General features: G+C 73.3%; 197 protein-coding genes, 1 tRNA gene and 2 pseudogenes (2 of these 200 only partly in view). 125 read left to right on the top strand and 75 right to left on the bottom strand.

The window, feature by feature from the left end; all coding sequences use genetic code 11:
* Positions 1–428 carry the beginning of an ABC transporter substrate-binding protein gene (locus tag BMW67_RS05550; RefSeq protein ID WP_072746493.1) on the bottom strand. It extends 1,168 nt beyond the left edge of the window, so only the first 428 of its 1,596 coding nucleotides appear in the window; the start codon lies at positions 426–428; the stop codon falls past the left edge of the window.
* A gap of 541 nt (positions 429–969) precedes the next feature.
* Positions 970–4,302: an acetyl-CoA carboxylase family protein gene (locus BMW67_RS05555; RefSeq protein WP_072746492.1), complete on the bottom strand. Its 3,333-nt coding sequence runs from the start codon at positions 4,300–4,302 to the stop codon at positions 970–972.
* Between the two features lie 850 nt (positions 4,303–5,152).
* On the opposite strand from BMW67_RS05555, the gene BMW67_RS05560 reads away from it, so the two are divergent.
* Genes BMW67_RS05560 through BMW67_RS05585 form a run of 6 tightly spaced genes read left to right on the top strand, consistent with a single transcriptional unit; the run spans position 5,153 to position 11,144 of the window.
* Entirely contained in the window at positions 5,153–8,020 is a 2,868-nt protein-coding gene (locus tag BMW67_RS05560) for a monovalent cation/H+ antiporter subunit A (RefSeq protein ID WP_072746491.1), read from the top strand.
* Between the two features lies 1 nt (position 8,021).
* Positions 8,022–8,399 carry a Na+/H+ antiporter subunit C gene (locus BMW67_RS05565; RefSeq protein WP_072746490.1) on the top strand — a complete coding sequence of 126 codons (378 nt, stop codon included), beginning with the start codon at positions 8,022–8,024 and terminating at the stop codon, positions 8,397–8,399.
* Entirely contained in the window at positions 8,396–9,949 is a 1,554-nt protein-coding gene (locus BMW67_RS05570) for a monovalent cation/H+ antiporter subunit D (protein WP_072746489.1), read from the top strand. Before BMW67_RS05565 ends, BMW67_RS05570 begins: the two co-directional genes overlap by 4 nt.
* 2 nt (positions 9,950–9,951) lie before the next feature.
* Complete coding sequence (locus BMW67_RS05575) at positions 9,952–10,449, top strand: Na+/H+ antiporter subunit E (RefSeq protein ID WP_072746488.1); 498 nt, start codon at positions 9,952–9,954, stop codon at positions 10,447–10,449.
* Positions 10,446–10,715, top strand: coding sequence for a K+/H+ antiporter subunit F (locus BMW67_RS05580; RefSeq protein WP_072746487.1), 270 nt, complete (start codon positions 10,446–10,448; stop codon positions 10,713–10,715). Before BMW67_RS05575 ends, BMW67_RS05580 begins: the two co-directional genes overlap by 4 nt.
* A gap of 9 nt (positions 10,716–10,724) precedes the next feature.
* Entirely contained in the window at positions 10,725–11,144 is a 420-nt protein-coding gene (locus BMW67_RS05585; RefSeq protein ID WP_072746486.1) for a Na+/H+ antiporter subunit G, read from the top strand.
* An 80-nt stretch (positions 11,145–11,224) separates the two neighbouring features.
* Here BMW67_RS05585 and BMW67_RS05590 read toward each other — a convergent pair whose 3' ends face one another.
* Entirely contained in the window at positions 11,225–11,821 is a 597-nt protein-coding gene (locus BMW67_RS05590) for a TIGR04282 family arsenosugar biosynthesis glycosyltransferase (RefSeq protein WP_072746606.1), read from the bottom strand.
* 100 nt (positions 11,822–11,921) lie between these two features.
* Positions 11,922–12,047, bottom strand: coding sequence for a type B 50S ribosomal protein L36 (gene ykgO, locus BMW67_RS05595; RefSeq protein WP_072746485.1), 126 nt, complete (start codon positions 12,045–12,047; stop codon positions 11,922–11,924).
* A gap of 381 nt (positions 12,048–12,428) precedes the next feature.
* Here ykgO and BMW67_RS05600 point away from each other — a divergent pair, with 381 nt between their 5' ends.
* The 4 genes from BMW67_RS05600 (at position 12,429) to BMW67_RS15270 (ending at position 16,402) form a co-directional block, all read left to right on the top strand.
* Positions 12,429–13,616, top strand: coding sequence for a cytochrome P450 (locus BMW67_RS05600; RefSeq protein WP_072746484.1), 1,188 nt, complete (start codon positions 12,429–12,431; stop codon positions 13,614–13,616).
* Positions 13,617–13,693: 77 nt separating this feature from the next.
* Positions 13,694–14,650, top strand: a complete 957-nt coding sequence (locus BMW67_RS05605; RefSeq protein WP_072746483.1) for an SPFH domain-containing protein — start codon at positions 13,694–13,696, stop codon at positions 14,648–14,650.
* 9 nt (positions 14,651–14,659) lie between these two features.
* Entirely contained in the window at positions 14,660–15,130 is a 471-nt protein-coding gene (locus BMW67_RS05610; protein WP_072746482.1) for an NfeD family protein, read from the top strand.
* Between the two features lie 108 nt (positions 15,131–15,238).
* Positions 15,239–16,402, top strand: coding sequence for a LysM peptidoglycan-binding domain-containing protein (locus tag BMW67_RS15270; protein WP_072746481.1), 1,164 nt, complete (start codon positions 15,239–15,241; stop codon positions 16,400–16,402).
* Between the two features lie 81 nt (positions 16,403–16,483).
* Here the strand turns inward: BMW67_RS15270 and BMW67_RS05620 are convergent, their stop codons facing one another.
* Positions 16,484–17,086, bottom strand: coding sequence for a gamma-glutamylcyclotransferase (locus BMW67_RS05620; RefSeq protein WP_083581163.1), 603 nt, complete (start codon positions 17,084–17,086; stop codon positions 16,484–16,486).
* A gap of 130 nt (positions 17,087–17,216) precedes the next feature.
* Between BMW67_RS05620 and BMW67_RS05625 the strand changes: the two genes are divergently transcribed.
* Complete coding sequence (locus BMW67_RS05625) at positions 17,217–18,245, top strand: DUF2125 domain-containing protein (protein WP_072746480.1); 1,029 nt, start codon at positions 17,217–17,219, stop codon at positions 18,243–18,245.
* 15 nt (positions 18,246–18,260) lie between these two features.
* Here the strand turns inward: BMW67_RS05625 and BMW67_RS05630 are convergent, their stop codons facing one another.
* The 4 genes and pseudogenes from BMW67_RS05630 to BMW67_RS05645 all read right to left on the bottom strand — a co-directional run bounded on the left by BMW67_RS05630 (position 18,261) and on the right by BMW67_RS05645 (position 22,353).
* Positions 18,261–18,974, bottom strand: a complete 714-nt coding sequence (locus BMW67_RS05630; RefSeq protein ID WP_072746479.1) for an extensin family protein — start codon at positions 18,972–18,974, stop codon at positions 18,261–18,263.
* 250 nt (positions 18,975–19,224) lie between these two features.
* Positions 19,225–20,163: pseudogene (locus BMW67_RS05635) on the bottom strand (prephenate/arogenate dehydrogenase family protein); the annotation flags it as partial.
* A 176-nt stretch (positions 20,164–20,339) separates the two neighbouring features.
* Positions 20,340–21,452, bottom strand: coding sequence for a histidinol-phosphate transaminase (gene hisC, locus BMW67_RS05640; protein ID WP_072746478.1), 1,113 nt, complete (start codon positions 21,450–21,452; stop codon positions 20,340–20,342).
* A 103-nt stretch (positions 21,453–21,555) separates the two neighbouring features.
* Complete coding sequence (locus tag BMW67_RS05645; protein WP_072746604.1) at positions 21,556–22,353, bottom strand: ABC transporter permease; 798 nt, start codon at positions 22,351–22,353, stop codon at positions 21,556–21,558.
* Between the two features lie 234 nt (positions 22,354–22,587).
* Here BMW67_RS05645 and BMW67_RS05650 point away from each other — a divergent pair, with 234 nt between their 5' ends.
* On the top strand, positions 22,588–23,253 hold the full coding sequence (locus tag BMW67_RS05650) for a GcrA family cell cycle regulator (RefSeq protein ID WP_072746477.1): 666 nt from the start codon (positions 22,588–22,590) through the stop codon (positions 23,251–23,253).
* An 8-nt stretch (positions 23,254–23,261) separates the two neighbouring features.
* On the opposite strand, the gene BMW67_RS05655 is transcribed toward BMW67_RS05650, so the two are convergent.
* Positions 23,262–24,500: a sensor histidine kinase gene (locus BMW67_RS05655; RefSeq protein WP_072746476.1), complete on the bottom strand. Its 1,239-nt coding sequence runs from the start codon at positions 24,498–24,500 to the stop codon at positions 23,262–23,264.
* Between the two features lie 174 nt (positions 24,501–24,674).
* Between BMW67_RS05655 and BMW67_RS05660 the strand changes: the two genes are divergently transcribed.
* The 17 genes from BMW67_RS05660 (at position 24,675) to trpA (ending at position 40,863) form a co-directional block, all read left to right on the top strand.
* Entirely contained in the window at positions 24,675–25,094 is a 420-nt protein-coding gene (locus BMW67_RS05660) for a DUF1178 family protein (RefSeq protein ID WP_072746475.1), read from the top strand.
* A gap of 157 nt (positions 25,095–25,251) precedes the next feature.
* A complete protein-coding gene (locus BMW67_RS05665; protein ID WP_072746474.1) occupies positions 25,252–26,262 on the top strand; it encodes a PhoH family protein in 1,011 nt (336 codons plus the stop codon).
* Entirely contained in the window at positions 26,259–26,810 is a 552-nt protein-coding gene (ybeY, locus tag BMW67_RS05670) for an rRNA maturation RNase YbeY (protein ID WP_245728467.1), read from the top strand. Before BMW67_RS05665 ends, ybeY begins: the two co-directional genes overlap by 4 nt.
* Positions 26,807–27,859 (top strand): hemolysin family protein, encoded by a 1,053-nt coding sequence (locus tag BMW67_RS05675; protein ID WP_083581161.1) that lies wholly within the window; start codon positions 26,807–26,809, stop codon positions 27,857–27,859. The genes ybeY and BMW67_RS05675 overlap by 4 nt, the downstream gene beginning before the upstream one ends.
* Complete coding sequence (gene lnt / locus BMW67_RS05680; RefSeq protein WP_072746473.1) at positions 27,856–29,370, top strand: apolipoprotein N-acyltransferase; 1,515 nt, start codon at positions 27,856–27,858, stop codon at positions 29,368–29,370. The genes BMW67_RS05675 and lnt overlap by 4 nt, the downstream gene beginning before the upstream one ends.
* Positions 29,371–29,859: 489 nt before the next feature.
* Entirely contained in the window at positions 29,860–31,047 is a 1,188-nt protein-coding gene (gene metK, locus BMW67_RS05685) for a methionine adenosyltransferase (protein ID WP_072746472.1), read from the top strand.
* A gap of 55 nt (positions 31,048–31,102) precedes the next feature.
* On the top strand, positions 31,103–31,837 hold the full coding sequence (gene trmB / locus BMW67_RS05690; RefSeq protein ID WP_072746471.1) for a tRNA (guanosine(46)-N7)-methyltransferase TrmB: 735 nt from the start codon (positions 31,103–31,105) through the stop codon (positions 31,835–31,837).
* A 273-nt stretch (positions 31,838–32,110) separates the two neighbouring features.
* On the top strand, positions 32,111–33,460 hold the full coding sequence (gene aroA / locus BMW67_RS05695; RefSeq protein ID WP_072746470.1) for a 3-phosphoshikimate 1-carboxyvinyltransferase: 1,350 nt from the start codon (positions 32,111–32,113) through the stop codon (positions 33,458–33,460).
* A complete protein-coding gene (locus tag BMW67_RS05700) occupies positions 33,457–34,122 on the top strand; it encodes a (d)CMP kinase (protein WP_072746469.1) in 666 nt (221 codons plus the stop codon). Before aroA ends, BMW67_RS05700 begins: the two co-directional genes overlap by 4 nt.
* A 165-nt stretch (positions 34,123–34,287) precedes the next feature.
* Positions 34,288–35,967 (top strand): 30S ribosomal protein S1, encoded by a 1,680-nt coding sequence (gene rpsA / locus BMW67_RS05705; RefSeq protein ID WP_072746468.1) that lies wholly within the window; start codon positions 34,288–34,290, stop codon positions 35,965–35,967.
* A 19-nt stretch (positions 35,968–35,986) separates the two neighbouring features.
* Positions 35,987–36,880, top strand: a complete 894-nt coding sequence (gene sppA, locus BMW67_RS05710; protein WP_072746467.1) for a signal peptide peptidase SppA — start codon at positions 35,987–35,989, stop codon at positions 36,878–36,880.
* A gap of 105 nt (positions 36,881–36,985) precedes the next feature.
* Positions 36,986–37,300, top strand: a complete 315-nt coding sequence (gene ihfB, locus BMW67_RS05715) for an integration host factor subunit beta (protein WP_072746466.1) — start codon at positions 36,986–36,988, stop codon at positions 37,298–37,300.
* Positions 37,301–37,307: 7 nt separating this feature from the next.
* Complete coding sequence (locus tag BMW67_RS05720) at positions 37,308–37,652, top strand: lipopolysaccharide assembly protein LapA domain-containing protein (RefSeq protein WP_072746465.1); 345 nt, start codon at positions 37,308–37,310, stop codon at positions 37,650–37,652.
* Between the two features lie 6 nt (positions 37,653–37,658).
* Positions 37,659–38,297, top strand: coding sequence for a phosphoribosylanthranilate isomerase (locus BMW67_RS05725; RefSeq protein WP_072746464.1), 639 nt, complete (start codon positions 37,659–37,661; stop codon positions 38,295–38,297).
* A gap of 77 nt (positions 38,298–38,374) precedes the next feature.
* The gene (gene trpB / locus BMW67_RS05730) at positions 38,375–39,595 is read left to right on the top strand and encodes a tryptophan synthase subunit beta (RefSeq protein WP_072746463.1); all 1,221 of its coding nucleotides are present in this window, start codon (positions 38,375–38,377) and stop codon (positions 39,593–39,595) included.
* A 61-nt stretch (positions 39,596–39,656) separates the two neighbouring features.
* The gene (locus BMW67_RS05735) at positions 39,657–39,995 is read left to right on the top strand and encodes a hypothetical protein (RefSeq protein ID WP_125458986.1); all 339 of its coding nucleotides are present in this window, start codon (positions 39,657–39,659) and stop codon (positions 39,993–39,995) included.
* A 76-nt stretch (positions 39,996–40,071) separates the two neighbouring features.
* Positions 40,072–40,863, top strand: coding sequence for a tryptophan synthase subunit alpha (gene trpA, locus BMW67_RS05740; protein ID WP_072746461.1), 792 nt, complete (start codon positions 40,072–40,074; stop codon positions 40,861–40,863).
* A 367-nt stretch (positions 40,864–41,230) separates the two neighbouring features.
* On the opposite strand, the gene BMW67_RS05750 is transcribed toward trpA, so the two are convergent.
* Complete coding sequence (locus tag BMW67_RS05750; RefSeq protein ID WP_072746459.1) at positions 41,231–43,648, bottom strand: ATP-dependent helicase; 2,418 nt, start codon at positions 43,646–43,648, stop codon at positions 41,231–41,233.
* A 182-nt stretch (positions 43,649–43,830) separates the two neighbouring features.
* On the opposite strand from BMW67_RS05750, the gene BMW67_RS05755 reads away from it, so the two are divergent.
* The 4 genes from BMW67_RS05755 to BMW67_RS05770 are packed head-to-tail and all read left to right on the top strand — an operon-like array spanning position 43,831 to position 48,122.
* Entirely contained in the window at positions 43,831–44,964 is a 1,134-nt protein-coding gene (locus BMW67_RS05755) for an ABC transporter permease (protein WP_072746458.1), read from the top strand.
* Positions 44,961–45,740 (top strand): ABC transporter ATP-binding protein, encoded by a 780-nt coding sequence (locus BMW67_RS05760; protein WP_072746457.1) that lies wholly within the window; start codon positions 44,961–44,963, stop codon positions 45,738–45,740. Before BMW67_RS05755 ends, BMW67_RS05760 begins: the two co-directional genes overlap by 4 nt.
* A gap of 19 nt (positions 45,741–45,759) precedes the next feature.
* Positions 45,760–47,481 (top strand): MlaD family protein, encoded by a 1,722-nt coding sequence (locus BMW67_RS05765; protein ID WP_072746456.1) that lies wholly within the window; start codon positions 45,760–45,762, stop codon positions 47,479–47,481.
* Complete coding sequence (locus tag BMW67_RS05770; RefSeq protein ID WP_072746455.1) at positions 47,478–48,122, top strand: ABC-type transport auxiliary lipoprotein family protein; 645 nt, start codon at positions 47,478–47,480, stop codon at positions 48,120–48,122. The genes BMW67_RS05765 and BMW67_RS05770 overlap by 4 nt, the downstream gene beginning before the upstream one ends.
* Positions 48,123–48,456: 334 nt before the next feature.
* Here the strand turns inward: BMW67_RS05770 and BMW67_RS05775 are convergent, their stop codons facing one another.
* Complete coding sequence (locus tag BMW67_RS05775) at positions 48,457–49,716, bottom strand: phosphotransferase enzyme family protein (protein ID WP_245728468.1); 1,260 nt, start codon at positions 49,714–49,716, stop codon at positions 48,457–48,459.
* Positions 49,717–49,777: 61 nt separating this feature from the next.
* Entirely contained in the window at positions 49,778–50,101 is a 324-nt protein-coding gene (locus BMW67_RS05780) for a TraR/DksA family transcriptional regulator (RefSeq protein ID WP_072746454.1), read from the bottom strand.
* 191 nt (positions 50,102–50,292) lie between these two features.
* On the opposite strand from BMW67_RS05780, the gene BMW67_RS05785 reads away from it, so the two are divergent.
* From BMW67_RS05785 to BMW67_RS05795, 3 genes are read left to right on the top strand one after another with little or no spacing between them, the layout of a single operon-like run.
* Entirely contained in the window at positions 50,293–51,006 is a 714-nt protein-coding gene (locus BMW67_RS05785; RefSeq protein WP_072746453.1) for an ABC transporter ATP-binding protein, read from the top strand.
* Complete coding sequence (locus BMW67_RS05790) at positions 51,003–53,597, top strand: ABC transporter permease (RefSeq protein ID WP_072746452.1); 2,595 nt, start codon at positions 51,003–51,005, stop codon at positions 53,595–53,597. The genes BMW67_RS05785 and BMW67_RS05790 overlap by 4 nt, the downstream gene beginning before the upstream one ends.
* The gene (locus BMW67_RS05795; RefSeq protein ID WP_245728469.1) at positions 53,587–55,089 is read left to right on the top strand and encodes a lipocalin-like domain-containing protein; all 1,503 of its coding nucleotides are present in this window, start codon (positions 53,587–53,589) and stop codon (positions 55,087–55,089) included. Before BMW67_RS05790 ends, BMW67_RS05795 begins: the two co-directional genes overlap by 11 nt.
* Positions 55,090–55,125: 36 nt before the next feature.
* Here the strand turns inward: BMW67_RS05795 and BMW67_RS05800 are convergent, their stop codons facing one another.
* Positions 55,126–55,896 carry an RluA family pseudouridine synthase gene (locus BMW67_RS05800; protein WP_083581160.1) on the bottom strand — a complete coding sequence of 257 codons (771 nt, stop codon included), beginning with the start codon at positions 55,894–55,896 and terminating at the stop codon, positions 55,126–55,128.
* A gap of 341 nt (positions 55,897–56,237) precedes the next feature.
* Between BMW67_RS05800 and BMW67_RS05805 the strand changes: the two genes are divergently transcribed.
* Positions 56,238–57,317, top strand: a complete 1,080-nt coding sequence (locus BMW67_RS05805; RefSeq protein ID WP_177174483.1) for an NADP-dependent oxidoreductase — start codon at positions 56,238–56,240, stop codon at positions 57,315–57,317.
* Positions 57,314–57,976: a histidine phosphatase family protein gene (locus tag BMW67_RS05810; protein WP_072746451.1), complete on the top strand. Its 663-nt coding sequence runs from the start codon at positions 57,314–57,316 to the stop codon at positions 57,974–57,976. The genes BMW67_RS05805 and BMW67_RS05810 overlap by 4 nt, the downstream gene beginning before the upstream one ends.
* A gap of 186 nt (positions 57,977–58,162) precedes the next feature.
* On the opposite strand, the gene BMW67_RS05815 is transcribed toward BMW67_RS05810, so the two are convergent.
* Entirely contained in the window at positions 58,163–58,705 is a 543-nt protein-coding gene (locus BMW67_RS05815; protein WP_083581179.1) for a PaaI family thioesterase, read from the bottom strand.
* A gap of 356 nt (positions 58,706–59,061) precedes the next feature.
* The gene (locus BMW67_RS05820; RefSeq protein WP_072746450.1) at positions 59,062–59,871 is read right to left on the bottom strand and encodes an IclR family transcriptional regulator; all 810 of its coding nucleotides are present in this window, start codon (positions 59,869–59,871) and stop codon (positions 59,062–59,064) included.
* Between the two features lie 308 nt (positions 59,872–60,179).
* Between BMW67_RS05820 and BMW67_RS05825 the strand changes: the two genes are divergently transcribed.
* The 3 genes from BMW67_RS05825 to BMW67_RS05835 all read left to right on the top strand — a co-directional run bounded on the left by BMW67_RS05825 (position 60,180) and on the right by BMW67_RS05835 (position 63,377).
* Positions 60,180–61,874: an AMP-binding protein gene (locus tag BMW67_RS05825; protein ID WP_083581159.1), complete on the top strand. Its 1,695-nt coding sequence runs from the start codon at positions 60,180–60,182 to the stop codon at positions 61,872–61,874.
* A 104-nt stretch (positions 61,875–61,978) separates the two neighbouring features.
* Positions 61,979–62,449, top strand: a complete 471-nt coding sequence (locus BMW67_RS05830) for a c-type cytochrome (RefSeq protein WP_072746596.1) — start codon at positions 61,979–61,981, stop codon at positions 62,447–62,449.
* Positions 62,450–62,456: 7 nt separating this feature from the next.
* The gene (locus tag BMW67_RS05835) at positions 62,457–63,377 is read left to right on the top strand and encodes a c-type cytochrome (RefSeq protein WP_072746449.1); all 921 of its coding nucleotides are present in this window, start codon (positions 62,457–62,459) and stop codon (positions 63,375–63,377) included.
* 281 nt (positions 63,378–63,658) lie between these two features.
* Here BMW67_RS05835 and BMW67_RS05840 read toward each other — a convergent pair whose 3' ends face one another.
* Entirely contained in the window at positions 63,659–64,840 is a 1,182-nt protein-coding gene (locus BMW67_RS05840) for a M20 aminoacylase family protein (protein WP_072746448.1), read from the bottom strand.
* 127 nt (positions 64,841–64,967) lie between these two features.
* Here BMW67_RS05840 and BMW67_RS05845 point away from each other — a divergent pair, with 127 nt between their 5' ends.
* The 3 genes from BMW67_RS05845 to BMW67_RS05855 all read left to right on the top strand — a co-directional run bounded on the left by BMW67_RS05845 (position 64,968) and on the right by BMW67_RS05855 (position 67,777).
* Positions 64,968–65,675 (top strand): VPLPA-CTERM sorting domain-containing protein, encoded by a 708-nt coding sequence (locus tag BMW67_RS05845; protein WP_072746447.1) that lies wholly within the window; start codon positions 64,968–64,970, stop codon positions 65,673–65,675.
* 156 nt (positions 65,676–65,831) lie between these two features.
* The gene (locus BMW67_RS05850) at positions 65,832–66,962 is read left to right on the top strand and encodes a Ppx/GppA phosphatase family protein (RefSeq protein ID WP_370426837.1); all 1,131 of its coding nucleotides are present in this window, start codon (positions 65,832–65,834) and stop codon (positions 66,960–66,962) included.
* Positions 66,959–67,777 carry an RlmE family RNA methyltransferase gene (locus tag BMW67_RS05855; protein ID WP_083581158.1) on the top strand — a complete coding sequence of 273 codons (819 nt, stop codon included), beginning with the start codon at positions 66,959–66,961 and terminating at the stop codon, positions 67,775–67,777. Before BMW67_RS05850 ends, BMW67_RS05855 begins: the two co-directional genes overlap by 4 nt.
* Here BMW67_RS05855 and BMW67_RS05860 read toward each other — a convergent pair.
* The gene (locus BMW67_RS05860; protein WP_091764161.1) at positions 67,774–69,810 is read right to left on the bottom strand and encodes an AfsR/SARP family transcriptional regulator; all 2,037 of its coding nucleotides are present in this window, start codon (positions 69,808–69,810) and stop codon (positions 67,774–67,776) included. The genes BMW67_RS05855 and BMW67_RS05860 overlap by 4 nt on opposite strands.
* Positions 69,811–69,955: 145 nt before the next feature.
* Between BMW67_RS05860 and BMW67_RS05865 the strand changes: the two genes are divergently transcribed.
* Positions 69,956–72,070, top strand: a complete 2,115-nt coding sequence (locus tag BMW67_RS05865; RefSeq protein ID WP_083581157.1) for a M3 family metallopeptidase — start codon at positions 69,956–69,958, stop codon at positions 72,068–72,070.
* Between the two features lie 187 nt (positions 72,071–72,257).
* On the opposite strand, the gene bmt is transcribed toward BMW67_RS05865, so the two are convergent.
* Both bmt and BMW67_RS05875 read right to left on the bottom strand, forming a co-directional pair.
* Complete coding sequence (gene bmt, locus BMW67_RS05870) at positions 72,258–73,340, bottom strand: betaine--homocysteine S-methyltransferase (protein ID WP_072746444.1); 1,083 nt, start codon at positions 73,338–73,340, stop codon at positions 72,258–72,260.
* Between the two features lie 156 nt (positions 73,341–73,496).
* Positions 73,497–74,420: a LysR family transcriptional regulator gene (locus tag BMW67_RS05875; RefSeq protein WP_072746443.1), complete on the bottom strand. Its 924-nt coding sequence runs from the start codon at positions 74,418–74,420 to the stop codon at positions 73,497–73,499.
* Positions 74,421–74,553: 133 nt separating this feature from the next.
* On the opposite strand from BMW67_RS05875, the gene BMW67_RS05880 reads away from it, so the two are divergent.
* The 16 genes from BMW67_RS05880 (at position 74,554) to upp (ending at position 91,683) form a co-directional block, all read left to right on the top strand.
* Positions 74,554–75,768 (top strand): acyl-CoA dehydrogenase, encoded by a 1,215-nt coding sequence (locus BMW67_RS05880; RefSeq protein ID WP_072746442.1) that lies wholly within the window; start codon positions 74,554–74,556, stop codon positions 75,766–75,768.
* 26 nt (positions 75,769–75,794) lie between these two features.
* Positions 75,795–77,462, top strand: coding sequence for a thiamine pyrophosphate-dependent enzyme (locus tag BMW67_RS05885; RefSeq protein ID WP_072746441.1), 1,668 nt, complete (start codon positions 75,795–75,797; stop codon positions 77,460–77,462).
* A gap of 147 nt (positions 77,463–77,609) precedes the next feature.
* Entirely contained in the window at positions 77,610–78,404 is a 795-nt protein-coding gene (locus BMW67_RS05890) for an Hpt domain-containing protein (protein WP_072746440.1), read from the top strand.
* 4 nt (positions 78,405–78,408) lie between these two features.
* Entirely contained in the window at positions 78,409–79,896 is a 1,488-nt protein-coding gene (locus BMW67_RS05895; protein ID WP_072746439.1) for a sigma-54-dependent transcriptional regulator, read from the top strand.
* Positions 79,897–80,168: 272 nt separating this feature from the next.
* Positions 80,169–81,161 (top strand): BMP family lipoprotein, encoded by a 993-nt coding sequence (locus BMW67_RS05900; RefSeq protein WP_072746438.1) that lies wholly within the window; start codon positions 80,169–80,171, stop codon positions 81,159–81,161.
* Between the two features lie 223 nt (positions 81,162–81,384).
* Complete coding sequence (locus BMW67_RS05905; RefSeq protein WP_072746437.1) at positions 81,385–82,905, top strand: ABC transporter ATP-binding protein; 1,521 nt, start codon at positions 81,385–81,387, stop codon at positions 82,903–82,905.
* A 92-nt stretch (positions 82,906–82,997) separates the two neighbouring features.
* Positions 82,998–83,303, top strand: coding sequence for a DUF4357 domain-containing protein (locus BMW67_RS05910; RefSeq protein WP_218139757.1), 306 nt, complete (start codon positions 82,998–83,000; stop codon positions 83,301–83,303).
* Complete coding sequence (locus BMW67_RS05915; protein WP_072746435.1) at positions 83,300–84,403, top strand: ABC transporter permease; 1,104 nt, start codon at positions 83,300–83,302, stop codon at positions 84,401–84,403. Before BMW67_RS05910 ends, BMW67_RS05915 begins: the two co-directional genes overlap by 4 nt.
* Positions 84,403–85,368 carry an ABC transporter permease gene (locus BMW67_RS05920; protein WP_072746434.1) on the top strand — a complete coding sequence of 322 codons (966 nt, stop codon included), beginning with the start codon at positions 84,403–84,405 and terminating at the stop codon, positions 85,366–85,368. The genes BMW67_RS05915 and BMW67_RS05920 overlap by 1 nt, the downstream gene beginning before the upstream one ends.
* Before the next feature lie 51 nt (positions 85,369–85,419).
* A complete protein-coding gene (locus tag BMW67_RS05925; RefSeq protein WP_072746433.1) occupies positions 85,420–85,815 on the top strand; it encodes a cytidine deaminase in 396 nt (131 codons plus the stop codon).
* A complete protein-coding gene (locus BMW67_RS05930; RefSeq protein ID WP_072746432.1) occupies positions 85,812–86,597 on the top strand; it encodes a purine-nucleoside phosphorylase in 786 nt (261 codons plus the stop codon). Before BMW67_RS05925 ends, BMW67_RS05930 begins: the two co-directional genes overlap by 4 nt.
* Positions 86,594–87,352 (top strand): deoxyribose-phosphate aldolase, encoded by a 759-nt coding sequence (gene deoC / locus BMW67_RS05935; protein WP_072746431.1) that lies wholly within the window; start codon positions 86,594–86,596, stop codon positions 87,350–87,352. The genes BMW67_RS05930 and deoC overlap by 4 nt, the downstream gene beginning before the upstream one ends.
* Positions 87,353–87,376: 24 nt before the next feature.
* Entirely contained in the window at positions 87,377–88,717 is a 1,341-nt protein-coding gene (gene deoA, locus BMW67_RS05940) for a thymidine phosphorylase (protein ID WP_072746430.1), read from the top strand.
* Positions 88,714–90,033 carry a phosphopentomutase gene (locus BMW67_RS05945; protein WP_072746429.1) on the top strand — a complete coding sequence of 440 codons (1,320 nt, stop codon included), beginning with the start codon at positions 88,714–88,716 and terminating at the stop codon, positions 90,031–90,033. Before deoA ends, BMW67_RS05945 begins: the two co-directional genes overlap by 4 nt.
* Positions 90,030–91,019 (top strand): adenosine deaminase, encoded by a 990-nt coding sequence (gene add, locus BMW67_RS05950; RefSeq protein WP_072746428.1) that lies wholly within the window; start codon positions 90,030–90,032, stop codon positions 91,017–91,019. Before BMW67_RS05945 ends, add begins: the two co-directional genes overlap by 4 nt.
* A 31-nt stretch (positions 91,020–91,050) precedes the next feature.
* Complete coding sequence (gene upp / locus BMW67_RS05955) at positions 91,051–91,683, top strand: uracil phosphoribosyltransferase (protein WP_072746427.1); 633 nt, start codon at positions 91,051–91,053, stop codon at positions 91,681–91,683.
* An 82-nt stretch (positions 91,684–91,765) separates the two neighbouring features.
* On the opposite strand, the gene BMW67_RS05960 is transcribed toward upp, so the two are convergent.
* Positions 91,766–92,548: a hypothetical protein gene (locus tag BMW67_RS05960; RefSeq protein WP_125458984.1), complete on the bottom strand. Its 783-nt coding sequence runs from the start codon at positions 92,546–92,548 to the stop codon at positions 91,766–91,768.
* Between the two features lie 459 nt (positions 92,549–93,007).
* Between BMW67_RS05960 and recA the strand changes: the two genes are divergently transcribed.
* On the top strand, positions 93,008–94,066 hold the full coding sequence (gene recA / locus BMW67_RS05965; protein WP_072746425.1) for a recombinase RecA: 1,059 nt from the start codon (positions 93,008–93,010) through the stop codon (positions 94,064–94,066).
* 33 nt (positions 94,067–94,099) lie between these two features.
* Here recA and moaA read toward each other — a convergent pair whose 3' ends face one another.
* Together moaA and BMW67_RS05975 are read right to left on the bottom strand one after the other, a co-directional pair.
* Complete coding sequence (moaA, locus tag BMW67_RS05970; RefSeq protein ID WP_072746424.1) at positions 94,100–95,113, bottom strand: GTP 3',8-cyclase MoaA; 1,014 nt, start codon at positions 95,111–95,113, stop codon at positions 94,100–94,102.
* Between the two features lie 69 nt (positions 95,114–95,182).
* Positions 95,183–96,028, bottom strand: a complete 846-nt coding sequence (locus BMW67_RS05975) for an LOG family protein (RefSeq protein ID WP_072746423.1) — start codon at positions 96,026–96,028, stop codon at positions 95,183–95,185.
* A gap of 101 nt (positions 96,029–96,129) precedes the next feature.
* On the opposite strand from BMW67_RS05975, the gene dapD reads away from it, so the two are divergent.
* The 3 genes from dapD to dapE are packed head-to-tail and all read left to right on the top strand — an operon-like array spanning position 96,130 to position 98,496.
* A complete protein-coding gene (gene dapD, locus BMW67_RS05980; RefSeq protein ID WP_072746422.1) occupies positions 96,130–96,957 on the top strand; it encodes a 2,3,4,5-tetrahydropyridine-2,6-dicarboxylate N-succinyltransferase in 828 nt (275 codons plus the stop codon).
* Complete coding sequence (locus BMW67_RS05985) at positions 96,957–97,298, top strand: hypothetical protein (protein ID WP_072746421.1); 342 nt, start codon at positions 96,957–96,959, stop codon at positions 97,296–97,298. Before dapD ends, BMW67_RS05985 begins: the two co-directional genes overlap by 1 nt.
* A gap of 19 nt (positions 97,299–97,317) precedes the next feature.
* A complete protein-coding gene (gene dapE / locus BMW67_RS05990; RefSeq protein ID WP_072746420.1) occupies positions 97,318–98,496 on the top strand; it encodes a succinyl-diaminopimelate desuccinylase in 1,179 nt (392 codons plus the stop codon).
* A 327-nt stretch (positions 98,497–98,823) separates the two neighbouring features.
* On the opposite strand, the gene BMW67_RS05995 is transcribed toward dapE, so the two are convergent.
* Together BMW67_RS05995 and gatB are read right to left on the bottom strand one after the other, a co-directional pair.
* On the bottom strand, positions 98,824–99,225 hold the full coding sequence (locus tag BMW67_RS05995; RefSeq protein WP_072746419.1) for a hypothetical protein: 402 nt from the start codon (positions 99,223–99,225) through the stop codon (positions 98,824–98,826).
* 73 nt (positions 99,226–99,298) lie between these two features.
* Entirely contained in the window at positions 99,299–100,813 is a 1,515-nt protein-coding gene (gene gatB, locus BMW67_RS06000) for an Asp-tRNA(Asn)/Glu-tRNA(Gln) amidotransferase subunit GatB (RefSeq protein ID WP_072746418.1), read from the bottom strand.
* Positions 100,814–101,011: 198 nt separating this feature from the next.
* On the opposite strand from gatB, the gene BMW67_RS06005 reads away from it, so the two are divergent.
* A complete protein-coding gene (locus tag BMW67_RS06005) occupies positions 101,012–101,902 on the top strand; it encodes an amino acid ABC transporter substrate-binding protein (protein ID WP_177174484.1) in 891 nt (296 codons plus the stop codon).
* A 5-nt stretch (positions 101,903–101,907) separates the two neighbouring features.
* Here BMW67_RS06005 and BMW67_RS06010 read toward each other — a convergent pair whose 3' ends face one another.
* Complete coding sequence (locus tag BMW67_RS06010; RefSeq protein WP_072746416.1) at positions 101,908–102,708, bottom strand: TerC family protein; 801 nt, start codon at positions 102,706–102,708, stop codon at positions 101,908–101,910.
* 387 nt (positions 102,709–103,095) lie between these two features.
* Here BMW67_RS06010 and BMW67_RS06015 point away from each other — a divergent pair, with 387 nt between their 5' ends.
* Positions 103,096–103,302, top strand: a complete 207-nt coding sequence (locus tag BMW67_RS06015) for a cold-shock protein (RefSeq protein WP_072746415.1) — start codon at positions 103,096–103,098, stop codon at positions 103,300–103,302.
* Between the two features lie 87 nt (positions 103,303–103,389).
* Here BMW67_RS06015 and BMW67_RS06020 read toward each other — a convergent pair whose 3' ends face one another.
* The 5 genes from BMW67_RS06020 to BMW67_RS06040 form a co-directional block, all read right to left on the bottom strand.
* Positions 103,390–103,851, bottom strand: a complete 462-nt coding sequence (locus BMW67_RS06020; protein WP_083581154.1) for a hypothetical protein — start codon at positions 103,849–103,851, stop codon at positions 103,390–103,392.
* Between the two features lie 48 nt (positions 103,852–103,899).
* Positions 103,900–104,778, bottom strand: coding sequence for a polyamine aminopropyltransferase (gene speE, locus BMW67_RS06025; RefSeq protein WP_072746414.1), 879 nt, complete (start codon positions 104,776–104,778; stop codon positions 103,900–103,902).
* A 114-nt stretch (positions 104,779–104,892) separates the two neighbouring features.
* Positions 104,893–105,150 (bottom strand): hypothetical protein, encoded by a 258-nt coding sequence (locus BMW67_RS15405; RefSeq protein WP_125458983.1) that lies wholly within the window; start codon positions 105,148–105,150, stop codon positions 104,893–104,895.
* Positions 105,151–105,370: 220 nt separating this feature from the next.
* Entirely contained in the window at positions 105,371–105,880 is a 510-nt protein-coding gene (speD, locus tag BMW67_RS06035; RefSeq protein ID WP_072746412.1) for an adenosylmethionine decarboxylase, read from the bottom strand.
* A 180-nt stretch (positions 105,881–106,060) separates the two neighbouring features.
* Positions 106,061–107,017, bottom strand: a complete 957-nt coding sequence (locus tag BMW67_RS06040) for a DMT family transporter (protein ID WP_072746411.1) — start codon at positions 107,015–107,017, stop codon at positions 106,061–106,063.
* A 448-nt stretch (positions 107,018–107,465) separates the two neighbouring features.
* On the opposite strand from BMW67_RS06040, the gene BMW67_RS06045 reads away from it, so the two are divergent.
* A complete protein-coding gene (locus tag BMW67_RS06045; RefSeq protein WP_072746410.1) occupies positions 107,466–108,296 on the top strand; it encodes a tetratricopeptide repeat protein in 831 nt (276 codons plus the stop codon).
* 15 nt (positions 108,297–108,311) lie between these two features.
* Here BMW67_RS06045 and BMW67_RS06050 read toward each other — a convergent pair whose 3' ends face one another.
* Positions 108,312–109,565 carry an adenylate/guanylate cyclase domain-containing protein gene (locus tag BMW67_RS06050; RefSeq protein ID WP_072746592.1) on the bottom strand — a complete coding sequence of 418 codons (1,254 nt, stop codon included), beginning with the start codon at positions 109,563–109,565 and terminating at the stop codon, positions 108,312–108,314.
* 110 nt (positions 109,566–109,675) lie between these two features.
* On the opposite strand from BMW67_RS06050, the gene BMW67_RS06055 reads away from it, so the two are divergent.
* Both BMW67_RS06055 and BMW67_RS06060 read left to right on the top strand, forming a co-directional pair.
* Positions 109,676–110,512: a sulfotransferase gene (locus BMW67_RS06055; protein ID WP_091764184.1), complete on the top strand. Its 837-nt coding sequence runs from the start codon at positions 109,676–109,678 to the stop codon at positions 110,510–110,512.
* A gap of 324 nt (positions 110,513–110,836) precedes the next feature.
* Positions 110,837–111,778 carry a hypothetical protein gene (locus tag BMW67_RS06060; protein WP_072746408.1) on the top strand — a complete coding sequence of 314 codons (942 nt, stop codon included), beginning with the start codon at positions 110,837–110,839 and terminating at the stop codon, positions 111,776–111,778.
* A 252-nt stretch (positions 111,779–112,030) separates the two neighbouring features.
* Here the strand turns inward: BMW67_RS06060 and metG are convergent, their stop codons facing one another.
* Both metG and BMW67_RS06070 read right to left on the bottom strand, forming a co-directional pair.
* A complete protein-coding gene (gene metG, locus BMW67_RS06065; RefSeq protein ID WP_072746407.1) occupies positions 112,031–113,767 on the bottom strand; it encodes a methionine--tRNA ligase in 1,737 nt (578 codons plus the stop codon).
* Positions 113,768–113,842: 75 nt separating this feature from the next.
* The gene (locus tag BMW67_RS06070; protein ID WP_072746406.1) at positions 113,843–115,063 is read right to left on the bottom strand and encodes an MFS transporter; all 1,221 of its coding nucleotides are present in this window, start codon (positions 115,061–115,063) and stop codon (positions 113,843–113,845) included.
* A gap of 219 nt (positions 115,064–115,282) precedes the next feature.
* Here BMW67_RS06070 and BMW67_RS06075 point away from each other — a divergent pair, with 219 nt between their 5' ends.
* The 6 genes from BMW67_RS06075 (at position 115,283) to BMW67_RS06100 (ending at position 121,034) form a co-directional block, all read left to right on the top strand.
* Positions 115,283–116,458: a substrate-binding domain-containing protein gene (locus BMW67_RS06075; RefSeq protein WP_072746405.1), complete on the top strand. Its 1,176-nt coding sequence runs from the start codon at positions 115,283–115,285 to the stop codon at positions 116,456–116,458.
* Between the two features lie 66 nt (positions 116,459–116,524).
* A complete protein-coding gene (locus tag BMW67_RS06080) occupies positions 116,525–117,289 on the top strand; it encodes an ABC transporter ATP-binding protein (protein ID WP_072746591.1) in 765 nt (254 codons plus the stop codon).
* On the top strand, positions 117,282–118,013 hold the full coding sequence (locus tag BMW67_RS06085; RefSeq protein WP_072746404.1) for an ABC transporter ATP-binding protein: 732 nt from the start codon (positions 117,282–117,284) through the stop codon (positions 118,011–118,013). The genes BMW67_RS06080 and BMW67_RS06085 overlap by 8 nt, the downstream gene beginning before the upstream one ends.
* A gap of 159 nt (positions 118,014–118,172) precedes the next feature.
* A complete protein-coding gene (locus tag BMW67_RS06090; protein ID WP_072746403.1) occupies positions 118,173–119,204 on the top strand; it encodes a branched-chain amino acid ABC transporter permease in 1,032 nt (343 codons plus the stop codon).
* Between the two features lie 4 nt (positions 119,205–119,208).
* A complete protein-coding gene (locus tag BMW67_RS06095; protein WP_072746402.1) occupies positions 119,209–120,264 on the top strand; it encodes a branched-chain amino acid ABC transporter permease in 1,056 nt (351 codons plus the stop codon).
* Complete coding sequence (locus BMW67_RS06100) at positions 120,261–121,034, top strand: alpha/beta fold hydrolase (RefSeq protein WP_072746401.1); 774 nt, start codon at positions 120,261–120,263, stop codon at positions 121,032–121,034. Before BMW67_RS06095 ends, BMW67_RS06100 begins: the two co-directional genes overlap by 4 nt.
* Here BMW67_RS06100 and BMW67_RS15820 read toward each other — a convergent pair.
* The 16 genes and pseudogenes from BMW67_RS15820 to BMW67_RS15950 all read right to left on the bottom strand — a co-directional run bounded on the left by BMW67_RS15820 (position 121,031) and on the right by BMW67_RS15950 (position 134,759).
* On the bottom strand, positions 121,031–121,420 hold the full coding sequence (locus BMW67_RS15820; protein WP_072746400.1) for a hotdog family protein: 390 nt from the start codon (positions 121,418–121,420) through the stop codon (positions 121,031–121,033). The genes BMW67_RS06100 and BMW67_RS15820 overlap by 4 nt on opposite strands.
* Positions 121,414–121,773: a MaoC family dehydratase gene (locus BMW67_RS15825; protein WP_072746399.1), complete on the bottom strand. Its 360-nt coding sequence runs from the start codon at positions 121,771–121,773 to the stop codon at positions 121,414–121,416. The genes BMW67_RS15820 and BMW67_RS15825 overlap by 7 nt, the downstream gene beginning before the upstream one ends.
* Positions 121,770–123,272, bottom strand: coding sequence for an AMP-binding protein (locus BMW67_RS06110; protein WP_072746398.1), 1,503 nt, complete (start codon positions 123,270–123,272; stop codon positions 121,770–121,772). Before BMW67_RS06110 ends, BMW67_RS15825 begins: the two co-directional genes overlap by 4 nt.
* A gap of 26 nt (positions 123,273–123,298) precedes the next feature.
* The gene (locus BMW67_RS06115) at positions 123,299–124,084 is read right to left on the bottom strand and encodes an enoyl-CoA hydratase/isomerase family protein (RefSeq protein ID WP_072746397.1); all 786 of its coding nucleotides are present in this window, start codon (positions 124,082–124,084) and stop codon (positions 123,299–123,301) included.
* Entirely contained in the window at positions 124,081–124,662 is a 582-nt protein-coding gene (locus BMW67_RS06120; RefSeq protein ID WP_083581176.1) for a TetR/AcrR family transcriptional regulator, read from the bottom strand. Before BMW67_RS06120 ends, BMW67_RS06115 begins: the two co-directional genes overlap by 4 nt.
* A gap of 95 nt (positions 124,663–124,757) precedes the next feature.
* The gene (locus tag BMW67_RS06125; protein WP_072746395.1) at positions 124,758–125,738 is read right to left on the bottom strand and encodes an energy transducer TonB; all 981 of its coding nucleotides are present in this window, start codon (positions 125,736–125,738) and stop codon (positions 124,758–124,760) included.
* Complete coding sequence (locus BMW67_RS06130; RefSeq protein WP_072746394.1) at positions 125,735–126,118, bottom strand: biopolymer transporter ExbD; 384 nt, start codon at positions 126,116–126,118, stop codon at positions 125,735–125,737. The genes BMW67_RS06125 and BMW67_RS06130 overlap by 4 nt, the downstream gene beginning before the upstream one ends.
* A gap of 3 nt (positions 126,119–126,121) precedes the next feature.
* Positions 126,122–126,496: an ExbD/TolR family protein gene (locus BMW67_RS06135; RefSeq protein WP_072746393.1), complete on the bottom strand. Its 375-nt coding sequence runs from the start codon at positions 126,494–126,496 to the stop codon at positions 126,122–126,124.
* A gap of 1 nt (position 126,497) precedes the next feature.
* Positions 126,498–127,619, bottom strand: coding sequence for a MotA/TolQ/ExbB proton channel family protein (locus BMW67_RS06140; RefSeq protein WP_072746392.1), 1,122 nt, complete (start codon positions 127,617–127,619; stop codon positions 126,498–126,500).
* On the bottom strand, positions 127,616–128,695 hold the full coding sequence (locus BMW67_RS06145) for a siderophore-interacting protein (protein ID WP_177174485.1): 1,080 nt from the start codon (positions 128,693–128,695) through the stop codon (positions 127,616–127,618). The genes BMW67_RS06140 and BMW67_RS06145 overlap by 4 nt, the downstream gene beginning before the upstream one ends.
* An 11-nt stretch (positions 128,696–128,706) precedes the next feature.
* Positions 128,707–129,495, bottom strand: coding sequence for an ABC transporter ATP-binding protein (locus BMW67_RS06150; RefSeq protein WP_281246143.1), 789 nt, complete (start codon positions 129,493–129,495; stop codon positions 128,707–128,709).
* A gap of 35 nt (positions 129,496–129,530) precedes the next feature.
* Complete coding sequence (locus tag BMW67_RS06155) at positions 129,531–130,547, bottom strand: FecCD family ABC transporter permease (RefSeq protein ID WP_072746389.1); 1,017 nt, start codon at positions 130,545–130,547, stop codon at positions 129,531–129,533.
* Positions 130,544–131,623 (bottom strand): FecCD family ABC transporter permease, encoded by a 1,080-nt coding sequence (locus tag BMW67_RS06160; protein ID WP_083581151.1) that lies wholly within the window; start codon positions 131,621–131,623, stop codon positions 130,544–130,546. The genes BMW67_RS06155 and BMW67_RS06160 overlap by 4 nt, the downstream gene beginning before the upstream one ends.
* Positions 131,613–132,608 (bottom strand): iron-siderophore ABC transporter substrate-binding protein, encoded by a 996-nt coding sequence (locus tag BMW67_RS06165; protein WP_072746388.1) that lies wholly within the window; start codon positions 132,606–132,608, stop codon positions 131,613–131,615. The genes BMW67_RS06160 and BMW67_RS06165 overlap by 11 nt, the downstream gene beginning before the upstream one ends.
* A 57-nt stretch (positions 132,609–132,665) precedes the next feature.
* Positions 132,666–133,742 (bottom strand): annotated as a pseudogene (locus BMW67_RS15945) (TonB-dependent siderophore receptor); the annotation flags it as partial.
* A 33-nt stretch (positions 133,743–133,775) separates the two neighbouring features.
* Positions 133,776–134,759, bottom strand: a complete 984-nt coding sequence (locus tag BMW67_RS15950) for a TonB-dependent siderophore receptor (protein ID WP_245728470.1) — start codon at positions 134,757–134,759, stop codon at positions 133,776–133,778.
* A gap of 26 nt (positions 134,760–134,785) precedes the next feature.
* On the opposite strand from BMW67_RS15950, the gene BMW67_RS06175 reads away from it, so the two are divergent.
* The 3 genes from BMW67_RS06175 (at position 134,786) to BMW67_RS06185 (ending at position 141,014) form a co-directional block, all read left to right on the top strand.
* Complete coding sequence (locus BMW67_RS06175) at positions 134,786–136,780, top strand: ABC transporter transmembrane domain-containing protein (protein WP_370426835.1); 1,995 nt, start codon at positions 134,786–134,788, stop codon at positions 136,778–136,780.
* Between the two features lie 473 nt (positions 136,781–137,253).
* Positions 137,254–139,173: an acyl-CoA synthetase gene (locus BMW67_RS06180; protein ID WP_072746387.1), complete on the top strand. Its 1,920-nt coding sequence runs from the start codon at positions 137,254–137,256 to the stop codon at positions 139,171–139,173.
* A 335-nt stretch (positions 139,174–139,508) separates the two neighbouring features.
* Complete coding sequence (locus BMW67_RS06185; protein WP_072746386.1) at positions 139,509–141,014, top strand: protein adenylyltransferase SelO; 1,506 nt, start codon at positions 139,509–139,511, stop codon at positions 141,012–141,014.
* 40 nt (positions 141,015–141,054) lie between these two features.
* On the opposite strand, the gene BMW67_RS06190 is transcribed toward BMW67_RS06185, so the two are convergent.
* Positions 141,055–141,660 (bottom strand): TadE/TadG family type IV pilus assembly protein, encoded by a 606-nt coding sequence (locus BMW67_RS06190; RefSeq protein ID WP_125458982.1) that lies wholly within the window; start codon positions 141,658–141,660, stop codon positions 141,055–141,057.
* Positions 141,657–142,226 (bottom strand): TadE/TadG family type IV pilus assembly protein, encoded by a 570-nt coding sequence (locus BMW67_RS06195; protein WP_083581150.1) that lies wholly within the window; start codon positions 142,224–142,226, stop codon positions 141,657–141,659. The genes BMW67_RS06190 and BMW67_RS06195 overlap by 4 nt, the downstream gene beginning before the upstream one ends.
* Before the next feature lie 290 nt (positions 142,227–142,516).
* On the opposite strand from BMW67_RS06195, the gene glpD reads away from it, so the two are divergent.
* The 11 genes from glpD to BMW67_RS06250 all read left to right on the top strand — a co-directional run bounded on the left by glpD (position 142,517) and on the right by BMW67_RS06250 (position 155,481).
* Positions 142,517–144,046, top strand: coding sequence for a glycerol-3-phosphate dehydrogenase (gene glpD, locus BMW67_RS06200; protein WP_072746587.1), 1,530 nt, complete (start codon positions 142,517–142,519; stop codon positions 144,044–144,046).
* Positions 144,043–145,134 carry an ABC transporter ATP-binding protein gene (locus tag BMW67_RS06205; protein WP_072746384.1) on the top strand — a complete coding sequence of 364 codons (1,092 nt, stop codon included), beginning with the start codon at positions 144,043–144,045 and terminating at the stop codon, positions 145,132–145,134. The genes glpD and BMW67_RS06205 overlap by 4 nt, the downstream gene beginning before the upstream one ends.
* 18 nt (positions 145,135–145,152) lie before the next feature.
* Positions 145,153–146,244: an ABC transporter ATP-binding protein gene (locus tag BMW67_RS06210; protein ID WP_072746383.1), complete on the top strand. Its 1,092-nt coding sequence runs from the start codon at positions 145,153–145,155 to the stop codon at positions 146,242–146,244.
* Positions 146,241–147,116, top strand: coding sequence for a carbohydrate ABC transporter permease (locus BMW67_RS06215; protein WP_072746382.1), 876 nt, complete (start codon positions 146,241–146,243; stop codon positions 147,114–147,116). Before BMW67_RS06210 ends, BMW67_RS06215 begins: the two co-directional genes overlap by 4 nt.
* Positions 147,113–147,952, top strand: a complete 840-nt coding sequence (locus BMW67_RS06220) for a carbohydrate ABC transporter permease (RefSeq protein WP_091764166.1) — start codon at positions 147,113–147,115, stop codon at positions 147,950–147,952. Before BMW67_RS06215 ends, BMW67_RS06220 begins: the two co-directional genes overlap by 4 nt.
* Positions 147,952–148,359, top strand: a complete 408-nt coding sequence (locus BMW67_RS06225; protein ID WP_072746381.1) for a DUF2160 domain-containing protein — start codon at positions 147,952–147,954, stop codon at positions 148,357–148,359. The genes BMW67_RS06220 and BMW67_RS06225 overlap by 1 nt, the downstream gene beginning before the upstream one ends.
* A 64-nt stretch (positions 148,360–148,423) precedes the next feature.
* A complete protein-coding gene (locus BMW67_RS06230; RefSeq protein WP_091764168.1) occupies positions 148,424–150,133 on the top strand; it encodes an ABC transporter substrate-binding protein in 1,710 nt (569 codons plus the stop codon).
* A gap of 312 nt (positions 150,134–150,445) precedes the next feature.
* Positions 150,446–151,942, top strand: coding sequence for a glycerol kinase GlpK (gene glpK, locus BMW67_RS06235; protein ID WP_072746379.1), 1,497 nt, complete (start codon positions 150,446–150,448; stop codon positions 151,940–151,942).
* A gap of 460 nt (positions 151,943–152,402) precedes the next feature.
* The gene (locus BMW67_RS06240; protein ID WP_072746378.1) at positions 152,403–153,707 is read left to right on the top strand and encodes a cobyrinic acid a,c-diamide synthase CobB; all 1,305 of its coding nucleotides are present in this window, start codon (positions 152,403–152,405) and stop codon (positions 153,705–153,707) included.
* Between the two features lie 38 nt (positions 153,708–153,745).
* Positions 153,746–154,501 (top strand): metallophosphoesterase, encoded by a 756-nt coding sequence (locus tag BMW67_RS06245; protein WP_072746377.1) that lies wholly within the window; start codon positions 153,746–153,748, stop codon positions 154,499–154,501.
* A gap of 5 nt (positions 154,502–154,506) precedes the next feature.
* The gene (locus tag BMW67_RS06250) at positions 154,507–155,481 is read left to right on the top strand and encodes a hypothetical protein (protein WP_072746376.1); all 975 of its coding nucleotides are present in this window, start codon (positions 154,507–154,509) and stop codon (positions 155,479–155,481) included.
* Positions 155,482–155,586: 105 nt separating this feature from the next.
* Here the strand turns inward: BMW67_RS06250 and BMW67_RS06255 are convergent, their stop codons facing one another.
* The 3 genes from BMW67_RS06255 to BMW67_RS06265 all read right to left on the bottom strand — a co-directional run bounded on the left by BMW67_RS06255 (position 155,587) and on the right by BMW67_RS06265 (position 158,372).
* Positions 155,587–156,348: an FCD domain-containing protein gene (locus BMW67_RS06255; RefSeq protein WP_072746375.1), complete on the bottom strand. Its 762-nt coding sequence runs from the start codon at positions 156,346–156,348 to the stop codon at positions 155,587–155,589.
* Between the two features lie 81 nt (positions 156,349–156,429).
* A complete protein-coding gene (locus BMW67_RS06260) occupies positions 156,430–156,933 on the bottom strand; it encodes a DUF302 domain-containing protein (protein WP_072746374.1) in 504 nt (167 codons plus the stop codon).
* Positions 156,934–156,998: 65 nt separating this feature from the next.
* Positions 156,999–158,372, bottom strand: a complete 1,374-nt coding sequence (locus BMW67_RS06265; RefSeq protein ID WP_083581149.1) for a YeeE/YedE family protein — start codon at positions 158,370–158,372, stop codon at positions 156,999–157,001.
* A gap of 190 nt (positions 158,373–158,562) precedes the next feature.
* On the opposite strand from BMW67_RS06265, the gene BMW67_RS06270 reads away from it, so the two are divergent.
* The 4 genes from BMW67_RS06270 to BMW67_RS06285 are packed head-to-tail and all read left to right on the top strand — an operon-like array spanning position 158,563 to position 162,905.
* Positions 158,563–159,942: a tetratricopeptide repeat protein gene (locus BMW67_RS06270; RefSeq protein ID WP_072746373.1), complete on the top strand. Its 1,380-nt coding sequence runs from the start codon at positions 158,563–158,565 to the stop codon at positions 159,940–159,942.
* Positions 159,939–161,579: an OpgC family protein gene (locus BMW67_RS06275; RefSeq protein ID WP_125458981.1), complete on the top strand. Its 1,641-nt coding sequence runs from the start codon at positions 159,939–159,941 to the stop codon at positions 161,577–161,579. Before BMW67_RS06270 ends, BMW67_RS06275 begins: the two co-directional genes overlap by 4 nt.
* Before the next feature lie 58 nt (positions 161,580–161,637).
* Entirely contained in the window at positions 161,638–162,339 is a 702-nt protein-coding gene (locus BMW67_RS06280) for a RibD family protein (protein ID WP_072746371.1), read from the top strand.
* Positions 162,336–162,905, top strand: a complete 570-nt coding sequence (locus BMW67_RS06285; protein WP_072746370.1) for a cytochrome b — start codon at positions 162,336–162,338, stop codon at positions 162,903–162,905. Before BMW67_RS06280 ends, BMW67_RS06285 begins: the two co-directional genes overlap by 4 nt.
* Before the next feature lie 293 nt (positions 162,906–163,198).
* Here the strand turns inward: BMW67_RS06285 and BMW67_RS06290 are convergent, their stop codons facing one another.
* From BMW67_RS06290 to BMW67_RS06305, 4 genes are read right to left on the bottom strand one after another with little or no spacing between them, the layout of a single operon-like run.
* Positions 163,199–163,966 carry a hypothetical protein gene (locus BMW67_RS06290; protein WP_072746369.1) on the bottom strand — a complete coding sequence of 256 codons (768 nt, stop codon included), beginning with the start codon at positions 163,964–163,966 and terminating at the stop codon, positions 163,199–163,201.
* On the bottom strand, positions 163,963–165,030 hold the full coding sequence (locus BMW67_RS06295) for a glycosyltransferase family 4 protein (RefSeq protein ID WP_072746368.1): 1,068 nt from the start codon (positions 165,028–165,030) through the stop codon (positions 163,963–163,965). The genes BMW67_RS06290 and BMW67_RS06295 overlap by 4 nt, the downstream gene beginning before the upstream one ends.
* Entirely contained in the window at positions 165,027–165,440 is a 414-nt protein-coding gene (locus BMW67_RS06300; RefSeq protein WP_072746367.1) for a 6-pyruvoyl trahydropterin synthase family protein, read from the bottom strand. The genes BMW67_RS06295 and BMW67_RS06300 overlap by 4 nt, the downstream gene beginning before the upstream one ends.
* On the bottom strand, positions 165,437–166,459 hold the full coding sequence (locus BMW67_RS06305) for a zinc-dependent alcohol dehydrogenase (RefSeq protein WP_072746366.1): 1,023 nt from the start codon (positions 166,457–166,459) through the stop codon (positions 165,437–165,439). The genes BMW67_RS06300 and BMW67_RS06305 overlap by 4 nt, the downstream gene beginning before the upstream one ends.
* Positions 166,460–167,099: 640 nt before the next feature.
* Here BMW67_RS06305 and mdoH point away from each other — a divergent pair.
* The 8 genes from mdoH (at position 167,100) to BMW67_RS06345 (ending at position 179,981) form a co-directional block, all read left to right on the top strand.
* Entirely contained in the window at positions 167,100–169,061 is a 1,962-nt protein-coding gene (gene mdoH / locus BMW67_RS06310) for a glucans biosynthesis glucosyltransferase MdoH (RefSeq protein WP_218139758.1), read from the top strand.
* 404 nt (positions 169,062–169,465) lie between these two features.
* Positions 169,466–170,461 (top strand): N-acetyltransferase DgcN, encoded by a 996-nt coding sequence (dgcN, locus tag BMW67_RS06315; protein ID WP_072746364.1) that lies wholly within the window; start codon positions 169,466–169,468, stop codon positions 170,459–170,461.
* Positions 170,458–171,438: an N-acetyl-D-Glu racemase DgcA gene (gene dgcA, locus BMW67_RS06320; RefSeq protein ID WP_091764169.1), complete on the top strand. Its 981-nt coding sequence runs from the start codon at positions 170,458–170,460 to the stop codon at positions 171,436–171,438. Before dgcN ends, dgcA begins: the two co-directional genes overlap by 4 nt.
* Before the next feature lie 16 nt (positions 171,439–171,454).
* Complete coding sequence (locus BMW67_RS06325) at positions 171,455–172,309, top strand: D-amino-acid transaminase (protein ID WP_072746363.1); 855 nt, start codon at positions 171,455–171,457, stop codon at positions 172,307–172,309.
* Between the two features lie 176 nt (positions 172,310–172,485).
* Positions 172,486–174,189, top strand: a complete 1,704-nt coding sequence (locus BMW67_RS06330; RefSeq protein ID WP_072746362.1) for a bifunctional sulfate adenylyltransferase/adenylylsulfate kinase — start codon at positions 172,486–172,488, stop codon at positions 174,187–174,189.
* Positions 174,190–174,813: 624 nt separating this feature from the next.
* Entirely contained in the window at positions 174,814–175,962 is a 1,149-nt protein-coding gene (locus BMW67_RS06335) for a TAXI family TRAP transporter solute-binding subunit (RefSeq protein WP_072746361.1), read from the top strand.
* A gap of 103 nt (positions 175,963–176,065) precedes the next feature.
* On the top strand, positions 176,066–178,027 hold the full coding sequence (locus BMW67_RS06340) for a TRAP transporter permease (RefSeq protein WP_072746360.1): 1,962 nt from the start codon (positions 176,066–176,068) through the stop codon (positions 178,025–178,027).
* A 52-nt stretch (positions 178,028–178,079) separates the two neighbouring features.
* Positions 178,080–179,981 carry an acyl-CoA synthetase gene (locus BMW67_RS06345; RefSeq protein ID WP_072746359.1) on the top strand — a complete coding sequence of 634 codons (1,902 nt, stop codon included), beginning with the start codon at positions 178,080–178,082 and terminating at the stop codon, positions 179,979–179,981.
* Positions 179,982–180,659: 678 nt separating this feature from the next.
* Here the strand turns inward: BMW67_RS06345 and BMW67_RS15665 are convergent.
* Positions 180,660–181,808: a zinc-ribbon domain-containing protein gene (locus tag BMW67_RS15665; protein ID WP_072746358.1), complete on the bottom strand. Its 1,149-nt coding sequence runs from the start codon at positions 181,806–181,808 to the stop codon at positions 180,660–180,662.
* A gap of 191 nt (positions 181,809–181,999) precedes the next feature.
* Here BMW67_RS15665 and BMW67_RS06355 point away from each other — a divergent pair, with 191 nt between their 5' ends.
* The 3 genes from BMW67_RS06355 to BMW67_RS06365 are packed head-to-tail and all read left to right on the top strand — an operon-like array spanning position 182,000 to position 184,337.
* Positions 182,000–182,680 (top strand): cell division ATP-binding protein FtsE, encoded by a 681-nt coding sequence (locus tag BMW67_RS06355; protein ID WP_072746357.1) that lies wholly within the window; start codon positions 182,000–182,002, stop codon positions 182,678–182,680.
* Positions 182,677–183,612: a cell division protein FtsX gene (locus tag BMW67_RS06360; protein ID WP_083581148.1), complete on the top strand. Its 936-nt coding sequence runs from the start codon at positions 182,677–182,679 to the stop codon at positions 183,610–183,612. The genes BMW67_RS06355 and BMW67_RS06360 overlap by 4 nt, the downstream gene beginning before the upstream one ends.
* Positions 183,609–184,337, top strand: coding sequence for a lysophospholipid acyltransferase family protein (locus tag BMW67_RS06365; protein WP_072746356.1), 729 nt, complete (start codon positions 183,609–183,611; stop codon positions 184,335–184,337). Before BMW67_RS06360 ends, BMW67_RS06365 begins: the two co-directional genes overlap by 4 nt.
* A gap of 713 nt (positions 184,338–185,050) precedes the next feature.
* Here BMW67_RS06365 and BMW67_RS06370 read toward each other — a convergent pair.
* A complete protein-coding gene (locus BMW67_RS06370; protein WP_072746355.1) occupies positions 185,051–186,031 on the bottom strand; it encodes an HpcH/HpaI aldolase/citrate lyase family protein in 981 nt (326 codons plus the stop codon).
* A 265-nt stretch (positions 186,032–186,296) separates the two neighbouring features.
* Between BMW67_RS06370 and BMW67_RS06375 the strand changes: the two genes are divergently transcribed.
* A complete protein-coding gene (locus tag BMW67_RS06375) occupies positions 186,297–187,022 on the top strand; it encodes a GNAT family N-acetyltransferase (RefSeq protein ID WP_072746354.1) in 726 nt (241 codons plus the stop codon).
* Positions 187,023–187,130: 108 nt separating this feature from the next.
* On the opposite strand, the gene BMW67_RS06380 is transcribed toward BMW67_RS06375, so the two are convergent.
* Entirely contained in the window at positions 187,131–188,306 is a 1,176-nt protein-coding gene (locus tag BMW67_RS06380) for a MalY/PatB family protein (RefSeq protein ID WP_072746353.1), read from the bottom strand.
* A 107-nt stretch (positions 188,307–188,413) separates the two neighbouring features.
* On the opposite strand from BMW67_RS06380, the gene def (BMW67_RS06385) reads away from it, so the two are divergent.
* Genes def (BMW67_RS06385) through fmt form a run of 3 tightly spaced genes read left to right on the top strand, consistent with a single transcriptional unit; the run spans position 188,414 to position 190,388 of the window.
* Positions 188,414–188,932 carry a peptide deformylase gene (gene def, locus BMW67_RS06385; protein ID WP_072746352.1) on the top strand — a complete coding sequence of 173 codons (519 nt, stop codon included), beginning with the start codon at positions 188,414–188,416 and terminating at the stop codon, positions 188,930–188,932.
* Positions 188,933–188,936: 4 nt separating this feature from the next.
* Positions 188,937–189,458 (top strand): peptide deformylase, encoded by a 522-nt coding sequence (def, locus tag BMW67_RS06390; RefSeq protein WP_072746351.1) that lies wholly within the window; start codon positions 188,937–188,939, stop codon positions 189,456–189,458.
* Positions 189,459–189,464: 6 nt separating this feature from the next.
* Positions 189,465–190,388, top strand: a complete 924-nt coding sequence (gene fmt / locus BMW67_RS06395) for a methionyl-tRNA formyltransferase (RefSeq protein WP_072746350.1) — start codon at positions 189,465–189,467, stop codon at positions 190,386–190,388.
* Between the two features lie 351 nt (positions 190,389–190,739).
* On the opposite strand, the gene BMW67_RS06400 is transcribed toward fmt, so the two are convergent.
* From BMW67_RS06400 to glmU, 3 genes are all read right to left on the bottom strand, one after another.
* Positions 190,740–191,267: a hypothetical protein gene (locus BMW67_RS06400; protein ID WP_125458980.1), complete on the bottom strand. Its 528-nt coding sequence runs from the start codon at positions 191,265–191,267 to the stop codon at positions 190,740–190,742.
* A gap of 73 nt (positions 191,268–191,340) precedes the next feature.
* Positions 191,341–193,164: a glutamine--fructose-6-phosphate transaminase (isomerizing) gene (glmS, locus tag BMW67_RS06405; RefSeq protein ID WP_072746348.1), complete on the bottom strand. Its 1,824-nt coding sequence runs from the start codon at positions 193,162–193,164 to the stop codon at positions 191,341–191,343.
* A gap of 21 nt (positions 193,165–193,185) precedes the next feature.
* Positions 193,186–194,586 carry a bifunctional UDP-N-acetylglucosamine diphosphorylase/glucosamine-1-phosphate N-acetyltransferase GlmU gene (gene glmU / locus BMW67_RS06410; protein ID WP_072746347.1) on the bottom strand — a complete coding sequence of 467 codons (1,401 nt, stop codon included), beginning with the start codon at positions 194,584–194,586 and terminating at the stop codon, positions 193,186–193,188.
* A 52-nt stretch (positions 194,587–194,638) separates the two neighbouring features.
* On the opposite strand from glmU, the gene BMW67_RS06415 reads away from it, so the two are divergent.
* A complete protein-coding gene (locus tag BMW67_RS06415) occupies positions 194,639–195,382 on the top strand; it encodes an HAD-IA family hydrolase (RefSeq protein WP_072746346.1) in 744 nt (247 codons plus the stop codon).
* 35 nt (positions 195,383–195,417) lie between these two features.
* Positions 195,418–195,493, top strand: a tRNA-Val gene (locus BMW67_RS06420).
* A 164-nt stretch (positions 195,494–195,657) separates the two neighbouring features.
* Here BMW67_RS06420 and BMW67_RS06425 read toward each other — a convergent pair.
* Entirely contained in the window at positions 195,658–196,245 is a 588-nt protein-coding gene (locus BMW67_RS06425) for a carboxymuconolactone decarboxylase family protein (protein WP_072746345.1), read from the bottom strand.
* A gap of 151 nt (positions 196,246–196,396) precedes the next feature.
* Here BMW67_RS06425 and BMW67_RS06430 point away from each other — a divergent pair, with 151 nt between their 5' ends.
* From BMW67_RS06430 to merA, 6 genes are all read left to right on the top strand, one after another.
* On the top strand, positions 196,397–197,050 hold the full coding sequence (locus BMW67_RS06430) for a TetR/AcrR family transcriptional regulator (protein ID WP_072746344.1): 654 nt from the start codon (positions 196,397–196,399) through the stop codon (positions 197,048–197,050).
* A 530-nt stretch (positions 197,051–197,580) separates the two neighbouring features.
* The gene (locus BMW67_RS06435; RefSeq protein ID WP_072746343.1) at positions 197,581–199,071 is read left to right on the top strand and encodes a SulP family inorganic anion transporter; all 1,491 of its coding nucleotides are present in this window, start codon (positions 197,581–197,583) and stop codon (positions 199,069–199,071) included.
* A 17-nt stretch (positions 199,072–199,088) separates the two neighbouring features.
* Positions 199,089–199,979, top strand: a complete 891-nt coding sequence (locus tag BMW67_RS06440; protein WP_072746342.1) for a universal stress protein — start codon at positions 199,089–199,091, stop codon at positions 199,977–199,979.
* Positions 199,980–199,983: 4 nt separating this feature from the next.
* The gene (locus tag BMW67_RS06445) at positions 199,984–200,337 is read left to right on the top strand and encodes a TraR/DksA family transcriptional regulator (protein WP_072746341.1); all 354 of its coding nucleotides are present in this window, start codon (positions 199,984–199,986) and stop codon (positions 200,335–200,337) included.
* 277 nt (positions 200,338–200,614) lie between these two features.
* Complete coding sequence (merF, locus tag BMW67_RS06450) at positions 200,615–200,857, top strand: mercury resistance system transport protein MerF (RefSeq protein ID WP_072746340.1); 243 nt, start codon at positions 200,615–200,617, stop codon at positions 200,855–200,857.
* The gene (merA, locus tag BMW67_RS06455) at positions 200,854–202,281 is read left to right on the top strand and encodes a mercury(II) reductase (protein WP_072746339.1); all 1,428 of its coding nucleotides are present in this window, start codon (positions 200,854–200,856) and stop codon (positions 202,279–202,281) included. Before merF ends, merA begins: the two co-directional genes overlap by 4 nt.
* Positions 202,282–202,349: 68 nt before the next feature.
* Here merA and BMW67_RS06460 read toward each other — a convergent pair whose 3' ends face one another.
* The 4 genes from BMW67_RS06460 to BMW67_RS06475 form a co-directional block, all read right to left on the bottom strand.
* Positions 202,350–203,225 carry an isocitrate lyase/PEP mutase family protein gene (locus BMW67_RS06460; protein WP_072746338.1) on the bottom strand — a complete coding sequence of 292 codons (876 nt, stop codon included), beginning with the start codon at positions 203,223–203,225 and terminating at the stop codon, positions 202,350–202,352.
* A gap of 4 nt (positions 203,226–203,229) precedes the next feature.
* Positions 203,230–204,501, bottom strand: coding sequence for a TRAP transporter large permease (locus BMW67_RS06465; RefSeq protein WP_072746337.1), 1,272 nt, complete (start codon positions 204,499–204,501; stop codon positions 203,230–203,232).
* Positions 204,498–204,995 (bottom strand): TRAP transporter small permease, encoded by a 498-nt coding sequence (locus tag BMW67_RS06470; protein ID WP_072746336.1) that lies wholly within the window; start codon positions 204,993–204,995, stop codon positions 204,498–204,500. Before BMW67_RS06470 ends, BMW67_RS06465 begins: the two co-directional genes overlap by 4 nt.
* 64 nt (positions 204,996–205,059) lie before the next feature.
* Positions 205,060–206,052 (bottom strand): TRAP transporter substrate-binding protein, encoded by a 993-nt coding sequence (locus BMW67_RS06475; RefSeq protein WP_072746335.1) that lies wholly within the window; start codon positions 206,050–206,052, stop codon positions 205,060–205,062.
* Between the two features lie 108 nt (positions 206,053–206,160).
* Here BMW67_RS06475 and BMW67_RS06480 point away from each other — a divergent pair, with 108 nt between their 5' ends.
* On the top strand, positions 206,161–206,406 hold the full coding sequence (locus tag BMW67_RS06480; protein ID WP_072746334.1) for a CDGSH iron-sulfur domain-containing protein: 246 nt from the start codon (positions 206,161–206,163) through the stop codon (positions 206,404–206,406).
* A 7-nt stretch (positions 206,407–206,413) separates the two neighbouring features.
* Here BMW67_RS06480 and BMW67_RS06485 read toward each other — a convergent pair whose 3' ends face one another.
* Positions 206,414–207,112, bottom strand: a complete 699-nt coding sequence (locus BMW67_RS06485) for a cyclic nucleotide-binding domain-containing protein (RefSeq protein WP_072746333.1) — start codon at positions 207,110–207,112, stop codon at positions 206,414–206,416.
* A 256-nt stretch (positions 207,113–207,368) separates the two neighbouring features.
* Between BMW67_RS06485 and BMW67_RS06490 the strand changes: the two genes are divergently transcribed.
* The 7 genes from BMW67_RS06490 (at position 207,369) to BMW67_RS06520 (ending at position 217,983) form a co-directional block, all read left to right on the top strand.
* The gene (locus tag BMW67_RS06490; RefSeq protein WP_072746332.1) at positions 207,369–208,706 is read left to right on the top strand and encodes an MFS transporter; all 1,338 of its coding nucleotides are present in this window, start codon (positions 207,369–207,371) and stop codon (positions 208,704–208,706) included.
* 66 nt (positions 208,707–208,772) lie between these two features.
* Positions 208,773–210,392, top strand: coding sequence for an MFS transporter (locus BMW67_RS06495; protein WP_072746331.1), 1,620 nt, complete (start codon positions 208,773–208,775; stop codon positions 210,390–210,392).
* A 73-nt stretch (positions 210,393–210,465) separates the two neighbouring features.
* Positions 210,466–214,185 carry a nitrate reductase subunit alpha gene (locus BMW67_RS06500; protein WP_072746330.1) on the top strand — a complete coding sequence of 1,240 codons (3,720 nt, stop codon included), beginning with the start codon at positions 210,466–210,468 and terminating at the stop codon, positions 214,183–214,185.
* On the top strand, positions 214,182–215,705 hold the full coding sequence (narH, locus tag BMW67_RS06505; protein ID WP_072746329.1) for a nitrate reductase subunit beta: 1,524 nt from the start codon (positions 214,182–214,184) through the stop codon (positions 215,703–215,705). The genes BMW67_RS06500 and narH overlap by 4 nt, the downstream gene beginning before the upstream one ends.
* Complete coding sequence (gene narJ, locus BMW67_RS06510; RefSeq protein WP_072746328.1) at positions 215,705–216,421, top strand: nitrate reductase molybdenum cofactor assembly chaperone; 717 nt, start codon at positions 215,705–215,707, stop codon at positions 216,419–216,421. Before narH ends, narJ begins: the two co-directional genes overlap by 1 nt.
* A 12-nt stretch (positions 216,422–216,433) precedes the next feature.
* Positions 216,434–217,147, top strand: a complete 714-nt coding sequence (gene narI / locus BMW67_RS06515) for a respiratory nitrate reductase subunit gamma (protein ID WP_072746327.1) — start codon at positions 216,434–216,436, stop codon at positions 217,145–217,147.
* Complete coding sequence (locus BMW67_RS06520; RefSeq protein ID WP_072746326.1) at positions 217,144–217,983, top strand: peptidylprolyl isomerase; 840 nt, start codon at positions 217,144–217,146, stop codon at positions 217,981–217,983. The genes narI and BMW67_RS06520 overlap by 4 nt, the downstream gene beginning before the upstream one ends.
* A 60-nt stretch (positions 217,984–218,043) precedes the next feature.
* On the opposite strand, the gene BMW67_RS06525 is transcribed toward BMW67_RS06520, so the two are convergent.
* From BMW67_RS06525 to tkt, 4 genes are all read right to left on the bottom strand, one after another.
* Entirely contained in the window at positions 218,044–218,973 is a 930-nt protein-coding gene (locus BMW67_RS06525) for a class I fructose-bisphosphate aldolase (protein WP_072746325.1), read from the bottom strand.
* Positions 218,974–219,087: 114 nt separating this feature from the next.
* A complete protein-coding gene (locus BMW67_RS06530; protein ID WP_072746324.1) occupies positions 219,088–220,281 on the bottom strand; it encodes a phosphoglycerate kinase in 1,194 nt (397 codons plus the stop codon).
* A gap of 72 nt (positions 220,282–220,353) precedes the next feature.
* Complete coding sequence (gene gap / locus BMW67_RS06535) at positions 220,354–221,355, bottom strand: type I glyceraldehyde-3-phosphate dehydrogenase (protein WP_072746323.1); 1,002 nt, start codon at positions 221,353–221,355, stop codon at positions 220,354–220,356.
* A 474-nt stretch (positions 221,356–221,829) separates the two neighbouring features.
* On the bottom strand, positions 221,830–223,360 hold the 3' portion of the coding sequence (gene tkt / locus BMW67_RS06540; RefSeq protein WP_072746322.1) for a transketolase. Its footprint extends 488 nt past the window's final position; 1,531 of the gene's 2,019 nt are visible here — the last part of the coding sequence; its start codon lies off the right edge, out of view; it ends in the stop codon at positions 221,830–221,832.

Consider the following 223,360-nt stretch of genomic DNA (forward strand, 5'->3'; position numbering starts at 1 on the left):
CCCATGCCCGAGAAATACTCCCAGGTGCCGCCCGAGACCTTGTGGTAGGGGTTCTCGGGGTTCATCTGCCGATCGAAGGTGAAGATGACGTCGTCGGCGTTGAACTCGCGCGTCGGGGTGAATTCGTCGTTGGCGTGGAACTTCACGCCCTTGCGCAGGTGGAAGGTGTATTCGAGGCCGTCATCCGAGACGTCGACGCTTTCCGCCAGGCCCGGGATGACGTTGGTCGTGCCGGTCTCGAACTCCATCAGCCGGCTGTAGATCGGCTGGGACGAGGCGTCGAAGGTCGTGCCCGAGGTGAACAGCGCGGGGTCGAAGCCCTCGGGCGAGCCCTCGGAGCAGTAGATCAGGTTGCCCCCGGCGCTGGCGGCCGAGGCGCCCAGCACAAGCGCCGCGGCGCCGGCGAGCAGGGTGGATTTGAGTGACATCAAGATGGTCTCCCTGTTGGATTCCGCCCCGTTTTCGGGGCCCGGAGGGGCCGCCGCGCCGCTTTTCGGCGCGTTTCGGCCCGTCCCGGATGGGGTCCAGCTATGAAGGGCGGCCCGCCGCTGTCAAGGCGAAACGCCCCGCGGCGGGGGCGGGGCGGGCGGCGACGTGGCGTCCGGCGCCCCGGGGCGGGCGCGCGCCGGGGGGCGTTGGGCGGCGGTTTCGGGCGGCGGTCGGCGGGGGGCGGGACGGCCCGCGCCCCGGGCCGGCGGATCCCGGCGGGCGGGCGGTCATGGCGCGGCGGCGCGCGATGCCTTGCGCCGGCGTGCGGCGGCGCACCGCCCCTGCCGGGGCGCGTCGTCCGCCGGGTCCGGCCCGGGGCGCGGCCCGCGGCAGCCGGCTCGCGGCGCCGTCGGGCGGAAAAAGCCGGCGGGCGGAAGAATCGTCCCCCGCCGACCGCGGCGTGCGCGGCATGGGCCATGCCCCCGGCGCGGGGCGCGGCGGCGCGTGGGGGCGGGGCGGCGAAGGGCGCCCGCGCGCCCCTCACCAGGGGTCGATGCCCGGCGGCGGCGGGCGGCGCGGGGCGCGCGGGGGCATGGCCGCGTCGGCGCGCAGAATCCATTCGCGCGTCTCGGCGGGGTCGATGACGGCGTCGATCTCGACGCAAGAGGCGAGCGACACCGCCTTGCCGATCTCGCGATGCCGCTCGAGCAGGGACTCGAACAGCGCGGCGCGGCGCTCGGGGTCGGTCTCGGCCTCGAGCTCGCGGCGAAAGCCCAGCCGCACCGCGCCCTCGAGCCCCATGCCGCCGAACTCGCCCGTCGGCCAGGACGCGGTCAGCACGCTTTCGCGAAAGCCGCCGCCGGTCATGGCCATGGCGCCCAGCCCGTAGCCCTTGCGCAGGACGATGGCGTGGATGGGCGCGCGCATGGCCGCCCCGGCGACGAACATGCGGCAGGCGCGGCGCACCAGGCCCTGGCGCTCGGCCTCGGGGCCGACCATGAAGCCGGGCGTGTCCACCAGCGAGATCAGCGGCAGGCCGAAGGCGTCGCACAGGCGCATGAAGCGGCTGGCCTTGTCGGCGGCGGGGGCGTCGATGGCGCCGCCCAGATGCATCGGATCGTTGGCGATGAGCCCGAAGGGCCGCCCCTCGACGCGCACCAGCGCGGTGACCATGCCGGGCGCGTAATCGGCGCGCAGCTCCATCACGGCGCCCTCGTCGGCCAGAAGGCGGATGGCGTCGCGCACGCGATAGGCGCGGCGGCGGTTCTCGGGCACGACCTCGCGCAGGGCGCGCTGATCGGCGACGGGGCCGGGAGGCAGCGCGCCCTGGAACCAGGACAGGTAGCGCTTGGCCGCCGCGCAGGCCTCGGCTTCGTCCGCGACCAGCAGATCGACCACCCCCGCGCGCGCCAGCTCGGGGGCGGGGCCCACCTGTTCGGGGCGGAAGCTGCCCAGCCCGCCGCCCTCGATCATGGCCGGGCCGGCCATGCCGATCGTCGTGCCGCGGTCGGCGATGACCACGTCGCAGCAGCCCAGCAGCGCCGCATTGCCCGCAAAGCACCGCCCCGAGGCCACGCCGACCAGCGGAACCTTGCCCGACAGCGCGGCGAAGCGCGCGAAGGTGGGGCCGTCCAGCCCCGCGACGGTCAGGTGCTCGGTGTCGCCGGGGCGCCCGCCGCCCCCCTCGGCCAGAAGGATGACCGGCAGGCTGCGCTCGGCCGCCAGGGCGAAGAGCCGGTCCATCTTCTGGTGGTTGCGCTGGCCCTGCGTGCCCGCCAGCACCGTGTCGTCCGAGATGGCGAAGGCGCAGCGCGCGCGCTCGGGGCCGAACAGCGCGCCGTTGACCGCGCCGATGCCGGTGATGATGCCGTCGCCGGTGGTGTTCTCGATCAGATCCTCCAGCGAGCGCCGCGCCCGCTGCGCCGCCAGCGCCAGCGCGCCGTATTCCACGAAGCTGCCCGGATCGCACAGATCGGCCAGGTTCTCGCGCGCGGTGCGGGCGCCGCGGGCGCGGCGGCGGGCGACGGCGCGCGGGCGGTTGGCGTCCTGTCCCGCGGCCAGGCGCCGGCGCAGCTCGGCCAGCTCGGGGCGGATGCGGTCGGGGTCCGGGGGCGGGGCGTCGTCCTCGGCCGGGGGCTCGGCGTCGTCGCCGCCCTCGACCCGGCGCAGCGCCAGAAGGGGCGCGCCCTCGGCCGCCGCCGCGCCCGGCGCGCTCAGCGCCGCGACGACGACGCAGGCGTGCGGGGCGGGTATGACATGCTCCATCTTCAGCGCCTCGAGCACCGCCAGCTGCGCGCCGGCGGGCAGGCGCGCGCCCACGGGCGCCAGCTCGACCACCGCGCCGGACATGGGCGCGGCGAAGAGCTCGGCCCCCTCGGGAAGCTCGGCGGGCGGCGCGGCGCCGGGGGCGGGTTCGACCGCATTCGCGCCGGGCGGGGCCTCGTCGCCCGCGCGTTCGGCCGCAAGGCGCGCGGCGGCCTCGGCCAGCGCGGCGCCGTGGGTCTCGATGAAGCGCGTATCCACGTCCCAGGCGCGCACCCGCTCGTGCCGGACCAGCGCGCGCAGCCAGTCGAGATTGGTCTCGACCCCCTCGATGCGGAAATCGGCCAGCGCGCGGTCGAGCCGCGTCAGCGCCGCGGGCAGATCGGCCGCGGCGCCGGGCCAGCGGATGATCGCCTTGGCCAGCAGCGTGTCGTAGCGCCCCGACACGCGCCAGCCGGCGCGCGCGAAGCCGTCGATGCGCACGCCCGGACCCGAGGGCGGCTCGACCGCGCGCAGCAGGCCCGAGGCCGGGCCGGCGCCGCCGGCGGCGGTCATGCGCTCGGCGCAGATGCGCGCCTCGATCGCGAGGCCGCGCGGGGCGGGGATGGCGTCTTGCGTCAGGCCCAGCGACTCCAGCGTCGCGCCGCCGGCGATGCGGATCTGCAGCTGCGCCAGATCAAGGCCCAGGACCTCTTCGGTCACGGGGTGCTCGACCTGGATGCGGGGGTTGACCTCGATGAAGAACAGCCGCGCGCCCTCGGGCGCGTCCAGATCCAGAAGGAATTCGAAGGTGCCCAGCGACAGGTAGCGGCACTCGCGCGCCATGCGCAGCGACCAGTCGGCCAGCTGCGCGCGCTCGTCCGCGGTCAGCGAGGGGCTGGGGGCGATCTCGATCACCTTCTGGCGGTCGCGCTGCAGGGTGCATTCGCGCTCGTGCAGATGCGCGACGGCGCCGGTTCCGTCGCCCAGCACCTGCAGCTCGACATGGCGCGGGCGCGCGACGAGGCGCTCGAGGAACAGCGCGCCGTCGCCGAAGGCGCCCTCGGCCTCGGCGACGCAGCGGGGCCAGGCCTCGGCCAGCTCGGCGGGCGTGCGCGCGGGGCGCATGCCGCGCCCGCCGCCGCCGGCCGCGGCCTTGATCATCACCCCCGCGCCGGGGGGCTGGGCGGCGAGGAAGGCCTGCGCCTCGTCCAGCGAGCAGGGCCCCTCGAGCCCCGGCGGCGTCGGCACGCCAAGCGCGCGCGCCAGGCGCCGGGCCGAGAGCTTGTCGCCCAGAAGGGCCAGGGTCTCGGGGCGCGGGCCGACGAAGGTCAGCCCGGCTTCGGTCACGCGGCGGGCGAAGTCGGCGCTTTCGGACAGGAACCCGTAGCCCGGGTGCAGCGCGTCGCAGCCATGCGCGCGCGCCGCGGCGATCAGCGCGTCGGGGTCCATGTAGGCGCGCGGACCCTGGCCGGGCAGCGGGGCGGCGGCGTCGGCGCCGCGGGTCCATGGCGCGCCCTCCTCATCGGCGGCGAAGACGGCGACGGCCTGCGCGCCGGTTTCGGCGGCGGCGCGGACGAGGCGGGCGGCGATCTCGCCGCGGTTGGCGATGAGGATGCGGGCTGGCGCCATGCGCGGCCTCCTTGCGGGGCGGCGCGCGGGCCGCCGCGGGTTGATGATCAGGGAAACTGACCATCGCCGCGCGCGCACGTCAACGCCCCGAGCGGGCGCGCCGAAGGCCGGGCCTCGATCGGGCCGCGGACGGGATCGGCGATCGGGTCGGGGATCCGACCGGCGATCTGGCGCGGGGCAAGGCCTGGCCGGGGCCGAGCGCGCCGAAAGGGGGGGGCGCGCGCGGAGGGGCGGCTCCGCCTTGGGTGAGCGCGCGACAAGCGGCGCGATTGCGCGCGGCGCGGCGAAGGTGCGGCGCGGCGGCCGAGGCGCGGCCGGGCGGCGGCGCGCCTGGGGGGCGTCGCAATGGGCGGCCCGGGCGCGAAGCTGTGGCGAGCAAGCGCGGCGGAAGGAGCGGCGCGGCCGGGCGGGGGCGTGGCTGGGGCGGCGCGGCTGGGGGCGTCGCACGGGGCGGCCCGGGCGCGCGGGGAGGTGGCGCGAAGCTGTGGCGAGCAAGCGGGGCGGAAGGGGGGCGCGGGCGCGCGCCTGCGGGGGAGGGGGCCGGCGCCGCGCGGCGCTGCGGCGGGCGGGCGAGCTCCGGCGCGGTGGGCGCGCGCCGTTCTCCTCCAGCTCGGGCCGGGCCGCGCGGGCCTTGCGGGGGCCGGCCGGCGGTGCGCGCAGGTTGCGGGCCGACCTTCGTCACTGCGCGCGGTTTGGCCCGCGCGATGGCGCGCGGCGCGGGCGCGTCCGGTCCGAAACGGGGCCGTCGGGCCCCGCCGGAGCGGCGGCGCGGCGCTCTGGGGGCTGGACAGCGGCGCAAAAAGCCTTAGGCAAGAGCGCGAGCATCTTGCGCCAAGACGGAGAAAGAACGGTGTCCCTTTTCCTGATCGCGGCATTGCCCTTTCTCGGGGCGGTCCTGCCGGCCCTTCTGGTGCGCGCCAGCCGCAACGCGGCGGCGGGAACGGCGGCGGGCGCGACGGCGCTGGCGCTGATCGGCGTCCTGACCCACGCGCCCGCGGTCATGCGCGGCGAGGTCCCCATGGCGCGCGCGCCCTGGGTTCCGTCGCTGGGGCTCAACGCGAATCTGATGCTCGACGGGCTGGGGCTGCTGTTCGCGCTGCTGATCCTCGGGATCGGCCTGCTCATCATCCTCTATGCGCGCTTCTACCTGACCCGGCGCGACCCGATGGGCAAGTTCTACGCGCTCCTGCTGCTGTTCCAGGGCGCGATGCTGGGCATCGTGCTGTCGGACAACATCCTGATGCTGCTGATCTTCTGGGAACTGACCTCGCTCAGCTCGTTCCTGCTGATCGGCTACTGGAACCATCTTCCCGAGGGCCGGCAGGGCGCGCGCATGGCGCTGACCGTGACCGGCGCGGGCGGGCTGGCGATGATCGCCGGAGCGCTGCTGCTGGGGCAGGCGGCCGGGTCGATGGAGCTGAGCGACATCATCGCCCGGCGCGAGGCGGTGCAGGCCTCGCCGCTGTATCTGCCGGCGCTGATCCTGATCCTGGCGGGGTGCTTCGCCAAGTCGGCGCAGTTCCCCTTCCACTTCTGGCTGCCGCACGCCATGGCCGCGCCGACGCCGGTGTCGGCCTATCTGCACTCGGCGACCATGGTCAAGGCGGGGCTGTTCCTGATGGCGCGGCTGTGGCCCGCCCTGGCGGGGACCGACGCCTGGTTCATGCTGGCCGCGAGCGTGGGCATGGTCACCATGGTCCTCGGCGCGGTCACGGCGCTGTTCAAGGAGGATCTCAAGGGGCTGCTGGCCTATTCGACGGTCAGCCATCTGGGCCTGGTGACCTTCCTGCTCGGGCTGGGCACGCCGGCGGGCGCCGTGGCGGCCGTGTTCCACATCATCAACCACGCCACCTTCAAGGCCGCGCTGTTCATGACCGCCGGCATCGTCGATCACGAGACCGGCACGCGCGACATCCGCCGCCTGGGCGGGCTGGCGGCCTTCATGCCCGTCACCTTCCTGATCGGCGCCGTGGCGGCGCTGTCCATGGCGGGGGTTCCGCCGCTCAACGGCTTCCTGTCGAAAGAGATGATGCTGCACGAGGCCGCGCACACGCCCTGGCTGGGCTCGGAGCTGGCGCTGCCGGTCCTGGCGGGGCTGGCGGCGCTGTTCTCGGCGGCCTACTCGTTCCGCTTCGTGGCGCATGTGTTCCTGGGCAAGCCGCGGCTGGCCCATGCCGAGCCGCCGCACGATCCGGTCGTCTGGTTCTGGCTGCCGCCCGCCATTCTGGCCTCGCTGACGGTGCTGATCGGCCTGTTCCCGCAATCCATGGCCGGCGAGCTGGTGCGCGCGGCGGCGGGCGCGGTCACGGGCGGCGCGGCGCCCGAGATCAAGCTCAAGCTCTGGCACGGCGTCAACGAGGCGCTGATGATCTCGGCCGCCGCGCTGGCGGGCGGCGTGGCGGCGCTGGCGCTGCACGGGCCGCTGGCGCGGCTGTGGGCGGCGGTCGCGCCGCCGGCGGCCAAGCGGGCGTTCGATGCGCTGGTCGGGGCGGCGACCGCCGCCGCGCGGCGGCTGACCGACGCGCTGCATGACGGCGATTTCGGGCGCAGCGCCGCCATCTTCGCGGCCTTCGCCGCGGCTCTGGGCGCCTGGGCGTGGACGGGGGGCGACGCCGGGGCCTTCGGCGCCTTCCCCGAGGCGCTGGGGCCGACGCCGCCGATTCCGCTCATCGGCTGGGTCTGCCTGGTCACGGCGACGCTGACGCTGACGGCGCTGCACCGCAACAGGCTGCTGGCGCTGGTGCTGATCGGGGTGACGGGGCTGATGGTTTCGCTGACCTTCAGCTATTTCTCGGCGCCCGACCTTGCGCTGACGCAGATCTCGGTCGAGGTGGTCAGCATCATCCTGCTGCTGCTGGCGCTGAACTTCATGCCGCGCGAGACGCCGCGCGAAAGCTCGGCGGCGCGGCGCGCGCGCGACCTCGCGGCGGCGGCCGCCGCGGGCCTGGGCGTGGGGGCGGCGATCTACGCGATCCTGGTCGGGGACTTCGCCTTCGCGCCGATCTCGGAGTTCCACCTGGCCAACTCCAAGACCGGGGGCGGCGGCGAGAACGTGGTGAACGTGATCCTCGTCGATTTCCGCGGCTTCGACACCTTCGGCGAGATCACCGTTCTGGGCATCGCGGCGGTGCTGATCTATGCGCTGACCGAAACCATCATGGCCGGGCCGGTGCGGGCGCGTCTGCTCAACCGCCGGCCGGCCGAGCCGCAGGCGGGCGACGCGCATCCGATGATGATGGTCGTGGCCACGCGCGTGCTCATGCCCATCGCGCTGACGGTGGCGGTCTACATCTTCCTGCGCGGGCACAACGCGCCGGGGGGCGGCTTCATCGCCGGGCTGATCGTCTCGGTCGCCTTCGTGATGCAATACATGGCCAGCGGCTTTTCCTGGGCGGCGGCGCGCCAGCGCTATCCCTACCACGCCTTCATCGGGCTGGGCGTGCTGGTGGCGGCGGCCACGGGCATGGGCGCCTGGTTCAACGGCAAGCCCTTCCTGACCAGCGATTTCGGCTATGTGAAGCTGCCGGGGCTGGAGAAGTTCGAGCTGGCCACCGCGGCGCTGTTCGATCTGGGCGTGTTCCTGACCGTGCTGGGCGCGGTGCTGCTGGCGCTCGAAAGCCTTGCGCGCTACGCGTGGCGGCCCAACATCGCCAGCGCGCATCCGATGGACATCGATCCCACGCGCGACGAGGCCGCGCAGCGCGAGGAGGGACGCTGAGATGGAGCTGCTTTTCGCCTCGGCCGTCGGGCTGCTGACCGCCTGCGGCATCTATCTGATCCTGCGTCGGCGCAGCTTTCCGGTCATCATCGGGCTGTCGCTCCTGTCCTATGCGGTGAACCTGTTCCTGTTCGCCAGCGGCCGGCTGGCGGTGAACAGGCCGCCGCTTCTGCACGAGGGCGCCGAGGGCTACACCGACCCCATCCCGCAGGCGCTGGTGCTGACGGCGATCGTGATCTCGTTCGGCATGACGGCCGTGATCGTGATGATCGCGCTGAGCGACCACCTGACCTCGCGCGACGACCGGGTGGACGCGCCGGCGGGCGGCGCGGCGGATGACGGCGTCGAGGCGCCCGCGGCGCAGGAGGACGCGCGATGAGCCATCTGCCGGTTCTGCCCATCGTCCTGCCCGCGGCGCTGGCGGCCTTCATCCTGATGACCATGCGCCACCATCTGGAGCTGCAGCGCATCTTCTCGATCGCCGGAGCGGTCGCGCTGAGCGCGGTCGCGGCGCTGCTGGTCGCGCGCGCCTCGGACGGGCAGGTGCATGTCTACGAGCTGGGCGACTGGCCCGCGCCTTTCGGCATCGCGCTGGCGCTCGACCGGCTGTCGGCGATGATGGTGGCGCTGACGGCGCTGCTGCTGCTGGCGGTCACGCTTTATGCGGTCGGGGCGGGCTGGGATGCGCGCGGGCGCCATTTCCACGCGCTGCTGCAGTTCCAGGCCATGGGCGTGTGCGGCGCCTTCCTGACCGCCGACGCCTTCAACCTGTTCGTGTTCTTCGAGATCCTGCTGATCGCCTCTTACGGTCTGATGATCCATGCCGGCGGCGCCGAGCGGCTGCGCGCGGGGTTCCAGTATGTGGCCTACAACCTTCTGGGCTCGACGCTGTTCCTGTTCGCGATGGGCGCGCTCTACGCGGCGACGGGCACGCTCAACATGGCCGATCTGGGCGTGCGCATCGCCCAGCTGCCGGCCGAGCACGCGGCGCTGGCGCGGGCGGGCGCGGCGCTGCTGATCCTGGTCTTCGCGGTCAAGGCCGCGGCGCTGCCGGTGCATTTCTGGCTGCCGGGGGCGTATGCGGCCGCGCCGGGCCCCTCGGCGGCGATGTTCGCGATCCTGACCAAGGTCGGTGTCTACGCCATCTTGCGCATGCGCGCGACGGCCTTTCCCGAAAGCGCCCCGGCGCTGGCCGGGCTGTCCGAGGCGTGGCTGCTGCCCGCCGCGCTGGCCACGGCGCTGATCGGCGCGGCCGGCGTGCTGGGCGCGCGCGGCATGGCGCGCCTTGCGGCCTTCGGCACCATCGCCTCGGTCGGCACGCTGCTGATCGCGGCGGCGCTGTTCACGCCGCAATCGGCGGCGGCGGCGCTCTACTACATGCCGCATTCGACGCTGGCGGCGGCGGTCATGTTCCTGGCCGCCGACATGGTGACCGAGCGGCGCGGCGACGCCATCGCGCCCGGCCCGCGCATGGCCCATCATGCGCTGGTGGCGGCGGTGTTCTTCCTTGGCGCGGTGGCGCTGGCGGGGCTGCCGCCGCTGTCGGGCTTTCTGGGCAAGCTGATGATCATGGACGCCGCGCGCGGCCATGAGCGCGTGGCGTGGATCTGGGGCGTGATCCTGGTCGCGTCGCTGATCACGCTGATGGGGCTTGCCCGCGCCGGCAGCGACGTGTTCTGGCGTCCGGCCGAGGGCGAGGGCCGCGCCGAGAACCGCGAGCAGGACGAGGACGACGCCGCCGCCGGGCCCGGGCCCGCCGCGCCGGCGCAGCCCTCGGCGGCGTTGACCTTCGTCGCCGCCTTCGCTCTGCTGGCGGCGCTGGCGGCGCTGACGGTCCTTGCGGGGCCGGCCATGCGCTATGCCGACGCGGCCGTGGCGCAGCTGTTCGACGCCGGCGCCTATGCCGACGCCGTTCTGAGGAGGCCCTGAGCATGCGTCTGATCCGCGCGCTGTTTCCGCACCCGACGCTTTCGCTGCTGCTGACGGCGGTGTGGGTGGCGATGGCCAACACCTTCACGATCAACTCGCTGGTTCTGGGGGCGATGCTGGGCGTGGCCATTCCGATCTTCACGCGCGCCTACTGGCCCGACCGGCCGCGGCTGCGCAGCCCGCTGCGGGTGGCCGAGTATGCGGCGGTGGTGCTTTGGGACATCGTCATGGCCAACATCGCCGTGGCGCGGCTGGTGCTGTTCCGGCGCAACGCCGATCTGCGCCCGGCTTGGATCGCGGTGCCGCTGGATCTGCGCCACCCCGAGGCGATCACCGCGCTGGCGGGCACCATCACCATGACGCCGGGCACCGTGTCGTGCGACGTCTCGTCCGAGGGGCGCGCGCTTCTGGTGCATTGCCTGCATGCGCCCGATCCCGACGCCGTGCGCGACGAGATCAAGCAGCGCTACGAGCGCAGACTGATGGAGATTTTCGAATGATCGCGCTGGCCCTGGACTTCGCCTTCGCCTGCTTCGGCGCCGCGATGCTGATGAACATGTGGGTCGTGGCCGCCGGCCGCACGGTCGAGGACCGCATCCTTGCGCTCGACACCATGGTCATCAACGCCATCGCCCTGCTGATCCTGCACGGGATCTGGGCCGGAACGGCGGTGTTCTTCGAGGCGGCCATGATCATCGCCATGCTCGGCTTCGTCTCGACCGTGGCCTATGCGCGCTTCATCCTGCGCGGCAACATCATCGAATGAGGGGCGGGCATGTCGCAGGCGGTTGAAATCCTGATCGCGGCGAGCCTTGCGGTGGGCGGCGTGTTCGGCCTGGTCGGCTCTTACGGCCTGATCAAGCTGCCGAACCTGGTCATGCGCCTGCATGCGCCGACCAAGGCCACCACGCTGGGCGTGGGCGGGGTGCTGATCGCCTCGATGCTGCATTCGTGGTTCGCGCTCGGGCGGTTCTCGGTGCACGAGCTGCTCATCACCATGTTCCTGTTCCTGACCGCGCCCGTCACGGCGCATTTCATCGCCAAGGCGCATATCCACCGCCGCCTGAGCGCGCGCGATCTGCCCGCGCCGCAGGTCGATCGGGGGTGGGCGACGCTCGAGCGGCCCGAGGACGGCTCCCCCGACGGCGACCCCGGCGAAAAGGCCGAAGGCGCGCAGCCCGGCGGCGGGAACTGACCCGGACCCCGGCCGGCGCGCCGACCCCGCTCTGGCCCCGCGCTGATCTCGCTCGGGCCCCGCTCTGGCTCGCCCGCCGGTCAGCGCGTGCGCAGCGCGTCGAGGTCCGCGGCGTGGTCCACGTCGCGCAGCGTTTCGGCGAAGGCCACGCGGCGCCCGGCGAAGGTGCGCAGCGAATCGCTCAGCGCATGGGGGCTCGACCAGCGCACCCCCTGGAACAGGCCGGACGGGGGCGGCGCGGCGCCGCGCGCCAGGCCGACCAGCCAGAAGCCGCCATCCTCGGCCGGGCCGAACACCGCGTCCGCGCCGCGCAGCAGGGCGAAGGCCCGGGCGATTCGCGCGCGATTCGCGCCGGGCACGTCGCCGCCCACGATCAGCGCCGGTCCGGCGGGCGCATCGCGCAGCGCGCGGGCCATGCGCGCGCCCAGATCGCCGCGCCCCTGGGGCATGCGGCGCAGATGCGCGGGCCAGACGCGGCTGGTCAGCCCCTCGGCGTCGGGCGAGACGGCAAGGATCGTCTCCCAGCGCGGATCGCGCGCCAGCTCGCGCGCCGTGCGCAGCGCCTGCGCGCGGAACCAGCGCGCGGCCGCGGTCGCGCCCACATCGCGCGCAAGGCGGGTCTTGACGCGGCCGGGGCGCGGCTCCTTGACGAACAGGATCACCCGGGGGCGGCGCATGGCGCGGGGAGGGGCGGCGAAGGCGTGTCCGGGCAACGCGAAACCCCCGCGGGCCTTGCGGCCGGCGGGGGCGTCGAGCGCCATCGACGGCGCGGCGCGCTCAGCCCTGGCGGGCCTTGAAGCGGCGCTGGGTCTTGTTGATGACGTAGACGCGGCCCTTGCGGCGCACGACGCGGCAGTCGCGATGGCGCGCCTTCAGGGAGCGAAGCGAGTTCTTGACCTTCATCTTTCTCTCCGTGGCGAAGGCGCGGCGTGCCCGTCGGAGCCGGCGCCCTGTCAGCTTCGGCCCGCGCGCCCGGATCGTGGGCGCCGCAAGACCGCGAAATGGGATCGCGCCGGCGCGCAACGCTCCGGCCCGCGGGTGATAGCCGAGGAATCGGCCCGACGCAAGAGCCCCGCCTCTCCCCGCGCCGCGCGCCGCGCCCGCGCTCGAGCGCGCGCCGCGGGACATGGCGCCGCGGGCCCGGCGCCCAAGCGGGAACGGTCGCGGGGCGCGGCGCGGGGCGCGGCGTCCGGCGACGGGCGGGCGCGGGCGACCGGCCCCGGCGCGGGCTTGACGGCCGCCGGGGCCGCCGCTTCACTGCCCGCGCCGCTCAGGAGCCGCGACATGCCCCAGCTTCCGCTCTTCGAACAATCGCCCCGCGACCCCGCCTTCGTGCAGGACCCCTTCCCGGCCTATGAGCGCATGCGCGCGCTGGGGCCGGCGGTGTTCTGGCGCGACTATGGGATGGCGGTGTTCGCGCGCCACGCCGACGTGGCGGCGCTGCTGCGCGACCGGCGGCTGGGCCGCGCCCCGGCGCCCGAGCTGGCCCCGCAGGGGCCGCCCGCCGACGCCTTCGACGCCTTCGAGCGCCTGTCCCTGCTCGAGCGCGAACCCCCCGACCACACCCGCCTGCGGGCGCTGGTCAACCGCGCCTTCACCTCGCGCGCCATCGCCGGCTTCGCGCCGCGCATCCGCGCCGTCGCGGTCGGGCTGGCCGACGCGCTGCCCGCGGAGGAAGCCGATCTGATGCGCGCCTATGCCGAGCCGCTGCCCGTGCGCGTCATCGCCGAGCTGCTGGGCGCCCCGCCCGAGGCGGCGGCGCAGATGCGCGCCTGGTCGCACGACATGACGGCGATGTATCGCTTCGCCCCGCCGCCCGGCGCGCGGGCGCGCGCCAACGCCGCCGCCCAGGCCTTCGGCGCCTTCATGGCCGAGGTGATCGAGCGCCGCCGCCGCGCGCCGGGGCGGGCGTTGATCGACGCGCTCATCGCCGCCGAGCAGGACGGCGCGCGCCTGAGCCGGGACGAGCTGATCGCCACCTCGATCCTTCTGATGAACGCGGGGCACGAGGCCACGACGCTGGCGATCGGCCTGGCGCTGAAGCTGGCGCTGACCGGGACGGCGACGCCCGCTGCGCTGGCCGCCGAGACGGGGCCTGACGAGGCGCTGCGGCTGGACCCGCCCATGCACCTGTTCACCCGCCACGTGCGCGAGGATCTGGAGCATGCCGGCGCGACGCTGCGGCGCGGGCAGGTGATCGGGCTGGCGCTGGGCGCGGCCAACCGCGACCCGGAGCGCTTCGCGCGCCCCGAGCTCTTCGACCCGCGGCGGCCGGGGCTGGCCGGGCATGTGGGCCTGGGCGCGGGCATCCATTTCTGCGTCGGCGCGCCGCTTGCGCGGCTCGAGATGCGCGCGGCGGTCGCGGCGCTGTTCGCGCGCTGGCCGCGCATCCGCCTGATCGAGGCGCCGCGCTTCGAGGACCGTTACCACTTCCGCGCCCTCGGGGCGCTGCGCGTCCGCCCGGCCGGCTGACCGGCGCCTTGCCGCTTGCGCCGGAGCGGCGCCTCGGCCGAAGGTGTGAGGGTCCGAATCCGCCGCAAGGAAACCCCATGCTCGATCCGCTTCTGCCCACCTCGATCTCGGCCGCGACGCTGGCCTTCCTCGTCTTCGCGCTGGTGCTGGTCTTCCTGTCGGTCAAGGCCGTGCCCCAGGGCGAGGAATGGACCGTCGAGCGCTTCGGCCGCTACACCCGCACCCTGCGGCCGGGCCTGAACTTCCTGATCCCGCTGATCGAGCGCGTGGGCGCGCGCATCAACATGATGGAGACCGTGCTCGACATCGACAGTCAGGAGGTCATCACCCGCGACAACGCCCGCATCCAGGCCGACGCCATCGCCTTCTACCAGGTGGTCGACGCCGCCGCGGCGGCCTACGAGGTGCGCGACCTGGAGCGCGCGCTCAACAACCTGACCATGACCAACATCCGCACCGTGATCGGCGCCATGGATCTGGACGAGGTGCTGTCGAACCGCGACGCCATCAACTCGCGCCTCCTGACGGTGATCGACGCGGCGTCGAACCCCTGGGGCGTGAAGGTGACCCGGGTCGAGATCAAGGACCTGACCCCGCCCGAGGACATCACCGCCGCCATGGCCAAGCAGATGAAGGCCGAGCGCGAGAAGCGCGCCGAGGTTCTTCAGGCCGAGGGCGAGAAGCTGGCCGCCATTCTCAAGGCCGAGGGCTTCAAGGAGGCCCAGATCCGCGAGGCCGAAGGCCGCCGCGCCGCCGCCTTCCTCGACGCCGAGGCGCGCGAGCGCCAGGCCCGCGCCGAGGCCGAGGCCACGCGCATGGTGTCCGAGGCCATCGCTGCGGGCGACGTGCAGGCGGTGAACTACTTCGTCGCCCAGAAATACGTCGAAGCCCTGCGCGACGTGGCCGCCGCGCCCAACGCCAAGACGGTGATGATCCCGCTCGAGGCGTCGGGGGTGATCGGCTCGGTCGCCGGCGTGGCCGAGCTGGCGCGCGCCGCCGGGCTTGGCGGCGGCGCGGCCGGCGGCCGGGGCTGAGGGCGCGTCATGGACATTTTCGCCTTTCTCGACGGCGCCTCGCCCTGGGGCTGGGCCGCGCTGGCCGTGGGGCTTGCCGCGGTCGAGATGCTGATCGGCTCGTTCTTCCTGCTGTGGCCGGCGCTGGCGGCGGCGCTGACGGCCATGGCGCTGATCTATGCGCCCGATCTGAGCGGCGCGGCGCAGATCGGGCTGTTCTCGGGCGCGGCGGCGCTGCTGACGCTGGGCGGGCGCTGGGCGGCGCGGCGGCTGGGGGCGGCGCGGTCCGGGCGCCCCGAGCTCAACCGGCGCGAGGCGCGGCTGACCGGGCGCGTGGCCGTGGCGGTCGAGCCCTTCGAGGAGGGCGAGGGCGCGGTCGAGATCGACGGCGTGCGCTGGAGGGCCCGCGCGGCGCCGGATGCGCGCATCGACAAGGGCGCGCGGCTGCGCGTCAGGCGCGCCGAGGGCATGACGCTGATCGTCGCGCCCGTTAACCATTAGTGAACGATTGTTGAGGCAAATTTTTCCGCTTAATATGCGCCCCGTATGTTTTTGTTGATGGGGTCCGCCCGGCAGGGGCGGGCAGGGGGCGTTGCGATGAAACGGTTCATGAAACATTTCGCCGCCGCGGCGATGGCGGCGGGCGTCGCCTGCGGCGCGATGGCGCAAGAAGGCGCGCCGGCGCGCGAGTGCGGCGTGGAGTATGTGGTCGTTCCCGGCGACACGCTGGGCGTGATCGCGCGCAAGACGCTGGGCGACGAACGCCTGTTCGACCTGATCCACCTCGTCAACCGCGCGGCGATCGGCCCCGATCCGAACCGCATCGAGATCGGGCAGAGGCTGCGCATCCCCTGCCCGGACGATCTTCTTGCGGCGCGCGTCCAGCTTGACGAGGCGGCGGACGGCGCCTCCGCCGCGCCCGCCTCCGATCCCGCCGCCGATCCCGCCGCCGATCCTGCCGCGCCGGCCGCCGACCCCGCCGCGCCGGCCGCCGACCCCCTTCCCGCGCCGGCCCTGCGGCGCGAGGTTCCCGGCGCGCCGCTCTTGCGGCTGGTCACATTCGACCGCAATCCGCCCCTCAGCGGCGCGGATCTGCCGGCGGGCGGCGTGCTGACCGACCTTGTCGGCGCCGCGCTGAGCGTCGGCCGCCCCGCCTTCGGCTACGAGGTCGTCTTCGTCGACGACCCGGCCGCCATGCGCGGCCCGCAGGCGCGCGCGGATCTGCATTTCCCCGCGGTCGCCCCCGACTGCGCCGCGGGCGCGTCGCTGCCGCCGGCCGCGCGCGCGCGCTGCGCGGCCGAGCTGTTCTCGGACCCGTTCTTCGAGATCCGCGTCGGTTATTTCGTCGGCCCGCGCAGCGACTACCGCCGCGCCAAGGCGCCGGCCGATCTGCGCGGGCTGCGCCTTTGCCGGCCTGCGCGCATGCCCGTGGGCGATCTCGCGGCGCGGGGCCTGACCGATCCCGAGGTGTCGCTGGTGCGCGGGCGCGACCTTGACTATTGCCTGCGCGCGCTGCGCATCGGCGAGGTGGACGTGGTGTCGGCCGAAACCGTCCGCGTGAACGAGGCGGCGGAAAGGCTGGGCTATGTGAACTGGGCGGTCGAGCTCGAGCCGCTGTCGCAGACCCTGCCGCTGCGCGCCGCCGGTCCGCGCACGGCGCGCACGCGCCGGGCGCTCGAGGCGCTCGACGCCGGCCTTGCGCGCCTGCGGGCCGATGGCGGGTGGTTCCGGATCGTCTCGCGCCACGCGACGGGCGCCGCGGCGACGAACTGATCTCCAGACGCCCCGGCGCGCGCCGCGGCGACGGACCGATCCCCAGGCGCCCTGGCGCGCGCAGCAGGGACGAGCCGATCCCTAGGCGCCCTGGCGCGCGCCGCTCAGGGCGCGCACCATCTCGTCCAGCCGCTCGAGCTCGGGATCGCGCAGCCCAAGCTCGCGCAGATGCGCGACGGTGTTGTGCAGATACTCGGCGTTCGGGCCGGCCGGACCGACCGAGGCGGCGATGATCCGCGCCTGCTCGTCAAGCGGCAGCGGCGCGTAGTGGGGATGCGCCTGGTTCATCAGGTAGCAAAGCGCGCGCACCCTGCCACCGTCGCGCAGCTCGATCTCGTGGAAGGTCTCGAGATAGCTGTCCTCGTCCATCTCGCGATGGTTCAGATAGGCGTGCGCCTCGGCTGCGCTCTCGGCCGGCACGCGAAAGGCCGCGCCGTCGCACCACGCGCCCGGCGCCCGGTCCAGCGCCAGCACCAGCCCCGGCGCCCGCGGCGTGCCCCGGTAGCGCACCGAGCGCAGGCAGAAGGCGCGCCGATAGCCATGGATGCGCGCGATGCGCCGCTCGGCATAGGCGAAGCCGGGCCGCCACAGCAGCGAGCCATAGCCGAACACCCACAGATCGCCCTCGGCGCCCGCCGCCTGCGCCGCGTCGGCGCGCCGGTTCGCGGTCTGTCCGTCATGCATGGCTTTCTCCGCGTCTCGGGCCGGTTTCGCGCCTGCCGGGCCTCGCGCGCCGGCCCGTGCCGGCGTATATAGCGCCCAGCCGCGCAAGCCAAGCGCGGCGCGCCGAAGGGCGGCGAAGGAAAGGGCGGGCATGCTGTTCAGGGTCAGGCTTTTGATTGCGGCCGTGGTCGTCGCGGCGCTGGGGTGGAGCGCATGGTGGTGGATCGGCGCCTCGGCCCAGCGCGCGGCGCTCGAGGGCTGGCTCGAGGCGCGCCGCGCCGACGGCTGGACGGCCGAGGCCGACGCGCTGCGCGTGGGCGGCTACCCCAACCGCTTCGACGCGGTGCTGTCGGGGCTGCGGCTGGCCGATCCGCGGGCCGGCTGGGCGTGGGAGGCGCCCGAGCTGCGCAGCTTCATGCTGTCCTACGTTCCCAACCGGGTCATCCTGGCGCTGCCGCCGCGCCAGACCTTCAGGGCGGGCGCGCTTTCGGGCGCGCTCGAGGCCGACGAGCTGCGCGCCTCGGCCGCCGTCGCGCCGGGGCTTGGGCTGGAGCTGGAGCGCGCGGTGATCGAGGGGCGCGGCCTGCGGCTGATCGCCGACGAGGGATGGCGCGCCGAGGCCGCGCGCGGCCTGCTGGCGCTGCGCCGCTCGCCCCGCGCGCAGGGGCTGGCGAACGCCTATGACGCCGCGCTCGAGCTGGGCGCGCTGGGCCTGCCGCGCCAGGCGGCCGACGCGCTGGCGGGGCTGTGGGACGAGGGGGCGTCGCTGGACGCGGACATGATCGCGGCGTTCGACGCGCCGCTCGACCGCCGCGCGGCAGAGGGCAGGGCGCCGCGGCTGACCCATCTGCGCATCCTGAGCGCGCGGGCGGGGGGCGCGGCCCTGCGCCTCGAGGCGAAGGGCGAGCTGGCCTTCGACGCCCAGGGCCGGCCCGAGGGGCGGCTTGATCTGCGCGTGAGCGACTGGCGCGCGGCGCTCGAGGCGCTGCGGCGCGCGGGGCGCATCGCCGCGGCCGATGCGCGCGATGCGCAGTGGGTGTTATCGCTGCTGGCCGGCGGGGCGGACGCGCTCGAGGCGCCGCTGCGCTTCGCTTCGGGCGGCGTGTTCCTGGGGCCGCTGCGGCTGGGACCGGCGCCGCGGCTGGGCATCGCCGCCGCGCAGCGCGGCGCGCCCGGCTGAGGGCGGGGGCGGGGCTCAGCGGCAGACGGGCGGCCCCTCATGGGCGCGCACGTCAAGATGGAAGTGGTCGGCATGGGGGGCGTCATGCTCGGGCCCCAGCGTCGTGCCGAAGCTGGCGCAGCCCGCGCGCCAGGCGCCGCGCAGAAAGCGCCCTGCGATGCCGCGGCCCCAGTGCCGCCGCACCGAGATCACCCGCCCGTCCGACAGCACGAAGGCGGCCACGTCCACGGCGTTGCCCGCCGCGTGCTCGGACAGCCGCGCGCCGGGGCGCCCATAGAGCGGCCGGCATTGATACGAGCCGCTGGGCCGCACCGCCGCCAGGTCGAAGCCGAGGCGGCGCGCATGGGCGCGGGTGCGCGCGATCCAGTCGGCGAAGGCGCGCGCCGTGCGGCAGTTGACCACGATCGGCTCGAGCAGCGCGACGCCGTCCGCGCGTTCGACGCGCACGGGTTCGGGCACGCCGCAACGTCCCGGCGCCTCGATGGGATCGAGGGCGCGCCCGCGCAGCCGCGCGTCGCCGCACAGCCCCGCCGCCGCGCCGGCCGCCTTGGTCGTCGGCCCTGCCGGCAGCGCGGCCAGCAGCCCCGCCAGCGCCAGGGCGGCCGCGCGCGGGCGGCCGGCGCGGCGGCGGGCTTCGCGCCGCCCGGGGCGCGCGGCGAAGGTGCGCTGCGCCGGCGTGTCCCGGGGCGCGTCGCCGGGCGCATGGCGAGGGCTGCGCGCGCGCGACATGGCCGCCCTACTCGCGCCGCGCCGCTCCGGGGGCGGGCGTCTCGTCGTCTGCGGCGGGGGCCGGAGCCGGGGCCGCGGTGGGGGCCGGGGCGGGGGCCGCATCGGCGCCCGGCCCCGCGCCCAGTCCTGCGCCCAGGTCCGCATCCTTGTCTGGGCCTGCGCCCTGATCCTGATCCCGGGCCGGGGCCTGCGGGTCGGCGCCCGCTGCGGCCGGCGCCTCGGCGCTGCGGGCGGGCGCGGGGCGCGAGGGCTTCACGCGCCCGAAATCCGGCGCGGCGGTGTCCTGGCCGGCCTCGATGATGCCGCGGCGGATGGCGCGGGTGCGGGTGAAGTAGTCGAACAAGAGGTCCCCGTCGCCCATGCGGATGGCGCGCTGAAGGACGAACAGCTCTTCGGTGAAGCGGCCCAGGATCTCGAGCGTCGCCTCCTTGTTGTTGAGAAACACGTCGCGCCACATGGTCGGGTCGGACGCGGCGATGCGCGTGAAGTCGCGAAAGCCGGCCGCGGAATACTTGATGACCTCGGAATCCGTGACCCGGCGCAGGTGGTCGGCGACGCCGACCATGGTGTAGGCGATCAGATGCGGCGCGTGCGAGGTCACCGCCAGCACCAGGTCGTGATGGGCGGGGTCCATCTCGTCGACATTGGCGCCGCAGCCCTCCCACAGCCGGCGCAGCCGCGCGACCTGGCCGCGGTCCGAGCCGGGCAGGGGGGTGAGGATGCACCAGCGGTTGTCGAACAGCTCGGCGAAGCCGGCCTCGGGGCCCGAATGCTCGGTGCCCGCAAGCGGGTGGGCGGGGATGAAATGGACCTCTTCGGGCAGGTGAGGGGCCACGGCCTCGATCACCGCCGCCTTGACCGAGCCCACATCGGAAACCACCGCGCCGGGCTTGAGCGCCGGGGCGATGGCGCGGGCGGTCGCTTCCATGGCGCCGACCGGCACGCACAGGATGACCAGATCGGCGTCGCGCACGCATTCGGCCGGGGCGGCGAAGACCTCGTCGCAGAAGCCCAGCCGCGCCGCGGTCTCGCGCGTGGCGGCCGAGCGCGCATGCCCCACGATCCGCCGCGCCAGCCCCGCGCGCCGCGCCGCCCAGGCGATGGACGAGCCGATCAGCCCCAGCCCGATCAGCGCCACCGTGTCGTAGATGGGGCCTTCGTCCTGCGCGCGCGCGGCGGCGGCGTCCACCGCCGTGGGGCGCGGGCCGGCGTCACGCGCGGCGCCGGCGGAGGCGCCCGGCGACGCGGCGGAGGCGGGCGCGGCGGAGGTGGGCGCGGCGGGGGCGCGTTCGGCGGGGGCGGGTCGGGCGGGGGCCGTCGGCCCCTGGTTCGGCCCGGCGTTCCGGGCGGCGGGCGCGTCGTCGCTCATGCCGATCCCTCCTGATCTTCGCGGGCGAAGCGCGCGGCCAGCTCGGCCACCAGGCGGCAGGCCTCTTCGTCGCCGACGGTGATGCGGATGTGCTCGGGCAGCTTGTAGCCCGCCACCTTGCGCAGGATCACCCCGCGCGCCTTGAAGAAGGCGTCCATGCGCTCGACCCGTCCGGCGCCGACATGGGCGAGCAGGAAGTTCCCCTCGGAGGGCAGGCAGGGCATGCCCGCCGCCGCAAGCCGCTTGGCCAGCCAGTCGCGCCAGACCTCGTTGCGCAGGGCGCAGGTCTCGCGCCATTCGAGGTCGCGGATGGCGGCCTCGCCGGCCTCGAGCGCGGGGGTGGACAGGTTGAACGGTCCGCGGATGCGGTCGAGCGCGTCGATGACGTGATCGGGCGCGTAGGCCCAGCCGATCCGCAGCGCCGCCAGGCCGTGGATCTTCGAGAAGGTGCGCGTCATCACCACGTCGTCGCGCATGCGCGCCAGCCGAGCGCCGGCGTCGTAGCCGGGCGCGCGGACGTATTCGGCATAGGCGCCGTCAAGCACCAGCAGCGCGCGCGCCGGCTTGAGTCGGGCGAGGCGGGCGATCTCGTCCGCGCCGACCAGCGTGCCGGTCGGGTTGTTGGGGTTGGCCACGAAGATCAGCCGCGTGCGCTCGGTGCAGGCGGCCAGCAGCGCGTCGACGTCGGTGCGCATATCCTTCTCGGGCGCCTCGACGGGCGTGGCGCCGGCGGCCAGCGCGCTGATGCGATACATGCCGAAGCCGTGCTCGGTGTGCAGCACCTCGTCGCCGGGGCCCGCATAGGCCTGGCACAGCATCGAGATGATCTCGTCCGAGCCGGCGCCGCAGATGATGCGCTCGGGCTCCAGCCCCTCGACCTCGGCGATGGCGGCGCGCAGGCGCGCATGGCCGCCGTCGGGGTAGATCGCCAGCCGGTCGGCCGCCGCGGCGTAGGCGGCGACGGCGCGCGGCGAGGGGCCGTAGGGGTTCTCGTTGGACGACAGCTTGATGGCCCGGTTCGCCCCCGGAACCGCGCTCTCGCCGCCCACATAGGGCGCGATGCTCAGGATGCCGGGTTGGGGCTTGATGACGGGATGAGGCTTGGTCATGTGCCGCGTCTTGTTCCGGCCGCCGGCTCTGGCGCGCCCGCCGGCGGATGGGCGCGCCAATGACTTACCCGGGAATGCGGGCGCGCGCCAGCGCCGCGCGCGCTCATGTCTTCAGCTTCCAGCCGCTGCGCAGCAGCGCCCATGCCGCCGTCCACAGCGCCGCCGTCAGCCCGGCCGCGACCGCCGCCCCCGTCCATGGCGCGCCGCCCGCGCCGGCGTCCGACAGGCCGATGGCGCCGTAGCGAAAGCCGTCGATCAGGTGAAAGACCGGGTTGAAGTGGCTGGCGGTCTCGAGCGCGGGGGGCAGGTCGCGCACCGAGTAGAAGGTGCCCGACAGGAAGCTGAGCGGCGTGACGACGAAGTTGGTGATCGCCGCCATCTGGTCGAACTTGTCGGCCGCGATGCCCGCGATGACGCCCGCCAGCGCCATGATCGCCGATCCGGCCAGCGCATAGCCCAGCAGCCAGAGCGGATGCGCGGGCGCGACCCCGGCCATGGCGAAGGCCGCGCCGCCGGCCAGCAGCGCCACCGCCAGGCCGCGCGCCACGCCGCCGAAGACGTAGCCGAACAGGATCTCGGCCGGGCTGAGCGGCGGCATGAGCGTATCGACGATGTTGCCCTGCACCTTCGAGATGATCAGCGAGGACGAGGTGTTCGCGAAGGCGTTCTGCAGCACCGCCATCATGGCGACGCCGGGCGCCAGGAAGGCGGCGAAGGGCACGCCCTCGGTCTCGCCGCGCCGGGCGGCGAAGGCGACGGTGAACACCGCCATGAACAGGATCGTCGTCGTCATCGGCGCCAGCAGCGTCTGCGTCCAGACATTGGCGAAGCGCAGCGTCTCGCGCATGCACAAGGTCCATGCGCCCAGCAGGTTGAAGCGTCCGAAGCGCCGCGCCCCCATCCGGCCCGCGCCGCCGCGGGCGGGGGCGTCTTGCAGGTGCGGGGCGGTGGGCTGGGTCATGACGTTCTCCGCTGCAGGGTCGGGATCGTGGCGCCCGGGGCGCCGCGCATCTTGTAACGGGCGCGGCGCGGGTTACAATAGGCCCGAGCGGGGAGGCCTTCTGCGGAGGCCTTCCCCAACCGCGCGCCCGGCCGGTGCGCGGCGCTTGCATTCGTCAATCAGGAGACTCAGCGCATGTCGTGGACCGACGAGAGGGTCGAGGCGCTCAAGACCATGTGGGCCGAGGGCAAGAGCGCCAGCCAGATCGCCAAGGCGTTGGGCGGCGTCACCCGCAACGCGGTGATCGGCAAGGTGCATCGCCTGGGTCTGTCGAACCGCGCGGCCGCCAAGCCGGCCGCCGAGCCCGCGCGCGAGCGCCCCGAGCCCAAGGCCGAGCGCGCGCCCAAGGCCGCGCCCAAGGCCAAGCCGGCCGAGGCCGAGGCCCCGGCGGCCGAGGCCGCGCCCGCGCCGGCGCCCCAGCCCGCGCCCGAGCCGGCCGCCGCCCGCCCCGCCCCCCAGCCCGAGCCCGAGCCGCGCCCGGCTTCCGCCCCGGCCGCGCAGCCCGAGGCGCCGGTCGTCGCGCGCCGCGGCGGGCCGGGGGCCGGACCGCAGCCGCCCGCGCCCTCGGAGGTGTCCGAAGAGGCCCGCCGCCGCCTTGAAGAGGTCGAGAAGAAGGCCCGCCGCCTTTCGCTGCTCGAGCTGACCGAGCGCACCTGCAAATGGCCCATCGGCGACCCGGCCACGGACGACTTCTATTTCTGCGGCCTGCCCGCCCATGGCGGCAAGCCGTATTGCGAGGATCACGTCGTCATCGCCTATCAGCCCATGAGCCCGCGCCGCGACCGTTCGCGCTCGCGCTGAGGCGCGGCTCAATCGGCCAGCGGCAGCCACAGCGTGAAGCGGCTGCCGCGGCCCGGCGCGCTTTCGATCTGCAGCTCGCCGCGATGGCGCGTCATGATGTGCTTGACGATCGCCAGCCCCAGACCCGTGCCGCCCTGGTCGCGGCTGCGCTTGACCGAGACGCGGTAGAATCGCTCGGTCAGGCGGGGGATGTGCTCGCGCGCCACGCCCTCGCCCTGATCCTCGACGCAGATGCCCGCCATGCGCGGGCGCAGCGGGTCGGCGGGGGCGGGGCGGACGCGCACGGGCTTGCCGCCGCCGTATTTGAGCGCGTTCTCGATCAGATTGCCCAGCGCCTGCGCCAGCTGGTCGCGGTCGGCGCGCACGACGGGGCCGGGCTCGGGGGCGGCGAGCTCGATCGTCACGCCGCGCGCGCGGGCCATGGGCTCGAAGGCGGCGGCCGCCTCGCGGGCGGCGGCGTGCAGGTCGAGGCGCCCGGACGGGGGCACATGCTCGTCCAGCTCGATGCGGCTGAGCGACAACAGGTCGTCCACCAGCCGTGACATGCGCTCGGCCTGCGCCCGCATGATGGCCAGAAAGCGCGCCTGCGCCTCGGGGTCGTCGCGCGCCGGGCCCGAAAGCGTGTCGATGAAGCCCATGATCGAGGCCAGCGGCGTGCGCAGCTCGTGCGAGGCGTTGGCCACGAAATCGGTGCGCATCTGCTGGGCGCGCACGTCGCGCGTGCGGTCCTCGAGCGCGCAAAGCGCGCCGCCCTCGTCCTTGCTCAGATGCGCGCGCAGCCAGCGACCGGGTCCCGAATGCATCGCGAACTCGACCTCGCGCGGGGCGCCGTCGCGCAGCGTGTCCTTGAGCGCCGCCACGAATTCGGGATGGCGAAAGCAGGCCGCGTGATGCACGCCCGGCGCGGCGCGCGGCACAAGCGCGCGCGCGGCCGCATTGGCGAAGGCGATGCGCCCCGCGCGGTCGATGGCCAAAAGCGCGACGGGCACGGCTTCGAGCGCGGCGCGGCCCTCGGGCGGCGCGGGGGGCGGCCCCGCACGCAGGGGGGACGGCGCGGGGTCGGAGGCGGGGGCGGGGTCCGAGGCGCGCGCCTGCGCGGCGATCCACAGGCCCAGCGCCGCCGCGCCCGCCGCGGCCAGCCCCGCCGGCCCGGCGCCGGCCGCCGCCGCCAGCGTCGCCGCGGCAAGCGACGCCGCGCCCGCGCCCAGCGCCGCCCGGCGCTCCTTCGCATCGCGCCCCGAAGCCATCGAGCCTCCCCTTCCGCGTCCCGGCCCAGCGCGTCCGCGCCGCGTCCCCGCGACGCCGGCGCTCATAGCACGAACGCGCCTTGCGGCGAAGCGCGGTTGCATTGACGAAATCGTCATATATCTGTTTGACCATGCCGATGCGGCGAACCTGTCGGCGGCCGGGAAACTGGTGCGATGATCCGATACGCGTTGAAATGCAAGGCGGGGCACGCCTTCGAAAGCTGGTTCCAGTCGAGCGAGGCGTTCGACCGTCTGCAGGCGGCCGGCCGGCTGAGCTGCGCGGTGTGCGGCGGCGCCGAGGTGGAGAAGGCGCTGATGGCGCCGAACGTGGCGGCCTCGGCCGAGGCGCCGGCGCGCCCCTTGTCCGAGCCCGCCAGCCTGGCCGAGGCGCTCTTGCGCGCGCTGCGCGAGCGGCTCGAGCGCCATGGCGAATATGTCGGCCGCGACTTCGCGCGCGAGGCCCGCGCCATTCACGCCGGAGAGGCCGATGCGCGCCTGATCTACGGCGAGGCCAGCGTGGAAGAGGCGCGCGCCCTGCTGGAAGAGGGCGCGCCCGTCGCGCCCTTGCCCTTTCCAGTCCGGCGCGACGGCTGAGATCGCGCATGACGGGCGTTGACCCTTGCCGTGCGGGCCTCTATGCGCCACCTTTTGATGTGACGCGGCGCAGATGATCGGGCCGTCCCGCCCGCGTCCGGTTCCATCAGGCCCGCCGGGAGAGCAATTGGCGCGCAACGCCCCCCATGACCCCGCCATGGACGGCCCCTTGGCCGTCGCCGACGACGACGCGCCGCGCACGCGGGTCGAATTTCCCGACAATCGCCTTCTGATCGAGCTGTGCGGCGGCTTCGATCGCAATCTCGCCCAGGTCGAGGGCGCGCTGGGCGTGCAGATCGCGCGCCGCGGCAACGTGCTGACGCTGCATGGCGACGAGGACGCCCGCGCGCGCGCGGCCGAGGCGCTGCGCGCGCTCTACCGCCGGCTCGAGGCCGGCCGCGCGGTCGAGCCGGGCGACGTGCTCGCCGCCCTGCGCTTCGGCGCCGCGCCGGACGAGGACGCGCCCCGCGCCGGTCAGCTCGAGATGTTCGCCGGCGGGCGCATGGCCATCCGCACCCGCAAGAAGGCCGTCGAGCCGCGCACCCCCGCCCAGCGCGCCTATGTCGAGGCGCTGTTCGAGAAGGAGCTGGTCTTCGGCCTGGGGCCGGCGGGCACGGGCAAGACCTATCTGGCGGTGGCCGCGGCCGCGGCGATGTTCCTCGAAGGGCGCGTCGACCGCATCGTGCTGTCGCGCCCGGCGGTCGAGGCGGGCGAGCGGCTGGGCTTTCTGCCCGGCGACATGAAGGAGAAGGTCGATCCCTACATGCAGCCGCTTTACGACGCGCTCAACGACCTGATCCCGGCCCGCCAGGTGCAGCGCTTCATCGAGGAGAAGCGCATAGAGATCGCGCCGCTGGCCTTCATGCGCGGGCGCACCCTGTCCAACGCCTTCATCGTTCTGGACGAGGCCCAGAACGCGACCGAGATGCAGATGAAGATGTTCCTGACCCGCCTTGGCGAGGGCGCGCGCATGGCCGTGACCGGCGACCCGGGGCAGGTGGACCTGCCGCGGGGCGTGCGCTCGGGGCTGGTCGCCGCCGATCGGATCCTGCGCGGGGTCGAGGGCGTGGGCTTCGTGCGCTTCACCTCGGCCGACGTGGTGCGTCACCCGCTGGTCGCGCGCATTCTCGAGGCGTGGGACCGCGACGAGCCGGGAGCGGACTCGTGACCGGCCCCGCGCTGAGCGTCGAGCTGATCGCCGAGGCCCCCGGCTGGGCGGCGCTCGACTTCGATCCGGCCGAGGCGGTCGAGCAGGGCGCGCGCATGGCGCTGGAGGCGGCCGGGGTCGCGCGCGGCGCCTATGTCGTCGGCGCGCTGGCGGCGGATGACGCGCGCATGGCGCAGCTGAACGCCGAGCACCGCGGCAAGCCCGCGCCGACCAACGTGCTGTCCTGGCCCGCCTTCGCGCTTTCGGCCGCCGAGCGCGGCCTTGCGCCCGGCGCGCGCCCCGCGCCGCCGCCCGAGGCCGACCCGTTCGGCGAGCCCGTCGAGCTGGGCGATCTGGCCTTCGCGCTCGAGACCGTCGCGCGCGAGGCCGAGGCGCGCGGCCTGAGCCTGCGCGCGCATCTGGTGCATCTGGCGCTGCACGGGACGCTGCATCTGCTGGGCTATGATCACGAGACCGAGCCCGATGCGGCGCTGATGGAGGGCCTCGAAAGCGCGGCCATGCGCAAGGCGGGCTTCGACGATCCCTATGCGCAGGAGGCCGCATCATGAGCGCGCAGGCTTCGTCCGACGGGCCGTCATCCGCCCGCGCGCCCCGCAACTCCGGCGGGGCCGGCGCGGGGCGCGCGCCCGCCTCGGTCCCCGCCTCGGCCCCCACCCCGGCCGCCGTCCCCGCACCCGCCGGCACGGCCGCGCCGGCGCCCGCCGCCGCTCCGGCTTCGGGCGCGCGCGCGCCCGCGGCGCCCGCTCCCGCCGCGCCCGAGCCGCCGCGCCGCGGGTTCTGGGGGCGGCTCGCCGACCTTCTGCGCGGCCGCAAGCCTGCGCCGCCGCCCGTTCCCTCCGGCGCGGACGAAGCCGGCCCGGGCGAGCGCGCCATGCTGGTCAACGTCCGCCGTCTGCGCACCTTGCGCGTGCGCGACGTGATGGTGCCGCGCGGCGACATCGTGTGCGTGCCCGTGACGGCGGCGCTGCCGGATCTGGTCGACGTGTTCCGCCAAAGCGGCCACACGCGCCTGCCCGTGCATGGCGAGACGCTGGACGATCCGCTGGGCTTCGTGCATCTCAAGGACATCGCGCTGACCTACGGCTTCGGGGCCGAGGCCGAGACCTTCGACCTTGGCCGCCATGTGCGCCCGGCGCTTTACGCGCCGCCCTCCATGCCCATCGGCGCGCTGCTGCAGAAGATGCAGAGCGCGCGCGTGCACATGGCGCTGGTCATCGACGAATATGGCGGCGTGGACGGGCTGGTCACGATCGAGGACCTGCTCGAGCAGATCGTGGGCGAGATCGAGGACGAACACGACGTGGACGAGGATGACGAGCTGCGCGAGGAGGCGCGCGGCGTCTTCGTCGCCTCGGCCCGCGTCGAGGTGCCCGAGTTCGAGTCCGCCGCGGGCATCGACCTGTTGCCCGACGACCTGGACGAAGAGGTCGACACGCTGGGCGGGCTGGTCTTCAAGCTGGCCGGGCGCGTGCCCGCCCGCGGCGAGGTGATCCGGCACCCGCAGGGGCATGAGTTCGAGGTGCTGGACGCCGACGCGCGCCGCATCAAGCGCCTGCGCGTGCGGCTGGCCGAGGCGGTGGCGCGGGCCGCGGAATGAGCGGGGCGAAGGTCGGGCCGGCCGCGCGCGCGGCCTTGATGCGCGCGCGCGCCGCGCCTTTCGCGGCCGCCGCGGCGGCGGGCGCGGCCCTGGCCCTGGCCCAGCCGCCCTGGGGCGCATGGTGGCTGGCGCCGCTGGGCTGGGCGGGGCTTGCGGCGCTGACGGCGGAGGCCGGGCCGCGGCGGGCCTTCGCGCTGGGCTGGACGGCGGGCGCGGTCTTTTTCGCCATTGCGATCAGCTGGATCGCCGAGGCCTTCATGGTCGACGCCGCCCGCCATGCATGGATGGCGCCCTTCGCGTTGGCCGGGCTGTGCGGCGGGCTGGCGCTGTTCTGGGGGGCGGGGCTGGCGGGCTTTGCGGCGATGCGGGCGGCGGGCGCATGGCGCGCCGTCGCCTTCGCGGGCGCGCTGACCCTGGCCGAGGCGGCGCGCGCGCGCGTGCTGACCGGCTTTCCCTGGGCGCTGCCGGCGCATGTCTGGGCCGATGCGCCCGTGATCCAGACGCTGGCGCTGTTCGGGCAGGAGGCGCTGGGCTTCGTCACGCTGCTTGGCGCGGCGCTGCCGGTCTTCGCGCGTGCGCGCCTGGCCTGGGCGGCGGGCGGCGCGGCGCTGCTGGCCGCCGCCTGGCTTTGGGGCGCGCATCGCCTGGCGGCGCCCGAGCCCTCGGCCCCCGGCCCGCGCCCATTGGTGCGCATCGTCCAGCCCAACGTCGCGCAGGCGCTCAAATGGGACCCGGCGCTGGCGCCGGTCCACTGGCGCGACCTTCTGGCGCTGACCGCCGCGCCGCGCGCCGACGGGCGCCGGCCGGACGTGGCGATCTGGCCCGAGACGGCCACCGCCTATCTGCCCGACCGCGACGCCGAGGCGCGCCGCCAGGCGGCGGCCGCCGCCCGCGCGCCGGTGCTGGCGGGCGCGCGCCGCTTCGATCCCGCCGCGGGCTGGTTCAACGCGCTGCTGGTCATCGGCGCGGACGGCGCGCTTGAGGCCGTCTACGACAAGGCGCATCTGGTGCCGTTCGGCGAGTATGTTCCCCTGCGCGGCGCGCTGGAGCGGCTGGGGCTGACCGGCCTGGTCGGGCAGGGCTTCGCCGCCGGGCCGGGGCCGCGCACGATCCGCGCGGCGGGTCTGCCGCCCTTCGCGCCGCGCATCTGCTACGAGATCATCTTTCCCGACGAACTGCCGGCCCGGCGTCCCGACTGGATCGTGCAGATCACCAACGACGCCTGGTTCGGCGACAGCGCCGGCCCGCGCCAGCACCTGGCGCAGGCGCGCTTTCGCGCCATCGAGCAGGGATTGCCGGTGGCGCGGGCGGCCAATACCGGCATCTCGGCCATGATCGACGCGCGCGGGCGCATCCTTGCCCGGCTCGAATTGGGAACGCGCGGAACGCTGGACGCGCCGCTGCCGCCCGCGCTGGCGCCCACGCCCTTCGCGCGCACCGGCGGCTGGCCGTGGCTGGCGCTGATCGGCGCGCTCACGGCGCTGGCGGCGACGCGGCGCCGCGCCGTCTGACCCGGGGCGACGCCTGACTCGGCCGCGCGCGCCGGGGCGGCCGCGCCCGGCGGCGACGCTCCGATCCAACCCAGGACGCGCACGCCGGGGCGCGCAGCCCATGCGGGCGTCGCATCGACCCAGCCGGGCCCCGGCCGCCCGCGCCCGGGCGCGGGCGGCGCCGTCAAGTCCCGCCCATCGGCCGCGCGCCATCGGCCCCACCCCGCGCACACGGCGTCTCGGCCCCACGCCGTCTGCGCCGGCGCCGGCGCGGGGGCGGCGCCAGGCTCGCGCCGGGGCGGCGCCGATCCGCCGCGCGATGCGGGGGCCGCCGCCCGCGCCCCGGAGGAAGGCGCTCGCGCCGCCGTTCGCGCGGCGGTTTCGCGGCGCGCGCTCTTGACCCGCGGCGGGCGTTGCGCGTATGTCAGCCGCGCCCGCCGCGCGACGCGCCGCGGGCCGCCCTTGTGCGCGCTGCCGCGCGGCCCGCCGCCTGACCCCGAGGAGACGCCCGTGTCCCGACTGAATTACCTGTTCACCTCCGAATCGGTTTCCGAAGGCCACCCCGACAAGGTGTGCGACCGCATCTCGGACGCCGTTCTCGACGCCTATCTGTCGGTCTTCCCCTACACCCGCGTCGCCTGCGAGACCCTGGCCACCACGAACCGCATCATCATCGCGGGCGAGATCGGCCATCCCGAGGGCCGCGAGGACATCGTGCGCCGGGTCAACCCGACCATCGAGCGGATCGCGCGCGAGTGCATCCGCGACATCGGCTACGAGCAGCCCGGCTTCGACTGGGGCACGGTCGAGATCACCAACCTGCTCCACAGCCAGTCCAAGGACATCGCCATGGGCGTGGACGCCACCGACAGCAAGGACGAGGGCGCCGGCGACCAGGGCATCATGTTCGGCTACGCGGTGGACGAAACCCCCGAGCTGATGCCCGCGCCGATCCACTACGCGCACCGCATCCTGCGCCGCCTGTCCGAGGCCCGCAAGTCGGGCGAGGCGCCGCAGCTGGGCCCCGACGCCAAGACGCAGCTGACCCTGCGCTACGAGGACGGCAAGCCGGTCGAGGTGACCTCGCTGGTGCTCTCGACCCAGCACCTGGACAAGCGCATGAGCTCGGAGCGCGTGCGCGAGGTGGTCGAGCCCTACATCCGCGAGGTGCTGCCCAAGGCGTGGCTCACCTCGAACACCGAGTGGCACGTCAACCCCACCGGCGCCTTCGTCATCGGCGGACCCGACGGCGACGCGGGCCTGACCGGGCGCAAGATCATCGTCGACACCTATGGCGGCGCCGCGCCGCACGGGGGCGGCGCCTTCTCGGGCAAGGATCCGACCAAGGTCGACCGCTCGGCTGCCTACGCCGCGCGCTACCTGGCCAAGAACGTGGTCGCGGCCGGTCTGGCCAGCCGCTGCGTCATCCAGCTCAGCTACGCCATCGGCGTGTCCAAGCCGCTGTCGATCTACGCAAACACCTACGGCACCGCCACGGTGGACGAGGCCGCCATCGAGCGCGCGCTCGGCGAGGTGATGGACCTGACCCCGCGCGGCATCCGCGAGCATCTGGGCCTGAACAAGCCGATCTACCAGCGCACGGCCGCCTACGGGCATTTCGGCCGCGATCCCGAGCCCGACGGCGGCTTCAGCTGGGAGCGCACCGACCTGGTCGACGCGCTCAAGGCGGCGGTCTGACCCGGCCCGGGGCGGCCGCGCGCCGCCCCGCGCCGACACCCGAAGGAAGGTTGCGATGACAGCGAATGGCGAAGGCGCCCCGGGCCGCGCCGACGGCGCGCCCTGGCGCAACTTCTACGGCCGCCGCCATGGCAAGCGGCTGCGCAAGGGGCAGGAAGAGCACCTGCGCACCACGCTTGCGCGCATCGCCCCGCGCGGCGTGACCTGGGAGGAGAACCCCGCGCGCACGCCCATCGACCTTGCCGAGCTGTTCGGCGGTCCGCGCCCGGTCTGGCTCGAGATCGGCTTCGGCGGCGGCGAGCACATGCTGGCCCAGGCCGCCGCCAACCGCGAGGTCGGGATCATCGGCTGCGAGCCCTTCGTCAACGGCGTGGCGATGTTCCTGTCGCACATGGCCCGGCATGGCATCGACAATGTGCGCGTGCATGCGGGCGACGCGCGCGACCTGATGGATGTGCTGCCCGAGGGCGCCATCTCGCGCGTGTTCCTCAACTATCCCGATCCGTGGCCGAAGGCGCGCCATCGCAAGCGCCGCTTCGTCAACCCCGAGAACCTCGACGCGCTGGCGCGCGTGATGGCGCCGGGGGCCGAGCTGCGCCTGGCCACCGACATCGGCGACTATGCGCGCCACGCCCTCGCGCATGTCATGGACCACTCCGCCTTCGTCTGGACCGCCGAGCGGCCCGAGGACTGGCGCCGCCCCTGGCCCGATTGGCCGGGCACGCGCTACGAGGCCAAGGCCCTGCGCGAGGGCCGCACGCCCATCTATCTGACCTTCCGCAGGGTCTGACCGGCCGCCGGCGCGCGCCGCGCCGGCGCGGCGGGGCGGGAGCAGGGCGCGCGGGCGGCGAAAGCCGCGGCCCGATGCGCGGGGCGCCGGGCAAAAGCGTGGGCCGGCGGGCAAGCGCGCGGGGCGCCGGACACGCGCGGGGCGCCGGGCAAACGCGCGGGACGCCGGACAAGCGCGCAGGGCACCGGACACGCGCCGGCGAAGGGCGGTGGACGCGGCGCGCGCGCGTGGCTAGAACCGGGCCGTTCCCGCTGTTCGAACCGGAAGGCCCGCATGACCGCTCATGGCCCCGCCAGCCCCCTGACCGCCCGCCGCGCCGGACCGCTTGCCGGCATCGCGCATGTGCCGGGCGACAAGTCCGTCTCGCATCGGGCGCTGATCCTTGGCGCGCTGTCGGTGGGCGAGACCCGCGTGACCGGCCTGCTCGAAGGGCAGGACGTGCTCGACACCGCCGCGGCCATGCGCGCCTTCGGCGCCGAGGTCGAGCGCCTCGCGCCCGGCGAGTGGCGCGTGCACGGCGTGGGCGTGGGCGGCTTCGCCGAGCCCGAGAACGTCATCGACTGCGGCAATTCGGGCACCGGGGTGCGCCTGATCATGGGCGCCATGGCGACCACGCCCATCAGCGCCTGCTTCACCGGCGACGCCTCGCTGCGCTCGCGCCCCATGGGGCGGGTGACCGAGCCGCTGGCGCTGTTCGGCGCGCGCGCGCAGGGGCGCGCGGGCGGGCGGCTGCCGCTGGTGCTGACCGGGGCTTCCGATCCGGTTCCCGTCAGCTACCGCCTGCCGGTGCCCTCGGCGCAGGTCAAGTCGGCGGTGCTGCTGGCCGGGCTCAACGCCCCCGGCGTGACCGAGGTGATCGAGCGCGAGCCCACCCGCGACCATACCGAGCGCATGCTGCGCGGCTTTGGCGCCCGGGTCGAGATCGAGCGCGACGGCCCCGACCGGATCATCCGCCTGACCGGCCGGCCCGAGCTGACCGGCCAGACCATCGCCGCCCCGCGCGATCCCAGCTCGGCGGCCTTCCCGGTCTGCGCGGCGCTGATCGTCGAGGGCTCGGACGTGCTGGTCCCCGGCGTGTGCCTCAACCCCACCCGCGCCGGCCTTTACGAGACGCTGCGCGAGATGGGCGCGGACCTGGTCTTCGAGAACCCGCGCGAAGAGGGGGGCGAGCCCGTGGCCGATCTGCGCGCGCGCTTCTCGACGCTGCGCGGCGTCGAGACCCCGCCCGAGCGCGCGCCGGCGATGATCGACGAATACCCGATCCTGTCCGTGGTCGCCGCCTTCGCCGAGGGACGCACCGTCATGCGCGGCGTGCGCGAGCTGCGCGTCAAGGAATCGGACCGCATCGACGCCATGGCCCGCGGGCTCGAGGCCTGCGGCGTGACGGTCGAAGAGGACGAGGACACGCTGATCGTCCACGGCATGGGGCCGGGCGGCGTGCCGGGCGGGGCGACCTGCGCCTCGCGGCTCGATCACCGCATCGCCATGTCGTTCCTGTGCCTTGGCATGGCGTCGCGCCGCCCGGTGACGGTGGACGACGCCGGCCCGGTGGCGACCTCGTTCCCCGGCTTTCGCGCGCTCATGCAGTCGCTGGGCGCGGCGTTCGAGGAGCGGGCGGCATGAGCGCGGCCTGCGCGGGGCGCTTCGTGGTGGCGCTGGACGGCCCCGCGGCGGCGGGCAAGGGCACCATCGCGCGGGCGCTGGCGGCGCGCTTCGGCTTCGCGCATCTGGACACGGGGCTGCTCTATCGCGCGGTGGGGCGCAAGGCGCTGGCCGCGGGGGGCGGGGCGATCAGGCCCGAGGACGCGATCCGCGCCGCGCGCGCGCTGCGCGCCGAGGATCTGCAGGCGCCGGGGCTGCGCGATCCGCAGGTGGGGCAGGCGGCCTCGCAGGCGGCGGCGCTGCCCGAGGTGCGGGCCGCGCTGCTGGACTTCCAGCGCGCCTTCGCCGCCCGGCCCGGCGGCGCGGTGCTGGACGGGCGCGACATCGGCACGGTCATCTGCCCGGACGCGGATGTGAAGCTGTTCGTCACCGCCTCGGACGAGGTGCGCGCGCGCCGGCGCTGCGCCGAGCTGCGCGCGGGCGGGGCGGAGGCGACGTTCGAGCAGGTGCTCGAGGATCTGCGCCGGCGCGACGCGCGCGACGCGGCGCGCGAGGCGGCGCCGATGAAGCCGGCCCCCGACGCGGTCTTGCTTGACACGACGAAATTGAGTATAGACGCGGCGGTCGCCCAAGCGGCGGCGCTGATCGAGCGGAAATGTGCTGGCAGAGCAGGCGGGGGGTGATTCCCTGCGCGGCGACAAACCCCGGACACCCGACATGGCCCGGTGTTCGCCGGGCTTTCGCTTTTTCGCACGCGCCCGCTTGCCGTCGGCGACGGACCCAGAGGAAAGACCGCCGGACCCAACCGGCTGGCCGGAAACCATAGACCCATACGGAGACCCGACTGCATGCCCGCAGCAACCATGGAAGAATTCGAGGCGCTTCTCAACGAGAGCCTCGAGATCGCGACCCCTCAGGAAGGCAGCGTCGTTCGCGGCAAGGTTCTCGCCATCGAGAACGGCCAGGCGATCATCGACGTCGGCTTCAAGATGGAGGGGCGCGTCGACCTCAAGGAATTCGCCAAGCCCGGCCATGAGCCCGAGATCAAGGTCGGCGACGAGGTCGAGGTGTATCTCGAGCGCGTCGAGAACGCCCGCGGCGAGGCCGTGATCTCGCGCGACAAGGCCCGCCGCGAAGAGGCCTGGGACCGTCTCGAGAAGGCCTACGAGAAGGAAGAGCGCGTCGAGGGCGCCATCTTCGGCCGCGTCAAGGGCGGCTTCACCGTGGACCTGGGCGGCGCCGTGGCCTTCCTGCCGGGCAGCCAGGTCGATGTGCGCCCCGTGCGCGACGTCACGCCGCTGATGGGCATCCCGCAGCCCTTCCAGATCCTCAAGATGGACCGCCGCCGCGGCAACATCGTGGTCTCGCGCCGCGCCGTGCTCGAGGAAAGCCGCGCCGAGCAGCGCGCCGAGGTCGTCGCGCGCCTGAAGGAAGGCGACGTGGTCGAGGGCGTGGTGAAGAACATCACCGATTACGGCGCGTTCGTGGACCTGGGCGGCGTCGACGGCCTGCTGCACGTCACCGACATGGCCTGGCGGCGCGTCAACCACCCCTCCGAGATCCTGAACATCGGCGAGACCGTCAAGGTCCAGGTGATCAAGATCAACAAGGACACCCACCGCATCAGCCTGGGCATGAAGCAGCTGCAGGCCGATCCGTGGGAGGGCGTCGAGGCCAAGTATCCCGTCGGCGCCAAGCTGCCGGGCCGCGTGACCAACATCACCGACTACGGCGCCTTCGTCGAGCTGGAGCCGGGCGTCGAGGGCCTGGTCCACGTCTCGGAGATGAGCTGGACCAAGAAGAACGTCCATCCGGGCAAGATCGTCTCCACCTCTCAGGAGGTCGAGGTGATGGTGCTGGACGTCGATCCGGTCAAGCGCCGCGTCTCGCTGGGCCTCAAGCAGTGCCTGCAGAACCCCTGGGAGGCCTTCGCCGAGAAGTTCCCGCCGGGCTCGAAGGTCGAGGGCGAGGTCAAGAACATCACCGAGTTCGGCCTGTTCATCGGTCTCGAGGGCGACATCGACGGCATGGTGCACCTGTCCGATCTGGACTGGGACCGTCCCGGCGAGCAGGCGATCCAGGACTACAAGAAGGGCGACGTCGTCCAGGCGGTGGTGCTGGACGTGGACGTCGAGAAGGAGCGCATCTCGCTCGGCATCAAGCAGCTTGACGGCGATCCCTTCGCCGACGCCGTGGCCGGCGTGAAGCGCGGCGACGTCGTCACCTGCACCGTCACCGCGATCGAGGATGGCGGCATCGAGGTGGAATACGACGGCATGAAGTCGTTCATCCGCCGCTCGGACCTGGCGCGCGACCGTCAGGACCAGCGCCCCGAGCGCTTCTCGGTCGGCGACAAGGTGGATGCGCGCGTGACCAACATCGACCGCGCCTCGCGGCGCCTCGGCCTGTCGATCAAGGCGCGCGAGATCGCCGAAGAGAAGGAGGCCGTGCAGCAGTATGGCTCGTCCGACTCGGGCGCCTCGCTGGGCGACATCCTGAGCGCGGCCCTCAAGGAGCGCGGCGAGTGATCGCCGCCGCTTCGCGGGCATGACCACGCTCGACGACATCGAACGGCGCCGCTTGCGGCGCCGTTTATGGTTCTGGCGTATCCTGGCGCTGATCCTGCTGGCCGTGGCGGCGGCGGCGCTGCTGGCGCCCGAGCCGGGGCCCTCGGGGCCGCGGGTGGCGCGGGTGCAGCTGTCGGGCGTGATCGCCGACGACCCCGAGCGCGACGCCTTTCTCGAATCGCTGGCCGAGGACGACGAGGTGCGCGCCGTGATCCTGCGCATCAACAGCCCCGGCGGCACCACGGTCGGGGCCGAGGCGCTGTATGATTCGCTGCGCCGCCTGGCCGCGCGCAAGCCGCTGGTCGCCATCGCCGGCGAGGTCGCCGCCTCGGGCGCCTACATCGCCGCCCTCGCGGCCGACCGCTTCATCGTGCGCGGCAATTCGATCGTCGGCTCGATCGGGGTCATCGCCCAGCATCCCGAACTGTCCGAGCTGCTCGATTCGATCGGCGTGCGCATGGTCGAGGTGAAGTCCTCGCCGCTCAAGGCCGCGCCCTCGCCCTTCGCCCCCGCCGACGAGGCCGCGCTGGAGGTCGAGCGCGCCATGATCCGCGACGCCTACGCCTGGTTCCGCGACCTGGTGGCCGAGCGCCGCGGGCTGCGCGGCGCGGCGCTCGAGCGCGTGGCGGATGGGCGAATCATGACCGGGCGCATGGCCGTGGCCGCCGGGCTGGCGGACCAGATCGGGGCCGAGCGCGAGGCGCGCGCCTGGCTCGAGGAACGCGGCGTGCCGGCCGATCTGCCCGTCGCGGACGCGCGCCCGCGCGAGAAGGGCGCCTCGACGCTCGAGCGGCTGATCGACCTGCTGCGCGGCGCCGGCTCGGCCGCGCGCGCGCTGACGGCGGGGCCGCGGCTGATGTCGATCCAGCGCTGACCTGCATCGCGCCGCGGGCCGGGCGCGGTTTTGCGGTGACATTCCGCGCCGCAGCCGCGATAGTCCCAAGGCATCGGACGAGAAGATCCGCGGGGAGGAGAAGGCATGATTAGATCGGAACTCATCCAGCGTCTGACGGAAGAGAACCCGCATCTCTACCATCGCGACGTCGAACGCATCGTCGCCACGGTGTTCGAGGAGATCACGCGCGCGCTGGCCGACGGCGACCGGGTCGAGCTGCGCGGATTCGGCGCCTTTTCGGTCAAGACGCGCGAGGCCAGGATGGGCCGCAACCCCCGCACGGGCGAATCCGTGGCCGTCCCGGAAAAGCGCGTGCCCTTTTTCCGCACGGGCAAGGAGCTGCGCCTGCGGCTGAACCAGGCGCAGACCGGCCAGGACCGCCCCGCTCAAGAGGAGTGAACGCCAGGTGCGCATCGTCAAATTCATCCTGCTGGCCGCCATCGCGCTGGCCGCCATCGCCTTCGGCGTGGCCAATCGCGGCCCGGCCACCGTGCACGCCCTGCCGCCCGAGCTGGACATGGGCCTTGGCCTGTCGGGCGGGGTGACGGTTCCGCTCTTCGTCGCGCTGTTCGCCGCCTTCTTCGTCGGCGTCGCGGCGGGGCTGCTGCTCGAGGCGGTGCGCGAGCGCGGCCATCGCCGGGCCGAGCGCGAATACAAGCGCAAGGCCGCCGAGCTGCAGCGCGAACTCAAGCGCCTCGAGCGCAAGGCGGGCGAGGAGGATGCCGACATCCTCGGACTGGCGCGCGGCTGAGGGGCGATGCGGGTCAAGATCTGCGGCCTGACCGAGCCCGAGGGGCTGCGCGCGGCGGCCGGCGCCGGCGCGGCCTATGTCGGCTTCGTGTTCTTCGCGCGCTCGCCGCGCAACGTCGCCCCGGCCGAGGCCGCGCGGCTGGCGGCGCTGGCGCCGGCGGGCCTGTGCAAGGTGGCGCTGACGGTCGATGCCGACGACGCCGCGCTCGAGGCGATTCTCGAGGCCGCCCCCATCGACATGCTGCAGCTGCACGGCGCCGAGACGCCCGAGCGCGTCGCGCAGCTGCGCGAGCGCTTCGGCCTGCCGGTGATGAAGGCGGTGGGCGTGGCCGACGAGGGCGACCTGCCCGCCATCGCCGAGCACGCGCGCGCGGCCGATCAGCTGCTGATCGACGCCAGGCCGCCGCGCGGCGCGGCGTTGCCGGGGGGCAACGGGCTCAGCTTCGACTGGCGGCTGCTGCAGGGGCGGCGCTGGGCCGTTCCGTGGATGCTGGCGGGCGGGCTGACCCCCGAGAACGTCGCCGAGGCCGTGCGGCTGACCGGCGCGCGGCAGGTGGACGTCTCGTCCGGGGTCGAGCGCGCGCCCGGTATCAAGGACCCCGCGCGCATCGCCGCCTTCGTGCGCGCCGCCGCCGCGGCCGCCTGACCCGCGATCGGCGATCGACTAGCCCGCGCCAAGGCGCTAAACACCCCTTTCGCAGGCCAAGCTACGAGGAATTCGAGATGAGCGCAGAGGGCGTCAACAGCTACCGCACCGGCCCGGACGAGCGCGGGCGCTTCGGCATCTACGGGGGGCGCTTCGTCTCCGAGACGCTGATGCCGCTGATCCTCGATCTCGAGGCCCGCTACGAGCACGCCAAGACCGACCCGTCCTTCTGGGCCGAGATGGACGATCTGTGGAAGCACTATGTCGGCCGTCCCTCGCCGCTCTACTTCGCCGAGCGCCTGACCGAGCAGCTGGGCGGCGCGAAGATCTACATGAAGCGCGACGAGCTCAACCACACCGGCGCGCACAAGATCAACAACGTGCTGGGGCAGATCATCCTTGCCCGGCGCATGGGCAAGACGCGCATCATCGCCGAGACCGGCGCCGGCCAGCATGGCGTGGCCACGGCCACGGTCTGCGCCAAGTTCGGGCTCAAATGCGTCGTCTACATGGGCGCGACGGACGTCGAGCGGCAAAAGCCCAACGTCTTCCGCATGAAGCTGCTGGGCGCCGAGGTGGTGCCCGTGACCTCGGGGCGCGGCACGCTCAAGGACGCGATGAACGAGGCGCTGCGCGACTGGGTCACCTATGTGGACGACACGTTCTACTGCATCGGCACGGTCGCCGGCCCGCATCCCTATCCGGCCATGGTGCGCGACTTCCAGTCGATCATCGGGCGCGAGACCCGCGCGCAGATGCTCGAGCGCGAGGGCCGTCTGCCCGACACGCTGGTCGCCTGCATCGGCGGCGGCTCGAACGCCATGGGCCTGTTCCATCCCTTCCTCGACGACGAGAGCGTGCGCATCATCGGCGTCGAGGCCGGCGGCCACGGCGTGGACGCGCGCATGGAGCATGCCGCCTCGCTGACCGGCGGGCGGCCGGGCGTGCTGCACGGCAACCGCACCTATCTGCTGCAGGACGAGGACGGGCAGATCCTGGAGGGGCACTCGATCTCGGCCGGGCTCGACTATCCGGGCATCGGCCCCGAACACGCTTGGCTGCATGATGCGGGGCGGGTGGAATACGTGGCCGTGACCGACGACGAGGCGCTCGAGGCGTTCCAGGCCTGCTGCCGGGCCGAGGGCATCATTCCCGCCCTTGAACCCAGCCACGCGCTGGCGCATGTGATGAAGATCGCGCCCGAGCTGCCGAAGGACCACCTCTTGGTCATGAACATGTGCGGGCGCGGCGACAAGGACATCTTCACCGTGGCCGAGGCGCTGGGGGCGAAGATCTGAAGGGGCGGCGCGCCGCCCGAAGAACCTGGGGCCGCGGGCCCCGAACAAGGGATCACGTTACGTGACTGACTTCAAAACGGGCGACATGGTCGTCCTCATCTCGGGTTCCATGCGCATGGCGGTGGAAGAGGTTCGCGACGACCGCGTGAAGGTCGTCTGGTGCCACGAGGGCCGCGTGGGCCGCGACGAATTCGACGCGCGCCTGCTCAACAAGTGGGAAGCGCGCGAGGGGCAGGGCGCCGGCCCGCGCCCATTCGGCGGCAAGCCGCAGGGCGATCGCGGCGGCAAGCCGTGGCAGAACCGCGACGAGCGCCCGCGCGGCGGCGACGACCGCCCCCCGCGCAAGACCGGCTGGGACGGAAAGCCGCGCGACAAGAAGTATTTCCGCAAGGAAGACTGACCCCGACCCGCCGCCGCCCGGCCCCGCGCCCGGCGGCGGCGGATGACCGCCCCATCGCACGACGAGAGAGCCGCCCATGACCCGCATCGCCGACCGTTTCGCCGAGCTCAAGGCCCAGGGCCGTTCGGCCTTCGTGTCCTTCGTGATGGCCGGAGACCCGGATTTCGAGACCTCGCTCGAGCTGGTGCGCGGGCTGCCCGGCGCGGGGGTGGACGTGATCGAGCTGGGCATGCCCTTCACCGATCCCATGGCCGACGGTCCGGCCATCCAGCTGGCCGGACAGCGCGCCCTGGCGGCGGGCATGACGCTGTCGCGCGTGCTCGACCTGGTCGCCGCCTTCCGCAAGGAAGACGACCGCACCCCGATCGTCCTCATGGGCTATTACAACCCCATCTACGCGATGGGCGTGCCGCGCTTTCTCGAACGCGCCAGGGCGGCGGGGGTGGACGGCCTGATCGTGGTCGATCTGCCGCCCGAAGAGGATGACGAGCTGTGCCTGCCCGCCCGCGCGGCGGGGCTGGACTTCATCCGCCTGGCGACGCCGACCACCGACGACGCGCGCCTGCCCAAGGTGCTGAGCAACGCCTCGGGCTTCGTCTATTACGTCTCGATCACCGGCATCACCGGCGCGGCCGCCGCCGACGCGGCGCGCGTCGCGCCCGAGGTGGCGCGCATCAAGGCGCGCACCGATCTGCCGGTCTGCGTGGGCTTCGGCATCAAGACGCCCGAATCGGCGCGCGATATCGCGGCGGCGGCCGACGGCGCCGTGGTCGGCTCGGCCATCGTCGAGCGGCTGGGCCGCGGCGAGCCGCCCGCCCGCATCCTCGAATTCGTCCGCAGCCTGGCCGACGCCGCCCACGGCGCCTGACCCGCCGCGGGCCGGGCGAGCGCGCAACGCCGCCCCCGGGGCGCGCATCCCGCAGCCGCCAGGCCGCCCTGTCCCGCGCCCTCGTGCCGGGCGCGCGGCCTCGGAGCGCGCGCGGATGCGCCTTCGGCGATCGCATCGGCCTTGATCGAAGCCGCCCGCGCAGGCCCGCCCGGCGCGGACGCGCCCGCATGTCGGCGCCGCGCGCGCGGCCAAGGCGCCAGCTTGCGCAGCGCCGCCCCGATCAGCGCCCGGCGCCGCGCGCGCGCATGGCCCGAGGCGCCTTCGCCGCGGCCAGACGCGGCGCGCGCGCCCGGGCGCCGGCTGGGGGCGTCGGCGGCGCGGCGGCGGCGCGGGCGATGGGCGCGGATCAGAACGGCACGTCGTCGGCGGCGGTGACGTAGCCCGCCACCACCTTTTTCACCCCGGCTTTCTCGAAATCGACGGTCAGCTTGTCGCCCTCGATGGCCTGCACGGCGCCGTAGCCGAATTTCTGGTGGAACACGCGCTCGCCCAGCGCGAAGGCGGGCGCGGCGCGCGCGTCGATGACCACGGGCGCGGCCGAGGGCGCCGCCCGGCGCGCCTGCATGCGCCGCCATCCGGGCGAGTCATAGGCGCCGGCGCGCGCGGCGCGCTCTTCCAGCTCCGAGCCGCGCACGACGCCGGCCAGCCCCTCGATCGCCCGCAGCCGCCCGTCGGCGCCCGCCGCGCCGCGGCCTCCCGCCACCGCCGCGCGCCCGCGCGGGCCGCCATGCAGCCCCGGCGGGGTCAGCACCTCGACATGCTCGGGGGGCATCTCGTCGATGAAGCGCGAGGGCAGGGCGCTTTGCCAGCGGCCGAACACGGCGCGGTTGGCGGCGAAGCTGACCACCGCCAGCCGGCGCGCGCGCGTCAGGCCGACATAGGCCAGGCGCCGCTCTTCCTCGAGGCCGGCAAGCCCGTTCTCGTCCATCGAGCGCTGCGAGGGAAACAGCCCGTCCTCCCATCCGGGCAGGAAGACGACGGGAAACTCAAGCCCCTTGGCGGCGTGCAGCGTCATGATCGAGACCTTGGCCGCGCCGTCTTCCTGCTCGTTGTCCATGACCAGGGCGACATGTTCGAGAAAGCCCTGCAGGTTCTCGAACTGCTCGAGCGCCTTGACCAGCTCCTTCAGGTTCTCGACCCGGCCGGCCGAATCCGGGGCGCGGTCGTTGCGCCAGTGATCGACATAGCCGCTTTCGTCAAGGATCGTCTCGGCCAGCGCCACGTGATCGGCGCCCGCGCGCACGGCCTCGTGCCAGCGGTCGATGGCCTCGAGCAGCCGCCCCAGCGCGCCTCGCGCGCGCGCGGTCAGCCCGCCCTCGGCCACCAGCGCGCGGGCCGCGTCCACCAGCGTCAGGCCGCGTTCGCGCGCGATCAGGTTCACGCTCTGCGCCGCCTTCTCGCCTAGGCCGCGCTTGGGGCGGTTCATGACGCGCTCGAAGGCCAGCCCGTCGTCGGGCGAGACGGCCAGGCGGAAATAGGCCATGGCGTCGCGGATCTCGAGGCGTTCGTAAAAGCGCGGGCCGCCGATCACGCGATAGGGCAGGCCGATGTTGAGGAAGCGGTCCTCGAAGGCGCGCATCTGGAACGAGGCGCGGACCAGGATCGCGATGCCCTCGGGCGAGACCGGCTCCATGCCGCGCGTGCCGCGGGTCAGGGCCTCGATCTCCTCGCCGATCCAGCGCGCCTCCTCCTCGCCGTCCCAATGGCCGATCAGGCGCACCTTCTCGCCCTCGGTCTCGTCGGTCCACAGGGTCTTGCCCAGGCGGCGCTCATTGGCCGCGATCACCTCCGAGGCGACGGCCAGGATATGCGGCGTCGAGCGGTAGTTGCGCTCGAGCCGGATGACCGCCGCGCCGGGAAAGTCCTGCTCGAAGCGCAGGATGTTGCCCACCTCGGCCCCCCGCCAGCCATAGATGGACTGGTCGTCGTCGCCCACGCAGCAGATGTTGCGATGCTCGGCCGCCAGCAGGCGCAGCAGCAGATACTGCGCCACGTTGGTGTCCTGATACTCGTCCACAAGGATGTAGCGCAGCCGCCCCCGCCACGTCGCGAGCACCTCGGGATGGGCCTGGAAGATGGTCAGCACATGCACCAGCAGGTCGCCGAAATCGGCGGCGTTGAGGGTGCGCAGGCGCTCCTGGTAGTCGGCGTAGAGCCGCCCGCCCTTGCCGCCGAAGGCCGCGGCCTCGTCGGCGGGCAGGTTGGCGGGCGTCCAGCCGCGGTTCTTCCAGCGGTCGATCAGCCCGGCCAGCATGCGCGGCGGCCAGCGCTTTTCGTCGATGTTCTCGGCCGCGATCAGCTGCTTGAGCAGGCGCAGCTGGTCGTCCGTGTCGAGGATGGTGAAGTTGGGCTTCAGCCCGGCCAGCTCGGCATGGCGGCGCAGCAGCTTGGCGCACAGGGCGTGGAAGGTGCCCAGCCAGGGCATGCCCTCGACCGCGCCGCCCACCAGCGCGCCCACGCGCTCCTTCATCTCGCGCGCGGCCTTGTTGGTGAAGGTGACGGCGAAGATCTCGTTCGGGCGCGCGCGCCCCGTGCGCAGCAGATGCGCCACGCGGCAGGTCAGCGCGCGCGTCTTGCCCGTGCCCGCGCCGGCCAGCACCAGAACGGGGCCGTCCAGCGTCTCGACCGCGGCGCGCTGCTCGGGGTTCAGCCCGTCCAGATACGCGGCGTCGCCCGGCGGGCCGCCGGGCATGGCGCGCGCGGACAGGCTCTGGGCCTCGTAGCCGGCGAAGGCGTCGAATTCGTCGAAGTCGCTGCTGCTCATGGGGGTGCAATCTAGCGCCTTGCGCGCGGTTGGGAAAGGTGTCGTTCGCGCATTGTTCGCGCCAAATCGCGACATGGCCCGCGCGGGCGCGGGCGCGCCGGTCCGGCGGGGCTGGACCCGGGGCGCGGGGCGTGGAAACCTGCGCGCGACGCGGCATGCGCGCCGCCGGGGAAAGGCGATCGATGGACGAGGCGCAGGCGACGATTCTGTGCGAGGGCGACGGTTCCGAGGCGCGGCTGCGCGTGCGCGGCGCGCTGACGCTGCCGGCGCTAGCGCGCGCGCGCGCGGCGTTGCGCGGCGCCCTGGCGCGGCCGGCCCTGCGGGCCGTCGAGTTCGACCTGGCCGCGCTCGAGGGGCTCGACACCGCCGGCGCCTGGCTCATCGTTTCCGAGCGCGCGCGCCTCGAGCGGGCGGGCGTGGCGACGCGCCTGACGCCGCCGCCCGCCCGTCTGCGCGAGCTGCTCGAGGCCGTGGCCGCCGCCATGCCCGAGGCGCCCCCGCCGCCGCCGCGCCAGGGCCTGGCGCAAAGGCTGGCGGCGCTGGGGCGCGGGGTGGAATCGGGGGCGCTGGGCGCGCTCGACGCGCTGGCCTTTCTGGGGCTGACGCTGGCGCGGCTGGGCGGGGCGCTGCTCCGGCCGCGGCGGCTGCGCATGGCGGCGCTGTTCAGCCACATGCAGCAGGCGGGGCTGAACGCCGTGCCCATCGTCACGCTGATGGGATTCCTGATCGGCGTCGTGCTGGCGTTTCAGGGCGCCACGCAGCTGCGCCGTTTCGGGGCCGAGGTGTTCGTGGTCGATCTGATCGCCATCTCGGCGCTGCGCGAGCTGGGCGCGCTCTTGACCGCGATCATCGTCGCCGGGCGCTCGGGTTCGGCCTTCACGGCGGCGATCGGCTCGATGAAGGTGAACGAGGAGATCGACGCCATGCGCGCCCTGTCGCTCGACCCGATCGAGACGCTGGCGCTGCCGCGCGCGCTGGCGCTGCTGCTGACGCTGCCGGTGCTCAGCTTTCTGGCCATGATCGCGGCGCTGGCGGGCGGCCTGCTGATGAGCTGGATCGAGCTGGGCGTCTCGCCGGGCATGTTTCTCGAGCGGCTTCACGCGCAGACCGACGTGAAGCATTTCCTGGTCGGCATCTCGAAGGCGCCGGTCTTTGCGCTGATCATCGGCGTGGTCGGCTGCCATCAGGGATTTCTGGTCGGCGGCAGCGCCGAAAGCGTGGGGCGGCGCACCACCGCCTCGGTGGTGATCGCGATCTTCTCGGTCATCGTCGCCGACGCGCTGTTCTCGGTCTTCTTCGCCGAGCTGGGCATATGAGCGGCGCGGCGCAAAACATCATCGAGGTCCGCGGCCTGCGCACGCAGTTCGGCGCGCAGGTGGTGCATGACGGGCTGGATCTGGACGTGCGCCGGGGCGAGGTTCTGGGGGTGGTCGGCGGCTCGGGCACCGGCAAGTCGGTGCTGCTGCGCACCATCATCGGGCTGAACCGCCCGGCGGCCGGTTCGGTGCGGGTGCTGGGGGTGGACATGCTGCGCGCCCCGCGCGCCGAGCGCGCCCGCGTCGAGCGCAGCTGGGGGGTGCTGTTCCAGAACGGGGCGCTGTTCTCGTCGCTGACGGTGCAGCAGAATGTCGAGGCGCCCTTGCGCGAGGCGCGCGATCTGGGCCTGGACGACGCCGACATCGCCGAGCTGGCGCGGCTGCGCATCGCGATGGCCGGGCTCGCCCCCGGCGCGGCGGCCAAGATGCCGGCCGAGCTGTCGGGCGGCATGCGCAAGCGCGCCGGGCTGGCGCGGGCGCTGGCGCTCGATCCGCAGATCCTGTTCCTCGACGAGCCGACCGCCGGGCTGGACCCGATCGGCGCGGCGGCTTTCGACCAGCTGATCGGCCGGCTGCAGCGCGCGCTGGGGCTGACGGTGTTCATGGTCACGCATGACCTCGACAGCCTGAACGCCGTATGCGACCGCATCGCCGTGCTGGCCGAGCGGCGCGTGCTGGCGGTGGGCACGATGGAAGAGATGCTTGCCGTCGACCACCCGTGGGTGCGCGAGTATTTCCACGGTCCGCGCGCGCGCGCCGCGCTGCGGGCCGGATGAACGCGAAAGGACGCTCGGCATGGAGACCAACGCCAGATACACGGTCATCGGAGCCTTCGCCGTGGCGGGGTTTCTGGGGCTTCTGGGCTTCTTCCTGTGGCTGGCCAAGGTCGAGACCGACCGGCGCTACGCCTATTACGACGTCCTGTTCGAAAGCGTCGCCGGGCTGAACGAGGCCGGCGAGGTGCGCTACAACGGCCTGCCCGTGGGGCGCGTGATGTCGCTGGCGCTGGACAAGGCCGACCCCGGGCGCGTGCGCGTGCGCATCGAGGTCGACGCCGCCACCCCCGTGCGCGCCGACACCCGCGCCACGCTCGAGATGCAGGGCGTGACGGGGGTGTCCTACGTGGCGCTGAGCGGCGGCAGCCCCGACGCCCCGCCCCTGACCGCGCCCGGCGCCGCCGGCGTGCCCGAGATCGTGGCCGAGAAATCCGCCGTGCAGAGCGTGTTCGAGGGCGCGCCCGCCCTTCTGGACGAGGCGCTGCGGCTGATCGGCGACCTGCGCGAGGTCGTCTCGCCGCAGAACCGCGCGGCGGTGGCGCGCATGCTGGCCAACCTGGCCGACGCGTCCGAGCGCATCGACGGCGCGCTTGCGGCGTTCGAGAAGGTGGCCGGCGCGCTGGACCAGGCCTCGGGCGCGGTCGCGGCGGTGGCCGCGCGGGCCGAGCGGCTGGCCGACGGCGCCGACGCCGCCCTGGCCGCCACCGCCGGCGCCATGGACGCGACCCGCGCCGCGGCAGAGCGCGCGCAAGGCGCGATCGACGACGCCCGCGCGGCGCTGGCCGAGGCGCGCGGGGCCTTCGCCGACGCCCGACCCGCCATCGCCGAGGCCGGCCGCGCCGCGGGCCGCATCGGGGCGGCGGCGGACATGGTCTCGGCCCAGGCGGCGGCGGCCGGCGCGGCGCTGACCGCGCGCCTGACCGAGGCCCAGGCGGCGCTTGCGCGCGCCGACGCGATGTTCCTGGCCGTGACCGAGGCCGCGCGCGGCGTCGAGGGTCTGGCGCGCGGCGAGGGCGCGGCGCTGATCGCCGACGTGCGCGCCGCGGCCGGCGCCGCCGCCCAGGCGGCCGCGCGGCTCGATGCGCTGCTGTCCGCGCAGCTGCCGCCCATGCTCGAGCAGGTGCGCGCCGCCGCCGCGGGGGTCGAGCGGCTGACCGCCTCGGCCGAAGCCGATCTGGGCGTCATGACCGGCGGCTTCGACGCCGCCGCCGCCCAGGCGCGCGAAACGCTGGTTCAGGCCGCCGACACCTTCGCCAACGCCAACCGCGCCATCGAGGCCGTGACCGGCGCCATGGGCCGGGCCGAGGGCGCCATGGACGCGGTGCGCGCGACCATGGCCAACGCCGACGCCGCGCTGGCCTCGGCCAAGGGCGCCTTCGACGGCGCCGGCCGCCTGATCGATCAGGACATGGGCGCCGTCATGGCCGACATCCGCGCCTCGACCCTGGCGATGTCCGAGGCCGCGCGCGCCGTCGCCGCGCAGGCGCCCGCCGTGGCCGAGGATGTGCGCCGCATGGTCGAGCGCGCCGCGCGCCTTGCGGCCAGCCTCGACGGCGTGGTGGCCGGCAATCGCGAGCAGATCGACGGCTTCCTCAAGGCCGGGCTGCCGCAATTCGTCCGCTTCGTGCGCGAATCGCGCGAGCTGGTCCGCAACCTGGAGCGTCTGACCGCGAAGATCGAGCGCGACCCCGCGCGCTTTCTTCTGGGCGGCCGCGCTCCCGAATTCGGGAGAGACCGATGACCCCCTTCCTTCGCCCGCCGCGCGCGGCCGCGGCGGCCGCGCTGCTGGCGCTGTCGGGCTGCGGCGGCCTTGCGGGGCTGAGCGCCGTCACCGAGACCGCGGCGCTTTACGACCTGTCGCCCAAGACCTCGTTCGACGCCGATCTGCCGCGCGTGCGCCGCCAGGTGGTGGTCGAGGAGCCCACCGCCTGGAGCTACGTCGACACCGACCGCGTCGCGGTCAAGGTCGGCCCCTACCGGGTCGAGTATTTCCCGGCCGTGCGATGGGTCGACCGGGCGCCGAAGATGGTGCAGCGGCTGCTGGTCGAATCGCTCGAGTCTTCGGGCGCGCTGGCGGCGGTGGGGCGTCAGGCGGTGGGGCTGAACTCGGACTACACGCTGATCGCCGATCTGCGCGAGTTCGAGGCCGTTTCCGTGGGCGGCGCGGACGAGCCCGTCGGCGTGCTCGTGCGGCTCAACGTCAAGGTGGTGGCCGAGCCACGGGGGCTGATCATCGCCTCCGAGTCCTTCGCGGCCCGGACCCGCGCCGCCTCGAACGGTTTCGACGACGTGGCCGAGGCCTTCGACCAGGCGCTGGGCAAGGTGTTGCGCCGCGCGGTCGAGTGGGGCGTGCGCGCCATCGCCGCCGACGCCGCAGGCTGAGCGCGGCGGCCAAGGCCCGCGCGCCGGCGCGTGCGCGCGGCTTCCGCCCCGGGGCGGCCGCGCGTTCCGCCCGGGCTGAGTCGGTGTCGGGCAGGGGGCGGCGTCGGGCGGCGCGTTCGGCCCGGGCGGGGGCGGCGTCGGGCAGGGGCGCACGCAAGGCTTGCCGCTTGCCGCGCGCCTCGGCCCCGATTTTACTGCTTCGCAGCCCGCAGCCCGCAGCCCGCAGCCCGCAGCCCGCAGCCCGCAGCCCGCAGCCCGCAGCCCGCGCAGGACGCTTCAGGCGGCCTGAGCGCGCGCGGCGGGGCGTTTGCGTGCGCTTTTCGGGGCCCTGCGGTCAGCCCGCGGGATATTCGCCGCGCAGAAAGCGTTCGGCCATCGCCGCCGTGCCCTCGGCGAAGCCGGGGCCAAGCGCGCGGGCGGTGTCCGATTGCGCATGCGTGCCCAGCCAGGCCGTCAGCAGCATCCGCCGCAGCATGATCATCGCCGGCATGATCCGCCGCGTTCCGGGCGGCAGGGGCGCGACGCGGGCATAACCCTCGAGCCACGCTTCCTGCAGCGCCGGGATCCAGGGCTCGCGCTCGATGAAGCTGATCGCGGCGGCGAAGTCGTAGGCGAACCAGCCGAAGCCGCAATCGTCGAAGTCGATCACCGCGATGGCGTCGTCGCAGACCAAGAGGTTCGCAAGCCGCAGATCCGCGTGGATGAGGCCGAAGCGGTCGGCGCCGTCGCCATAGGCGGCCAGCGCGGCGCGCAGCGCGTCCGAGGCGCGCTCGAGCGCGGCGCGCGCCTCGGGCGTCAGACCCGGCGCGGCGCGCCAGTCGCCCCACAGCGCGCGCGCGCCAAGCGTCGTCTCGAAATCCCAGCGCTTGCGCGCGAACCAGTCCGGGCGCCGCCATGCGCGCGCGTGCAGATGCAGCCGCGCGGTGATCGCCCCCAGCCGCGCGAAATCGGGCGCCAGATCGGCGCTGGGCGCAGGCTCGGCGCCGGGCAGAAAGGCGAAGGCGACCGCAAGGCGCGCGCCTTCGTCCGCGGGCAGCGGCGCGGCCAGGCGCCCGTCGCGCCGGGCGACCGGCGCGGCCGCGCGCGCCGCGCCGTCGCGGCGGATGGCCTCGATCCAGGCCAGTTCCGAGGCGATCTCGCGCGCCGTGTGATAGCCTGGCCTGTGCACGCGCACCACCAGCGGCGCGGGCGCTTCGGGGTCCTCGGCCAGGAAGGTGGCGTTCTCGGACACGTTCAGAAGCCGCACCCGCGTGCGCGGCGACAGGCCCCATTCGGGCGCGGCGCGGCGCACGGCCTCGGCCAGCCTGGCCAGCGCATCGGGCGCATGCGCAAGATCGGGCGGCGGCGCCTCGATGGCTGCGGCGCCGGCTTCGGGGCCGGCGCCCTGACCGGCGTCCTGGCCGACCGGCCGCTCGGGCGCTGGCGGCGCGTCGGGGGTAGGCGCTTCGGCGCCGGCCGCCGTCGCCCCCGCCATCCCCGCCGCCCCGAGGGTCGGGAGGCCCCGCGGCGCGCGCGCATCGACGGGCGACGCTCCGCGCCCGGCGCGGCCTTCGGCCATGGCCTCGGGGCGGCGACGCGCGTCGCGGCCGGTCATCGCGCCGCCCCCGCCCCGCGCCCGAGCTGAGCGCCGGCGCGCATCCGCCCGCTCGCGCCCTTCAGCGCGCGCGCGCGCAGGCGGCGCATTTCACCGCGTAGGGAACCGGCTCCAGCCGCCGGTCCTCGATCCGCTCGCCGCATTCGGCGCACCAGCCGTATTCGCCCTTGTCCAGCCGCTCGAGCGCGGCCTTGATGGCGCGGATCTCCTGCAGCCCGCTCAGGCCGAGGCCCTCGAGCACCTCGTCGCCCTCGCGCTCGACGGCGCGTTCCTCGAGATCGGGCGAGGGAGTCTCGTCCAGCTCGTCCTCGATCTCGTCAAGCCGCTCCTCCAGCTCGCGCAGGCGGGTCTCGAGCTTCTCGCGCCAGTAATCGTCGTCCTTCATCGCGGGGTCCTTTCGGCTGCGGTCGCGGCGCGGGGCCGTCTGCGCCATCAATAGGGCGTCGCGGGCCGCGCCTCCAGCCCCAAGATGCGCGGCCGCGGCGACGAGGCGCTTGCAACCTGCGCCGCCTGGGCTAGTTCCTGAACGCGCGTCGCCGCGCCGGCGCGTCGCCCCGCGCCCATCAGGAGCCCCGGATGCTGAGCGTCACGGATCTGCGCAAGACCTACCCCGCCCCCGACCGCCCGGTCGAGGCGCTGCGCGGCGCGTCGCTGGAGATCGGCGCGGGCGAGGCCGTGGCCCTGACCGGCGAGTCGGGTTCGGGCAAGAGCACCTTGCTGCACATCATCGCCGGGCTGGACGAGGCCGATTCGGGCTCGGTGCGCGTGGACGGCCGCGAGATGTCGGGGCTGAGCGACGGCGCGCGCGCGCGGCTGCGGCGCGCCCGCATCGGGCTGGTCTTTCAGCAGCTGAACCTGATCCCCAGCCTGAACGTGTGGGACAACCTCACCTTCCAGGCCCGCCTGGCCGGGCGCGAGGACCGCGCCTTCGCGCGGGCGCTGCTGGGCCGGCTGGGGCTCGAGGGGCTCGAGCGCCGCTACCCCGAAGAGCTGTCGGGCGGCCAGCAGCAGCGCGTGGCCATCGGGCGCGCGCTGGCCCATCGGCCGGCGCTGGTGCTGGCCGACGAGCCGACCGGCAGCCTTGACGAGGCCGCCGCCGACCGGGCGCTCGACCTTCTGCTCGAGCTGACGCGGGACGCTGGCGCGGCGCTGCTGATGGCCACGCACTCGTTGCGGCTGGCGGCGCGGCTGGACCGGCGGCTGCATCTGAGCGGCGGCGTGCTGCGCGAGGCGGCCTGCGGCGGCGCCGGGCGCGCTGCGGGCATGAGCGCGGCCGGAGGCGGGGGATGAGCGCCCCGGCCCTCGCGCCGCTTCTGGCGGCGCTGGGCGCGCTGGCCAGTCACTGGCGCCGGCGGCCGGGGCAGCTGGCGGCGCTTCTGGGCGGGCTGGCGGCGGCGACGGCGCTGTGGTCGGGGATCCAGGCGCTCAACGCCCATGCCCGCGCCAGCTACGACGCCGCCGCGCGCGAGCTGGGCGGCGGCGCGCGGCTGGTCGCGGCCGCGCCCGGCGCGACGATCGACGAGGGCGCCTTCGCCGCGCTGCGCCGCGCGGGCTGGCCGGTCTCGCCGGTGGTCGAGGGCGCGGTGCGCGCGAACGGCGCGACCTTGCGCGTGATCGGGATCGACCCCGTTTCGGCGCCTGCCGGGCTTGCGCCGGGCGTGTTCGGCGGCGGTTCGGGCGACGGGAGCGACGCGGGCGACAGGGGCGAGCGAAGCGACGGGGGCGAGCGGAGCGACGGGGGCGCGCCCGGCGGCGGGCACGGTTCGCGCGCGCCGGGCGAGGGGGACGCGGCGCGCGACCTGGCCGCCTTCATCACGCCGCCGGGGCTGGCGCTGGCGGCGCCCGAGACCTTGGCCGCGCTGGGCCTTGCGCCGGGCGCGCGCCCGCGCGCGCAAGGCGGGCGCCCCTTGCCGCCCGTGCGCCCCGCCGCGGGGGCGCCGCCGGGCGCGCTGGTGATGGATGTGGGCATGGCGCAGGCGGCGCTGGGGCTCGAGGGCCGGTTGAGCGCGCTGGCGCTGGCGGGACCGGTTCCGCCTGCGGCCGCGGATCTGCCGGCGCGCCTCGGGCTGAGCATGCGCGAGGCGCCGGCGGGCGCGGATCTGGCGCGGCTGACCGCCAGCTTTCACATGAACCTCGACGCCTTCGCCCTGCTGGCCTTCCTGGTGGGGCTGTTCATCGCGCGCGCGGCGGCGGGGCTGGCCTTCGAGCAGCGCCGCCCGCTTTTGCGCACCATGCGCGCCTGCGGGCTGGCGGCCTCGACCGCCGCCTGGGCGCTGGCGATCGAGGCGCTGGGCGCCGCGCTCGTGGCGGGGCTTGCCGGCCTCGCCGGCGGGCGGGCGCTGGCCCGGGCGCTGCTGCCCGATCTGGCCGAGAGCCTCAACGCCCTTTACGGCGCGCAGCTTGGGGCCGAGCTGGCGCCCGGCCCGGCCTGGTGGGCGGGCGGGTTGGCCATGAGCTGCGCGGGCGCGCTGGCCGCCGCCCTGGGCGGGGTGTGGAGCGCGGCGCGCATGCCGGCGCTGGACTCGGCGCGTCCGACCGCCTGGCGGCGCGCACAGCGCCGGCGCACGCGCCTGCAGCTGGCCGGCGCGGCGGCGGCGGGGCTGGCCGGCGCGGCGGCCTTCGGCGCGCTTGGCGGGCTGGCCGGGGGCTTTGCGTTGCTGGCGGGGGCGATGCTGAGCGCGGCGCTGGCGCTGCCGGCGGCGCTGGACCTTGCGCTGGCGCTGGCCGAGCGCGCCGCGCGCCGGCTGGGCGCGCTGGCGCATTGGGCGGCTGCCGATGCGCGCCAGCAGCTGCCGGGGCTGGCGCTGGCGCTGATGGCCCTCTTGCTGGCGCTGGGGGCGAATATCGGCGTCGGCGCGATGACCGAGGGCTTCCGCCGCACGTTCGAGGACTGGCTCGAGCAGCGCCTGACGGCCGAACTCTACGTGCGCGCGGGCGATCCCGCCGAGGCCGACGCGCTGGCGGCGTGGCTGGCCGCGCGTCCCGAGGCGGCGGCCGTTCTGCGCGAATCCGAGGCGCGCCTGCACATCGGCGGCTGGCCGGTCGCGCTGCGCGGCGCGCCCGATCACCCGACCTACCGCGAGCGCTGGCCGCTTCTGTCGGCCGAGCCCGGCGCCTGGGACGCGATCGCCGCCGGGCGCGGCGCGGCGGCGTCCGAGCAGCTGGCGCGGCGGCTGGGGCTTGGCCTTGGGGACGAGCTGAGCGTTCCGACCCCGCGCGGCCCGTGGCGCCTGCGCATCGTGGCGCTGTTCGCCGATTACGGCGCCGCCGAAGGGAAGCTGCGCGTGAACGATGCGGCCATGGCGGCGCATTTCCCCGCCGCCGACCGCACGCCCATGGCGGTGCGGGCCGATCCGGCGGCGGTTCCGGCGCTGGCGGCGGCGGTCGCGGCGCATGGGCCGGGCGCGCCGCAGGTGATCGACCGCGCGGCGCTCAAGGCGCGCAGCCTGCGCATCTTCGAGCGCACCTTCGCGGTCACCGCGGCCCTCAATGCGCTGACCTTCGCGGTGGCGGGCGCGGCGCTCTTCGCGGCGCTGGCGACTTTGGCGCGCGCGCGCCTGGCCCAGTCGGCGCCGGTCTGGGCCATGGGCGCGCCGCGCCGCGCGCTGGTGCGGCTCGATCTGGCCAAGACGGTGGCGCTGGCGCTGGGCACGTCGGCGCTGGCCGTTCCGCTGGGCGTGGCGACGACGTGGATCCTGGTCGCCGTCGTCAATGTCGAGGCCTTCGGCTGGCGCCTGCCCATGCATGCGTTTCCGGGCCAGTGGCTGCGGCTGGCGGCGCTGGCCGGGCTGACGGCGGCGGCGGCCTCGCTGGCGGCCTCGCGCGCGTTGTCGCGCACGCCGCCCGCCACGCTGGCCAAGGTGTTCGCCGATGAACGCTGAGCGCGCCGCTCCCCGCCCGCGCCGCCGCGCGGCCGCGTGCGCCGCCTTGCGGGCGCGGCGGATGATGGGCGCGGCCGCGTTGGCGGCGCTGGCGGCGCTGGCCCCGGCATGGGCCGGCGCCGGGCCGTCCGGGGCGGGCGCGTCGCAGCCCGAGGCGCAGCGCCTCGGCGCCGCCCCGGCGCAGTCGCCGGCCCGCGATCGCGGCCCGGCTTCGCCCCCGACCGGCGCGCCGGATGACGGGCGCGCCGGCGCCCATGGATCGGTCCGGGGCGCCGCCGAGCCTCTCGGCCGGCGCGCCGCAGCGCCCTTTCTTGCGCGCGCCGTCCAGGGCGCCGCCCGGCCCCTTGCCGGGGCGCCCGCCCTGTCCCAAGGCGCCGTTCGGGTCGCGCAGGCGAATCGCGCCGCCCCCACGCCCGCGCCGACCCCCGACCCCGCGCCCGCCGCGCGCCATGCGGACCGGCCCGCCGGCGCCCCCGCCGCCCAGCTTCCGGCGCAGTCGCGGCAGGGCTTCGCCGGGCTTGGAGAGGCGGCCGAGGGCTTCGCCCCCGTGGTGCGGGGAACGCGGCTGGTCTTTCCGCGCGATCACGGCGCGCATCCGCGTCACCGCATCGAGTGGTGGTATCTGACCGCCAACCTGACCGCCGAGGACGGCGCCGAGCTGGGCGTCCAGTGGACCCTGTTCCGCCAGGCGCTGGCGCCGGAAGGCCCGGCGCGGGGCTGGGCGACGCCGCAGCTGTGGATGGGTCACGCCGCCGCCACCTCGGCCGGGGCGCATCGCTTCGCGCAGAAGCTGGCGCGCGGGGGCGTGGGCGTCGCGGGCGTGACGGCCGAACCCTTCGCCGCCTGGATCGACGACTGGCGCCTGGCGGCGCGCGGCCCGGGCATGAAGCTGCTCGAAGCGCGCGCCTCGGGCGAGGGCTTCGCCTATGAGCTCGAGCTGCGCGCCGAGGGCCCGCCGGTGCTGCATGGCGATGAGGGGTGGTCGCTCAAATCCGCGCAGGGGCAGGCCAGCCACTACGTTTCGCTGCCTTTCCTGAGCGCCGAGGGCTGGGTCGCCATCGACGGGCGCCGCATGCGCGTGCGCGGGCGCGCTTGGATGGATCACGAATGGTCCAGCCGCCCGCTTTCGGCCGATCAGAAGGGGTGGGACTGGTTCTCGATCCACTTCGACGACGGGGCGCGGCTGATGCTGTTCGCCCTGCGCGGGGCGGACGGGGCGTTCCTGTCGGGCTCCTGGATCGCGCCCGACGGCGCCGTCCAGCCGCTGGGACCCGACGAGATCCGCATGACTGCGCTGTCGCGCCGGCGCGTGGCGGGGCGCGCGCTGCCGCTGCGCTGGCGGCTCGAACTGCCGCGCCGCGGGTTGCGCATCGAGACGGCGCCGCTCAATCCCGAGGCGTGGATGGCCGCGCGCTTTGCGTATTGGGAGGGGCCGATCCGCGTCAGCGGCACGCGCACGGGCCGCGGCTACATGGAGTTGACGGGATATTGACGCACTATTGACGCAGCGGCCTGGCCTGCGCGACGCTCAGAACGGGCAGGGGGCCTCGACGCGCACATGCGCGCCGTCGCGCGGGTGGCGGAAATCCAGCCGCCAAGCGTGCAGCTGCAGCCGCTCGGCGCCGGGCTCGGGGCCGCCATACAGCCGGTCGCCCAGAATGGGATGCCCGATGGCCAGCATGTGCACGCGCAGCTGGTGGCTGCGGCCGGTCAGCGGCTCGAGCAGCAGGCGCGTTGCGCCGTCCTCGCGCGCCAGAACGCGCCAGCGCGTCAGCGCCGGCTTGCCGCGCGCATGGTCCACCATCTGGCGCGGACGGTTGGGCCAGTCGCAGATCAGCGGCAGGTCGATCTCGCCGGCCTCGTCCGCGACCTGGCCGCGGACGCGGGCGATGTAGGCCTTGCGCACGTGGCGGCGCTCGAATTGCAGCGACAGGATGCGCTGGGCGCGCCGGTTGCGCGCCATCAGCAGCGCGCCCGAGGTGTCCATGTCCAGCCGGTGAACGATCAGCGCGCCGGGGAACAGGCGCCGCGCGCGGGCCTCGGCGCAGTCGGCAAGGTCGGGCGTCCTGCCCGGAACGGTCAGCAGGCCGGCGGGCTTGTCCACGGCCAGCGCGTCGTCGTCGGCCAGCAGAACGGGCAGCCAGGGCTCTTGCGGGGGTGCGTAGCGCAGCGGCGGAACGGGCGCCGACGCGCCCGCCGCCCTCCCGGCGGCGACGGCCGAGCGCGCGCCGTCCGGGCCGGGCGCGTCGGATGGCGCGTCGGCTGGCGCAGCTGGCGGCGCGGGCGGTCTGGCGGGCATGGGGGCTCCTGCGGGCGGGGGCGGGGCGTTGCGCGGGCCGGAAAGCTAGCGGCGTGGCGCGCCGGCGTCCAGTTCCGCCCGTCTCGCGCCCGTATCGCGCCAGTCTGCGGCGCCTCTTCGGCCACTCTTCGGCCCGTGTCCAGCCCGTGTCCCGCCCGTGTCCGACCCGTGTCCGGCCCGCGTCCGGCCCCTGTCGGGCGCGCCGACCGGGGGGCGATCGGGGCCGCGGGCGCCGGCCGTCGGCCGGAGCCGTCGATGCGCCCTTGCGCCGCGCGGCGCCTCGGTTAGAGTGCCGACAAGAGCGGAACGCAGTTCCGCAGCTTGAAGCAAGGATGTTCGCCATGACCCAGACCATTCCCGCCACCATGCGCCGCGTGGCGCTGGCCGCCCGTCCCAAGGGCGCCGTCACCCCCGACTGCTTCCGCATCGAGGAGCTTCCCATGCCCCAGCCCGGTCCCGGCCAGTTCCTGGTGCGGGTGATCTGGCTGTCGCTCGATCCCTACATGCGCGGGCGCATGGACGAATCGAAGTCCTACGCCAAGGGCGTCGAGATCGGCGAGACCATGCAGGGCGGCGCCGTGGGCGAGGTGATCGCCTCGAACCATCCGGGCTTCGCGGTGGGCGAGTTCGTGGTCGGCCCCTTCGGCTGGGCCACCCATGCGCTCTCCGACGGCGAGGGCGTGCGCAAGCTGGACCCGGCGCGCGCGCCGATCTCGACCGCGCTGGGCGTGCTGGGCATGCCCGGGCACACCGCCTGGGTGGGCCTCAACGACATCGGCCAGCCCAGGGCGGGCGAGACGCTGGTCGTCGGCGCCGCCACGGGCGCGGTGGGCCAGGTGGTCGGCCAGCTGGCCAAGGCCCGGGGCCTGCGCGCGGTGGGCGTGGCGGGCGGCCCCGACAAGTGCCGCTACGCGGTCGAGGAGCTGGGCTTCGACGCCTGCATCGACCACCGCGCCGCGCCCGACGCCAAGGCGCTGCGCGCGCAGCTGGCCGAGGCCTGCCCCGACGGCGTGGACATCTATTACGAGAATGTCGGCGGCAAGACGCTCGAGGCCGTCATTCCGCTGATGAACGTGCACGGGCGCATCCCGGTCTGCGGCATGATCTCGTGGTACGACCTTGGCGGGCTGGGCATGGGCGAGGTTCCCGGCCCCGATCGCCTGCCCAGGGTCTGGCGCACGATCCTGGTGCAGCGGCTCAAGGTCCAGGGCTTCATCATCTTCGACCACAACGACCGCTTCGCCCCCTTCGAGGAAGAGGTCTCGGCCATGATCCGCGACGGGCGGCTGAAGTATCGCGAGACCATCGCCGAGGGGCTCGACGCCGCGCCCGAAGCCTTCATCGCCATGCTCAAGGGCGGCAATCTGGGCAAGCAGCTGGTCCGCGTCTCGGACGATCCCACGCGCGGGGTCAAGGCGTGAGCCAGCTTCTGCTGGCGCGCCACGGCCAGGCCAGCTTCGGCGCGCAGGATTACGACGTGCTGTCCGATCTGGGCCGCAGCCAGGCCCGCTGGCTGGGCGAGCACCTGGCCGCGGCGGGCGTGCGCCCGGTTCGGGCGCTGGCGGGCACGCTGCGCCGCCAGCGCGAGACGGCGGCGCTGGCGCTTGAGGCGATGGGGCTGCCCGAGCTCGAGATCGAGACCCATCCGGGCTTCGACGAATACGACGCCGAGGCGGTTCTGGCCGCCTGGCGGCGCGCCAATCCCGACGAACCGGTCCCGACCGACCGGCGCGGCCATTTCCGCGCCCTGGCGCGGGCGCTGGCCGACTGGCAGGCGGGGCGCATCGACGGGGCCGAGAGCTTCGCCGCCTTCGAGGCGCGCGTGGCCGAGGCCATGTCCCGCGCCCTGGCCGCGGCGGCCGAGGGCGGGCCGGTGCTGGCGGTCAGCTCGGGCGGGGTGATCGGGCAGGCGGTGCGCGCGGCGCTGTCGGCGCCGGCCGAGGCGATGATCCGCCTGCACATGCAGGTGCGCAACGCCTCGCTCACGCGCTTCTTCGCGGGGCGCGAGGCGCCCTGGCTGGGCAGCTTCAACGAGACCCCCCATCTGGACCTGCGCCCCGGCGCCGTCACCTGGTCCTGACCGGGCGACGGCCGGGCCGGCGGATTTCGCCTGGCCCGGCGGGGCGGGTCGGGGGCGAGCGCCGCCGCGGCCCATTCCGCCGCCGCGGCGCGTTCGGCGCCGCTCGAACCCCGCCTTCGCCGCCGTTTTGCGCCGACGCTCCCGGGCGGGTTCGGCCGGGGCGCGCAGGCCCCCGGCCGCGCGGCTTCAGGCCGGATCGCCCATCGGGTCGCCGCCGGCGCCGCGCCAGCGCATGGTGGCCACGCCCTTGGCCAGAGGGGCGCCGGTCTCGTCATGCAGATCGACCTCGGCGAAAAAGGTCTTGCGTCCGCCGCCGGTCTGGCGCGCCTCGGCGATCATGCGCCGCCCGCGCAGCTGGCCCAGATAGTTGATGGTCAGCGACAGCGTCATCGCCCGCCGCACGCGGCCCGGATGGGGGCACCAGCAGCCGGCGAAGCCCGCCGCCGTGTCGATCAACGCGGCGTGCACGCCTCCATGGGGCAGGCCGTAGCGGTTGGCATGGCGGGCGGGATCGACGTCGAGCGCGACGCGCGCGTAGCCCTCGGACCAGGCCTCTATGCGAAAGCCCAGAAGGCGCTGGAAGGGGTAGAGGGGCTCTCCGGTGACGGGATCGACCGAACCCGAGAGTTCGGCCCGCGCAAGCGCGTCCGCCTCCGGCGCCGGGCCCCCGGGCGCGTCGCTCCTGTCCGCGTCGTCCCTGTCTGCGCCGCCCTTGTACGCGCCGTCCATGTCCGCGCCGCCCGTTTCCGCGCCGGACGAGCGGCTCGGCGCGGTGTCCCGCGATCGGGCGCCGGGGGCGGCTTCGAAGCCGGGGGCGGTGGAATGGTCGCCGGCCGCCGGGCGCGCGCCGCCGCCGGAAGCGCGCGGCTCATGCGCCGAATCCGCCCCCGCCTCATCCGCCCCCGCCTCGCCGGCAAGCGCGCCGGACGCGGCGCCGGGGCCGCCCGGTCGCGCATCGGCGCGCGCCGCCCGCGGCGCGTCCTCGCGCGCGCCGTCCGCGCCCGGGCTCGGTCCCGGGGCCTGTTCGCCGCCCTGGCGGGGCGGCGCGGGAGGTGCGCCGGGGGGCGGGCCGGGGGGCGCTGCGCTCATGCCTCGCGGCCGGCCGCATCGAGCGGCGCCAGCGTCAGGTCGCGCGCGGCCCGCGCCAGGCGCGGACCCATCTCTTCGCGCAGGAACTCGGGCGAGACGAGGAAGGACGGGCCGCCCACATTCATGGCGAAGATGCGCTCGCGATCGGCCGAGTAGATGGGCGCGGCGATGCCGTGGATCTCCTTCTTCCACTCGCCGAAGGACGAGACGTAGCCATGCCGGCGGTATTCCTCCAGCGCGCGGGCCAGACCCTCGGCGTTGGCGGCGGCGTGCTCGGGGCGCTCGGCGGCCAGCTCGTCCATGATGCGGCGGCGCTCGTCCGGCTCCATCGCCACCAGGATCGCGCGCCCGATCGCCGAGGCCGCCAGCGGCAGCCGCGCGCCCACGTCCAGCGACAGCGCCAGGGTCTGGGGCGCGCGGCGCACGGCGACGTAGACGGCCTTGAGCTTGTGCCGCTCGGCCAGCGCGACGGTGACGTTCTCGGCCTGGGCCAGCTCTTCCATCGCCGGCAGGGCGCGCTCGCGCATCTCCATGCCGTTGAGCACGCCGTAGCCGAGCCCCAGAATGCCCGGCCCCAGCTGATAGACGCCGGTCTTTTCGGAGTAGATCAGATAGCCCAGCGCGCACAGCGTGTAGGTCAGGCGCGTGACGGTGGGCTTGGGCAGGCCGTTGCGCTCGGCGATCTGCTGGTTCGTCAGGCCGTATTCGCCCGGGCGAAAGCAGCGCAGGATCTCGAGCCCGCGCGCCAGCGAGGTGACGAACTTGCGGTCCTCGGCGCCTTCGCGGGCGTCGTCGGCGACGGTCATGACGCGGCTCCTGAACCGGGGCGCGGCGCGGCGGGCGCGCGGCTGACCCAGGCCGCTGGGCGGGCTTTCATGGCGGGCCTCCGTGTTGGGCGGCGCGGCTGCGCCTTGTTTTCGTTCTTTGCGGAACAGGCTTTCGCAAACTTGCGATCCGGTCAATGCTTTCTTCACAACCGCAGGCGTCGGGTCAAGCGGATTGACGTTGCGTCGCCTTGCCGCGCGGCTTGGTTGACAGCGGGGGCGGGCGCTTTCTACCGTCTTTACAAAACAGGGTTCCGCCAAGCGGAACCGAACGGACCGGAGGAACGCCCATGCCTGCCGACGACGCGCTGCCAAGCCGCGCGCGCCCCTGGCGCGCTTCGTATCCGCCCAGCGTCGATCCCGACCCGAAGATCGCGCCGCGCACCGTCCCGCAGCTGTTCGAGGAGGCCGCCGCCCGGCACGGCCCGCTGCCCGCGCTCAGCTTCGGTCCGACCACGCTCAGCTACGCCGAGCTGGCGCGGCGCGTGCGCCAGACGGCCCATGCGCTGGCGCGCGCCGGGATCGGGCCGGGCGAGGCGGTGGCGCTCTACCTGCCGAACCTGCCCTGGCATCCGATCTTCTTCTACGGCGCGCTGACGGCGGGCGCGCGGGTGGCGCATCTGAGCCCGCTCGACGCCCTGCGCGAGCTCGAGCACAAGCTGCGCGACAGCGGCGCGCGCACGCTGGTCACGACGAACCTGCCCAGCATGACCGCGCTGGCCGAGCAGCTGGCGCGGTCGGGGGCGGTCGATCGGGTGATCCTGTGCGATGCGGGCGCCTTCGGCCCGCTGCCGGTTCCGCTGGCGCCCTTGCCCGAGGACGCACGTTTCGTCGGCGCCGAGGAGTTCCTGGCGGGCGCGCCCGACGGCCCCTTCGCCAGCCCCGCCGCGCCCGAGGACGTGGCCCTGCTGCAATACACCGGCGGCACCACGGGCCTGCCCAAGGGCGCGGTGCTGACCCATCGCAACCTGACCGCGGCGGTGTCGATCTACGACGCGTGGTATGAGGGCTTCGGCATCGCCGAAGATCCCGACGCGCCGCCGCAGGAGGTGGCGCTGGTGGTGCTGCCGCTGTTCCACATCTACGCGCTGGTGGTGCTGCTGCTGCGCCAGACGCAGGAGGGCGCGCACATGGTGCTGGCGCTGCGCTTCGATCCGGCCGAGATCCTGGACCTGATCGAGCGCCGGCGCGTGACGCTGTTCCCGGGCGTGCCGACGATGTGGACCGCGCTCGTCAACATGCCCGACATCGACAAGCGCGACCTGAGCTCGCTGCGGCTGGTGGGCTCGGGCGGGGCGCCGCTGCCGCTCGAGGTCAAGAAGCGCTTCGACCAGCTGACCGGCCTCACGCTGGGCGGCGGATGGGGCATGACCGAGACCGCCTCGGCGGGCACGGGTCATCTGCGCGACATCCCGCCCGAGAAGGCCGCCAGCGTCGGGCTGCCGCTGCCCGGGCTCGAGATGAAGGTGGTGGACGTGGCCGATCCCGCGCGCGAGCTGCCCCTCGGCGAGACGGGCGAGCTGGCGATCCGCGGCCCCAACATCACGCGCGGCTACTGGAACCGCCCCGACGCCGACGCCGAGGCCTTCCATGACGGCTGGCTGCTGACGGGCGACATCGGGCGCATCGACCGGGAGGGCTACGTCTGGCTGGTGGACCGCAAGAAGGACATGATCATCTCGTCGGGCTACAACGTGTATCCGCAGATGATCGAGCAGGCGATCTACGAGCACCCCGCCGTCGCCGAATGCGTGGTCATCGGCATCCCCGACGACTACCGCGGCGAAAGCGCCAAGGCCTTCGTCGCCCTGCGCCCCGGCGCGCAGCCCTTCGCCCTCGACGAGCTGCGCGCGTTCCTGTCCGACAAGCTGGGCCGGCACGAGCTGCCCGCGGCGCTCGAATTCCGCGATCAGCTGCCGCGCACGGCGGTCGGCAAGCTGTCGCGCAAGGAGCTGCGCGACGAGCTGCGCGGCGCGGCGGGTTGACGCATGGCCTGTGGCGCGCGCGCGAGCGGCGCGCTAAGCTTTCGCCCGTTGAACGAGAAACGGCGCGCCTGCGCAAGGCGCGCCTTCAGCAGGGAGAGCACGGCATGCGCATGATCACCAGGCTTGCGGTCGCGGCGGTCGCCGCGGGGGGAATGGTCGCCGCCGCTCTGGCGGCCAATGATTCGGCGCCGGCGGATCTGAACGATCCCGTTTCGGTGCGCCAGCACATGATGAAGAACGTCGGCGGCTCGATGAAGCTTCTGGCCGGCATGGTCAAGGGCGAGGCGCCCTATGACGCCCGCGTGGCCGAGGCGGCCTTCCGCGCCATGAACAACGCGGCGCTGGGCCTTGGCGCCTTCTTCCCGGCCGGCTCCGATGCGGGCGAGACCGAGGCCTCGCCGAAGATCTGGCAGGACATGGCGGGCTTCAAGGCCGCCATCGGCGCCTTCGCGCGCGACACGGCGGCCGCGGCCGCGGCGCGGCCGGCGGATCTGGACGCCTTCAAGCCGGTCTTCGGCAAGGTCGCCGGAAACTGCAAGTCCTGCCACGAAGCCTGGCGCGTGAAGAAGGAGTGACCGCGCCATGCCGGGCCGGCGCCGGTCGGGCCGCCTTCTGGGCGCGGCGGCGGCGCTGGCCGCGGCCGGGGCGGCGGCGTTCTGGCTGGCCACCGCGCCGCGGCGCCCCGATCCGGCGCTGACGGCCGGGCTGCAGGGCGACGCGGCGCGCGGCGCGCTGGTCTTTCGCGTGGGGGGCTGCGCCGCCTGCCACGCGGCGCCGGGCGCCGAGCCGGCCGAGCGCCCCGTCCTTTCCGGCGGCCGGCGCTTCGTCACGCCCTTCGGAACCTTCACGGCGCCGAACGTCTCGCCTCATCCCGAGGCGGGGATCGGCGCGTGGAGCCTGCAGGACTTCGCCGCCGCCATGCTGCGCGGCGTGGGGCGCGACGGCCGGCACCTTTACCCGGCCTTCCCCTATGTCTCATATGCGCGCATGACGCCGCAGGATGTGGCCGATCTGTGGGCGTGGATGCGCGCGCTTCCGCCCTCGGACTCGCGCCCGCCGGGGCATGATCTGCCCTTCCCCTTCAACATCCGCCGCGGGCTGGGGCTGTGGAAGCTGCTGGCGCTGGACCCCTCCTGGGTCGTGGACGTGCCCGCGGACGACGCCCTTGCCATGCGGGGGCGCTATCTGGTCGAGGGGCCCGGCCATTGCGCCGAGTGCCACACCCCGCGCAACGCGCTGGGCGTGCTTGACCGCGCGCGCTGGCTTCAGGGCGCGCCGAACCCGGACGGGCCGGGCGTGGTTCCCGACATCACGCCGGGGCCGAAGGGCATCGGCGGCTGGTCCGAAGAGGACATCGCCTGGTATCTCGAGTCGGGCTTCACGCCCGATTACGACAGCGTCGGCGGCTCGATGGCCGAGGTCGTGCGCAACCTGTCCGGCCTGCCCAAGGAGGACCTGCGCGCCATCGCGGCCTATCTCAAGGCGGTCCCGCCCAGCCCATGACCCCCCGCCCCCCGCGCCGAGCGCGTGACCACCCCGCCCCCCGCGCCGAGCGCGTGACCGCCCCGCGGAGCGGCGGCCGGCGGGGGCGCGTCTGCCATCCCGCCCCGCGCGGGGCCGGGGCGGCGCGGGGTGCGCGCCGCTCGGGCGCGGATCCATCACTCCCCGCGCGGGGGTGCGGCTGCGACGCGCCTTGCACGGTTTATCGCGCGCTCGCGATCCCGCCTCGCACGGGGGGCGCAGGCCGGTTGGCGGCGCGGGCGGGGCTCCTTCATGCGGGCTCTTCACCCATGCGGGGGCAGGGCGCGGCGCGTCAGCGCCAGCCAATAGGCGCAGCCGGCGGGAATGATGCGGTCGTTGAAGTCGTAAGCCGGGTTGTGGAGCGGCGCCGAGTCGCCCGCGCCGATGAAGATGAAGGCGCCCGGGCGCGCCTCGAGCATGTAGGCGAAATCCTCGGCGCCCATGAGCGGCGGCGCCGCCTCGTCCACCATCGCGGCGCCGGCCACGTCGCGCGCCGCGCGCGCCGCCAGGGCCAGCGGCGCGGGCGCGTTGACGGTGACCGGATAGCCGCGCGTCCAGTCCACCCGCGCCTCGGCGCCGTAGGCGGCGGCGACGTTGCGCGCGACCTCGTGCACGCGCGCCTCGAGCAGCGCGCGCACCGGCTCGGACAGGCTGCGCGCCGTGCCGCGCAGCCGGGCGCGGGCGGGGATGACGTTGTAGGCCTCGCCCTCGGCGGCGATGCCGGTGACCGAGACCACCGCCGGCTCGAGCGGATCGACCGCGCGGCTGACCACGCCTTGCAGCGCCACCGCCACATGCGCGGCGGTCAGCACCGGATCGACGCAGGCATGGGGCAGGGCCGCATGGCCGCCGCGCCCCTCGACGGCGATGTCGAACTGGTCCGAGGCGGCCATGATCGGGCCGGGGCGCATCAGGAACGCCCCCTCGGGCGCGCCGGGCAGGTTGTGCATGCCGAAGACCTGCGCGATCTCGAAACGCTCCATCAGCCCGTCGCGCACCATGGCCAGCGCGCCGGCGCCTCCCTCCTCGGCGGGCTGGAAGATGACCGCGACGCGCCCGGCGAAGTCGCGCTCCCGCGCCAGCCGCCGCGCCGCGCCCAGCAGCATGGCCGTGTGCCCGTCATGGCCGCAGGCGTGCATGCGCCCCGCCGCGCGCGAGGCCCAGGGCGCGCCGCTGGCCTCGAGGATGGGCAGGGCGTCCATGTCGGCGCGCAGCCCCATGCTCGGGCCCGGCGCCGCGCCGCGAATCAGCCCGACCACGCCCGAGCGGCCGATTCCCTCGACCACCTCGTCGCAGCCGAAGGCGCGCAGCTTGTCGGCGACGAAGGCGGCGGTGCGGGGCAGATCGTAGCCCAGCTCGGGGTTCATGTGCAGCTCGCGCCGCCATGCGGCGATCTCTTGCGCCTCCGAGGCGAATTCTTCGGCAAGGCTTCGTCTTGCGGGCATGGCGGCTCCTTCGCGGTTTTGGTTAACGGCCGTTAATCGATGGTGACAAACGCCTTCGGCTTCTGGTATCAAGAGGCAAGTGTATCGATCGGTGGGAATCATCATGTTGAAAAAAGTTTCACTGGCCATGGCGTTTGCCGCGTTCGCCTGGGGCGGGACGGCCTCTGCGGCGGTCTATTACGGGCAGGACGTCACGGGGGTTAACCCCGACGACAGCGCCACCTGGGTCAACTCGAACGCCGCACGCGCGAGCTTCCTGTCCGCGCTGAGCAACGTCGGCAGCCAGGACTTCGAGAGCTTCGCCGACGGGCAGACGCCGCCGGTGTCGATGAACTTCCCCGGCTCGACCGGCTCGATCACGGCGACCATGTCGGCCGGCGGGCGCGTGCAGGCCGAGAACGCGACCGAAGCCAGGAAGGGCCGATTCGCGACCTCGGGCAGCCAGTATTACCTGATCGGCACCGGTCAGGGCGGCACCACCATCACCTTCAGCGCCGACGTCGCCGCCTTCGGCTTCTACGGAACCGATATCGGCGACTTCAACGGTCAGCTGGTGCTGGACTTCCTGGACGACGCCAACAACGTGCTGTTCTCGGAGAACGTCGGCATGGCCGGGCCGAACGGCAACATCCTGTTCTGGGGCATCACCAGCCAGAGCAACCCGTTCAACGCCGTCCGCTTCCGCGCCATCGGCAGCAACGATCAGTTCGGCTTCGACGACTTCATCATCAGTGACGCGCGCCAGATCAACCCTGTGCCGGTCCCCGCGGCAGGGCTTCTGCTTCTGTCGGGCTTCGCCGGCCTGGCCGGGATGCGGCTGCGCCGCAAGGGCTGAAGCGGAACGCGACTCAGGGTTCCCGCCGAAACATCGACGCCCGGGCGCTTCGCCCGGGCGTTTTCGCGCGTTTGCGCGGGCGGCTCTTGAGAAAGCGCGCGCGACTCGCTACCTCTGATGGCAAGCAGCGGGCTTGCAGCCCCAACGGATCGGAACATAGCCATGGCGTCGAGCCGGGGCGCCGCCCCAGCCGCGACCCGCGCCGCGCGCGGGGACGCGCGGGCGGCGCATGATCGCGACAGGCCGTGCTACGCGGCCCTGGATCTTGGAACCAACAACTGCCGGCTGCTGGTCGCGCGGCCGGCGGGCGCGCATTTCGACGTGATCGACGCCTTCTCGCGCAATGTCCGCCTGGGCGAGGGGGTCGAGCGCACCGGCGCGCTGTGCGACGCGGCCATGAACCGCACCATCGACGCGCTGCGCATCTGCGCGGCCAAGATCCGCCGCCACGAGGTGCGCCGCGCCCGGGTCATCGCCACCGAGGCGTGCCGGCGGGCGATCAACGGGCGGGCCTTCCTGCGCCGCGTGCGCCGGGAAACGGGCCTCGAGATGGAGCTCATCACCCCCGAGCAGGAGGCGCGCCTGGCCCTGGCGGGCTGCGCGCCGCTGCTCGATCCCGAGGCGCGCAGCCTGATGGTTTTCGACATCGGCGGCGGCTCGACCGAGCTCATCTGGGTGGATCTCGAGGGGCTCGACCCGGCCGAGCGGCAGAACCTGCTCATGGCGCTGGCGCCGGGGCCGGGGGGCAAGCGGCGCTCGGCCCTGCGGCGCGAGGCGCGCGCGCGCGTGGTGGACTGGATCTCGGCGCCGGTAGGCGTGGCGACGCTGCATGACAAGTTCGCCGACGTGCGCGACGACCGCAGCCGCTATGCGCTCATGTCCTGGTTCTTCGAAGAGAACCTGGCCGGCTTCATCCCCTACGAGGACCCCGCCCTTCAGCGCCGCCTGCCGGGGCTGCAGATCATCGGCGCCTCGGGCACGGTGACGACGCTGGGCGCGCTGCACAAGGGGCTGGTCAGATACGACCGCGCGAAGGTCGATGGCATGTGGCTGGGCGCGGAGGACGCGGTGCGGTTGATCAACGCGCTGGTGGACATGGGGCCGGCGGGGCGGCGCGCGCATCCGGGCGTGGGCCATGACCGCGCCGAGCTGGTGGTGGCGGGCGGCGCGATCCTGCGCACCATCCTGCGTCTGTGGCCCGCGCCGCGCATCCGCGTCGCCGACCGGGGATTGCGCGAGGGGCTGCTCTACAGCCAGATGTGGACCGAAAGGATGGGCGACGCATGAGCAAGGACAAGCTTCCGCCGGGCGTGCGCCGCCACGCCCCCAAGGGCGCCGCGGCCGAGCGCGGCGGCGCCTCGGGGCGCGGGCGGCAGGATCTGAAGAAGCGCGTCAAGACGGCCAAGGGGCGCAAGCTCAGCTCGACCCGCTGGCTCGAGCGGCAGCTGAACGACCCCTACGTCGCCGCCGCCCGCCGCGACGGCTATCGCGGCCGCGCGGCCTACAAGCTGATCGAGATGGACGACCGGCTGCGCATTCTGACGCCGGGCGCGCGGGTGGTGGATCTGGGCTGCGCGCCGGGCGGCTGGCTGCAGGTCGCGGTGGCGCGGGTCAACGCGCTGGGCCGCAAGCCGGGCAAGCGCGTGGGGCGCGTTCTGGGCGTGGATCTTCAGGATGTCGAGCCGCTGCCCGGCGCCGAGGTGCTCAAGCTCGATTTCCTCGAGGAAGGCGCCGACGAGGCGGTCAAGGAGGCGCTGGGCGGGCAGGCCGACGTGGTGCTGTCGGACATGGCGCCCTTCGCCTCGGGCCACAAGACGACCGATCATCTGCGCATCGTCGCGCTGTGCGAGGCGGCCGCCGCCTTCGCGCGCGACGTGCTCAGCCCCGGCGGCGCCTTCATCGCCAAGGTGCTTCAGGGCGGCGCCGAGGCCGAGCTTCTGGCCGCGCTCAAGCGCGACTACGAGCATGTCTCGCATGTCAAGCCGCCCGCCAGCCGCAGCGATTCGTCCGAGAAATACGTCGTCGCGCGCGGCTTCCGCGGCAGCCCGGCCGCGCCCGAGCCCCCTGCCGGGCAGGCGGGCTGGGATCCGGCGGGGGTCTAGCCGCGGGAAGCGGGCCGGCCCTTGGCGCCGGGCCGCGCATGGGCCGCGATGCGCTTGAAGGTCGTCAGCAGCTCGTCCAGACGCGCCTCTTCGGCGAAGGGCAGGGTCGCGCGCATGAGCTCCTCGGCCGGGTCGGGCAGGCGCGCGCCATGAGGCGCGAGCGCCGCCGCGGCTTCGTCCATGCGGCCAAGCTCGGCAAGGCTGGCCGCGGCGATCAGCGCGGGGAACAGCTCGTCCGGCGCCTCGGCGACGGCCAGCCGCGCCAGCTCCAGCGCGCGCGCGGGGCGCCGGGCGGCGTAGGCGGCCAGGGCCTTGAAGGCGCGCCACATGGGCGCGCGCGCGTCGTCGGGGCTCAGCGCCAGGGCGCGGTCGGCCCAGAAATCGGCCTCGGCCTCGGAGGCTTCCAGCGCGAACAGGCGCGCCAGCTCGGCCATGGCGGGGGCGTAGGCGGGGTTGAGCTCGAGCGCGCGCAGCTGCAGCGCCCGGCCCGTTTCCGTTCCCTCCAGAAACGAGGCGCCCAGCCCCAGGCTGTAGTGCGCCAGCGCCGAGCGCGGCTGCGCGCGCACCGCGCGGCGCGCCATCTCGCGCCCGACGAAGAAGGCCGCGCGCGGGTCGGGGGTCAGTCCGCGGTATCCTTCGGCCATGTGAAGCTGCGCCAGCAGCGCAAGGGCGGTGGAATCGTCGGGATGCAGCTCGAGCGCGCCTTGCAGAAAGCCGCGCGCCTTGCGCAGAAGCTCGGCGTCCTGCGCCTGGCGCAGACCCAGCGCGGCCATCAGAAGGCGCCAGAAATCGCCGTCGGGCGGCGTCTTGCGCGCGCGTTCGAGCGCGACCTCGGCCGTCAGCAGCGCCGGCGTCACGCGCCCGGCGATGCGCCGCGCCAGCGCGCGCGCGGGGTCCGAGGCGTCGCCGGGCATGGGTTCGGCGTCCTGAGCCAGAACCAGCGCGCCGTCGCCCCGGCGCGCGGCCGAGAAGAAGGCGCGCGGGGCCTCGTCCGGGCGGCGGCCCAGCGTGATCACGTAATCGACCTGCGCGGCGATCTGCGCGGGGCTCATCCCCGCCGCGAAAAGCTCGTCGCAGCTGCGCACGCGCAGCCAGCAGCAATTGGCCATCATCGCCGTCGTCTCGCGCAGCAGGGCGACGTCGGCGGGCGAGTTCGGATCGGCGGCCTTGAACGCCGCCAGCGGGCGGGCCGAGAAGGAATCGCCGCCTTCGCGCGCGGGGGCGGGGGCCGCGGGCGGCGCGCCGCGGGCGGCGCGGCGGGACGAGAGGGCGTTCTCATAGGCCTCGAGCGCGGCGCGGGGCTCTTCGCCCAGCTCCTCGCGGAAAAGCGCGCGGCAATCCTCCAGATGCGCGCGCGCGCTCTTGAGGCGCCCGCGCTCGACCAGCAGCGCGATCAGCCGCGCGTGAACGTCCTCCTGCAAGGGGTCGATGCGCAGCAGCGCCCGCGCCGCGTTGGCCGCGCGTTCCAGCCGCCCGGCCGCCTGGTCCAGCAGCAGCTGGCGCAGCAGCCCGTCCAGGGTGAGGGAATCGAGCCGGCTGGCCTGCGTGGCGGTCCAGTCCTGGAAATCCTTCTCGGGCACCTGAAGCGGGCCCAGGAACGGGCCGCGATGCAGATCCGCCAGCCGCGAAAGCCCGTCCGCGTCGCGATGGGCGGCTGCGGCCTCGATCTCGAGCGCGTCGCACCACACCGCGCCCGGGCGCAGCGCGATGGCGGCGTTGTCGGCGTCGATGACGGCGTCGAAAGCCGGCCCCAGCGCCCGCTTCATGCGCCGCATCTCCTGGCGCAGGCTGGCGCGGCCCTGCTCGGGGGCGCTCTGGCTCCACAACAGCTCGACCAGCGCGTCGCGGCTGGCCGCCTGGCCGGGCTGCAGCGCCAGATAGGCGAGGATCGCCGCCCCTTTCGCCCCCAGCCGCCCGACGGGCGCGCCCTCGGGGTCCGACGCCACGGCCAGCGCCGCGCCCATGGCGTAAAGGCGCAGCGTCGCCGCGCCCGCCGCCACGCGCGGCGGATGGCTGGGAGCTTCGAGATTCATGGTCTCTCGTCCGCGGATGCCTTCATGCAAAGCGCTTCACTTCGTTTCCTTGCCCGCCCTATGCTTGGCGTTCCCGCCGCCGGGGCGCGGCCGCTGCCATTCTAGCCCGAGGCGCGCGCCCCGCGCCATCATCCGTGGACCAGAGATGACGAAATCCGACGAACCCGCCATCGCCTCGCCCGACGAGCTGGCGCCCTTCGCCGCGCCTCTGGCCGGTCCGCTCGAGCTGCCGCCCTTCGACGCCGCCGGCCCCGAGCGCTGGCCCGCGCTGTTCCGCGCCGCCATCGCCGAGCACGAGCGCGAGCTCGAGCGCATCGCCCAGGACCCGCGTCCGGCCGATTTCGGCAACGTGATCGACGCGCTCGAGGCGTCGGGGCGCACGCTGGGGCGGCTGTGCGCGGCCTTCTTCACCCTGGCGAGCTGCTGCTCGGACGATGCGCTGCGCGCCGCCGAGCGCGAGGTCGCGCCGCTTCTGGCCGGCCATCGCGCCCGCATGTGGAGCGATTCGCGGCTTCTGGCGCGCATCGACGCGCTGGCCGCGCGCGCCGATGCGCTTGCGCCCGACGCCGAGGCGGCGCGCGTGCTCATGCTCTATCGGCGCGAGTTCGAGCGCGCCGGCGCCCGCCTGCCTGAGGCGGCCCGCGCGCGCCTCGCCGCGATCTCGGCCGAGCTGGCGGCGCTGGGGGCGCGCTTTTCGCAGAACGTGCTGGCCGACGAGGCCGGCTGGACGCTGCAGCTTGGCGAGGGCGATCTTGCGGGGCTGCCGGCCGACGTGATCGACGCCGCCCGCCGCGCGGCGCGCGAGCGCGGGATGGAGGGCTGGGCGATCACGCTTGCGCGCTCGTCGGTCGAGCCGTTCCTGACCTTCAGCGCCCGGCGCGATCTGCGCGAGGCCGCCTGGCGTGCCTGGGCGGGGCGCGGAACCGGCGCCGGCGCGGGCGGGTCCGAGGCGGACAATCGCCCGCTCATCCGCCGCATCCTGGCCCTGCGGGCCGAGCGCGCGCGCCTTCTGGGGCATCCGAACTACGCCGCCTTCAAGCTGGCGCCGCAGATGGCCGGCGCGCCCGAGGCGGTGCGCGCGCTGCTCGACCGCGTCTGGGCGCCCGCCCGCGCGCGCGCGCTGGACGAGGCGCGCGCGCTGTCGGCCCTGGCCGCCGAAGAGGGGGCGAACATCGCCCTCGCCCCCTGGGATTGGCGCCACTATGCCGAGAAGCTGCGCAAGCGCCTGCACGATTTCGACGAGGCCGCGGTCAAGCCGTATCTGGCGCTCGACAACGTCATCGCCGCGGCGTTCGACGTGGCCGGGCGGCTGTTCGGCCTCGAATTCGCGCCGGTCGAGGGGCTTGCCCTGCATCACCCCGATGCGCGCGCCTGGCGGGTGACGCGCGGCGGGCGCCATGTGGGGCTGTTCGTGGGCGACTATTTCGCGCGGCCCTCCAAGCGCTCGGGCGCGTGGATGTCGGCCCTGCGCGCGCAGGAGAATTTCGACCCGCGCATGGGCGAGGTGCGGCCCATCGTGCTGAACGTGATGAACTTCGCCCAGGCCGAGGGGCCAAGCCTGCTGAGCTGGGATGATGCGCGCACGCTGTTTCACGAGTTCGGCCACGCGCTGCACGGGCTCCTGTCCGACGTGCGCCATCCCTTCGTGTCGGGAACGGCCGTGGCGCGGGATTTCGTCGAGCTGCCCAGCCAGCTCTTCGAGCACTGGCTCTCGCAGCCCGAGGTGCTGGCCCGGCACGCGCGGCACGTCGAGACGGGCGCGCCGATGCCGCAGGAGCTGATCGCGCGTCTGCGCGCGGCCGAGACCTTCAACCAGGGCTTCGCCACGGTCGAATACGTCGCCTCGGCGGCGGTCGATCTGGCCTTGCACGAGCTGCCCGACCCCGAGGCGATCGACCCCGCCGCCTTCGAGGCCGAGCTCTTGTCGCGCATGGGCATGCCCGAGGCGGTCGCCATGCGCCATGCCAGCCCGCATTTCCTGCATGTCTTCGCCGGCGAGGGCTATTCGGCCGGCTATTACAGCTACATGTGGGCCGAGGTGATGGACGCGGACGCCTTCGGCGCCTTCGAGGAGGCCGGCGATCCCTTCGATCCCGAGGTCGCCGCCCGGCTGGAGCGGCACATCTACGCCGCGGGCGGCAGCCGCGACCCGGCCGAGGCCTACCGCGCCTTCCGCGGCCGCGACCCCGATCCGGCGGCGCTGCTGCGCCGGCGCGGCCTGGCCGGGCAAGGCGCGTCCGAGGCCGCCGCGACCGCCTGAGCGCAGCGCAAGGACAGGGCGGCGAGGCTGGTCCGAACGGGGGGCGCAAGCGGCGAGCCGTTGCGCATCGAGCGACCGTGGCCGCGAACGTGCCGCCGCGCCGCTTGGGGCCGTCCGCCGATGGCGGCGCGCGGCCGGATGCGCTTCGGGCCGCTTCGCACCCGCCCTCGGGGCGGGCGCGCCGGGGTCAGTTCGCCGCTTCGGGGCCGCGCGCCTCGCGGCCCGCGCGGCGTCCGCGGCGCCCGCGGCGCTCGGCCTCGGCGGGACGCTCGCCGCCGCCCTCCTGCAGCAGCTCCATCGCCGCGGCGCTGGCCGGACCCAGCCGCGCGACGATCTCTTCGGCCGTGGGGCGCGGGCCGCGCGGGCGCGTCTCGAGCGCCTCGCGCATCGCGCGCACATGGGCCGGGGTCGTGCCGCAGCACCCGCCGATCACGCGCGCGCCCAGATCGCGCGCCAGGCACGCATAGTCGGCCATCAGCTCTTCTGTGCCCGAGTAACGGATCGCGCCGTCGACATATTCGGGAATGCCGCAATTGGCCTTGGCGACCAGAACGTCCTCGTCGCCCAGCTGCGAGACGACGCTCAGCAGCCCGATCAGCAGATCCGGCGCCCCGGTGCCGCAATTCCCGCCGAAGGCCGCGGGCGGATGCGCGCAGCTGTGCGCAAGGCGCGCCAGGCCCGCCGGGGTGACCCCCATCATCGTGCGGCCGTTGGTGTCGAAGGACATGGTCGAGATGGCCGGCATCCCCGCCTCGGCCGCGGCCTCGAGCGCCGCGGTCAGCTCCTCGGCCGAGGACATCGTCTCGATCCAGATCACATCCGCGCCGCCGGCCTTCAGGCCCTCGATCTGGGCGCGGAAGGCGGCGCGCGCGGTCTCGGGGGTCAGAACGCCGCCGACCTCGGCGAAAAGGTCGCCGGTGGGGCCGACGTCGCCGGCGCAGACGATCTCGCGCCCCGTGGCGGCGCGCGCCGCGTCGATCTCGGCCCGCAGCAGCGCCGCGGCGGCGCGGTTGACCTCGAACACCCGGTCGTCCAGCCCGTGCAGCTTCAGCCGGTTGGCCGTGCCGCCGAAGCTGTTGGTCAGAACGATGTCCGAACCGGCCTCGATGAAGTCGCGGTAATGCGCGCGCACCTTGTCCGGCTCGGCCAGGTTCCAGCCCTCGGGGGCGTCGCCGTGGTTCAGCCCGCGCGCGAAAAGGTTGGTTCCCGTCGCGCCGTCGGCCAGAAGCCATTCGCGCTCGGACAGCAATCGGCGGAAAAGATCGGACATGGCGGGCGGCCTCCTTCTGGGAACGCGCGGGTCATGCCATGAAACGCCGCCGCGCGCAACGCGCCGCGGGCGGGGCCGGGGCGCGGCGCCGCATGCCCCGCGGCCGCCGCGCGGCGCGGGCGGGCGCTGCACGCATGCGCGCGGCCGACGCGCCGCCTAGCCCGAGCCCCCGGCCGGGCGCGCCGTCTCGGTCAGCAGCCAGTCGCGAAAGGCCGAAAGCGGCGGCGCCTCGGCCGCCCCCGCGGGCCAGACCAGCCAGTAGGCGCCGGCGCTCTTGCGCGGCCGCCCGCAGGGAATGACCAGCTCGCCGCGCGCGCGCTCGGTCTCGGTCATGAACAGCGGCAGCAGCGCCACGCCAAGCCCGGACATGGCCGCGCGCGCCAGCGCCGCGAACTGGTCGAAGGTCATCCCGCCCGGCCGCGGGGGCGGCGCGCCCTCGGCGGCCAGCCAGTCGTCCCAGGCGCGCGGGCGCGTGGCGATGCGCAACAGCGGCGCCGCCCCGCGCGCCAGCGCCTCGGCCGAGCGCGCCCTCGGGGCCAGGGCCGGCGCGCACATGGGGGCCACGCGCTCATGCATCAGGAAGGCGGCCTCGGCGCCGGGCCAGTCGCGCGCCAGCCTTTCCTCGGGTCCGAAATGAATGGCGGCGTCGTGCCCCTCGGCCGCGAAGTCGAAAGGGCGCAGCCGCGTCGCAAGGTTCAGCGTCACGCCGGGATGGGCCTGGAGAAAGCGCGGCAGCCGCGGCGCCAGCCAGCGCGCGCCGAAGGTGGGCAGCATGGCCAGGTTGAGCACGCCGCCGTCGGGATTGGCCACCAGGTCCTGCGAGGCGCGCCCGATGATCCCCAGCGCCCGGCGCACCTCGGCCAGATAGCGCGCGCCCGCCGGCGTCAGCTCCAGCCGCCGGCCGCGGCGCGCGAACAGCGCCACCTGCAGCCGCGCCTCGAGCGCGCGGATCTGGCGGCTGACGGCGCTTTGCGTCAGGTCCAGCTCCTCGGCCGCGCCGGTGACCGAGCCGGCGCGCGCGGTCGCTTCGAAGGCGGCGAGCAGGGCGATGGGGGGCAGGAAGCGTCGCGGCCAGGTCATGACATTCCCATTCGGAATGGATTGTGCGGGCGGGCGAAGGAAAACGCAATTGCCTTGGCGCGCGCGGCGCTGCATTCATTCTTCATCTTCATAAAACGGCGGGCCGCTCCCGCCAAGACCCGGAGGACGCGCCATGAACGCCCCGCTCAAGGCCAAGGACTCGCCCGCGCTCGCATCGTTCGACTGGCAGGACCCCTTCCTGCTCGCCGATCAGCTGACCGAGGACGAGCGCATGATGATGGACAGCGCCCGCGCCTACGCGCAGGAGAAGCTGATGCCGCGCGTCACCGACGCCTATCTGAACGAGCGCACCGATCCCGAGATCTTCCGCGAGATGGGCGGGATGGGCCTTCTGGGCGTCACCATCCCCGAGGAATACGGCGGCCTTGGCGCGGGCTACGTCGCCTACGGCCTTGTCGCGCGCGAGATCGAGCGCGTGGACTCGGGCTATCGCTCGATGATGTCGGTGCAGTCCTCGCTGGTGATGTATCCGATCTACGCCTACGGCTCGGAAGAGCAGCGCAGGCGCTACCTGCCCAGGCTGGCCTCGGGCGAGTGGATCGGCTGCTTCGGCCTGACCGAGCCCGATGCCGGCTCGGACCCGGCCGGCATGAAGACCCGCGCCGTCAAGACCGAGGGCGGCTACCGCCTGACCGGCTCGAAGATGTGGATCTCGAACGCGCCCATCGCCGACGTCTTCGTCGTCTGGGCCAAGTCCGAGGCCCATGGCGGCAAGATCCGCGGCTTCGTGCTGGAAAAGGGCATGAAGGGCCTGTCCGCGCCCAAGATCGGCGGCAAGCTGAGCCTGCGCGCCTCGATCACCGGCGAGATCGTCATGGACGGGGTCGAGGTTCCCGAGGACGCGCTGCTGCCCAATGTCGAGGGGCTCAAGGGCCCGTTCGGCTGCCTCAACCGCGCGCGCTACGGCATCAGCTGGGGCGCCATGGGCGCTGCCGAGGATTGCTGGCATCGCGCGCGCCGCTACGGGCTCGAGCGCACCCAGTTCGGCCGCCCGCTGGCGCAGACCCAGCTGTTCCAGAAAAAGCTGGCCGACATGCAGACCGAGATCGCGCTGGGGCTGCAGGCCAGCCTGCGCGTGGGCCGGCTGATGGACGAGGGCCGCGCCGCGCCCGAGATGATCTCGATCGTCAAGCGCAACAACTGCGGCAAGGCGCTGGACATCGCGCGCATGGCCCGCGACATGCACGGGGGCAACGGCATCCAGGCCGAGTATCACGTCATGCGCCACGCCCAGAACCTGGAGACCGTGAACACCTACGAGGGCACGCATGACGTGCACGCCCTGATCCTGGGGCGCGCGCAGACCGGCCTTCAGGCGTTCTTCTGAGCGCGCGGCCGGGCGGGAGGGGCGCGATGACCACGGACGGAACCGGGCGCGACGCGCCCACCGGCGGGCGCCTGCTGGTCGAGTGCCTGCGCGCGCAGGGCGTCGAGCGCGTCTTCTGCGTGCCGGGCGAAAGCTATCTCGAGGCGCTCGACGCGCTCGGCCTCGCCGGGGTCGAGACGGTCAACGCCCGCCACGAGGGCGCCGCCGCCATGATGGCCGAGGCCGACGGCAAGCTGACCGGCCGGCCGGGCGTCGCCTTCGTCACCCGCGGCCCGGGCGCGACCAACGCCGCGGCCGGGGTGCATGTGGCCATGCAGGACGGCACGCCGATGGTGCTGTTCGTGGGCCAGATCGGCCGCGCCATGCGCGGGCGCGCCGCCTTTCAGGAGGTGGACTACCGCCAGACCTTCCGCGACCTGGCCAAATGGGTCGAAGAGATCGACGACGCCGCCCGCATCCCCGAGATCGTCTCGCACGCCTGGCACATCGCCATGTCGGGCCGGCCGGGGCCGGTGGTGCTGGCGCTGCCCGAGGACATGCTGCGCGACCCCGCGCCCGCCCGTCCCGGCCCGCGGGTCGAGGTCGCCGATCCCGCTCCCGACCCCGCCGCCATGGCGCGGATGCGCGCGGTCATGGCGGCGGCTGAGCGCCCGCTGGTCATCGTCGGCGGCAGCCGCTGGGACGCGGCGGCGCGCGAGGCGCTGCACCGCCTTGCCGCCGAATGGGACGTGCCGGTGGCCGTCACCTTCCGCCGGCAGATGCTGTTCGACGCCACGCATCCCAACTATGCCGGCGATCTGGGGCTGGGCGCCAATCCCGCCCTGGTGCGGCGCGCGGCCGAGGCCGACGCGGTGCTGATGATCGGCGCGCGCTTTTCCGAGAACCCCAGCCAGGGCTTCTCGCTGTTCGACATTCCAGCCCCGCGCCAGCGCCTGATCCATGTCCACCCCGCGCCCGACGAGCTGGGGCGCATCTACGTCCCCGAAGTGGCCGTCAACGCCACGCCGCGCCTGTTCCTCGAGGCCGCGCTGGCCGAGGCGCCGCCCCGCCGCTGGAGCGCGCGCGCCGAGAACGCCGCCTACCGCGCCTGGACCGACGCGCCCCCCGAGGATCCCGGCGCGCTGACCATGTCGCGGGTCATCGCCCACATGCGCGAGGTCCTGCCCCCCGACGCCGTTCTGACCAACGGCGCGGGCAACTACGCCATCTGGCTGCACCGCTTCTACCGCTGGCGCGCCTTCGGCACGCAGCTGGCGCCGGTGTCGGGCTCGATGGGCTACGGCCTGCCGGCCGCCATCGCCGCCAAGCTGCGCGACCCCGCGCGCGAGGTGTTCTGCCTGGCGGGCGACGGCTGCTTCCAGATGACGGGGCTCGAGCTGGCGACGGCGGCGCAGACGGGAGCCTCCGTGGTGACGCTGATCTGCGACAACGGCATGTATGGCACCATCCGCATGCATCAGGAGCGCCGCTTTCCCGGGCGCGCGCACGCAACCAGCCTGCGCAACCCAGACTTCGCCGCCCTGGCGCGCGCCTGCGGCGCCTGGGCCGAGACGGTCGCGCGCGACGAGGACTTTCCCGCCGCGTTCGAGCGCGCGCGCGCCCATGCGCGGGCCGCGAAGGGGCCGGCGGCGCTGCATCTGCGGCTCGATCCTCGGGCGCTGGCGCCGGGGCGCGCGTTGCCGGATGCCGGCTGAACGGGGAGGCTGAACGGGGGGCTGAGCGGGGGCCGCCGATCGCAGGGCGGTTGCCGAGGGGCGGTTGTCGCGCTAACCCTATGGATGAACAGGATGGATGAATGCGGCGCGCGGCGTGCGCGCAGGCTTGGATCAGGGGAGCTCTGAATGGGGCATGAGACGGCTTCGGCGCCGCGGGGCGCGGCGTTTCGCGACGCCGCGGTTCTTGTCGTGGCGGCGCGCGACGCCGCGCGCGCGATCGCCCAGACCCTGCGCGATGCGGGCATGCGGGTGGACGCCGCGCTGACCCGCGACGAGGCGCTGGGGCTGATTGGCTTCTACGACTTCGACCTGGCGCTGGTCGATCCGCTTTGCGACGGCGGCGCGGGGGCCGAGCTGATCCGCGATCTGGTCGCGGCGTCGGGCGGCCCTGCGGTGGCCGCCCTTGCCGCGCCCGAGGACGAGCGCGCCCGCGCCCTGGCGCGCGAGGCGGGCGCGTCGGCCTGCCTTGCGCCCGACGCGCCGGCCGAGGCGGCGGCGGCGCTGCTTGGTCCGAGCGACGCCGAGCCGGGGCGGGGCGCCGCGCCCGATGCCGAACCGGCCGTGGGCGGGGTGGACCCCGCGCGCTTCGGCGCGCATGTGGATCGCGAGATCTACGAAGGCCTGGCCGCGGCCATCGGCGAAGAGATGATGGACGAGCTGCTGACCCGCGTGCGCGCCGACATCGCCGAGCAGCGCGCCCTGGTCGCCGCCGCCGCCCCCGCCGCCGATCGCGAGGCGCTGCGCCGGGCCACGCATGTGCTCATCTCGGTCGCCGGCGCGGTGGGCGCGACGCCTCTGCAACGCATGGCCGAAGAGCTCAACCGCCTGGCCAAGCAGGCCGAGGACGAGGCCCTGCGCGCGGCCGCGGCGGCGCTGACCGCCGAGGCCGACGAGGTGCTGGCCTTCATCGGGCCGCGCTAGGCGCATGACGCACGCCCGCCCATCCGGCTTCGCCGCGCGGCCCGATGCGGGGCCGGTCCTCCTGGTCGAGGACACGCCCTCGCTGTCGATGGTCTACGAGACGGTGCTGCGCAAGGCGGGCTACGACGTGCGCGCGGCGCTGACCGGGGCCGACGCGCGGGCCGAATTCGCGCGCGGCGCGGCGCGGGTGGTGCTGCTGGACCTGATCCTGCCCGACGCCGACGGGATCGACCTTCTGCGCGAGATGACGCGGGCCGACCCCGGCGCGAAGGTGATCGTGATCACGGCCAACGGCTCGATCAACCGCGCGGTGGACGCCATGCGCGGCGGCGCCTTCGACTTCCTGGTCAAGCCCTTCGACGACAAGCGCCTGCTATCGGCCGTGGCGAACGCCGCCGCCGCCGCCGGCGGCGCGGCCGAGGCGGCCGCCGCGCCGCCCGCCGGCAGCCGCTTTCACGGCTTCGTCGGCTCGTCGCCGGCGATGCAGGCGGTGTATGAGAAGGTGCGCTCGATCGGGCGCTCGACCGCGACGGTGTTCGTAACCGGCGAAAGCGGCTCGGGCAAGGAGGTCTGCGCCCAGGCGATCCACGCCGTGTCGAACCGGGCCTCGGGGCCGTTCGTGCCGCTCAATTGCGGCGCCATCCCCAAGGATCTGCTGGAATCCGAGGTGTTCGGGCATCTGCGCGGCGCCTTCACCGGCGCCGTCGCCGACAAGCAGGGCGCGGCGGCGGCGGCCGACGGCGGCACGCTGTTCATGGACGAGATCTGCGAGCTGAGCCTGGATCTTCAGGCCAAGCTGCTGCGCTTTCTCCAGACCTCGACCATCCAGCCCGTGGGCGCGGCCACGCCGCGCAAGGTCGATGTGCGCATCGTCTGCGCCACCAACCGCGACCCGGCCGAAGAGGTGCGCCGCGGCCGCTTCCGCGAGGATCTGTTCTACCGCCTGCACGTCGTGCCCATTCACCTGCCGCCCCTGCGCGAGCGCGGCGAGGACGTGCTGGAAATCGCGCAGACCTTCCTCGAGCAGTTCAGCCGCGAGGAGGGCAAGCGCTTCAAGCGGCTTGGCGAAGAGGTGCGGCGCCTGTTCCTTTCGCATCCATGGCCGGGCAATGTGCGCCAGCTGCAGAACGCGATCCGCCATGTGGCGGTGCTGCATGACGGCGAGGAGGTGACCCCCGCCATGCTGCCGCCCGAGATCGTCTCGGGCCAGGCGCCGACGCCGGTCGACGGCGCGCAGGGCTGGTTCCCGGCGACGGGCCGCGCGCCGGGGGCCGCGGCGCCCGCCGCCCCGCCCGCCGGGCCCGAGGGGCTGCGCGCCCATGCCCGCGCCATGGTGGGGGCGCGGCTGGCGGATGTCGAGCGCGAGGTGATCGAGGCCACCATCGAGGCCTGCGGCGGCTCGGTGCCCAAGGCGGCGCGGATGCTGGACGTCAGCGCCTCGACCCTTTACCGCAAGCGCGAGGCCTGGGCGCGCGCCCGCGACAAGGCCTGAGCGCGCCCCGCGGACGCGGCCGCGCCCCAGCCCCGGCGCGCGACATGAAGGCGAGAACCGAACGCGCCCGGCGGAGGCGGCCGCGCCATCGTAAGGCCGCCGGCGGCGCGCGACGTCAACGAACGCGCCCGGCGGACGTGGCGTCGCCTCTTGCCAAGCGCCGCGTTTGCCCGCACCCTTCCGCCCCGCGACGCAACGACGCCGCCGCGCCGACCGCAAAGCGCAGGCTTCGCCCGCGCGGCGCGCGAACCGACAGGGAAAGGATGATCCACATGCTTCGACGCACGCTGCTGGCCGCGACCGCCGCGCTGGCCGCCATGGCCGCGCAGGCCGCAGAACTCAAGCCCGCCGTGGTCTATGATCTGGGCGGCAAGTTCGACAAGTCGTTCAACGAGGCCGCCTATTCGGGCGCCGAGCGTTTCCGAAAGGAGACCGGCGTCGCCTACCGCGATTTCGAGATCCAGAACGACGCCCAGCGCGAGCAGGCGCTGCGTCGCTTCGCGCGCAGCGGCTACAATCCGATCGTGGCCATCGGCTTCAGCCAGGCCGCCGCGGTCGAGAAGGTGGCCAAGGAGTTCCCCGACGCCAATTTCGCCATCGTGGACATGGTGGTGGACCTGCCCAACGTGCGCTCGATCCTGTTCAAGGAGCATGAGGGCTCGTATCTGGTCGGCATCCTGGCGGCCATGGCCTCCAAGACCGGCAAGGTCGGCTTCGTCGGCGGCATGGACATTCCGCTGATCCGCAAGTTCGCCTGCGGCTATCGCGGCGGCGTCAAGGCGGCCAATCCGGACGCGGTGGTGTTCGAGAACATGACCGGCACCACCGGCGCGGCGTGGAACGATCCGGTGCGCGGCGGCGAGCTGGCCAAGGCGCAGATGGCCCAGGGCGCCGACGTCATCTACCACGCCGCCGGCGGCACCGGGCTGGGCGTGATCCAGGCCGCCGCCGATGCGGGCAAGCTGGCCATCGGCGTGGACAGCAACCAGAACGGCATCGCGCCGGGGCATGTGCTGACCTCGATGCTCAAGCGCGTGGACGTGGCCGTCTACGACGCCTTCAAGGACGTGCAGGACGGCAAGTGGACCACGGGCTTCGAGGTTCTGGGCCTGGCCGAGGGCGGCGTCGGCTATGCGCTGGACGAGAACAACAAGGACCTGATCACGCCCGAGATGAAGGCCGCCGCCGACGAGGCCGCCGCCAAGATCATCGCCGGCGAGATCGTCGTGCACGACTACATGTCCGACAACGCCTGCCCCTACTGAGGGCTCCGGGCGGCGCGCCGACCGGCCGCGCCGCCCTTCGCGCATGCGGCGTTTCCCTTGCGTCGCGCATTGGCGCCGGGCGCGCAAGGCGCTATTCGGCCCCTCGTTCATTCGAATCGCCTTCGCCTCGGGACCGCGGCGCCTGCGGGCTTTCCCCGCGCCGCCCGGAGGGCTACCGTCAATTCGAGCGGCGCCGTGCCGGCGTCGGCGGGAGGAGCATCGCATGACGGCGCCTGCCATCGAACTTGTCGGCGTGGACAAGAGCTTCGGCCCCGTCCACGCCAACCGCGACATCAACCTGCGGGTCGAGAAGGGCACGATCCACGGCATCGTCGGCGAGAACGGCGCCGGCAAGTCGACCCTGATGTCGATCCTCTACGGCTTCTACCAGGCCGATCGCGGCGAGATCCGCGTGAACGGGCGCCGCGTGCGCATTCCCGACAGCCAGGCCGCCATCGCGCTGGGCATCGGCATGGTGCACCAGCACTTCATGCTGGTCGAACCCTTCACCGTGCTCGAGAACGTCATGCTGGGCGCCGAGGGCGGGCGGCTTCTGCGCGGCGGCGCGGCGCGCGCGCGCGCCGAGCTTGCGCGCCTGGCGCGCGAATACGGGCTCGAGGTCGATCCCGACGCGGTGGTGGGCGATCTGCCCGTCGGCCAGCAGCAGCGGGTCGAGATCCTCAAGGCGCTGTATCGCGGCGCCGAGATCCTGATCCTGGACGAGCCGACCGGCGTGCTGACCCCCGACGAGGCCGATCAGCTGTTCCGCATCCTCGACCAGCTGCGCGCGCAGGGCAAGACGGTGCTGCTCATCACCCACAAGCTGCGCGAGATCATGGCCGCCACCGACGCGGTGTCGGTCATGCGCGCGGGGCGCATGGTCGCCACGCGCGCGACCGCCGACACCTCGGTCGAGGAGCTGGCCGAGCTGATGGTCGGGCGGCGCGTCCTCTTGCGCGTGGACAAGGGCCCCGCGCGCCCGGGCGAGGTGCGCCTGCGCGTCGCGGATGCGCGCGCCCATGACGCGCAGGGCGTCGAGCGGCTGCGCGGCGTCTCGCTCGAGGTGCGCGCGGGCGAGATCGTCGGCATCGCCGGCGTGGCGGGCAACGGCCAGTCCGAGCTGCTCGAGGCGATCGCGGGCATCCGGCCGCTGAGCGCGGGGCGCATCGAGATCTGCGGCGCGCCGCTGGCCCGCCCCGACCCGGCGCTGGCGCGGCGCATGGGGCTGGCGCATGTGCCCGAGGACCGGCACCGCATGGGGCTGGTCACGCGCTTTCCCGCGCGCGAGAACGCGATCCTGGGCTATCACCGCGCGCCGCGCTACGGAAACGGTCCGTTTCTGGATCAGGGCCGGGTGCTCGAGGCCTGCCGCGAGCTGATGGCCGCCTTCGACGTGCGCCCGCCCGATCCGCATCTCAAGACCGCCAATTTCTCGGGCGGGAACCAGCAGAAGATCGTGCTGGCGCGCGAGATCGAGCGCGACCCCGAGGTGCTGATCGTGGGCCAGCCCACGCGCGGCGTGGATGTGGGCGCGATCGAGGCCATCCACCGCCGCCTCATCGAACTGCGCGACGCGGGCAAGGCGATCCTGCTGGTTTCGGTCGAGCTGGACGAGATCCGCGCCCTGTCGGACCGCATCCTGGTCATGTTCGACGGCCGCCTGATGGGCGAACGCGACGCCGCCGCCGACGAGCGCGAGCTGGGCCTGCTGATGTCGGGCGTCGGCGCCGGGAGGGCGGCATGAGCGCCCGGCGGCCGGCTCGGGGGGCGGCGATGACGGGCGCGCGCGGGCTGGATCCGAGACGCCCGAGGAAGGGCTTGCGGGCCGAGGCGGTCATGACCGACGACGCCTTCGTCGTGCGCGCCGGATCGACCGCCGCCCCGACGCCCCGCGGCGGCGGCCGCTCTGGCGCGGCGGGCTATGCCGCCTTGCGCGCGCAGCTTGCGGCCGAGGGGGTGCTCGCCCCCGACCGGGATGGGCGGGCGTTGCGTTTCGCGCAGGATTTCGCCTTCTCGAGCCCCAGCGCGGCGGCGTCCGTCATCCATGGGCACAAAGCCAACGGGCGCATCGCCTGGCGCCTCAAGGGCTCGGGCGCGACGTTGAGGCAGCATGAGGAAGCGCAGACGGAGGGCCGCGCATGAACGCCCAACTTCCCCGCTGGGTCGATCTTGGCCTGATCCCGCTCCTGAACCTGGCGGCCGCGCTTCTGGTGGCGGGGCTGGTGGTGGCGCTGATCGGGCAAAGCCCGCTCGAGGCCGTGCGGCTGATCGTGCAGGGCGCCTTCGGATATGGCGAGGGCGTGGGCTTCACGCTGTTCTACGCCACGAATTTCATCTTCACCGGGCTGGCGGTGGCGGTGGCCTTTCATGCCGGGCTGTTCAACATCGGCGGCGAGGGGCAGGCCTATGTCGGCGGGCTGGGCGTCGGGCTGGCGTGCCTGGCGCTGGACCGCTGGCTGCCATGGTGGCTGATCGCGCCGGTCGCGGCGCTGGCGGGGGCGGCCTTCGGCGCGGCCTGGGCCTTTCTGCCGGCCTGGTTCCAGGCGCGGCGCGGCAGCCATATCGTCATCACCACGATCATGTTCAACTTCCTGGCCGCCACGCTGATGGTCTATCTGCTGGTCAACGTGCTCAAGGTCGAGGGCGCGATGGCGCCCGAGTCGCGCACCTTCGAGCAGGCGGGCCGTCTGCCTAGGCTGGACTGGCTGATGTCGGCGCTGGGCTACGAGCAGGGGGGCGCGCCGCTCAACGTCAGCTTCCTTCTGGCGCTGGCGGCCTGCGTCTTCGTCTGGGCGCTGATCTGGCGCACGCGGCTGGGCTACGAGATCCGCACCTTCGGCGCCAATCCCACGGCGGCGCTCTATGCCGGGATCGACCCGGTGCGGGTGACGGTGATCACCATGCTGATCTCGGGCGGGCTGGCGGGGCTGATGGCGCTGAACCCGGTGATGGGCGACCAGAACCGCATCTTTCTCGACCTTGCCGGCGGGGCGGGCTTCGTGGGCATCGCCGTGGCGCTGATGGGGCGGGCGCATCCGCTGGGGGTGCTGCTGGCGGCGGTTCTGTTCGGGGCGCTTTATCAGGGCGGCGCCGAGCTGGCCTTCGAGATGCCGCAGATCACCCGCGACATGGTTGTGGTCATCCAGGGCCTGGTGGTGCTGTTCGCCGGCGGGCTCGAGTTCATGTTCCGCCCGCTGGTCGCGCGGTTGCTGGCGCCGTTCCTGCGGCGCGAGGAGGGGTGATGTTCGACGCCGCGATCCTGATCCTCGATTCCACCGTGCGGCTTTCGACGCCGCTGCTGCTGGTGTGCCTGGCGGGTCTGTATTCCGAGCGCGCGGGGGTCATCGACATCGGTCTCGAGGGCAAGCTGCTGGCCGGCGCCTTCGCCGCCGCGGCGGCCGCGGCCGTGTTCGGCTCGCCCTGGATCGGGCTGGCGGCGGCGGTCGGGGTCAGCATCGCGCTGGCGCTGCTGCACGGGCTGGGCTGCATCACCTTCCGCGGCAATCAGATCGTGTCGGGCGTGGCGATCAACTTTCTGGCCGCCGGGCTGACGGCGCTTCTGGGGCAGGCCTGGTTCAGCCAGGGCGGGCGCACGCCGGCCCTCGGCCCCGAGCAGCGCTTCGGCGAGCTGTCGCTGCCGCTGGCGCAGACGCTGGCCGACGTGCCGGTGCTGGGCGGGATCTGGTCCGAGCTGATCTCGGGGCACTCGATCCTGGTCTACCTGGCCTTCGCCATGGCGCCGATCACCTGGTGGACGCTGGGGCGCACGCGCTTCGGCCTGCGCCTGCGCGCGGTGGGCGAGAACCCCGCCGCGGTGGACACGGCGGGCATCTCGGTGGCGCGGATGCGCTATCTGGCGGTGGCGTGCTGCGGCGCGCTGTGCGGCGCGGCGGGCGCGTATCTGAGCACGGCGCAGTCGGCGGGCTTCATCAAGGACATGTCGGCGGGCAAGGGCTTCATCGCCCTGGCGGCGCTGATCTTCGCCAAATGGCGCCCGATTCCGGCCATGTTCGCCTGTCTTCTTTTCGGCTTTCTCGACGCCGCCGCGATCCGCCTTCAGGGCGTGTCGCTGCCGGTCATCGGCTCGGCGCCGGTCGAGCTGATCCAGGCGCTGCCCTATCTGCTGACGGTGGTGCTGCTGGCCGGCTTCATCGGCGCCGCGCGGCCGCCGCGCGCGGGCGGCGTGCCCTATGTGAAGGAGCGCTGAGGTCATGACCCGAGCAACCGCCGCGCCGCCTCCTGCCGGGGAGGCGCGCTGATGGCCCCGGAAGAGGAGCTTTACGCCGCCGCGCTGGCCGCGCGCGCGCGCGCCTATGCGCCGCACTCGAACTTCGCGGTGGGCTGCGCGATCCGCTCGGCCTCGGGCGCGATCCATGTCGGCGCGAATGTCGAGAACCAGTCCTATCCCGAGGGCTGGTGCGCCGAGACCAGCGCCATCGCGCAGATGATCATGGCCGGCGAGCGCGAGATCCTCGAGGTCTGCGTCGTGGCCGATCTCGACCCGCCGATCACGCCCTGCGGCGGCTGCCGCCAGCGGCTGGCCGAGTTCGCCGGCCCCTCGACGCTGGTCCATGCGGGCGATCTTGGCGGGCCGCGCGCCAGCTGGACCATGGCCGAGCTGCTGCCCGCCGCATTCAGACTGGAGGAAGGATGACCCAAGCCGCGCAGATCATCCGCGAAGCCGCCGGCGACGAGCCCGTGCGCCTGGGGCTGGTGCTGGGCTCGGGGCTGGGGGCCCTGGCCGAAGAGGTCGAGGACGCCGCCGTCTTCGCCTTCTCCGAGCTGCCGGGCTTTCCGGCCTCGGGCGTTTCGGGCCATGCCGGCGCGCTGTCGGTGGGGCGGCTGCGCGGGGTGCGCGCGGCGCTGCTGTCGGGGCGCGCGCACTACTATGAACGCGGCGATCCGGCGGCCATGCGCACGCCCATCGAGACGCTGCGCGCGCTGGGCGCCGAGGCGGTTCTGCTGACCAACTCGGCCGGTTCGACCCGGGCCGACATGCCGCCCGGATCGCTCATGATCATCCGCGATCACATCAACTTCTCGGGCCTCAACCCCCTGATCGGCGAAGAGGGCGACGCGCGCTTCGTCAACATGGTGGACGCCTACGACCCCGAGCTGCGCGCGCGTCTGCACGAGGCCGGCGCGGGGCTGTTCGAGGGCGTCTACGCCTGGTTCTCGGGCCCCAGCTTCGAGACCCCGGCCGAGATCGAGGCCATCCGCGTGCTGGGCGCCGATGCGGTGGGCATGTCGACCGTGCCGGAAACGATCCTTGCGCGGCGCTTCGGCTTGCGCGTGGCGGCGGTCTCGGTCATCACCAACTTCGCGGCGGGCATGACCGGCCAGGCGCTGAGCCATGACGAGACCAAGACCGAGGCCGCCCGCGCCCAGACCCGTTTCCGCGCCCTGGTGCGTCATTTCGTGGAGAGCTTCGCATGACCGATCTTCGCGCCGCAGCCGCTCGCGCGCTGGCCTGTCTTGACCTGACCGACCTGTCCGACGACTGCGACCTGGCCAGGGTCGAGGCGCTGTGCGGCCGCGCGGTCACGCCCCATGGCGCGGTCGCGGCGATCTGCATCTGGCCGCGCTTCGTCGCCGCCGCGCGCCCGCTGCTGGCGCCGGACGTCAGGATCGCGACGGTGGTGAACTTTCCCGGCGGCGAGGACGCCCCCGAGGACTACGTCGCCCTGACCGAGCGCGCCATCGCCGACGGCGCGGACGAGATCGACATGGTGATCCCCTACCGCCAGCTGCTCGAGGGCCGCCCCCAGGCCGTGCCCGCCGCGGTCGAGCGCGTGGTGCGGGCGGCCGGCGGCGCGCCGGTCAAGGCGATTCTCGAGACGGGCGTGCTGCAGGATGCCGACGCGATCCGCCAGGCCGCCGAGCTAGCCATCGAGGGCGGCGCGCGGTTCCTCAAGACCTCGACCGGCAAGGCGCCGGTGAATGCGACGCTGGGCGCGGCGCAGATCATGCTCGAAGTCATCGCCGCGCGCGATCCGGGGGTGGGCTTCAAGGCCGCGGGCGGCGTGCGCACGGCCGCCGAGGCCGCCGCCTATCTGGAGCTGGCCGACCGCCTGATGGGGGCGGGGTGGGCCGACCCGACGCATTTCCGCATCGGCGCCTCGGGGCTGCTCGATGCGCTGCTGGCCGTTCTGGACGGGCGCGACGCGCCCGCCTCGGCCCAGGGCTACTGACCGCCCCGCAACAGGAGACCCGCCATGCTGCCGCAGGAGATCATCGTCAAGAAGCGCCGCGGCCAGGCGCTGAGCCCCGACGAGATCGGCTTCTTCGTCCGTGGGCTGACCACGGGCGAGGTCACCGAGGGGCAGGCCGCGGCGCTGGCCATGGCCATCTGCTTCCAGGGCCTGAGCGTGGACGAGCGCGTGGCGCTGACGCTGGCCATGCGCGACTCGGGGCGCACGCTGCGCTGGGATCTGCCCGGCCCGGTGGCCGACAAGCATTCGACCGGCGGGGTGGGCGACAACGTCTCGCTCATGCTGGCGCCGGCGCTGGCGGCGTGCGGGGTCTATGTGCCCATGATCTCGGGCCGCGGTCTGGGGCACACGGGCGGCACGCTGGACAAGCTGTCGGCCATTCCGGGCTATGACGTGCGCCCCGACGTCGCCACGCTGCAGGCCGTGGTGGCGCGCGCCGGCTGCGCGATCATCGGCCAGACCGACGACATCGCCCCCGCCGACCGGCGCCTTTACGCCATCCGCGACGTGACCGGCACGGTCGAGTCGATCGACCTGATCACCGCCTCTATCCTGTCCAAGAAGCTGGCCGCCGGGCTGGACGCGCTGGTTCTCGACGTCAAGACCGGCACGGGCGCCTTCATGCAGACCGAGGACGAGGCCCGCGCCCTGGCGCAAAGCCTGGTCGCGGTCGCCAACGGCGCGGGCTGCCGCACGGCGGCGCTGCTGACCGACATGAACGAGCCCCTGGCCTCGGCGGCGGGCAATGCGCTCGAGGTGGCGAACGCGATGCGATTTCTCGTCGGCGCCGAGATCGACCCCCATCTGTGGGACGTGACCGTCGCGCTGGGCGGCGAGCTGCTGGCGCTGACCGGCGTCGCGCCCAGCGCCGAGGACGGGCGCGCGCGCATCGCCCGCAGCTTCGAGTCGGGCGCCGCGGCCGAGCGCTTCGGCATGATGTGCGCGGCGCTGGGCGGGCCGGTCGATTTCGTCGAGCGCTTCATGGAATACCTGCCCGCCGCGCCGGTGGTGCGCGACGCGCCGCCCGCGCGCGAGGGGATCGTGCGCGCCATCGACCTGCGCGCCGTGGGCAACGCGGTGGTCGAGCTGGGCGGCGGGCGCCGGCGCCCCGAGGACGACATCGACCTGGCCGTGGGTCTTGACCAGCTGGCGCCGCTGGGCGCGGCGGTGGGGCCCGACCGGCCGCTGGCGCGCATCCATGCCGCCGACGAGGCCGCCGCCGAGGCCGCCGCCGCGCGCCTGCGCGCCGCCTACCAGGTCGGCGACCAGGCGCCGCCCGAGCGCCCGCTCATTCTTGGCCGCATCGGCCCCGAGGACGTGGCGGGCCCGGAGGCGGCGCGATGAGCGCGGGCCGCGTCCTCATCCTGGTCATGGACAGCGTCGGCGTCGGGGGCGCCCCGGACGCGGCGCTGTTTCGCAACGGCGACGGCGACGACGAGGGCGCCGCCACCGTCCCGCACATCGCCCAGGCCTGCGCCGAGGGCCGCGCCGAGGAGGGCCGCTCGGGTCCGCTGCGTGCGCCCAACCTGACGGCGATGGGGCTTGGCGAAGCCTGCCGCATCGCCTGCGGCGCGACGCCGCCGGGGCTCGAGGCCACGGGGCCGTTCCAGGGCGTCTACGGCGCGGGGCAGGAGTTCTCGGCCGGCAAGGACACCATCACCGGCCATTGGGAGCTGGCCGGCGCGCCGATGCGCCGCGACTGGCACTATTTCCCGCGCGCCGTGCCCGCGCTGCCCGAGCGGCTGACCGACGCGCTGATCCGCCGCGCCGGCCTGCCGGGGCTGCTGGGGAACAAGCACGCCTCGGGCACCGAGATACTCGACGAGCTGGGCGCCGAAAGCCTGCGCACGGGCAAGCCCATCATCTACACCTCGGCCGACAGCGTGATCCAGATCGCGGCGCATGAGCAGGCCTTCGGGCTCGAGCGGCTTTACGAGCTCTGCCGCATCGCGCGCGAGCTGGCCGACGAGCTCAATGTCGGGCGCGTCATCGCGCGGCCCTTCCTGGGCGATCCGGCCACGGGCTTTCGGCGCACGGCCAACCGCAAGGATTTCTCGACCCCGCCGCCCGAACCCACCCTGTGCGACCGCGCGCTCGAGGCGGGGCGGCAGGTCTTCGGCGTGGGCAAGATCGCCGACATCTTCGCCGGGCGCGGCATCGGCGCCGTGCTCAAGGGGGCCGACGACATGGCGCTGTGCGATCGCACGCTCGAGGCCATGCGCGACGCCGGGCCGGGGGATCTGATCTTCGCGAATTTCGTCGATTTCGACAGCCTTTACGGCCACCGCCGCGACGTGTCCGGCTATGCCCGCGCCATCGAGGCCTTCGACGCGCGCCTGCCCGAGCTGTTCGCCGCCATGGGCGACCAGGATCTGATGATCGTCGCCGCCGACCATGGCAACGATCCCACCTGGCGCGGCACGGACCACACGCGCGAGCGCGTGCCCATTCTGTGCCGCGGCGCGCGCCTGCGGCCCGGCTCGGCGGGTCTGCGGCGCTTTGCGGATGTGGCCGAGACGGCGGCGCGCTGGCTTGGCCTGCCGGCGGGGCCGCATGGCCGCGCGATGCTGGCGCCGGCCGAGAGCGGCGCCTGGCGCGCCGCGCCCGAGACCGCGCTTGGCCCCTTCGCCGTCGCCCCGGGCCGCGAGGAGGGCGCATGAGCGACCTGCGCGCCATTCCCAAGATCGAGCTGCACCTGCACATGGAGGGCGCGGCGCCGCCCGCCTTCGCGCGCACCCTGGCCGCGCGCAAGGGCCGCTCGATCGATGCGCTGATCGACCCGCGCACGGGGCGCTACGCCTGGTCCGACTTCTCCAGCTTCCTGGCCGCCTATGACGCGGTGGCGGCGCTCTTCGACACGCCGCAGGACAACCGCGACCTGGCCGAGGCGGTGCTGCGCGAATGCGCCGCGCATGGCGTGATCTATGCCGAGATCTTCATCTCGCCCGATCACGCGGGCGCCGATCCCGTCGCCTGGGCCGAGTATCTGGCCGCCATTTGCGAAGGCGCGGCCGCGGCCGAGGCGGCCTGCGGCATCGTCGCGCGGTTCATTCCCCTGTGCGTGCGCGGGCTGGGGCCCGAGGCGGCGATGCGCGCCGCCCGCCTTGCCGTCGCGGCCGAGGATCCGCGCATCGTCGGCTTCGGCATGGCGGGGGACGAGCGCATGTTCGACCCGGCCGATTTCGCCCCCGCCTTCGCGCTGGCGCGCGAGGCGGGGCTGAAGCTGACCGCCCATGCCGGCGAATTCGGCGGCGCCGACAGCGTGCGCCGCGCGCTGGACGCGCTGGGCCTCGACCGCGTCGATCATGGGGTGCGCGCCGTCGAGGACCCCGACCTGGTCGCGCGGCTTGCGCGCGAGGGCGTGCCGCTGGCGGTCTGCCCGGGCTCGAACGTGGCGCTGGGCGTCGTGCCGGACTGGGCCGCGCACCCGATCGACGCGCTGCGCCGTGCGGGGGTGCGGGTGACGGTCTCGACCGACGACCCGCCCTTCTTCGACACCGACATGACGCGCGAGCACGAGATGCTCTCGCGCCATTTCGGCTACGGCCCCGACGACCACCTCGCCCTGGCGCGCGCCGCGCTCGACGCGGCCTTCTGCGCGCCCGACCTCAAGCGGCGCCTTGGCGCGCGGCTCGCCGCGGCATGAACGCGCCCTCTTCCAACCGCAGGACACAGGCATGACCAAGCATCTGACCATCGTCGACCACCCGCTGGTGCAGCACAAGCTGACCTACATGCGCGACAAGGACGCCTCGACCGGCAAGTTCCGCCGCCTGCTGCGCGAGATCAGCCTGCTGCTGGGCTACGAGGCGCTGCGCGACCTGCCCATGACCACGACCACCGTCGAGACGCCCCTGCAGGAGACCGAAGCCCCCGTCCTGGCGGGCAAGAAGGTGGCGCTGGTCTCGATCCTGCGCGCGGGCAACGGGCTGCTGGACGGCGTGCTCGAGCTGGTGCCCTCGGCGCGGGTAGGGTTCGTGGGGCTCTATCGCGACGAGGAGACGCTCCAGCCCGTGCAGTATTACTTCAAGGTTCCCAAGGATCTTGCCGACCGGCCGGTGATCGTGCTCGACCCGATGCTGGCGACGGGCAACTCGTCGGCCGCGGCGGTGACGCTGCTCAAGGAGGCGGGGGCGCGCGACATTCGCTTCCTGTGCCTTCTGGCCGCCCCCGAGGGCGTGGCCCGCATGAAGGAGGCCCACCCGGACGTGCCCATCATCACCGCCGCCCTGGACGAGAGGCTGAACGAGAAGGGCTATATCCTGCCCGGCCTTGGCGATGCGGGCGACCGGATGTTCGGCACCAAGTGAGCGCCCGGCGGCGCGAATGACGCGGGCCGGAGCCTGGCGGCTCCGGCCCGTCATCTTGCTTGCGGCGTTCAGGCGGGGCGGATCAGGCCGCCCGCCGCCGCGCCCCCAGCCCCGCCAGGCCCGCCAGCCCGGACAGCAGCAGCAGCCCCGCGCCGGGGATCGGCACCGTGGCCGCGCCGGGCGTCGAGCCGAGGATGAAGTCGTCGAGGCCGAACTGGTCGTTGCCCCGAACGTTGCTGACGGTCAGGCGCAGGCCGAAGAAGTTCTCGTCGGTCGTGAAGCCGGCGAAAAGCAGGTTCGACTTCGGATCGGCCGAGGTGGTGGCGAGGTTGCCCAGCTCGGTCCAGATCGGGTTGAGCGAGCCGTCGAAGGACAGCGCCTCGATCATCAGCGAATCGCCGAAATCGCCCACATCCGTGGCGTAAAGGCCGAAGGCGTTGGCGCCCGACAGGCCGAGATCGATGGTGATCTGCCCGCCCGAGCCGATGAGGACGAAATTCTCGGGCGACGAGTAGTATTGTTCGTTCGCCGTGATGCCGGTCCGGATCCGGGCGGGGCCGCCCAGCCCGTTGTCCGAGAAGGCCGCGCCGCCATAGGTGGTCCAGCCGGCGCCGGCGCCGTTGGTCGTGGACAGCTGCGTGCCGTCGTCAAGGCCTTCGAAATCAGCGACGTCGCTGCTTTCGAGCGCGCCGAGGAAGGCGTCATGGGCGCTCAGCGCCGGGCCGCTGGTCGGGATGACGGGACTGCCGCCCTCGGTCTCGCCGAACCAGCTTTGCGTGACGGTGAGCGCGCTGGCGCCCGTGGTCATCGCAGCTGCGGCGATCGCGGCGGACAACGCCAGCGCGCCAATTCGTGCACAGGTCATGAAAACCTCCTGGGTCCATGCTTCAACGCGATGCGGCTTCGACGAATGCGCCGCCAGGTTGAACGCAAGAAAACGAGCGGGTCGAAACGACGACCCCGCGGCCAATGCGTCCGGCTCCGCCGTGCGCGCAACGCTGCCGATGAAATGTCTTACGCTGAACCTGGTTCGCTTGAACCCCGGCGCCTGCGAGTCTGTCGCAGCGCTCATGGGCATAATACCACGTCGCGCGTCGAAGGGAAGGGGCCGCATGGGCGAAAAGCACCGCGCAAGCGGCGCGGGATGAACCCGAAGGCGGGGCCGCCGGGGCGTGGAAGGAAATCTTAACCAAATTCCGTTCAAATCGATTCGAACCGGCGCGGCCTTGTTCCCGCTTCGTTTGATGGTTAATGTCGGGAACGAACGCGGAACACGGCGTGCGATTGCGCCGTCGCCGCGGCTGTGAAATAAGGAATGACGGCGATGAGCCAAAGCATCCTGGAATTGAACGGAACTCGCGGCATGGACAAGCAGAAGGCCCTGGAATCGGCCCTTGCGCAGATCGAGCGCAACTTCGGCAAGGGCTCGATCATGAAGCTCGGGCAGCAGACCGCGATGGATATCGAGGCGGTGTCGACCGGCTCGCTGGGCCTCGACATCGCGCTGGGCATCGGCGGGCTTCCGATGGGCCGCATCATCGAGATCTACGGCCCCGAAAGCTCGGGCAAGACGACGCTGGCGCTGCATGTCATCGCCGAGAAGCAGAAACAGGGCGGCATCTGCGCCTTCGTGGACGCCGAGCACGCGCTTGACCCGACCTATGCGCGCAAGCTGGGCGTGGATGTGGACGAGCTGCTCATCTCGCAGCCCGACGCTGGCGAGCAGGCGCTCGAGATCACCGACACGCTGGTGCGCTCGGGCGCGGTTTCGGTGGTGGTGGTCGACTCGGTCGCCGCGCTGACGCCGAAATCCGAGCTCGAGGGCGACATGGGCGACAGCTCGGTCGGCGTCCAGGCGCGGCTCATGAGCCAGGCGATGCGCAAGCTGACCGGCTCGATCGCGCGGTCGAAATGCATGGTGATCTTCATCAACCAGATCCGCATGAAGATCGGCGTCATGTTCGGCAGCCCCGAGACGACCACCGGCGGCAACGCGCTCAAGTTCTATTCCTCGGTGCGGCTCGACATCCGGCGCATCGGCTCGATCAAGGACCGCGACGAGGTGGTGGGCAACCAGACCCGCGTCAAGGTGGTCAAGAACAAGGTCGCGCCGCCCTTCAAGCAGGTCGAGTTCGACATCATGTATGGCGAGGGCATCTCGAAGACCGGCGAGCTGATCGACCTGGGCGTCAAGGCCGGCGTGGTCGAGAAATCGGGCTCGTGGTTCTCCTACGGCGATCAGCGCATCGGGCAGGGGCGCGAGAACGCCAAGAACTTCCTCAAGGAGAACCCCGACATCGCGCGCGAGATCGAGGACAAGATCCGCGCCGCGCACGGGCTGGACTTCGCCATGCGCGACGAGCCCGATCCCGTTCTGGACTGAGGCGGCGGGGATGAAGCGGCCCGGGCGGCGCCTTCAGCCGCCCGTCACGCTCATGTGGCGCGAGACGGTTCCGTCGACGCGCTGGCGCGAATAGTCGAAATCATGGCCCTTGGGCTTGCGCGCGATCGCGCCGCGGATCGCTTCGCGCAGGGCCTCGTCGTCGTCGGTGGCGCGCAGCACCGCGCGCAGATCCGCGTCGTCGTCCTGCCCCAGGCACATGAAGAGCTGGCCGGTGCAGGTCAGGCGCACGCGGTTGCAGCTTTCGCAGAAATTGTGGGTGAGCGGCGTGATGAAGCCCACCATCCCGCCCGTCTCCTCGACGCGGACATAGCGTGCGGGGCCGCCCGTGCGGTGGTCGAGATCGGTCAGCGTCCAGCGGCTTTCGAGATCGCGCCTGAGGTCCTTGAGCGAATAATACTGGTCGAGGCGGTCCTCGTTGCCGATGTCGCCCATGGGCATGACCTCGATGAAGGTCAGGTCCATGTCGCGCGCGCCGCACCATTCGACCATGCGGTGGATCTCGTCGTCGTTGACGCCGCGCAGCGCCACCGCGTTGATCTTGACCCGAAGCCCCGCTTCCTGGGCGGCGTCGATGCCGTCCATCACCTGCGCGAAGCGGCCCCAGCGCGTGATGCGCGCGAAGCGGTCGGGGTCGAGCGTGTCCAGCGACACGTTCACCCGCCGCACCCCCGCCGCATGCAGCCGCCCGGCGAAGCGCCGCAGCTGCGAGCCGTTGGTGGTCAGCGTCAGCTCGTCCAGCGCGCCGCTTTCGAGGTGGCGGCTCATGGCCTCGAAGAAGCGCATGATGTCGCGCCGCACCAGCGGCTCGCCGCCCGTCACGCGCAGCTTGCGCACCCCCAGCCCGACGAAGACCGAGCACAGCCGGTCCAGCTCCTCGAGGGTGAGCAGGTCCTTCTTGGGCAGGAAGGTCATGTTCTCGGACATGCAGTAGACGCAGCGGAAATCGCAGCGATCCGTCACCGACACCCGCAGATAGGTGATGGCGCGCATGAACGGGTCGATGAGCGTGGGGGCGGCATCTTGCATGCGGTGTCCTCCGTTGCCCAGCAAGCTAGCGCCCGCGCGGCGGGGCGGCAAGCGGCGCCTTCGGGCCCTTCAGCGCGTGGGCGGGGGCAGGGGGCGGCGCACGCTCGAATCGCGCAGCAGCTCCCACGCCTGCTCGGCGCTGTCGACGAAGTGGAACAGCTCCAGATCCTCGGGCGAGATGGTGCCCGCCTCGGCCAGCATCTGCCAGTTGACGATGCCGCGCCAGAATTCCTCGCCGAACAGCAGGACGGGCACCGGCGCCATGCGGCGGGTCTGGATCAGGGTCAGCGTCTCGAACAGCTCGTCCAGCGTGCCGAAGCCGCCCGGAAACACCGCGATCGCCTCGGCCCGCATCAGGAAGTGCATCTTGCGGATGGCGAAGTAGTGGAAGTTGAAGCTCAGCTCGGGGGTGACGTAGGCGTTGGGCGCGTTCTCGAAGGGCAGAACGATGCCGAGGCCGATCGAGCGCCCGCCCGCCTCGGCCGCGCCGCGGTTGCCGGCCTCCATCACGCCCGGGCCGCCGCCGGTGACGACCACGTGATGGCGCCCGCCCTCGGCGATCGAGGCCTCGGTGCACAGCCGCGCGAAGCGCCGCGCCTCGTCGTAATAGCGCGTCAGCTCGGCCAGCATGGGGGTGCGCGCCGTATCGCGATGCTCGGGGGCGGGGATGCGCGCGCCGCCGAACAGCACCACGGTCGATTCGACCCCCGCCTCGGTCAGCAGCATCTCGATCTTCAGCAGCTCGAGCTGCAGGCGCACCGGGCGCAGCTCGTCGCGCTTGAGGAAGTCGAGGTCCTGAAAGGCCAGCCGATACGAGGGCGACGCGCTTTGCGGCGTCAGCGGCTGGCGGCGGGCGGCGTCGATGTCCTCTTCTGCCGAACGGAAGATCGAATGGCGCTCCTCGCCTTTCTTCATCGCATGATCCCTTGGCATGTGGGCGCGGCGATTGCGCGCGCGTCTCGACGTCTCTATAGCCAAGCGGTGAAACGACCGTAACAGCAAAAGCAGGGACGAGAATGGAACACGCCGCGCTCGAAGCCGCCATCGAAGCCGCCTGGGAGGAGCGCGACGCGCTGGGCCCCGACACGAAGGGCGAGGCGCGCGACGCCGTCGAGGCCGCGCTCGAGCTGCTCGACTCGGGCCGCGCGCGCGTCGCCACGCGCGGCGAGGACGGGGTCTGGACCGTGCATCAGTGGCTCAAGAAGGCGGTGCTGCTGTCCTTCCGGCTGAACGACATGCAGGTGATTCCCGGCGGGCCGGGCGCCAGCGGCTGGTGGGACAAGGTGCCCTCGAAGTTCGAGGGCTGGGACGCGGCGCGCTGGCGCGCGGCCGGGTTCCGCGCCGTGCCCAACTGCGTGGTGCGCCGCTCGGCCTACATCGCGCCGGGGGCGGTGCTGATGCCCTCCTTCGTCAATCTGGGCGCCTATGTGGGCGAGGGGACCATGGTCGACACCTGGGCCACCGTCGGCTCGTGCGCGCAGATCGGGCGCAACGTGCACCTGTCGGGCGGCGTGGGCATCGGCGGCGTGCTCGAGCCCATGCAGGCCGCGCCGACCATCATCGAGGACGACTGCTTCATCGGCGCGCGCTCGGAGGTGGTCGAGGGCGTGATCGTGCGTCGGGGCTCGGTGCTGGGCATGGGCGTGTTCCTGGGCCAGTCGACCAAGATCATCGACCGCGAGACCGGCGAGGTCTTCTACGGCGAGGTGCCGCCCTATTCGGTGGTCGTCGCGGGCACGGCGCCCTCGAAGGGCGGGGTCAACCTGTATTGCGCCGTGATCGTCAAGCGGGTGGACGCGCGCACGCGCTCCAAGACCTCGATCAACGAGCTTCTGCGCGACTGATGGCCGATCAGGAACAGGGCGCCCCGCGGCGCGGCAAGCAAAAGGTCTACACGCTGCTGGTCGATGTCGGCCGGGCCGAGGGCGACGGCCTGCCCGAGGGTTCGACCGGCGCGGCGCTGATGTGCTACGCCAGCGGCGTGGACGAGGCCGAGGCCGTGCGCGAGACCGTGGCCGTGCTGCGCCAGGCGGGGCTCGCCCCGCTCGAGGTGCAGGGCTACGGCACGCTCGACGAGCGCGAGGCCGAGGGCCATGTGATCGGCGACGAGGACCGCGCGCTGATGCGCCGCGCGCTCGAGGAGAACGCCGTGATCGTCGCCCAGGCCACGCCCTTCTACGACTGACCCCCGCGCAGGAGGACGCATGCCCCCCCACGCCCCTTCCCCCGCCGCGCTTGCCGACGACCCCGTCGCCCTTGCGGCCGAGCTGATCCGCCGTCCCTCGGTCACGCCCGCCGAGGCGGGGACGCTGGAGCTGCTCGAGGCGGTCCTGTCGCCGCTGGGCTTTCGCTGCGCGCGCATCGAGCGCGGCGGGGTGAGCAACCTTTACGCGCGCCTTGGCGAGGGCGGGCCGGTTTTCGGCTTCAACGGTCATGTGGACGTGGTGCCGCCGGGCGACGCGGCGGCGTGGACGCATCCGCCCTTCTCGGGCGCGCTTGCGGACGGGATGCTGTGGGGGCGCGGCGCGGCCGACATGAAAAGCGGCGTCGCCGCCTTCGTCTGCGCGGCGGCGGCGCTGGCGCGCGAGGGGGCGCCGCGCGGCTCGATCGCGCTGCTCGTCACCGGCGACGAAGAGGGCGAGGCCGAGCACGGCACCCGCGCCATCCTCGACTGGATGGCCGAGAATGGCGAGCGGCTGGACCATTGTCTGGTCGGCGAGCCCACCTGCCCCGAGCGCCTCGGCGAGATGATGAAGATCGGCCGCCGCGGGTCGATGACCGCCTGGATCACGGCGCACGGGCGCCAGGGCCACGCGGCCTATCCGCACCGCGCGCTCAACCCGCTGCCGGCGCTGGCGCGGCTGGTGGACCGGCTGGCCTCGCGGCGCCTCGACGAGGGGACCGAGCATTTCGAGCCCTCGACCCTGGCGGTGACGACCATCGACGTCGGCAACCCCGCGACCAACGTCATCCCGGCCGAGGGGCGCGCCACGGTCAACATCCGCTTCAACGACGCGCATGACTCGGCCTCGCTCGAGGCGTGGCTGCGCGACGAGGCCGAGCGCGTCGCGCGCGAGACGGGCGTGCGCTTCGATCTGCGCGTCAAGGTGTCGGGAGAAAGCTTCCTGACCCCGCCGGGGCCGTTCTGCCAGCTGATCGCGGACGCCGTCGAGGCCGAAACCGGCCTGCGCCCGGTCGCCTCGACAAGCGGCGGCACGTCGGATGCGCGCTTCGTCAAGGACATGTGCCCGGTGGTGGAGTTCGGCCTGGCCGGGGCGACCATGCACCAGACCGACGAGCGCGTGCCCGCCGAGGATGTGCGCAAGCTGGCCCGCATCTATGCGCGCATCATGCGCGACTACTTCGCCCGCGGCGGCGTCTGAGCCGGCCAGGCGGCGGGTTTTCGGGCTTCGTCCGCGGCAGGCGGGCGCGCGGCTTCGCGATGGGCCGCGCGATCGCAAGGCGCGGCTTGCCGCGCTGCGGCCCGCCGCCCCCGCGGGACGGGCGGCGCCCGGGAGCGCCCCGCGCCGATCCGGGCCGCCGCCGGCGCGCCTTCGCCCTTGGGCGTCGGCGGTCGGCGCCGCGCACCTTCGGGATGGGCGGCGGCGGAATCGCCTTCCGGTCGGCGCCGCCATCGGGGCTGCGGGCGGGCCGCGCCGGCGGGCGCTTCGGGGCGGTCGGGGCGGGAGCGATCGGCCGATCGCGTCGCCTCAGCGCGCCGGGCCCTGACCGGACGAGAAGGGCGGCTCGGGCGCGTCGCGGCGGGCGGCGGCGCGCAGCTGCGCGGCGGCCTCGCGCTCGCGCGCCGAAAGGACCGGCTCGGCGGCCCGCGCCGGGGCGTCGGATCGCGCCTCGGGGCGAGCGGCGGGGGGCTCGGGCAGGGCGCGGCGGAAGACCAGCACCGCCTGGACCGTCTCTTCGAGGCGGCGGAACCAGCCGCGCCGCTCTTCGCAGGGCAGGTTCTCGGCGCGCAGGAACTCCCAGGCATCGACGGCCTCGGCGGACAGCACGTCCTGCACGGTGCGAGCGAAGAGCTGCGCGCGGTCGCGCACGCCCTTGCGGCGGCGCGCGCGCCGCGGCGCGGGGACGACCTTGTATTCATAGCGGGTCATGGCCTGCTCCGTGCTTGCCCGTGGGGGACCTTCGCATGCTTAGCGCGGCGACGCGGCGCGGTCGAGGGCGCGCTCACTCGACGCCCAGCTTGCGCCGCACCAGCGCGTTGACCGCCTGCGGGTTGGCCTTGCCCTGGGTGGCCTTCATCACCTGCCCCACGAACCAGCCCGCCAGCGAGGGCTTGGCCTTGGCCTGCTCGACCTTGTCGGGGTTGGCGGCCAGCACCTCGTCCACCGCCTTCTCGATCGCGCCCTCGTCGGTGACCTGCTTCATGCCGCGCTCTTCGACGATGCGGGCCGGATCGCCGCCCTCGGTCCAGAGGATCTCGAACAGGTCCTTGGCGATCTTGCCCGAGATGTCGCCGCTGGCGATCAGGTCGATCACCCCGCCCAGCTGCTCGGCGCTGACGGGGCTGTCGGAAATGGCGCGGCCCTCCTTGTTCAGGCGGCCGAACAGCTCGTTGATGACCCAGTTGGCGGCGGCCTTGCCGTCGCGCCCGCGGGCGACGGCCTCGAAGAAGTCGGCCGACTCGCGCTCGGCGGTCAGCACCGAGGCGTCGTATTCGGTCACGCCATACTGCGCGACGAAGCGCGCCTTCTTCTCGTCGGGCAGCTCGGGCAGCGAGGCGGCGATGGCGTCGACCCAGGCCTGCTCCAGCGTCAGGGGCAGAAGGTCCGGGTCGGGGAAATAGCGGTAGTCATGCGCCTCTTCCTTCGAGCGCATCGAGCGCGTGCGCCCCTTGTTGGGGTCGTACAGGCGCGTTTCCTGCTCGACCGTCCCGCCGTCCTCGAGAATGGCGATCTGCCGGCGCGCCTCGTAGTCGATGGCCTGCTGGATGAAGCGCATCGAGTTCATGTTCTTGATCTCGCAGCGCGTGCCCAGCACCGAAGGGTCGCCCGTCTCGCGGAAGCGTTCGTAATCGCCGGGCCGGCAGACCGACACGTTGACGTCCGCGCGCAGCGAGCCTTCCTGCATGTTGCCGTCGCACGCGCCCAGATAGCGCAGGATCTGGCGCAGCTTGCGCACGTATTCGGCCGCTTCCTCGGGGCTGCGGATGTCGGGGCGCGAGACGATCTCCATCAGCGCGACGCCGGTGCGGTTCAGGTCGACATAGGTCAGCTCGGGGTCGAGATCGTGGATCGACTTGCCCGCGTCCTGCTCGAGGTGGATGCGCTCGATGCGCACGCGCCGCGCCACGCCCGGCTCGAGATCGACCAGCACCTCGCCCTCGCCGACGATGGGGTGCTTGTACTGGCTGATCTGGTAGCCCTGCGGCAGGTCGGGATAGAAGTAGTTCTTGCGGTCGAAGACCGAGAACAGGTTGATCTTCGCCTTCAGGCCCAGCCCGGCGCGCACCGCCTGCTCGATGCAGAATTCGTTGATGACCGGCAGCATGCCCGGCATGGCCGCGTCCACCAGGCTGACATTGGTGTTGGGCTCGGCGCCGAAGGCGGTCGAGGCGCCCGAGAACAGCTTGGACTTCGAGCTGACCTGGGCGTGGACTTCCATGCCGATGACCATCTCCCACTCGCCGACGGCGCCGGCGATCCTCTTGGCGGGGGGCTCGCGATAGGTCAGCTGGGTCATTGGCGTGATCTCCTTGCCGGGGCGGTGCTGCAGCGCGCCTCACATACCGCGCGCCGGCGCCGATTTCCAGACGCGCGCGCGATGTTCCGCCCCGGCGCCGCGGCAGGGGGCGGCGCGGCGCCGGGGCCCGTTGCGCGGCGCGCGCGCGGCGGCCATCATGCGGGCCGCGTCGTCGGCCTGGCAGCGGGGAGAGCGGGCATGCGTTCAATGGTCATCCTGGGCATCGCGGCCTGCCTTCTGGCGCTGGCGCCGGTCGGGTCCGGCGCGCGCGCGCAAGAGGCCGCGCAGGGCGCGGCGGCGGCGCCGGCCGAGGACGCGCTGGCGCGCATCGCGCGCACCGGCCGCATCCGCCTTGGCTATCGCGCGGACGCGCCGCCCTTTTCCTACGTCGACGACCGGGGCGCGCCCGCCGGGCTTGCGGTGGCGCTGTGCGCGCGCGTGGCGCAGACCCTGTCCGACCCCGAAGGCGCCGCGCCCGAGCCCGTCTGGCTGCCGGTCACCGCCCAGTCGCGCTTCGCGGCGCTGACCGAGGGGCGCATCGACCTGCTGTGCGGTCCGGCCACGCAGACCCTGTCGCGCCGGCAGACGCTGGATTTCTCGATTCCCTACTTCATCGACGGCGCCGCGGTGGCCTTTCGCCGCGGCGGCGCCGAGCGGCTGGCGCAGCTGAGCGACGAGCCCGTGGGCGTTCTGGCCGGCACCACCACCGAGGCCGTGGCCGCCCGGCGCCTGCGCGAGGCGGGCGCGCGCTCGGCGCTGCGGCGCTTCGCGACGCATGAGGAGGGGCTGCGCGCCCTGGCCCGCGGCGAGATCGAGGCCTATTTCGCCGACCGCGCGATTCTCCACTACCAGCTGGGGCGTCTGCGGCCCGCGACGCCGTTGGTCATCTCGGACGAGGCGCTGTCCTTCGAGCCCTACGCGCTGACCATGAAGCGCGGCGAGACGCGGCTGCGCCTTGCGGTGGACGCGGCGCTCAGCCGCATCTACCGCACGGGCGCGATCTACGACCTGATCGCCGAGACCATGGGCCGCGTCAGCCTGGGGCCGCTGGCCGAGGCGCTTTACGAGGTCGTCGCGCTGCCCGAGTGACGCCCTCAGTCGAAGCGCGCCTGCTTGCGCGCGCGCTCGGCGTCGAGCCGCTTCTGATAGCGCGACTGCATCATGTCCACCGCCACCAGCACCGCGACCGAGAAGTAGAAGGTCGTCTTGCTCAGCGGCTCGACCTTGTAGCCGGCCAGCGTCAGATGCGCCTGGTGCCCGCCCTCGCCCAGCAGCACGACGCCGACGATGAGCAGGATGAACAGGCCCAGCACCTCGTATTGGCGGTTGCGGCGGATGAAGTCGGCCACGCGGTCGGCCAGGAGCAGCATCCCCAGGCCCGATATCAGGATCGCCGCCGACAGAATCGCGTAGACCTCGGTGATGGCGATGGCCGAGACGATCGAGTCGAAGCTGAAGACCAGGTTCATCAGCACGATCATCGCCACGACCGCCGCGGCGGGCTTGGGCGTGCGCTCGCGGTCGGGCGCGTGCTCGAGATGCTCCATGGACAGCAGGTGCGAGATCTCGCGCACCGCCGTATACATGATGAACGCGCCGCCGCCCAGGAAGACCAGCGTGGCGAAGTCGAAGCTGCCCTCGATGACGCCCGGGATCGAGACGGCGAAGAACGGCTCGGTCAGGCTGTCGAGCAGGCGCAGCATCACAAGGAGCATGACCAGGCGCAGCGCGACCGCGATGACGATGCCCCAGCGCCGGACCGCGGCGCGCTGATCGACGGGCGCGCGCGCCGATTCGATCGAGATGTAGAGCAGGTTGTCGAAGCCCAGCACGGCTTGCAGGAAGATCAGCACGCCAAGATTGGCGAGGTTCTCGAGCGTCAGCAGGTCTGACATGGGCGCGGCTCCGCTTCTTGTCCTGCCCGCCGGGGCGCGGGCCGCGGGCACGATGCCCTTCCCGCGCGCGCGGGGCAAGCGCGCGTCCGGTACGGCGGCGCGCGGCGGCCTGACACGGGGCGCCTCGCCCGCGCGCAGGGCGACGGGAAGCGGCGCCCGCGCTCGTCCGGGGCGGCCCGCCGCAGCGGTCGGCGCGTGTGCGGTCGGGGGGCGGCGCGGGGCAAGCCGCTTTTGTCCGCGCCGCGGCTGGTGTAGGATGGGCGCGCAGATCGGATGATCGTCGATGCTCCGCCTCTTGCTGCGGCGGGTCCTCGGGAACGTTCGAGGACTGCGCCTATGCCGGCGGCCGCGCGCCCCGGTTCGACGTGAATGGAATGGAGATCGACGATGGCCAAGGGCACCGTCAAGTGGTTCAACTCGGAAAAGGGCTATGGGTTCATTCAGCCCGATGACGGCGGCAAGGATGTGTTCGTGCACATCACCGCCGTGCAGGCCGCCGGCCTGGATGGTCTGAACGAAGGCCAGTCCCTCGACTTCGAGATGGTCCCGGGCCGCGACGGCCGCATGAGCGCGGGCAATCTGGTCGCTCACTGACGCGGCCCGCGCAAGGCCGCCCGCATTCGGGGCGCGCGATCCGGCGGGGTCGCGCGCCCCTTTCGATTCGCGCCGCGCGGCGCGGGCTCAGTCGAGGCCGACGGTCTCGCGCACGATCGAGTCGAGCAGCGCCTCGATCTCCTGCATGGGGCCGTCGGGCATGCGGCGGTAGCCGACATGCACCCGTCCCGCCTCGCCATGCAGCTGGTAGGTGAAGATGCCGTAGGGGCAGAAGGCGAGGTTGCGCGCATCGGCCTCCATCACCTTGCGCGAAAGCGTGGCCGAGCAGAATTGCGTGACCTCGGCATGGTCGTAGACCTGCCGCTGCGCGCCGACGTCGCCCGCCGTGCGGTTGAGCATCGCGCCCACATGGCTGACGGCGTCGATCACGAAACCGCGCCCCTCGATGGTCAGGCGCAGATCCTCGAGCACGTCTTCATAGGGCGCCTCGATCACATGTTCGACGATCAGCGCATCCCACTCGGCGGCCTGCGCGACCCCCGGCAGGGCGAGCGCCGCGGCGGCGGCAAGGCGGGCGATGGCGTTCATGGCGGACCTCCATTCGCAAGGGCGGTCCGCCATGCTAGCACGTTCCCCTCAGGCGGGCATGAGACTTTGCACGTAGCGCGGCAGCGCGAAGGCGGCCTTGTGCACCTCGGGGGTGTAGTAGCGGGTTTCGAGGCCGGCGCGCTCGAAGCGGGCGGTCAGCTCGTCAAGGCCGACATTGCGCGCGTCGCCATCCGTGCCCCAGCCCATGGCCATGGGCCCGCCGGCATAGGTCGGGATCGTGGCCAGGTAGCAGGTCCAGTCGCGGAACAGGGCCTTGAAGGCGCGCATGGTGTTGGTCAGCTCGGGCCCCTGCATGAAGGGCACGCCGTTCTGCGTGACCAGGATGCCGCCCTCGTTCAGCAGCGCCTTGGCGCGGCCGTAGAAGGTGTCGGTGAACAGCACCTCGCCCGGGCCGATCGGATCGGTCGAGTCGACGATGATGACGTCGAAGCCCCCGCCCAGCGATTCCCGGTCGCGGCGCACGAACTCGGCGCCGTCGGCGATGACCAGGTTCAGCCGCGGATCGTCGAAGGCGCCGGCCGAGAGCGAGGGCAGGTAGGTCTTCGAGAACTCGACCACGCCGGCGTCGATCTCGACCATGGTCACATGCTCGACCGAGGCGTGGCGCAGCGTCTCGCGCGCCATGCCGCCGTCGCCGCCGCCGATGATCAGCACCCGCCGCGCCGCGCCGTGGGCCAGGATGGGAACGTGGCTCATCATCTCGTGATAGATGAACTCGTCGCCCTCGGTGGTCTGCACCACGTCGTCCAGCGTCAGGATGCGGCCGAAGGTGGGGTTGCGGAAGACGCGCAGCCGCTGGTGTTCGGTCTCGCTGTCATAGAGCAGCGTGGCGATGCGCAGCGCCTGCGCGTAGTCCTCGTGCAGCGTCTCCACCGCCCAGCCGGGCATGGTCCTGTCGTCGCTCATGGCATGGAACCTCCGTCGCTTCTCTTGGCGCGGTTCTAGCCGCGGCGCGGGCGCGAGGCGAGGGGAAATGCGCCGTGGGATGCGCCGTTTCGGGCGATGCCGGGGCCCGCCGCGTCAGTTCGCGCGCGAAATGGCGATGATCATCGCCAGGGCGGCCGCCGTCAGGCCCAGATAGGCGATGATGAGCGCCGCGTAGCCCCAGATCGCCGTGGCCAGGACGATGAGCAGCACGACGTTGGCCAGCGCCCAGAGCGGCGCGTCCTCGGCGCCGTGCATGGCGTCCTTCAGCATCCAGCCCAGCAGCGGCATGGCCATCAGCAGACGCAGGATCGGGCCGGGGCGGTCGTGATCGGCGTTGGCGGCAATGGTCATGTCGGCCTCCTTTTGGCGATGCGCGGCATTGGCGCATGTTTTCGCGAAGAAACGGTTGCCGCGCATATGTCGCCGGCGGCGCGTCAAGTCCACGCCCGGCGGCTGCGCCCCGAGGCCGCGCGGCGCGCCGCCGCGCGTCAAGCCGCCGCGGCCGGGGCCCGCAAGCGAAGGCGCCGCGCGGTTCCCCGCGCGGCGCCCCATTCGCGTCGCGGCGGCCGGTTCAGTCGACCAGACCTTCGCCGCGCAGCATCTCCTTCACGCGGACCTCGCCGGCGTTGAACGCCTTGCGCAGCACCTCGACCGAGCGCCAGGGCTCGGCGTCGCCGCACATGAAGACGTCGAAGGCCCCATAGCCGACCTCGGGCCAAGTGTGGACCGAGATGTGGCTTTCGGCCAGCACCGCGACGCCGCTCACGCCCTGGGGGGTGAACTTGTGCGTGTGGATGTGCAGCAGCGTGGCGCCGCATTCCTCGACGCAGTCGCGGAACGCCTTCTGGATGCGCGCCTCGTCGTCCAGCCCCTCGGCGTCGATCACCTCGATGATGAGGTGCGTGCCGGCGAAGACCTTGCCGTTGCGGCGGATGAAATGGTCCTCGCGGTCCGCGTCGAACACGGAGCGCTCACGGTCGTTGTCGGTGCAAACGGCCTTGCCGCCGCGGATCGCAGCTTCCTCGTGGGTGGCGCCTGTCTCCAGGTCCATCCCCAGTCGGAAGAGGTCGCCGTCCATCATGACGATCTCCCCTACCAGCAGATGAAGTCCCAGCGGTCCCTTAGCGCCCCCCCGGATGATCCGAAGTTGGGATCGGTGACCCTGTGGCGGGGGACATAGCGATTCGTGGCGACTCGATCAATCCTTATCCGGGCGCCGGGCCGGATTTTTCGCGCGGGCGTTCGGGCGGGCGGGGCGCGCTCAGTCGGCGGGCATGGCCCTGGGCTCGCGCCGGGCGCGGCGCAGGCGCGCCTCGCGCTGGGCGATGTAGAGGGTCGCGCCCACGATCACGGCGCCGCCGGCGACGGTGGCCGCGTCGGGGATCTCGGAGAACATCAGATAGCCCGCGCCCCCGATCAGGACGAGGCGCAGATACGCCACCACCCCGACCACGCTGGCCTCGCCATGCCGGTAGGCCTGGATGTCGGCGACGCCGCGCGCCGCGCCCGCCGCCACCAGCGTCGCCAGCGCCGCCCAGGCCGCGCCGCCTTCGGGCAGGCGCCAGACCGGCAGCGCTGCCGGCAAGGCCACCAGCGCCGTCGCCGCCACGGACGAGACATAGGTCGAGACCGGCCCGTCCGCCTGCGCCAGCCCCCGCGCGGTCGACAGCGCCGAGGCGAACAGCAGCGACGAGCCCAGCGCCACCAGCATGGCCGGCTCGGGCGCGGCGAAGCCCGGCCGCAGGATGATGAGCGCGCCGGCGAAGCCCGTCAGCACCGCCGCCCAGCGGCGCGGGCCCACGCGCTCGCCGTTCACGGGGCCGGCCAGCAGCGTCGCGAAGATCGGCGCGGTGAAGAACAGCACCGTCGAGGTCGCCAGCGGCAGATGCGCGATGGCGTAGAAGCCCATCTGGGTCGAGACGGCGATCATCAGCCCGCGCGCCGCGTGCATCCAGGGGCGCGAGAAGCGCAGCCGGGCGCGGAAGGCCGGCAGCGCCAGAAGCGGCGCGATCAGCGCCAGCGTCACGCCCGCGCGCAGGAACACGATCATGCGGCTGTCGATGTCCTCGGACAGCGCGCGCACCGCGACGGTCATGGCGCTGGCCGCGGCGACCGAGAACAGCATCCACGCCACGCCGCGCAGATTGTCGGCGCCTTGCGCGGCTTCCCCGGCTGCGGGGCGCGGCGGCGCGTCGGGCTTGGCGGCGGGGCGAGGCATGGCGCGTCCTGTCTTCGAGCCCCGGCCGGCCGCGGCGGCCCGCGGCGCCTGCGCAAGGCGGCCGCTCAGCCATGCCGCCCCGCGCCGCGCCGGTCAAGTGGCGGCCATCGTCGCGGGGCGCGCCGGCCGCCGGAAATGGGGCGCGAAGGCGCGTCGTGCGCGCGGATGCGCGGGGCGGATGGCCGGGCCGGGCGCGGCGGGCGCGCGCTCGGGCGAACCGGCGCCTGCGGGGCGCAAGCCCGGCGCTCCGGCGGTCGGGGGGCTGCCGGCGACGCCGGGCGCGGGGCGCGGCTCTTGTCGGGCGGGCGGGGCGGGCGCGTGCCGCGGCGACGGCCGGCAAGGCGGGCGGGAGCGCGCTCGGGAAGACGCGGGGGGTTGCATCGCGAGGGGCGCGGGGCGATCTGTAGGGCGCATGGGGCGGGGCGCCCCCCGCGCGCAGGAGGCGTTCATGATCCGCGACATCGCTTTTCGCCTGGTCCTGGCAGGCGCCGCGGCGCTGGCGGCCGCGCCCGGCGGCGCGCGGGCCAATCCCTGGCTCGAACGCTGCTTCGACCCCGAGGCCGCCCCCGCCGCGCTGGCCGAGAACTGCCGGCGCGCGGTCGAGGCGGGCGGGCTTTCGGCGCGGCGTCAGGCGATGGCCTGGACCAACATGGGCGTCGGGCTGGCCGAGCTGGGCCGCCATGGCGACGCCATCGCCGCCTTCGACGCGGCCGAGCGCGCCGATCCGGGCTATGCGGGGCTTTACGTCAAACGGGCCATCTCCAACGAAGCGCGCGGGCGCGTGCGCGACGCGCTGGCCGATTTCGCCCGTGCGCTCGAGCTGGCGCCGGGCGACCGCACGGCGCTGATGGGGCGCGGCGCGATGCTGCTGCGGCGCGGCGTGGCCGATCGCGCGCTCGAGGACTTCCGCGCCGTGCTGGCCCGCGATCCGGCGGATGCGGATGCGCGCTTCAATGCGGGCCTTGCGCTGGCGGCTCTGGGCAAGGCGGACGAGGCCGAGGCCGCCTTCTCGCGCGTCATCGCCGATGCGCCGGGCGACGCGGATGCGTGGCTCGAGCGCGGGCGCGTGCGCGCCCTGCGCGATCCGCGGGCGGCGCTGGCCGATTTCGACCGCGCCATCGCCCTGGCCCCGGAACGTCCCGCAGGGTGGCTGGCGCGCGCCGCGCTGCGCGAGCGGCTGGGCGACGACGAAGGCGCCCTTGCCGACTGGCGCCGCGCCTTCGAGCTGGGCGCGCAGGACCCCGCCTTGCTCGAGCGCATCCGGCGCCTTGGCGGCTGAGCGGGCGCGCGCCGCTCAGCCCGCCAGCGGGCGCGGCGCGGCGGCGCCTTCGGCCTCGACCTCGGCCGCGCGCACGAAGATCTCGATCGGGTCGGCGAAGTCGCGCAGCCGGTGCAGCCCGGCGCTGCGCCAATGGCCGGGCTCGACGGCGGCGATCTCGCGCGTCACCAGAACCGAGCGCCCCAGCGTCTTGCTCAGCTCGTCCATGCGCGAGACCTGGTTCACCACCGGCCCGATGGCCGAGAAGGTCAGCCGCGTGGGCACGCCGATGTTGCCGAACATGATCTCGCCCTCGGCCATGGCGACCGAGAAGCGCACATCCTCGGTCAGCCCCATGGCGGCGCGCTGGGGGCGGCGCTCTTCGCGCATCTGCAGCGCGCGCTCCATGGCGCGCGTGGCCGCGCGCGCCGCGTCGGGGCCGCCGGTCTCGCCGCGCAGGGGAAAGATCGCCAGGACGGCGTCGCCGATGAAGTCGAGGATCTCGCCGCCCTCGTCGATGACCATCTGCGCCGTGCAGTCGTAGTAGCATTTGAGCAGGTCCAGATACACGTCCGGCGCCAGCGTGTTGGACAGCCGCGTCGAATCGCGCAGGTCCGAATACCAGACCACGGCGCGGATGCGCTCGCCCGCGCCGCGCCGCACCAGCCCCTCCATCACCTGCCGCGCGGCGGTGGCGCCCAGATAGGCGGTGGCCAGGTTGACCATGACCCGCTTCTGGATCGAGGCGTGGCAGGCGACGGCGAAGATGCGCTGGATGCGGCTGAGCGCGTCGATGTCCGCGTCGCTGAACCCGCCCTCGCGGCGCGTCGCCCAGCTGGCCATGATGCCGCTTTCGCCGCCGCGATAGTTCTCGACCTCGGCGATCTGGAAGGCGGTCGAGGTCATGAGGTAGTCGGTGAAGCCCTGCTCGCGCAGCTCGTTCAGAACCGGAAAGTCCAGCATCGTCTCGGGGCCCATCAGCCGCCGGCGCAGGCGGTCCAGCCCGTGGATCAGCACGTGGTGGAAGGGGCTGGCCTCGAAGGCGGCCGAGGGCTGCGTCTCGTGCAGGTATTGCAGCAGCTCGGCGCCCTCGCCAAGGCGCCAGTAGATCTGCTCGGCCTGGAACAGCGGATGCAGCGTGGGCCAGGACAGCGCCGCGCGCTCGAGCGGGACGCCGATCGCGTGCAGGCGCACGCACAGCGCGCCGAACAGGTCGAGAATGTCGGGATCGTGAAGCGCCTCGTCGATGAGCCAGCTCTCGATCTCGGCGATCAGGGGGCCATGGGTCATGCGCGAAGGATAGTTGCGCGGGGCGGCCGGGCCAAGCGCCATGATTGACGCGCGCCGCCGCGCGGGCGATTTTCGCGCATGGCGCGCGCGCGTCGGGCGCGGAGGAGCGAATGGGACCGGATTTCATCTGCATCGGCGGGCAACGCTGCGGCACGACCTGGCTTTACCACGCCCTGCGCTGCGCGCCGGCCGTCTGGACCCCGCCGGTCAAGGAGCTGCACCATTTCGACGTCGGCGCCCAGGGCGTCGAGGTCTGGCCCTATCGCTACCGCCGCCATCTGCGCAGCCGCGCGGCCCATTACGCGGGCCGCCTTGCCGGGCGGCGCGACGCGATCGTCGATCCGCTGTGGGATGCGCGCTATTTCCTCGGCCGCCGCTCGGACGACTGGTATGCGGCGCTGTTCGCCCGCGCGCGCGCCCGCGGCCAGGTGGCGGGCGAGATCACGCCCGCCTATTCCATCCTGCCCGAGGCGACGGTGGCGCGGGTGGCGGCGCGCTTTCCCGACGCGAAGATCCTGCTGATCCTGCGCGACCCGCTGGCGCGCGCCTGGTCGAACGCCATGCGCGAGCCGGGGCTGGACCCGCGCGACGAACAGGCCGTCATCGCTCATCTGCGCAGCCCCGGCTGCGTGGCGCGTTCGGACTGGCCGGCCATCGTGGCGCGCTGGCGGCGGCATTTCCCGCGCTCGCGCATGCTTCTGGCGGCCTTCGAGCAGATCCGCGAGGACCGGCGCGCCTTTCTGGCCCGCATCGGCGCCTTTCTGGGCGCGCCGATTCCCGATCCGGGGGTCGAGCGCGACCGGCGCAAGACCGGGGCCAGCACCTGGCGGCGCGGGCCTCCGCCGGCGCATGTGGTCGAGGCGGTGCGCGACATCTACGACCCGATCGCCGAGGCCAGCGCCGAGCTGATGCGCGAGGCGCGGGCCGAGGTGCGAATCAAACCTTGACGAAAGGTTTCCGCGCGGGTCAGGCGCTTGATCGAAAAGAACCATGAGCGCCCGCGCCGCCGCCGGCTTGCGCGCCCGGCGCGGCGCGGCCCCGGACGGCGGCGGGCGCGCCCGCGCGGGGGCGCAAGGCCTTGAACCCGCCCGGAATTTCCCCCTGCGGTTGCGCTCGGACGGCGCCGGGCGCCGGGGTTGGTTAAAGATCGTGGTTGATTTTCATCGTCTTGCGCCCTGAACTGAGGGGGCCGCGGCATGATGTGCGCCGCGGCGAGTGGCTTTGGCGTTCGGCGCATGTTGCGCCGTCAGCAACCAGGAACGCGTGGCGTGATGACGATGAACAGGACCCTTGCGGCGCCTCTGCGCCGCGCGGTCGGGGCGGCGGTTCTGGCCGCCTGCGCCGCCATGGCGGCCCCCGCCGGGGCAAGCAACATCCTTCCCGAAGAGATCGACGCTCACAGCCATGAGGACGGCATCTTCCGCGTCGTCGAGGCCGCCGGCGCGCAGCCCGCCGTCCTGCCCGCCTACGAGGCCGCCGGCGTCGTCACGCGCGAGAGCGAGGTCGACGCCATCTTCGGCCAGCAGAGCGTGACCGATCTTCTGGGCGAGCCCATCGACATCCGCTTCGGCGACGTGGTGCAGATCGAGGCGCCGGACCTGCTGCGGGTGACGACCAAGACCGAGCTGGACCAGCTTTTCGGCCTGACCGATCCGCTCTACAGCCGCGACGGCAGCGCGAACCCGGTGGTCAGCCTGTATTTCGTCGACGCGATCAACTATTGCGGCGGCTACGCGGTCAACATCGTCGGCTGCGGGCAGACGCCGGGCAACCAGCTGGCGGTGGAGAAGGGCTACATGAGCTCGGGCTACGGCGCCGAGCTGCTGGCGCACGAGCTGGGCCATGCGCTGGGCCTCTACCACCCCGACGAGTCGCCCTATTCGGTCGCCAGCGGAAACCTGATGGACCCGACGCTGAACGGCGACACCTCGCTCGACACGCTGCAGGTGGCGCAGTTCATGGGCATGGGATTCTTCGAGCGCTTCGGCCCCAGCCCGCTGATCCAGCGGGACGCGGCCGGGTGGTTCGTGGCGATCACCCCTTACCTGATCGTCGATCAGCCGCTCGTGATCGACCCGCTTTCGGGGGGCGACGGCACGGCGGCCACCTCGGCGGTGCCGCTGCCGGGTTCGGGGGCGATGATGGCCGCGGCGCTGCTGATCGCGGCCGGCGCCGCGCTGCGGCGCAGGAACGCCGCGGCGCGCCCGGCCTGAGCGGGCGCCGCGGGCTCTGGAAGGGCGCCCGAGGAGCGCGCGCCGCGTCCTGACATCGGCGCCGAGGCGACGGGGCCTGCCCGGCGGGGGCGGGTCGGCGACTTCGACAAGGGGCCGCCGCGCCCTTTGGCCGGGCGCCGCCAGGGTTTTCCCGTCGATCGTCCGGCCACCATCCGTCGCTCCGTCGCGCCGCCGCGCGCCGACGGGAACCCGCGCGCGGCCTGCCGGGGCGGCGCCCCGCGTCAGTCGGCGTCAGTCGACGCCGGCGAAGCGGGCCTCGAGCTCGGCGCGCTGCTCGTCCGTGATCTTCGCGAACAGGGTCGGCGGCGTCTCGAAGGCGTGGCCCTCGGGCAGGGCGCGCAGCGCGGCCTCGACGTCGCGCGGCCAGTCGCGCTCGGTCTCGGGCGCAAGGCGCAGCGCGGCGAAGATGCGGTCCGAGGTCTGCGGGATGAAGGGCCGCGAGACGATGGCGTAAAGGCGCGTCAGGTTCAGCGCGAAGCGGATCGCGGCGGCGGCCGTCTCGGGATCGGTCTTGAACCTGGCCCAGGGCTCGGCGCGCTGCAGATACTCGTTGCCCGCCACCCACATGGCGCGCAGCTCGGCGGCGGCCTTGCGGATCTCGAGCGCGTCCCAATGGGCCTCGTAGGCGGCCAGGCGCCGGCGCAGCTCTTCGACCAGGGCGCGCTCGGCCTCGCCCCAGGCGCCGCCGGCGGGAACCTGCTCGCCGAAGCGCGAGCGGCAGAACTTGGTCACGCGGCTGACGAAATTGCCCAGCACGTCGGCCAGATCCTTGTTCACGCCGTTCTGGAACGCATCCCAGGTGAAGTCGCTGTCCGAGCTTTCGGGCGCGTTGGCCAGCAGCCACCAGCGCCAGCAGTCGGCGGGCAGGATCTCGAGCGCCTGGTCCATGAACACGCCCCGCCCCTGCGAGGTCGAGAACTTGCCGCCCTGATAGGTCAGCCAGTTGAAGCCCTTGATGTAGTCGACCAGCTTCCACGGCTCGGCGCCGTCGAAATTCGCCCCCATCAGCGTGACCGGGAAGCTGAGGGTGTGGAAGGGGATGTTGTCCTTGGCCATGAACTGGACGTAGCGCACGTCATGCGCGCCCTTGTCCTCGCGCCACCAGCGCAGCCAGGCGGAATCGTCCTGGCCGGTGGCGTCTGCCCATTCGGCGGTGGCGGCGATGTATTCGATGGGGGCGTCGAACCAGACGTAGAAGACCTTGCCCTCCATGCCCGGCCAGGGCTCGGTTCCCTTGCGCACGGGGATGCCCCAGTCAAGGTCGCGGGTGATGCCGCGATCCTGCAGGCCCTCGCCGTCGTCGAGCCATTTGCGCGCGATCGAGGTGGCCAGGACCGGCCAGTCGGTCTTCGAATCGATCCAGGCGCGCAGGCGCTCGCGCATGGCGGACTGGCGCAGGTAAAGGTGCTTGGTCTCGCGCACCTCGAGGTCGGTCGAGCCCGAGATCGCCGAGCGCGGGTTGACGAGGTCGGTCGGGTCGAGCTGCTTGGTGCAGTTCTCGCACTGGTCGCCGCGGGCCTTGTCGTAGCCGCAGTTGGGGCAGGTTCCCTCGATGTAGCGGTCGGGCAGGAAGCGGCCGTCGGCGCGCGAGTAGACCTGGCGCTCCATCCTCTCCTCGATGAGCCCGGCTTCGGCCAGCCGGCCGGCCATGTGCTGGGTCAGCGCATGGTTGCGCGCCGAGGACGAGCGCCCGAAGTGGTCGAAGCTGAGCGCGAAGCCGTCGGCCAGGGCCTTCTGCACCTCGTGCATGCGCGCGCAGTATTCGGCCACGGGCAGGCCGGCCTTGGCGGCGGCCAGCTCGGCGGGGGTGCCGTGTTCGTCCGTGGCGCAGATCAGCAGCACCTCGTGGCCGCGCTGGCGCATGACGCGCGCATAGGCGTCCGAGGGCAGCTGCGAGCCGACCAGGTTGCCCAGGTGCTTGACGCCGTTGATGTAGGGCAGGGCGGAGGTGATCAGAATTCGGGCCATGTCGCGCCTGTTCCGGTTGCCGATGGGTCGAGTCGGCCTCTCATAGCGGATCGGCGGGCCGAGGGCGAGCGCCGCTCAGCCATCCTTGCGGCGCCGCATCAGCCGGCCGACCACGAAGCTGGTGCGCGGCAGGTAGCGGTAGGGCGTGCGCGCGCGCGCCTTGCGCCCCACGGCCATGCGCGCCAGTCCGAACAGCGCCAGCAGCCCGTGCAGCCCGGCGATGAACGAGAACAGCGCGCCCGGGCCGAAGCGATCGAGCAGCAGCGAGGCCGAAAGCGGGCTGGCGATCGCGCCGAGTCCGTAGATGAACATCAGCGAGGCGTTCAGCTCGGCCACGAAGTCGGGTTCGGCGAAGTCGTTGGCATGGGCCGAAGAGACCGAGTAGATCGGAAAGGCGAACAGCCCGAAGGCGAAGGCGCCCGCGAAGGCCGCGGCGGCCGAGCTGCCGCCGTCGGCGGCGACGCCAAGGCATGTCGCCGCCGAGGCCGCCGACAGCCCGGTCAGAACGTGCCGCCGGTCCATCTTGTCCGCGACCCAGCCGATCGGGATCTGCGCGGCGGCGCCGCCCAGGATCGCCGCCGCCAGGAACGTGGCGATCCCCTCGGCGTCCAGGCCGACCTCGTGGCCATAGACCGGGCCGACCATTCGAAAGGCGGGCATGGACGAGCCCGCAACCAGCACGCCCGCCGCCGCCAGCGGCGACAGCCGCGCCGCCCGCGCCGGGCGAAGGCGCGGCGCAAGCGGCATGGCCGGGGCGGCCGCCCTGCTCAGCGTCAGCGGCAGAAGGCACAGGCAGCACAGGATGGCGACGATGTTGTAGGACACGTAGGAGGCCGGCGGCAGCACGGCGATCATCGCCTGCGCGACCAGCGACGCGCTCAGATCCACCACGCGGTAGATCCCGACGACCCGCCCGCGCGTGCTGTTGTCGACCTTGGCCTGCAGCCAGCTTTCGACCACCGTGTAGGCGCCGGCGACGGCAAGGCCGGTCAGCGCCCGCAGCGCCGCCCATGCCGTCGGATCGGGCCAGAGCGGATGGGCCAGCGCGCCGATGGCGCCCGAGGCGGCGAAGGCCGCGAAGGCGCGCGAGTGTCCGATCGCGCCCATCATGCGCGGCGCCGCCCAGCAGCCGACGAAGAAGCCCACGAAATGGGCCGATCCCAGCATGCCGATCTGGGCCGTCGAAAAGCCCAGCGCCGCCCCCGACAGCGCGTCGAGCGGCCCCAGCGCCCCCGAGCCCAGCTGCACGAGGACCACCGACATCAAGAGCGCGGCGAAGGAGATGACAAGGCGCATGGCGCGATTCCCGCTCTGCGCCGCGGGCGGCGCGCGTGACCGGCTTGGCGCAAGATGCGCGCCCCGGTCAAGCGTGTTTCGACGCGCGGGGCCCCGCCCGGCCGGGTCGGCGCGATCGCCCATCCGACGGCAGGGCGCCGCGGCGGTTTGACAGGGGTTTCGCGCGCCCATAACATGACGTATGATTCATGTGTCATATTTTGACATCGGGAGGAGACGATGAAGAAACTTGTGGCCGCCATCTCGGCGCTTGCGTCGATGGCCGGCGGGGCGCATGCCGACATCACGATCGCGCATGTCTACGGAAAGACCGGCCCGTTCGAGGCCTACGCCAAGCAGTCCCATGACGGGCTCATGCTCGGGCTCGAATACGCGACCGGCGGCACGATGCAGATCGACGGCGAGAAGATCGTCGTGATCGAGAAGGACACCCAGCTCAAGCCCGAGCTGGGCAAGGCGCTGCTGGCCGAGGCCTATGGCGACGACGGGGCGGACATCGCCGTGGGGCCGGTCAGCTCGGGCGTGGCGCTGGCGATGCTGCCGGTCGCCGAGGAATACGAGAAGATCCTGCTGGTCGAGCCCGCGGTCGCCGACTCGATCACCGGCGAGAACTGGAACCGCTACATCTTCCGCACCGCGCGCAATTCGAGCCAGGACGCCGTGGCCAACGCCATCGCCATCGGCGGGCCGAACGTGCGCGTGGCCACGCTGGCCCAGGACTACGCCTTCGGACGCGACGGCGTCGCCGCGTTCAAGGAGGCCCTCGCGACCACCGGCGCGCAGGTCGTGCACGAGGAATACGTGCCCACCGACGCCACCGACTTCACCGCCGCGGCCGAGCGCATCTTCAACGCGATGAAGGATGTCGAGGGCGAGAAGAAGCTATTCATCATCTGGGCCGGGGGCGGCAACCCCATGGGCAAGATCAACGCCATGGATCCCGGCCGCTACGGCATCGAGATCGCGACCGGCGGCAACATCCTTGCCGCGCTCAAGGCCTACAAGGACATGCCGGGCATGGAGGGGGCCACCTACTACTACTACGAAATCCCCAGGAACCCGGTGAACGACTGGCTGGTGAAGACGCATTTCGAGCGTTTCGGCACGCCGCCCGACTTCTTCACCGCCGGCGGCATGGCGGCGGGCATCGCCATCGTCGAGGCGATCCGCAAGGCCGGCTCGACCGAGACCGAGGCGCTCATCGCCGCGATGGAGGGGATGGAGTTCCAGACCCCCAAGGGCCGGATGGTCTTCCGTCCCGAGGATCATCAGGCGCTGCAGTCGATGTATCACTTCCGCACCGAGATCCAGGAGGGCAAGGACTACGGCGTTCCCGTCCTGGTGCGCGAGCTGGGCATCGAGGATCTGCCGATCCCGATCCGCAACGGCCGCTGAGCCGCGCTTCCGGGGCCGCGCGCGGCCCCGGCTCTTCCCAACGGAGCTTCGCAGATGGACGAGCGCATGACCGATGCGGTTCTGGCGACCGAGGAGCTGACGGTGCGGTTCGGCGGGCATGTGGCCGTGGACCGCGTCACCTGCCGTTTTCGCGCCGGCGAGCTGACGGCGATCGTCGGGCCGAACGGGGCCGGAAAGACCACCTATTTCAACCTGATCTCGGGGCAGATCCCGGCCACCGGTGGGCGGGTGCTGCTCGGGGGGCGCGACGTGACGCGGCTGTCGGTCGCCGCGCGCACGCGCCTGGGCGTCGGGCGGGCGTTCCAGCTGACGAACCTGTTTCCCGACCTGAGCGTGCTCGAGAACGTGCGCCTCGTGATCCAGTCCAGGCGCGGCAGGGACTTCGACATGTGGTCCATGGCCGCCGCGCATGCCGACCTGGCCGAGGCCGCCGAGGCGGTGCTCGAGCGTGTGCGCATGACGGACCTGGCGGGGCGCAAGGTCGCCGCGCTGAGCCATGGCGACCAGCGCAAGCTCGAGGTGGCGATGCTGATCGCGCTCGATCCGAAGGTCTACATGTTCGACGAGCCCACCGCGGGAATGAGCGTCGACGAGGCGCCGGTGGTGCTCGAGCTGATCGCCGCGCTCAAGGCGCAGACCGACCGGACCATCCTGCTCGTCGAGCACAAGATGGACGTGATCGCCCGCCTGGCCGACCGGATCATCGTGCTGCACAACGGCGCGCTGGCGGCCGACGGGCCGCCGCGCGAGGTGATCGCCTCGGACGTGGTGCAGGAGGCCTACATGGGAAAGGCGCTCGAAGATGTCTGACCCGATCCTGACGCTCGAGGAGGTGCACACCGACATCGGGCGGTATCGCATCCTGCAGGGGGTGAACCTTGTCGCGCCGCGCGGGGCGGTGACCATGCTTCTGGGGCGCAACGGCGTGGGCAAGACCACCACCTTGCGCACCATCATGGGGCTGTGGCGCGCGCGCTCGGGGCGCATCGTCTTCGACGGCGCCGACATCGCCGCCAGCCCGACGCCGGCGATCGCCCGGGCCGGCATCGGCTATGTGCCCGAGGACATGGGCATATTCTCGGACCTGACGGTCGAGGAGAACATGATCCTCGCGGCGCGCTCGGGGCCGTTGGCCGAGGCGCGGCGCGAGCGCATCTTCGCCGCCTTTCCGCCGCTGCGCACCTTCTGGCGCAAGCCCGCGGGCACGCTGTCGGGCGGGCAGAAGCAGATGCTGGCCATCGCCCGCGCCATGGCCGAAGAGCGGCGGCTCTACCTGATCGACGAGCCCACCAAGGGCCTGGCGCCCGCCATCGTCGCCGCCATGGCCGCGGCGCTGCGCGCGCTCAAGGCCGAGGGCGCCTCGATCCTGATGGTCGAGCAGAACTTCTCGGTCGCCCGGCATCTGGGCGACCACGCGGCGGTGATGGATGACGGCCGCATCGTGTGGACCGGCGCCATGGCCGAGCTGGCGGGCGATCGCGCGCTGCAGGAGCGGCTGATGGGGCTGAGCCTTGACGCGCATGGCGAGCCATGAGGGGCGCGACGATGGCGATGACGCGGCGCGAGGGCGCGGCGCGACGGCTGGCCGCGCCTGCGGGGCGCGACGGCGGGTCGGACGACGGAGGCGACGAATGACGGACAACGCCGGAAACAATGCTGGAAACGACGCCGGAACCGGCGCAGGGGGCCGCGCATGACGGCCGCGCCCGGACACAACCCCACCTTCGCCGCGCGCGGCCCGGCCGAGCGGCTGGCCGAAGCGGCGCCCTTCCTGCTTGTTCCGCTGCTTGCGGCGGCGGGGTGGCTTGCGATCCCGCAGGGCTCGTCATGGCTGACGCTGACGGTCTCGGGGCTGGCCATGGGGATGATGATCTTCATCATGGCCTCGGGGCTGACGCTGATCTTCGGCCTGATGGACGTGATCAACTTCGGCCACGGCGCCTTCGTCTCGGTGGGCGCCTTCGTCGGGGTCGGCGCGCTGGCGGCGCTCGACGGGCTGACGGGCGCGCCCTCGCCGGCGCTCAACGCGCTGGCGCTGGCGCTGGCGGCGGCGGCGGCGATGCTGGCCACCGGCGCGCTGGGCTGGGCCTTCGAGCGGGCGATCGTGCGCCCGGTCTATGGCGCGCATCTCAAGCAGATCCTGGTCACCATGGGCGGGCTGATCGTGGTCGAGCAGCTGATCCTCGTCATCTGGGGGCCGTCCGAGATCTTCTTCAGCCGGCCCGAGGCCTTCAAGGGCGCGCTGACCTTCGCCGGCGCGGCGATCGAGAAATACCGCCTGGTGGCGGTCGGCGTGGGGCTGGCGCTGTTCCTGGCCATGCGCACGGCGCTGCGCGCCACCCGCATCGGGCTGATCGTGCGCGCGGGCGTCGAGAACCGCGAGATGGTCGAGGCGCTGGGCTACCGGCTGCGGGTGGTCTTCGTGGGCGTGTTCGTGGCCGGTTCGGCGCTGGCGGGCCTGGGCGGGGTGATGTGGGGCCTCTACGAAGAGGTCATCACCGCCCATATGGGCGGCGCGCTGATGGTGCTGGTGTTCATCGTGGTCATCATCGGCGGGCTGGGCAGCGTCGAGGGCTGCTTCCTGGGGGCGCTGCTCGTCGGGCTGATGCAGAACTACGTGGCCTTCCTCGAACCCAAGCTGGCGCTGATTTCGAACATCGGCCTGATGGTCGTCATCCTGATGTGGCGGCCGCAGGGCATGATCCCCGTGGTAAAGGCGAAATGATCCCATGCTGAAGCGCATTCTCTCGGGCGACATGCCGCAAAGCCGCGCCCTGGGCCTGATCCTTCTGGCGATCCTGATCGGCCTTGCCTTCGCGCCCTTCCTGTTCCCGGGCACGCGGTCGCTGGACACGGCGGCGCGGATCTGCGTCTTCGTCGCGCTGGCGGCCAGCTACGACCTGCTTCTGGGCTATGCGGGCATCGTCAGCTTCGCGCACACCATGTTCTTCGGCCTTGGCGCCTATGGCGTGGCGCTGGCGAGCGACGGCATGGGGCGCAGCTTCGGCGCGCTTGCGGCGGGCAGCCTCGCCGGCGCGCTGGCCGCGGCGGCGCTGGCGCTGCTGGTGGGCCTGTTCAGCCTGCGGGTGCGGGCGATCTTCTTCGCCATGATCACCCTTGCGGTGGCCAGCGCCGTGGCGGTGCTGTTCAGCCAGCTTTCCGGCATCACCGGCGGCGAAGACGGCCTCAACTACCGCATCCCGCGTGCGCTGACGGCGGCGGCCAGATACGCCGACGAGCCGTTCCTGGGCGTGCGGCTCACCGGCAAGGTGCTGAACTACTACCTCGTCTTCTTCGGCGCGCTGATCCTGTTCCTGGCGCTCTTGCGGGTGGTCAACTCGCCCTTCGGGCGGGTGCTGCAGGCGATCCGCGAGAACGAGTTCCGCGCCGAGGCGATCGGCTGCCGCGTGGTCTGGCATCGCACCGCGGCGACGGTGATCTCGGCGGTGAGCGCGGCGCTGGCCGGCTCGCTCTACGCCATCTGGCTGCGCTATGTCGGCCCCGACACCGTGCTGAGCTTCGAGATCATGGTGGACATCCTGCTGATGGTGGTGATCGGCGGCATGGGCACGATGTATGGCGCGGCGGTCGGGGCGGCGCTGTTCGTCCTTGCCCAGAACTACCTGCAAGGGCTGATGGGCGCGGCGGCCGAGGCGGCCGCGGGCGTGCCGGGGCTGCCGCTGATCCTCGATCCCGACCGCTGGCTCCTGTGGCTGGGAGCGTTGTTCATCCTGTCGGTCTACTTCTTCCCCACGGGCGTGGTCGGAAGGCTGCGCGGTCGATGACGATCGAGGCCGGAAGCGGGCGGCCCGTGATCTTCCTGCATGGCTGGACGATGCGCGGCGCGGTCTTCGCCGGGCAGATCGCGCGGCTTGCGGGGCGGGCGCGCTGCCTGGCGCCGGACCTGCCGGGGCATGGCGCGGCGCCCGGCCCGGCGCGGCTGGACGCGATGGCGCGCGCGGTGGCGGCGCTGATCGCCGAGCGGGGGCTGGAGCGGCCGGTTCTGGTGGGCTGGTCGATGGGCGCGGCCGTGGCCTGGCGATATGCGCGCCTGTTCGGCTGCGCGGGGCTTGCCGGCATCGTCAGCGTGGACATGAGCCCCAGGCTGATCAACGAAAACGGCTGGACGCTGGGCATGATCGGCCAGACGCCGCGCGCGGCGGCCGCCTTCGCCCGGCGCCTGGCGTCGGATTGGGCGGGCGCCGCCGGGGCCATCGCGGCGGGGATGTTCGCGCGCCCGCCGGGCCCGCGCGGCTTCGACGTCGACGCCGCGCGCGCGCAGATCGCCGCCTGCGATCCGGCGCGCATGCTCGAGGCCTGGCGCGACCTCGCGGCGATGGACGAGCGCGCGACGATCGGCGCGCTGTCGCTTCCCTTCGCCGTCTTCCATGGCGCCCGGAGCCGGGTCTACCCGGCCGAGACCGCGCGCTGGCTGGTCCGCGCCGCGCCGCAGGCCGAGCGGGTCGCCTTCGCGCGCTCGGGCCACTCGCCCCATCTCGAAGAGCCCGACGCCTTCGCCGCCGCGCTCGGGGCGTTTCTGGACCGGCTGGACTAGGCGCCGGCCGGGCGCGCGAAGGCGCCGGCCACGTCCCGCGCCAGGACAAGCGCGCGGCCCTCGCAGATGAGCCGGCCGGCGCCGTCGCGGCAGGTCGTCGCCAGATCGACCAGATGCTTGTCGGGCCGCAGCCGCACGATCTCGACCCGCGCGGTCAGCGGCTCGTCGAGCGGGGCGGGGGCGAGAAAGCGCAGCTCCTGCTTGAGATAGTTCGTCCCCGGCCCCGGCAGCCGCACCCCGAGAAGGTAGGAGAACAACGAGGCCACGAGCGGCTCGGGAACATGTCCGGGCGGCGCGCCCGGCGCGCCCGAAAGCGCGGCGAAGCCCGCCAGCTCGTCGCGCCCGAAGCGCCGCGCGATCTCGGCGGCCTGGCCCAGGGTCAGCATGCCGCCTCCGCCTCTCCGACGAACAGCGCGGCGCCGTCGGCCGCGCGCTCGGCCCTCAGCGACCAGCGGGTTTCGTCGATGCGCTCGACCGTGAGCCTGACCGGCTCGCCGGCATAGGCGGGGTTGGGAAACATCATGCTCTGCGCCGCCTGGCGAAAGCCCGGGCGCGCCTCGGCCAGCATCGCCCAGAGCCTGGCGTAGATCAGCATGCCGTGGCTGACCGTTCGGCCGAAGCGGGTGCGGGCGGAAAACTCGGGGTCCACATGGATCGGGTTGTCGTCGCCCGAGACGCGCGCAAAGGCGTCGAACTCGGCCTGGGTGGGGGTCCATTCGCGGATGATGCGCGCGCTCATCGGATCATCTTCCTCAGCTCGGGCTTGCGCACCTTGCCGGCGGCCGTGCGCGGGAAATCGTCCAGGATGCGGTAGGCCCTGGGCGTCTTGTAGGCGGCGAGCCGCTCGCGGCACCAGGCGTCCAGCGCCTGCGGCTCGACGGCGCGGCCGGGCCGCAGGATGAGGAAGGCCATGCCCACCTCGCCCCATTTCGGGTCGGGCACGCCGATCACCGCCGCTTCCAGAACGGCCGGATGGGCGTTGAGCACGCGCTCGACCTCGGCGGGATAGACGTTCTCGCCGCCCGAGATGTACATGTCCTTGATGCGGTCGACGATGTAGTAATAGCCGTCCTCGTCGCGCCGGCCGACGTCGCCGCTCCTGAGCCAGCCATCCTCGGCGAAGGCCTCGGCCGTGGCGGCGTCGTTGCCGAAATAGCCGGGGGTGACGTTGGGCCCGCGGATCTGGATCTCGCCCTCGCCCGGCGCGCCGTCGGGCACGCCCGCGAGGCGGACCTCGGTCAGCATCTGCGGCCGGCCCACCGAGCCGACCTTGCGCGCGGCGTTGGCGGCGTCCATGAGGAAGACGGTCGGTCCGGTCTCGGTCATGCCCATGCCGTTGCAGACCGTTCCGCCGCGTTCGGCGAAGAAGCGGATCAGCGGCTCGGGCAGGGGCGCGCCGCCGCAGCCCATCCCGAGGGCCGACCAGTCGATCTCGTCCGCCTCGGGGCGCAGGCTGAAGGCCTGGTAGATCGCCGGAACCCCGAAGAAGCGGTTGATGCGCCCTTGCCGGATCAGGTCGAAGAGCATGTCCGGCTCGAACCGGCGCAGCACATGCGACAGCCCGCCCTCGAGGAAGGTCGGTAGGGCGTAGAGGTTGATGCCGGCGGTGTGGAACAGCGGCAGGAAGTTCGCCGTGGCCGTGTCCGCGCCCAGATCGGCCGCCTGGCCGATGTTCACGGCGTTGGCCCAGGCCATGCGCGCGGTCTGGATCACCGCCTTGGGCAGGCCGGTGGTGCCGGAGGTGAAGAGCAGATACCAGGGCCGGTCGGCGTCGATCATGCCCGCGCCGAAGGGGGCGGGCGCGGCGGCCAGCTCGGCGAAGGCGGTCTCGCCGGGGGCGGGGGCGTCCATGGCGATCGCGGCCATCGCGCGGCTTCGGGCCAGGGCGCGCGCGGGCGCGGCGTTCTCGTCGTCGAAGATGATCGCCGACGCGCCCACGCTGTCGAGCACGGGGCCAAGCTCGGCCACCGGCTGGCGCCAGTTGAGCGGCGCAAGGATGATCCCCGACTTCTGCGCCGCGAAAAGGGCGACGAAGAACTCGACCCGATTGTGGCACAGCGCCGCCAGCCTGTCTCCGGGCCCAAGGCCCAGCGCGCGCAGCCCGGCGGCAAGGCCGGCGGCGGCGCGGTTGATCTGCGCAAAGCTCCAGTCCCGGCCCGAGGCGACGTCGGCGAAGGCGACGCGCTCGGGCGAGATCTCGGCCCGCTTGGCGGCCATGTCGGGTATGCGGTCGAACATCGCGCCCCTCCCTCCCTGCGGCGTGTTCAGCTGTTCCTGGACAGAAACCGTTCCATCCCCGCCCGCGTCGAGCCAAGGTCGATGCGCGCGGCGAAGGCGTCCCTTTCGGCGGCGAGGCGACGCTCGAGCGCCGCCAGGCGGGCCTCGTCCCACACCAGCCGCTTGGCGGCGACGAGCGCCTGCGGGTCGGCCGCTTCGGCCAGGTCGGCCAGCATCCCGGCGGCGGCGCCCGCCAGCCCGTCGCGCTCCGTCACCAGGTCGGCGATGCCCAGGCGCAAGGCCTCGCGCGCGTCGATGCGGGCGTTGCGCAGCTGCCATGCCAGCGCCCGCCGCGCGCCGACCGTTTCGGGCAGAAGGGCCGCCCAGCCGCCGTCGGGGGCGAAGCCGACCTCGCGATACCAGGGCTGAAGGAACGCATCCTCGGACAGCGCCGCAAGGTCGGCCGCCAGCACCAGGCCCGCCGCCCCGCCGGTGATCGCGCCTTGCGCGGCCGTGACCACGATCGCGTCGCGCGCCTTCAGCGCCAGCACGATGCGCTGCAGCGCCCCGACCAGCGCCGCCGCATGCGCCGCCGCGCGCCCCTCGCGCGCGGCGCGGTCGAAGGCGGCGATGTCGCCCCCGGTCGAGAAATGGCGCCCCTCGGCCGCGATCAGCACGAAGGGCGCGTCGGCGTCTTCGGCGAGCGCCGCCTCGAGCTCGGCCAGGAACGGCTCGGTCAGCGCGTTGCAGCGCGCGGGGTTGTTCAGCGTCACCGCCAGCGCGCGCAGCCCGCCGGGCAGCGCGATCCGCTCGGCCTTGACCATCGCGCTCATGGGGCCAGCCCGTCGCGGATCATGTCGAAGGCGGCCTCGACCACATGGTCCAGATCCCCGCCGCCCTCCCACAGCACGAAGCGGTCGCCAAGGCTCTTGGCGATGCCCATGAGCATCCAGGCCCGCACCTCGTTGTCGCCGGGGCGGATGCTGCCCTCGGCCTCGGCCTTGTCGAGCGACTGGCGGTAGGCCTCGGCGAACTCGGTGAAATAGGCGCGATAGGCGGGGGGATCGACGAAGCGCGCCTCTTCGACGATGCGGTAGAGCGCCGGGCGTTCGGCTGCGAAGCGCAGGAAGGCGGCAAGCCCGCGTCTTTCGGCCTCGAGCCTGTCGGGCGCATCGGCCACCGCCCGCGCCATGGCCCGGCGCGTCATCCGCCCCATTTCGCGGACCAGCTCGGAGAAGATCTCCTCCTTGCCCGAGAAATAGATGTAGAGCGTGCCTTGCGCCGCGCCCGCGGCGCGGGTGATGTCGGCCACCGACGTGTCCGCATAGCCGCGCGCGCCGAACATCTGTTCCGCTGCGGCCAGGATCTGGGCGCGGCGCTCGCGGCCTCTCTTGGTCTTGGGGGCGGACATCGTCCTCTCTTCATGAAACATGACTCATGTCTCATTATCATGGCGGCGCGCGCCAGTCAAAGCATGCGGGACGGGCGTGCGGCGGCCGCGATCGCTCAGCGCTTGGTCAGCATGGCCAGCGAAAAGACGTATGAGTCGCCCGGCAGCTCGCGCGGCGCCGCGGGGAAGCGGCCGACGCGCCGGACGGCCTCGAGGGCGGCGCGGTCAAGGGCCGGATGGCCGGACGAGCGCGAGATCTCGACCTCAAGCAACCGGCCGTCGCGCGAGACGGCGATCCTGAGGCGGACCTCTCCGGCCGCGTTCGCGCCTCGCGGCGGGCGCTTGGCGCGCTCGATGCTGGCGCGGATCCTCGCGCCCCATTGCGCCAGCGCAGTCGTCGCGCGGCCGCCCGAAGGCTTGGCCGCCGCGCCCGAGGCCGCCCCGGCTCCGGCCGTCGTTCCGGCGGTTGCGCGCGCCGTCGACTCCGCGCCCTGCGCCCCGGCTTCGGCCGTCATGGCCGAGCGATCGGGGCGGGCGGGCCGCTCCTCGGGCGCCGCTTCGCGGGCGGGCGAGGCGCGGGGCCTCGGGCTTTCGGGCGGGGGCGGAGAGGCGGCGACGGCCGCGGACCGCCGAGACGGAGTCTGCCGGGCGTCCGCCGCGTCCGGCGTCTCGGGCAAGGCGGGCGCGGCCGCGGCGGGCTGATCGGGCGAGGGCGGGGCGACCGGCGGCCGATCGGGCGCCGTCGTCGCGGCTGGCGCGGCGAGCGGACGCGGGACGTTCGGCGCCGCGGGCTGCGGGGCGGCCATGCGGATCTCGGCGCGCGGCCCCCGCCCCAGGGCGATGCGCGGCGCGGCGGGAGCGCCGTCGGCCTGCGCCGGCGCCGCGGGCAGGGCGGCCTGCGCAACCCGGGCCTGCGGCGGGCGATCCCAGGCCGCGACCATTTCCGCCACCGCCGCGTCGGCCGCGTTCAGCACGATCGGGGCCGCCCGCCGCGATCCGGCCGCCTCGTCGGCCTGTTCCGGCGCCGACGCGAGCAGAACCGCATGGGCCAGCGTCGCAAGCGCCGCGAAGACGGCGAATTCGGCGGCGCGCCTCATTTTGGCGCGACCACCAGCTCCACGCGGGAAAGGCCCGCCTCGGACAGTTCGCGCAGGATGGCGGCAAGGCGCCGCGCCTCAAGCGCGGCATCGGCGCGCAGCCGCACGGCGCCGCCCTGCGCCCCCGGCCCCGCCAGGGCCGCGATGGCCTGCGCGCCCTCGTGGCCGTCGAAGGCGATCCGGCCGTCGCGGCTGACGAAGACGACCGCCTCGGCCTCGGCCTGCGCATCGGTCCGCGCCCTGGGCGGCGTCGTTTCGAAAGGCTCGGGACGCGTCAGCTGCGAGGTCGTCAGGAAGAAGACGAGCAGCAGGAAGACGACGTTGATCATCGGCACGATCGACTCCCTGCGGGGGCGTCGAGCCGATTCGTTCAGATCCATGTCTCACTCCACCAGAACAAGCGTGACGAAGCCTGCGCGGCGCAACTCTTGGCCGACGTCGACGACTCGCTGAAGGTCGGCGCCCTCGCGGCCGCGCAGGATGATCATGTCCGTGGGCGCGTCGGTCAGCGGCCGCAGCGCGGCGGGCAGGTCGCGCACGACCCTGCCGTTGAGCGCCACGGCGTCGGGCGATATGTCGACCAGGCGCGGCGGGCCGGCATAGGCCGTTCCCCCGGATGAGGCGAGCGGAAGGGGCGTCATGGCCTCGGTTCCGAAGCGCGACGCCAGCATGAAGAAGACGAGCAGCAGGAACACCACGTCGATCATGGGCGTCAGGCTGGGCTTTCGCCCTGGGCGGGGGGGCGGAGCGAGCTGCATCTCATTCCGCCGCCAGCCGCAGCTTCTCGGGCCGCGCCGCGACGAAGATGCGCGTGGCGTTGTCCTCGATGTCGGCGCGCATACGCTCGACGACGGACTCGAACCATGTCAGCGCCGCCGAAGCCGGGATCGCCACGGCCATGCCGGCCGCCGTGGTCAGGAGCGCCTCCCAGATGCCGCCCGCGAGCAGTGCGGGATCGGCGCGCGACCCCGCTTCCTGCAGGGTCCGGAATGCGGCGATCATGCCCAGAACCGTTCCCAGAAGGCCAAGCAGGGGCGCGATGCCGGCGACAAGTTCGAGCGCGCCCAGCCCCTCTCTCGCCATGGCCAGCTGACGCTTGGCGACGCGCGCCGTCTCTTCGCGCGCGGCTTCGACGGGCAGGCGCTCGAGACTGCGCATGGCGGCGGCCAGGACTTGCGCGCGGACCCCGCGCCGCCCCTCGACAAGGGCCAGCGCGCCGGCCGCGTCCGCCCTCCGCCAGGTCTCGACCGCGCGTTCGGCCCGGCCGCGCGACCAAGCCCCCATGAGCGCCAGGCGCCAGATCTTCCACAGGATCAGCGCCAGCGTCGCCACCGAAAGCGCCGCGATGGCCCACATCGCCGGGCCGCCGTCGCGCAGGAAGGTCCAGGCCCGGCCGCCTGCGACCCCCATCGCCGACAGGATCGAAGCCGAGGCCGCGCCGGGCGCGGGCGCCTCGGCCCGCGCCCCGTCGCCTGCCGCCGCAGCCGTCGCGCCCGCTTCGCTTGCGCCGGGCGCGGAAGGCCCCATCGCGGCGTCGGACGCCGCTTCGGCCTGCGCGCCGACGGCTTCGCCGGGCGCCGCGGCCTTCGGGGCGGCGGCGTCGGCCGGCGCCCGGGTCGCCGGCGCAGAGGCTTCCTGGCCGGAGGCGGCGAGGGTCGAGCCTGCGCGCGGCGTCGGCCCCTCGGGGCCGCCGCGAGGCGCGGGCCCGGCCTTTTCGGGCTGCGCGGGCGCGACGATCTCGGGCGGCGCATCCGCGGTCGCAGGGGGGCGGGGGCTCTCCTGCGCGGCGGCCGCGGCGGCCAGCGCGCACAGCGCGAGCATGGCCCATCCCGCCGGCGCGGCGCCCGGGCGGCCCGGCGAGGGGAAGCTGAATCGGGTCATGTCCGGTTTCCTCGTTTGCTCTCGTCCCGCGTCCAGTAGGCGGCGACGTGGTGGTCGCGAAGATCGACGCCGTTTGCCCTGCACCAGTCGCGCAGCATTTGCGCGCCGGCCTTCTCGGCGGCGAACCACAGGCTGCGCGCCGGATCGTCGGAGCGTTCGGCGATGGCGATCCTGGCCAGCCGCGTCGCCGAGCCTTGCGCCAGCCAGCGAAGGCGCACGCCCGGATGGGTCGGCAGGGGGTAGGAGGATGGCGCCGCGCCGGCGGCGCTCAGCACCGCATGCCCGGTCGCGTCGGGCGGCAGGGCCTCGAGAATCCTCGCCACCGCGGGATAGCCGGTTTCATCGGCGTAAAGCGCGATCCGGCGCGTTCGCGGGACGCCGCCGCCGCCCGGTCCCGCAAGCCCGACGCGCGCGCCCGCCGCGACGGACCGCGCCCATGCGCTCGCGCGTCCGCCCTCGTGCACGAACAGATCGAACGTCAGCTCGCCGCGCGCCGCATCGACGCGGCGCGCCGTATAGACCGGTCGGTGCAGCGCCTTGGCCCCCTTGGGCCAGATCGTGGCGCCGCCGGGGCCGATGCGGGGCCATTCGGGAGCCGGGTCGCCGGGCGGAGGAAGCACGAGGCGAAAGTGGATGGCGTCGTCGCCATAGGCCGACAGATCCTCGGCGCGCGCCGTGACGCGAAGGAAGTCGCGGCAGAGCGGCGCGGCCGAGAGGATCTCGGCGAGCTGGAAGTTGGGCGGCCGGCCCCCTTCCGGCGCGGCGTCCGACCAGCGCAGGCGCTGGGCCGCGGCGGGATCGATGGCCGACGCGTGCTCGCTCAGCGCCTCCTTCAACGCGAACAGCCAGTCGGCCCGGGGCGAGTCGACCTCGGCGCGCGCCGCGCCGGCCTCGACGATCAGCCGGCAACGACCGTAGGCGGTCGCGATCGCCAGCGACGCGCCGTCGTCGCGCAGAACCTCCAGCCCATGCTCGCGCGCCTGCGCCAGCAGGGCCTTGCGCAGCGCCGCCAGGTCCAGCCCCGGAAGCGCGGTTTCGGCGCCATGGGCGAAGTCGCCATGAGGGGACAGGGTCACGGGCATCTCCTTCAGGCAGGGATGACATGGGGCCGGCCATGGACCGGATCGCGGATCACCGTGCAGGGCAGCGAGAAGACCTCCTGCATCGTCTCGGCGGTCACGACCTCGGCGGGCGGGCCCTGGCGGCGCACCTTCCCGTCCTTCAGCGCGACGATGTGATCGGCGAAGCGTGCGGCCAGGTTGACGTCGTGAAGAACCATCGCGACGGTTAGTCCGGCGTCGCGGTTGAGCTGGCGGATCAGCGCCAGCAGCTCGATCTGGCGGGGCAGGTCCAGATAGGTCGTCGGCTCGTCCAGCAGCAGCAGCTCGGGGTCCTGCGCCAGGGCCATGGCGATCCAGGCGCGCTGCCTCTGCCCGCCCGAAAGCGTGTCGAGCATGCGCGAGGACAGGCCTTCGAGCCCCGCCAGGCTCAGCGCCCGCTCGACCGCCTCGGCGTCCGCGCGCGACCACTGCCGCAGAACGGACTGATGCGGCGTGCGTCCCCGACGGACAAGGTCGAGCACGGTCAGCCCCTCGGGCGCGGCGGGCGACTGCGGCAGGATGGCCAGGCGCCGCGCGACCTGGCGCGAGCGTTGTTTCTCGATGGGCCGTCCGTCCAGCATGACCCGCCCGCCTTGCGTCGGGATCAGCCGGGCCAGGGCCCGCAGCAGGGTCGACTTGCCGCAGGCGTTGGGGCCGACGATGGCGGTGACCTTGCCGTCCGGGATGTCGAGCGACATCGCGTCGAGCACCGTCCGTCCGGGATAGCCGACCGAGATCTCCTCGGCCCGCAGGCGGTTCATGGACCGTTGCGACATGCTCGGAGAACCTTCTCGTCCGTCTTGCGAAAACGTCACAGCCGCCGCCTCCGCGCCTCGATCCACAACAGCCAGACCAGAACGGGCGCGCCCGCCATGGCGGCGAAGACGCCCGCGGGCAGCCGGAAGGTCGGGACCATCCGCGCCGCAAGGTCCGCGCCCAGCGTGACCGTCGCTCCGGTCAGCGCCGCGGCCGCAAGCGCCGGTCCCGCGCATCGCGTCAGGCGGCGCGCGATGGGGCCCGAGACGAAGGCGACGAAGGGCAGCGGCCCCGCGACGCTCACCGCCAGCGCCACCAGCGCGACCGCCAGCGCCGCGACGGCCAGCCGCAGCCGCGCCAAACGCAGCCCCAGCCCGGCGGCGAGGTCGTCGGACAGCGCCATGCGCCCAAGTGGAAAGCCGAGCCAGAGCGCGGCCGGAGACAGCAGCGCCAGTCCCGCCCACGCCAGGGCTGCGTCCTCGGGGCTGCGCGCGTGCAGCGTTCCGGTCAGCCAGCGCGCCATGTCGGCGGCGGTGCGCTCGTCGGCGAAGCTGAGCAGCAGATCGGCCGTCGCGCCCAGCGTCAGGTTGGCGCCGACGCCCACCAGGATCAGGCGATGCGCGTCGAGCCCGCCCCGCCAGGCGAGCGCGACGACCGCGCAGGCCGTCAGCGCCCCGCCCGCCAGCGCTCCGCCCACGATCATTCCGCCGGTCGTCAGCGCCGCAAGCAGCGCGCCCGCATTCGCCCCGGCGACGAAGCCGATGATGTCGGGCGCGGCCAGCGGGTTGCGCAGCATGGTCTGGACCATCGCGCCCGCAAGGCCCAGCGCCGCGCCGGCGCCGATGGCGGTCAGAATGCGCGGCAGGCGGTGCTCGAGCACGATCATGGCCGCGACGGCGTCGCCCCGGCCGGTCGCGGCCTGCCATATCTCGCCGGCCGAGAGCGGATAGCCGCCCCAGGCAAGGGCCGCCAGTCCCAGCGCCGCGAGGCAAAGCGAAAGGCCCAGCGACGCCGCCAGCGGGCGCGGGCGAAGCGGCGCGCAAACGGGGCCGATGCGAACCGCGCGCATCATGACATGCGCCCTTCCTTCGCGCGGGCCAGCCAGATCAGCGCGGGGCCGCCGATCAGCGCCGACATCACGCCAGCCTGCATGGCGCCGCCGAACAGGGGCGATCGGCCGGCAAGCTCGGCCAGCGTCATCAGCCCTGCGCCGAACACGCCGGCGCAGGGGACCAGCCACAGCATGTCGTTGCGCATCGCCGCGCGCGCCATGTGCGGCACGATCAGGCCGACGAAGGCGATCGGGCCAGCCATGGCGACCGTGCTCGAGGCGAGCAGCACGATGGCCAGACCGGCCAGCAGCCTTGCGCCGCCCACCCTCACGCCCAGCCCGCGCGCCGCATCCTCGCCCAGCGCCAGAGCGTCGATCAGCGCCGCGGCGGCCAGCGCCGCCAGCGCCCCGGCCGCAAAGAAGGGCCACAGCGCGCCGAGCGTGTGCGCCGTGACGTTGTCGAACCCGCCCAGCACCCAGAACCGATAGGTTTCGAGGCTTTGCCGGCTCATCAGAAGCAGCCCGCGCACCATGGCCAGAAAGAAGGCCGACAGCGCCGCGCCCGCCAGCAGCAGGCGCGCCGGGCTGGCCTGCGCCCCGCCGCCCAGGGCGAAGACCGCCGCCGCGCCAAGCGCGCCCCCGCCCAACGCAAGCCAGATCTGCTGCGAAGGCGCGCCCATGCCGAACAGGAAGGTTCCGCCGATCACCCCGGCCGCCGCGCCCGCGTTGATGCCCAGAAGGCCCGGGTCGGCCAGCGGGTTGCGGGTCATTCCCTGCATGAGCGCGCCCGCGATCCCAAGGCCCGCCCCGGCAAGAAGCGCCCCGACAAGGCGCGGCAGCCGCAGCTCGCGGATCACGATCTGCTCGGGATCGGTCGGCTCATAGGCGATCAGCGCCTGCGCGAGATCGGCCCAGCCGACGGGGCGCAGCCCAAGCCGCAGAGCCAGCGCCGACAAGAGGACCAGCGCCGCGCACGAAGCCAGCAGCGTCATGCGCCGGGATCGCCCCGCGCGCGCCCGGCGCGCATGGTCGCGCGAGACGTCGTCGAGAAGGCGATCGGCCCGCACGGGCGCGCGTCCGGCCGAGTCAACGCGCATCGGTCGCCTCCCGTCCAAGGATGCCGGCCTGCCGCGACGTGGCGACCACGGTCGCCGGATCGCCGTCCATCGCCGCCTCGAGCAGGGGCGTCAGCCGGTCCAGCGCGTAGTCGAGGCTGAGCGGGCTCGAATGCGACAGCGCGGCCGAAAGCATCAGATCGGAATAGATCTCGCGCCCTTCGGCATGAGCGCGCATCGTGCGGCGCAGGGGAAGCGTCCTCAGGCGCTCGACCGAGGCGCCGGAGTCGAGCCAGATCAGGGCGTCCACGTCGATCGCGGACAAGTCCTCGGGCGGAATGCGCACATAGGCGCGGTTGAGGCTGCCGCGCGCCTCGACGGCCGCCGGCGCGACGAAGCCCAGCTCGCGCAGCAGACGGCCGCGGATGTCGCGCGAAGTGTAGGCGCCGACCGAGCCGGCCCAGACCATGACGGCGCTCGCTCCCTGCCAGTCGGGATGCGCGGCGCGGATCCGCGCGAAGCGCGCTTCGAGGCGGGCGATCTCGGCCTCGGCCCTTTCGAGGCGTCCGGTCGCCATGCCGAGCGTGCGCAGCATCTCCTGCCAGGGCGCGCCATAGGGGCCCCATTCGGCGCGATGGGCGATGGTGGGCGCGATCTGCGACAGCAGGCGATGGTCGTAGGCGGTCATGCCGCTCCACTGTCCGACGATCAGGTCGGGGCGCATGGCGGCGATGGCCTCGATGTCGATCTCGCCCTGCATGACGATGGGCTCGGCGTCGCCCAGCGCCTCCTGCGCCCAGGGCCAGACGCCGTGGGGATGGTCGCCATACCATTTGCGCAGCGCGTAGGGCTTCACGCCAAGGGCCAGCAGGAAATCATGGCCGATGAAGCTGAGCGAGACGACGCGGCTTGGCGGCGCGGGGATCTCGGCCGTGCCGAAGGCATGCGCGATGCGCACGGGAAACTCCTGCGCCGCGGCGGGCGCGCCGAGCAGAAGAAACGGGACAAGTCGCAGCGAACGCAGCATCGCAGGGCGCCTCGTGGAAAGGGGGCGGGCTCCGTCGCCGGAGCCGCCCGGGACGTCTCAGAAGGCGGAGGTCAGGGTCAGCGTGACGTTGCGGCCCTCGCCGAAATAGCAGGCGCCGCTCTGGCATGTGGTGACGTGGCGCTTGTCGGTCAGATTCGTGACGTTGAGCGCCAGCCGCCAATTGTCCCGCTCGTAGGCGATGCTGGCGTCCGCCAGCGTGTAGGCCGGCGTCTTCTGCGCCCCGGCGCCGTCCCAGGCCGATCCGTTGTGGCGAAGCCCGCCGCCCAGCCGAAGGCCGGGAAGGGCGGCCGGGGCGTATTCGAGCCAGAAGGAGGCCGCGTGCGCCGGAACCTGCGCGATGTCGAACCCGGCCTCGTTCCTGGTGTCGAGAAACGTGTATGCCGCCTGGATCGACATTTCGCCGAAGCTGTGGCGAAGCTCGAGCTCGAAGCCGCGCGCAGACGCCTCGCCGCTCTGGATCTGAAAGCCCGGATTGTCGGGGTCGGCGACCAGCATGTTGGACTTGGTCAGGTCGAACGCCGCAGCCGAGATCAGCGTGTCGGAGCCGGGGGGCTGGAACTTCACGCCCAGCTCGATCTGCTCGCCTTCGGTCGGCTCGAAGGCCTTGCCGTTCGCGTCCGCGCCGATGGCATCCTGCTGGAAGCTGGTCGCGTAGCTGGCATAGGGCGCAAGGCCGTTGTCGAAGCGATACATCACCGCGGCGTTGCCGGTCAGTTTCCGGTCGCTGGCCGCCGCCGAGCTTGCGCCGAAGTTTCCGGTCGAGGGGCCCGTTTCGACGCCGCCGTAGCGCAGTCCGAAATCGACGATCCAGCGGTCGAGCAAGAGGCGGTTCTGGGCGTAGACGCCCCACTCGTCCACCGAAGTTCCCGGCGTGTCGGTGACGCTGATGGGGTTGAAGCCGGCGTAGACCGGGTTGAAGGGGTCGATGGGCGCGACCTGGGCGCCGTATCCGAAGTCGGAATCGTACGTCCCGCGCGCCAGGCTCGCGCCCAGCATCGTCCGCATCCGCGCGTCCGCCAGCGCGTATTCGGCGGTGGCGTAGGCGTCGAAGGCCAGCGTCTTGAGCGTGTTTTCGGCGCGATAGAAGGTGCGGTTGATGGTGCCGTCGGGGTTGTAGCGTCCGTTGGCGAAATTGTCGAAGGCCCACTAGGCGTGCTGATACTCGGCCTCGCCCTCGAGGTATCGGAAATTGGCGTCGACGCGCCACACCGGGTCGAAGCGGTGGCCGAACATGGCGGTGACGCTGCGCTGCTCGGACTCGAACCTGTCGAAGCCCGGCTCGCCCACGAACAGGCTGTCGGGAAGGAACCTGCCGTTGCCGAAGCCGGTGGCGGGCAGCAGCGTGCCGTAGATCGAGGCGAACTGGATCAGGGGGCTGCGGTCGGCGTCCTGGTAGTTCAGCAGGATGGTCAGCTCGGTGTCCGCGTCGGGCTTCCAGGAAAGGGACGGAGCAAGGGCGAGCACGTCGTCCTGCGAATGGTCGACCTGGGTTCGCGAGTCGCGCGCGACGCCGACGAGGCGGTAGCGCAGCGCGCCCTCCGCGTCGATCCGGCCGCCGACGTCCAGCGCGCCCTGCACGCGATCGAAGGATCCGACCTGAAGCTGCCAGAGGCGCGGCGCGTCCTGCGCCGCGGTTTTCGAGACGGTGTTGACCACGCCGCCAACCGAGCCGCTGCCATACAGTCCCGACGCCGGCCCGCGCAGCGCCGCGACGCTTTCGAGCATGAAGGGTTCGGGCGTGGCGTCGTTGTAGTAGCCGTAGCGCGCGGGCAGGCCGTCATGCAGCGTGCTGGGGCGGAAGCCGCGGATCAGCGACCAGTCCGAGCGCGCGTCCAGCCCCCACTGGCCGGCGACCACGCCGGACGAGTATTTCAGCGCATCCTCGACCGTTCGCGCGCCGCGCCGCTGAAGCTGCTCTTGCGTCACCACCGTGACCGAGCGCGGCGTCAGCGCGATGGGGTCGTCGGTCTTCATGATCGCGCCGACGTCGGCGGCGAAAGGTTCCGCGAAGAATCCGTCGTGCGACCGGCCTTCGATCGTGATCCGTTCCAGTTCGATGACCTCTTGCGCCATGGCCGGCATGGCCGCCGCCAGGGCGCAGACCGAGGCCGCTGCGCGCGTGCGAAGCATGTCCCGTTCCTCGTTGCAATTATGGGATGATGCCTGGCGACGCGCTGGGTCACGGGCGACTCGATAGATCGCGGCCACGAAAAAGTAAACCGAAAAAGTCGGAATTGCGCCGCCCCGGAAGCCGCCCCGCGCCTCGGGCCGCGCGCGCCGGGGCGCGACCTTGCGGCTATTGTCGGCCCGGCGGGCGGTTGATACATCGGGTCCCGCCCAGCCGGGCGATCAGCCAGACCGCGGGAACTCAGCCCTTGTCCTTGCTCTCCGACACGCCCGAACGCGCCAAGTCCCGATCCGTGGGCGCGCTGCGCCGCCTTGCGCCTTTCGTGCGCCCGCACAGGCGCCTGGCGTATGGCGCGCTGGCCATGCTGCTGCTGACCACGGTGCTGAACCTGGCGCTGCCCATGGCGGCGGGGCGGGTGGTGGACGGCTTCTCGGCCGAGTCCGAATACCTGATGGACAGCTACTTCCTGGCCGCGGTGGCCATCGCGGGCGCGCTGGCGCTGGCGACGGCGGCGCGCTTCTACCTGGTCACGCGGCTGGGCGAGCGGGTGATCGCCGATCTGCGCAAGGCGGTCTACGGCAAGGTCATCGCCATGAGCCCGGCCTTCTACGAGCGCCTCATGACCGGCGAGGTCATCAGCCGCCTGACCGCGGACACGACGCTGCTTCTGTCGGTGATCGGCTCGAGCGCCTCGATCGCGCTGCGCAACCTGCTGCTGTTCGCCGGCGGTCTGGCCCTGATGTTCTGGACCTCGCCCAAGCTGTCGGCCTATGCGCTGCTGATCGTGCCGATGGTGGTGTTCCCGATCCTGACTCTGGGCCGGCGGGTGCGCCAGCTGTCGCGCGAAAGCCAGGACCTGGTGGCGCGAAGCTCGGCGCAGGCGTCCGAGACCCTTCAGGCCGCGCAGACCGTTCAGGCCTACACGCGCGAGGACATGGCGCGCGCGCGCTTCGGCGCGCTGACCGAGGAGGCCTACCGCGCCGCGCTGCGGCGCATCGTGGCGCGGGCGATGCTGGCGGCGATCATCATCTTCCTGGTATTCACCGGCGTCGTCGGCGTGCTGTGGATCGGTGCGGGCGATCTGCGCGCGGGCGCGATCGGCGCGGGCGAGCTGGTGCAGTTCCTGATCTACGCGGTGCTGGTGGCCGGTTCGGTCGGCGCGCTGTCCGAGGTGTGGGGCGAGATCCAGCGCGCCGCCGGCGCGACCGAGCGCCTGGTCGAGCTGCTCGAGGCGCAAGACCCCATCCGCCGCCCGGCGCGCCCGATCCCCCCGCCCGAGCCGCCGCGCGGCGAGATCGCCTTCGAGAACGTCGCCTTCAGCTATCCCTCGCGCCGCGACGCGCGGGCGCTGCACGACGTGACGCTGCGCGTGCGCGCGGGCCAGACGGTGGCGCTGGTCGGCCCCTCGGGCGCGGGCAAGACGACGCTTTTCCAGCTGCTTCTGCGCTTTTACGACCCGGATGAGGGGCGCATCCTGCTTGACGGCGCGGACATGGCGCTGATGGCGCCCGAGGCGGTGCGCACGCGCTTTGCGCTGGTCAGCCAGGACCCGGCCATCTTCGCCGACACCATCGCCGCCAACATCCGTTTCGGCCGCCCCGACGCTTCGGACGAAGAGGTGCGCGCCGCCGCCCGCGCCGCTGCGGCGCATGACTTCATCATGCAGCTGCCCCAGGGCTACGACACCTTCGTGGGCGAGCGCGGCGTGATGCTGTCGGGCGGGCAGAAGCAGCGCCTGGCGATCGCGCGCGCGATCCTGCGCGATGCGCCGATCCTGCTGCTGGACGAGGCGACCTCGGCGCTCGACGCCGAAAGCGAGCGCGCGGTGCAGCAGGCCGTCGAGCGCCTGTCCAGCGACCGCACGACGCTGGTCATCGCCCACCGCCTGGCCACGGTGAAGAACGCCGACCGCATCGTGGTGCTGGAAGGCGGGCGCATCGTCGCCGAGGGCGATCACGAAACGCTGTCCGCGCAGGACGGCCTTTACGCGCGCCTCGCGCGGCTTCAGTTCACGCAGGGCTGAACGCGCCGGGCCGCCCCTTGCGCCTGCGCGGCGCGTCAAGCCGGGACGGGGCGCAGGCCCGGCCTCGCCCCTCGCGCCATGTGCGGCCGACCCGCGGGCCGCGACGCGGCGGCCGAGGGGGCGCGCGGACGCCGACCGTCCCAGGCCGCGCCGCTTCGTCGGTCGGCGCAGGCGCCGGGGCGATGCGGCGCGCGGGCGGCGCAAGAAGGCGGCCGGCCGTCGCCAGCGCGCGTCGAGCCCCGGCATGCGCGCGCGCGGCGCAAGGGCATGGACGCGGGCGCGCGCCCGGTGCAGGCTGTCGTTTCGTCAAGGCGGCCGGCCGGCCGGCATCCGCGGCGCTTCGCCCGGGCCGGGCGTCGGCGCGGCGCGCGCCCAAGGGCCGCGCTGACGCAAGGTCGCGCTTGCGGGTCGCGGCGCGCGCGGCAAATCTGCGCGCGCGGCCGCCCGCCGCACGTCATGTCGGGAGGATGTCGATGACCCACGCGCCCAGAACGCTCGCCTCCGTGGAGGACAAGATCGCGATCGAGCGCACGCCCGTCGAGCAGCGCTGGACCGCGCGCTCGATCTACGAGATGCTTTCGCAGACCGTCGAGCGGGTCCCCGACCTGCCCGCGCTCAGCTTCCAGATCACCTCGGGGCCCAAGGACCGGGCCGAGACGCTGACCTGGCGCGAGCTCAGGGCCCGCGTCACCCAGACCGCCAACCTTCTGCGCGAGCTGGGGATCGAGGAAGGCGACGTCGTCGCCTATCTGCTGCCCAACTGCAACGAGACGGCCATCACCCTGCTGGCGGGCGCGACGGCGGGCATCGTCAACCCGATCAACCCGCTGCTCGAACCCTCGCAGATCGCCGCCATCCTGCGCGAGAGCGGCGCCAAGGCGCTGGTCACCCTCGCGCCCTTTCCCAAGAGCGACGTCGCCCAGAAGGCGGCCGCGGCGCTGGCCGAGGCGCCGGGGGTCAAGACCGTGCTCGAGGTGGATCTGCGCCGCTATCTGGGCCCGCCGCTGCGCTGGATCGTGCCCTTCGTGCGGCCCAAGGTCTCGTATCCCGAGGGCGTGCGGCGGCTGGATTTCGACGCCGAGACGCGCCGGCGCGACGGCGCGGCGCTGAACTTCGCCGAAAGCCTCGATCCCGCGCGCATCGGCGCCTATTTCCACACCGGCGGCACCACCGGCATGCCCAAGCTGGCGCAGCATGACCACCGGGGCATGATCTACAACGGGTGGATCTCGGACTATCTGATGCTGAACTCGGGCGACAACGTGCTGTGCCCGCTGCCGCTGTTCCACGTCTTCGCGGCCTATCCCATCCTCATCAGCTGCGTGGCGGCGGGGGCGCACATGATCATGCCCACCCCGGCCGGCTATCGCGGCGAGGGGGTGTTCGACAATTTCTGGAAGCTGGTCGAGCGCTGGAACGTGCAGTTCATGGTCATGGTCCCCACCGCGGCGGCGGCGCTGATGCAGCGCCCGGTGGACGCGGACGTCTCGTCGCTGAAATACGCGCTGTGCGGCTCGGCGCCGCTGCCGCTCGAGCTGTTCCGCCAGTTCGAGCAGGCGACGGGCGTCAAGATCCTGGAAGGCTACGGCATGACCGAGGCCACCTGCCTCGTCTCGTGCAACCCGATCGAGGGGCAGCGCAAGGTCGGCTCGGTGGGCATCCCCTTCCCCTACACCGACGTGCGCATCCTGCATTTCGACGAGCAGGGCCGCATCACGCGCGAATGCGCGACCGACGAGATCGGCGAGATCTGCGTGCGCAATCCGGGCGTGCGCCAGGGCTCGACCTACACCGATCCCTCCAAGAACCAGGGCCTTTACGCCGAGACCGGGCACCTGCGCACCGGCGATCTGGGCCGGATCGACGCCGACGGCTATCTGTGGATCACCGGCCGGGCCAAGGATCTGATCATCCGCGGCGGGCACAACATCGACCCCGCGCTGATCGAAGAGGCCCTGGCCGGCCACCCCGCCGTCGCCTTCGTGGGCGCGGTCGGCCAGCCCGACGCCCATGCGGGCGAGGTGCCTTGCGCCTATGTCGAGCTCAAGCAGGGGGCCGAGGCCTCGGCGGACGAGCTGATGGCCTTCGCGCGCGAGCGCATCGCCGAGCGCGCCGCGCATCCCAAGCATGTCGAGGTGCTCGAAGAGCTGCCCAAGACCGCGGTCGGCAAGGTCTTCAAGCCCGATCTGCGCAAGCGCGCCATCGTGCGCGTCTATGGCGAGGCGCTCGAGAAGGCGGGCATCTCGGCCTCGATCCACGTGGTCGAGGACAAGCGCCTTGGGCTGGTGGCCGAGCTGTCGCCCGCCGGGGTCGACTCGCTGGACGAGGACGAGGTGCGGGCGGCGCTCGGCGCCTTCCCGCGGCCGTTCCGGATCGTTCCCGCCGAGGCCTGAGCGGGGCCGCCGGGCGCGCGAAGGCGGCGCCGCGGCGCCGCCCGCGGGCAGGCCCAGCGCCCACCGCCCGGACAGGGCCTGGCGCCGGCGGCGCAGGCCGCCGCGGCCGGGGGCCGATGCCGCAGACCGCCGCCCGCCGCCCGCGCGGGGCGCGGCCAGGACAAGGCGCGCTTGCCGCAGGCGATCCGGCCGCCCCGCCGCCCGCGTGGGTCGCCCGCCCGGGTCGCTGGGCGCCGCGGCGCGGGGCGCGGCCCCGGCGGGCGGCGCAATCTGCGCCGGGGGCGTGACGCGGGGCCGTCGCGCCCTAGCTTTGCGGCAAGGAAGGAGACCCGCCCATGCAAACGCCCACCGCCGACGTCGCCGCCGACCGCGCCGCGCCCTTCGCCTTCGACAACAGCTATGCGCGCCTGCCCGAGCGCTTCTACGCCCGCGTTCAGCCCACGCGCCCGCCCGCGCCGCGGCTCTTGCTGCTCAACGCCGATCTGGCGCGCGAGCTGGGGGCCGATCCGGCGCTGCTGGCCTCGGAGCAGGGGGCGCGCTGGCTGTCGGGGGCCGAGCTTCCGCCCGGCGCCGAGCCCCTGGCCATGGCCTATGCGGGGCACCAGTTCGGGCATTTCGTGCCGCAGCTGGGCGACGGGCGCGCGATCCTGCTGGGCGAGGTGATCGACCGCGCGGGCGTGCGCCAGGACCTTCAGCTCAAGGGCGCGGGGCGCACGCCGTTCTCGCGCATGGGCGACGGGCTGGCGGCGCTGGGGCCGGTGCTGCGCGAGTTCATCGTCTCCGAGGCCATGCACGCCATGGGCGTGCCCACCACCCGCGCGCTGGCCGCCGCGGCCACCGGCGCCGTGGTGCGGCGCGAGCGCCCGCTGCCCGGCGCGGTGCTGACCCGCGTCGCCGAGGGGCATGTGCGCGTCGGCACCTTCCAGTTCTTCGCCGCGCAGGGCGATCACGAGGCCGTGCGCACGCTGCTCGATCACGTCGTGGCGCGCAACTTTCCGCATCTGGCCCAGGCCCCGAACCGCGCCCGCGCCGCGCTGGACGAGGCCGTGGCCCGCCAGGCGCGGCTGGTGGCGCAGTGGATGGCGCTGGGCTTCATCCACGGCGTGATGAACACCGACAACATGCATGTGGGCGGGCAGACCATCGACTACGGCCCCTGCGCCTTCATGGACGGGTTCCGGGCCGACCGCGTGTTCAGCTCGATCGACCATGCGGGGCGCTACGCCTGGAACCAGCAGCCGCGCGCGGCGCATTGGAACCTGTCGCGGCTGGCCGGGGCGCTGGCGCGCAGCATCGACCCGGACGAGGACCGCGCCATCGCCTCGGCGCAAGAGGCGATCGACGCCTTTCCCGACCTGTTCGCCGCCGCCTGGCGCGAGGCCTTCGCGCCCAAGCTGGGCCTCGATGCGGCCGCCCCCGAGGCCGAGGCGCTGATCGACGGCGCGCTGCGCCTTCTGGGCGGCGAGGAAACCGACTTCACGCTGTTCTTCCGCCGCCTTTGCCTGGCGGCCGAGGGCGACGCGGCGCCGGTGCGCGCGCTGTTCCGTGATCCGCGCCCGCTGGACGACTGGCTGGGCCGCTGGCGCGCGGCGCTCGAGGCCGGGCGCGTTGCGCCGGAAGAGGCGGCGCGGCGCATGCGGGCGGCGAATCCGGCCGTCATCCCGCGCAACCACCGCGTCGAGCAGGCCATCGCCGCGGCCGAGGCCGGCGATTTGGCGCCGGCCGAGCGCCTGATCGCGGCGCTGCGCCGCCCCTTCGACGAGCCCGCGCCCGAACATGCCGACCTGGCCGCGCCGCCCGCGCCCGCCGAGGAAGTGCGCGTGACCTATTGCGGCACCTGACCCGCCGGCCGGCCTCGCGTCCGATGGGCCGCAGGGCCGGTCAGTTCCTGTAGGCGATCTTCGAGGTGAAGCGCGGCTCGGTGGGCATGCGCAGATGCAGCGTCGTCGCCTCGATGCCCGTCCAGCTCAGGATCGGCTCGAAGGGCACGAAGGTCTCGACCAGGATCACGCTGTCGCCCTCGACCATGCGCGGAAACTGCGCGGGGTCGAGGTCCGCGTCGGTCAGCGGCAGGCCCGACCCGCTGGGCGCGGACCATTCGACGAAGTGGCGGCCGCCCTCGTATTTCACGCTGGATATGCGCAGCCACTTGCCCGGCGGCGATCCCGACAGCAGCTGCTGAAGCAGGTCGTGCAGCGTCGAGACGAAGGCGTCGCTGACCTCGGTCTGGCGCGAGACGATGTCCGCGATCACGTTCGAGGCGCACACCGCGTTGCCCCGGTCGCGAAAGGCGTCGTAGAAGGCCAGGCTGGCCACCAGCCAGAAGATCAGGATGGGGACCCAGATCACGAACTCGACCGTGATCGCGCCGCGCTCGTCGCCGCGCATGCGCCGCGCGCGCGCCGCGCAGCGCCGCAGCAGCCGCGCGGGGCGCGCCGCGGCCGCGCCGATCGCCGCGCGCAGGGTTTCGCCGTGCGCGCCCATCATTGCGGCTCGTTCACGAAGGCCGAGTGCGCGATGATCGCGAACTCGCCATTGGCCGAGCGCGCCATCGCCTCGGCGAAGCCCATGAGCGGGAACAGCGCCCCCACCACCGTGCAGGCGCGCACGAACATGATCTGCGAGGGCGCGCCGGGCGTGTAGGTGACGGGCGGGTTGATGACGCCGGCGGAGCGGTCGACGCAGACCGGATCGTTGGTCGGCGGCCCGCCCGAGAGCGTGAAGGGCGTGAGCTCGAGAATCAGGCTGCTTTCGCAATCCTTGATGATCTGCGCATGCTCGCAGATGCGCTTCTTGATCGTGGCGGGGGTGGGGTCGGTCACCAGGCCCAGCCGCAGGTCGCGAATCGCCAGGTCCAGCCCGCGGTCGAGCATGGTGGTGCGCACCATGTACCAGCCGGCTTCGTAGATCGAGAACACGATCATCAGCAGCACCGGCACGACGATCACGAACTCGACCGTCGCCGCGCCGGCTTCGTCGCGGGCGCCGCCGCGCAGGCGGGCCATGGCCCGGCCGCATGCGCGCCGCGTCGCCGCAAGCGCCTGTCGCATCATCTTCGCCTCCACGCTCCCGGCGGCGTCGCCGCGCCGGGACTCATCGCGCGCCCGCAAGGGCCGCGCACGCAACACGCCGGCGGCGCAGGGCGCGCCGATTCGCGCCGGCAGCGAAAAAGGTCGGCCATCGACGCGCCGCGGTCAACCTTGGGGCGCGCGGCCTTCGCGCGCGGGCGCGAAAACGCGCATTATGCTTTCGCTTTCTTTCGTTATTGACAGAACGGAGCCCTTCCGCGCATCTAATGAAGGCGAAGCGATCGCGCGCCCCGCGCCTCGGGAAGGAGCATGCCATGACTTCGGACATCTTCGTGATCGGCGGCGGGGTGAACGGCTGCGGAATCGCACGCGACGCGGCGGGGCGGGGCCTGAGCGTCGAGCTGGCCGAGCAGGGCGACCTGGCGCAGGCGACCTCTTCGGCCTCGACCAAGCTGTTCCATGGCGGCTTGCGCTATCTCGAGTATTACGAGTTCCGCCTGGTGCGCGAGGCGCTGCGCGAGCGCGAGACGCTGCTCGTGGCCATGCCGCACATCTCGTGGCCGCTGCGCTTCGTGCTGCCCCATCACAAGGGGCTGCGGCCGGCCTGGATGCTGCGGCTGGGGCTGTTCCTTTACGACCACCTGGGCGGGCGCAAGATCCTGCCGCCCTCGCGTTCTCTGGACCTGACGCGCGATCCGGCGGGGGTGCCGCTCAAGCCCGAATTCACCCGCGGGTTCGAGTATTCCGACTGCTGGGTCGAGGACAGCCGCCTGGTGGTGCTGAACGCGCGCGACGCCGCGCGGCGCGGGGCGGTGATCCGCACGCGCACGCGCGTCGAGGCGGCCCGGCGCGAGAACGGGCTGTGGCGGGTGACGCTGCGCGACATGACCAGCGGCGAGACCTTCGAGCGCTCGGCCCGCATCCTGGTCAACGCCGCCGGGCCCTGGGTGGCGGACGTGATCGGCGCCAAGGCGGGGCTGGTCACCTCGGACCGGATCCGCCTGGTGCGGGGCTCGCACATCGTCACGCGCAAGCTGTTCGACCACGACCGGCCCTACATCTTCCAGAACGCCGACGGGCGGGTGCTGTTCGCCATTCCCTACGAGCAGGACTTCACGCTCATCGGCACCACCGACGCCGATCACGAGGGCGACCCCGGCGCGGCCGAGTGCACGCCGGCCGAGCGCGACTATCTGCTGGCGGCGGTCTCGGAGTATTTCCGCAACCCCGTGACGCGCGAAGACGTGGTATGGTCCTATTCCGGGGTGCGGCCGCTTTACGACGACGGCGCCTCGTCGGCCACGGCCGCGACCCGCGACTACGTGCTCAAGGTCGAGGGCGGAAAGGACGGAGAGGCGCCGATGCTGAACGTCTTCGGCGGCAAGATCACCACCTACCGCAAGCTGGCCGAGGCGGCCATGGCGCGCCTTGTCCCCTGGACCGGCGCCAAGCGCGCCTGGACCGCGCGCGCGCCCCTGCCGGGCGGCGACTTCCCCTGGGACGGGGCGCCGGCGCTGGCGGCCGAGCTGCGCGCGGCGCATCCCTTCCTGACCGAGCGCTGGGCCATGCGGCTGACCCGCGCCTACGGGACCGAGGCGCGGGCGCTGCTGGCCGGCGCCGAGCGGGCCGAGGACATGGGCCGCGATTTCGGCGCGACGCTGACCGAGCGCGAGGTGCGCTGGCTTATGGACAAGGAATGGGCGCGCACGGCCGACGACGTGCTGTGGCGCCGCTCGAAGCTGGGGCTGCGGCTGGACGAGGCCGAGGCGCGCGCGCTGGACGCGTGGATGCGCGCCAACGCGCCCGCTCCGGCCCCCGCGCACGCTGAGGGAGAAGGGCGATGACGCTGACGCTCGAGGGGGTGTCGCGGGTCGTCAACGGACAGACCCACATTCACCCCACGGATCTGACGCTCGAGAAGGGCACGATGAACGTGCTGCTGGGGCCGACCCTGTCGGGCAAGACCAGCCTCATGCGGCTGATGGCCGGGCTCGACCGGCCCAGCCAGGGGCGCATCCTGTGGGAGGGGCGCGACGTGACCGGCATGCGCGTGCAGGACCGCCGCGTGGCCATGGTCTATCAGCAGTTCATCAACTACCCGTCCATGACGGTGTATGAGAACATCGCCTCGCCGCTGCGCCTTCAGGGCCTGGACCGCGCCGAGATCGACCGCCGGGTGCGCCGCGCGGCCGAGCTGGTCAGGCTTGACGACGACAAGCTGCGGCGCAAGCCGCTCGAGCTGTCGGGCGGCCAGCAGCAGCGCTGCGCCCTGGCGCGCGCGCTGGTCAAGGATGCGGGGCTGGTGCTGCTGGACGAGCCGCTGGCCAATCTGGACTACAAGCTGCGCGAGGAGCTGCGCGCCGAGATCCCGCGCATCTTCGCCGAGTCGGGGGCGATCTTCGTCTACGCCACCACCGAGCCGCACGAGGCGCTGCTGCTAGGCGGCTTCACCGCCTGCCTGTGGGAAGGGCGCGTGACGCAGTTCGGCCCCACCCCCGCCGTCTACCGCCGCCCGGCCGACGCGACCACGGCGCGGGTGTTCTCGGACCCGCCGATGAACTTCCTGCGCGCGGTCAAGAGCGGCGGCGTCCTGCGCGCCGAGACGGGCGACGAGCTGCCCGCCGCCGGGCCGCTGGCGGCGCTGCCCGACGGCGCGCTGCAGCTGGGCTTCCGCCCCGATCATCTGCGCATCGGCGCGCCGCGCGCGGGCGACCTGGCCTTCGAGGCGCGCGTGGCGGTGACCGAGCTGACGGGCTCGGAAAGCTTCGTGCATCTGGACCACGGCGCGTCGCGCTGGGTGGCGCTGGTGCATGGGGTGCATGACCTGGCGCCGGGCGCCTCGGCGCAGGTCGCCGTCGCCCCCGAACATGTCTATGCGTTCGGCGAGGACGGGCGGCTCATCGCCGCCGCGGCCTACGCCGCCGCGGCCTGAAACGCGAAGGACACGCCCATGGCGAGGATCACCCTGGCGCAGCTGGCCCATTCCTACCTGAAGGCGCCTTCGGGGCCGGCGGATTATGCGCTCAAGCGCATGGATCATGAATGGGAGGACGGCGGCGCCTATGCGCTGCTTGGGCCGTCGGGCTGCGGCAAGACCACCCTGCTCAACATCATCTCGGGGCTGCTGCGCCCGTCCGAGGGGCGCATCGCCTTCGACGGGCGCGACGTGACCGACCTGCCCACCGCCGAGCGCAACATCGCGCAGGTGTTCCAGTTCCCGGTCGTCTACGACACCATGACGGTGTTCGACAACCTGGCCTTCCCGCTGCGCAACCGCGGCGCGGACGAGGATTACGTGCGCCGCCGCGTCGGCGCCGTGGCCGAGATGATCGGCATGACCGACGCGCTGGGCCGCAAGGCGCAGGGGCTGACCGCCGACGCCAAGCAGAAGATCAGCCTTGGCCGCGGCATGGTGCGCGAGGACGTCAACGCCATCCTTTTCGACGAGCCGCTGACCGTCATCGATCCCCACATGAAGTGGGAGCTGCGCACCCAGCTCAAGGCCCTGCACCGCGAGTTCGGGCACACGATGATCTACGTCACCCACGACCAGACCGAGGCGCTGACCTTCGCCGACAAGGTGGTGGTGATGCATGACGGGCAGGTGGTGCAGATGGGCGCGCCCGAAGAGCTGTTCGCCCGCCCCGCGCACACCTTCGTGGGCTTCTTCATCGGCTCGCCGGGCATGAACGTCCTGCCCGCGCGGGTGGCCGGCGCGCAGGCCTGGATCGGCGAGCACGTCATTCCCCTGGCGGGCGACCATGCCCCGCAGGAGCGCGCCGAGATCGGCGTGCGCCCCGAATTCGTGCGCCTGGCCGGCCCGGACGAGGGCATTCCCGTGGTCGTGCGCCGCGTCGAGGACATCGGGCGCCACCAGATCGTGCGCGCCGAACATGCCGGACGCGAGGTCAACATGCTGGCCCCCGAGGGGCAGGCCGTGCCGCTGGGCGAGGCGCGCTTCGCCTTCGATCCGGCGGCCGTCAACGTCTATGTCGACGGCTGGCGCGTGCCCGCCCGCGACGAGAAGGAGACCGCGCGATGAACAAGACCGTCAACCAGCGCGCCTGGTTCCTGGTCCTGCCGGTGCTGCTGCTGGTGGGCTTCTCGGCCGTCGTTCCGCTGATGACGGTGGTCAACTACTCGGTCCAGGACACCTTCGGAAACAACCAGTTCTTCTGGGCCGGGCTCGAGTGGTTCGAAGAGATGCTGGCCTCCGAGCGGCTGCACAACGCCTTCCTGCGCCAGCTGGCCTTCTCGGCGATAATCCTGGCGATCGAGGTGCCGCTGGGGGTGTTCGTGGCGCTGAACATGCCCAAGCGGGGGGTGTGGGCCTCGGTCTGCCTGGTGCTGATGGCGCTGCCCCTGCTGATCCCGTGGAACGTGGTCGGCACGATCTGGCAGATCTTCGGGCGCGTGGACATCGGCCTTCTGGGCTACGCGCTGTCGGCGCTGGGGATCGACTACAACTACACCCAGGACCCGATCGACGCCTGGATCACCATCATCGTGATGGATGTGTGGCACTGGACCTCGCTGGTGGTGCTGCTGGCCTATGCGGGTCTGCGCTCGATCCCCGACGCCTATTACCAGGCGGCCAAGATCGACCAGGCCAGCCGCTGGAAGGTGTTCCGCTACATCGAGCTGCCCAAGATGCGGGGGGTGCTGCTGATCGCCGTCCTGCTGCGCTTCATGGACAGCTTCATGATCTACACCGAGCCCTTCGTGGTCACGGGCGGCGGTCCGGGCAACGCGACCACGCTCCTGTCGATCGACCTGGTCAAGATGGCGATCGGGCAGTTCGACCTTGGCCCGGCGGCGGCGTTCTCGATCATCTACTTCCTGGTGATCCTGCTGCTGAGCTGGGTGTTCTACACGGTGATGACCAATCTCGACGCGCAGGAGAGCCGCAAATGACCGCTCCCGCACCCGCCGGCGCGCGCCGCCGCTTCGCCTTCAACGGCTCGGCCCTGACCTGCGCGCTCTACATCCTGTTCCTGCTGCTGCCGATCTACTGGCTGGTGAACATGAGCCTGAAGACGAACGAGGAGATCCTGTCCTCGTTCTCGCTCTGGCCGCGCGATCTGACGCTGGCCAACTACATGGTCATCTTCACCGATCTGAGCTGGTATTGGGGCTACATCAACTCGCTGATCTACGTGGTGCTGAACACGGTCATCTCGATCGCGGCGGCGCTGCCGGCGGCCTACGCCTTCAGCCGCTACAGCTTCCTGGGCGACAAGCACCTGTTCTTCTGGCTGCTGACCAACCGCATGGCGCCGCCGGCGGTGTTCGCGCTGCCCTTCTTCCAGCTCTATTCCTCGATCGGGCTGTTCGACACCCATATCGCGGTGGCGCTGGCGCACTGCCTGTTCAACGTGCCCCTGGCGGTGTGGATCCTCGAAGGGTTCATGCGCGGCGTGCCGAGGGAGATCGACGAGACCGCCTATATCGACGGCTATTCCTTCGGCCGCTTCTTCGTGAAGATCTTCATGCCGCTGATCGCCAGCGGGATCGGCGTGACGGCGTTCTTCTGCTTCATGTTCTCGTGGGTCGAGCTTCTGCTGAGCCGCACGCTGACCTCGGTGGACGCCAAGCCCATCGCGGCGACGATGACGCGCACGGTCTCGGCCTCGGGGCTTGACTGGGGCGTGCTGGCCGCGGCGGGCGTGCTGACCATCGTGCCCGGCGCGCTCGTGATCTGGTTCGTGCGCAACTACATCGCCAAGGGCTTCGCGATGGGGAGGGTGTGATGACGACGCGCAAGAAGGCTTTCCTGACCACGGCCGCGGGCGTCGTCCTGGTCCTGGGCGCGCTGGCCGCCGGGCTGCTGGCCGCGGCGCCGCGCAAGGACGGGGCGGTGGACTGGACCGCGCCGCTGATCCCCAACGGCTGGATGGCCTGGACCCTGGCGACGGCGGCGTTCTTCTATGTCATCCTGTGCCTTCTGGCGGCGATGACGCTGTGGACGGCGTTCTGGCCGCAGCCCCCGCGCATGGGCGTGCTGCGCTTCGAGACCACGCCGGGCGACCGGCTGTTCGTCAGCCTGCTGGGCTCGGCCTGGATCTGCCTTGGATGGCTTGCGTTTTTCGGCGCGCCCCTGACCGGCGCGCTGGCGGTTTGCCTCGTCTGGGCCGCGGCGGTGTTCCGCTGGGTCTGACGGAGCGAAGGCCCCCGCATCGGGCGGGGGGAGGTGAATGCATCTCGACACGGGAGGAATGAAGATGAGAACGGGATTGAAGGCCGGCGTCGCGGCGCTGGCGCTCATCGCGGGGGCAAGCCCCGGATGGGCGGACATGGCCGCGGCCAAGAAGTTCCTGGACGAGGAGATCGGCGATCTCTCGACGCTTTCGCGCGCCGAGCAGGAAGCCGAGATGCAGTGGTTCATCGACGCCGCCAAGCCCTATGCGGGCATGGAGATCAAGGTGGTGTCCGAGACGATCACCACGCATGAATACGAGTCCAAGGTGCTGGCGCCCTGGTTCACCAGGATCACCGGCATCAAGGTCACGCACGACCTGATCGGCGAGGGCGACGTCGTCGAGAAGCTGCAGACCCAGATGCAGTCGGGCGAGAACATCTACGACGCCTACATCAACGACTCGGACCTGATCGGCACCCACTGGCGCTACCAGCAGGCCCGTCCGCTGTCCGACTGGATGGCCGGCGAGGGCAAGGACGTCACCAACCCCAACCTCGACCTCGAGGACTTCATCGGGCTTCAGTTCACCACCGGGCCCGACGGCAAGATCTACCAGCTGCCCGATCAGCAGTTCGCGAACCTTTACTGGTTCCGCTACGACTGGTTCAACGACCCCAAGAACAAGGCCGACTTCAAGGCGAAATACGGCTACGAGCTGGGCGTTCCGGTCAACTGGTCGGCCTATGAGGACATCGCCGAGTTCTTCACCGGCCGCGAGATCGACGGCCAGAAGGTCTACGGCCACATGGACTACGGCAAGAAGGACCCCAGCCTCGGCTGGCGCTTCACCGACGCCTGGATGTCCATGGCCGGCATGGGCGACAAGGGCGAGCCGAACGGCTTCCCGGTGGACGAGTGGGGCATCCGCGTGAACGAGAAGTTCCAGCCCACCGGCTCGTGCGTCAAGCGCGGCGGCGCCACCAACGCGCCCGCGGCCGTGTATGCCGTGCAGAAATACGTGGACTGGCTGAAGAAGTATGCGCCGCCGGCGGCCGCCGGCATGGTCTTCTCCGAGGCCGGCCCGGTGCCCGCGCAGGGCGCGATCGCCCAGCAGATGTTCTGGTACACCGCCTTCACCGCCGACATGGTGAAGGAGGGGCTGCCCGTGGTGAACGAGGACGGCACGCCCAAGTGGCGCATGGCCCCCTCGCCGCACGGCGCCTACTGGGAAGAGGGCATGAAGGTCGGCTATCAGGACGCCGGCTCGTGGACCATCCTCAAGTCCACCCCCGTGGACCGCGCCAAGGCCGCCTGGCTCTACGCGCAGTTCGTGGTCTCGAAGACCGTGGACGTGAAGAAGTCGCATGTCGGCCTGACCTTCATCCGCGAGTCCACCATCCAGCATGACAGCTTCACCGAGCGCGCGCCCAAGCTGGGCGGTCTGATCGAGTTCTACCGCTCGCCCGCGCGGGTGCGCTGGTCGCCGACCGGCGTGAACGTGCCCGACTATCCCAAGCTGGCGCAGCTGTGGTGGCAGAACATCGGCGACGCCTCGTCCGGCGCCAAGACCCCGCAGGAGGCGCTCGACGCCCTTTGCGAGGCGCAGGAAAAGGTGCTGGCCCGTCTCGAGCGCGCCGGCGTGCAGGGCGAGCTGGGCCCGCGCCTGAACGAGGAGAAGGACCCCGAATGGTGGCTCTCGCAGCCCGGCGCGCCCAAGCCGAAGCTGGCCAACGAGAAGCCCAAGCCGATGACCGTCTCGTATGACGAGCTGATCAAGTCCTGGCAGCAGTGACGCGCGGCGCGGCCGGCGCCCCACGAGCCGGCCGCCCCGCCAGGCGCCCCCGTCCGCCAAGGCGGGCGGGGGCGCCGCCTTTTTCGGGGCCCGACGCGCAAGACCGCTTGCCGCGCGGCGCGCCTTCGGCTTCCCTGCGGCGCAGGGCGCAGGGGCCGATGCGGCGTCCCGCCGATCGGGGGGCGCAGCAGGTCCGCGTGCCGGGAACGGGCGCGGCGGGCGGCGCGCCGGCTCCATGACGTGCGCGGGCGCGCCCGCGCTCGACGACCAGGGCGGGCGCCAGCCCGCGCCGCGCAACAGGGAGGCGCATCCATGACGCACATTCTGGCCATCGATCAGGGCACCACCTCGACCCGGGCGATCGTCTTCGACGCGGCCCCCGCGCCCGTCGCCGCCGATCAGCAGGAATTCGCGCAGCATTTCCCGGCCTCGGGCTGGGTCGAGCACGACCCCGCCGACCTTTGGGCCAGCACCGCGGCGACCTGCCGCGCCGCCATCGAGCGCGCCGGCCTGCGCGCCGCCGACATCGCCGCCATCGGCATCACCAACCAGCGCGAGACGACGGTCGTCTGGGATCGCGAGACCGGCCAGCCCGTGGGCCGCGCCATCGTCTGGCAGGACAGGCGCACCGCCGATCTGTGTCGGCGTCTGAAAGAAGACGGCGCCGAGCCCGAGGTGACGGCCAAAACCGGTCTTCTGCTCGACCCCTACTTCTCGGCCACCAAGATCGCCTGGATCCTCGACAACGTCGAGGGCGCGCGCGCCCGCGCCGAGGCCGGCAAGCTGGCCTTCGGCACGGTCGATTCGTGGCTGATCTGGAACCTGACCGGCGGCAAGGTCCACGCCACCGACGCCACGAACGCCTCGCGCACCATGCTCTACGACATCCGCGCGGGCGCCTGGGACGCCGAGCTGTGCCGCATGTTCCGCGTGCCCATGTCGATGCTGCCCGAGGTGCGCGACAGCGCCGACGATTTCGGCCGCGCCCGCGCCGACCTTCTGGGCGCCGAGATCCCCATCCTGGGCGTGGCGGGCGACCAGCAGGCGGCGACGGTCGGCCAGGCCTGCTTCGCGCCGGGCATGGTCAAGAGCACCTACGGCACCGGCTGCTTCGCGCTGCTCAACACCGGCGATGCGCCGGTCGCGTCCGCCAACCGGCTGCTGACCACCATCGCCTACCAGCTGGACGGCAAGCCGACCTATGCGCTCGAAGGCTCGATCTTCATCGCCGGGGCGGTGGTGCAATGGCTGCGCGACGGGCTGGGCATCATCCGCGAGGCGGCGCAGACCCAGCCCCTGGCCGAGGCCGCCGATCCGGCGCAGAACGTCTATCTGGTGCCGGCCTTCACCGGCCTTGGCGCGCCCTGGTGGGATTCCGAGTGCCGCGGCGCCATCTTCGGCCTGACGCGCGGCACCGGCCCGGCCGAGCTCGCGCGCGCCGCGCTCGAGAGCGTGGGCTATCAGAGCCTCGATCTGATCGAGGCCATGCGCCGCGACTGGAGCGCCGAGGGCGCCGCCGACACGGTGCTGCGCGTGGATGGCGGCATGACCGCCTCGGACTGGACCATGCAGTTCCTGGCCGACATGCTCGATGCGCCGGTGGACCGGCCCAGGGTGCTCGAGACCACGGCGCTGGGCGCGGCCTGGCTGGCGGGCATGAAGGCGGGCCTGTGCCCCGACGCGCAGGGCTTTGCGGCGTCGTGGTCGCTGGACCGGCGCTTCGTCCCGTCGATGGACCCCGAGCGGCGCCGGGCCAAGATCGCCGGATGGCGCGACGCCGTGCGCCGCACGCTCAGCCAGCCGCGCTGACGCGCCCTCGCGCGGGCGGGGGCGGGGGCTGGCGCCGGGCGAGCCCAAGGCGCTTGCGGGTTTCTCCCGCGCCTTCGCGCGGGCGGCCCGCGCCGAAATGAACACCTTGCCCGCGTCGAAGTTTCGCCCCCGCCTGCGCGCGGGCGGCGGGGGCGGGCCGCTGTCGCGCCTTTCGTCCCCCGACGCGAGCGCGGGCGGGTCAGGGGGCGCCCCCGCGCCGCCCGGCTCGCGGCGACTTCCGCCCCGCGCATGTCCGCGCGGCGGGGGGGCCGGCTTCGCCGGCGCAAGCGGCGCGCGCGCCCTGATCGCGGCTGATCGGCGGGCCGTCCTCGGACCGGCGGCCGCTCCGCGCCGGCCGCCGGCGCGTCGCGCGGCCCCCTCCCGGGCGCCTGGCTGCTCGGCCCGCGCATGGCCCCGGGCGCCCTTGCCCGCCGGCGCGCGGGGCGTTACCGACTGGGGCATGACGGCGACGCGGGCGTTCCTCATTTCGGCTCCATCCTCGGGCTCGGGCAAGACGGTCCTGACCCTCGGGCTCTTGCGCGCGCTGCGCCGGGCGGGGGTGGACGTCGCCTCGGGCAAGTGCGGACCCGACTATATCGACCCGGCCTTCCACGAGGCCGCCACGGGTCGGCCTTGCGCGACGCTCGACGCCTGGGCCGAGCCGCCCGCCGCCCTTCGCGCCCGCGCCCGCGCGACCGGGGCCGAGCTGCTGGTCGTCGAGGGCGCGATGGGCCTGTTCGACGGCGCCGAGGCCCCGGGCGCCGGCGGAACCGGCGCGGCGGCCGACGTCGCGCGCGCGCTGGGCGCGCCGGTGGTGCTGGTTCTGGACGCCGCGCGCATGGCGCAGACGGCCGGGGCGCTGGTGGCGGGGCTTGCGCGCCATCGGCCGGGGGTCGAGGTGGCGGGCGTCATCCTCAACCGCGTCGCCGGCGCGCGGCACGAGCGCATGCTGGCCGGCGCGATCGCGCCGGTGGCGCCGGTGCTGGGCGCGATCGCGCGCGACGCGCGGCTGCAGACGCCCTCGCGTCACCTGGGGTTGGTGCAGGCGGCCGAGCGCGCGGATCTCGAGGCCTTCGTCGAGGCGGCGGCCGATCTGGTCGCCCAAGGCTGCGACCTGGCGGCGCTGCGCGCCCTGGCCCGGCCCGTGGCGGCGGGCGCGGCGCCGGCGCGGCTGGCGCCCCTGGGCGCGCGCATCGCCGTCGCGCGCGACGTGGCCTTCGCCTTCGCCTACGAGCACATGCTGCGCGACTGGCGCGCGCAGGGGGCGCAGGTCATGCCCTTCTCGCCCCTGGCCGACGAGCCGCCGGCCGCCGATGCGGACGCCGTGTTTCTGCCCGGCGGCTATCCCGAGCTGCACGCCGACCGCCTGGCCGCGGCGAGCCGCTTCGCCGCCGGCATGCGCGCGGCGGCCGAGCGGGGCGCGCTGATCTATGGCGAGTGCGGGGGCTACATGACGCTGGGCCGCGGGCTGGAATGCGCCGACGGCGCGCGGCGCGAGATGCTGGGCCTGCTGCCGCTCGAGACCAGCTTCGCACGCCGCCGCCGCACGCTGGGCTACCGGCGCCTGACGCCGCGCGCGGGCGCGCCATGGCAGGGGCCGCTGGCCGCGCATGAGCATCGCCAGGCCACCACGCTGCGCGCCGAGGGCGCGCCGCTGTTCGACGCCGCCGACGCCGCCGGCCGCGAGCTGGGCGCGATGGGCTTGCGCGCGGGGCGGGTGTGCGGCTCGTTCGCGCATGTGATCGCGCCATTGGCGGCAGTGTGACCACGGCCCGCCCGGGCCCCCGAGCGCAAGGAGGCGCCATGAGCCGCATCGTTCTTCTGTGCGATTCCCACATCCGCGCGGGCGAGGCCGGGCGCGAGGCGGCCGCGCGCCTGGCGTTGGCGGCGGCCGCGGCGCGCCGGCTTGCGCCCGACCTGATCGTGCATGCGGGCGATCTGGCCGATGACGGCGCGCCCGAAAGCTACGCCATGGCGCGCAGGGCGCTTGTCGGGGCGGCGCCGCTGTGGATCCTGCCGGGCAATCACGACGAGCGCGGCGCGCTGGCCGCCGCCTTTCCCGAGGCCGTCGCCGCCGAGGCGCCGCCCTTTCTGAGCGGCGTGCGTCAGGCGGGGCGGCTGCGCCTGGTGGGGCTCGACACGCTGGCGCCGGGGCAGGTTGCCGGCCGTCTGACCCCGGCGCAGGCCCAGTGGCTGCGCGCGCGCCTTGCCGAGATGGACGACGAGCCGTGGGTTTTGATCATGCATCATCCGCCTTGCGCGCTGGGCATGCCGCAGCTGGACCGCTGGCCCTTCGAGGGCGCCGACGAGCTGCTGTGGGCCCTGGCCGCCGCCCCGCACCCGCCGCTGCGCATCCTCTGCGCCCACGCGCACGGCGCGCACGAGATCGACTGGCGCGGCTTGCGGGTCTCGGTCTCGCCGCCCACGGGGCCGCTTTTCGCGCCCGAGCCGGGCGAGCCGGGCCTGCGCCGGCACATGGGCGCGCCGATGCTGCGGGCGATCGAGCTGACGCCCGAGGGCCTGCGCCTGCGCGCCATGCCCGCCCTCGGGCAAGGCTGAGGGCCATGAGCGGCGTGCGGCCGGGCGCGGCGGGCCGGGTCCTGATCGGGGCGCTGGCCTGGCTTGGCGGGCGGGCCCGCTGGGCGCTGGCCCTGTCGGCGCTGGTCGCGCTGGCCGTGCCGCAGCTGGCGGCGGCGCTGCGCCCCTTCCTGCCGGCGCTGGTGGCGATGGTCTATGCGCTGGCGATGACGCGGATCGACCTGCGCGCGGCGGCGCGGCTGGGCGGAGGCCGGCGGGCCGCGCGGGCCTTCGCCGCGGCCGCGGTCATGGTGGGGCTGGCGCCGCTGGCCGCCTTCGGGGCGGCGCGGGCGGCGGGCGCGCCGCCGGACGTCGTCGCGGCGCTTGTCTATACGCTGGCCGCGCCGCCCATCGCCTCGGCGGCGGGCTTCGCCTTCATCATGGGGCTGGACGCGGCGCTGGCGCTCGAGGTGACGTTGGCGGCGTCGATCCTGGCCCCGCTGGCGGGCGCGCCGCTGGCGGCGTGGCTGCTGGGCGCGGCGGCGCCGGTGGGCGGGCTGGAGCTTGCGCTACGCACGGGGGCGATGATCGGCGCGGGGGCGTTGGCGGCGGCGCTGTTGCGGCGCCTTCTGGGCCCGGCGCGCATCGCGCGCTCGGGCCCGGCCTTCGACGGGCTGACGGTGCTGGCGATGACCGTCTTCATCATGCCGCTGTTCGACGGCGTCGGCGCGACGCTGGCGGCGGCTCCGGGTCGGGCGGCGCTTTATCTGGCGCTCGGCTCGGCGCTGATCCTGGGGCCCTATCTGGCGCTGCGCCGCCTGCGCCGGGGCGCGGCCCCGCGCGCGGGAGCGCTGGCGCTCACGGGGGGCACGCGCTCGGTCGCGATCTATCTGGCCGCCTTGCCGCCCGACCCGTTGTTCGGCCTGTTCGTCGCGCTCTACCAGATCCCCATGGTGCTGTCGCCGCTGGCGCTGTCGCGCCTGGCGCGCCGGGACCGGCGCGGGGGCGGCGAGGGGGGCTGAGACGCAAGGCGAGACGGGCGACGCGGCCCCGCGCGCGGCCCGGGCGCGGCCAGGGTTCGGGCGCGGCGCCGGGGCCGCGGGCCGTGACGGGGCCCGGGGGCGCCTTCACTCCAGCCGCGCCAGGCGCAGCCGCGCCACCTGTTCGAGCGAGGCGCGCCGGCCGACCTCGCGCATCATGGCGGCGACATAGTCCAGATGCGCCTCGACCGCCGCGCGCGCCTCGTCCGGCCGGCCGGCCAGCACCGCGTCGCGGATGGCGCGGTGCTGCTCGAGCAGCGCGTCGCGCGCCGGGCGCAGGGCGAACAGCGCGTCGCGGTTGTAGAACACCCCGCGGCGCAGCAGCTCGAACATCGAGCGCATCATGTGCAGCATGACCACGTTGTGCGCCGCCTCGACCACGGCCATGTGGAACTCGGCGTCAAGGCGCGCCTCCTCGTCCGGGTTGCGGCGGGCGTGGGCGGCCTCCATGCGCGCGAACACGCGGGCGATCACGGCGCGGTCGCCCTCGGTGGCCTGCGCGGCGGCGCGGGCGGCGGCCAGCCCCTCGAGGTCGCGGCGGAAGCTGAGATAGTCGTAGAGCGCCTGGTCATGCGTGGCGAACAGCTCGATGAGCGGCGGCGCGAAGGCCTGGCCCAGCACGTCGGCCACGAACACGCCCGCCCCGCGCCGGGTCGCCGTCAGGCCCCGCGATTCCAGCTCGGCCAGCGCCTCGCGCAGGGTCGGGCGCGAGACCGCAAGGCGGCGCGCCAGCTCGCGCTCGGCCGGCAGGCGGTCGCCGGGGCGCAGCACGCCCTGAAGGATCAGCTCCTCGACCTGGCGCACCACGGCTGCGGCGGTCTTCTCGGTCTGGACCGGGCGGAAGGGCATGGCGGGCCTGGCGGGTTGAATTGGTCCGATCGGTTGACCAATAGCAGCCCGCCGGGCGCCGGGGCAAGCCGGCCGGGCCCGTCAGGGCGCCGTCGCGCGGGCGGCGATGGCTTCGAAGATCGCGTCAAGCTCGCGCGCCAGGCCGGCCAGGGCCGGGCCGCCCTCGGCCATGTAGGGGGCGAAGACGTGGCTGGGCGTCTTCCATGCCAGCGTCGCGCCGCTCGGGGTCTGGACGACGTAGAAGCGGATCGGCGCCTCGATCATGGCCGCGAGCGAGGCGCGCAGCGCCCGCACGGCGAAATCGTTGCGAAAGACCCCGACCACCCGGTTGCCCGGAACGCGCACGCCGCGCGCGCGGGCGGCCTCGGTGGGGCCGGCCTCGGCGACCACGGCCATGCGTTCGGCACGCACGGCCGCGCGCAGGCGCGGCAGCAGCTCGGCATAAGGCAGGGCGACGTCGATCGTCCGCCATCCGGGCCGGGGCGAGAGGGCGGCGGGGGCGACGGGTTCGGCGGCCGCCGCGGGCGGCGCGGCGGCGCCAAGGGCGGCGACAAGGGCGAGGCAGACAGGAAGCGGGCGGATCATGGGTTGTCCTTTCCTTCGGTGCGACGAGAAGAACGAACGCGCCGGAGGCGCGGCGGCGGGCGGCCTCATGCGCGAGGCGGGCAGGCGGGCGGGTCCATGCCCAGCCGCGCGCGCAGGCGCGTTCCCAGCGCCGAGCCCGCCCAGCCCCAGATCAGCCACCACCACCCATGCGCCGAGCCCGACGCCAGCCCGCCCAGATAGGCCCCGATGTTGCACCCATAGGCCAGGCGCGCGCCGTAGCCCATCAGCAGCCCTCCGGCGGCGGCCGTCAGCGCGCCGCGCAAGTCCGGCCGCGCGCCGCCGCCCCAGCGCCCGGCAAGCGCGGCGGCGGCCATGGCGCCCAGCACGATGCCGAAATTCATCACCGAGGTCGCGTCGGCGAACACCGACGCCTCGAGCGCGCCGCGCCGCCAGCCGCTCCAGTAGGTCCACTCCTGCACCGGCAGCCCGGCGGCGTTCAGCGCCTTGGCGCCCCACAGCGCGAAGGCCGAGGTCACGCCCCATGGCCGGCCCAGCGCCAGGAAGCAGCCGATGCCGACCAGCGCCAGCGCCGCCGCGCCCATGCCCGGCGTCCATGGGCCGCGCAGCGGGTCGCCGGCGCGCGAAGGCGGCTCGAGCGCGCCGTGGCGCCGGCGCTCGAGCGCCGCCGAGGCCAGCGCGATCGCGCCCAGCAGGGCCAGCGTGACCGCCAGCGCGGGCAGCGCGCCCATCATCTGCGGCAGCGAAGCGCCCGCGCGCGTGCGCGGCAGGGCCGACCAGAAATCCCAGTGCGCCGTCGCCAGGACCGATCCGCCGACGAAGAAGGCCAGCGTGATGGCCATGCGCGGCGCGCCGCCCCCCAGCGCATGCAACGTGCCCGAGGCGCAGCCGCCGCCCAGCTGCATGCCGGCGCCGAACATGAACGCCCCGATCGCCGAGGCCGCGCCGATGGGCAGCACATGGCCGCGCGCGGGCAGGCCGATCTGGGCCCCCCATTGCATGAGCGGGTAGGACGCCGCGCAGGTCAGCCCGATCAGCAGCATCTGCGCGCGCAGCCCCGCGCCGCGCCGCTCGCGCGTCATGCGCCGCCAGGCCGAGGCGAAGCCGAAGCGCGCGTGATGCAGCGCCAGCCCCGCGAACGCGCCCAGCAGCGCCGCCCAGACAAGGGGCGCGCCCCGCTCGGCATGGGCCCGCGCCGCCAGCAGCGCCAACAGCGCCAGCGCCGCCGCCAGGGCGCGGGCGTCGACGGGGGGCGCGGGGCCGGCGGCGGGCTTTTCGGCAGGGATCGCGGCCGAGCCTGAGGCGGCGTTTGCAGCGGGGCCTGCGGCGGGGGTGGCGGCGGGCGCGACGACGGGATCGCTCGCGGGGGCGCCGCGCCGCGAGGCGACCGGCGCGCCGGCGGGCGCGTCCTTGGGCGCTTCGGTCCGGGCGGCGCCTTCTGGGGGCGGGGTTCGGCTCATCGGCTCGTTGGACTCCTGTCGGCGCGGCGCTTCGCGCTTTCCCCGCGGGGCGGGCCTCGGGGGCTTCCCCACAATGCGCCGCGGCGCGCTCGCGCGTCGTCACAAGGGGGTGAGAGCGCCTTCCGCCCCCTCGCCATCGCCGCAATGCTGGTCCAGCGTTCGGGCAGGAAACAGGACGAAAGAGACGCTCATGCGCACCGATGCCGCCGGACACGACCTGACGCTGCAATCCTCCGAGGCCGCCGGCGCCTGGGACGCCTGCGTGGCCGCCTTTCTGGCCCACGGCGCCGCGACGCCCGAGCATCTGGCGCGCGCGCTGGCGGCCGAGCCGGGCTTTGCGCTGGGGCACGCGGCCAAGGGGTTCTTCATGCTGCTGCTGGGCCGCGCCGAGCTGCTGCCCGCCGCCGACGACGCCCTGCGCGCGGCGCGCGCGGCCGCCGCGCAGGGCGGCGCCAATGCGCGCGAGGCGGCCTATGTGGCCGCCCTGTCCGACATGCGCGCGGGGCGCCAGCGCGCCGCGGCCGCGCGGCTCGAGGCCATCGCGCGGCGCTGGCCCGGCGATTCGCTGGCCATGAAGCTGACGCAGGCGGTGCGCTTCATCCTGGGCGATCCGGCCGGGATGCGCGCCGCCCTGGCCGATCAGGCGCCGGGCTTTGGCGCCGATCACCCGCATCGCGGCTATTTCCTCGGATGCACGGCCTTCGCGCTGGAAGAGACGGGCGACTACGCCGCCGCCGAGCGCGCCGGGCTCGAGGGGCTCGAGCTTGCGCCCGACGACGCCTGGGGGCTGCACGCCGTCGCCCATGTCCACGACATGACCGGCCAGCCGGAAAGGGGCGTGCGCTGGCTGGCGGGGCAATCGGCGCGCTGGGCGCATTGCAACAATTTCGGCTATCATGTGTGGTGGCATCTGGCGCTGTTCCATCTGGACCGGGGCGCCTGGGGGCCCGCGCTCGAGCTATACGACCGCAAGGTCTGGCCCGACCGCACCGACGACTATCGCGACATCGCCAACGCGGCGTCGCTGCTGATGCGGCTCGAGCTGGAGGGGGTCGATGTGGGCGCGCGCTGGGAGGCGCTGGGCGAGCTGTGCGCGCGGCGCGTCGATGACGGTCAGGTGATGTTCGCCGATCTGCACTATCTGCTGAGCCTGACGCGCGCCGGCCGCGCCGCCGAGGCCGAGGCGCTGAGCGCGCGCATCGCCCGCGACGCCGAGCGGCTCGACCACGACCAGCACGAGGTCGCCGCCCTGGCCGCCCTTCCGGCGGCGCAGGCGCTGCTGGCCTTTCGCAACGGCGATCATGCGCGCGCCCATGCCGCCTTCGCCCGCGCCGCGCCGCGCATGCAGGCGCTGGGCGGCAGTCATGCGCAGCGCGACGTGTTCGAGCGCCTGGCCGTCGAGGCCGCCCTGCGCGCCGGGCTGCTTGACGAGGCCGAGGCCATGCTGGCCCGCCGCGCGGCGCGCCGCGGCGCCGAGGACGGCTATTGCGCCCGCCGCCGCCAGGCCATCGCGGCGCGGCGCGCCCAGGGGCGGAGCGGCGGGCTGCGCGCCGCGCCGGGCGCGGCATGAACGCGGCCGTCGGCGCGGGGCTGGCCGAGTCGGGGCGTGGGACGGGGCGCGATCCGCGGCTCGACTTCTTTCGCGGGCTGGCGATGTTCATCATCTTCGTCGCGCATGTGCCGAACGATGCGTGGGCGCTGTGGATTCCGGCGCGCTTCGGCTTTTCGGACGCGACCGAGATCTTCGTGTTCTGCTCGGGCATGGCCTCGGCCATCGCCTTCGGCGGCGTGTTCGCGCGGCGCGGCTGGCTGATGGGAACGGCGCGGATCGCGCATCGCGTCTGGCAGGTCTATTGGGCGCATGTGGGGCTGTTCCTGTGCGTGGCGGCGCTGCTCTACGCGGTCGATCGGCTGCAGCTGGGGCTGCCGGACAAGCGCTATGTGGCGGCCGTGCCCATCGTGCCGTTCTTCGAGAACACGGGAGAGGCGCTGTTGGGTCTGATGACGCTGCGCTGGACGCCGAACTATTTCGACATCCTGCCCATGTATCTGGCGATCCTGGCGATGATCCCGGCGATGATGGCGCTGCACCGGCTGGGCGGGCGCGGCGCGGTGGCGGCGGCCGCGCTGGCGATGTGGCTGGCGGCGCAGCTGGGCTGGACGCATCTGCCCTCGCGCCCCTGGGCGCCCGAGATCGACTGGTTCTTCAACCCCTTCGGCTGGCAGCTGGTGTTCTTCACCGGCTTCGCCTTCGGCATGGGATGGCTGCCGGCGCCGCCGGTCTCGCGCGCGCTGGCCATCGCGGCGGCGGCGGTGCTGCTCACGGCGCTGCCCTTCGCGTGGTTCAAGATCCACCAGGGGCTTTACCTGCCGGCCGACTGGGCGCTGACCGAGGCGATCGCGCGCCTGCGCGCGCAGACCGAGTTCCTGTGGTGGAAAAGCTGGGTCGGCGGGTGGCGCTATCTGCACTTCTTCGCGCTGGCCTATCTGGCATGGCTGGCGGCGGGTCCGGCGGGGCGGCGGCTGGCCGCGCCGGGACGGCGCGCGGTGCCGCCGGCGGGACCGGGGCGGCGCATGCTGATCGCGGCGGCGGCGGCGGCGCTGGCGACGGCGCCCCATGCCTATGTGGACGAGATCCGCGCCCATCTGCCCGCGCTCGACGCGCTGATCCTGGCGCTTTACGGCGAAGGCGCGCGCGCCCTGCTCGGCTTCGATCTGTTCCTGCCGGCCGAGCGCATCGGGCTTGCGCAGCTGCTGCATCTGGCCGCGCTGGCGACGCTGGTCTGGAGCGCGCTGGGCGGGCGCGGGCGCGGCTGGCTGGCGGCGCGGGGCTGGCCGGCGGCGGTGCGGGTCGTCCGCAAGGTCGGGAGCCAGTCGCTGGCCGTGTTCCTGACCTCGATGGTTCTGGCGCAGGCGGCCGGGGTGTGGCTGGACGTGGTGGGCCGCAGCCCGTGGACGAACGCGATGGTCAACCTGACCGGCTTCGCGGCGCTGATCGCGACGGCGCATGCGGCGTCCTGGTTCAAGCGCCAGCCCTGGCGCGGCCTGCCGGCCGAGCCCGCGCCTTCATCCGCCGAGCCCGCGCCCCGGCCGGCGCCGCTCGCGCCCCGGAAGGCGCAGCCTGCGCCAGACCCGACGCGGCCCGCCCGGTCGTCCGGCCCCCGCGCCATGCGCGAGTCTTGTCCGGCGGCGGAGGGACGGCCATGATGTGGACGCGAAGCGCGCGCATCCTCGCACCCGTCGGCAAGGAAGGGAGCGGCCGCACATGAACCATGCTCCGGCAACGCGCCCCCAGGCGCTCGCCCCGCTGCGCGAGGATGGCGCGCCGGTGGTGATCGCGCAGCTCGGCCAGTCGCTGGACGGGCGCATCGCCACGGTCACGGGGGCGTCGAAATACATCAACGGCGCGCGCGCGCTCGAGCATCTGCACCGCCTGCGCGCGCATGTCGATGCGGTGATCGTGGGGGTCGGCACCGTCGCCGCCGACGATCCCCGGCTGACGGTGCGCCGCGTCGACGGCCGCCACCCGGCGCGCGTGGTCATCGACCCGCGCGGGCGCATGCCGCGCGACGCCGCGATTCTGGCCGACGGCACGGCGCCCGTGCTGGTGGCGAGCGCGCCTGACGCCCCGCCGCCGCCGCCGCCGGCCGAGGCGCTGCGCCTGCCCGCGCCGGGCGGGCGCTTCGACCCCCGCGCCATCGTCGCCGCGCTGGCCGAGCGCGGCCTGACGCGCCTTCTTGTCGAGGGCGGCGCCGACACGCTGGCCGGTTTCCTCGAGGCGCGGGCGGTGGACATGCTGCACATCCTCATGTCGCCGATGATCCTGGGATCGGGCAAGCCGGGCTTTCGCCTCTCGCCCATCGAGCGGCTGGACGAGGCGCTGCGCCCGCGCACCGAGGTGCATGTGTTCGACGACGGCGACGTGCTGTTCACCTGCGACATGCGCAACAGCTGGAGCCGGCCATGAGCGCGGGCGCCTACACGCCTCTTCAGCGCGCGCTGCACTGGATCGTGGCGGCGCTGGTGATCGCGTTGATCCCGGCGGGGCTGTTGATCGAGGGCTACGATCCCGAAGTGGCGGCGCGCGTGAACGGCGCGCTGGGGGCGGGGGCGTTCGATCTGATCTACGATCTGCACAAGTCGGCGGGTCTGACGGTGCTCGGGCTGATGATCCTGCGCGCGGCGGCGCGGGCGGCGCGGCCGCCGGCGCCCCATGATCCGCCGCTGCGCGCGTGGGAGCGGGCGGCCTCGCGGATCGTGCATCTGCTGCTCTATGCGCTGCTGATCGCGGCGCCGGTCGTCGGCTGGATCGGCGTCAGCCTGTATCCCGCGCCGGCGCCGGTCTGGTTCCTGTTCGACGCGCGGCTGCCGCTGACGCCGGACCGGGCGCTGTCCGAGACGTTGCTCGGGCAGGTGCATGGGCCGATGGGCGTGATGATCGGCCTTCTGGCCGCGGCGCATGTGCTGGCGGCGCTCAAGCACGCCTTCATCGACCGCGACGGCGTGATGCGCCGCATGCTCGGGAGCGGCTGATCCGGGGCGCGGCCCGCCGGGTTCGGGCGCGGCGGGCGCGGTTCCCGACAAGGGCTGCGCGCGCAATGGGCGCCGCGGCTTCGACGCATGCAGCGCCGGCGGGCGGCGCGCGCGTCGCGGTCGCGGCGCTCGCAGGTTCTGCGCGAAGGCCGGCGCGGCGGATCTGCGCTTGGTCCGCCGGGCCCGCCGTCGGATCGTCGGCCGGCCGTTCGGGGCGCGTCTCGGCGGCCTTGCGGCGCCGCCCAGGGGATCGGCGCGGCCGCGGGATTCGCACCGCGCGTCCTTGCATCTTGTCAGCCGGGCGGCAGCGCCAGGATGTCGACATGCCCGATCTCGACCTGCCGTGCGGCGCGCCGCGCCAGCCGCCAGCGCTCGAGCGTCGGCGCCGTCAGCGCGCCCGTCTCGCCCACCGCGGCGGCGGCGCCGTCGGCCAGCGCGGCGATCAGCGCCGCGTCGCCCGCCCCCAGCCGCCAGGGCGAGGGCGCTGCGCTCACGCTCCAGCCCGCCGCGCGCAGCATCCGCGCCAGGGTGGGGGCGGCGTCCGGGCCCAGCGCCGGCCCCAGCCCCTTGTCGCGGCGCTGATGCGCGTGGAAGGCGGCTAGGGCGGCGGGCTCGGCCGGATCGGCGGGCGACCAGCGCTCGCGCCCGTCATAGGTCAGCGCCGCCAGCACCGCCGCATCACGCGGCAGGGCCCGGACGAAGCGGGCGATCCAGGCCTCGGAGCACAGGTCGAAGAAGGCCGAGGCGGCGACGACCCGCGCCCCGGCCAGAAGCCGCTCGACCTCGTCGGGCGCGGACAGGTCGGCGCGCGCCGTTCGCGCGCCGGTGCGGCGGCGCGCCTCGGCCAGAAGCCCCGCATCCGCATCGATCAGCAGCCAGCGCAGCCGCGGCGCCAGCGGGGCCAGCGCCTGAACCGTCGCGCCCGCTCCGGCGCCCAGATCCACGGCCGCAAGCGGCGCGCCGCCGGTCCACGCGGCCAGGCGCCGGGCCAGAGCCATGCTGCGCGCGGCGCGGTCGGCCGGCGCGCGCAGGTCGAGCCAGTCGAGCGCGAAGCCGCTCATGCCCGCGCCGCCGCCGACGGCGCGCCGCGCACATCGCGCACGACGCGCAGGATGCGGCGCGCGGTCTCGTCCCAGTCGGGCAGGGTCATCGCATGCGCGCGCGCCGCCTGCGCCAGGCGCCGGCGCGCCTCGGGGCGCGAGAGCAGCAGCGCCAGCGCGTCGGCCAGCGCCTCGGGATCGTCGGGCGGGACCAGCAGCGCCGCGCCGGGCGGGGCGGCTTCGCGCACGGCGTGGGTGGCGACGACGGGCAGGGCGCGCATCATCGCCTCGGCCGCGGCCATGCCGTATCCTTCGTAGCGGCTGGGAAGGCAGAAGATGTCGGCCCGCGCGAACATGCGCTCGAGCGCGGGCGCGTCGAGCGCGCCGGTCAGCGTCGCCCGCTCTTCCAGGCCCAGCTGCGCGATCAGCGCGCGCAGGCGCGCCGCCTCGGCCGGGTCGCGGTCATGCGCGCCGACGATGGCGCAGCGCCACGCGCCCGGCCCCAGCGCGGCCAGCGCGCGCAGCAGCACGTCCCAGCCCTTGCGCGGGGTCAGCGCGCCGACGCCCAGGATCAGCCGAGGCGCGCCGGGCTCGGCGCCCCGGGCGGGGGCGGCGCGGGCAAGGCCGGGCGGCGCGACATGCACCCGCGCGGGATCGAGGGCGAAGAGCTCGGCCGCCGCGCGCGCCGTCGCGGCGCTTGTGGTCACGACCGCGGCGCAGGCGCGCAGCGCCGCGCCCTCGCTTTGCAGCAGCGCCCTGGCGCGCGCCGGCTCAAGCCCCGTCTCGAGCCCCAGCGGATGGTGCAGCAGCCCGATGACCGGCCCCGCCAGCGCGGCCACGCCTTCGGCCGGCAGCACGCCCAGCGCCAGCCCGTCGATCGCCACCGGCCCGCGCGCCAGCGAAAGCGCCTTCAGCGCGCCCTCGATCTGCGCGGGCGAGGGATCGGGAAATCCGCCGGGCAGCGGCAGATGCCCCAGCAGGCCCCCGGCCGCGCGCAGCACGCGCCGGGCATAGGCATAGCCCCCCGTCGGCGCGTCGAGCGCGCCCGGAACCGCCAGCCAGGCCGCCGGGGCGCGCGCGCTCATGCCGGGCCTTCGTGCCAGGCGCGGGCCAGATGCGACTCGCTCAGCGTCACGCGGATGCGCGTCAGCCCCTCGGCGCCCGGCCCCAGCGCCCCCGCGCGCGCCGCGTCGCGCAGTCGCTCGTAGATGTGGCGGCACAGATATTCCGTGGTGGTCAGGCGCCCGGGCAGCAGCTCGTCCAGATTGCCGTAGTCCAGCGGGGCCAGCGCGGCGCGCAGCGCCTCGCGCGCGCGGCCGATGTCCACGACCACGCCTTGCTCGGTCAGCTCGGGGCGCATGAAGGCCGCGTCCACGACATAGGTCGCGCCGTGCAGCTTCTGCGCCGGGCCGAACAGCGGGTCGGGCAGCGAGTGGGCGATCATCACATGGTCGCGCACCTCGACGGCGTAAAGAGAGGCTTCCTGTCCTGTCATGGGGCGGTCCTTGCTTGCGCCGGCGCGCCGTCGCGGCCGGCCGGGGGATATGCGATCGCCACGCCCCCGCCGGGCGCGCCGGGCGCAAGCAGCGCGGGCAGGCGGGCGGGCAGGTCGAAGAAGGGCGCGCGATGCTCGATCAGCGCGTCGAGGGCCGGGTCCTTGGCCAGGATGCGCAGCGCCGCCGCAAGGCGCCGCGGGCCGTCCCAGCGCGGGGCGCGCGCCGGCGGCACGCGCCCGACCTGCGAGGACGCCACCGTCAGCCGCAGCGCGTGGAAGGCGCCGCCAAGGCGCAGCGTGGCCTCGGCGTCGCCGTGCCAGCTGACCTCGACGGCGCGCCCCTCGGGACCCAGCGCGTCGAGCGCGGCTTGCAGACCCGCCCCCGCGCCGGTGCAGTTGAAGGCCAGGTCGCAACCGGCGGGCAGGTCGTCGGGCGCGCGCCAGGTCACGGCAAGTTCACCCGCGATGCGGGCGCGCTCGGCTACCCTGTCGGTCACGAAGACCTCGCAGCCGGGCATGCGCGCCGCCAGCCGCGCGATCAGGCAGCCGACGACCCCCGCGCCGACGACCAGGATGCGGTCGCCCGGCCCCGCGCCCGCGTCCCACAACGCGGTCAGCGCGGTTTCCATGTTCGCCGCCAGCGTCGCGCGCGCGGGCGGCAGGCCGGGCGGCAGCAGGTGGCAGGCGCGCGCGGGCAGCCATGCGCGGGTCTGGTGCGGGTGCAGGGCGAAGACGCGCTTGCCCGCCAGCTCGGGCGGCCCCTGTTCGACCTCGGCCGCCAGCGCGTAGCCATAGCGCACGGGGAAGGGGAAGTCGCCGACCTGCATCGGGGCGCGCATGCGCGCATGTTCCGAGGCGGGCACGCGGCCCTCGAAGACCAGGCGCTCGGTGCCGCGGCTCAGCCCCGAGGCCAGGGCGCGCACCAGCACGTGATCGGGCCCCGGCGGCGCGTCGGGCAGCGCGACGGGGCGGATCTCGGCGCGGCGGGGCGCGGCATACACCAATGCGTGAGCTTCCATGCGGGGGCCTTTCGCGACTCGTGACGGCAACAGTAGGCAAGGCGGACCGCAGGTCCAGAGGGAGGCGCATCACATGACCGACAGCGAAGCCGCGCGGCGGCGGGCCGACGGCCTTCCTGGCGACGAGGCGCCGGCGCCGAGGCTTGCGCCCCGGCCCGGGGCCGCGGGGCCGGGGGGCGCTCGGCCTGAGGGACCGGAGGCGCGCGCCACGCCGCCCGCGCCGCGCGGCGGCGCGGCGCCTGACCAGGGCGCCGGTCCCGTGCCGGGCCTGGCGCCCCGTGACGCGGCGCAGCGGTCCGGCGGCGGCTCTGGCGGCGGCTCTGGCGGCGGGGCGGGGTCCGCCCATGCGCCGATGGGCGCGCCGGGCGCCGACGGCGTCGGGCGGCCCAAGGGCGTGTTTGCCCCGGGGGCGGCGGGCGGGCCGGTTGACGGGGCGGCCGGCGCCCGGGGCCCTGGCCGGCAGGACGCGGGCGCGACGAGCGGAGCCGGGCCGGGCGAGGGCGCCGGCGGCGCCGGGGGCGGCGGCGCAGGCCCGGCCGGCGCGGCTCCCGCTTGCGGCCCCGCGCCGGCCGAGGCGTCCGCCTTCGCCGGCGTGGGGCTGCGGGGGACGGCGCAAGAGGGCGCCGCCGGCGCGCCCAGCGTGCGCCCGCCGCGCGCGCCGCGCCGCCTGACCCCCGCAGGGCTGCAGCCGCGCCGCATGCTGGCGCGGCGGCGGGCGACGGCGGCGGCGCTCAATCTGGGATCGCTGGCGCTGGTGCTGGCCGGGGCGGCGCATGCGTTCGGCGCCGGGGGCTGGTCGGTCAGCGACGCCGTCGCGCTCGCTTGCGTGGCCGTGGGGGCGCCGTGGACGATCATGGGCTTCTGGAACGCGCTCATCGGCCTGTGGCTGGCGCATGGACGCCGCGACGGGCTGGCGGCGGCCGCCCCGCACATGGCCGCCGCCGACTCCGATGCGCCGCTGCGCGCGCGCGTGGCGGTGGCCATGGCGCTGCGCAACGAGGATGCCGAGCGCGCCTTGACGCGCCTGGCCGCCCTGCGCGAGTCGCTCGACGCCACGGGCCAGGGCGCGCATTTCGACCTGTTCGTGCTGTCCGACAGCGACCGTCCCGAGGCGATCGCGGCCGAAGAGGCGGCGCTGGCGCGTCTTGCGCCCCGGCTCGGGCCGCGGCTGATCTATCGCCGACGGCCGCTCAACGCAGGCTGGAAGGCCGGCAACATCCGCGACTTCCTGCGCCGCTGGGGAGGCGGGTATGAGCTGTTCCTGCCGCTCGACAGCGACAGCCTGATGTCCGGCGAGACCGTCTTGCGCATGACCCGCATCATGCAGGCGCATCCGCGCATCGGCATCCTGCAGAGCCTTGCGGTGGGGGCGCCGGCGCGCTCGGCCTTCGCGCGGATCTTCCAGTTCGGCATGCGCCACGGCATGCGCAGCTTCACGCTGGGCGCGGCCTGGTGGCATGGCGATTGCGGCCCCTATTGGGGGCACAACGCGCTGGTGCGGGTCGCGCCCTTCCGGCGCCATTGCCGCTTGCCGCGCCTGCCCGGCCGCCCGCCGCTGGGCGGCGCGATTCTCAGCCACGACCAGGTCGAGGCGGCGCTGATGCGCCGCGCCGGCTACGAGTGCCGCGTCATGCCCGTCGAGGCCGGCAGCTGGGAAGAGAACCCCCCGACGCTGCTCGACTTCACCCGCCGCGACCTGCGCTGGTGCCAGGGCAACATGCAATACTGGGGGCTTCTGGGGCTGCGCGGGCTCAAGCCCATGTCGCGCTTTCAGCTCTTCGCGGCCATCGCGATGTATCTGGCCGCGCCGGCCTGGATGCTGATGACCGCGACGGCGGCGTTCAAGCTGCTCGAGGGCGGCGCCGGCCAGGTCGACGCCGCCTTCGCCGCCTCGATGATGCTGGTGATGTTCTCGGTCTCGCTCTTTCCCAAGATCGCGGGGTGGATCGACGTCGCCCTGCGGCCGGGCGAGGCCGCGCGCTATGGCGGGCGGCTGCGCTTTGCGGCCGGCGCGGCGGTGGAAACCGTGTTCTCGATGCTCATGGCGCCCGCGGTCGCCTTTCGCACGACGCTGTTCCTGGCGGGGCTGGCGGCGGGGCGTTCGGTGGTCTGGGGCGCGCAGGCGCGCGACGCCTACGCGCTGGGCTGGGGGCAGGCGGCGCGGGGGCTGTGGATGCAGACGCTCTTCGGCCTGGGCCTTGCCGCCGCGGTCTGGGCCAGGGCGCCCGAGGCCCTGCCCTGGGCGGCGCCGGTGCTGGCGGGGCTGTGCCTGGCGATCCCCTTCGCCGTGCTGACCGCCGCGCCGGGGCTGGGGCGGGCGATGGCGAGGGCGCGTGTGTGCGCCGTTCCCGAAGAGCTGGCGCCGCCGCCCGTCCTGTCCGGGGTCTTCGACCTCGAGCCGGGCGATGGCGCGGCCGCCGGGGGCGAGGCGGCATTCGACCCGAGGCCGACCGCGGGTGCGGCGCAAGGCGCGGAGCCAGGCGCGGGGCCGGGAACGGCGCAAGGCGCGGGGCCGGGAGCGGAGGCGCGCGCGTCGGCGAAGGCCGCAAGGGCGTCGGCGAGCGGAGCGGGCAAGCCGCCGGCCGCCCGCGCGGCCGGTTGATCGGCGCGCTTCGGCCCGGGACCGAGCGCTCCGGCGCGGCGCTCGGCCGCAGGGGCGTCGTGCGCCGCGGCGCGAAGCCCGCGAGGGGCGGGGGCGCCGCGCGCTCGGTCGTTCCGTCGCGCCGCGCGGGGCCGGCTCCGGGGGCCGCGCGTGCCGCGGGGCTGCGCAAACGCGCGGCGCGAAACGGAACAATCGCCTGCATGGCGCGGCGCCGTGCGAATGATCTTCGGTCGTTTGGTGATCTAGACGAAGGATCTTCGACATTCGGCCCGATCCGCGCGGGCCCGCCGAACGGCGTTGCGTTTTCGTCCGCCCCCGCGCGCGCCCATTGACGCGCTCGCGCGCCGATGCTCGGATCGCCCGAAAGCCCGGCGCTGCGCGCCGCCACATCACGGAGACGCCCGATGCTCGAGCAACCCTACCTTCTTTTCCTCGGCGACGCCCCCGACCAGCTGGCCGCCAAGGTGGCGCAGGGAATCCGCGACTGGCGCCCGGAATCGGTGGTGGGGCAGCTGCGCATGCCCGGCTGCCAGGCCGATCTGGGCTTGCCCGACATGACCATCGAGCAGGCCGCGGCCGCCGGCGCGCGCACGCTGGTGGTCGGCGTGGCGAACCGGGGGGGCATGATCTCGCCCGCCTGGATCAAGGTGCTGCGCGAGGCGCTCGAGGCCGGCATGGACGTGGCCTCGGGGCTGCACAACCTGCTGCGCGACGAGCCCCTGCTGGTCGAGGCCGCGCGCCATGCCGGGCGCAAGCTGCACGACGTGCGCGTGCCCACGGTGAAATACCCCATCGCCAACGGCAAGAAGCGCAGCGGCAAGCGCTGCCTGGCCGTGGGCACGGACTGCTCGGTGGGCAAGATGTACACCGCGCTCGCCATGGAGAAGGCGATGCGCGCGCGCGGCATGAAGGCCGACTTCCGCGCCACGGGGCAGACCGGCATCCTCATCACCGGCGAGGGCGTGCCCCTCGACGCCGTGGTGGCCGACTTCATGGCCGGCGCGATCGAGTGGCTGACCCCCGACGCCGAGCCCGACCACTGGGACCTGATCGAGGGGCAGGGCAGCCTGTTCCACCCCTCCTATTCGGGCGTGACGCTGGCGCTGATCCATGGCGGCCAGCCCGACGCGCTGGTGCTGTGCCACGAGCCGACCCGCGGGCACATGCGCGGCCTGCCCGAATACGCGCTTCCCAGCCTCGAGGACCTGCGCGACGTGGCGCTGCGCATGGCGCGCATCGTCAACCCGGCCTGCGAGGTGGTGGGCGTCTCGATCAACACCGCCGCCATGGACGAGGAAGAGGCGCTCGACTACCTCGCCGCGGTCGAGCGGCAGATGGGCCTGCCCACCGTCGATCCCTTCCGCCAGGGCGCCGACCGCCTGGCCGAGGCGCTGGAATGATCCGTCTCGATCTGCGGCGCGAGGCGTTCCGCCTGCGCGAGGCCTTCACCATCTCGCGCGGGTCGCGCACCGAGCAGGTCGTGGTGACCGTGACGCTGACCGAGGGCGAGCGCCGCGGCTGGGCCGAATGCACGCCCTACGCGCGCTATGGCGAAAGCGTCGCGGGGGTGATGGACGCCATCTCGGCGCTGGCCGCGGACATCGCCAACGGCATGGACCGCGCGGCGCTGCAGGCGGCGCTGCCGCCGGGCGCGGCGCGCAACGCGCTGGACTGCGCGCTGTGGGATCTGGAGGCCAAGCGCGCCGGCCGGCGCGCCTGGGAGCTGGCGGGCCTGCCCGAGCCCGAACCCGTGGCGACCGCCTACACCCTGTCGCTGGACGCGCCCGAGCGCATGCGCCGCAAGGCGGCCGAGAACGCCGGCCGGCCGCTGCTCAAGGTCAAGCTGGGCGGCGAGGGCGACCTCGAGCGGCTGCGCGCGGTGCGCGAGGGCGCGCCCGAGGCGACGATCATCGTCGACGCCAACGAGGGCTGGAGCGCAGAGACCTACGCCGAGCTGGCCCCCGAGATGCTGCGCCTCGGGGTCGCCATGGTCGAGCAGCCGCTGCCCGCCGGGCAGGACGAGGCCCTGGCCGAGATCGCGCGCCCGCTGCCGGTCTGCGCCGACGAAAGCTGCCACGACCGCGCCTCGCTGGACGCGCTGACCGGGCGCTACGACATGGTCAACATCAAGCTCGACAAGACGGGCGGGCTGACCGAGGCGCTGGCGCTGCGCGACGAGGCGACGGCGCGCGGGCTGGGGGTGATGGTGGGCTGCATGATGGGCACCTCGCTGGCCATGGCGCCGGCGACGCTGGTCGCGCAGGGGGCGCGGATCGTCGATCTGGACGGTCCGCTGCTGCTGGCGCGCGACCGCGAGCCGCCCCTGACATACGACGCGGCGGGCCTGCACCCGCCGCCCGCCGCCCTTTGGGGCTAGGACACGGAGAGATGCCATGAGCCGCACCGTCTACGTCAACGGCGCCTATCTTCCCGAAGAGGAGGCCAGGGTCTCGATCTTCGACCGCGCGTTCCTCTTCGCCGACGGGGTCTACGAGGTGACCTCGGTCATCGACGGCAAGCTGGTGGACTTCGCCGGCCATGCGCGGCGGCTGGCGCGCTCGCTGGCCGAGCTGGACATGCCCGCGCCATGCTCCGAGGACGAGCTGCTTGCGATTCACCGCGAGCTGATCCGGCGCAACGGCCTGACCGAGGGCATGATCTACCTTCAGGTCACGCGCGGCGCGGCCGATCGCGACTTCGCCTGGTCCGAGGGCATGACGCCGACGCTGGTGCTGTTCACCCAGGCCAGGGCGCTGATCGACAGCCCGGCCGCCGAGCGCGGGCTGAAGGTGATCTCGCTCGAGGACCTGCGCTGGGGGCGGCGCGACATCAAGACGGTGCAGCTGCTCTACCCCTCGATGGCCAAGATGCAGGCCAAGGCCCGGGGCAAGGACGACGCCTGGCTGGTCGAGGACGGCTTCGTGACCGAGGGCACCTCGAACAACGCCTGGATCGTCACCCGCGACGGGGTCCTGGTCACGCGCGATCTGTCGAACCGCATCCTGCACGGCATCACCCGCGCCGCGGTGCTGCGCTTTGCGCGCGAGGCGCAGATGCGCGTCGAGGAGCGCCCCTTCACGATCGACGAGGCGAAGGACGCCGCCGAGGCCTTCGTCACCGCCGCCACCACCTTCGTCACCCCGGTGGTCGAGATCGACGACGCCCCGGTGGGCGACGGCGCGCCGGGGCCGGTGGCGCGGCGCCTGCGGGCCATCTACATCGAGGAAAGCCGCAAGGCGGCGATCTGACGGCTCGGCCGGTCCCGGCGGGCGCGGCGGCCCGCGCAACCCTGTCATGCGCCGGGCGCATCCCCTGCGGGTTGTGTTTTTCCGCCGCAGGGGCGAAAACGCGCACCGAGTCGCCGGCCGCGCCGGAACCCCGGCCGGCGCCGCGCGCCCGCCGCATCATCGAGCCGAGAGTTGTCATGACGCATTCCAATCACGCCCCGGTCCCCGAGCTTTACGTCTCGTCCGAAAGCGCCGCCAAGCTCAAGCGCGAGGCGGGGGACATGCCCTCGTGGGATCTGACGCCGCGCCAGATCTGCGACCTGGAGCTGCTGATGAACGGCGGCTTCAATCCGCTCAAGGGCTTCCTGACCGAGGCCGACTATGACTCGGTGGTCGAGAACATGCGCCTGGCGGACGGCTCGCTCTGGCCCATGCCGATCACGCTGGACGTGTCCGAGGAGTTCGCCGAGCGCATCGAGCCGGGCCAGGACATCGCCCTGCGCGATCAGGAAGGCGTGATCCTGGCCATCCTGTCGGTCACCGACAAATGGCGCCCGAACAAGAAGCGCGAGGCCGAGAAGGTGTTCGGCGCCGACGACCTGGCGCATCCGGCGGTGAACTACCTGCACAACGTGGCCGGTCCGGTCTATCTGGGCGGGCCGGTGCTGGGCATCCAGCCGCCGGTGCATTACGACTTCCGCGCCCGCCGCGACACCCCCAACGAGCTGCGCGCCCTGTTCCGCAAGCTGGGCTGGCGGCGCGTGGTCGCCTTCCAGACCCGCAACCCCCTGCACCGCGCGCATCAGGAGCTGACCTTCCGCGCCGCGCGCGAGGCCCAGGCCAACCTGCTGATCCACCCGGTCGTCGGCATGACCAAGCCCGGCGACGTCGATCACTTCACCCGCGTGCGCTGCTACGAGGCCGTGCTGGACAAGTATCCCGCCGCGACCACGACCATGAGCCTTCTGAACCTGGCCATGCGCATGGCCGGCCCGCGCGAGGCGGTCTGGCACGGCCTGATCCGCAAGAACCACGGCTGCACGCATTTCATCGTCGGCCGCGATCACGCCGGGCCGGGCAAGAACTCGAAGGGCGAGGACTTCTACGGCCCCTATGACGCGCAGGAGCTGTTCGCCGCCCATGCCGAAGAGATCGGCATCGAGATGGTGCCCTTCAAGCACATGGTCTACGTGCAGGAGAAGGCGCAATACTTCCCCGCCGACGAGGTGCCCGAGGGCGCGACCGTGCTCAACATCTCGGGCACCGAGCTGCGCCGGCGCCTGCGCGAGGGGCTCGAGATTCCCGAGTGGTTCTCCTTCCCCGAGGTGGTGGCCGAGCTGCGCCGCCGCTTCCCGCCGCGCAACAAGCAGGGCTTCACCGTGTTCTTCACGGGGCTGTCGGGCTCGGGCAAGTCGACCATCGCCAACGCGCTGATGATCAAGCTGATGGAGATGGGCGACCGGCCGGTGACGCTGCTGGACGGCGACGTGGTGCGCAAGCATCTGTCCTCCGAGCTGGGCTTCTCGAAGGAGCACCGCGACATCAACATCCGCCGCATCGGCTATGTGGCTTCCGAGATCACCAAGAACGGCGGCATCGCCATCTGCGCCCCGATCGCGCCCTATGCGGCGACGCGGCGCGCGGTGCGCGAGATGATCGAGCAATACGGCGCCTTCGTCGAGGTGCATGTGGCCACCAGCCTCGAGGAATGCGAGCGCCGCGACCGCAAGGGGCTTTATCGCTTGGCGCGCGAGGGCAAGATCAAGGAGTTCACCGGCATCTCGGACCCCTACGAGGCGCCCGAGAACCCCGAGCTGCGCGTGGACACCGAGGGGCAGGACGTGGACAACTGCGCCCATCAGGTGATCCTGAAGCTCGAGAGCATGGGCCTGATCGGCTGAAGGCGGACCGCCCGCGCTTGCCGACCCCGACGCCCCGGCCATCGGCCGGGGCGTTTTCTTTCGCCTGCGCGGCTTTTCGTGTCCGGGCGGACGTCGAAAAAGAGAAGCGCCGACGAGGTTTGGGGTCCTCGCCGGCGCGAAATTCACTGAACGTCAATACTCGCGACGTCTTACTTACGCATCTCCCTACGCTACGCTGCGCTTGATACTCATCAGCGCGTGACCGCTACGCTTCACCAACTACGCTACGAGAGAAAGACTGCCATCATCCGTTCATCCGATCAAGCCTCTTGTTGGATTAAATTGATGATTTTAACGCTTTGTTAACAAATGATAATTTTTGAAAAACGCAGTCTGAATCCCTGTTCATGAATGTGCAGGTCGCGGAAATCACCCTGTCTCGACCATGAATGCCCCAGGGTCATCATCCCGGTTTGCGGCGGCGATTCGGCGCGCGAGCGCCCCCGAAGCCGCTTCCGCATCGCGGGAAGCGCCGGCCGCGCCGCGGGCGAATCATTTGCGGCGCTTGCCTGACCCGGCGGGAAATGCTCAAATCTTCCGCATAACGGAACTGCGGTTCGCAATTCGCTTCCGCAACCAAGTCCGCAACCAAGGGAGGACGCCATGAAACTCGACCGCCTCGCAGGCGCCGCGCTGGCGCTGACGCTCGCCGCCGCGCCGGGCGCATCGTGGTCCGCCGACATCAAGCTGCCGCGCCAGATCGCGTGGACGGCCTACGGCACCGGATCGGCCGGATACAACCAGTCCGTCGCCATCGGCGCCGCCTTGCAGGATGCGCTGGGCGTGAATCTGCGCGTTCTGCCGGGCAAGAACGACGTCGCCCGCGCCGAGCCGCTGCGCCAGGGCAAGGTGCAGTTCTCGGCCACCGGGGTCGGGGGCTCGTTCATGGCGCAGGAAGGCGCGTTCGAATTCGGCGCGCCCAACTGGGGCCCGCAGCCGGTGCGGCTGCTGCTGGCCAACAATGGCGGCACGGTCGGCCTGTCGGTGGGCGTCGCGGGCGATGTGGGGGTGAAGGAATACGCCGACCTCAAGGGCAAGCGCGTGGCCTGGGTCAAGGGCGCGCCGGCGCTCAACGTCAACGTCACCGCCTATCTGGCCTATGCCGGGCTGGATTGGGACGACGTGGTCAAGGTCGAGTTCGGCGGCTTCGGCGACAGCTGGAAGGGCATGGTCAACGGCCAGGTTGACGCGGCCTTCGCCTCGACCAATTCGGGCCGCGCCTACGAGATGGCCGCCTCGCCGCGCGGGCTGGTCTGGCCGCCCATCGACCCCGAGAACAAGGAGGGCATCGCGCGCATGAAGGCCGTCGCCCCCTTCTTCGAGCCGATGACCGCCAAGGTCGGCGCCAACATCGACGGCACGGACGGCGCGCCCACGGCCGGCTACGCCTATCCGGTGCTGGTGGCGATGGCCGATCAGGACGCCGATCTGGTCTACAACATGACCCGCGCCATGGTCGAGCTGTTCCCCGCCTACAAGGACAAGGCGCCGGGCATCAACGGCTGGGCGCTCGAAAAGCAGAACTTCGAATGGGTCGTGCCCTATCACGAGGGCGCCGTGCGCTACTTCAAGGAGCTGGGCGTGTGGTCCGACGCCGCCCAGGCGCACAACGATCGCCTGATCGCGCGCCAAGAGGCGCTGGCCAAGGCGTGGGCCGAGCTGAAGGCGCAGAACCCCGAGGACTGGGACGCCGCCTGGTCCGAGGCGCGGCGCAAGGCGCTGGCCGAGGGCGGCTTCGAAGTGGTCTTCTGATCCGGGGCGCGTCCTGCCCGGGGCGCGGGGGCGCAGGCGGCGCCGCCCCCGCGCCCTTTCGCCTGCGCCGCCTGCCCGGACACGTCCTTGCTATGGAGCGCAGATGAGCAAGAAACAGCTGCTCGCCGAGGGCGGCGAGCCCCCGCCGGTCGAAAGCCCCGCCGCCCGCGCCGCGATCGCCGCGCTGACCCTGGCCGGCGTGGCGCTGAGCATCCACCAGCTGTTCAACCTTCAGCTTCTGGGCGCGGTGCTGATCGAGGGGCGCTATCTTTACATCCTCGGGGGGATCTTCCTGGCGCTGGCCTTCCTGGTCTTTCCGCTGCGGCGCGCGCGCGGGCCGGGGGCGGTGGACTGGGCGCTGTTCGCGCTGGCGCTGGCGGGGGCGGGATATTTCGCCTGGACGGCGGAAACCAGCCTGGAGATGGGCTGGGAATACGCCGCGCCCGACGCGGCGCGCTGGGTCTCGATCGCGTTCTATCTGCTCATCCTCGAAGCCACGCGCCGGGCGGGCGGGCTGACGCTGTTCGTCATCGTCGCCGTGATCTCGCTCTATCCGACCGTGGCCGACCGCATTCCCGACCCGCTGTCGGGCTTCGCCTCGCCCTTCTGGGATCTGGCGGCGTATCACATGATCTCGTCCGAAAGCTCGTTCGGCATCCCGATGCGCGCCTTCGGCAACCTGGTCATCGGCTTCATCATCTTCGGCGCGGCGCTGCAGAAGACCGGCGGCGGGCAGTTCTTCAACGATCTGGCTCTGGCGCTGGTGGGGCGCTTTCGCGGCGGGGCGGCCAAGGTGGCGATCTTCGCGTCGGGCTTCATGGGCTCGATGTCCGGCTCGGTGATCTCGAACGTGCTGACCACGGGGGCGGTGTCGATCCCGGCCATGAAGCGCACGGGCTTTTCGGCCCGGCACGCGGCGGCCACCGAGGCCTGCGCCTCGACGGGCGGCGTGCTGATGCCGCCGATCATGGGCGCGACGGCCTTCGTCATGGCCTCGTTCCTGTCGCGGCCCTATGTCGAGATCGCGCTGGCGGCGATGATTCCCTCGTTGCTGTTCTATTTCGGCCTGTTCGTGCAGATCGACGCCTATGCGGCCCGGCGCGGCCTGCGCGGCCTGGCGCCGGGCGAGGCGCCCACCCTGCGCGCCGCGGCGGCCGAGGGCTGGCCCTATCTGCTGGTCTTCGGGGTGCTGATCTTCCTCATGGTCGCCTGGCGCATGGACACGCTGGCGCCGTTCTACGCCACGGCGCTGCTGCTGATCATCAACCAGGTCATGCGCCGCCACCGCTTCACGCTGCGCTCGCTGACCGATCTCGTGGTCGGGGTGGGGCGCTCGCTGGCCGAGCTGACGGCCGTGCTTCTGGGCGTGGGGCTGATCGTGGGCGCCTTCTCGGCCACGGGGCTGGCGGGAACGCTGGTCAACGAGCTGATCTTCATGGCCGGCGATTCGACGCTGGCGCTGCTGGCGATGGGCGCGGTCACGGCCTTCGTCTTCGGCATGGGGATGACCGTGACCGCCTGCTACATCTTCCTGGCGGTGGTGCTGGCGCCCGCGCTCGAACAGGCGGGGCTGAACCAGCTGGCGGTGCATCTGTTCATCCTTTACTGGGGCATGGTCAGCTACATCACGCCGCCGGTGGCGCTGGGCGCCTTCGCGGCCGCGACGATGGCGGGCGCGGGGCCGATGCGCACGGGCATCGAGGCCATGCGCCTTGGCGGGGTGATCTATGTCGCGCCCTTCTTCTTCGTGCTGAACCCGGCGCTGATCGGCGAGGCGCCCGCATGGGAGGTCGCCGCCGCGCTGAGCGCGGCGCTGGCCGGGATCTGGCTGATCGGGGGCGCGCTGCAAGGCCATGTCAGCCTGGTGGGAAATCTGCCCGGCGGCCCGCTCGGCGCGCTCTGGCGCGCGGGGGTGGGGCTGGGCGGGCTGCTCCTGGCGCTGCCGGGCGGGGCCTGGATCGGCCTGCCGCACGTCGTTCTGGCGGCGGCGGGGCTGGCCCTGGCCGCGCCGGGCCTTGGCCTGGCGGCCATCGGCGCGCGGCGCGCCGGCAGGCCGGCGGCCTGAGGAACCAAGCGCGGGCCGCGCCCGCAACGCAACGCAAGACCGGAGCACGCTCATGCCCTTCGTCCCCATGCGTCAGGTGCGCTCGCTGGCCGATGTCGAGGCCATCGAGGCGATTCCTCTCGAGAAGGCGATCAAGCCGGCCAGCACCTACGAGATCCTCGCCGACAGCGCCCGCGCCTTCGGCGACAAGACGGCGCTGACCTTTCTGCGCACGGGCGATCCGGCGGACGCCCCCATCCGCTGGAGCTACGCCGAGCTTTTCGCCAACGTCACCCGCACCGCCAACGCGCTGCATGCGCTGGGGATCGGCCCGAACGACGCCGTGGCCTTCCTTCTGCCGGGCTGCCTCGAAGCGCATCTGGCCCTGTGGGGCGCCGAGGCGGCGGGCGTCACGCAGCCGCTCAACCCGCTCCTGACCGACGACAAGCTGGCCGACCTGATGCGGGCGGCCGGGGCCAAGGCGCTGATCGCCTGGGGCGACGAGGCCGAGGCCGGCTACTGGTCCAAGGCGCGGCGGCTGTTCGAGGCGGTCGAGGGGCTTGCGCATCTGATCCGCGTCGATCCCGGCCCGGCGCTGGGCGGCGATCCGACCCCCACGCCCGAGGGCGCGCTGGACCTGCGCGCGCTGATCGCCGATCAGCCCGCCGACCGCCTCGTCTCGGGGCGCGTCATCCGCCCCGAGGACACGGCCGCCTATTTCCACACCGGCGGCACCACCGGCGCGCCCAAGCTGGCGCGCCACACCCATGGCGGGCAGGTCTTCACCGCCTGGGCCTGCGTGCAGATGCAGGGCGTGACCGAGCGCGACGTGACGATCAACGGCTATCCGCTGTTTCACGTCGCGGGGGTGCTGCCGGCCTCGCTGACCTCGCTTTCGGCCGGGCTCGAGATGGTCATCCCCACCACCGGCCTGCTGCGCAACCGCGAGGTGCTCCGCAACTACTGGAAGCTGGCCGAGAAATACGGCGCCACGGCGCTGTCGGCCGTGCCGACGGTGCTGGCGGCGCTGGCCGACGTGCCGCTCGAGGGCGCCGACGTCTCGCGCATCCGCTACTGCCGCACCGGCGCGGCGCCGCTGCCGCCCGAGCTCGCCGCCCGTTTCGAGCGCCAGTTCGGCCTGCATGTGCACGAAAGCCTGGGCATGACCGAGACTCACGGCATCGTCTCGATCCGCCCGCCGGGGCTGCGCGGGCCGGCCGGCTGCGTGGGGCTGCGCCTGCCGCACAGCCGCATCCGCATCGCGCGGCTCGACGCCGAGGGCGCCCCGACCGCCGAAGAGGCCGCGCCCGGCGAGGCGGGGATGATCCTGTTCAAGGCGCCGAACGTCTTTCCCGGCTATCTCGATCCCGCCGCCACGGCCAAGGCCTTCGACGCGGACGGGTGGCTCATCACCGGCGACGTGGGCTATCTGGACGAGGCGGGGCTTCTGCACCTGGCGGGCCGGGCCAAGGATCTGATCATCCGCTCGGGGCACAACATCGACCCGCGCGTGATCGAAGAGGCGCTGGACAAGCACCCGGCCGTGCGCATCTCGGCGGCCGTCGGCGCGCCCGACGCCTATGCCGGCGAGCTGCCCGTGGCCTATGTCGAGCTGGCGCCCGGCGCCGAGGCGAGCGAGGAAGAGCTTCTGGAGTTCGCCCGCGCCCATGTCGACGAGCCGCCCGCCCGCCCGCGCTGGGTCGAGATCCTGCCCGCCATGGCGACCACCAATGTCGGCAAGATCTTCAAGCCCGAGCTGCGCCGGCGCGCGCTCGAGCGCATCGCGCGCGAAACGCTGGCCGAGCTGACCGCGCCGAACCCGGCTCCCGCGCTCGAGGTCGAGATGGAGGGCGAGGGTTACGTCGTGCGCGCGGCGGGCGACGAGGCGCTGCGCGCGCGCGTTGCCAAGGCGCTGGCGCCCTTGCCGCCGCGCATCCGCGTCGAGCCTTTGCCCGCCGCGGCCGCCGCGGGCTGACGGGCGGCGCCGCGACCGCAAGGGCCGCCGCCCGCCGCCTCGGCCCGAGCGCCGGCCGGGGCGGGTCGCGCCGCCGCGTGAGCGGCACGGGCGTTGGGGCGAGGATCGGCGCCGGCGGAATCAAGGTCGCGCCGCCGCGCGAGCGAAGCGGGCGCATGGGTCCGTCGCGCGGGTCCGCAAGGGCGGACCAGTCATCGAACGCGGGCGGAGCAATGGCCGAGGAGCCCGCGCGGGCGCGCAAACCCATCCCGCCGCGCCGCGCGCGATGGGCGCGGGGCGGCGAGGAATGCGCGCCGGAGAAGACGCAAGGCGGAGGGGGCGCGAGACGTTCGCGGGCCGGGCGGCGTCGCCCGCCGGCCCTTGCCCTGGCTCTTCGACGGCGATGGGGAACCGGCCTCATGACTCGCGCGGCGGTCCCGCGCCCGGCGCCGGGGCCCGCGGGCGAGGCGCGTCGTCGTTTTCCCGGCGCCGGCGGCCGCCGACCAGGGGCGGGGCGTCGGGATCGGCTCTGCGCCCGAGCGGCGCGCGCTTGCGCGCCGAGGCGTCGCGGATCTTCGCGGCCCGGTTCGGGCCTCGCGCCCCTGGCCGGCAAGGCCGGTTGCGCGACCGATCGGCCGGGCCGCGCCGCAAGGCCCATGCGCCGCGGATGCGCTCCGCCCCCGCTCCGCCCCCGGGGGATCAGCCGTTCGCGCTTGTCCCGCCCGGCGCCGGCTCGGCCGCGCCCTCGTCGCGCGGATCGGCGGCGGGCGCTTCGGGCAGGGCCTCGGGCTGGGGCGGCAGATCCAGCGCGTCGGCGATGGCGCGGCGCAGCTTCTCGACCAGATCGCCGCCCAGCTCAAGCGCCGCTTCGGCGCCGTCGCGGATCGCCAGGCGCCCCGCATCCACCGAGCGCGCGTAGGCTTCGAGCGCGGGGGCGGCGGCCGGCGCGGCGGCCGAGATGCGATCCTTGGTCAGATAGGCGCCCGCCGCCAGCGCGGCGATCAGGACCGCCGCGGCGAAGCCGATGCGAAAGCCTCCCCGCGCCGCGGGCGCGGGGTCGGCCTCGCGCAGGCGGGCGGCAAGACGGGCGGCGTCCAGCTCGGGCTGCGATGCGCGCGCGGGGGGCGGCGCGATGGCCGAAAGGGCGGCCTCGGCGGGGCGGGGCGCCGCTTCGTCCTCGTCGCTTGCGGGCGACTGCGCGTCGGCGTCGGGGGCATCCGGGCCGTCCTCGGCATCGGGGAGGTCGGGCGCGCGCCTGGCGCGCAGCCGCGCCGCCAGATTGGCCGAGCCGGCGGGTTCGGCGTCGTCCCCCTCGTCCTCCTCGTCCTCCTCGTCGTCGAGCCAGCTGCGGCGGTCGGCCGGCCGCTCGGCCTCGGCCAGCCGCGCCCGCAGGGCGTCGGCCAGCGCTGAGCCGTCATCCGCCGGCGCGTCATCCGCGCCCCCTTCGCCCGCGCCTCCCTCATCGGCGGCGTCCTCGTCCGGCGCCGATTCCCCCGGCGGGGCCGCCGATTCGACCTCGGCCGCCCGCAGGCCGGCGGCGGCCTTCGCGTCCGGCCAGCCATCGTCCGCCATGCGCTGGGCGCTGGGCCCGGCGGGCGCCTCGCGGCCGTCCTCGCCGTCCTCGTCGTCGTCCTCGGACGCCCCCTCGCGCAGCGCCGCCAGCGCCTGCGCCGCTTCGGCCAGACCGGGCACGCGCGGCGCCGCGTCGCCGGCCGCGGCGGGCGCCGCCGGGCCGGGTTGCAGCCAGCGCGCGCCGCAGGCGCTGCATTCGACCACGCGCCCCTCGATGGGGAAGGCGGCGTCTGGCGCGTCGTATTGCGCGGCGCAGGAAGGGCAGGTGATCTGCATGGCGGCGGTGGTCCTCAAGGGTTGGGGCCGACGAGGGGCCCGGATACGCGACGCTGTCCTCGCCGTTCTAGCGCGCCGGCGCGCGCGCGCCAAGCCGCCGGCGCCCCGACGATTGCGCGTCCGCGCCGCTTCTGCAATTCTCGCGCCCGCGCGGGCGAGGGCCCGACGCCAGGCGTGAACGGTGGGGCGCGGTGATCGAGTTCGACGGGGTGGAGTTCCGATACGGCGGCGGGCGCGAGATCCTGCGCGAGGTCAGCCTCACCATCGAGGCCGGGGGCTTTCACTTCCTCACCGGTCCCTCGGGCGCGGGCAAGAGCACCTTCCTGCGCCTGTGCCGCATGGCGCTGCGCCCCAGCGCGGGGCGGCTGCGCGTCTTCGGCGTCGAGGCCGCCGAGGCCGACGCCGACGCCGTGGCCGCGCTGCGCCGGCGCATCGGCATGGTGTTCCAGGACGGGCGCTTTCTGGATCATCTGAGCGTGTTCGACAATGTGGCGTTGCCCCTGCGCATCCGCGGCGCCCCCGCGCGCGAGCGCCGCGCCCAGGCGGCCGAGCTGATCGAGTGGGTGGGCCTTGGCGCGCGCGCCCATGCGCTGCCCGCCGAGCTGTCCGGCGGCGAGCTGCAGCGCGCCGCGCTGGCGCGGGCGGTGATCGGGGCGCCCGATCTGATCATCGCCGACGAGCCCACGGGCAATGTGGACCGCGAGACGGCCGTCGAGCTTCTGTCGCTGCTCATGGCGCTGCACCGGCACGGCAAGGGGGTGCTGATCGCGACCCATGATCACGAGCTGATCCGCGCCGCCCGCCGCGAGACCCCGGTGCAGGTCCTGCGCATCGAGGATGGGTGCGTGCTGGCGCAGGGGCGGCGGCGATGAGCGCGCGTCTGCCGGCCGCGATCCGCCGGGCCGCGCGGCGTCTGCGCGCCCTCGCGTCCTTCGCCGAGGAGCGGCCGCTGGCGCCGAGCTCGGGCGTGGTGGCGCGGCTGGTGGTGTTCGCCTCGGCGTCCATGAGCTTTCTGGCCGTCGTCGCGGTCGCCATCGGCATGGCCGCCGACCGCGCGGCGCAGGGCTGGGCCGAAGAGCTGGCGCGCAGCGCGACGGTGCGCGTCTCGGCGCCGCCGGCGCGCATGGACGCGGCCGTCTCGACCGCGCTGCGGGCGCTGCGCACGACCCCGGGCGTGGCCGATGCGCGCGCGCTGACCGACGCCGAGCAGCGCGCCCTGCTCGAGCCATGGCTGGGTCCCGACGCGCCGCTCGACGAGCTGGCGCCGCCGCGGCTGATCGTCGTGGTCCCGGATGGGCCGGGCCCGGACCCCGAGGCGGTGAATGCGCGCCTGTCGGCCGAGCTGCCGGGACCCGAGCTATCGGCCCGCTACGACGATCACGGCCGCTGGCGCGCGCCGCTGCTCGAGGCGGCGCGGGCGCTGCGCGCCCTGGCGTGGAGCGCGGCAGTTCTGGCGGCGCTGAGCGCGGCGGCCATGGTCACGCTGGCCGCGCGCGCGACGCTGGCGGCCAACGGCAAGGTGGTGGACACGCTGCGCCTTCTGGGCGCAAGCAACGATTTCATCGCCCGCGCCTTCGTGCGCCGCTATGCGCTGCGCGCCATGGCGGGCGGCGCGGCGGGGGCGCTGGCGGCGGCGCTGGCGCTCGAGGCCGTCGCGCCCCTGGCCGCGCGGGCGCTGGGCGGCGCGGCGGGGCTGGCCGAGGCGGGGTGGGTCGCGGCCGCGGCGGCGCCCCTTCTGGCCGGCGCGGCGGCATGGGCCGCGACGCGCATGGCGGTTCTTGCGGCGCTCAGGAGGCCCGAATGATGCAATACGCGCGCTCGCTCGTCTTCATCGTCTTCATGTATGCGCTCATGCTTGCAATGGGCGTGGCGCTGGCGCCCATGGCGGCGTGGTCGCGACAGGGCGCGTGGTGGGCGCTGCACCGCTACACCGACATCGTGCTGTGGGCCGCCCGGCGGCTGTGCGGGCTGCGCGTCGAGGTGCGCGGGCGCGTGCCGACCGAGGATGTGATCGTCGCCTCGAAGCATCAGAGCTTCATGGACATTCTGATCCTGACCAACGTGCTGCCGCGCCCGCGCTTCGTGATGAAGCGTTCGCTGCGCTGGACGCCGATCCTGGGCTTTTACGCCATGCGGGTGGGCTGCGCGCCCGTCGATCGCGAGGCCGGCGCGCGGGCGGTCAGGGACATGGTCGCGCGCATGCGCGCGGCGGCGGCCGATTCGGGGCAGACGGTGATCTTTCCGCAGGGCACGCGCCTGGCGCCCGGCGCCAAGGCGCCCTACAAGCCGGGCGTCGCCGCGCTGGCCATGGCGCTGCGTCAGCCGGTGGTTCCGGCCTCGACCAATTGCGGGATGTTCTGGCCGCGGCGCGGTCTGCTGCGCCGCGCGGGGGTCGCGACGCTCGAATTCCACGACCCGCTGCCCGCCGGCCTGCCCAAGCGCGAGCTTCTGGCCCGGCTCGAGGAGGTGATCGAGGCCGGCTCGGCCCGGCTCGAGGCCGAGGCGCGCGCGCAGCTCGAAGGGCGCTGAGCGATCGCGCCCGCCCACCGCGGCGCGCGGCGGGCGAAGGGGCGCGGGTGCGGCCCAGGCTGGGCGCGGCGGGCGATGGGGCCGCGGGTGCGGCCCGGGCGGGGCGCATTGGGCGATGGGGGCCGCGTCACGATGCAGGCCGCTGCTCCCCAAGGGGCAGGGCGTGCGGCTGGCCTGGGGCGCAGGTCGTCGTTTTCCCTCGGGCCTGCGGCTGCGCGCGGTCGGCGGCGCCGGCGCGGCCCGGGATGATCGGGACCCTCTGGCCGGCCCCTGCGCGGCGGGCCTGGGGCGCAGCCTTGCGCATGGGCATCGCCGGCGGCCCCGCGGTGCAGGTCGTCGATTCTTGTGGGTCAAGGCGTGGGCGGGACCCGCGGCGCAGTCCCTTGTCTCCCTCGGACCCGCTGCTGCGCCGGGGCGGCAGCCTGGGCGCGGCCCGGCGATGATCGGTCCCCTCGGCCAGTTCCCACGCAGCGGTCGCTGATGCGGCGACGGGCGCCCGGGTCCGTCTGCGCGCGGCGTCGGCTGGCGGTTTCGGTTGGCTGAGGGGCGTGGCGAAGGCCCATGCGCTTTCGCGCGCCCCCGGCCCGGGCGATCGCTCGGGGCGTCCGGTCGCTGCGCCCGGCCTCGGCCGCACCCGCGCCCTTCGCTCGGGCTGCCGCCGGCCGGTCGGGCGCGCCTTCGGCCCGGGCGGCGCGCCCCGTTCGCCTTGGCGCTCAGCCGGCGATCATCTCGGCCTGACGCACGATCACCTGCGCCTGCCGGATCGAGGCCAGGTCCACCAGGCGCCCCTTGTAGACGGCCGCGCCCTGGCCGGCCTTCTCGGCCTCTTCCATGGCGGCGAGGATCTCGCGCGCCTCGCGCACCTGTTCTTCCGAGGGGGTGAAGACCTGGTTGGCCAGCGCCACCTGCTTGGGGTGGATGGCCCACTTGCCCACCATGCCCAGCGTGGCCGAGCGGCGCGCCTGGGCCAGATAGCCCTCGTCGTCCGAGAAGTCGCCGAACGGCCCGTCCACGGGCAGCAGGCCGTGGGTGCGGCAGGCCGCCACGATGGCCACGATCGGATGGTGCCACGGATCGCACCAGTGGCGCGCGCGCGGGCCGTCGCCGGCATCCTCCTTGTTCTGCAGCATGTAGTAGTTCGACTGCGTGCCGCCGATGCCCGTGGTCTGCATCCCCATCGAGGCGGCGTAGTCGGCGGCCCCCAGGCTCATGGCCTGCATGCGCGGCGAGGCGGCGGCGATCTCCTCGACATGCTGAAGCCCGGCGGCGGTCTCGATGATGACCTCGAAGCCGATGCGCTTCTTGCGGCCCTTCTCGGCCTCGATGGCCGAGACCAGCGCGTCCACCGCGTAGATGTCGCCGGCGTTGCCGACCTTGGGGATCATGATCAGGTCCAGCCGCTCGCCCGCATTCTCGAGCACCTCGATCAGGTCCTTGTGCCAGAAGGGCGTGTCCAGGCCGTTGATGCGCACCGACAGGGTCTTGGCGCCCCAGTCGATGTCGTTGATGGCCTCGACCACGTTGCGGCGGGCCTGGGCCTTGTCGCCCGGCGCCACCGAATCCTCGAGGTCCAGGTTGATGACGTCGGCGGCGCTGGCGGCCATCTTCTCGAAGATCTGCGGCCGCGAGCCGGGGCCGAACAGCTGGCAGCGGTTCGGGCGGGCGGGGGCGGCGGGCTGGACCTTGAAGCTCATGCGTGGGTCTCCGGCAAGAATATTTCGCGAGGTTCGCGCTCAGCGATACGTCCTTGCGCCGCCCTCTGTCAACGCCCGATGCGGCGGCGCAGCAATCGCGCCGCTTGGGGCCGCTTTGCGCGGGGCGCAAGGCGGCGTTGCGCGATGGTGCGGTGCAATATGCGCGCCTTGTGCGGCATATTCCCGGTCAAGGCCCCGGCAGAGGGTCGGGCGAGAGGAGCGCCCCGCATCGTCCAAAGCCGCCGATCGCGCGAGGGAAAACGCCATGATCGCGAACGTCTCGACCCCGACCCGGATCCCGACCCCGACCCCGACCCCGGCCCAGGCGCCGACCCCCGCCGCCGCCGAGCGCGCGGCCCCCCGCCGCGATGCGCTGCGGGCGATGGGGGTCTTCCGCACCCTGGGCTGGTGGGAGGGCGAGGCGCTGCTGGCGCATCTGCGCCGCCTGTCGCCCATCGACCTGAACATGCGCTTTCACGGCGCCATGTCCGCCGAGGCCCTGGCCCGTCATGCGGCCGAGCCGCTGACGGCCGACCGCAACGTGATCGGCTGGTTCAAGGACGGCGTTCTGCGCGGCGCGGCCGAGCTGATCCTGTGCGGCGACGTGGCCGAGGCCGCCTTCTCGGTCGAGGCGCCGTTCCGCCGCATGGGGCTGGGCGAGGCGCTCATGGCGCGGGCGCTGCGGCGCGCGCGCAACCGCGGCGCGCGCGAGCTTGTGGTCCACACCACCCGCTCCAACCGCGCGATGATGCGCCTGGCCGCCGCCTTCGATGCGCGCATGGAGGCCGAGATGAACGAGGTCGAGGCGCGCATTCCCGTTCCGGCCGCGGACGCGGCCTCGGTGGCGCTGGATGCGGCGGATGAGGAGATGGGCGCGCTTGGCGCCTTCTGGGCCGCGCAGGGGCGCGCGGCGCTGCGCCTGTGGCGCGCGCCTCTTGCGCTTGCGGCCAACGCGGCCGAGCCGGGCAAGGCGGCGCGGGAAGCGGCCTGAGGGCCGGCGCGCCGCCGCTTGCAACTGACGCGGTCGCGGGGCGGATGGCGGGCGCCGGCCCACGCGCTCGGGCCCGGCGCGCCGCTCGGCCCCGCTCTCGGCCCCTGCTCATCCGAGGTCGGCGAAAGCCTCGGCCAGGCGCGCGGCGGCCTCCTTGACCAGCGCGCGGCGGGTGGCGAAGTTGAAGCGCAGGAAGGTCTCGCCGCCGACGCCGAAGGTCTCGCCGTAATTGACCGCGATGCGCGCCTTCTCGCGCAGGCGGCGGCGGATCTCGTCCTGCGGCAGGGGCATGTCGGCGAAGTCGGCCCAGGCCAGATAGGTCGATTGCAGCGGCATGACGCGCACGCCGGGCAGGGCGGCCAGGCCGCTTTCGAGGATGCGGCGGTTCTCGTCGAGATAGGGCAGAAGCGCCTCGAGCCACGGCTCGCCCCCCTCATAGGCGGCGGTGGCCATCAGCACGCCCATGCGGTTGGGCGTGGCGCCCATGGCCTCGTGCGCGGCGCGAAAGCGCGCCCGCAGGGCGGGGTCGGAAATGATGACGCTGCCCGTCAGCGCGCCCGCGATGTTGAAGGTCTTGGTCGCCGCGACCAGCGTCGCAAGGCGCGGCGCGGCCTCGGGCGCGGCGGCGGCGGTGGGGATGTGGCGCGCGCCGGGATAGACCAGGTCCTGGTGGATCTCGTCCGAGACCAGCACCATGTCGCGCCGCGCGCACAGATCGGCCACGGCGCGCAGTTCGTCCGCACGCCACACCCGGCCGCCCGGATTGTGCGGCGAGCACAGGATGACCATGCGCTCGGACCCGTCCAGCGTCTGCTCGAGCGCCTCGAGGTCCATTTCGTAGCGCCCGTCGCGCAGGCGCATGGGCGACTGCACCGCGCGCCGTCCGTTGGCGCGGATGATGCGGTGGAAGGCGTGGTAGACCGGCGTGAACAGCACCACCCCGTCGCCCGGCTCGGTGAAGGCGCGCAGGCACAGCGCCGTGCCCGTCACCAGCCCGTGCACGATCGAGATCCACTCCGCCTCGGGCCGCCAGCCATGGCGCCGGCGCAGCCACTCGATCACCGCGCTCTTGTAGGCGCGGTCGTCGCCGAAATAGCCGTGCACGCCGTGCTCTGCGGCGCGGATCAGGGCCTCGTTCACCGCGGGCGGGGCCTTGAAGTCCATGTCCGCGACCCACATCGGGATGCCGTCCTCGGCCGAGACGCCGTAGGCGGCCTCCATCATGTCCCACTTCATCGAATGGGTGCCGCGGCGGTCGATGGGCTGGTCGAAATCGAAGCGCATGGGGTGTTCCTTGGTCTGTTGCGGGCGGCAGGCTAGGGCCGCGCGGACGCCGCCGCAAGGGGCGCGCGGGCCTTGACCGCGGGCGCGCCTTCGCCTACCTCGACGCCATGAGCGTGCGCCCGATACTGATCCATCCCGACCCCCGCCTGAAGAAGGTCTGCGAGCCCGTCCCCGCGGTGGACGACGCGCTGCGCAAGCTGATCGACGACATGTTCGACACCATGTACGACGCCCCCGGCGTCGGGCTGGCGGCGCCGCAGGTGGGCGTGCTGCGGCGGGTGTTCGTGATGGACGTGTCCAAGGACGAGGCGCCGCCCGCGCCCATGGCGCTCATCAACCCCGAGATCGTGTGGGCCTCGGAAGAGACCCGCGCGCATGAGGAGGGGTGCCTCTCGATTCCCGAGATCTACGAGGAAATCGTGCGCCCCGCGCGCGTGCGCGTGCGCTTTCTCGACCGCGAGGGCGCCGAGCGCGAGGCCGAGTTCGACGGCCTGGCCGCCACCTGCGCCCAGCACGAGATCGACCATCTGAACGGCAAGCTCTTCATCGACTATCTGGGCGCCGTGAAGCGGCAGCTCATCACCGGCAAGATGAAGAAGCTCAAGCGCGAACGCCTGAAGGCCTGACCCGGTGGCCGTGCGCCCCTTCCTGCGCTGGCCCGATCCGCGGCTGAGGGCGGTCTGCGCGCCGGTCGGCCGCGTGGACGACGAGGTGCGCCGCATCTGGGACGACATGCTCGACAGCATGTATGCGATGCCCGGCGTCGGGCTGGCCGCGCCGCAGATCGGCGTGATGCTGCGCCTTGCGGTGGTCGATTGCTCCGAGGGCCGCGACGGCGCCGTGCGCATGGCCGATCCCGAGCTGCTGGCCGCCTCGACCGAGCTGGCCGTGCACAAGGAGGGCAGCCCCAACCTGCCCGGCGTGTGGGAGGATGTGGCGCGGCCCTCATGGGCGCGGATCGGCTATCTGGACGAGACCGGCGCGCGCGTCGAGCGCGAGTTCGCCGGGCTCTGGGCGGCCTCGGCGCTGCATCAGCTCGACCATCTGGACGGGCGGCTTTTCATCGAGCGGCTGAGCCCGCTGCGCCGGCGCCGCGCGCTCGAGCGCGCGCGCAAGGCCCAGCGGCGCGCGCGCCACGAGGGGCGGGAGTAGGACGCCATGCGGCTGATCTTCATGGGCACGCCGGATTTTTCGGTTCCGACGCTGGACGCGCTGGCCGCCGCGGGGCACGAGATCGCGGCCGTCTACACCCAGCCGCCGCGCCCGGCGGGGCGGGGCAAGCGGCCGCGCCCGACCCCCGTTCACGCCCGCGCCGAGGCGCTGGGGCTGCCGGTGCGCACGCCCGCCCGCCTGCGCGACGCGGACGAGCTGGCGGCGCTGCGGGCGCTCGAGGCCGACGCGGCGGTGGTGGTGGCCTATGGGCTGATCCTGCCGCCCGAGGCGCTGCGCGCGGCGCGGCTCGGGGCGTGGAACCTGCACGCCTCGCTCCTGCCGCGCTGGCGCGGCGCCGCGCCCATCCAGCGCGCGATCATGGCGGGCGACGCGCGCACGGGCGTGTGCGTCATGCAGATGGACGAGGGCCTGGACACCGGCCCCGTCCTGCTGCGCGAAGAGGTCGAGATCGCCCCGCGCGAGACCGCCGGCCAGCTGCACGACCGCCTGGCCGCCATCGGCGCGCCGCTGATGGTCAAGGCCATGGCGGCGCTGGCCGAGGGCGCGGCCGCGCCCGTTCCCCAGCCCGAGGAGGGGGCGACCTACGCGCCCAAGATCTCGAAGGACGAGGCGCGCATGGACTGGCGCCGCCCGGCGGCCGAGCTCGACCGCCTGGCGCGGGGGCTGAGCCCGTTCCCGGGCGCCTGGACGACGATCGCGGGCGAGCGGGTCAAGGTTCTGCTGGCCGCGCCCGAGGCGGCGCCGCGCGCGGATGCGGCGCCCGGAACGGCGTTGGACGACCGGCTGCTCATCGCCTGCGGCGAGGGCGCGCTGCGGCTCGAGCGCCTTCAGCGCGCGGGGCGCGCGCCGATGCCGGCCGAGGATTTCCTGCGCGGATTTCCCGTGCCCGCCGGGTCGGTCCTGGGCTGAGGCGGTCGCGCCGTCGCGCGCGTCCGGGCGTTGGCGCGGGGGGCTGCGTTCGGCCCGGCGGCGATCCCCGGCGGCGATCCATGGCGGGCGCGGCGGCAAGCGCCCGCGGCGCTGTGCGGCCAGGGCGTTCGGCGCGAATGTGCGGCGGCGATCCGCGGGCGGGATGCCCGGGCCGGTCGTTCGGGCGGGACGTTCGGGCTCGGCCGCGCCGGCTGCGGGCAGGCCTGCGCGGGCAGGTTCGCGGCGGCCGATCGGCTGGCGGCTTTCGGTCGCGTCTTGCACCGGCGGCGGCGCCGGGGGCGGGGCTTGCGCGGATGTGGGGCCCCGGCTGGGCCGAGGCGGGCCCGGCCTTCAGCTTGGATCGGCCGTCGGGACGACCTTGGGCGTCGCGGCGACGTAGCGCCGGGCCAGCTCGCGGCGGGACATGATGATGCGGTTGCGCGCGTTGCCCTTGACGCGCACGCCGTGCAGCTTGCCGTCCTCGATCCAGTATTCGACCATGGCCGCGCCCTTGCGCACCCGCAGATGCCCGTCCGGGCCGATGCGCCCCTTGCGGGTGAAGGCGGTGGCGTCCGTGCCGAAGCCGGGGCCGTGCGCGTCGAACAGCAGCACGTCGCCCGAGGGCTCGACCGCCATGACGTAAAGGTCGTGGCACACGAAGCCGTCCCACGCCCCGCCGCCCCAGCGCCCGGCGAAGGCGCGCCAGGCCGCGGGCACCTTGTCCGAGGGCTTCTTGATGCGGGGGGTCTTGAAGGGATCGACGGTGTAGCAGTCGGGCTGCTCGAGACTGGCCGCGCGGTAGGCCGAGTCGCCCGACCCGGCGCAGCCCGCCAGCAGCGCCGCCGCGGCGATCAGGGCGAAACGTGTCGTCATCGTCAAGCTGCGCGATCCTTTCTGCCTGCCGGCCCGGGCGCCGCCGGAGGACGACGGGCCGAGGGCCGCTTCGCGCACTCTACTCGACGGTGACCGACTTGGCCAAGTTTCTTGGCTGGTCCACGTCCTTTCCCAGAAGCGCCGCCGCATGATAGGCCAGCAACTGCGCGGGCAGGGCGTAGAGGATGGGGGCGACGAAGGGATCGCAATCGGGCATCCTTATCACGCGCTCGGCGCCCTCGCCGGCGGCCTCGGCGCCGGCCGCGTCGGTGATCAGCACGATGCGCCCGCCGCGGGCCATGACCTCTTGCATGTTGGACACGGTCTTGTCGAACAAGGCGTCCCGCGGCGCCATCACCACGGTGGGGGTCTGAGGATCGACCAGCGCGATGGGCCCGTGCTTGAGCTCGCCGCTGGCGTAGCCCTCGGCATGGATGTAGCTGATCTCCTTCAGCTTCAGCGCGCCCTCGAGCGCCAGCGGATACATCGGCCCGCGGCCCAGATACAGCACGTCGCGCGCCTGCGCGATGCGCGCCGCGGCGGCCTCGATCTCGGGCGCGCGGCGCAGGGCCTCGGCCATCAGGCGCGGCAGCTCGGACAGCGCGCCGACAAGCCGCGCCTCGGCCTCGGCGTCCAGCGCGCCGCGCCGGCGCCCGGCGGCGATGGCCATGGCCGCCAGGGTGATGAGCTGGTTGGTGAAGGCCTTGGTCGAGGCGACGCCGATCTCGGGGCCGGCCAGGATGGGCATGGCCAGATCCGCCTCGCGCGCGATCGAGCTTTCGGGCACGTTCACGACCGCCGCGGCCATGCGCACCTGCGGGCGGGCGTGGCGCAGGGCGGCCAGGGTGTCGGCGGTCTCGCCCGACTGGCTGACGAACACCGCCACGTCGCGCCGCGAAAGGGGCGGCTCGCGGTAGCGGAACTCGGACGCCACGTCGATCTCGACCGGCAGGCGCGCCAGGCGCTCGAACCAGTATTTCGCGACGTGGCACGCGTAATGGGCGGTGCCGCAGGCGACCAGCACCGCGCGGTCGGCCTCGTCGAAGGGAATGTCGGCCGCCTCGCCGCGCACGGCGGTGCGCTCGGCGTTCAGGTAGTGCCCCAGCGCATAGGCCGAGACTGTGGGCTGCTCGAAGATCTCCTTGGCCATGAAGTGCTTGTGCTCGCCCTTCTCGGCCAGCACCGAGCTGGCGGCGACCACGCGCATGGGCCGCTCGACGGGGGCGCCCGAGGCGTCGAAGATCTGCGCGCCCTCGCGGCGGAGCACGGCCATGTCGCCCTCGTCCAGATAGGTGATGCGGTCGGTCAGCGGCGCCAGCGCCAGCGCGTCCGAGCCGACGAACATCTCGCCCTCGCCATGGCCCAGCGCCAGCGGCGAGCCGCGCCGGGCGGCCACCATCAGGTCGGGGTCCTGCGCGAACAGGATGCACAGCGCGAAGGCCCCCTCGAGCTGGCGCAGCGCGTGGGCGGCGGCCTTTTCGGGCGCCATGCCGGCGTCCAGCGCGCTTTCGAGCAGGTGGACGATGGTCTCGGTGTCGGTCTGCGATTCGAAGCGCCGGCCCTCGGCCTCGAGCCTTGCGCGCAGCGCGCGGAAATTCTCGATGATGCCGTTGTGCACCACCGCCACGCGCTCGGTGGCGTGCGGGTGGGCGTTGGCCTCGGTGGCCGCGCCGTGCGTGGCCCAGCGGGTGTGGCCGATGCCCGTCGCGCCGGGCAGGGGCGCGCGCTCGAGCAGCTCGGCCAGCGCCGACAGCTTGCCCGTGGCGCGTCGCCGCTCGATGCGGCCGTCATGCACGGTCGCCACGCCCGCGCTGTCATAGCCGCGGTATTCGAGGCGCCGCAGCGCGTCGAGCAGGATGGGCGCCGCCTCGCGCCGCCCCAGCATTCCGACGATTCCGCACATGGCGGCCTCCTTTCCCCTTGCTCAGCCCCGGCCGCGCAGCGCGCGCGCGGCGCGCTCGAGCGCGGCGCGCAGAACGGGTGCGCGGCCCGGCTTGTTCTCTTGCCGGCCGCGGGCCAGCGCCAGCGCGTCGTCGGGCACGTCGCGCGTGATCGTCGAGCCGGCGGCCACGATCGCCCCGCGCCCCACCCGCACCGGCGCCACCAGCGCCGCGTTCGATCCCACGAACGCCTCTTCGCCGATTTCGGTGCGGTGCTTGGCGAAGCCGTCATAGTTGCAGGTGATGGTCCCCGCGCCGACATTGGCGCGCGCGCCCACATGCGCGTCGCCCAGATAGGTCAGATGCGCGGCCTTGGCGCCTTCCTCGAGGATGGCGTTCTTGATCTCGACGAAGTTGCCCACCCGCGCGTCGGGGCCGATCTCGGCGCCGCCGCGCAGCCGCGCGAAGGGGCCGACCGAGGCGCCGGCCGAGACGTGGCAATCCTCGAGATGCGAGAAGGCGCGGATGCGCGCGCCCGTCTCGGCGGTCACGCCCGGGCCGAAGACGACGTTCGGCTCGACCACGCAATCGCGCCCCAGCACCGTGTCATGGGCGAAGAACACCGTCTCGGGGGCGACGAGCGTCACCCCGTCGGCCAGCGCGGCGGCGCGCATGCGCGCCTGGAAGGCGGCCTCGGCGCGCGCGAGGTCGTCGCGCGCGTTCACGCCCAGCGTCTCGGCCTCGGGGCACAGCTCGACCGCGACCGCGCCGCCCTGGGCGCGCAGCAGGGCGACGATGTCGGTCAGGTAGTATTCGCCCTTGGCGTTGTCGGCGCGCACCTGGGCCAGCAGCGCCGGCAGGCGCGCCGCGTCCACGCACATCACGCCCGAGTTGCACAGCCGCACGGCCAGCTCGTCCGGGCCGGCCTCGCGCGCCTCGACGATGCGCTCGAGCGCGCCGTCGCGCACGATCAGCCGGCCATAGGCGCCCGGGTCGGCGGCCTCGAAGCCCAGAACCACGGCCGCCGCCCCCTCGGCCCGGCGGGCGGCCATGGCGCGCAGCGTCTCGGGGCGGATGAGCGGCGTGTCGGCGTAAAGCACGAAGACGTCGCCCTCGAAGCCCTCGAGCGCGGGCAGCGCCTGGCGCACGGCGTGGGCGGTCCCCAGGCGCGGCTCCTGCACCGCCACGGCGATGTCGGGGCGCAGGTCGCGGGCGGCGCGCGTCACCTGGTCGGCGCCGGCGCCGACGACCAGCGCCATGCGCGCCGGCTCGAGCGCCTCGGCCGCCGCGATGACATGGGCCAGCATGGGCGCGCCGCCGATGGGGTGCAGCGCCTTGGGCAGGTCCGAATTCATGCGCGAGCCCTCGCCCGCCGCCAGGATGACGACGGCCGCGGGGCGGGGCGGGGCGGAGGGATCGGGGGCGGAAATGTCTCGACTTGTCATGAGCCGCCTCATAGCACCATGCTTGGTGGGTAAAAAGACGAATGGCGGTCAGATGTTGTTGCAGAATGTTGCGCCCGCTCGCGGGGCGGGGCGGCCGCGCTGCGCGGCTTTCGACCTGGACGGAACGCTGGCCGACACCAGCGCCGATCTGCTGGGGGCCGCGAATGCGGCGCTGGCCGCGGCGGGGCGCGGGGCGCCGCTGGATCCGGGGCGCGACCAGGGGCTGGCCGGGCGCGGCGGGCGCGCCATGCTGACCGAGGGGCTGGCGCGCGCGGGGCTGGACCCGCGCCGCGCCGGCGCCGAGGCCGAGGCGCTGCTGCCGCGTTTCCTGGCGCTTTACGAGGCGCGGATCGCCGAGCGCACGCGCCTGTTTCCCGGCGTGGCCGAGGCGCTGGAGCGGCTTGCCGCCGCCGGCTGGGCGCTGGCCGTCTGCACCAACAAGCCCCAGCGCCTGGCCGAGCTGCTGCTGGCCGAGCTGGGGCTGGCGCGCCGCTTCGCCGCCGTTCTGGGCGCCGACGCGCTGCCGGTGCGCAAGCCCGACCCCGAACATCTGCGCCAGACGGTGCTGCGCGCGGGCGGCGCGCTGCACTCGGCGGCGCTGGTGGGCGACACGGTCACCGACCGCGAAACGGCCCGCGCCGCGGGCGTGCCTTGCGTGCTGGTCGATTTCGGACTGTCGGCGGACGATCCGCGCGCCCTAGCGCCCGAGGCGATCGTGCGCGATTTCGCAGCCTTGCCCGCGACGCTCGAGCGCCTGGTCCCGGCCGCGGGGCAGGGGGCGCGCAATTCCTCTTGACCCCTTCGCCGCGTGCCAATATAGAGCGCGTCACCGGGCGGTTAGCTCAGTTGGTAGAGCACAGTGTTCACATCGCTGGGGTCACTGGTTCGAGCCCAGTACCGCCCACCATCTTCTCTCTCTTGAGCCTTCTCGACGGCGCGCGGCGCGGCCATCGCGCCGCGCCCGCCGTCCTTTTCCGCCTGCGGCCGGCGCGCCCGCCCCGCCGCGGGTCGTCCCGCCGCGGACCCGGCCGCGCGGGACGCGGGGCGCGTGGGGCCGGCCGCCGGGGCCGCTCAGGCGGCCGATTCGGCCTGCCGCGCCGGCGGCGTCCAGGCGAATTTCTCGAAGCGCTTGTCCATGGGCGTGCGGGCGATGCGGTTGGTGTAGTTCGACATCACCTTCTGCGCATAGCCCAGGATCACCTCGAGGATCTGGCGGCGCGTGAAGCCGGCGTCGAGGAAGGCCTGGATGTCCTCGTCGGACAGATCGCCGCGCTGGCGCACGACCTTGAGCGTGAACTGGCGCAGCGCCTCGAGCCGGGGGTCGGACAGGGCTTCGCCGTTGCGCAGCGCCTCGACCAGCGCGTCGTCGACGCCCATGCCCTTGGCGATCAGGGTGTGGGCGGGCACGCAGTAATGGCACTGATTCTCGACGTTCACGGTCTGCCAGACGACCGTCAGCTCGTCCTTGTCGAAGCTCGAATTCAGGAACAGCTCGTGCAGCTTCTGATAGCCTTCGAGCAGGCCGGGCGCCTCGGCCATCACGGCGTGCAGGCCGGGGATCGAGCCGAAGGCCGCCTTCGAGCGCGCCAGCAGCGGCTTGCTCTCTTCGGGGGCGGTGGTCTCGTCATGCTGGGTGAAACCGCGTTCGGTCACGTTCATTCTCGGTCTCCTCGAGGTTGCGCCGGTCCTTGCGCCGGCGAGACGGAAGATGGGCGCATTTGAGCGATCGCTCAATAGCCAATTTGAGCGATCACTCAAACGTGATCTCTTCCCCGCGACAGCGGCCGCGCCATGTCCTATGATGCGCAGCATGAGACGAGCCCCCCCATATGACCGCGACAAGGCGCTGGACGCGGCGACCGAGCTTTTCTGGCGCAAGGGCTATCACGCCACCTCGCTCAAGGATCTGGAGGCGGCGCTGGGCATGAAGCCCGGCAGCATCTACGCCGCCTTCAAGAGCAAGGAGGCGCTGTTCCTGGCCTGTCTGGACCGCTATGCCCGGCGCTCGCGCGAGGCGCTGCGCGCGCAGCTCGGGCGCGGGGGGTCGATGCTGGCGGCGCTGGCCGATCACCTGCGCGCCCATGCCCGCCAGAACCCCGGCGGGGCCGAGGCGCGCGCCTGCATGATCGTCAAGACCATGCTCGAGGCCACGCCGGACGAATCGCGCCTGGCGGCCGGCGCGCGCACGCATTTCGAGCAGATGCGCGCCGAATTCGCCGCCGCCTTCGAGCGCGCCCGCGCGATGGGCGAGCTGGCGCCGGACGCGGATCCGGCGCTGTTGGCCGCGCGCTACCAGGCGGCGTTGACGGCGCTGCGCGTCGAGGCCCATCGCGGCGCGGCCGCCGACGAGCTGGCGGCGCTGGCCGAATCCCTGGCGCAGGAGGTCGAGCGCCTGCGCGTCGCCCCCGGGCCGGCGCGCGCCGCGGCCGCCGAGGCGCCGCGCGCCGCCCAGCCCGCCGGCTGAGGCCCCCGCCACGGCGGGGGCCGCGCGCCCGGCCCACCGGCCAAGGCCCACGCCGCCGCCGGGGCCGCGCGCCCCCGGCCTGCCGGCCAGGGCCCTCGCCGCCGCTCGGGCCGCGCGCCTCGACGCCCTGCGCCGACGGCTCGTCGCCGTGCCGGCGGCCGGTCCGATCGTCGGCCCGTTTGCCAGGCGGCGCGGCGTCATGCGTCGCTTGCCCCCGCGCCCGGCCCGATGGGCGCGGCGCCCGATGATCCCCGCCTTCGCCGCCTGCGCTCCGTCTCTCCGACCGGCGCCGGCTTGCGCCCCGTCCGCGTCCCGTTCGGCGCCCGTCGAGAAGCACCCGGGCGCGCCTCGCGGCCCGCGCAAGGCCGCCTTGCGCGCGCCGCGCTTGGCAAGGGGGCGCGCGGCGTGTATCGCGGGGCCCACAGGAACGGGCCCGGCGGCGCAGGCGGCCGCGGCGCCGGTCATCCCCCGAAGGACATGGCATGAGCAGCTCCGCTCGGCGCGCCGAGCGGTCAAGGACGGAATTTTCCATGATCTCGATCGAACGATACCGCGAAGAGTGGTTCGGCAACGTGCGCGGCGATCTGATGGCCGGGCTGGTGGTGGCGCTGGCGCTGATCCCCGAGGCGATCGCCTTCTCGATCATCGCGGGGGTGGATCCCAAGGTCGGCCTTTACGCCAGCTTCTCGATCGCGGTGCTGATCGCCTTCGTGGGCGGCCGGCCGGGCATGATCTCGGCCGCCACGGCGGCGACGGCGGTGCTGATGGTCACGCTGGTGCGCGAGCATGGGCTGCAATACCTGCTGGCGGCGACGGTGCTGGCGGGGCTGATCCAGATCGCGGCGGGGCTGCTGAAGCTGGGCTTCGTGATGCGCTATGTCTCGCGCTCGGTGATGACGGGGTTCGTCAACGCGCTGGCCATCCTCATCTTCCTCGCCCAGCTGCCCGAGCTGGACCCGGCGCGCGTGCCGTGGCCGACCTATCCGATGGCGGCGGCGGGGCTGGCGATCATCTACCTGTTCCCGCGGCTGACGCGCGCCGTGCCCTCGCCGCTGGTGGCGATCGTGGCGCTGACGGCGGCGACGATGGCCTTCGGCTGGGACGTGCGCACCGTCGGCGACATGGGCGCGCTGCCCGACACGCTGCCGGTGTTCCTGATCCCGGACATTCCGCCGACGCTCGAGACGCTGGGCATCATCGCCCCCTATTCGCTGGCGGTGGCCGCGGTGGGGCTGCTCGAGAGCATGATGACGCAGAACATCGTCGACGAGCTGACCGACACGCGCTCGGACCGCAATCAGGAGTGCATCGGCCAGGGCCTGGCCAACGCCGCCACCGGCTTCATCGGCGGCATGGCCGGCTGCGCGATGATCGGCCAGTCCATCATCAACGTCAAATCGGGCGGGCGCGGGCGGCTGTCGACCTTCGTCGCGGGGTTGGCGCTGCTGGTGCTGGTGGTGTTCCTGGGCGACTGGGTGGCGCGCATTCCCATGCCCGCGCTGGTGGCGATCATGATCATGGTGTCGATCGGCACCTTCTCGTGGTCGTCGATCAAGGCGCTGCGCACGCATCCGCGCTCGTCCTCGATCGTCATGCTCGCCACGGTCGCGACGGTGGTCTTCACCCACAACCTGGCCATCGGCGTGCTGACCGGCGTGCTCTTGTCGGGCATCTTCTTCGCGGGCAAGATCGCGCAGCTGTTCAACGTGCGCTCGCAGCTGTCGCGCGACGGGCGCGAGCGCACCTACGTCGTCGAGGGGCAGCTGTTCTACGGCTCGGTCGAGGATTTCATGAACGCCTTCGACTTCCGCGAGGTTCTGGACCGCGTCGTCATCGATCTGAGCCGCGCGCATATCTGGGACATCTCCAGCGTGCAGGCGCTGGACATGGCCGTCCTGCGCTTCCGGCGCGAGGGCGCCGAGGTCGAGGTCGTCGGCCTGAACGAAGCCAGCGAGACCCTGGTCGACAAGCTGGCCATCCATGACAAGCCCGGCGCGCTCGACGCCCTGCCGGTCCACTGAGGAAGGAGGCGCCCCCCATGTCCGAAGCTCCCGACGCTCACGAAGCCCCCGACGCGCCGCGCAAGCTGGTGGCGCTGGTCGACGGTTCGATCTACTCGGCCTCGGTCTGCGATCATGCGGCCTGGACGGCGCGGCGTGCGGGCCTGGCGGTCGAGCTGGTGCATGTGCTGCCGCGCCCCGAGGCGCCCGAGCGGCGCGATCTGTCGGGCGCCATCCGCCTTGGCGCGCGCAGCGCGCTGCTTGCCGAGCTGGCCGAGCTGGACGCCCGCCGGGCGCGGCTGATGAGCCGCCGCGGCCGCGCCATTCTGGACGACGCGCTGGCCATTCTGGCGCGCGACGGCGTGACCGACGCCAGCGCGCGGCTGCTGCAGGGCGACCTGGTCGAGGCGGTGGCCGACGCCGAGGCGCATGCGCGCATGATCGTGATCGGCAAACGCGGCGAGGCGGCCGATTTCGCCAAGGGCCATCTGGGCTCGAATCTCGAGCGCGTGGCGCGCGCCAGCCGTCGGCCGGTCCTGGTCGCCTCGCGCGCCTTCCGCCCCATCGCGCGGGTGCTGGTCGCCCATGACGGCGGCGCCGTGGCCGAGGCCGCGGTCGAGCGCATGGCGCGCGATCCGCTCTTCGCGGGGCTCGAGGCGCATGTGGTCCATGTCGGCGCCGACGCGCCCTCCATGCGCCGGATGATCGAGGGCGCGGCGGCGCTGCTGGCCGATGCCGGGCTGAAGGCCCGTGCCGAGCTGCTGCCCGGCCAGCCCGAAGCCGTTCTGGGCAAGCTGGTCGAAGAGCGCGGCTTCGATCTGGTGGTGATGGGCGCCTATGGCCACAGCCGCATCCGCAGCCTGCTTCTGGGCTCGACCACGGCCGAGATGATCCGCTCTTGCAAGGCGCCGATCCTTTTGATGCGGTAGGGGCATGTCCGCCTCCGAACCCGATCCCGAAGAGCTCCGGCGCCGCTTCCTGCCCCGCCTGCAGGCCGAGCGCGCGGCGCTTGCGCAGGCCTCGCAATCGACCGAGGCCGACCGCCGCCCCGTCGAGCTGGACCAGCAGAGCGTGGGGCGCCTGTCGCGCATGGACGCCATGCAGCAGCAGGCCATGGCCCGCGCGCAGGAGGCCCGCCGGCGCGCGCGCATCCGCGCCCTCGACGCCGCGATCCGGCGCATCGGGACCGAGGATTACGGCTGGTGCGATTCGTGCGGCGAGTTCATCGGCGAAGAGCGTCTGGCCCTTGATCCCGCGCTGACGCGCTGCCGCGCCTGCGCGCGCTGAGGCCGGCGCGGGCCGGGCGCTGCGGCTCGGCCCCTGCGCGCGCCCCCTGCGCCGGCCCCTGACCGCCGCCCCCTGACCGCCCCGTCTTCGGCGCCCCTTGCCTGCAAGGGCGGCGGCGCGCGCCCGGGCCGCCGCCGCGCCCGCCGCCTCTCGCGCTTTCGTGACCGCCCGGCATGCGCATCGGGGCTTGAGCCTGTAGCGGTTACAGGGCGTAGCGTGGCGCACATGGCCGGGAAGGTTGCGGGCCGACCGGCGGCCCCGAAGCAAGGATCACGCGATGACGCAAGGGACGAACAGGGATCGAAGGCTGCTGGCCGTCGGCGCGGTCGGAACCGCCGTGGCGGCGCTGTGCTGCTTCACGCCGCTTCTGGTCGTGGCGCTGGGGGCGCTGGGCCTTTCGGCGGCGCTTGGCTGGCTCGACTACGTGCTGTTGCCCGCATTGGCCTTCTTCGTCGCGCTGACGGTCTACGCGCTGCTTCGCGCGCGCCGGCGCAAGGCGCCGGAAGGGGGCGGACGATGAGCGCCGATTGCTGCGCGCGGGGGGACGACGCGTTCGATCTGGCGGTCATCGGCGCGGGGTCGGCCGGCTTCTCGGCCGCCATCGCCGCCGCCGAGGCGGGACGGCGCGTGGCCCTGTTCGGGCACGGGACCATCGGCGGAACCTGCGTCAATGTGGGCTGCGTGCCCTCCAAGGCCATGATCCGCGCCGCCGCGGCGGTGCGCGGCGCGGCCGATGCGGGCCGCTTTCCCGGCGTGACGCCCTGCAAGGCCGTCGCCGACTGGCCGGCGCTGGTCGAGGGAACGGCGCGGCTGGTCGACGAGATGCGCCGGCGCAAATACGCCGACCTGCTGCCACGCCATCCGGGCATCGCCTATTTCGAGCTGGGCCCCGCGCGGCCCTGCGCGCAGGGCGTCGAGGCGGGCGGGCGCGTGTTCCGCGCGCCGCGCGTGATCCTGGCCACCGGCTCGCGCCCGCGCATGCCCGACATCGAAGGGCTGGCCGAGGTCGGCGCGCTCGACTCGACCGGCCTTCTGATGCTGCACGACAAGCCGCGCAGCCTGATCGTTCTGGGCGGCGGCTATGTGGGCGTCGAGCTGGCGCAGATGGCGGCGCGGCTGGGGGTCGAGACGACGCTGCTCGCCCGCTCGCGCCTGCTGCCCGGCGCCGAGCCCGAGATCGCCGCCGCGCTGACCGACGCCTTGCGCGCCGAGGGGCTGCGCGTCGAGACGGGGCTGACTTATCTGCGCGCATCGCGCGGCCCCGAGGGGGTGACGCTGACCTGCGCGCGCGACGGCGCGCGGCTCGAGCTGAGCGCCGGGCGCCTTGTCGTCGCCGCCGGGCGGGTCCCCAACGTCGAAGGGCTGGGCCTGGCCGAGCTGGGCGTCGAGACCGACGCGCGCGGCGCCATCCGCGTCGGCCCCGACATGGCCACGACGCGCCCCGGCGTCTACGCCGCCGGCGACGTGACGGATCGCGAGCCCTTCGTCTACATGGCCGCCCATGGCGGCAAGGTGGCGGCGAGCAACGCGCTGGGGCTGGCGGCGCTTCGCTACGACGATTCCGCCGTGCCCTGGGTGGTGTTCTCGGATCCGCAGGTCGCCGGGGTCGGGCTGACCGAGGCCGAGGCCCGCGCGGCGGGCCGCGAGGCGCGCGTCAGCGTGCTGTCGCTCGAGCATGTGCCGCGCGCCGCCGTCGGCCGCGATGCGCGCGGCGCGATCAAGCTGGTGGCCGATGCGGCGGACGGGCGCCTGCTGGGCGGCCAGATCGCCGCGCCCGAGGCGGGCGAGGTCATTCAGACGCTGGCCATGGCGATCAGGGCGGGCATGACGGCGCGCGAACTGGGCGACGCCATTTTCCCCTACCTGACGATGGCCGAGGGGCTGAAGCTGGCCGCGCAGACCTTCGAGCGGGACGTGGCCTCGCTGTCGTGCTGCGCCGGCTGAGGGGGCAGGCGCCCGCCGCGCCTGCGGCGGCGCCCATGCGCGTCCCTTGCGCGCCCCCCGTCGCCCGTTCAGCCGCGCCGGGACGAGGCGTAGGCCTCGGAGATGCGGTAGTAGTCGTCGAAGCCGACGCGCCGGCGCAGCTCGGCGAAATCCATCAGCCCCGGGCGGCGATCCTCGCGCATGGCGCGCAGCGTCGTCACCATGGCCTGCATCGCCGCCGCCATGAGCGAAAGCGGATAGGCCGCGATCGAGAAGCCGATCTCGCGCAGCGTTGCGAGCGGCAGGTCGGGGGTCTGGCCGCCCTCGACGATGTTCGCCATCTTGGGGCCGGGCAGCTCGGCGCAGATGCGGCGCATTTCCTCTTCGCTGCGCGGCGCCTCGACGAACAGGATGTCGGCGCCCAGCTCGGCGAAGCGCGCGGCGCGGGCGATGGCCTCGTCAAGGCCGTGCTCGTGACGCGCGTCGGTGCGCGCCAGGATCAGGATGTCGAGCCCCTCGTCGCGCAGCGCCGCGCGCGCGTCGGCCGCGGCGCGGATGCGGTCGAAGGCCTCGTCGCGCGGCACGACGGCCTTGCCGGGCGTGTGGCCGCAGCGCTTGGGGGCCAGCTGGTCCTCGATCATCACCGCCGCGCAGCCCGCCCGCGCGAAGCCGCGCACCGTGCGGCGCACGTTCATCGCGTTGCCGTAGCCCGTGTCGCCGTCGGCGATCAGCGGAATGTCCACGGCCTCGGCGATGTTGCGGGCCTGGTCGAGGACCTCGGCGTAGCTCATCAGCCCCAGATCGGGCGCGCCGATGCGGCTGGCCGAGGCGGCGAAGCCGGACATGAAGGTCAGCGCGTATCCCTCCTGCGCGATCAGCTTGCCCGACAGCGCGTCGAAGCAGCAGGGCATGAGGTGGCATGTGTCCTGCGCGAGCAGCGCGCGCAGCCGGTCGGCCTTGTTCATCGGATCACCATTTGAACGGGATGTAGAGAACCAGATCTGGCGCGGCGCGCATGATCGCCACCGTCGCCAGCATCAGCGCCAGGAACGGCAGCACGCCGCGCGCCACTTCGGCCAGGCGCGCGCGCGCCACCGACTGGATGACGTAAAGGTTCAGCCCCACCGGCGGCGTGATGAGCGCGCATTCCACCATCACCACCATGTAGATGCCGAACCACACCGGATCGAAGCCCAGCCGCATCGCCGCCGGCAGCAGAACCGGCGTCATGATCAGGATCATCGACAGCGCCTCGAACACCAGCCCCATCAGCAGCAGCACCGCCGAGACCGCCAGCAGGAACATGGCCGGCCCGTCGATGTTGGCCGCGATCAGGGCCGAGATCTCTTGCGGCAGACGGTAGAGCGCGATGGCCTTGCCGAAGATCTTGGCCCCCGCGACGATCAGCAGGATGGCGGTGGTGGTGACGGCCGAATCGCGCACCGCCGCCAGGAACCCCGACCAGCTCAGCGAGCGCGACCACAGCGTGGTGATGGCCAGCGCCGCGGCGAAGCCGATGGCCGCCGCCTCGGTGGGCGTGAAGGCGCCGGCGTAAAGCCCGCCGACCATCAGCGCCGCCAGCGCCAGCGCCGGCAGCACGCGCCGCGTGGCGGCGGCCCGCTCGGCCCAGCTTGCGCGCTCGAGCCGCGCGCCGGACGTCATGCGCGCATGCAGCATGGCGTAGAGGATGAACAGCGTCACCAGCGTCAGCCCCGGCCCGATGCCGCCCAGGAACAGCGCGATCACCGACTGCTCGGTGACGAAGCCGTAGACGATCATCGGGATCGAGGGCGGAATCAGGATGCCCAGCGTGCCGCCCGCCGCCAGCAGCCCGTAGACGAAGCGCCTGTCATGTCCGCGCGACAGCATTTCGGGGATGGCGACCGTGCCGATGGTGGCGGCCGTGGCCACGGACGAGCCCGAGATCGCCGCGAACATCGCGCAGCTGATGATGGTGGCCACCGCCAGCCCGCCGGGCCAGTGCCCGACCCAGGACTGAACCGCCGCGAACAGGTCGCGCCCCACGCCGCCATGCAGCAGGACGTTCGACATCAGAAGAAACAGCGGCACCGCCAGCAGGATGAAGCCGTCCAGCGTCGAAAGGATCGCCTGCGGCGCCATCAGGGGCGACAGCCCGCCGGCGATCAGCATTCCCAGCCCGACGCCGCCCAGCGCGAAGGCCACGGGCACGCCGATCAGCAAAAGGGCGAAAAGCGCGCCCAGGATGAGCAGAACCGTCATTCCTGCGCGCTCCCCAGACCCGGGGCGGGATCGCGCGGCAGCCGCGCCAGATCGGCCGCCGCCTGCAGCGCCAGCAGCGCAAATCCCAGCGGCACGGGCAGCTCGGCCACCCAGGACGGCAGATCCAGAAGCGAACCCGTCGTGCGCCCGCGCACGAAGCTGTCGTGAAAGATCTGCCAGCCCCACCACGCCACGATCGCCGAGAACGCGATCACGCAGACCAGCGCCGCCGCCGCGCACAGCCTTTGCGCGGGCAGGGGCAGAAGGTCGGTCAGCGCGTTGACGGTGACGTGGCGGCGCGCGCGCAGCACGCCCGCCATCGCCATCAGGCAGCCCCAGATGAGGCACAGCTGGCTCAGCTCGGCGGCCCAGATGGTGGGGCGCACGAAAAAGTAGCGCGCCACGACCTCGTAGGTCAGCATCGCGCCCGCGGCGACCATCAGCCAGGCCCCCAGCGCGGCCGCGCCGCGCGAGACGTGATCGATCAATTGCATGCAGAGCTTCCGAGCGGAAAGGGAACGCGGGCGACGGCCGCCGCCCGCGCGATGCGCCGTCGGGTCAGCCGTCGTGCCCGACCGCCGCAAGCACCTTGGCGCCCGCCTCGCCGGCGGCGGCCAGGAAGGCGTCGTAGACCGGCTTGGCCACCGCCTTCCAGGCGGCGACGTCGGCCTCGTCCAGCTCGACGATGTTCATCCCGTGCTCGCGCGCGGCGGCGTAGGCGTCGGCCTCGATCTGGGACATGCGGTCGCGCACGGTGCGCTCGGCCACGTCGGCGGCCTCGCGGATCCGGGCCTGGATCTCGGGGGGCAGGGCGTTCCACCACTGGGTGTTGACCACCACCACGAACTCGATGTCGGCGTGGTTGGTGACGGTGACCGTGTCCATCACCTCCCACAGCTTGCGCGACTTGACGCCCGAGATGCCGGTCATGCCCACATCCACCGTGCCGCGCTGATAGGCCAGATACTGCTCCGAGCCCGAGATCAGCGTCGGCGCGCCGCCCGCCGCCTTGATGAAATCGCCCAGCGTCTTGCCGAAGACGCGCACCTTCTTGCCCTTCAGATCCTCGGGCCGCTTGATGGGCGTTCCCTTGGACAGCATGATCGCGCCGCCATAGGCCTGCCAGTAAAGGATCTGGCCGCCGGTCCTGGCCACCTCTTCCTCGATGATCGTGCGCACGGGCGAGCCCTTGGGCACCGCGGCGCGCACCTTCTCTTCGCTGTTGAAGAGGAAGGGCATGTAGAACACGTCCACCACCGGCGCGTCGCCCACATAGCGCGTCAACGAGGCCACGCCCGCCTCGATCGCGCCCGAGCCGACGGCGGCCGGCACCTCCTTGTCCTTGTAGAGGGTCGCGCTGTCGTAGATCTCGACATCCACCGCGCCGCCGGTGCGCGCCTCGACCTCCTTCTCGAACAGGAGCAGGTTCTCGCCCAGATGGCTGGTCAGCGGCAGCTGAAGCGAGATGCGCATCTTGTGCGCGGGCTCGGCCATGGCCGCCCCGCCCAGCGCCAGCGCCGCCGCGGCGCCGCAAAGGAATGTCTTGAGCATGTTTTCCTCCCGGTTAAGTTTTGTCGGCAGGATGGCGCGGGGCGCGCGGCTTGGCAACATGCCGCGCGCAGGACCCCGCGCAAGGCGCAAGGCGAAGGAAGGATGCCGATGCAGGAACCCAAGGCCGCGGGGCGCGAGCCCGTCAGCGTCGAGGTCAAGGCGGGAAAGACCTATTTCTGGTGCGCCTGCGGGCTGTCGCGCAACCAGCCCTTTTGCGACGGCAGCCACAAGGGAACCGGCTTCGCGCCCGTGAAGTGGGAGGCGAAGGCCGACGGCGCGAAGTTCTTCTGCACCTGCAAGCGCACCTCGCGCCCGCCCTTCTGCGACGGCAGCCACAAGGCGCTGGAAGGCTGAGCGCGTCTCAGGCGTCGGGGGCGTCGATCAGCGGATCGGGCTTGGCGAAGCGCTCGAGCGCGGGCTGGTCGTCGATGGCGATGCGCTCGCCCTCGACGCGCACGCCGTATGGGGCCAGCGCGCGGAAGGCGCGGCTCAGATTCTCAGGCGTCATGCCCAGAAGATGGGCCAGCTTGCGCTTTTCCATCCCCAGCTCGAATTCCGCCGCGCCGCCGCAGCCGCGCTGGCGGCGCAGCAGGAAGTTCGCCAGCCGCTCGAGCGAGCTGCGCAGCTTCAGATCCTTTTGCGCCCGCACCACCGAGCGGTAGCACTGCGCCAGCTCGGTCACGACGGCGCGCGCGAAGACGGCGTCCTGGTCGAACACGTCGCGCACATCCTCGCTGGGGATCATGGCGATTCGGCACTTGTCGACCGTGCGCGCCGACATCAGGTAGGGCGCGTCCTTGACCGTCGCGGCGAGGATGAAGGTCGAGACCGGCCGCACCAGCGCCATGGTCGTCTCGCGCCGGTTCCAGCGGGCGAAGAGCTCGACCGTTCCAGACAGCAGGATGTGCAGGAAGTCGCTCGTCTCGCCCTCGACGATCAGCTCCACATGGGGCGGGAAGTTCTGGACGTAGGCGCCGCGCATGAGCGTCTGAAAGCTGTCCTCGGCGATCTGCGAGAACAGCGGCAGGGCGCGCACGTCTGGGTGAAGCGACTCGGGCATGGCGCCGGCTCCTGCTGGGGCGATGTGCGGCCGTGGTGGCAGATCGCTTGACATTTGTCAATCATGCCTGCGGCAAATTCGCCGCAGGGCCTTGACCCGGCGCGACGGCGCGCCTGCCGTTTCGCGCCGAAACCTTTATTTCGTCGGCGCGCGCCCTCGGGCCTGATCCAGATCAAGCTCCGCCGCGACGCGGCCCCGCAAAACCGGCCCCAGGCGGCCGCTTTCGGGCCGCGGTCAACGTCGTGGAGGGACGATCATGAACGCCTTGGAGGGCGTCACGCGCGCCGATCAGAACCGGGCGCTGGCGCTGAGCACCTTCGCCTTCACCGTGTGTTTCGCCGTGTGGACGATCTTTTCGATCATCGGCGTGCGCATCAAGCAGGAGCTGGGGCTGAGCGACACCCAGTTCGGCCTTCTGGTGGCGACGCCGGTGCTGACCGGCTCGATCAGCCGCATCTTTCTGGGCGTGTGGACCGAGCAGTTCGGCGGCCGCGTCATGTTCCCGCTGCAGATGCTGATCACCGCCGTGTGCGTGTGGCTGCTGACCAGCGTGCACACCTACGAGGTGTTCCTGCTGGCGGCGCTGGGCGTGGGGCTTGCGGGCGGCTCGTTCATCATCGGCGTCGCCTATGTCTCGCGCTGGTACGAGCGCGAGCGCCAGGGCACCGCGCTGGGCATCTTCGGCGCGGGCAATGTGGGCGCGGCGGTGACGAACTTCGTGGCGCCGTTCCTGGTGGTCTCGCTGGGCTGGCAGGGCACGGCGCGGGTCTATGCGGTCGCGCTGGCGATCACGGCCGTGCTGTTCTACCTCCTGGCCAAGACCGACCCCGAGCACGAGCGGCGCAAGGCGCAGGGGCTTGGCCCGGTCTCGACGGCGCAGCAGCTGGCGCCGCTGAAGAACATCCAGGTCTGGCGCTTCGCGACCTACTACTTCTTCGTCTTCGGCGGCTTCGTGGCGCTGGCCAGCTTCCTGCCGCGCTACTACGTCGGCGCCTATGGGCTGCCGCTGACCACGGCGGGCGTCTTCGCGGGGCTCTATTCGATGCCCGGCTCGGTCTTTCGCGCGCTTGGCGGGTGGATGTCCGACAAGTGGGGCGCGCGGGCGGTGATGTATCTGACCTTCATCGGCTCGCTGGCCTGCCTGTTCGTGATGAGCTATCCGCGCACGCGCTACGTGATCGACGGCATCCACGGCCCGATCGCCTTCGAATTCGGGCTGAGCGTCGAGGTCTTCGTGGCCATCACCGTGGTCCTGGGCTTTCTGATGAGCCTGGGCAAGGCGGCGGTCTACAAGCACATCCCCGTCTACTACCCCAACCATGTGGGCGCGGTCGGCGGCCTGGTGGGCATGATCGGCGGCCTCGGGGGCTTCTTCCTGCCGATCGCCTTCGGCGCGCTGCTTGACCTGACGGGGGTTTGGACCGCGCCCTACATGCTGCTCTTCGCGCTGGTCGCCGTCTCGACGGTGTGGATGCACGTCGCCATCCGCCGCATGGAGCGCGCCCGCCATCCCGCCCTGGCGCAGGAGACCTTCCTGTCCGACGTGCCCGAGGCGCCCGTTCCCGCCGAGCCCGGCGCCGGCGCCCGCGGCTGAGGCCCGATGCGGCGGGCGCCCGGCGCGCCCGCCGCCCCCTCGCAAGAACGAACAAGGAAACCAACCATGGCAAAGGATCTTGTCGGCTGGAACCCCGAGGACCCGGAACAGTGGGAAAGCTGGGGCAAGGGGGTTGCGCGCCGCAATCTGTGGATCTCGATCCCCGCGCTGCTCGTGTCCTTCGCGGTGTGGCTGTGCTGGGGCGTGATCACGGTGCAGATGATCAACCTTGGCTATCCCTTCACCAAGGCCGAGCTGTTCACCCTGTCGGCCATCGCCGGCCTGTCGGGCGCCACGCTGCGCATCCCCGAGACCTTCTTCATCCGCCTTGCGGGCGGGCGCAACACGATCTTCTGGACGACCTCGCTCTTGATGATCCCGGCCTTCGGCGCGGGTCTGGCGCTGCAGAACCCGGACACGCCGCTGTGGGTGTTCCAGATCCTTGCGCTTCTGTCGGGCATCGGCGGCGGCAACTTCGCCTCGTCCATGTCCAACATCAGCTTCTTCTATCCCAAGCGCATCCAGGGCTACGCGCTGGGCATGAATGCGGGGCTGGGCAATTTCGGCGTCACGACGATGCAGATCCTGGTGCCGCTGGCCATGACCGCGGCGCTGTTCGCGCCGGCGCTGGGCGCGCATCCGATGACGCTGCAGGCGCCCTCGGGCACGCTGATCGGCAAGATCCCCGCCGGGACCGAGACCTGGATCATGAACGCCGGCTATGTGTGGCTGATCCCGCTGGTTCCGCTGGCCTTCGCCACCTGGCTGGGCATGAACAACATCCGCGACGAGCACGTCACCCCCGAGCCGCCCGCCCCGCCGGTCGCCTTCGCGGTGCTGACCGGGATGCTGGCGGTGGGCCTGGCGACGGCCGCCTTCGGGCTGTGGCTGATGCTGCCGGCGAATGTCGGCGGCTCGGGGCTGATGGTCTCGAAATGGATCGCGCTGCCCGTCGTCATCGCGCTGACGGTGGGGGCGCTGCGCATGATCCCCGGCGAGGTCGGGCGCAGCCTGTCGCGCCAATACGGCATCTTCCGCGACAAGCACACCTGGGCCATGACGGTCATCTACACCATGACCTTCGGCTCGTTCATCGGCTACTCGGCCGCCTTCGCGCTGGCCATCAAGGTGGTGTTCGGCTTCCAGCACATCATGGTCGACGGCGTCATGACCCATGACACGGTCAACCCCGCCGGTCCCTCGGCGCTGATGTATGCGTGGATGGGACCGTTCATCGGCGCGCTGATCCGGCCGGTGGGCGGGATCTGGGCCGACCGCGCCGGCGGCGCGAAGGTGACGCAGATCATCTCGGTGGTGATGGTGATCTCGGCGCTCGGCGTGGCGTGGGTGCTGAACCTGGCCTACGCCTCGGCCACGCCGCAGGACTACTTCCTGCCCTTCATGCTGCTGTTCCTGACGCTGTTCACCGCCACGGGCATCGGCAACGGGTCCACCTTCCGCACCATCGCCGTGATCTTCGAGCGCGAGCGCCGCGGCCCCGTGCTGGGCTGGACCTCGGCGGTGGCCGCCTACGGCGCCTTCATCATCCCCCAGGTGATCGGCGAGCAGATCAAGGCCGGCTCGCCCGAGAACGCGCTCTACGGGCTGGCCGTCTTCTACATGATCTGCATCGCGCTGAACTGGTGGTTCTACCTGCGCCGCGGCGCCTACGTCGCCAATCCCTGAGCGCAGCCGCCCGATACGCCGCGCGGCCCGCGCCGCGCGGCCCCTCGAACGCCCTAGCAAACGGAGCCGTCCGATGAGCCATCTTCTGGACCGACTGAACTTCCTCGAACCCAAGGCAGTCGAGACCTTCGCCGACGGTCATGGCCAGGTCACGCGCGAAAGCCGCGACTGGGAGGACACCTACAGAAACCGCTGGCGGCACGACAAGATCGTGCGCTCGACCCACGGCGTGAACTGCACCGGTTCGTGCAGCTGGAAGATCTACGTCAAGTCGGGCATCGTCACCTGGGAGACGCAGCAGACCGACTATCCGCGCACCCGCCCCGACCTGCCCAATCACGAGCCGCGCGGCTGCGCGCGCGGCGCCTCCTACAGCTGGTATCTCTACTCGGCCAACCGGGTGAAGCACCCGCTGGTGCGCGGCCGGCTGATGAAGACCTGGCGGCGCCTGCGCGAAACCAAGAGCCCCATCGAGGCCTGGACCGCGATCCAGGAGGACCCGCTGCTGCGGGCCGACTACGTCAAGGCCCGCGGCAAGGGCGGCTTCGTGCGCGCCAGCTGGGACGAGGCGACCGAGATCGTCGCCGCCGCCAACGCCTACACCGTGCGCCGCTACGGCCCCGACCGCATCTTCGGCTTCTCGCCCATCCCGGCCATGTCGATGATCAGCTACGCGGCGGGCTCGCGCTATCTGTCGCTGCTGGGCGGCGTGTGCATGTCCTTCTACGACTGGTATTGCGACCTGCCGCCCTCCAGCCCCATGACCTGGGGCGAGCAGACCGACGTGCCCGAGTCGGCCGACTGGTACAACGCCGGCTATCTGATCCTGTGGGGCTCGAACGTGCCGCAGACGCGCACGCCCGACGCCCATTTCTACACCGAGGCGCGCTATCGCGGCGCCAAGTCCGCCGTCATCTGCCCCGACTATTCCGAGGCGGCCAAGTTCGGCGATGTGTGGCTGAACGTGAAGCAGGGCACGGACGCCGCGCTGGGCATGGCCTTCGGCCACGTCATCCTGCGCGAGTTCCACCTGGACCGGCAGGCCGAGTATTTCGAGGAATACTGCCGCCGCTTCACCGACATGCCCATGCTGGTGCGCCTTGACAGGCGCGACGGGCGCCTGACGCCGGGCCGCTTCCTGCGCGCGGCCGACATCGACGGCGCGCTGGGCCAGACGAACAACCCCGAATGGAAGACGCTGGTGTGGGACCGGCTGTCGGGCGGCCTTGCGGCGCCCAACGGCTCGATCGGCTTCCGCTGGGGCGAGAAGGGCGCCTGGAACCTCGAGGAGCAGGCGGACGGCAAGCCCGTCGAGCCGGTCATGTCCTTCATCCTCGACGAGGACCGCGACGACGTGGCCGGGGTGGACTTCCCCTATTTCGGCGGCGCGGCCACCGAGTTCTTCGCCACCGGCGACAAGCGCCCCGACGTGCTGACGCGCAACGTGCCGGTCAAGCGGGTGCGCCTGGCCGACGGCGAAGAGGCCCTGGTGGCGACGGTCTTCGATCTTCTGTGCGCCAATTACGGCCTCGACCGCGGGCTTGGGGGCGAGTGGGTCGCCGCCTCGTATGACGAGGACGTTCCCGGAACCCCCGCCTGGGCCGAGAAGATCACCGGCGTTCCGGCCGACAAGATCATTCACGTTGCGCGCGAATTCGCCTCGAACGCCGAAAAGACGCGCGGCAAGTCCATGGTCATCATCGGCGCGGCGATGAACCACTGGTATCACATGGACATGAACTACCGCGCCGTCATCAACATGCTGGCGATGTGCGGTTGCGTGGGCCAGTCGGGCGGCGGCTGGGCGCATTACGTGGGGCAGGAGAAGCTGCGCCCGCAGACCGGCTGGCTGCCCGTGGCCTTCGCGCTGGACTGGGGGCGGCCGCCGCGGCAGATGAACTCGACCAGCGCCTTCTACGCCCACACCGACCAGTGGCGCTACGAGACCGTGCGCGCGGACGAGCTGCTTTCGCCCACCGCGCCCGAGGGCGACTGGAACGCCAGCCTGATCGACTTCAACATCCGCGCCGAACGCATGGGCTGGCTGCCCTCGGCGCCGCAGCTGCGGACCAATCCGCTCGAGGTCGGCCGCGCGGCCAGGGAGGCGGGCAAGACGGCGGCCGAATACGTCGCCGAGAAGCTGAGCTCGGGCGAGCTCGAAATGTCCTGCGAGGACCCCGACGCCCCCGAGAACTGGCCGCGCAACCTGTTCGTGTGGCGCTCGAACCTACTGGGCTCGTCGGGCAAGGGACACGAGTATTTCCTGCGCCACCTTCTGGGCGCCGATCACTCGGTCCTGGGCGCGGAAACCGCGAACCGGCCCGTCGAGGCGCGCTGGCGCGAGAAGGCGCCCGAAGGCAAGCTGGACCTTCTGGTGTGCATCGACTTCCGCATGTCCACGACCGCGGTCTATGCCGACATCGTGCTGCCGACCGCCTCGTGGTACGAGAAGAACGACCTCAACACCTCGGACATGCACCCCTTCATCCACCCGCTGCAGGCGGCGGTGGACCCGGCCTATGAGAGCCGCTCGGACTGGGAGATCTTCAAGTCCATCGCGCGCAAGTTCCAGCAGGTCGCGCCCGAGATCCTGGGCAAGGAGACCGACGTGGTCGCCGTGCCGCTTCTGCACGACACCCCGGCCGAGCTGGCGCAGGACGAGGTGCGCGACTGGAAGAAGGGCGAATGCCCGCTGATCCCGGGCAAGACGGCGCCCAACTTCGTCGCCGTCGAGCGCGACTACGGCGCCGTCTACGACCGCTTCGTGGCGCTGGGCCCGCTGCTGGACAAGCTGGGCAACGGCGGCAAGGGCATCGGCTGGAAGACCGAGGAAGAGGTCGAGGCGCTGCGCGCGCTCAACGGCGAATGGGAGACGGGCCCGGCCGCGGGCCGGCCCAGGATCGAGACCGACATCGACGCCTGCGAGGCGGTTCTGATGCTGGCGCCCGAGACGAACGGCCATGTCGCCGTGAAGGCCTGGGCGGCGCTGTCCGAGAACACGGGCCGCGACCATACCCACCTGGCCCGCCCGAAGGAGGAGGAGAAGATCCGCTTCCGCGACATCGCCGCGCAGCCGCGCAAGATCATCTCCTCGCCCACCTGGTCGGGGCTCGAATCCGAGCATGTCTGCTACAACGCCGGCTACACCAACGTGCACGAGCTGATCCCCTGGCGCACGCTGACCGGCCGCCAGCAGCTGTATCAGGACCATCTGTGGATGCGCGCCTTCGGCGAGGGCTTCGTGTCCTACCGCCCGCCGGTCGATCTCAAGACCGTCACCGACGCGGTGCGCGAGGCGGGCGACGCGCTGGTGCTGAACTTCATCACCCCGCACCAGAAATGGGGCATCCACTCGACCTATTCGGACAATCTGCTGATGCTCACGCTCAACCGCGGCGGGCCGGTGATCTGGATCTCCGAGACCGACGCGCGCAAGGCCGGCATCGCCGACAACGACTGGGTCGAGCTCTACAACGCCAACGGCGCGCTGACGGCGCGGGCGGTCGTCTCGCAGCGGATCCGCGAGGGCACGACCTTCATGTATCACGCGCAGGAGAAGATCGTGAACACGCCCGGCTCGCAAAGGACCGGCCGGCGCGGGGGCATCCACAACTCGGTCACCCGCGCCGTTCCCAAACCCACCCACATGATCGGCGGCTACGCGCAGCAGTCCTGGGGCTTCAACTACTACGGCACCGTCGGCGCCAACCGGGATGAGTTCGTGGTCGTCAGGAGAATGGACAAGGTCGACTGGCTCGACCGCCCGATCGGTTCGAAGGAGGCTGCCCAATGAAGGTGCGCGCGCAAATCGGCATGGTGCTGAACCTGGACAAGTGCATCGGGTGCCACACCTGCTCGGTGACCTGCAAGAACGTCTGGACCAGCCGCGAGGGGGTCGAATACGCCTGGTTCAACAACGTCGAGACCAAGCCCGGCACCGGCTATCCCACCGACTGGGAGAACCAGAACCGCTGGAACGGCGGCTGGGTGCGCACCGCCTCGGGGCGGCTGCGGCCGCGCCAGGGCGGCAAGTGGCGGATCCTGGCGAACCTGTTCGCCAACCCCGATCTGCCCGAGATCGACGACTATTACGAGCCGTTCGATTTCGACTACGACCATCTCAAGTCCGCCCCCGAGATGGAGCATTTCCCCACCGCGCGCCCGCGCTCGGCCATCACGGGCGAGCGCATCGAGAAGATCGAGAAGGGCCCCAACTGGGAGGAGATCCTGGGCGGCGAGTTCGAGAAGCGCAGCCAGGACTACAACTTCGAGGGCGTGCAGAAGCAGATCTACGGCGAATACGAAAACACCTTCATGATGTATCTGCCGCGGCTGTGCGAGCACTGCCTGAACCCCGCCTGCGCCGCGTCCTGCCCCTCGGGCGCGATCTACAAGCGCGAAGAGGACGGCATCGTCCTCATCGACCAGGAGAAATGCCGCGGCTGGCGCATGTGCGTCTCGGGCTGCCCCTACAAGAAGGTCTATTACAACTGGGCCACCGGCAAGTCCGAGAAATGCACCCTGTGCTATCCGCGCATCGAGTCGGGCAACCCGACGGTGTGCTCCGAGACCTGCGTCGGGCGCATCCGCTACATCGGCGTGATGCTCTATGACGCCGACGCCACCGCCGAGGCCGCCGCGGTCCCGTCCGAGAAGGAGCTCTACGACGCGCAGCTGGGCGTGTTCCTCGATCCGAACGACCCCGAGGTGATCGCCGCCGCCCGCGCCGAGGGCATCCCCGAGGACTGGATCGAGGCCGCAAGGCACAGCCCGGTGTGGAAGATGGCGATGGAGTGGAAGGTGGCCTTCCCGCTTCATCCCGAATACCGCACGCTGCCCATGGTCTGGTATGTGCCGCCGCTCTCGCCCATCCAGAACCGCGCCGCGGCGGGCGAGCTGGGCGGCGACGGCGCCATGCCCGACGTGCGTTCGCTGCGCATTCCGCTGCGCTACCTGGCGAACATGCTGACGGCGGGCGACGAGGCGCCGGTGGCGCTTGCGCTCGAGCGCATGCTGGCCATGCGCGCCTACATGCGCGCGCGCACGGTCGAGGGGGTGAACGACGAATCCCTGGCCGAGCGCGTCGGCCTTTCGCGCGCCCAGATCGAGGACATGTATCGCATCATGGCGCTGGCCGATTACGAGGACCGCTTCGTCATTCCCACCACGCATCGCGAACAGGTCGAAGACGCCTACGACCTGCGCGGCGGATGCGGCCTCACCGACACGAACGGCTGCTCGGGGGGCGTGTCGAAGGCGTCCCTGTTCGGCGGCTCGCGTCGTCCCCTCAAGATGCCCACGGAGGTCATGTGATGGACCGCACGCTCAAGGCCCTTTCGCTTGCGCTCAGCTACCCCACCCCCGAGCTGCAGCGCGCCATGCCCGAGATCGCGGCGGTCCTGGCCGCGGACTCGCGGCTGACCGCGGCGGCGCGGCGCGCGCTGCGCCCGCTGATGCAGGCGCTGGCGCAGGAGGACATCTACGCGCTGCAGGAAACCTATGTGGCGCTGTTCGACCGCACGCGCACGCTCTCGCTCAACCTGTTCGAGCATGTCCATGGCGAAAGCCGCGCGCGCGGCGGCGCCATGGTCTCGCTGCTCGAGACCTACCGCGCGGGCGGGTTCGAGCCGGTCACGGCCGAGCTGCCCGACCACCTGCCGGTGCTGCTCGAGTTCCTGTCGCTTCGCCCCGCCGCCGAGGCGCGCGAGATCCTCGCCGACGCGGCGCATATCCTCAAGGCGCTGCAGACGCGGCTCGAGCGGCGCGAAAGCCCGTGGGCCGCGGCCTTCGCGGCGCTGGTCGAGCTGTCTGGCGCGCGCGTCGCCCCCGACGCGCTGGCCGAGCTGCTCGAGCAGCCCGAGACCGACTCCGACGACCTCAAGGCCCTGGACGAGGTGTGGGAAGAGGCCGAGGTGCGCTTCGGCCCCGACCCCAACGCCGGCTGCCCCGCCTCGCGCGAGATGCTGGCCCGCATGGCGACCGATCCCGCCGCGCCCGAGAAACCCCGCGCCCTCGGCGCGGCCCGGTGACGGAGAAAGACGATGCATCACTTCCTTTTCGGCATCTATCCCTACATCGCCCTCACGGTCATGATCGTGGGCTCGATCGCCCGCTATGACCGCGACCCGTTCACGTGGAAAAGCTCGTCGTCGCAGCTTCTGCGCCGGCGCCAGCTGGTCGTGGGCTCGATCCTGTTCCATGTCGGCATGCTGGTCATCTTCTTCGGCCACCTGATCGGCCTTCTGACGCCCATCGCCGTGTTCGAGGCGCTGGGGATCAGCCACGGCGCCAAGCAGATTCTGGCCGTGGTCGCGGGCGGCGCGGCGGGCGTCATGGCGCTGGCGGGGGGCGGCATGCTGATGCACCGGCGCTGGACCGATCCGCGCATCCGCGCCACCTCGAGCGTCATGGACATGCTGATCCTGGCGCTGCTGCTGGCGCAGCTCGTGCTGGGGATCGGGACCATCTTCGTCTCGCTCCAGCATCTGGACGGCGAAGAGATGGTGCGCTTCATGGCCTGGGCCCAGGGCATCTTCACCTTCGACGCCGCCGCGGCCGACCACATCGCCGACGCCGCCCTGGTCTTCAAGCTGCACCTGTTCCTGGGGCTGACGATCTTCCTGCTCTTCCCCTTCACGCGGCTGGTGCACATCCTGTCGGGGCTGGCGGCGCCGGTGCGCTTCGCGCTGCGCAGCGGCTACCAGATCGTGCGCACGCGCCGGCAGGCGCGGGCGCGGGCGGGGGCGGGGCGATGAGCGCGCCCCTGTTCCCCGACGTCGTCGTCAACGGCCAGCGCATCCCCGCCGCGCAGGTCGCGGCCGAGGCCCAGCACCACGCCGCCCCGCGCGGCAAGCCGGGCCTTGCGTGGCGGGCGGCCGCGCGCGCCATGGCGGTGCGCGCGCTGCTCTTGCAGGAGGCGCGGCGCAGGGGTCTGCGCCCCGCCCCGGCCGAGCTCGCGCCCGGCCGCTTCGAGACCGAGGAAGAGGCCCTGATCCGCGCTCTTCTGGACGAGGCGGTGGCCCCGCCCGCGCCCGACGAGGCGGCCGTGCGCGCCGAATGGGCGCGCGATCCGGGCCGCTTCCGCGCGCCGCCCTTGTGGGAGGTCTCGCACATCCTCGTGCAGTGCGACCCGCGCGACGCCGCCGCGCGCGAGGCGGCGCTGCGCCGCGCCCGCGAGCTGGCCGAGCGCGTCCGCGCCCGGCCGCGCGACTTCGCCCGCATCGCCCAGGAAAGCAGCGACTGCGCCTCGCGCGCGGCGGGCGGCGCGCTGGGCCAGCTGCGGCCGGGCGATTGCGCGCCCGAATTCGAAGCCGCGCTGCGGCGCATGTCGCCGGGCGAGATCACGGCCGAGCCGGTGCTCAGCCGTCATGGTTGGCATGTGATTCGGCTCGAGGCGCGGGCCGATGGGCCGCCGCTGCCTTATGAGGCCGCGCGCGGGCGCATCCTCGAGGCGATGGAGAAGGCCGCCTGGGCGCGGGCTGCGCGCGCATTCGTGGCCGAGCTGGCCGCGCGCGCCCAGATCAGCGGCGTGGATCTGGCCCCTCCCCATGGCGCGGGCGGGGCCGCCGAAACCGCCGCCGCGCCCGGCTGACCGCCGGGCGCCTTCGCCAAGGGCGCGGCGGCGCCCCCGCCGGGGCGCCGCGGGTTCGGCTCAGGCCTTGCCCTTGTAGATGTCGATCAGGTCCGACAGCATCTTCAGCGCCTCTTCGCGCGGGCGCTGGAAGGTGTTGCGGCCGATGATCGAGCCGTTGCCGCCGCCGTCGCGGATGGCGCGCGCATCGTCATAGACCGAGCTGGCGCCCTTCTTCGCGCCGCCCGAGAAGACCACGATCCGGCGGCCGTTGAAGGCGGCCTGCATGCAGTGGCGCACGCGCGCGGCCTGGGTCGAGATGTCGATCTTCTGCTCTTCGTAGACCTTCTTGGCCTCGGGCAGCTCGAGGTGATCGGTCGAGAGCTTGATCTTGATGATGTGCGCGCCCAGCAGCGCCGCGATCTGCGCCGCATAGGCGGCGATGTCGATGGCGGTTTCGCCGTCCTTGCTCAGCGCCTCGCCGCGGGGGTAGGACCAGATCACGGTCGCCAGCCCCTTGGCGGCGGCCTCCTCGCGCATCTCCGAGATCTCCTCGAACATCTCGAGCCCGGCCGACGAGCCGGGATAGATCGTGAAGCCGATGGCCGAGCAGCCCAGCCGCAGCGCGTCGTCCACCGAGGCGGTGATCGCCTGGTCCTTGGGGGCCTCGGCCGGGATCAGCGAGTTGGCCGAGTTGGCCTTGAGGATCATCGGGATCTGCCCGGCGAAGGTGTCGGCGCCGGCCTCGAGCATGCCCAGCGGCGCGGCATAGGCGTTCAGCCCCGCATCGATGGCCAGCTGGAAGTGATAGTGCGGATCATAGGCCGCCGGGTTGGGCGCGAAAGAGCGCGCGGGCCCGTGCTCGAAGCCCTGGTCCACCGGCAGGATGATCATCTTGCCGGTGCCGCCCAGCTTGCCGTGCATGAGCATCCGGCACAGGGCGCCCTTCACGCCGGGATTGTCGGCCTCGTAATAGGAAAGGATCTTCTGGACGGTGCGCGTCGCTTTCATGTCTGTCCCTCTTGAAATGGCCGGCGGCGAAGGGCCGGCGGCGCGATGGTTCCGGCGCGCGCGGCGCCGAGGCGGGGGCCGCGTCCGCCGCGCAGGCGGTCGCGGCGCGGCGGTTCAGCAGGCTTCGAGCGCGGCGACGCCCGGCAGGGTCTTGCCCTCGAGCCATTCGAGAAAGGCGCCGCCCGCGGTCGAGACGTAGGAGAAATCCTGCGCCGCGCCCGAAGCGTTCAGCGCCGCCACCGTGTCGCCGCCGCCGGCGACCGACAAGAGCCGCCCCTCGCGCGTCAGCCTGGCGGCGTGGCGCGCGGCGGCGTCGGTGGCGGCGTTGAAGGGCGGCAGCTCGAACGCGCCGAGCGGGCCGTTCCACACCAGCGTGCGCGAGGCGTCGAAGGCCGCGCAGATGCGCGCGACGCTTTGCGGCCCGGCGTCAAGGATCATGGCGTCGGCGGGGCAGGCCTCGGCGGGGACGACGCGGCTGGGCGCGTGGGCCTTGAACTCTTCGGCCACGACCACGTCGACCGGCAGGATGATCTCGCAGCCGCGGCCCGCGGCCTCGCGCATGATGTCGCGCGCCGTGTCCAGCATGTCGCGCTCGCACAGCGAGCGGCCGACCTCGAGCCCCTGCGCTGCGAGAAAGGTGTTGGCCATGCCGCCGCCGATGACCAGCCGCTCGACCCGGCCCGAGAGGTTGCCCAGAAGGTCGAGCTTGGTCGAGACCTTGGCGCCGCCGACCACGGCGGCGACGGGGCGCTCGGGGCGGGCCAGCGCCTTTTCCAGCGCCTCGAGCTCCTTTTGCATCAGCCGCCCGGCGGCGCAGGGCAGGCGGCGCGCCAGCGCCTCGGTCGAGGCGTGGGCGCGGTGCGCGGCCGAGAAGGCGTCGTTCACATAGACGTCGCCCAGCGCGGCCAGCGCGTCGGCGAAGGCGGGGTCGTTCGCCTCTTCGCCCGGGTGAAAGCGCAGGTTCTCGAGCAGCAGGACCGCGCCTTCGGGCAGTTCGGCCACGGCCTGGGCGGCGACGGGGCCGACGCAGTCGGCGGCGAAGCGCACCGGCGCGCCCAGCGCCGCCTCGAGCGCGGGGGCGACGGGCGCCAGCGACATCTGCGGGTTCGGCTTGCCCTTGGGGCGGCCGAAATGGGCCAGCAGAATGGGCTTGCCGCCCTTGTCCAGCACCTCGCGGATGGTGGGCAGGACGGCGCGGATGCGCGTGTCGTCGCTGACGCGGCCGTCCTGCATGGGCACGTTCAGATCCACGCGGATCAGCACGCGCTTGCCGCGCAGGTCCAGGTCATCGAGCGTCTTGAACGTCATCCTTGCACCTTGTCGTTCGCCGCGGGGGCCGGTCATGCGAAGGGGGCGCGTCGCCGCGCCCCCCGGTTCGGATCAGAGGAACTTCGCCATGGCGACGGCGGTGTCGCTCATGCGGTTCGAGAAGCCCCATTCGTTGTCATACCAGCTGAGGATGCGGCACATCGTGCCGTCCATCACCTTGGTCTGGTCCATGTGGAACACCGACGAGCGCGGATCGTGGTTGAAGTCGACGCTGACCAGCTTCTCGTCCGTGTAGCCCAGGATCCCCTTCAGCTCGCCCTCGGCGGCCTCGCGGATGGCGGCGTTGATCTCTTCGGCCGAGGTCGGGCGCGCGGCGACGAAGGTCAGGTCCACCACCGAGACGTTGGGCGTGGGCACGCGGATGGCGACGCCGTCCAGCTTGCCGTTCAGCTCGGGCAGCACCAGGCCCACGGCCTTGGCGGCGCCGGTCGAGGTCGGGATCATGGACATCGCCGCGGCGCGGGCGCGGTAAAGGTCCTTGTGCATGGTGTCCAGCGTGGGCTGGTCGCCGGTGTAGCTGTGGATGGTGGTCATGAAGCCGCGCTCGATGCCGATGGCCTTGTTCAGCACATAGGCGACCGGGGCGAGGCAGTTGGTGGTGCACGAGGCGTTCGAGACCACCAGGTCGTCGGCGGTCAGCGCGTCGTGGTTCACGCCGTAGACGATGGTCTTGTCCGCGCCCGAGGCCGGCGCCGAGACCAGCACGCGCCTGGCGCCGTTCTTGAGGTGCAGGGCGGCCTTCTCGCGGGCGGTGAAGATGCCGGTGCACTCCATGGCCACGTCGACGCCTTCCCAGGGCAGCTCCTCGGGGTTGCGGATGGCGGTGACCTTGATCGGGCCGCGGCCGACGTCGATCGAGTCGCCGACCACCTTCACCTCGGCGGGAAAGCGGCCGTGGACGCTGTCATAGCGCAGCAGGTGGGCGTTCGTCTCGACCGGGCCGAGATCGTTGATGGCGACCACCTCGATGTCGGTCCGGCCCGACTCGACGATGGCGCGCAGAACGTTGCGCCCGATGCGCCCGAAACCGTTGATGGCGACCTTCACCGTCATGCTGCACTCCTCCAGAGTTTCAACGCCCGGCCGGTGCGGCGGGCTTGGGGTTCGCCGCGCTTATAGCCAAGGGCCGGGCGCTGCGGAAGCCGCGAAATGCCGCCGCCCGCCCCCGCCCCCCGCGCGAGGCGCGGCGCGATGGCGCGCGCGCCGGACGGGAAGACGCGGCGGGTCGGCGCGAGGGACGTCGCGCGGCGTCGGGGGCGAGGGGGCGCGCATGGGCGCGCCGCGGAGCGGGCCGGCCGGGCGCGACGCGCGCGCTGCTGCGCGGCGCGCCCCGGCGGGACGCGCCGCGCATCGACCGCGGCCGGTGCGTTCGAGAGCCCTGCGGGGGCCGCGCGGGCATGGGATGGCGACCCGCCCCGGGCCGGCGCGGCCGCCGTCCTGCCCGGCCGCCCCGCCCGCCCCCGGCGGGCGCAGGCGCGGTCGCCCGCAAGCGCGGATCCGGTCCCACGCCGCCGCGCGGCCGCGCCTTCAGAGCAGGTCGCGGACCTTTTGCGCCACGGCCTCGGCGGTGATGCCGAAATGGCGGTAGAGGTCGGGCGCCGGAGCCGAGGCGCCGAAGCCCTCCATCCCGACGAAGGCGGCCTTCTTCTCGGAGCCGCGCTCGCCGCACAGCCAGCGGTCCCAGCCGAAGGGGCTGGCGGCCTCGACCGCGACGCGCACGGGGCCGGCGGGCAGCACCTTGCGCCGATAGGCCTCGTCCTGGGCGGAGAACAGCTCCCAGCACGGCATCGAGACCACGCGCGCGCCGATGCCGTCGGCCTCGAGCAGCTCGCGCGCGGCAAGGGCGATCTCGACCTCCGAGCCCGTGGCCAGGATGATGGCGCGGCGCTTGTGGTCGGCCTCGGCCAGCACATAGGCGCCCTGCGCGGTCAGGTTGCGGTTGGTGTGGCGGGTGCGCACCGTGGGCAGGTTCTGCCGGCTCAGCGCCAGCACCGAGGGCGTCGAGCGGGCCATGAGCGCCAGCTCCCACGCCTCGGCCGTCTCGACGCCGTCGGCGGGGCGGAAGACGTTCATGTTGGGCGTGGCGCGCAGCATGGCCAGGTGCTCGACGGGCTGGTGGGTGGGGCCGTCCTCGCCAAGGCCGATGCTGTCATGGGTCATGACGTAGACCGTGCGCACGCCCATCAGCGCCGACAGCCGCATCGCGCCGCGCGCATAGTCCGAGAACACCAGGAAGGTGCCGCCATAGGGCGCGCAGCCCCCATGCAGAGCCAGGCCGTTCATGGCCGCGGCCATGCCGTGCTCGCGAATGCCGTAGAACACGTAGCGGCCCTTGCGGTTCTCGGGGGTGAAGGGTTCGAGATCCGGCGTGCGGGTGTTGTTCGAGCCGGTCAGATCCGCCGAGCCGCCGATCGTCTCGGGCATGACCGGGTTGATGACCGCCAGCGCGTTCTCGGAAGCCTTGCGCGTGGCCACCTTGGGCCGGGTTTCCGAGATCTGCTTCTTGAGGCGGCGGATGGCGGCGGACAGCTTCTTGGGCGGCTCGCCGGCGATCACGCGCGCGAACTCGGCCTGGCGCGCGGGCGACAGGCGGGCCATGCGCTCTTCCCAGGCGGCCTTCTCGGCCGCGCCGCGCTCGCCGATCGCCTTCCAGGCGGCGGCGACCTCGGCCGGGATCTCGAAGGGCGGGTAGGGCCAGCCGTAGATCTCGCGCAGGCGGGCGATCTCGTCGGCGCCCAGCGGCGCGCCATGGGCCGCGGCGCTGTCCTGCTTGGCGGGCGAGCCGAAGCCGATATGCGTGCGGCAGGCGACCAGAACCGGCGCGTCGGCGCCGCGCGCGGCCGTCAGGGCGCGGTCGATGTCGTCGGGATCATGGCCGTCGCATTCGAGCACCGTCCAGCCCGAGGCGGCGAAGCGCGCCTTCTGGTCGGTGACGTCGGCCAGCGAGACGGCGCCGTCGATCGAGATGCCGTTGTCGTCCCACAGCACGATCAGCTTGTTCAGCCGCTGGCGGCCGGCCAGGCCGATCGCCTCCTGGCTGATTCCCTCCATCAGGCAG

The sequence above is a fragment of the Oceanicella actignis genome, assembly GCF_900111545.1.
Lineage (GTDB): Bacteria > Pseudomonadota > Alphaproteobacteria > Rhodobacterales > Rhodobacteraceae > Oceanicella > Oceanicella actignis.

Excerpts from the sequence above, each read along its gene's own strand:
- BMW67_RS05675 (WP_083581161.1), top strand. The coding sequence starts at position 26,807 with ATGAGCGCGCAGGCTTCGTCCGACGGGCCGTCATCCGCCCGCGCGCCC.
- BMW67_RS06525 (WP_072746325.1), bottom strand. The coding sequence starts at position 218,973 with ATGAAAGCGACGCGCACCGTCCAGAAGATCCTTTCCTATTACGAGGCC.
- BMW67_RS06100 (WP_072746401.1), top strand. The coding sequence starts at position 120,261 with ATGACGATCGAGGCCGGAAGCGGGCGGCCCGTGATCTTCCTGCATGGC.
- BMW67_RS06275 (WP_125458981.1), top strand. The coding sequence starts at position 159,939 with ATGAACGCGGCCGTCGGCGCGGGGCTGGCCGAGTCGGGGCGTGGGACG.
- BMW67_RS06050 (WP_072746592.1), bottom strand. The coding sequence starts at position 109,565 with ATGACCCATGGCCCCCTGATCGCCGAGATCGAGAGCTGGCTCATCGAC.
- BMW67_RS06305 (WP_072746366.1), bottom strand. The coding sequence starts at position 166,459 with ATGGAAGCTCACGCATTGGTGTATGCCGCGCCCCGCCGCGCCGAGATC.
- BMW67_RS05985 (WP_072746421.1), top strand. The coding sequence starts at position 96,957 with ATGGCCGATCAGGAACAGGGCGCCCCGCGGCGCGGCAAGCAAAAGGTC.
- BMW67_RS05945 (WP_072746429.1), top strand. The coding sequence starts at position 88,714 with ATGAGCGCGGGCCGCGTCCTCATCCTGGTCATGGACAGCGTCGGCGTC.
- BMW67_RS15665 (WP_072746358.1), bottom strand. The coding sequence starts at position 181,808 with ATGCAGATCACCTGCCCTTCCTGCGCCGCGCAATACGACGCGCCAGAC.
- BMW67_RS05650 (WP_072746477.1), top strand. The coding sequence starts at position 22,588 with ATGTCGTGGACCGACGAGAGGGTCGAGGCGCTCAAGACCATGTGGGCC.
- BMW67_RS15820 (WP_072746400.1), bottom strand. The coding sequence starts at position 121,420 with ATGCTGACCCTGGGCCAGGCCGCCGAGATCGCGCGGCGCTTCGGGCGC.
- BMW67_RS05885 (WP_072746441.1), top strand. The coding sequence starts at position 75,795 with ATGACCACGGACGGAACCGGGCGCGACGCGCCCACCGGCGGGCGCCTG.
- BMW67_RS06010 (WP_072746416.1), bottom strand. The coding sequence starts at position 102,708 with ATGTCAGACCTGCTGACGCTCGAGAACCTCGCCAATCTTGGCGTGCTG.
- BMW67_RS06435 (WP_072746343.1), top strand. The coding sequence starts at position 197,581 with ATGATCTCGATCGAACGATACCGCGAAGAGTGGTTCGGCAACGTGCGC.
- BMW67_RS05775 (WP_245728468.1), bottom strand. The coding sequence starts at position 49,716 with ATGACCGGCCGCGACGCGCGTCGCCGCCCCGAGGCCATGGCCGAAGGC.
- BMW67_RS06040 (WP_072746411.1), bottom strand. The coding sequence starts at position 107,017 with ATGCCTCGCCCCGCCGCCAAGCCCGACGCGCCGCCGCGCCCCGCAGCC.
- BMW67_RS06210 (WP_072746383.1), top strand. The coding sequence starts at position 145,153 with ATGGCGAGGATCACCCTGGCGCAGCTGGCCCATTCCTACCTGAAGGCG.
- BMW67_RS06205 (WP_072746384.1), top strand. The coding sequence starts at position 144,043 with ATGACGCTGACGCTCGAGGGGGTGTCGCGGGTCGTCAACGGACAGACC.
- BMW67_RS06500 (WP_072746330.1), top strand. The coding sequence starts at position 210,466 with ATGAGCCATCTTCTGGACCGACTGAACTTCCTCGAACCCAAGGCAGTC.
- BMW67_RS06085 (WP_072746404.1), top strand. The coding sequence starts at position 117,282 with ATGTCTGACCCGATCCTGACGCTCGAGGAGGTGCACACCGACATCGGG.
- gatB (WP_072746418.1), bottom strand. The coding sequence starts at position 100,813 with ATGACCCAGCTGACCTATCGCGAGCCCCCCGCCAAGAGGATCGCCGGC.
- BMW67_RS05790 (WP_072746452.1), top strand. The coding sequence starts at position 51,003 with ATGAGCGCCCCGGCCCTCGCGCCGCTTCTGGCGGCGCTGGGCGCGCTG.
- trpA (WP_072746461.1), top strand. The coding sequence starts at position 40,072 with ATGACCCGCATCGCCGACCGTTTCGCCGAGCTCAAGGCCCAGGGCCGT.
- BMW67_RS05760 (WP_072746457.1), top strand. The coding sequence starts at position 44,961 with ATGAGCGGCGCGGCGCAAAACATCATCGAGGTCCGCGGCCTGCGCACG.
- BMW67_RS06060 (WP_072746408.1), top strand. The coding sequence starts at position 110,837 with ATGACGATGAACAGGACCCTTGCGGCGCCTCTGCGCCGCGCGGTCGGG.
- BMW67_RS06440 (WP_072746342.1), top strand. The coding sequence starts at position 199,089 with ATGTCCGAAGCTCCCGACGCTCACGAAGCCCCCGACGCGCCGCGCAAG.
- BMW67_RS15405 (WP_125458983.1), bottom strand. The coding sequence starts at position 105,150 with ATGACCATTGCCGCCAACGCCGATCACGACCGCCCCGGCCCGATCCTG.
- BMW67_RS06080 (WP_072746591.1), top strand. The coding sequence starts at position 116,525 with ATGACCGATGCGGTTCTGGCGACCGAGGAGCTGACGGTGCGGTTCGGC.
- BMW67_RS06240 (WP_072746378.1), top strand. The coding sequence starts at position 152,403 with ATGACGGCGACGCGGGCGTTCCTCATTTCGGCTCCATCCTCGGGCTCG.
- BMW67_RS05610 (WP_072746482.1), top strand. The coding sequence starts at position 14,660 with ATGGACATTTTCGCCTTTCTCGACGGCGCCTCGCCCTGGGGCTGGGCC.
- BMW67_RS05555 (WP_072746492.1), bottom strand. The coding sequence starts at position 4,302 with ATGGCGCCAGCCCGCATCCTCATCGCCAACCGCGGCGAGATCGCCGCC.
- glpD (WP_072746587.1), top strand. The coding sequence starts at position 142,517 with ATGACTTCGGACATCTTCGTGATCGGCGGCGGGGTGAACGGCTGCGGA.
- upp (WP_072746427.1), top strand. The coding sequence starts at position 91,051 with ATGACCAAGCATCTGACCATCGTCGACCACCCGCTGGTGCAGCACAAG.
- BMW67_RS06225 (WP_072746381.1), top strand. The coding sequence starts at position 147,952 with ATGACGACGCGCAAGAAGGCTTTCCTGACCACGGCCGCGGGCGTCGTC.
- BMW67_RS05835 (WP_072746449.1), top strand. The coding sequence starts at position 62,457 with ATGCCGGGCCGGCGCCGGTCGGGCCGCCTTCTGGGCGCGGCGGCGGCG.
- BMW67_RS06265 (WP_083581149.1), bottom strand. The coding sequence starts at position 158,372 with ATGAGCCGAACCCCGCCCCCAGAAGGCGCCGCCCGGACCGAAGCGCCC.
- dgcN (WP_072746364.1), top strand. The coding sequence starts at position 169,466 with ATGCTCGAGCAACCCTACCTTCTTTTCCTCGGCGACGCCCCCGACCAG.
- BMW67_RS06160 (WP_083581151.1), bottom strand. The coding sequence starts at position 131,623 with ATGCGCGTTGACTCGGCCGGACGCGCGCCCGTGCGGGCCGATCGCCTT.
- BMW67_RS05805 (WP_177174483.1), top strand. The coding sequence starts at position 56,238 with ATGACCCAGACCATTCCCGCCACCATGCGCCGCGTGGCGCTGGCCGCC.
- BMW67_RS05630 (WP_072746479.1), bottom strand. The coding sequence starts at position 18,974 with ATGTCGCGCGCGCGCAGCCCTCGCCATGCGCCCGGCGACGCGCCCCGG.
- BMW67_RS06285 (WP_072746370.1), top strand. The coding sequence starts at position 162,336 with ATGAGCGCGGGCGCCTACACGCCTCTTCAGCGCGCGCTGCACTGGATC.
- BMW67_RS05880 (WP_072746442.1), top strand. The coding sequence starts at position 74,554 with ATGAACGCCCCGCTCAAGGCCAAGGACTCGCCCGCGCTCGCATCGTTC.
- metG (WP_072746407.1), bottom strand. The coding sequence starts at position 113,767 with ATGGCCCGAATTCTGATCACCTCCGCCCTGCCCTACATCAACGGCGTC.
- BMW67_RS06360 (WP_083581148.1), top strand. The coding sequence starts at position 182,677 with ATGAGCGCGCGTCTGCCGGCCGCGATCCGCCGGGCCGCGCGGCGTCTG.
- bmt (WP_072746444.1), bottom strand. The coding sequence starts at position 73,340 with ATGTCCGATCTTTTCCGCCGATTGCTGTCCGAGCGCGAATGGCTTCTG.
- BMW67_RS05725 (WP_072746464.1), top strand. The coding sequence starts at position 37,659 with ATGCGGGTCAAGATCTGCGGCCTGACCGAGCCCGAGGGGCTGCGCGCG.
- BMW67_RS06330 (WP_072746362.1), top strand. The coding sequence starts at position 172,486 with ATGACGCATTCCAATCACGCCCCGGTCCCCGAGCTTTACGTCTCGTCC.
- BMW67_RS06375 (WP_072746354.1), top strand. The coding sequence starts at position 186,297 with ATGATCGCGAACGTCTCGACCCCGACCCGGATCCCGACCCCGACCCCG.
- BMW67_RS05830 (WP_072746596.1), top strand. The coding sequence starts at position 61,979 with ATGCGCATGATCACCAGGCTTGCGGTCGCGGCGGTCGCCGCGGGGGGA.
- BMW67_RS05875 (WP_072746443.1), bottom strand. The coding sequence starts at position 74,420 with ATGACCTGGCCGCGACGCTTCCTGCCCCCCATCGCCCTGCTCGCCGCC.
- BMW67_RS05795 (WP_245728469.1), top strand. The coding sequence starts at position 53,587 with ATGAACGCTGAGCGCGCCGCTCCCCGCCCGCGCCGCCGCGCGGCCGCG.
- BMW67_RS05565 (WP_072746490.1), top strand. The coding sequence starts at position 8,022 with ATGGAGCTGCTTTTCGCCTCGGCCGTCGGGCTGCTGACCGCCTGCGGC.
- sppA (WP_072746467.1), top strand. The coding sequence starts at position 35,987 with ATGACCACGCTCGACGACATCGAACGGCGCCGCTTGCGGCGCCGTTTA.
- BMW67_RS06110 (WP_072746398.1), bottom strand. The coding sequence starts at position 123,272 with ATGTTCGACCGCATACCCGACATGGCCGCCAAGCGGGCCGAGATCTCG.
- BMW67_RS06345 (WP_072746359.1), top strand. The coding sequence starts at position 178,080 with ATGCCCTTCGTCCCCATGCGTCAGGTGCGCTCGCTGGCCGATGTCGAG.
- BMW67_RS05840 (WP_072746448.1), bottom strand. The coding sequence starts at position 64,840 with ATGCCCGCAAGACGAAGCCTTGCCGAAGAATTCGCCTCGGAGGCGCAA.
- BMW67_RS06020 (WP_083581154.1), bottom strand. The coding sequence starts at position 103,851 with ATGAACGCCATCGCCCGCCTTGCCGCCGCCGCGGCGCTCGCCCTGCCG.
- BMW67_RS05960 (WP_125458984.1), bottom strand. The coding sequence starts at position 92,548 with ATGACCTGTGCACGAATTGGCGCGCTGGCGTTGTCCGCCGCGATCGCC.
- BMW67_RS06270 (WP_072746373.1), top strand. The coding sequence starts at position 158,563 with ATGCGCACCGATGCCGCCGGACACGACCTGACGCTGCAATCCTCCGAG.
- BMW67_RS05900 (WP_072746438.1), top strand. The coding sequence starts at position 80,169 with ATGCTTCGACGCACGCTGCTGGCCGCGACCGCCGCGCTGGCCGCCATG.
- BMW67_RS05890 (WP_072746440.1), top strand. The coding sequence starts at position 77,610 with ATGGGGCATGAGACGGCTTCGGCGCCGCGGGGCGCGGCGTTTCGCGAC.
- speE (WP_072746414.1), bottom strand. The coding sequence starts at position 104,778 with ATGAGCGACGACAGGACCATGCCCGGCTGGGCGGTGGAGACGCTGCAC.
- BMW67_RS15950 (WP_245728470.1), bottom strand. The coding sequence starts at position 134,759 with ATGCTTCGCACGCGCGCAGCGGCCTCGGTCTGCGCCCTGGCGGCGGCC.
- lnt (WP_072746473.1), top strand. The coding sequence starts at position 27,856 with ATGAGCGGGGCGAAGGTCGGGCCGGCCGCGCGCGCGGCCTTGATGCGC.
- BMW67_RS05800 (WP_083581160.1), bottom strand. The coding sequence starts at position 55,896 with ATGCCCGCCAGACCGCCCGCGCCGCCAGCTGCGCCAGCCGACGCGCCA.
- BMW67_RS06425 (WP_072746345.1), bottom strand. The coding sequence starts at position 196,245 with ATGAACGTGACCGAACGCGGTTTCACCCAGCATGACGAGACCACCGCC.
- BMW67_RS06195 (WP_083581150.1), bottom strand. The coding sequence starts at position 142,226 with ATGATGCGACAGGCGCTTGCGGCGACGCGGCGCGCATGCGGCCGGGCC.
- BMW67_RS05925 (WP_072746433.1), top strand. The coding sequence starts at position 85,420 with ATGGCCCCGGAAGAGGAGCTTTACGCCGCCGCGCTGGCCGCGCGCGCG.
- merF (WP_072746340.1), top strand. The coding sequence starts at position 200,615 with ATGACGCAAGGGACGAACAGGGATCGAAGGCTGCTGGCCGTCGGCGCG.
- trmB (WP_072746471.1), top strand. The coding sequence starts at position 31,103 with ATGACAGCGAATGGCGAAGGCGCCCCGGGCCGCGCCGACGGCGCGCCC.
- BMW67_RS05820 (WP_072746450.1), bottom strand. The coding sequence starts at position 59,871 with ATGACCGTCGCCGACGACGCCCGCGAAGGCGCCGAGGACCGCAAGTTC.
- BMW67_RS06150 (WP_281246143.1), bottom strand. The coding sequence starts at position 129,495 with ATGTCGCAACGGTCCATGAACCGCCTGCGGGCCGAGGAGATCTCGGTC.
- BMW67_RS06340 (WP_072746360.1), top strand. The coding sequence starts at position 176,066 with ATGAGCAAGAAACAGCTGCTCGCCGAGGGCGGCGAGCCCCCGCCGGTC.
- glpK (WP_072746379.1), top strand. The coding sequence starts at position 150,446 with ATGACGCACATTCTGGCCATCGATCAGGGCACCACCTCGACCCGGGCG.
- BMW67_RS06055 (WP_091764184.1), top strand. The coding sequence starts at position 109,676 with ATGGGACCGGATTTCATCTGCATCGGCGGGCAACGCTGCGGCACGACC.
- BMW67_RS06480 (WP_072746334.1), top strand. The coding sequence starts at position 206,161 with ATGCAGGAACCCAAGGCCGCGGGGCGCGAGCCCGTCAGCGTCGAGGTC.
- BMW67_RS06155 (WP_072746389.1), bottom strand. The coding sequence starts at position 130,547 with ATGATGCGCGCGGTTCGCATCGGCCCCGTTTGCGCGCCGCTTCGCCCG.
- BMW67_RS06175 (WP_370426835.1), top strand. The coding sequence starts at position 134,786 with ATGATGCCTGGCGACGCGCTGGGTCACGGGCGACTCGATAGATCGCGG.
- BMW67_RS05700 (WP_072746469.1), top strand. The coding sequence starts at position 33,457 with ATGAGCGCGGCCTGCGCGGGGCGCTTCGTGGTGGCGCTGGACGGCCCC.
- BMW67_RS05655 (WP_072746476.1), bottom strand. The coding sequence starts at position 24,500 with ATGGCTTCGGGGCGCGATGCGAAGGAGCGCCGGGCGGCGCTGGGCGCG.
- BMW67_RS05590 (WP_072746606.1), bottom strand. The coding sequence starts at position 11,821 with ATGCGCCGCCCCCGGGTGATCCTGTTCGTCAAGGAGCCGCGCCCCGGC.
- BMW67_RS05620 (WP_083581163.1), bottom strand. The coding sequence starts at position 17,086 with ATGCATGACGGACAGACCGCGAACCGGCGCGCCGACGCGGCGCAGGCG.
- BMW67_RS06220 (WP_091764166.1), top strand. The coding sequence starts at position 147,113 with ATGACCGCTCCCGCACCCGCCGGCGCGCGCCGCCGCTTCGCCTTCAAC.
- aroA (WP_072746470.1), top strand. The coding sequence starts at position 32,111 with ATGACCGCTCATGGCCCCGCCAGCCCCCTGACCGCCCGCCGCGCCGGA.
- BMW67_RS06325 (WP_072746363.1), top strand. The coding sequence starts at position 171,455 with ATGAGCCGCACCGTCTACGTCAACGGCGCCTATCTTCCCGAAGAGGAG.
- BMW67_RS05770 (WP_072746455.1), top strand. The coding sequence starts at position 47,478 with ATGACCCCCTTCCTTCGCCCGCCGCGCGCGGCCGCGGCGGCCGCGCTG.
- BMW67_RS05915 (WP_072746435.1), top strand. The coding sequence starts at position 83,300 with ATGAACGCCCAACTTCCCCGCTGGGTCGATCTTGGCCTGATCCCGCTC.
- BMW67_RS15270 (WP_072746481.1), top strand. The coding sequence starts at position 15,239 with ATGAAACATTTCGCCGCCGCGGCGATGGCGGCGGGCGTCGCCTGCGGC.
- BMW67_RS06095 (WP_072746402.1), top strand. The coding sequence starts at position 119,209 with ATGCTGAAGCGCATTCTCTCGGGCGACATGCCGCAAAGCCGCGCCCTG.
- BMW67_RS05780 (WP_072746454.1), bottom strand. The coding sequence starts at position 50,101 with ATGAAGGACGACGATTACTGGCGCGAGAAGCTCGAGACCCGCCTGCGC.
- moaA (WP_072746424.1), bottom strand. The coding sequence starts at position 95,113 with ATGCAAGATGCCGCCCCCACGCTCATCGACCCGTTCATGCGCGCCATC.
- add (WP_072746428.1), top strand. The coding sequence starts at position 90,030 with ATGAGCGACCTGCGCGCCATTCCCAAGATCGAGCTGCACCTGCACATG.
- BMW67_RS06130 (WP_072746394.1), bottom strand. The coding sequence starts at position 126,118 with ATGGATCTGAACGAATCGGCTCGACGCCCCCGCAGGGAGTCGATCGTG.
- BMW67_RS05855 (WP_083581158.1), top strand. The coding sequence starts at position 66,959 with ATGAGCAAGGACAAGCTTCCGCCGGGCGTGCGCCGCCACGCCCCCAAG.
- ihfB (WP_072746466.1), top strand. The coding sequence starts at position 36,986 with ATGATTAGATCGGAACTCATCCAGCGTCTGACGGAAGAGAACCCGCAT.
- speD (WP_072746412.1), bottom strand. The coding sequence starts at position 105,880 with ATGATGGACGGCGACCTCTTCCGACTGGGGATGGACCTGGAGACAGGC.
- BMW67_RS05645 (WP_072746604.1), bottom strand. The coding sequence starts at position 22,353 with ATGGGGGCGCGGCGCTTCGGACGCTTCAACCTGCTGGGCGCATGGACC.
- BMW67_RS06255 (WP_072746375.1), bottom strand. The coding sequence starts at position 156,348 with ATGCCCTTCCGCCCGGTCCAGACCGAGAAGACCGCCGCAGCCGTGGTG.
- BMW67_RS05665 (WP_072746474.1), top strand. The coding sequence starts at position 25,252 with ATGGACGGCCCCTTGGCCGTCGCCGACGACGACGCGCCGCGCACGCGG.
- BMW67_RS06250 (WP_072746376.1), top strand. The coding sequence starts at position 154,507 with ATGAGCGGCGTGCGGCCGGGCGCGGCGGGCCGGGTCCTGATCGGGGCG.
- BMW67_RS06190 (WP_125458982.1), bottom strand. The coding sequence starts at position 141,660 with ATGATGGGCGCGCACGGCGAAACCCTGCGCGCGGCGATCGGCGCGGCC.
- BMW67_RS06280 (WP_072746371.1), top strand. The coding sequence starts at position 161,638 with ATGAACCATGCTCCGGCAACGCGCCCCCAGGCGCTCGCCCCGCTGCGC.
- dgcA (WP_091764169.1), top strand. The coding sequence starts at position 170,458 with ATGATCCGTCTCGATCTGCGGCGCGAGGCGTTCCGCCTGCGCGAGGCC.
- BMW67_RS05895 (WP_072746439.1), top strand. The coding sequence starts at position 78,409 with ATGACGCACGCCCGCCCATCCGGCTTCGCCGCGCGGCCCGATGCGGGG.
- BMW67_RS06230 (WP_091764168.1), top strand. The coding sequence starts at position 148,424 with ATGAGAACGGGATTGAAGGCCGGCGTCGCGGCGCTGGCGCTCATCGCG.
- BMW67_RS06165 (WP_072746388.1), bottom strand. The coding sequence starts at position 132,608 with ATGCTGCGTTCGCTGCGACTTGTCCCGTTTCTTCTGCTCGGCGCGCCC.
- glmS (WP_072746348.1), bottom strand. The coding sequence starts at position 193,164 with ATGTGCGGAATCGTCGGAATGCTGGGGCGGCGCGAGGCGGCGCCCATC.
- BMW67_RS05755 (WP_072746458.1), top strand. The coding sequence starts at position 43,831 with ATGGACGAGGCGCAGGCGACGATTCTGTGCGAGGGCGACGGTTCCGAG.
- BMW67_RS05570 (WP_072746489.1), top strand. The coding sequence starts at position 8,396 with ATGAGCCATCTGCCGGTTCTGCCCATCGTCCTGCCCGCGGCGCTGGCG.
- BMW67_RS05825 (WP_083581159.1), top strand. The coding sequence starts at position 60,180 with ATGCCTGCCGACGACGCGCTGCCAAGCCGCGCGCGCCCCTGGCGCGCT.
- fmt (WP_072746350.1), top strand. The coding sequence starts at position 189,465 with ATGCGGCTGATCTTCATGGGCACGCCGGATTTTTCGGTTCCGACGCTG.
- narH (WP_072746329.1), top strand. The coding sequence starts at position 214,182 with ATGAAGGTGCGCGCGCAAATCGGCATGGTGCTGAACCTGGACAAGTGC.
- BMW67_RS05600 (WP_072746484.1), top strand. The coding sequence starts at position 12,429 with ATGCCCCAGCTTCCGCTCTTCGAACAATCGCCCCGCGACCCCGCCTTC.
- recA (WP_072746425.1), top strand. The coding sequence starts at position 93,008 with ATGAGCCAAAGCATCCTGGAATTGAACGGAACTCGCGGCATGGACAAG.
- BMW67_RS05905 (WP_072746437.1), top strand. The coding sequence starts at position 81,385 with ATGACGGCGCCTGCCATCGAACTTGTCGGCGTGGACAAGAGCTTCGGC.
- BMW67_RS05785 (WP_072746453.1), top strand. The coding sequence starts at position 50,293 with ATGCTGAGCGTCACGGATCTGCGCAAGACCTACCCCGCCCCCGACCGC.
- BMW67_RS05930 (WP_072746432.1), top strand. The coding sequence starts at position 85,812 with ATGACCCAAGCCGCGCAGATCATCCGCGAAGCCGCCGGCGACGAGCCC.
- BMW67_RS06415 (WP_072746346.1), top strand. The coding sequence starts at position 194,639 with ATGTTGTTGCAGAATGTTGCGCCCGCTCGCGGGGCGGGGCGGCCGCGC.
- BMW67_RS06380 (WP_072746353.1), bottom strand. The coding sequence starts at position 188,306 with ATGCGCTTCGATTTCGACCAGCCCATCGACCGCCGCGGCACCCATTCG.
- BMW67_RS06465 (WP_072746337.1), bottom strand. The coding sequence starts at position 204,501 with ATGACGGTTCTGCTCATCCTGGGCGCGCTTTTCGCCCTTTTGCTGATC.
- BMW67_RS06045 (WP_072746410.1), top strand. The coding sequence starts at position 107,466 with ATGATCCGCGACATCGCTTTTCGCCTGGTCCTGGCAGGCGCCGCGGCG.
- BMW67_RS06075 (WP_072746405.1), top strand. The coding sequence starts at position 115,283 with ATGAAGAAACTTGTGGCCGCCATCTCGGCGCTTGCGTCGATGGCCGGC.
- BMW67_RS05815 (WP_083581179.1), bottom strand. The coding sequence starts at position 58,705 with ATGGACGGCGCGTACAAGGGCGGCGCAGACAGGGACGACGCGGACAGG.
- BMW67_RS06115 (WP_072746397.1), bottom strand. The coding sequence starts at position 124,084 with ATGAGCGCGATGGTCAAGGCCGAGCGGATCGCGCTGCCCGGCGGGCTG.
- BMW67_RS06015 (WP_072746415.1), top strand. The coding sequence starts at position 103,096 with ATGGCCAAGGGCACCGTCAAGTGGTTCAACTCGGAAAAGGGCTATGGG.
- BMW67_RS06520 (WP_072746326.1), top strand. The coding sequence starts at position 217,144 with ATGAGCGCGCCCCTGTTCCCCGACGTCGTCGTCAACGGCCAGCGCATC.
- BMW67_RS05865 (WP_083581157.1), top strand. The coding sequence starts at position 69,956 with ATGACGAAATCCGACGAACCCGCCATCGCCTCGCCCGACGAGCTGGCG.
- BMW67_RS05860 (WP_091764161.1), bottom strand. The coding sequence starts at position 69,810 with ATGAATCTCGAAGCTCCCAGCCATCCGCCGCGCGTGGCGGCGGGCGCG.
- BMW67_RS06135 (WP_072746393.1), bottom strand. The coding sequence starts at position 126,496 with ATGCAGCTCGCTCCGCCCCCCCGCCCAGGGCGAAAGCCCAGCCTGACG.
- BMW67_RS05920 (WP_072746434.1), top strand. The coding sequence starts at position 84,403 with ATGTTCGACGCCGCGATCCTGATCCTCGATTCCACCGTGCGGCTTTCG.
- hisC (WP_072746478.1), bottom strand. The coding sequence starts at position 21,452 with ATGACCAAGCCTCATCCCGTCATCAAGCCCCAACCCGGCATCCTGAGC.
- BMW67_RS05660 (WP_072746475.1), top strand. The coding sequence starts at position 24,675 with ATGATCCGATACGCGTTGAAATGCAAGGCGGGGCACGCCTTCGAAAGC.
- BMW67_RS06335 (WP_072746361.1), top strand. The coding sequence starts at position 174,814 with ATGAAACTCGACCGCCTCGCAGGCGCCGCGCTGGCGCTGACGCTCGCC.
- glmU (WP_072746347.1), bottom strand. The coding sequence starts at position 194,586 with ATGACAAGTCGAGACATTTCCGCCCCCGATCCCTCCGCCCCGCCCCGC.
- BMW67_RS06005 (WP_177174484.1), top strand. The coding sequence starts at position 101,012 with ATGCGTTCAATGGTCATCCTGGGCATCGCGGCCTGCCTTCTGGCGCTG.
- BMW67_RS05845 (WP_072746447.1), top strand. The coding sequence starts at position 64,968 with ATGGCGTTTGCCGCGTTCGCCTGGGGCGGGACGGCCTCTGCGGCGGTC.
- BMW67_RS06370 (WP_072746355.1), bottom strand. The coding sequence starts at position 186,031 with ATGAGCTTCAAGGTCCAGCCCGCCGCCCCCGCCCGCCCGAACCGCTGC.
- rpsA (WP_072746468.1), top strand. The coding sequence starts at position 34,288 with ATGCCCGCAGCAACCATGGAAGAATTCGAGGCGCTTCTCAACGAGAGC.
- gap (WP_072746323.1), bottom strand. The coding sequence starts at position 221,355 with ATGACGGTGAAGGTCGCCATCAACGGTTTCGGGCGCATCGGGCGCAAC.
- BMW67_RS06475 (WP_072746335.1), bottom strand. The coding sequence starts at position 206,052 with ATGCTCAAGACATTCCTTTGCGGCGCCGCGGCGGCGCTGGCGCTGGGC.
- BMW67_RS06120 (WP_083581176.1), bottom strand. The coding sequence starts at position 124,662 with ATGTCCGCCCCCAAGACCAAGAGAGGCCGCGAGCGCCGCGCCCAGATC.
- BMW67_RS06140 (WP_072746392.1), bottom strand. The coding sequence starts at position 127,619 with ATGACCCGATTCAGCTTCCCCTCGCCGGGCCGCCCGGGCGCCGCGCCG.
- BMW67_RS06260 (WP_072746374.1), bottom strand. The coding sequence starts at position 156,933 with ATGATCCGCCCGCTTCCTGTCTGCCTCGCCCTTGTCGCCGCCCTTGGC.
- def (WP_072746352.1), top strand. The coding sequence starts at position 188,414 with ATGAGCGTGCGCCCGATACTGATCCATCCCGACCCCCGCCTGAAGAAG.
- BMW67_RS06365 (WP_072746356.1), top strand. The coding sequence starts at position 183,609 with ATGATGCAATACGCGCGCTCGCTCGTCTTCATCGTCTTCATGTATGCG.
- narI (WP_072746327.1), top strand. The coding sequence starts at position 216,434 with ATGCATCACTTCCTTTTCGGCATCTATCCCTACATCGCCCTCACGGTC.
- BMW67_RS05910 (WP_218139757.1), top strand. The coding sequence starts at position 82,998 with ATGACCGACGACGCCTTCGTCGTGCGCGCCGGATCGACCGCCGCCCCG.
- BMW67_RS05605 (WP_072746483.1), top strand. The coding sequence starts at position 13,694 with ATGCTCGATCCGCTTCTGCCCACCTCGATCTCGGCCGCGACGCTGGCC.
- BMW67_RS06430 (WP_072746344.1), top strand. The coding sequence starts at position 196,397 with ATGAGACGAGCCCCCCCATATGACCGCGACAAGGCGCTGGACGCGGCG.
- dapD (WP_072746422.1), top strand. The coding sequence starts at position 96,130 with ATGGAACACGCCGCGCTCGAAGCCGCCATCGAAGCCGCCTGGGAGGAG.
- BMW67_RS15825 (WP_072746399.1), bottom strand. The coding sequence starts at position 121,773 with ATGAGCGCGCGCATCATCCGCGAATGGACCCCCACCCAGGCCGAGTTC.
- deoC (WP_072746431.1), top strand. The coding sequence starts at position 86,594 with ATGACCGATCTTCGCGCCGCAGCCGCTCGCGCGCTGGCCTGTCTTGAC.
- BMW67_RS06125 (WP_072746395.1), bottom strand. The coding sequence starts at position 125,738 with ATGAGGCGCGCCGCCGAATTCGCCGTCTTCGCGGCGCTTGCGACGCTG.
- narJ (WP_072746328.1), top strand. The coding sequence starts at position 215,705 with ATGGACCGCACGCTCAAGGCCCTTTCGCTTGCGCTCAGCTACCCCACC.
- BMW67_RS06530 (WP_072746324.1), bottom strand. The coding sequence starts at position 220,281 with ATGACGTTCAAGACGCTCGATGACCTGGACCTGCGCGGCAAGCGCGTG.
- ykgO (WP_072746485.1), bottom strand. The coding sequence starts at position 12,047 with ATGAAGGTCAAGAACTCGCTTCGCTCCCTGAAGGCGCGCCATCGCGAC.
- BMW67_RS05625 (WP_072746480.1), top strand. The coding sequence starts at position 17,217 with ATGCTGTTCAGGGTCAGGCTTTTGATTGCGGCCGTGGTCGTCGCGGCG.
- merA (WP_072746339.1), top strand. The coding sequence starts at position 200,854 with ATGAGCGCCGATTGCTGCGCGCGGGGGGACGACGCGTTCGATCTGGCG.
- deoA (WP_072746430.1), top strand. The coding sequence starts at position 87,377 with ATGCTGCCGCAGGAGATCATCGTCAAGAAGCGCCGCGGCCAGGCGCTG.
- BMW67_RS05585 (WP_072746486.1), top strand. The coding sequence starts at position 10,725 with ATGTCGCAGGCGGTTGAAATCCTGATCGCGGCGAGCCTTGCGGTGGGC.
- BMW67_RS05995 (WP_072746419.1), bottom strand. The coding sequence starts at position 99,225 with ATGACCCGCTATGAATACAAGGTCGTCCCCGCGCCGCGGCGCGCGCGC.
- BMW67_RS06485 (WP_072746333.1), bottom strand. The coding sequence starts at position 207,112 with ATGCCCGAGTCGCTTCACCCAGACGTGCGCGCCCTGCCGCTGTTCTCG.
- BMW67_RS06070 (WP_072746406.1), bottom strand. The coding sequence starts at position 115,063 with ATGCGCCTTGTCATCTCCTTCGCCGCGCTCTTGATGTCGGTGGTCCTC.
- BMW67_RS05765 (WP_072746456.1), top strand. The coding sequence starts at position 45,760 with ATGGAGACCAACGCCAGATACACGGTCATCGGAGCCTTCGCCGTGGCG.
- BMW67_RS05750 (WP_072746459.1), bottom strand. The coding sequence starts at position 43,648 with ATGAGCAGCAGCGACTTCGACGAATTCGACGCCTTCGCCGGCTACGAG.
- BMW67_RS06470 (WP_072746336.1), bottom strand. The coding sequence starts at position 204,995 with ATGCAATTGATCGATCACGTCTCGCGCGGCGCGGCCGCGCTGGGGGCC.
- BMW67_RS05580 (WP_072746487.1), top strand. The coding sequence starts at position 10,446 with ATGATCGCGCTGGCCCTGGACTTCGCCTTCGCCTGCTTCGGCGCCGCG.
- BMW67_RS05575 (WP_072746488.1), top strand. The coding sequence starts at position 9,952 with ATGCGTCTGATCCGCGCGCTGTTTCCGCACCCGACGCTTTCGCTGCTG.
- BMW67_RS06215 (WP_072746382.1), top strand. The coding sequence starts at position 146,241 with ATGAACAAGACCGTCAACCAGCGCGCCTGGTTCCTGGTCCTGCCGGTG.
- dapE (WP_072746420.1), top strand. The coding sequence starts at position 97,318 with ATGCCCCCCCACGCCCCTTCCCCCGCCGCGCTTGCCGACGACCCCGTC.
- BMW67_RS06185 (WP_072746386.1), top strand. The coding sequence starts at position 139,509 with ATGCAAACGCCCACCGCCGACGTCGCCGCCGACCGCGCCGCGCCCTTC.
- BMW67_RS06090 (WP_072746403.1), top strand. The coding sequence starts at position 118,173 with ATGACGGCCGCGCCCGGACACAACCCCACCTTCGCCGCGCGCGGCCCG.
- BMW67_RS06245 (WP_072746377.1), top strand. The coding sequence starts at position 153,746 with ATGAGCCGCATCGTTCTTCTGTGCGATTCCCACATCCGCGCGGGCGAG.
- BMW67_RS06445 (WP_072746341.1), top strand. The coding sequence starts at position 199,984 with ATGTCCGCCTCCGAACCCGATCCCGAAGAGCTCCGGCGCCGCTTCCTG.
- BMW67_RS06495 (WP_072746331.1), top strand. The coding sequence starts at position 208,773 with ATGGCAAAGGATCTTGTCGGCTGGAACCCCGAGGACCCGGAACAGTGG.
- BMW67_RS05975 (WP_072746423.1), bottom strand. The coding sequence starts at position 96,028 with ATGAAGAAAGGCGAGGAGCGCCATTCGATCTTCCGTTCGGCAGAAGAG.
- trpB (WP_072746463.1), top strand. The coding sequence starts at position 38,375 with ATGAGCGCAGAGGGCGTCAACAGCTACCGCACCGGCCCGGACGAGCGC.
- BMW67_RS06290 (WP_072746369.1), bottom strand. The coding sequence starts at position 163,966 with ATGAGCGGCTTCGCGCTCGACTGGCTCGACCTGCGCGCGCCGGCCGAC.
- BMW67_RS06460 (WP_072746338.1), bottom strand. The coding sequence starts at position 203,225 with ATGAACAAGGCCGACCGGCTGCGCGCGCTGCTCGCGCAGGACACATGC.
- BMW67_RS06295 (WP_072746368.1), bottom strand. The coding sequence starts at position 165,030 with ATGAGCGCGCGCGCCCCGGCGGCCTGGCTGGCGGTTCCGGGCGCGCTC.
- BMW67_RS06300 (WP_072746367.1), bottom strand. The coding sequence starts at position 165,440 with ATGACAGGACAGGAAGCCTCTCTTTACGCCGTCGAGGTGCGCGACCAT.
- BMW67_RS06180 (WP_072746387.1), top strand. The coding sequence starts at position 137,254 with ATGACCCACGCGCCCAGAACGCTCGCCTCCGTGGAGGACAAGATCGCG.
- BMW67_RS06490 (WP_072746332.1), top strand. The coding sequence starts at position 207,369 with ATGAACGCCTTGGAGGGCGTCACGCGCGCCGATCAGAACCGGGCGCTG.